Here is a 230,686-nt window from a genome sequence, read left to right on the forward strand (position 1 = left end):
TGGTTGCGCTCCAGTGACGCAGAACCCCTAGTGTGGCCCGACAGCACCATCCGGAACTGGTGCGTTCTCGACACAATGAAGTGAGGCATTCATGCGTTTCGTTCGTTCAGGGCGCCGTGCCGCGGTCGCCGCTGTCTCCCTCAGCGCGCTGCTGCTGGCAGCGGCGTGCGGCAGCAGCAGCTCCGGCACCGGCTCCGGCACGGGGTCCTCCGCCCCGGCCGTGGACTTCACCAAGCAGGGCGACATCGAGCTGTGGAACGGCAAGGACGTCTCCGGCAACCTGCCGAAGCTCATCGCGCAGTTCAACTCGCAGCACCCCAACGGCCAGGTCAAGTTCCACGAGCTGCCCGACAGCGCCGACCAGCAGCGCCAGCAGATGATCCAGAACACCCAGATCAAGAACCCGGCCATGGGCGTGATCAGCATGGACGTGGTCTGGACCTCGGAGTTCGCGGCCAAGGGCTACGTCGTGCCGCTGCCGACCGACCAGTTCCCGACGACCGGCTTCCTGCAGTCCGCCGTCGCCGGCGCCACCTACTTCAACAAGCTGTACGCCTACCCGTCGACCTCCGACGGCGGCCTGCTGTACTACCGCAAGGACCTCCTCGACAAGTACAACCTGAAGCCGCCGACGACGTTCGACGAGATGAAGGCCGCCTGCGACACGATCCGCAAGGGCGAGAACGACTCCAAGCTCGGGTGCTTCGCCGGCCAGTACAACAAGTACGAGGGCCTCACGGTGAACTTCGACGAGGCCGTGCACAGCGCCGGTGGTGTCACCGTCGGTGACGACGGCAAGCCGAACGTGGCGACCCCGGAGGCCGCGAAGGGCCTGCAGACCCTCGCCGACTGGTTCAAGAACGGCGACATCCCCAAGGCCGCGATCACGTGGCAGGAGGAGAACGGCCGCCAGGCGTTCGAGGCCGGGCAGCTGATCTTCCACCGCAACTGGGGCTACGTCTACAACCTGGCCCAGACCGACAAGGCCAGCGTCGTCAAGGGCAAGTTCGACGTCGCCCCGCTGCCGGGCATCACCGGTCCGGGCGTCTCGAGCCTCGGCGGCCACAACTTCGCCATCGCCGCGAACGCCGAGAACAAGGGCACCGCGGTCGACTTCCTGAAGTTCATGAGCTCGGAGGAGGTCCAGAAGTCGAACACGCTGGCCACCTCGGCCAGCCCGACGCTGGAGAAGCTCTACACCGACTCCGACCTGGTCAAGAAGTTCCCCTTCATGCCGACCCAGCTCAAGTCGATCCAGGGGGCCGTGCCGCGGCCCAAGGCGGTCGAGTACGGCGACGTGACCCTGGCCATCCAGGACGCCGCGTACGGCGCGCTGCAGGCGGGTGCGAACGGCCAGACGGCCGACGCGACCGCTGCTCTCCAGGGCCTGCAGACCAAGCTGCAGACGCTGATCAAGTAACGATCGGTTCCGTCCACGGGTCCCGGCGCGCTGTGCGTGCCGGGGCCCGTGGACGACTCTCCTAGGAGGTGACCGCATGGCGACAGCCACTGCGGAACCACGCAGCGCCGCCGCCGTCGCGCCCGACGGCCACAAGCACAAGAAGAACGCGCTCAGCGACGGGCAGGGCCGCCTGGCCTGGATCCTGCTGGCGCCCACCCTCCTGGTCATCCTCGTGGTGGCCGGCATCCCGGTGATCATGTCGATCCGGGAGTCGTTCTTCCAGACCAACGACGGCGTCGACCCCGTCACCGGCATGGTCGCCGGTGGCGAGAAGTTCGTCGGGCTGGGCAACTTCACGGCCATCTTCGCCGGGCAAAACCCGGTCACCGGCTCGTGGGGCACGATCGACCGCTTCTGGAACGCGTTCTGGAACACGACCGCGATCACCGTCGTCTGCATCATCCTCGAGACGATCCTCGGCGTGGCGATGGCGCTGATCATGGCCAAGGCCTTCAAGGGCCGCGGCATCGTCCGCGCCGGCATCCTCGTCCCGTGGGCCATCCCGACCATCGTGTCGGCCCTCATGTGGAAGCTGATCTTCGACGCGGACGGCATCATGAACCGGGTCCTCGGCAACCAGGTCCTCTGGCTCGCCGACACGGGCGCGTCCTTCTGGGCGATCGTCATCGCCGACACCTGGAAGACCGCCCCCTTCATCGGGCTGCTGACCCTCGCGGGGCTGCAGACCATCCCCGCCGAGGTCTACGAGGCGGCCAAGGTGGACGGGGCCACGACCTGGCAGCAGTTCGTGCGCATCACCCTGCCGCTGGTCCGGCCGACGCTCGTCGTCGCCGTGCTGTTCCGCACGCTCGACACGCTGCGCATGTTCGACCTGCCCTACGGCATGATCGGCGCCGGCAAGTACCGGGTGGAGACGCTCTCGATCTTCTCCTACCTGGAGGCGACCCAGACGCGCTACGGGCCGGCCGCGGCGTACGCGATCGTGCTCTTCATCTACGTGCTGCTGGTGGCCTTCGTCTTCGTCAAGCTCCTCGGCGCCGACGTGATCGGTGACACGGGGATGCCCAAGAAGAAGAAGGGCAAGAAGAAGGCCGGCGACGCGGCCGCACCCGGCCTCGAGATGGTGGGAGGGGCGCACTGATGGCCACCACGACAACTCCGCCGACGGAGCACTCGCACCTGAGCTCCGCCGAGGTCGCCGAGCTGGCCCGCGAGAAGCGGAGCCCGAAGGCGCTCGTCGGGATGATCGCGTCCTACGTCGGCATGGCGCTGATCGTCCTCTACTGCATCATCCCGTTCTACTGGATGATCGTGTCCTCGCTGCGTGACCCGAGCCAGGGCCGCAGCACGCAGTTCATCCCGGACCCGGTGTCCATCGCGAACTTCAAGGGCGTCTTCTCCGGGCAGAACAACTTCGGCCGGTCCCTGATCAACTCGTTGATCGTCTCCGGGGCCACGACCATCCTCACCCTGCTCTTCGGCATCGTGGCGGCGTACGCGCTGGCGAGGCTGACCTTCAAGGGCAAGGGCCTCGTGCTCTGGGTGATCATGGCCTGCTCGATGTTCCCGGTGATCATCCTGATCCCGCCGCTGCTGAAGATGTTCTCCTCCACGGAGCCGTTCCAGTGGTTCCCGCGGTGGGTGGACACCTACCAGGCCGTCATCGTCCCGTACCTCAGCTTCGGGCTCCCGCTGGCGGTGTGGAACCTGACGGCCTTCTTCAAGCAGCTCCCCGTGGAGCTGGAGCAGGCCGCGATGGTCGACGGCTGCACCCCGGGGGTCGCCTTCCGCAAGGTGATCCTGCCGCTCGCGGCGCCGGGCGTGTTCACCACGGCGATCATCGTGTTCATCGGTGCGTGGAACGAGTACCTGATCGCGCTGACCTTCCTGCAGGCCGCGGACCGGCAGACCGCGACCGTGGCGATCAGCAAGTTCACCGGCACGACCGGCTTCGACACCCCGTACGGCACGATCATGGCCGCCGGTGTGATCGTGACGGTTCCGCTCCTCGTCGCGGTGCTGCTCTTCCAGCGCCGCATCGTCGCCGGTCTCACCGCCGGTGGCGTGAAGTAGGGCACGCCGCCCGGGGCGCAGCCCCTGTCAGCGGTCCCGCACGGGCCCGGTCACCTCGGTGGCCGGGCCCGTGCGCGTCCCTGCTGCTCTCAGAAGCGGAACGGGTTGGAGCGCATCGCGGCGAAGAGATACCACGACGTGGCGCCGACGTGCAGGTCCTGGGAGTAGTCGAACCCGAAACCGGTGTCGAGCGGTGACGAGGCCGCGACGACCCCGCCCGTGACGCGCTTCTGGTGGAACGTCTGCGTGGCCCCCAGACGGTCCTGGCCGGAGCGGATCTCCTCGAGCAGGATGCGCGCACGTGCCCGGTCGTCCGGGGCGTTGCGGCGGTGCAACGCCAGCGCGAGCTGGGCTGTGCCCTCGAACCACACGGCCCCGTCGTCGGGCTTCGGGTTCCACTCCTGGCCGCCGACCCGGACGGTGACGTCGGTGCTCAGGGTGCCGCTGCTGAAGCCGACCCCGGAGACGGCGTAGGAGCCGCGCAGGGAGGAGTTCGTGCGCAGCGGGGTGTCGGTCGTCGCCAGGGTGGTGCGGGCCCAGTCGAGGCAGCCGGCGTGGCGCTGCTCGCCGATCGAGAGCCAGGACCAGGTCTGCACGTCGAGCGGGCGCTGGTGGGCCGCCTTGTTGATCGTCGCGCCGTCGTCGGAGCCGGTCCAGAAGAAGCCGTCCTCGGCGTTCCAGACGGCGCGCACGAAGGCGCGGGCGTGCTCGGCGTGCTCCAGCCAGGACGGCTCGCCGGTCACGCGGGCGACCAGGCGGAACAGGGCGTACAGGTCGATGTTGTGCTCGGTGGACTTGTGGCCCTCCAGGCCGGCCGTCTCGCCGAAGGTGAAGCCGCCGAGCCCGGACGTCGAGCGGGCGCGGTCCACGATCCAGCGGGCGATGCGCAGCAGGCCGCGGCGGTAGGGGGCGTGGCCGGTCGCGTGGGCCAGCTGGGCGAGCGCGAGACCGGTCCAGGCCATGTCGCCGACCGCCGTGCCCGTGAACCCGTACTCGTTCCCGGGCACCGGCGCGGTGCCGGGCTTCGCGAACGTCGCGACGTGGTACGCCTGGCGCAGCCGGCCGTCGCCGGTCGGGTCCCGGTCCTGCACGAGCAGCAGCGCGTCGCCGACGGCGCGGGCGCGGGCCCGGTCGCCGGCGGCGAGCAGCGCCATGCAGGTGAGCGCGTTGTCGTAGACGAAGCCGATGTCGCCGAGCCGTGAGTCGTCGTAGCTCTGGGCCAGCCGGGGGCCCTTCGTGGCGTAGGCGTCGGTGACCTGCTGCAGGAAGTGCAGCGCCGCCCGCGCGGAGCGGTCGGCGTGGGCGGAGCCCTGGTCGGCGGCTGCGGCGGGCAGCGTGCGGGCGGCGATCAGCGGGACCGAGGCTCCCAGGGCTGCGCCGGCGCCCAGCAGGGCGCGCCGGGTGGGGTGCGGGCTCGTACGTCCGGTGGTCGGTGAGGTCATCAGGGGTCCTTCGGGCGGGGGAGCCGCCTCGGGGGAGCGGCGGCCCGATCACGCTAACGTCCGAATTAATTCCTCGGGCGCGGGGTCGGCAACCTCACACCCGCCCACTTCGACAACGTTGTCGGCGTCTGCCTACCATGGAGGCCTGCGCCAAACAGTCGGCGCGCGGCCGCTGCCCCAGGCGGCCTGGAGGAGACGGACCACGGTCCGTGAACCTCCCCGGCACGCGACGGCCCCCGGCGACGCGTCTCGGCGGCACTGCTGCCGTTGTCCACCGTCGCGACCGAACCTCGCCACGCCGTGCACCCGTCGACCAGACCCGGTCCGTGCTGCACGCGTGCCCGAGCGCCTGCGCGGCACGCCAGAAGACCGAGGGAGCTGCCGCATGGCACGACCTGTCCACGACTACGCCCGCGTCGACGAGTACGAGCCGGTCTCCCGGCGCGCCGAGACCGCGAACCCGTATCCGCCCGTCCTGATCGTCATCACGCTCGTGGCGACGCTGGGCATCATCCGCTACGCGATGTTCCTGCTCTCGCCGGGCAACCGCGGCAGCCTGCTGCCCTACCTGCTCGTGGTGGTGGCCGAGCTGATCCTGATCGTCCACGCGCTGCTCTCCGGCTGGACGATCCTCACGGGGACGAAGGGACCGCGCGACTTCCCCTACCACGAAGCGAAGACGGGCCTCTTCAACCGCTCGCTCGTCAAGGCCGCCGGGCTGCAGGACTCGCCCGAGCAGTGGCCGATGTCGATCGACGGCCGCGAGGTCAGCGTCGACGTCTTCATCCCGGTCTACGGCGAGGACGTCGGCGTGATCCGGCGCACGGCCCTGGCCGCGCTGGCCATCCGGGGACGTCACCGGACCTTCGTCCTCGACGACGGCCGCTCCGACGAGGTGCGGGCCATGGCCGCCGAGATCGGGTGCGGCTACATCCGCCGGCTCAGCGGCGGCGGGGCCAAGGCGGGCAACATCAACCACGCCCTCTCCATCGTGCAGTCGGACTACTTCTGCGTCTTCGACGCCGACTTCGTGCCCCGCCCGGAGTTCCTGGTCGAGACCGTGCCGTTCTTCGTCGACAAGACCGTCGCCTTCGTCCAGACGCCCCAGGCGTACGGGAACCTGCACAACCTGATCTCCCGCGGCGCCGGCTACATGCAGACCGTGTTCTACAAGTTCGTCCAGACCGGGCGGAACCACTTCAACGCGGCCTTCTGCGTCGGCACGAACGTCATCTACCGCCGCGCAGCGGTCGACGACGTCGGCGGCATCTACACCGATTCCAAGTCCGAGGACGTGTGGACCTCCCTCATGCTCCACGAGCGCGGCTGGCGCACCATCTACATCCCGCAGACGCTCGCCGTCGGCGACGCGCCCGAGACGATCGAGGCGTACACCAAGCAGCAGCTGCGGTGGGCGACCGGCGGATTCGAGATCATGTTCACGCACAACCCGCTGAGCCCGCGGCACAAGCTGTCGATGGACCAGCGCCTCATGTACCTGGTCACGGCCACGCACTACCTCACCGGGCTGGCGCCCGGGCTCCTGCTGCTGGTGCCGCCGCTGGAGATCTACTTCGACCTCCGGCCCGTGAACCTGGACATCTCGATCACGACGTGGGTCGTCTACTACGCCGGCTTCTACCTGATGCAGATCCTGCTGGCTTTCTACACCCTCGGCTCGTTCCGCTGGGAGGTGCTGATGCTGGCCGCGGTGTCGTTCCCGATCTACCTCGCCGCCCTGGTCAACGCCTTCGTCGGCAAGGAGCAGAAGTGGCACGTGACCGGTGGCAAGGGAGGTCGCCCGGAGTCGCCCTTCAGCTTCATCATCCCGCAGGTCTGCGTCTTCGCCTTCCTGGCGCTGACCTCCGTCGTGGCCGTGTGGCGCGACGTCGACAACAGCCAGCTCACGCTCGCCACGGGCTGGAACGTCACCAACACGGCGATCCTCGGCGTCTTCATGCTCGTGGCGCTTCGGGAGTCGTGGCGCAACCGCCACCCGGCCGCCGACCGCGCTGCCGACCCGGCTCCCGGCTGGACCGTCCCGCAGGACACCCCGCTCCCCGTGCTTCCCGCACTCCCGGACGGCACGACCGTCCCCGCCGACAGCCGCGACCTCCTCGTGGGCGCCGGCTCCACCCTCTCGAGGAAGGTCGACGCATGACCTGGACCAACCGTCTCCGCCTGTTCGGCGGCCTGCTCGGCGTGCTCGTGCTCGTCGCCGTGCTGACGCTCGTCTTCAACCAGCGCCAGACCCAGGCCCAGAGCCTGACCGCCACCATCGGCACCGACGCGTACGACGTCGGCGCCGGCTACGGCGGCACCGTCATCGAGCAGGACGTGCGCGAGAACGACATGGTGAAGGTCGGCGACCCGCTGTTCACCATGCAGAGCCCCGCCATGCAGCAGGACGTCGCCAACAAGGTCAAGGTCAAGAGCACCGAGGCCTACCGGGTGAACACCAAGAAGGGCACGATCACCTACCTGGCCACCGTCGCCGGCCAGGTCGACGAGGTCCGGGCCCGCCTCGGCACCACGCTGACCGGTGGGCAGTCGTTCGCGCGGATCGTCGTGACCGGGTCGCAGTTCGTCACCGCCCAGTACGTGCTCACGCCACGCGACTACGAGCGCGTGCAGGCCGGCGCCCCGGTGTCGGTCCTGCTGCCCAACAACCAGAAGATCGCCGGTACGGTCAGCACCATCAAGGTCGCGACCGACCAGGGCAACGCGGCCGCCGAGCTCCGGGTCGACAGCCCCGACCTCACCGACCCCGCCCTGAGCACGCTCACGAAGACCGGCACCCCGGTCGTCGCCACGGTCCGGCTGCGCGACGACGGCCCGCTCGCCGGCGTCAGCGACTCGGCCTTCGCCTTCCTGCGCACGATCGGCGTCACGTGAGGCGCGGAGCGCTCGCGCTCGTCGCGCTGACCCTGGTCCTCGGTCTGGCCGCCTGCACGCCCGGCGCGCCGAGGACCGGGGGCTCCGGGTCCGGCTCGACCCCCGCCGCGACCAGCGGCGAGGTCCTCCCCGCCGCCCAGGTCGACCCGCTGGTGGCGGGCGTGGTGCACCGCACCGTCAAGCCGCTGCCGACGAGCCGGCTGGCGGACGGCCTCGTGCCGCCCACCAACCGGTGGTTCTCGGGCCTGGTCTTCGGCGACCAGCCGCAGCCGGTCTTCCCGCTGCCGCTCTCCTTCGGCCTCACCGGCTCCGGCTTCTCCTTCGGCCAGCCCCGGGTCACGACCACCGCCAAGACCATCGCGGGCGGCTTCGCCCCGGACGTCGCGGTGGACGCCGGGGCCTCCTCGGCCGTCGTCTCGGCCTACGACGCCCTGAGCGTCACCGTCGAGAGCCGCGACGCGAGCGGAGTCGCGCTCGGTCGTACGGTCGTCGCGGAGGGTTCGCCGTTCGTGGCCTACCACGTCGCGAAGGCCGGCTCGGTCCGCACGAACCTGCCCTGGGCCGAGCAGGACGGTTTCTGGACCGCCGCGGTCGGTGGCGTGACGTACGCGATGGTCGTCGCCGACGGGACCGTCCAGGGCGGCACCGTCGAGCTGGAGGCGTCCGGGGTCGCGACCTGGTTCCCGGTCCCGGCCGACGGCTCCGCCGGCGCCCTCGCGGCGCTCGCGGCGCACCCGCTGACCGGCGGTTCCGTGGCGTCGACGACCGCGGGCGACCGCGTGACCACCACGCTCGCCTACCGCTCCGACGGCGACACCGCGTACGCCCGGCTGCCGCACCAGAGCGCCGACCCGGTGGGGGAGCCGCGGTGCGACCTCGGGAGCTATCCGAGCGTGTACGGGACCCTGACGCTCTGCTCGGGCAGCGCGCTCTCCTGGAGCGCGCCCGCCGTGCAGCCGACGAGCGCGCTCGACACGACGCGCCTCAGTGGCGAGGACAAAGCGACGCTCGCGGCCCAGGTCCGCGCTGACGTGGCGGCGACCCCGGCCTTCCCCTCCGACACCTACTTCGGCGGCAAGGCGCTCTACCGGGCGGCGATGCTCTACCAGCTCGCCACCCAGGTCGGTGCGGACGACGCCGCGGCCAGCATAAAGGCGCGCCTCGTCACGAGCCTCGACCAGTGGACCGACCCGCAGGGCTGCGCCCACCGGACGGCGGTCTGCTTCGTCTACGACGAGCAGGCCAAGGGACTGGTCGGGATGACCCCGTCCTTCGGCTCCGACGAGTTCAACGACCACCACTTCCACTACGGCTACTTCCTCTTCGCCGCGGGCGTCCTGGCGGAGTCCGACCCGGCCCTCGCCACGCGCTGGGCCCCGGTGATGAACCTGCTGGCGGCCGACCTGGCCTCCTCGAGCGCCAACGGCGCGTTCCCCGACCTTCGCGTCTTCGACGTGTACGCCGGGCACTCCTGGGCGTCGGGCACCGCGCCCTTCGCCGACGGCAACAACCAGGAGTCGAGCTCGGAGGCCGTCACGGCCTGGACGGGGCTCGCGACCTGGGCGAAGGCCACCGGGGACGACGCGCTGCACGGCGAGGCCGTCTGGCTGCTGTCCCTCGAGGCGCAGTCGGCGAAGGCCTACTGGACCGACGTCGACCGGAGCCAGCCGGTCTACGCCGGCTTCGACCACCAGGTCGTCTCCCTGAACTGGGGCGGCAAGCGCGACTACGGGACGTGGTTCTCGGCCGAGCCGGCCGCGATCCTCGGCATCCAGCTGATCCCGATGAGCCCGGCGGCGACCTACCTCGGCGGCGACCCGGCGCGGATCGAGGCCAACGTGAAGGAGGCCACCGGCGGGTCGTACGACCAGAAGTTCGGTGACTACCTGCTCATGTACTCCGCGCTGGCGGGGAACGCGCAGCGTGAGTCCGCGCTGGCCAAGGCCAAGACCTTGGACGCGCAGTGGATCGACGACGGCAACAGCCGCACGTACCTGCTCGCCTGGCTGATGACGGCCAAGGCCTGACCGGCGGCGCCGTGCTCCCGAGCAGGGGCCGTCGGCGGCCCTAGGGTGCGGGCTGTGGCTGGACGCGACCGTTCTCGTCGCCAGGGCGAGGAAGACGGCCGCCCGGCGCCGTCCTCCGGCCCCGGCGGGCGGGCGAGCCGCCGGTCGCGCCTGGTCCGGTCGGCCGCGTCGATGTCGGCGTTCGCCCTCCCGGTGGCGGTCCTGGCCTTCGCGGTGCGCGAGCACGCCCACGCCCTGGTGGACCTCGACGCCCGCCTGAGCGACGCCGCCACCCGGTGGGCGCGCCGGGCGGGCATCGTCCCCGCGCTCGCCGCGGTCCAGGCGGCCGCGCAGCCGTGGGTGGTCTACACCGCCAGCGTTCCCGTCCTGGCCTGGTCGGCCGTCCGGCTCGGCCTGCGGAGCCGGACGACCTGGGCGTTCGTCACGATGATGGGCAGCTGGGGGCTCGGCGCCTTGTCGAAGCTCGTCGTACGGCGGGTGCGACCGGTCCTCGACGACCCGCTGACCGTCACGACGGGCTACTCGTTCCCGTCGGGCCACGCGCTCAACTTCGCGGCGGCGAGCTCGACCGTCCTGGTCCTGCTCTGGCCGCGCCTGCGCCCGCGAGCACGTCGGCTGCTCACGGTCGGGCTGGTGGCCCTGGCCCTCGTCGTCGGCGCGGACCGGGTGCTCATCGGTGCCCACTTCGGGTCCGACGTGATCGCGGGCTACCTGCTCGGTGCCGGCCTCAGCATCGCCTCGTGGATCGCCTTCATCGGGCCGACGCCGCCGTCGTCATCCGCCCGCTCCTCCTGGTCGGGTTCGGAGCCCCTGCCCTGATCCTGGGACTCCTGGCGCAGCTCGGACCGGACGCCGGCCACGCGCCTCTTGAGACGCAGCGACCGCCGGCCTGGGAGGGCTCCGACGGTCGTCGGTAAGGTGTATTGCGCCGCGAGGGAATCTGACCCCCAACCCGCTGGTTTGAGCGCTTCTCTAGTCAGAGACCTGTTCTGGTCGCCAAATAGTTCATCGAGTAACAAGATCATCACCACTTGGTCGACCGCATCGTGAGCATGGCGGAGCTTCAGGTGAAGACTCAGGCGGACGCTGTCCGCGTCACCTCGACAGCCGAGGCGTCCGCTGTGCGAGCCGGGGCGGTAGCGGTGATCTGCGTCCCGATCCTTCTCGTCGCGCTCGCTCTCGTACTAGCGCTCACCGGATCCAGCGGCTAGGTCGTCGGAGCGGTGGGTGCATCAACCCCGATTTCTACGGCACCGCGAGGGTGGTCTCTGTCGGGAAGGGACGGATGGGCGCTGCTTCCGACGAAGGCGAGAACGGCGCTCAGCAGCAGTAGGCGTTCCGGCTCGGCCACCTGTCAGTCCCGCCACCTGGGGTGTCCGGCCTGGTGAGGATCGTGCTGGAAGCCGGCCGATCTGACCTCCAGCGGTTCGAGCTGGACCAGGCCGAGCCGCCCGAGCACGTCGACCGAGACGGCGAGCGGTACGGGCCGGGTGTCGACCACTTCGACCAGCCGATGCGCGACATCACCGGCGCGGGGCGCCACCGGCTGTGCGTGCCCTAGCAGGACATGCCCGTCGGGTAGGAGGCGCCGAGGGTGAAGCCGTAATACCCAAAGGGGTGAAGTTTTTAGGCTCGGCTGCGCAGCGACGCTCAGTGCTTCATCCTCCTATGCAAACACCTACCCCCGGGGGAACAGCATGACCACGCCACTCATGGGCCACGAGCCCGTGCCGCCGCAGCAGCCGTACCAGCCACAGCCCGCCACGCCGAAGACCACAAACCCGAAGCGCTTCGGCATCTTCGCGCTTGGCGGTGCCGGCCTGGCAGGCGTCCTCATCGGCGCCATCGTCGTCGGTGCCGCCAGCGGCGGCAGCAAGGACGAGGCGGCGGCTCCGGCACCCGCGCCCACTGTCACCGTCACGACAACGGCTCCCGCCGCGCCGGTCGCTGCGACGCCGTCCGACGACCCGACGACCGACGACACGTCGGACTCGACCACCTACGAGCCGAAGAAGAGCGACTTCAAGCTCGGCGTGAAGACGCTATCGAAGGAGTGCTTTGGGTCGGCTGGATGCAACGTGTCGTTCCGCATCAAGCCGTCGTACGTGGGCAGCCAGGACTTGCCGACGTCGGGTGAGATCGAGGTGACGTACAAGATCACCGGCCTGCAGGACCCGGTCGAGAACACGTTCACGGTCGACGGAGAGGGCACGATCACGTACACGAAGGAGGAGGACGGCCAGACTCAGTCGAAGGGCGACAAGCTCGGCGCGAAGGTCACGGACGTCGAGTACACGCCGTAGCGGGCAGCGCAGCGCCCTACTCCCAGTTCCGGGAGTGGGGCGCTGCTGCGTTCAGCCGAGGTCTTCGACGACTTCGATAGTGACTTAGCCCTCGGCGGGGAACGTCTGCTTCTTACCGTGAGGCCCGGCATTACCGCTTCCGTCACCGAGTCCTATGCGTCCACCGCGCTGAAGCTGGCCGAGGCTCACGTCTGGCTGATCCGCCAGCACTGACCTCATCCCTCGGCGGCCTCTCGCTAAGCACGGTTGCGGGCCTTGCGGGCGCGCCATTCGGCACGCTTTGCCTCGACGTCCGAGCGCTTCGGCTCGCGGTCCTCGTCCTTCCACTGGTGCACGACGGCCCGCTCAGCGCGAGCGTCGCGGACGTGCGCCGGCGCGCCTTCCGGCCGGTCTCGCGCTCTCCAGGCTGCTCCCACCTCGTGTGCCGACGTCGATCTGCCCGACCATGCCGAGACCGCCGTCGAGCACGGGCTGCTCGACGCGGCCGTGCTCGTTGACGATGATCGCGCCCTGCGGCAGGGCCTCGATCTCCTCGTCGGACTCGATGAGCGGGTATGCCGCGTCGAGCGCGGTGGCGATGTCTTCGGTGTAGTCGTGCCGGACGTGCGCAGGCAGCTGGTCCCAGGCGACATGCTCGAGGCCGACGCGGGGGCCACGCTCGTGGACGGCCACGACGGCGGAGCTGATCCGGTCCTCGCGGGTGAGCGGCTGCGGGTCGGGCGGGGAACCGGTGTCCCACGGGTCGATGGCGGTCACCGGTCTCCGCCCGTCCGGTCGGGGTGTGCCTCGTAGCGGTCGGCGGCGAGGTCGGCCAGGTCGACCGGCTGAACAAGGCCGTGCGCGTCAGCGGCTTGTCGGTCGCCCGGCTCGCCAGAGCGGCAGCAGCCGTGCACCGCAACACGATCGGGAACTACTTCAGCGGGCGCACTCAGGCAGACAAGCGCACGCTCATGCATGGCGTGGGCGCTCGCGACGGGCGTTCCCTACACCTGGCTGACAGACGGAAAACCCCCGCCGACGGCCAGGGGCCGGACGAGGGGGCGGTGGTGGTGCGCCGCGAGGGAATCGAACCCCCAACCCGCTGATTAAGAGTCAGCTGCTCTGCCTGTTGAGCTAGCGGCGCGCGAGGAACAACATTAGCAGCGGACGGCCCCAGACCCGAATCGGCTCACGGATCGGCTCACGATCCGGCCGCCGCGAGCACCGCCATGGCGGCGTTGTGGCCGCCGAGGCCGCTCACCGCGCCGCCGCGGACGGCGCCGGAGCCGCACAGCAGGACCCCCGGGTGGGCGGTCGCGACGCCCCAGGCCTCGGCCGGGGTCCGGGCGACGGCGTCGTCGGCGAGCCAGGGCCAGGCGAGGTCGCCGTGGAAGATGTGGCCGCCGGGCATCCGCAGCTCGTGCTCGAGGTCGACGGGCGTGACGACCTCGACGCAGGGACGCCCGTCGGCGTCGAGGGCGAGACAGTCCTCGAGGGGTTCGGCGAGGACGGCCTGCAGCGAGCGCAGCGCGGCGTCGCGGGCCCGGTCGCGCATGCCGTCCGGGTCGTCGCGGAACAGCCGTGCCGGCGCGTGCACGCCGAACAGCGTCAGCGTCTGGAACCCGGCCTCCCGCAGCGACGCTCCGAGGATCGACGGATCGGTGAGCGTGTGGCAGTACACCTCGGCGGGCAGCGGGTCGGGGAGCACGCCGGCCGCGGCCTGCCCGTACGCCTCGTCCAGGCGGGCGTAGCCCTGGCCCAGGTGCAGCGTCCCCGCGAACGCCGTCGCCGGGTCCGCGCCCGAGCGCAGCCGCGGCAGGCGGCGCAGCAGGAGGTTGACCTTCAGCTGGCTGCCCTCGAGGGCTCCGACGTCGTCGGTGCCGAGGAGCCGGGCCGCCTCCGCCGGAGCGCACCCCAGCAGCACGTGCGGAGCGCTGACGCGCGACCCGTCCGCGAGCACGACCTCGGCGCCGCCGCCGGGCAGCGGCACCAGCCCGGTGACGACGGCGCCGGTGCGCAGGTCGGCCCCGGCGGCACGGGCTACCCGGACGAGCTCGTCGGCGACGCGGCCCATGCCGCCCACGGGCACCCGCCACTCGCCCGTGCCGTTGCCGACGAGGTGGTAGAGGAAGCAGCGGTTCTGCACCAGGCTCGCGTCGGACGCCCGCGCGAACGTGCCGATGAGCGCATCGGTCAGCACCACACCGCGCACCGTGTCGTCGGCGAACGTGCGCTCCAGGACCTCCGACACCGGCCGTTCGACGAGGTCGTGCCAGACGTCGGTGGGGACCTCTGCCCGCAGCTCGGCGGCCCGCGGCAGCGGCCGGGTCAGCGTCGGGGCGACCACGGCGGCGAGGTCGCCGACCCGGGCGTAGAACGAGCGCCAGGCCTCGTACGCGTCGTCGCTGCCGGTGAGCGCGCGGAAGGACGCGCGCGTGGCCGGGCCCTCGGCCCGCTCGACGAGCAGGTCGCCGGAGGGCGTGGGCGTCCACGAGGCCACCCGCCGCGAGCGCAGCTCGAGGTCGAGGCCGAGATCGTCGACGACCGGGTCCGGCAGCAGCGCGACCAGGTAGGAGTAGCGCGACACCCGGGCGTCGACGCCGGGGAACAGCCGCGCCCCGGCGACCGCGCCGCCGAGCTCCTCGCGCGCCTCGAGCAGGGTGACCCGCCGCCCGGTGCGGGCGAGGTAGGTCGCGGCGACGAGCGCGTTGTGCCCGCCGCCGACGACGACGACGTCGGGGTCGGTGCGGGCCACGTCGGCCGCCCTCAGGGCCGGCCGGTGGCGCTGCAGCGCGCGAGCTCGTCCTCGGTCAGCACCAGGTCCGCCGCCTTCGCCGAGTCGGCGATGGACGCGGGTCGGCGCGCCCCGGGGATCGGGATGACGACGTCGCTCAGCGACAGCTCCCAGGCCAGCACCACCTGCTGCGGGCTGACCCCGTGCGCCTCGCCGATCTCGGCGAACGCGGCGAACTCGCGCCCGATCCCGGTCGCGCCGCCGCCGGTGCCGCCGAGGGGGCTCCAGGGCAGGAAGGCGACGCCGTGCTCGGCGCAGAGGTCGAGCTCGTCCTGGCTGGACCGGAAGCGTGGGGAGAACTCGTTCTGCACGCTGGCCAGGCCGCCCTCGCCGAGGACCTGCAGCGCGACCTCGATCTCCTCGACGTTGGCGTTGGAGATCCCGATCGCCTTGATCAGGCCCTCGTCCTGCAGGGTCTTGAAGTTCTCGATGGCCTGGCCGTAGACCATCCAGCGGTCCGGGCGGTGCCACTGGTAGAGGTCGAGCTGGTCCACGCCCAGCGCGGTCAGCGACTTCTCCACGGCCGAGCGCAGGTAGTCCAGCGAACCGTCGCGGCGCCGGGTCTCGCCCTCGCCCCGGACGATGCCGCCCTTGGTGGCGATGACCACGTCAGCGGTCGAGCCGGTGTACGTCCGGACGGCCTCGCCGACGATCCGCTCGTTGTGACCCATCGTGTCCCACGTCGGCGCGTAGACGTCGGCGGTGTCGATGAGGGTGATCCCGGCGTCGAGGGCGGCCTGCACCGTGGCGACCGCGTCGTCGTGGTCGGGGTAGACCTTGTCGTTATTCATGGACATCGGCATGGCGCCGAGCCCGATGGCCGAGACGGTGAACGGTCCGAGCTTCCTGGTCTGCACCGACGCGACCCTACCGAGGCCCCCTGAGGTCAGCGGAGGTGGCGTACGGCGGCGAGGCGCTGGCGCCGCAGGGCGTCGATCTCGGGCCGGGGGAGCGGGGCGAGCTCCTCGCCGAGGGCGAGCTCGAGCAGGTGGTCGGCGAGCGCCGGGTTGCGCGCGAGGACCGGGCCGTGCGGGTAGGTGCCGATGACCGTGCCGTTCACCGCTCCCTCGGTGCCGTCGGCGCAGTTGCCGACGCCGACCTCGACGTCGGCCAGGGGCTGGGCGTCCGGGCCGAGCCGGGTCCAGCCGCCGTGGTTCTCGAAGCCGCTGAGCAGCGCCGAGTCGTCGGCGTCGTCGGGGGCACCGGACGACCTGCGCCAGCGGCTCAGGATCTCGCCCACGGCGCGCCGCGGGCCGCGCGTGGTCGTGACGTCGAGCAGCCCGAGCCCCTCGATGACCTGGTCCTCGCCCCCGGGCACGGTGGGGTCGCCGACCGTGAACGTCCGACCCGCGATCTGGTAGCCCGCGCAGACGGCGAACACGACGGCGCCGCGGTCGACGGCGCGGTGCAGCCCCCCGTCGGCCTGGAGGGCGCGCACGGCGGAGATCTGGGCCGCGTCCTCGCCGCCGCCGAGGAGGTAGACCTGCCCGGTGTCGGGCAGCGGGTCGCCCGGTTCGACGACGGTGAGCACCGCGTCGAAGCCGCGCCAGGCGAGCCGGCGGGCCAGCACGGTCGCGTTGCCGCGGTCGCCGTAGATCCCCAGCAGCGACTGGTAGACGAGCACGACCTCGACGCGGGGGCCGTCGCCCGGGCCGTACGTCCCGGCGACGTCGTTCATCAGCGACGGCGTGCTCATCAGAGCCCTCCGAGCTTGCGGAGGCGCTGGAACGGCGTGTACGTCGCGACGACGTCGACCGGCGCGGGGTGGCCGCGCAGCGCCTCCGCGAGGTCGGGGACGGTGCGGTGCTCGACCCCGGCGTACGCCAGCCGCACGGCCAGGTCCTGCGCACGCGGCCCGGTGGCGACGACGGAGCGGCCGGTGAGCTGCTCGTACTCGACGTCCCACAGCCACGACACGTCACGCCCGTCGGCGGCGGCGGAGTCGATGGCCAGCACCACGGTCTCCGAGGTGGCCAGCGGCAGGGCCTCGGCCCAGCCGGCCGGGTTCTTGGCCAGCAGCAGGCGGGCGGTGCTGCCCGAGATCGTGGCGGTGCCGAAGCGGCCGGCGGGGGCGGTGACGGTCCGCATGCCCGTCAGCGCGGCCTCGGGGTCCACCCCGAGGAGCTCGGCCGCGGCCAGCGCGCAGGCGGCGTTGGACACGTTGAACCCGCCCGGCACGTTGAGCTGCGGCGTCACCGACGACCCGTCCGGTCGCACGACCGTGTCGCCGACGACCCGGTACGCCGCGGGCGGCTGGGCCAGGTCGCAGCGGCTGCAGCGCCAGTCGCCACCGGCGGTGAGCGTGCCGTCGGCGCCGCGCTCGGGCTGCTCGCGCAGGAGCGGCGCGCCGCACTGCGGGCACAGCGAGGCGTCCTGGGTCCAGGTCGTGGCGGTGTCGACCCAGACGACCTTCCGCGCGGTCTGCGCGGCCCAGACGATGAGGGGCTCGTCGGCGTTGGCGACGACGACCGGCCCGTCCTCGCCGGCCGCGGCGAGCGCGTCGCGCCAGCTGCGGCCGAGACCCTTGATCTCGTGGTGGCGGTCGAGCTGGTCGCGGCTGAAGTTGAGCAGCACCAGCACCTCGGGCCGGCCGAGCCGCACGAGGTCCGCGACGACGCGCTCGTCGGTCTCGAGGACCGCGAGGTCGGCACGCGGCTGCTGCGACAGCTCGGAGGCGATGCCGCCGTGCAGGTTGGCGCCGTCGGCGTTGTGGACCAGCCGGTGGGTGTCCGGGCCGAGCGCCTCGCGCACGGCCGCGGCGATGAAGTGGGTGGTGGTGGTCTTGCCGTTCGTGCCGGAGACCATGGCCACCCGGCGGCCGGCGACGAGCTCGCCGAGCGCGGCGGGGTCGAGGCGGAGCATCACCGAACCACGGATCGCGGTGCCCGAGCCGCGCCCGCTCAGCCGCGAGGCGAGCGCAGCCGCGCGGCCGACCCAGATCGCGCCGCGCAGCCGGGCGCGGGCGGGCAGGGGCAGGTGGGGACGAGGACGGGCGGGGGCGAGGGCGTCAGCCGCGATGGTCGGGCTCCCAGGGCGAACGGGGCAGCGGCCGGGTCGGCTCGCTGCCCGACGGGTCGATCCAGGTCGCCTCGGGCTCCTGGTGCTGCCGGGGCGGCAGCGCGGGCGGGGTCTGCTGCGGTCCGGGAGCCCACGGCGGCGGGGCCGGGGACCACGGCTGCGGGGCCTGGACCCACGACGCCTGCGCCGGGGGCTGGCCCCACGGCTGCGGCGGCTGCGCCAGCGCCGGCGGGGCGTACGTGTGGTTGACGACGACCACCGGCTGGTCGCTGCCGCAGGCCATCACGAGGGCCACGACCCAGCCGATCAGGCTCCAGCCGAGGAAGAGGTTGATCAGCGCGATTGCGGCGACGTTGCTGCGGTTCCGGGTGGCGGCGATCGCCCAGGGCAGCAGGTAGGCCAGCGTCAGCGCCGCGCAGACCCACGCGATGACGACGTGCGCGGTCGAGCAGCGGTAGGGCTGCACGAGGACCTGGGTCTGCGGCGGAGGAGCCGGGTAGCCGTACGGCTGGTAGCTCATCTGCCGGCCCTGTCGTCGAGGCGGACCGTCGTCGTACGACGGCGTGGGGTGAGTGACGGGACTTGAACCCGCGGCCACCTGGACCACAACCAGGTGCTCTACCAGCTGAGCTACACCCACCGCGGCAGCGCGTGGCCGGGGCCGGTGCGCTGCGCGTCGACGAGTGTAGTGGTCACCGGGCCGTGCGCCGAAATCATTCCGCCGCGGCGCGCGCGGCCTCGGGGGTGTGCCCGGTGAGGGCGCCCTGGTGGCGGGCGGCGATGGCACGGGCGCCGGCCGAGTCGGGACCGGGGAGCGGCACGAAGACGGCCTCGCGGTAGTAGCGCAGCTCCTCGATCGACTCCTGGATGTCGGCGAGGGCCCGGTGGTTGCCGCTCTTGGCCGGGGAGGCGTAGTAGGTGCGCGGGAACCAGCGCCGGGCCAGCTCCTTGACGCTGGAGACGTCGACGTTGCGGTAGTGGACGTACGCCTCGAGGGTCGGCATGCCCACGGCGAGGAAGGCCCGGTCGGTGCCGATCGAGTTGCCGGCGAGCGGGACGCGGCGCGGCTCGGGGACGAACGTGCGGATGTGGTCGAGCACCCGCTCCTCGGCCTCGGCCAGCGACAGGCCGCCGTCGAGCTCGGCGAGCAGACCGGAGCGCTCGTGCATCTGGCGCACGAAGTCGCCCATGTGGTCCAGGGCGCTCGCGCTGGGCTTGATGACCACGTCGATGCCGTCGCCGAGCACGTTCAGCTCGCCGTCGGTCACCAGGGCGGCGACCTCCACGAGCTCGTCGTGCTCGAGGTCGAGGCCGGTCATCTCGCAGTCGACCCAGACCAGGTAGTCCTTCACCGGCGTCACTGTAACTCCGTACCCGGCGGACGCCGCGGTATCCACCGGGCGAGCCAGGCGACGCCGGTCCACGTCAGCAGACCCATCGTCACGGCGGCGGCGGCCAGCGGCGCGACGACGGTCACGGCGCTGACGATCAGCGGCCCGGCGGCGTTGCCCAGGTCGGCGAACAGCCGCCACCCGCCGAGGAACTGCGTGCGCGCCTCCCGGGGGGCGGCGTCCGCGCCGAGGGTCATCACGACCCCGGCGGAGATGCCGTTGCCCAGCCCCATCAGCCCCGCGACCGCGGCGATGGCCGGTGTCGCGTGGGTGAGCGGCAGCAGCACGAAGCCGAGCCCGAGCACGACCATCGACGGCACCGCGACGAACACCCGCCCGAAGCGGTCCATGATCGCGCCGCCCGGGTAGAAGAGCAGCATGTCGACGCCGGCCGACACCCCGTAGACGAGGCTCACGGTGCTGGGGCTCAGGCCCTGCGAGGCGGCCCACAGCGGGACGATCGTCTGCCGCGTCGCGCGCGCGGCCGAGATGACCAGGACGCCGGTGCCGAGCGTCAGCAGCGTGCGCCGGTGCTGCCGCAGCACCGACAGCACCGAGGCGTGCGCCGCGCCGCTGTCGGCCCGGGCCGTGCGCTGCGTCCGGGTGACGTCGGGCAGGAAGGCGGTGAGCAGCGCCGCGGACAGGCTCATGGCGGCGGCGAACCCGTACGCGGTCCCGACGCCGCGGCCGGACACCAGCGCCGCGCCGACGAACGGCCCGATGAACAGGCCCACCCGGAACGTCCCGCCCAGCGTCGACAGCGCCCGCGCCCGCATCCGGACCGGCACCGTCTCGGTGAGGTAGGCCTGCCGGGCGAGGCTGAAGACCGCGCCGGCGAGCCCGGTGACGAAGATCGCCAGCGCCAGGACCCCCAGCGACCGCGCCAGGAACGCGCCGAGGAGCGCGACCGCGTCGACGGCGCAGGCCGTGACGAGGGCCTTCTGCTCGCCGATGCGGGCCGCCAGGGCCCCGGCCGGCAGGTCGCCCAGCAGCTGGCCGATGCCGATCAGCGCCACGACGAAGGCGGCGACGCCGAGGCTCGCACCGAGGTCGCGGGCCGACAGGGCCACGAGGGGGAGCTTGGCGCCCTGGCCGATCGAGACGAGGATGGTCGGCCCGTACGCCGGCACCGCGATGGAACGCCACCGCAGCGGTTCGGCGGGTTCGGCGGGCCGGCTCACCGTACCGAAGGTACTGAGCCTGGCGATGCTTCTCCTCCGCGACCGCCGGCCGGACGTGGGCGTGGGCGTCGCGCCGTACGATGAGACCGGTCCCGAGGGGCCGTGCGCCTGTAGCTCAACTGGACAGAGCAGCCGGTTTCTACCCGGCCGGTTGGGGGTTCGAGTCCCTCCAGGCGTGCATCCCGACTTCGTCAGAGCAGAGCGTCGAGGTCGCTCCGCTCCCGAGGCCTGATCTTCTGACGAACCGGGCCCTCGTCCCTCGGGCGGTCCGTCGGGCTCCGCTAGGGTGCCGGGATGCCGAACGTGCAGCTCGCGAACGGGCCGACGCTGCGCTACCGCGAGTGGGGACGGCCCGACGGCGCCGTGCTCCTGCTGCTGCACGGCACCACCGCCGACGGCTCCACCTGGCGCCACGTCGCGCCCGCGCTCGGCGAGCACTTCCGCGTCATCGCCCCCGACCTGCGTGGTCGCGCCGACAGCGAGTGGACCGACGACTACTCGATGCAGCTGCTCGCCGACGACGTCGTCGCCCTCATGGACGCGCTCGGCGTCCTCGGCGCGGTCCTCGTCGGGCACTCGAGCGGGGCCCTCGTCGCCTTCCTCGTCGCGAGCCAGCACCCCGAGCGCCTGCGGATGCTCGTGCTGGAGGAGATGCCGTCCCCGGACGCGGCCAAGCCGCCCCTCGAGCTGCCGCTCGGCCCGGACCCCGAGGGCCGCTGGGACTGGCGCCTCGTCATCGCGGTCCGGCGCTGGCGCAACGCCGGGCACCCGGAGTGGTGGCAGCTGGCCAACAAGATCGGCGTCCGCACGCTCGTCCTGGCCGGGTCGCGCAGCCCGTACGACGAGAGCCGCCTGCGCGACCTGTCGCACGCGATGCCGGACGCGACGTTCCGCAGCCTGGACCTCGGCCACACGCCGCACGAGGAGCGGCCGAGCGCGTTCCTGCAGGTGGTCGGGCCCTTCCTGGCCCCGCTCGCGAAGTAGCCCCGGGCCGCACCGGGGCCCACCTATCCTTTGACCCATGCCTGCCCCGGTGCCCGCCCCGGTCGCCGAGCGCAGCCCGCGTCGCGACCGCGACCTGGTGCGCAACGGGCTCCCGGTCGAGCCCGACACCTCCCAGCCCCTGCCGAAGCGGCTGCTGCGGACGCCGCTGGCCTGGCTGACCTTCCTGCTGCTCGTCGGCTACGCCGTCTGCCTCGTCCTGCTCTACCGCCAGGTGGTGCCCGACCAGCAGGTCCCCGGCGGCGTCCTGCCCGGCCTCGGGCGCGAGGCGGTCCCGATCGCCGCGCGGTACGCGCTGGTCACCGCCGTGCCCCTGTCGCTGCTGTTCCTGTGGGCCGACCGCTTCCGGCCGCAGCGCTTCTGGGTCTGGCTGATGACCTTCGGCTGGGGCGCCTGCGTCGCGACCTACGTCGCCGCGCAGATCAACACCTGGGCCGCGAGCCACCTGTCGATCATCGGCGACGGAGACCCGGCCACCGGCGCGCGGGCGGCGATCTTCGTCGCGCCGTTCGTGGAGGAGGCGGCCAAGGCCACCGTGCTCTTCTGGCTCGCGATCCTCATGCGCTACGCCTGGGTCAGCCGGCTCAGCGGCATCGTGCTCGCCGGCCTCTCGGGCGCGGCGTTCGCCTTCGTCGAGAACATCCTCTACTACGGCCGGGCCTACCGCTACGCCGCGCGCACCATCGGCGCGGTCTCGCCCGAGCAGGCCCTGCACCAGGTGTTCGTGCTGCGCGGGCTGCTCACCTTCTTCGGCCACCCGCTCTTCACGTCGATGACCGGCATCGGCCTGGCCGTGGGGATGCGCTCGAAGTCCAAGACCGTCCGCGTCGTCGCGCCGCTGGCCGGCTTCTGCTGCGCCGCGCTGCTGCACATGGCCTTCAACACCGCCGCCAGCCTGCTGTCCGGGCGCCAGCAGCTGCTGGTCTTCCTCTTCGTCGCGGTCCCGCTCGTCCTCGGCTTCGTCGGCTTCGTGGTGCGCCAGCTCCTCCTGCAGGGCCGGCTGGTCCGTACGCGCCTCGGCGACTACGTCCGGGTCGGCTGGCTCGAGCCGGGCGACCCGGTGCCGCTGTCGCGCCTGCGGACCCGGCTGCGGGCGCTGTGGCACGCGCTGTTCCGCGGGCCCGCGACGTTCCTCGCGACGATCCGCCTGCAGCGGGCCGTGACCGAGCTCGCCTACCTGCGTGACTCGATGGACCGCGGCCTCGTCGACGCCACCGGTCACCGGCGCGAACGCGTCCTGCTGGCCAGGACCCGGACGGTGCGACCGCTCGCGGTCGTCGAGCCGGTCGGTGCCGCCGACTACCCGTGGAAGCGGCTGCGCCGGCGCCGCACAGCCGAGGTCGCGGGGTACGCGCCCCCGGCCTTCCCCGGCCCGGCGGGCCTGGGCGGCAGCTTCCCCGCGGTGCCCCCCTCGGCGGCGGCGCCGCTGGGGCAGACTGCTACCCGTTACTCGGAGGTCGACCCCACCTGGAAGCCTCCCGGCCAGCAGTAGGAGCAGCAGGGAGGACGGTCGGTGACGGAGCTCGTGCCGGCCCGCGAACGCACCCCGCTCGAGCTCGCGCTGCTGCGGCTGCGCGAGGTCGTCGGGCGGGCCCGCCTCCCGCTGCCGCTGCCGGGGGCGGTCGAGCAGCAGGCGGCGGCCGACCAGGTCGGCGCCCAGCTCGACGACTACGTCCTGCCGCGGCTCGCGGCGATCGACGCGCCCATGCTCACCGTCGTCGGCGGTTCCACGGGCGCCGGCAAGTCCACGCTGGTCAACTCCCTCGTCGGCCGGCGCGTCACCGAGCCCGGGGTCATCCGGCCCACCACCCGCGCGCCCGTCCTGGTGCACCACCCCGACGACGCCCGCTGGTTCGCCGACGACCGCGTCCTGCCCGGCCTCGCCCGGGCGACGGGTGCGGCGGCCGGGGCGCGCGAGCTGCGGCTGGTGCCGCTCGACGCCCTGCCGCCCGGCCTGGCGGTGCTCGACGCGCCGGACGTCGACTCCGTCGTCGCCGAGAACCGTCGGCTGGCCGCCCAGCTGCTCGAGGCCGCCGACCTGTGGCTGTTCGTGACCTCGGCCGCGCGCTACGCCGACGCGGTCCCGTGGGACTTCCTGCTCGCCGCGGCCGCCCGCAGCGCCGCCGTCGCCGTCGTGCTGGACCGGGTCCCGCCGCGCGCGATGCGCGACGTGCCGCCGCACCTCGGTCAGATGATGAGCGAGCGCGGGCTCGCCGGCTCGCCGCTGTTCGCGGTGCCTGAGACCGCGGTGGACGCCGACGGGCTGCTGCCGGACGCCGCCGTCGCCCCCATCCGTGGCTGGCTCGGCGCGCTGGCCTCCGACCGCTCCCGCCGGGCGGCCGTGGTCCAGCAGACGCTGGACGGAGCCGTCGCCGCCCTCGTCGACCGGGCTCCCGCGCTCGCGCAGGCGGCCGACGAGCAGGCCGAGGCCGTCGACCAGTTGCGCGCCGAGGCCGACCGCTCGTACGCCGAGGCCGTCCGCACCGTGGGGGTGCAGACCGAGGACGGGACGCTGCTGCGCGGCGAGGTGCTCGCCCGCTGGCACGACTTCGTCGGCACCGGCGAGTTCTTCCGGGCCCTCGAGCAGCGGGTCGGCTGGCTGCGCGACCGGGTCGTGGCCGCGTTCAAGGGCGAGCCCCCGGGCGCCAAGGACCTCAAGGTCGCCGTCGAGTCGGGCCTGGAGTCGCTGCTGCGCCAGGAGGCCGACGCGGCCGCCGAGCGCGCCGAGGCGTCCTGGCAGTCGACGGCCGCCGGGCGCGACCTGCTGGGCCGCACGTCGGCCGACCTCTCCCACAGCTCGCCCGCACTGGCCGACCGGGCGGCCGAGGTGATCCGCGACTGGCAGGGCGCGGTCCTCGCCCTCGTCGCCGACGAGGGCATGACCAAGCGGTCGCGCGCCCGCTTCCTCGCCTTCGGCGTGAACGGCGTCGGCGTCGCGCTGATGATCGTCGTCTTCGCCCACACCGGCGGGCTGGTCGGCGCCGAGGTCGGCGTGGCCGGCGGCACGGCGCTCCTGGCCCAGCGGGTGCTCGAGGCCGTCTTCGGCGACCAGGCCGTCCGGCGGCTCGCCGTGACCGCCAAGGCGGAGCTCGACGCCCGGGTCGAGGCGCTCATGGCCGAGGAGCTGCTGCGCTACCACGCCCTGCTCGACGAGCTGGCGCTCGACCCGGGTCTGGGGGCGGCCGTGCGGGAGGCGGCGGCCGCGGTCGACACGGCTCGGCACGCGCTGCCCACCGCGACGTCCGGCGACGCCCTGCGCACGCCCGAGAAGACGCCGGCGCTGACCGCCGGTCCGTCCGGGCCGCCGCTCGTCGCCCTCGAGGGTGGCTCCGACGACGGGCTCGGCGACGTGGTGGACGCCGAGCTGGTCGAGCCCGACCCGCCGTACGAGACCCGCGAGCTGCGCTGATGGCCGGGTCCCTGGTCACCCGCGGCCGCTCGCTGCTGCAGCGCCGCGACCCGACGACCGCCCTGGTCGACCGCGTCCGGGCGCTGCGCGAGGCCGCGGACGCCTGCGAGGGCCGGGTGTCGCCCGAGGCGGTCGACGAGGCGTACCGGGTCGGCAACCAGGTCGACCAGCGGATGGCCCTGTCGGGCGGGGCCACCGTGGTGGCGCTCGCCGGCGCGACGGGCTCGGGCAAGTCGAGCACGTTCAACGCCCTCACCGGGGCCGAGCTGGCCACGGTCGGGGTGCGGCGCCCGACGACGTCGGTGAGCATGGCCGCGACCTGGGGCCCGGACGCGGGGGAGGAGCTCCTCGACTGGCTGCAGGTGCGGCGGCGCCACGTCGTCGAGACCGGCAGCCTCACCGACGCCGTGGCGCTCGACGGCCTCGTGCTGCTCGACCTGCCCGACCACGACTCGACCGCGGCCGAGCACCGGACGGAGGTCGACCGGCTCGTCGCGCTCGTCGACGTGCTGGTGTGGGTGGTCGACCCGCAGAAGTACGCCGACGCCGCGCTGCACGACCGCTACCTGCGCCCGCTCGCCGGGCACGCCGCTGTGATGCTCGTGGTGCTCAACCAGGTCGACACCCTCACGTCCGACGCGCGCGCGGCCTGCCTGCGCGACCTGCGCCGGCTGCTCGACGCCGAGGGCCTCGAGCGGGTCGAGGTGCTCGGCGTCTCCGCCGCCACCGGCGAGGGGCTCGACGTCCTGCTGCGCCGCCTCGCGCACGTCGTGGCGGGCAAGCGCGCGGCGGCCGAACGGCTGGCCGCCGACGTCGGCCGCGCGACCGACCGGCTCGCCTCCGCGTCGGGCACCGAACCCGCGCCCGAGCTCAGCCGGCGTACGGTCTCGACGCTCGACGCCCAGCTCGGCGAGGCGGCCGGCGTCCCCGTGGTGACAAGGGCTGTCGACCAGGCCTGGCGGCTGCGCGGCGGGCTCGCCACGGGCTGGCCGGTGCTGGCCTGGGTGGCGAGGTTCAAGCCCGACCCGCTGCGCCGCCTGCGGCTCGGCGGCGGCGCCAAGGAGATCGCGTCGCCCACCGGAACCTCCCGCACGTCGCTGCCCGCGCGTTCCGGCGTGCAGCAGGCCCGGGTCGACTCCGCGCTGCGCACCCTGGCCGACGAGGCGTCGACCGGGCTCACGCGCGGCTGGTCGGACGCCGTCCGCGCGACCACGCGCTCCTCGTCGGCCGGCCTGTCCGACGCGCTCGACACGGCGGTCGCGACCACGGACCTCGACCTCGACCGGCACCGCGGCTGGTGGGGCGCGGTCCGGGTGCTGCAGTGGGTGCTCTTCGCCGGCGTCCTGGTCGGGCTGGGCTGGCTCGGGGCCGCGTTCCTGCTCGCCTACCTGCAGCTGCCGCCGCTGCCCAAGGTCACGTGGTGGGGGTTCCCGGCGCCGACTGTGCTCGTCGTCGGCGGGGTGGTGGCCGGCCTGCTCGTCGCCGGGCTCGCCCGCATCGGGGTCGTCGTCGGCGCCCACCGCCGCGCCCGGCTCGCCCGCCAGCGGCTGCTCGCCGCCGTCTCCCGCGTCAGCGCGCAGCAGGTCGTCGCGCCGGTCCGTACGGAGCTGGAGCGCTACGACGCCGCCCGTTCCGCGATCCTGCGCGCCCGCGGCTGAGCCGCTGCGCCGGGGAAGTCAGGGCACCGTGCTCCGCCCCGCCCCGCCTCCGCCGCCGCGAAACGCTGATGGACGACAACCAGAACGCGGTTTTCGAGGTCGTCCCTCAGCGGTTCGCGGGCGAGGGCATGGACCGGGAGAGGCGGGCAGCCGGGCGGGTCGGCGTACGGGAAGTCGGGGCACCCCCGGCGTTGTTGGCATACTGGGTGGTCGCCTGCGCCGCAGGGCTGACCGCGCGCGCCGAACGCTCTCGATGAGAAAGCACCCATGCCTGAATTCATCTACTCGATGCACAACGTCCGCAAGACGCTGGGCGACAAGCTCGTGCTCGACAACATCACGCTGTCGTTCTACCCGGGCGCCAAGATCGGTGTCGTCGGCCCGAACGGGACCGGCAAGTCGACCCTGCTCAAGATCATGGCGGGACTCGAGAAGGCCAACAACGGCGACGTGATCCTGGCCAAGGACGCGACCGTCGGCATCCTGCTGCAGGAGCCGCCACTGACGCCCGGCAAGACCGTCCTCGAGAACGTCGAGGAGGCCGTCGCCGACGTCAAGGCGCTGCAGCGCCGGATGGACGAGCTGGGCGAGGCGATGGCCGACCCCGACGCGGACTTCGACGCCCTGATGGCCGAGATGGGCGACGTCCAGACCGAGCTCGACAACCGCAACGCGTGGGACATCGACTCCCAGCTCGAGCAGGCCATGGACGCGCTGCGCTGCCCGCCGCCGGACGAGATCGTCGACGTCCTCTCCGGTGGTGAGCGCCGCCGCGTCGCGCTGTGCAAGCTGCTGCTCCAGCAGCCCGACCTGCTGCTGCTCGACGAGCCCACCAACCACCTCGACGCCGAGAGCGTGAACTGGCTCGAGGGCCACCTGAACAGCTACCCGGGCGCCGTCCTCGCGGTGACGCACGACCGGTACTTCCTCGACAACGTCGCCCAGTGGATCCTCGAGATCGACCGCGGCAAGACGCACCCGTACGAGGGCAACTACTCGACCTACCTCGACACCAAGAAGTCGCGGCTCCAGGTCGAGGGCAAGCGCGACGCCAAGCGGGCCAAGATCCTGGAGCGCGAGCTCGAGTGGGCGCGGTCCAACCCCAAGGCGCGCCAGGCGAAGAACAAGGCCCGCCTCGCCCGCTACGAGGAGATGGCCGCGGAGGCGGACCGCAACCGCAAGCTGGACTTCGAGGAGATCAACATCCCGGCCGGGCCGCGCCTGGGCAGCCAGGTGCTGGACGCGGACAAGCTGGTCAAGGGCTTCGGCGACCGGCTGCTCTTCGACGGGCTCGACTTCACGCTGCCGCGCGCCGGCATCGTCGGCGTCATCGGCCCGAACGGCGTCGGCAAGTCGACGCTGTTCCGGATGCTCGTCGGGGAGGAGCAGCCGGACTCCGGCGCGCTCCGCATCGGCGAGACGGTCAAGGTCAGCTACGTCGACCAGGGCCGCTCCGGCCTGGACCCGAAGAAGAACGTCTGGGAGCTCGTCTCCGACGGCCTCGACTTCATCAAGGTCGCGAACTTCGAGATGCCGTCGCGCGCGTACGTGGCGTCGTTCGGGTTCAAGGGGCCGGACCAGCAGAAGCCCTCGGGCGTGCTCTCCGGCGGTGAGCGCAACCGGCTGAACCTCGCCCTCACGCTCAAGATGGGCGGCAACCTGCTGCTCCTCGACGAGCCGACCAACGACCTGGACGTCGAGACGCTCCAGTCGCTGGAGGACGCGCTGCTCGAGTTCCCGGGCTGCGCCGTCGTGATCTCCCACGACCGGTGGTTCCTGGACCGCGTCGCGACCCACATCCTCGCGTGGGAGGGCGACGACGAGGAGCAGGCCAAGTGGTTCTGGTTCGAGGGCAACTACGCCGACTACGAGGCGAACAAGATCACGCGCCTCGGCGCCGAGGCCGCCCGTCCGCACCGGGCGACCCATCGCCGCCTGACGCGCGCCTGAGGCGTACGCCGCCGGGACCCGCGTGGAGGAGTCGGGCGGTCGAGCCGCGCGCTCGGCCGCTTGTCCCAGGTTGCAAGGACTCACCCACCTCTGCAGAGGTGGGTGAGTCCTTGCATTTCACGACAACGTGAAATGCACGGGGGTCCGGGCGTAAGGATCGCCCGGCGGCTCAGTCGTGGGCGCCGGGAACCGTCTGGTCCCAGTCGACCACCGAACCGGTGACCACGCCCGACTCGGGCGACAGCAGCAGCACGACCAGGCGGGCCGCGTCGTCGACCTGGCCGAGCCGGCCCATCGGCAGCTGCTCGGCGGCCCGCTCGAGCCAGTCGTCGCCGGCGCCGTGGAACTGCCGCTGCGTCGCGTCCTCCCCGGGCGTCTCGGTCCAGCCGATGTTGACGCCGTTGATGCGGACCCGGTCGAAGCGGTGCGCGTGGGCCGCGTTCTTCGTCAGGCCCACGAGCCCGGCCTTCGCCGCGACGTACGGGGCGAGGTAGGGCTGCCCGCCGTGCGCCGACATGGTGATGACGTTGACGACCGACCCCGGTGCACCGCGGCGGACCATGTCGGCCACCGCGGCCTGCATGAGGAAGAACGGCGCGCGCAGGTTCACGGCGACGTGGGCGTCGAACAGCTCCGGCGTCGTGTCGAGCAGCGTCCCGCGGTCGGTGAGCCCGGCCGCGTTGACGAGGCCGTCGACCCGGCCGAACTTCTCGACCGCCGCGGCGACCGACGCCCGCGCCTGCTCCACGTCGCTGACGTCGGCCCGCACGAAGGTCGCCGGGTGCCCGCCGAGCGCGTCGAGCTCGGCGACGAAGGCCTCCCCGACCTCCGTACGGCGCCCGCTCACGACCACGTGCGCCTCGGCGGCGACGGCGGCGCGGGCCACGCCCGCGCCGACGCCCTGCGTGCCGCCGCTGACGAGGACGACCAGGTCCTGCAGCGACCCCGGCATCAGATCTCGTCCGTGCGGTGCCGCACGTCGTAGGCGCCCAGCGTCTCGGCGAGCGCCTCGGGCTCCACGTCGTCGGCGAGGGCCTGGGTGACGACCTCGGCCTGGGACAGCGGCGTCAGCCCGCCCACGTTGGCGTCGAGGTCGAGGTTCGTCGGGAAGGGGTAGCCCTCCGCCGACGCCGCGACCGCGTTGGCGAGCGCGGCCGGGTCGGCGCCCGCCGCCTTGCGGGCGCGCAGCACGGGGTAGACGGCGCGGACGACCTTCGAGCGGTCGACCGTCTCCATCGCCCGCCCGAAGGCCGAGCTCACCTGCAGCAGGTTCGCCATCCGCTGGACGTCGGCGGAGACGTTCGTGCCCGCCCCGTGGAACAGCGCCGGGTTGAAGAAGGCCGCGTCGCCCTTGGCCAGCGGCAGCTGCACGTACGAGCGCAGGAAGTGCTCGCGGAACTGCGGCAGCCGCCACGCCAGGTAGCCGGGCGCGTACTGGTGGCTGTAGGGCAGGTACATCGTCGGGCCGCTCTCGACCGGCATGTCCGAGTGCGCGACCGCGCCCTGCAGCGTGAGGACGGGCGAGAGCAGGTGCACGTGCGCCGGGTAGCGCGCCGCGGTCTCGTTGGGCAGGAAGCCGAGGTGGTAGTCGCGGTGCGGGTCCTGCGCCTGGCCGCCGGGGCGGACGACGTTGACCTGGGAGGTGACCTGGTAGGCCGGGCCGAGCCAGGCCGAGGACACCAGCGCGAGCAGGTCGTTGCCGTAGTAGTCGACGAACGTGCCCGGGTCGGTGACGGCGAGCTTCTCCAGCGCGTTCCAGACGCGGTCGTTGGCGCCGCTGCCGAAGTGGTCGTTGCCGCCGGCGCCGCTCGCACGCTCGGCCGCGATGATCCCCTCGAACGCGGCGGTGGCGCGGTCGACGACGGTGGTGTCGGGGAAGGCTCCGCGGAAGGCGACGACGCCGGGGCCGTCGGTGAAGGCGCGGACGAGCTCGGCCTGCACGGTCTCGCGCCCGGCGTCGTCGACGGCGACGCGGCGCAGCGTGGCGGCGTCGTACACGAGCACGTCCTGCACCACCTCCGCGGCGTGCGGGTAGTCGGCGACGTCGGTGCGCTGGTCGAGCAGGGCCACGAAGTCGTCGAGGCGGCAGTCGGCCTCGGTGAAGCGGGCCGGCGTGCCGGCGGTGGTGGTGCGGCGGGCGGTGACCGTCATGGTCGTCTCCTCGGTGGTGTCCCGGACGGGTGGGTGTAGCAGCACACTAGGGGAGCGTGAGAGGCTGACGACCTCACGAAATCCCTCAGAAACACCTCACCGACCGGCTCCGAACGAGGCCCTGCGTTGCCCCACCACCCGTACCGGATCCGCGAGATCGCCGAGCAGTCCGGCCTGAGCGTGGCCACCGTCGACCGCGTCCTGAACGAGCGCCCCGGCGTGCGGGCCAGCACCGTGGCCGAGGTGCGGCAGGCGGTCCTCGACCTCGACCGGCAGCGCGACCAGGTCCGGCTCGCGGGGCGCACGTTCCTGGTCGACCTCGTCATGCGGGCGCCGCGACGGTTCACCGACGGGGTCCGGGCGGCGCTCGAGGCCGAGCTGCCGACGCTGCAGCCGGCGCTCGTGCGCAGCCGCTTCCGCCTCCGGGAGGAGGGGCCGGTGGCGGAGGTCGCGGCCACGCTCGACGACATCGCCCGGCGGGGGTCGCACGGCGTCCTGCTCAAAGCGCCCGACCACCCGGTCGTGGTCGAGGCCGTCGACCGGCTCGTCGCGCGCGGCATCCCGGTCGTCACCCTCGCGACCGACCTGCCGCTGAGCCGGCGGGTGGCCTACGTCGGCATCGACAACCGCGCGGCCGGGGCCACGGCGGCGTACCTGCTGACCCGGATGGGTGCCGGCGGAGACGCGCCGGTGCTGGTCACGCTGAGCAGCACGAGCTTTCGCGGCGAGGAGGAGCGCGAGGCCGGCTTCCGCTCGGCGATGCGGGAGATGGCGCCCGGCCGGGTGCTGCGCGAGGTCTCGGAGACCGACGGACTCGACGTGTCGATGCTCCGCGCCGTCGGCGAGGTGCTCGACGCCGAGCCCGACCTCGACGCCGTCTACTCGATCGGCGGCGGCAACACCGCCGTGCTGGAGGCCTTCCGGGCGCGGGGGCGTACGCCGCGGGTGTTCGTCGGCCACGACCTCGACGCCGACAACCTGACGCTGCTGCGCCGGCACCAGGTCACGGCGGTCCTGCACCACGACCTGCGCGCCGACGCCCGCCAGGCGTGCCGCCTGCTGCTGCAGTGGCACGGCGCGATCCCCGGCGTCGTCTCCTCGGCCCCGTCGGCCATCCAGGTCGTGACGCCGTACAACGTCCCCTGAGGGCACGCTCCCTGAGCCTGTCGAAGGGCCTCGGAGAGGTCGGCGTAGGGGCACGCTCCCTGAGCCTGTCGAAGGGCCTCGGAGAGGTCGGCGTAGGGGCACGCTCCCTGAGCCTGTCGAAGGGCCTCGGAGAGGTCGGCGTGCTCAGCCGATCGCAGGGGATGGACGCCAACCCGTCCCGGGCCCTTCGACAAGCTCAGGGAGCGTCAGTCGGCGTGCCGCGCGGCCCAGTGCGGGTTGGTCATGAATCCCAGCACGTTGCCGAACGGGTCCACCACCGACGCGGTCACGAAGCCCTCGCCGCGCGGCGTGACGGGCTGCCGCTGGGTGGCCCCGAGCTCGATGAGGCGGTCGAGCACGGCCTGGGGGTCCTCGACGTGCCAGCTCAGCACCGCACCGCCCGGGGTGCCGGGCTCGTCGGCGGGCGCGTAGCGGGCGTCGATGATGCCCAGCTCGTCCTCGTCGGGCCCGATGCGGAACTCCACGTAGCCCGGCACCACGAAGTACGGCGGGAAGCCGAGGACGTCGGTGTACCACCGCGCGGCGGCGTCGACGTCGTCGGCGTAGAAGCTCACGTTCGACATGCCCTGCAACATCGGAATTCCTCCCGGTCGGACCTGGCTGATGTCCCCATCCTCCCTGTTGAAGTGATCACCTCCTGATCACTTTTCCGGGCAGGATGGGGGCGTGCGCGCGGACCGGCTGGTGAGCCTGCTGCTCCTGCTGCAGGCGCGCGGCCACGTGACCGCGGCGGAGGCGGCGGCCGAGCTGGAGGTCTCCGTGCCCACGGTGCGGCGCGACCTCGAGGCGCTGTCGAGCGCGGGCGTCCCCGTCTACGCCCAGGCCGGGCGCGGCGGCGGCTGGTCCCTGGTCGGCGGAGCCCGCACCGACCTGACCGGATTGACCGCGCCGGAGGTCCACGCGCTGTTCCTGCTCGCCGGACCCGGGCAGGACGTATCACCCGCCATCCGCTCGGCGCTGCGCAAGCTGGTCCGCGCGCTGCCGTCGACCTTCCGGGCCGAGGCGGAGGCGGCGGGCTCGGCGACGGTCCTCGACCACCGCCGCTGGGGTCGGGCCGCGCCCGTCCGGCCGCCGCACCTGGACGCCCTGCAGGCGGCGGTCGTCGCCCGCCGACGGGTGCGGATCACGTACGCGTCCCGCGACGGCCGGGCCGGCGACCGGGATGTCGAGCCGCTGGGGCTCGTCGACCACGACGGCGTCTGGTACCTGCTGGCCCAGACGGCTCGGGGGCGGCGCACGTTCCGGGTCGACCGCGTCCGCGAGGTCGAGACCGAAGCCGAGCGGTTCGAGAGGCCGGACGGCTTCGACCTGGCGACGGCCTGGGAGGAGGTGTCGGCCGTCGTCGAGCGCGCGCGTTCCGCGGTCGAAACCACGGTGACGCTGCCCGACGACCTGGTCGCGCCCTTCACCGACGTGCTCGGCGCCCGCTACGTCGACGTGGTGGACCAGGCCGACGGGCGCACCCGGCTGCACGTCCGGGCCGACACCCCGCGCATGCTCGCGCGCCAGCTCGCCGGCTGGGCCGACGTCGTCGCGGTGGAAGGTCCGGACGCCGTGCGCGACGAGCTCGCTCGGCTGGGCGGCGCCCTCAGCGCGGCGTACGGGTCCTGAACGGACGACGCCCGGACCTCAGCGGATCGAGCGGACCTCGACGCGCTGCACGTACGGCCGGCCGGTGCGCAGGGTGTCGCTGAACTCGTCGTCGGCCCAGACGAGCAGCGTGTGCTCGCCCGGCGTCACGCGGTACACGGAGTCGTTGGGGAAGAACGGCTGCAGGGCGGGCTGGCCGTCCGGGGCGTAGAGGCTCGCGCGGTTGCCCCCGGTCGGGCTGGGGACGACGCGCAGCAGCCCGGCCTGCGTCACCGGGACCGTGAGCAGCGCGTAGCCGCCGCTGGTGAAGGTGACGTCCTGCGGCCGGTCCGGCTCGAGGACGGCCGACGGCGTGTCCGAACGCTCGGTGTTCAGCACCATGAGCACCTGCGCCCGGGTGAGGCCGTCCGCGTAGCCGATGACGGCGTCCGCGAGGCTCTCGGGCAGGCTCGTGCGCCAGCCCGCGTCGTCGTGGACGGCGGTCAGCGAGAACGCGCCGTCGTGGCCGAGGAGCTCGAGCTGCCCGAGCGTCCCCGCGCCGCCGGCGTAGCGGTAGCCCGAGGACCGCAGGCAGGCCCGGTCGCCGTTCGTCGTGACGCACGGACCGTCCAGGTCGAACCCCGACCCCGTCCCGACGGTGAGAGCCCCGACGCGGACGACGGCGCGCGTGCCGTCGTCGGTGCCCGGCGACGTCGAGAGCGCGGTGATCGGCGCCGGCGGCCGGTCGAGCCCGACGATCGCCAGCTGGGCGGCCCACAGCTGGACCGTGTCCGATCCGGACGCGTCGAGCGTCCGGGCCAGCGCGGTGGGGTCGCGGCGCGTGACAGGGTCGAGCAGCGCCCGCACCGTGGCCTCGACCGCGGCCCCCGGGGTCGGCGACGGAGCCGGGTCGAGGGCCTCGACGTCGGCGAGGCTGCCCGGGGGGACACCCGGCCCGAGCAGCGTGGCGAGCACGCTGACGTACCAGCGCCCGTCGCGCTCGACGGTGACCAGGCGTTTGCGCACACCGAGCGCGGGGAGGTCGTCGACGGCGTACGTCTCGTCCTCCGGGGCGCTCATGCGCCGGTCCGCGAACCAGGTGCGCAGCAGCCCGTGGGCGCGGTCGGGGTCGCTCCGGACGCGCACGACGAGGGGGCCGAGGCCGACCACCGCGACGTCGCCGTCCTGCGACTCCACGTGCGGCGAGGCGCCGGTGAGGCTGAGGTCGAGACCGTCGAGCGGGTGGCGGGGCCGGGACCCGCCCCCCACCGCCTCGGGCAGGCCCAGGTCGGCGAGGTGCTGCGACAGCGCCGCCCCCGTCCGGAGGAGGGCGGCCCGTTCGGAGGGCTCGACGAGGCGGCCGAGCGCGGCCAGGTCCTCGTGGTCCAGGGCGGTGACCACCCGCTCGGCCAGCCCGCGCGGCGACGAGGCGCCGCCACGGACGCGGTCGACCAGCGCGAGACCGCCGAGCACGAGCGCGACGAGCAGCGCCCCGACGCCCAGGACGAGCAGGAGCCGCCGGTCGGCCTGGCGCGGTGCCACCTCGAGCACCTCGGGCCCGACGGCCGCGGGCACCTCCTGGGCCCAGGGCTCAGGGGACGTCGACGGACCCCTGGTTCAGGGTCGGCCGCTGCTGCGCGACCGACGGCTCGGCCGTGGCGGACCCGTCGTGCGGGTCCGGCGTGGGCGTCGCCGCGACCTCGGGCGGCGCGGCGCGCGGAGCGCGGAAGCCGGGGGAGAGCAGCTCGGCGAGGGTGACGGCCTGCCGGTCGGCGAGCTCGGCGAGCTGGGTGCGGCAGGAGAAGCCGTCGGCCAGCACCACGGCGTCCGGCCGCTGCCGCACCGCGGGCAGCAGGTCGTGCTCGGCGACCTTGACCGAGACCTCGTAGTGGCCCTGCTCGACGCCGAAGTTCCCGGCCAGGCCGCAGCAGCCGCCGACCGTGGTGACGGTCGCGCCGGTCGCCGCCAGCAGCGCCGCGTCGGCCCGCCACCCGATGACCGAGGCGTGGTGGCAGTGCGGCTGGGCGACGACCTCGACGTCGGTGAGGTCGGGCGCGCTCCAGCCCGGCGTCTGCTCGAGGAGCTCGGCGAGGGTGTGGACCCCGGCGGCCACCTCCGCGACGCGCGGGTCGTCGAGCAGCTCGGCGGCGTCGCTGCGCCACACCGCCAGGCAGGAGGGTTCGAGCCCGACGACCGGGACGCCGGCGGCGACGACGGGGTGCAGGACGTCGAGGGCCTGGCGCAGCTGGCGACGGGCGCCCTCGCGCTGGCCGGTGCTGATCCAGGTCAGGCCGCAGCAGGCGTTGCGCTCGAGGAACCGTGGCGCGTAGCCGGCGGCGCGGAGGACCTCGACGACCGGACCGGCGCCCGCACCCTCGAAGCAGTCGGAGAACGAGTCGACCCACACCACGACGTCCCTGCCGACGTCCCGGCCGCCCTGCGCGCCGGGGGCGTCGACGTCCACCCGCGCGCGGGCCGGCCGGTCGGAGAAGCGCGGCAGCGAGCGCCGCTGGTCGACGCCGGCGCCCCAGCGCAGGAGGTGGCGCAGGCCGGGGGTCGCCCCGGTGACGTTGACCAGCGCGGCCAGCCCGGGGAAGCGCGTGATGAGGCGGCCCCAGCGCGGCAACCAGCCCAGGGCGTAGTGGCTGCGCGGACGCAGCCGTCCGGCGTACGCGTGGTCGGTGGCGATCGACTTGTAGGAGGCCATGTCGATGCCGGTCGGGCAGTCGCGGGCGCAGCCCTTGCAGGACAGGCAGAGGTCGAGGGCGTCGTGCACCTCGGGCGCCCGCCAACCGTCGACCAGGGTGCCGTTCACGAGCTCCTGGAGCACGCGGGCGCGGCCGCGGGTCGAGTCCTTCTCCTCCCGCGTGGCCTGGTAGCTGGGGCACATCACGCCTTGCGCCCCGGTGGTGTTCGCGAGGCACTTGCCGACGCCGGAGCACTTGTGGACCTCGGCGGAGAAGTGCCGGCTGACCGGCAGCGGGCGCCCCACCAGGCCGGACGCGCGCAGGTCGGCGTCGACCGGCGCCGGGTCGACGAGCACGCCGGGGTTGAGCAGGTCGTCGGGGTCGAAGGCCGCCTTGACGCGGCCGAACAGCGCGATGGCCTCGGCGGAGTACATGGCCGGCAGCAGCCCGGAACGGGCCCGGCCGTCGCCGTGCTCGCCCGACATCGACCCGCCGTACGCGGCGACGACGCGGGCCGCCTCCTCGACGAAGCGCCGGTACGTCTGCGCGCCGCCGGGCCGGGTCAGCGGGAAGTCGATGCGGGCGTGCACGCAGCCGTCGCCGAAGTGGCCGTACGGCAGCGCGTCGAGCCCGAACTCGGTGAGGAGCGCGTCGAAGTCGCGCAGGTAGGCGCCGAGCCGGGCGGGCGGCACGGCGGCGTCCTCCCACCCGGGGTAGGCGGGTTCGGCGAGGCTGACGCCGGCGAGGCCGGCGCCGTCCTCGCGGATCTTCCACAGCGCCAGGGCCTGCGTCGGGTCGGTGACCACCGAGCCGTCGAGCGCGCCGGCGTCGGCCAGCACCCGGTCCGCCCGGGCCTCCACCTCGCCCGCGTCGTCGCCGACGACCTCGACGAGCATGAAGCCGTCGCCGCGGGGCAGCGGAGGCACGGCCGCGTCGCCGCGCCGCCGGCGGACGACGTCGACGATGCGCCGGTCCAGGCCCTCGACGGCGGTCGGACGGTGCGGCAGGACGGCGGTGACCGCGTCCGCGGCGTCGGCCATCGTCGCGTAGCCGAGCGCGACCATCCGCTTGTGCGGGGCGTCGGCGACGAGCCGGACCGTCGCGCCGGTGACGACGGCGAGGGTGCCCTCGGTGCCGGCCAGGAAGCGGGCGACGTCGAAGCCGCGCTCGGGCAGCAGGTGCTCGAGGCTGTAGCCGGAGACCTGCCGGCCGAAGGTGCCGAGCTCGGTGCGGATGGTGCCGAGCCCGCCGGCGACCACCTCCCGGACGGCGTCGAGGCTGGCGGACACCGGTGCGGGTGCGCCGTGCTCCAGGTGCAGCCGCTCCCCGCGGCCGGTGACGACGTCGAGCGCCACCACGTTGTCGGCCGTCCGGCCGTAGCCGAGCGCGCGGGGGCCGCAGGCGTTGTTGCCGATCATCCCGCCGATGGTGCAGCGGTTGTGCGTCGACGGGTCCGGACCGAACCGCAGCCCGTACGGGGCGGCCGTGGCCTGCAGCGCCGACTGCACGACCCCCGGCTCGACCCGTGCGGTGCGGGCCTCGGGGTCGACCTCGCCGATCGTCGTGAGGTGGCGACCGACGTCGACGACGAGACCCGGACCCACGGCGTTGCCGGCGCACGAGGTGCCCGCGCCGCGCGTGGTGACGGGGACCCGGGCCGCGCGGGCCGCGTCCAGCACGGCCAGCAGCTCGTCGACGTGCCGGGGCCGCGCCACGGCCTGCGGCACGACGCGGTAGAGCGAGGCGTCGGTGGAGTAGAGCGCCCGCGCCAGCGTGGAGGTGTCCAGCGCGCCGAGGGCGTCGCGGCTGCGCAGCTCCCGGGTCAGGTCGCCCAGGCCCTCGGGGACGTCGCCGTCTCCGGGCACGAGGAGCAGGGGGGCGGTCGAGGACATGGTCGGGTGCGATCGTAGCCGGGCCACCCGCACCGCGGGCCCCTCGCGCGCCGCGTCGGGACGGCGCGGGACTCAGTCCTGGGGGACCTCGACCACGGCGTGGAACGCGCGGCCCACCGCCGCCAGCGTCTCGTCGTCGATCGCGTCCACGAAGTTGCGCCGCACGCACTCGACGTGGCTGGGAGCGGCCTCCTCGAGCAGCCGGTAGCCGGCGTCGGTGAGGTTGGCCCAGACACCGCGGCGGTCGACCGGGCAGGTGGTCCGCTCGATCAGGCCGCGCTTCTCCATGCGGGTCACGGTGTGGGTGAGCCGGGAGCGGCTCTGGTGCACCGCGTCCGCGAGCTCGGCCATCCGCAGCTGGCGGTCGGCCGCCTCGGACAGGGTGACGAGGATCTCGTACTCGGCGAGATCGAGGCCGTGGTCGCGCAGCTGGGCATCGAGGCGTTCGCTCAGCACGGCGCTGCCGAGGAGGTAGGCGCGCCAAGCGCGCTGCTGGTCGTGGGTGAGCCAGCGTGCTGCCGGGGGTGCAGTCGTGGTCATTATGCGTTCAATCGTATGACGATCGACCGGCGATACCTAGGTGGAGTCTGTGAAGGCGGCGGGCTGTCGTCCGTGCGGGGGACACGGGTCACCGGCGACCGCGCTCCGGAGCGTGAGGGATGCTGTCCGGTAACCTGGCTCGACCAGCCAACACCCGCGGCCGGCTGACGTTTGCCGAGGCGGCCCGTACGAGCACGGGAGCCGACATGGACCGATACGAACACCCCGCCGGGGCGGACGACATCGTGGCGCAGCGGCCCTCCTCGGTGGGGGCGATGCTGCTCGAGCAGGTCAAGGCCTCCGGCGACCGCGAGGCCTTCCGCCACAAGCAGGGCGGCCGCTGGGTGTCGCTGTCGTGGACCGAGACGAAGGACTCCGCCTTCGAGCTGGCCGCCGGCCTGCTCGCTCTCGGCGTGGGGCTCGAGGACCGGGTGGCGATCGCGTGCGGCACGCGCATCGAGTGGGTGCTGGCCGACATCGCGATCATGTCCGCCGGTGCGGCCACGACGACCGTCTACCCGACCACGCAGGCCGAGGACGTCGCGTTCATCCTCGGCGACTCGGGCTCGCGCGTGGTCTTCGCCGAGGACCAGGGCCAGGTCGACAAGATCGAGGCGCACGCCCACGAGCTGCCGGCGCTCGAGGTGATCGTGCTGATCTCGGGCACCCCGCGGGGCGAGCGCACGATCAGCCTCGACGACCTGCGCGCCCGCGGCCGGGAGCGGCTCGCCGGCGACCCGTCCTGCGTGGAGGACATGATCGCGCAGACGGGTCCCGACCACCTCGCGACGCTGATCTACACCTCGGGCACCACCGGGCGCCCCAAGGGCGTGCGGCTCGTGCACGACTGCCTGGTCTACGAGGGCGCGGCGGCCGAGGCGTACGACCTCGTCTACCGCGAGGACCTGCAGTACCTGTGGCTCCCGCTGAGCCACGTCTTCGGCAAGGTCCTGGTCGCGATCCAGCTCAAGATCGGCTTCGCCACGGCGATCGAGGGCGACATCGACAGCCTGGTGGAGAACCTCGCCGTCGTGCAGCCCACCTTCATGTGCGGCGCGCCCCGTATCTTCGAGAAGGTCCGCTCGCGCGTCATGACGAGCGCCTCCGGCGGTGCGCGCAAGCGGATCGTCGACTGGGCCTTCGGCGTCGGTCGCCGGACCACGCCCATCCGGCTCGCGGGCGGCCGGCCCAAGGGGTTGCTCGCCGCGCAGCAGGCGGTGGCCGAGCGGCTCGTCTTCTCGACGATCAAGGCCCGCATGGGCGGCAAGATCCGGTTCTTCGTCTCGGGGTCGGCGGGGCTCAACCGCGAGGTCCAGGAGTGGTTCTACGCGGCGGGGCTGCTGGTGCTCGAGGGCTACGGGCTCACCGAGACCAGCGCGGCGACGTTCGTCAACAACCCGCGCGCCGCACGGTTCGGGACGGTCGGCCCGCTGCTGCCGGGCTCGGAGGCCAAGATCGCCGATGACGGCGAGATCCTGATCAAGGGCCCGGGCGTGATGCGCGGCTACCACCACCAGCCGGAGATGACCGAGGATGCGTTCGTCGACGGCTGGTTCGCCACCGGCGACATCGGCGAGATCGACGACCACGGCTACCTCAAGATCACCGACCGCAAGAAGGACCTGATCAAGACCTCGGGCGGCAAGTACGTGGCGCCGTCCGAGGTCGAGGGCGTGATCAAGGCCGCGAGCCCGTACGTCAGCCAGGTCGTCGCCCATGGCGAGGGCCGCAAGTACATCAGCGCGCTGATCGCCCTCGACCCGCAGGCGATCACCGAGTGGGCCGACGCCCAGCAGATCTCCTACGGCTCCGTCGAGGACCTCACCCGCTCGGCCGAGGTGCGCGCCCTGGTCGAGAGCGGCGTGCAGACCGCCAACCGCAAGCTCGAGCGCTGGGAGACGGTGAAGCGCTGGGCCTTCCTGCCCGCCGAGCTCGGCGTCGAGAACGGTGAGGTCACGCCGAGCATGAAGGTCCGCCGCGCCGAGGTCGAGCGCCGCTACGCCGACCTGCTCGACTCCCTCTACGACCGCGACTGAGGTGGCTGCTCCCGCTCCTCGCCGCTTCGTCCACGCCTCGCCCCGCCGGTGGGGCGACCTCGACGCGCAGGGCCACGTGAACAACGCGGTCTACCTCGACCACCTGCAGGACGCGCGCGTCGCCTTCCTCCACGCGGGCGCGCCGGGCCTGGCCGACATGCTCACCACCGGCGTGCTGGTCGCCTCGCACCAGGTGGAGTACGTGGCGCCCGTGGGCTACGGGCCCGAGCCGCTGACCGTCTCGCTGTGGATCGACGCGCTCGGCGCGAGCCGGTTCGTCGTGGGCTACGAGGTCTTCGACGGCGAGACGCTGGCCGCGCGCGCCCGGACGACGCTGGTGCCCTTCGACCTGGCCGGCGGCGGCGTGCGCCGGCTCAACGAGGTCGAGCGGGCCGCCTTCACGGCCTACCTCCACCCCGCCGAACCGTTGCGCGACCTGCCGCGGGCCGCCGTGGGGGAGCGCGCGGCGCGCTACCCGCTCACGGTGCGCTGGTCCGACCTCGACGCGTACGGGCACGTCAACAACGTGAAGTTCTACGACTACGTGCAGGAGGCGCGGGTCGCGATCATGACCGCCACCCTCGACTGGTCGGCCGGCGTCGTGTGGTCGGTCGTGCGCCAGGACCTCGACCACCTCGCCCCGCTGGACTTCCGCAGCGCGCCCTACGAGGTGGCGACGAGCGTCGTCGCCGTGGGCCAGCGCTCGTTCACCCTCGCCGCCGAGGTCCGCGACCCCGGCAACGCTGGCACGGTCTACGCGCGCTCGCGGACGGTCGCGGTCGGGCCGCGGCCACTCGACGACGCCGAGCGGGGGGCGCTGGCGGCCTGGGCCCTGCCCGGCGCGCCGGGGGTGCCGGGGGCCTGAGGGCCGGTCAGCCCTCGGCGGGTCGCCGGGGCTGCAGCGAGACCGACCGTCCGCCGACCGGCAGGCCCATCGACGCCGCCGGCGCGGGCTCGTCGCCGGGCGCATTAACCATGAAGTGCGCCGCGCGCTCGAGGTAGGTCCACATCTCGTCGCGCTGGGCCTGCGGCAGGTCGAGCGAGTCGACGGCGTCGCGCATGTGGGTGATCCAGCGGTCGCGCATGTCGGGCGTCACCGCGAAGGGCGCGTGCCGCATCCGCAGTCGCGGGTGCCCGCGCTGCTCGCTGTACGTCGTCGGGCCGCCCCAGTACTGCTCCAGGAAGCCGCGGAGCCGGTCCTCCGCCGCGGCGAGGTCCTCCTCGGGGTAGAGGTCGCGCAGCGGCTGGTCGCCGGCGACGCCCTCGTAGAAGCGGCGGACGAGGGCGACGAAGGTGGGGTGGCCGCCCACCGCCTCGTAGAAGGAGGCGACGGGGGCGGGGCTGGCGGCTGGCTCGGTCATCGCCCCCATCATCCCCCGTCCACGGGAGCCCGGTACGGACCGAGACCGCCCAGGCGCGCGGCGGGACGCGCTGGCACGATAGGTCGTGGACGACCGAACTGGTCGTCCGCGACCGACCGCTGGCCACCGCCAGCGGGACACCCGCACGCAAGGAGCAACGCATGGCTGTCGTCCGTACCGCGCAGGCCCACTGGGAAGGTTCCCTGATGGAGGGCCAGGGCGAGGTCGAGCTCGTCTCGTCCGAGGTCGGGAGCTTCGAGGTCACGTGGGCCTCGCGCTCCGAGGAGCCCAACGGCCGCACCAGCCCCGAGGAGCTCATCGCCGCGGCCCACTCGACCTGCTTCTCGATGGCCCTCTCGCACGGCCTCGCCGGCGCCGGCCACGCGCCGACCAGCATCGACACCAAGGCCGACGTGAGCTTCCAGGCCGGCACCGGCATCACCGGCATCACGCTGAGCGTGGTCGGCGACGTCCCCGGCATCACCGCCGAGGAGTTCGAGAAGGCCGCCCAGGAGGCCAAGCAGAACTGCCCGGTCTCCCAGGCCCTCTCGGCCGTCCCGATCACCCTCGAGGTGAGCTTCAAGGGCTGACCCAACAGTGTCACCAGCGGCAGGCTCAGGAAAGTTCCCCTGAGCCTGCCGTGCGGATTCAGCGTCACCTGCTACCACCACTTAACAGCCGGATGGCTCCCACCCATATCCAGAGGTACGCCGCGTGATCCTACTGCTCTGGGAGATGGCTGCTTGGTTTGCAGAGCGACGGCCTAAACGCGACTCAATCCGGCAGCCGACGACAAGCATCCCTGAACAGCCGCCAAGACCGTACTATCCTGAGGCCAGACCGTTCTTGGCAGAGCCTTTCTTTGACCTGGTGGAACGACGAGGCTACCCGCGAATAGTACTGTTCGGTCTGCTTGTGGTGTTCGGATTATTACTAGCGATAGGCGCGGAGAGCAGCCATGAGTTCTGGGCGGCGGGTTCCCTCGCCCGCACTGTGGCTGATTTCAAGATCATCGTCGGATACGCGCCGTCGGATAATTTGAACTATTTTCCGCTGAGTAGGGACTATACCGCCATCAGTGTGTCTCTCGGTGCAGCCCTCACGGTGCCTCTGATATTCAGAAACTGCACGCTCATGCGGTCGATGGTACAAAATCTCGTCTCGTGGGACGCGCAGTCTAGCGATGGGCCCCCTGCCAAACGGGTGCGGGCGGAGATCGAAGAGCTGAACAGGAGTTTCGAGCGGGCCGGGCGATCGGGATCAGTCATCTGTGTTGCCCTTAGCGTTCTTAGCGCAGTCTTCCTGTACCTGACCTTCGATCGACAAGGAGCCTTTGGGGCGCTCGCGACTCTGCCAAGCGCTGCTGATGCCGATTGGTGGGCGTCAGTCCGCGAGGGGCACTGGATTGCTGCCGTGTCTTGGCTCCTGGTCTGCTCTGCCTGTTGCTACATCTTCATCAAGAATAACGTGCTCGGGTACTGCTTCTTACGGTTTTTCTGGCGCATCAGGAATGATGCGTGGTTCGGCGTAGATCCGCTGAACGAAGACGGCTACCACGGCTGGCGGCCCTTGCGTCGGCTTCTTGCATCGGTCTATGTCGCGATTTTGCTGAGTGGCCTTCCCGCCATCGTCTACGGGCAGTCGATTGGATCTTCCTCGGTTGTGTACGCTGCGCCCATCTTGGCTTTACTACTTGCTAGTATTCCCCTTCTTGGGGTTGCGCCGCTAGTCCTTCTAAAGGTCATCGGCGATCGCTACCGGGCAACACAAGCCGCTGATATCCGACGCGCGTTCGAGGAACGTACCGCGCAAGTGGCGAGGGATTCACCCCGTTATTGGCGCGAGGTGACTGAGGCTCGAACGCGCGTTGCGTTAGTAGCCGAAATGCGACCGCGGCTGTTCCGGCCAGCAGTGATCGTGATTGTCGCTGCCCTTTACGTCGTACCGCTCGTGTCTTTCGTGACGACGTATCTGAAGTAGCAGGCTAAGCTCGCCTGGGCGGCTCGGAGGCTTGCTCGCGCACGGCAACCTGTTCTTCGTGCTCTTTCTCGGAGGTAGCCGCACTCCAATCGTCTAGCAGCCGCACGGTTTGGATGGCTTCGGCGACTTGCGGCCGGCCCGTGCCGCCCTGGCTGAAGTTGCCGACCCGCACGACCTCGCCGTTGCGGACGTACCAGGTGTTGCCGCCGTCGTCGCGCAGCGTGGTCGTCCGCAGGCCGATGGCCTCGACGGTGCCCGCCGCCTCCTTCATGTCGATGAAGTCACCGACGCCGAACTGCCCCTCGACGAGCATGGTCACCCCCGCGACGAGGTCCTTGACCACGTTCTGCAGGCCGAAGGCCACCGTCACGGCGACGATCGACGTGCCCGCGATGAGCGAGGTGATGTTGAAGCCCATCTCGGAGAAGACCATCAGCAGCGCCACGAGCGTGATCAGCACCGTCGACGCGCTGCGGGCCAGCGAGCCGAGCGCGCGGATGCGGGAGTCACGGCGCTCGGCGGCCTCGGGGTCGACCTCGCGCAGCGCCTGCAGCGGGCGGATCCGCAGCCGGCGCCGGTCGCCCGTCGTGTTGCGCACCGTGCGGTCGATGAGGTGGTTGACCACCGCCCGCGCCACCAGCGCGAGCACGACGAGGAAGAGGATGCGCAGCGGGACGAACTGCACGGCCTGGGCGAGCGTGCGCGGGAACCAGTCGGGCATGCGCTCACCCTAGGAGGGCGAAACCCGCTCGGAAGTGTCAGAGCGTCCTGCGATCCTCGTCGGGTGGTCGCAACGCAGCAGCAGGCGCCGGTGGCACCGCAGGGCCTCGGCCGGGCGGGGCTCCTCGCCGTCGTCGTCACGGTGCTCGCCTGGGCCTCGGCCTTCGTCGTCATCCGCTTCGTGGCTCCGTGGCTCAGCCCGGGCGCGCTCTCGCTGGGACGCCTGCTGGTCGCCACCGTCGCGCTGAGCGCCATGACGTCGCTGCCGCGGCTCGGCGGCGGCACCCGGCTCGCGCGCCTGCGCGCCTTGCCGCAGCGGGTCCGGTGGCTCGTCGTGCTGGTCGGGCTGGCGTGGTTCGCGCTGTACAACGTCGCGCTGAACGCCGGCGAGCAGCACGTCGACGCCGGCACGGCCTCGATGATCATCCAGATCGCGCCGCTGCTGGTGGCCGTCCTCGCCGGCACCCTGCTGCGCGAGGGCTTCCCGACGCCGCTCGTGGTCGGTCTCGCCATCGCCCTCGCGGGCACGGTGCTGATCGGGGTCGCGTCGGGCACGGCGGACGCGGGGGAGCGGCCCGCGGGCGGGTCGCCGGGCCTCGGCGTGGCCCTGGTGCTGGTCAGCGCCGTCGCGTACGCGGGGGCGCTGGTCGCGCAGAAGGTCGTGCTGCGCCACCTGTCCGGCCTCGTGGTGACGTGGGCCGCCTGCGCCGTCGGAACCGTCGCGCTGCTGCCCTTCGCGGGCGAGCTCGTCCGTGGGCTGGCTGCCGCGCCCGCGGTCGTGTGGTGGGCCGTCGCCTACCTCGGCCTCGTCCCCACCGCGCTGGCCTTCTCGACCTGGGCGTACGCGATGGGCCGCAGCGACGCGGGCCGGCTGGCGACGACGACGTACGCCGTGCCGCCCGTGGCGATCGCGCTCGGCTGGCTGCTGCTCGGTGAGGTCCCGCTGCTGCTGGCCGTCGTCGGCGGCGTCGTCTGCCTCGTCGGGGTCGCCGTGGCCCGGCGTCCCGCTCGTCGCCGAACATCGGTCGCGACCGGCTGATCCTGGGGCTGGGACGCCGGCGTCAGGTCGAGCTGGGCCAGTCGGTGCCGACGCGGCCCCAGGCCTCGTCGAGCCGTTCGAGGGCGTCGGGCGGCAGCGGCCCTGCAGCCGCGGCGTCCAGGTTCGCCAAGAGGTGCTCGAGGTTCGCCGTGCCGACGATCGCGGTGTGCACGCCCGGCGCGTACGCGCTGAAGCGGAGCGCGAGGGCCGTCCAGCCTTCCGGGCCGAGATCGCCCGGGTCGAGGTCGAGCGCGCGGAGCCGCTCCCAGTAGAGCTCCGCGTAGTGGCCCGTCGGCCGTTCCGCGAAACGCCAGGGCGCGTTGGCCACGGGCCGCTTGGCGATGACGCCGAGGCCGGGGTCGCGCCCGACGACGTGGTGGAGGTTCCAGCGGTCGAGGAGGTTGACGCTGCACTCCAGCGCTCCGAACCGCCCCGAGGCGGCCGCGAACGCGAGCGCCTCGTTGTCACCGCTGTAGCCCGGGACGCGCACCCGGTCGGCGGCCACCTCGGCGTCCAGCGCGTCCTGGACCTCGCCGCGGCGCAGCACCTCCAGCGAGCAGGAGTGCAGGAAGAAGACGTCGACGTGCTCGGAGCGGGTGCGGCGCAGGGTCTGCTCGACGCTGGCCCGGACGGCGCCGGCCGACCAGTCCGCGTGGCCCTCGACGCCGGAGCCGCCCTTGCTCGACAGCACGAACGTGTCCCGGCGCCCGGCGAGGTGGCGCCCGATGCGCTCCTCGCTGCTCCCGTAGGAGAGGGCGGTGTCGACGAGCGTCACGCCCGCGTCCAGCGCGCCCTGCAGCAGACGTTCCGCCTGCGGCTCGGTGACGTCGCGCTCGCCGACCTGGCCGGCGCCCAGGCCGACCGCAGAGACGGTGAGGCCGGTGCTGCCGAACGCCCGCTGCTCGATCACGCCCCGATCATCGGTCAGGACCGCGTGAAGGTCCGGCGCCCGCCCCACCAGGTGGCGACCATCGGGTCGGGCAGGTCGCGGCCGTGCCACGGGTTGTTGCGCGAGAGCGAGAGGGACGCGTCGCGGTCGACGACCGAGCGGCGCTCGGGGTCCACGAGGACGAGGTTCGCCGGCTCGCCCACCCGCAGCGGACGGCCCTGCCCGGGGAGCCGGGCGATGTGGGCGGGGACCGACGACATCCGTGTGGCGACGTCGCCCCAGCCGAGCGCGCCCGGGCGCACCATCGTCTCGACGACGACGGCCAGCGCGGTCTCCAGGCCCAGCATCCCGAACGCGGCGTCGACGAACGCGTGCTCCTTGTCGTGGCGGGCGTGGGGCGCGTGGTCGGTGCCGACGGCGTCGATGGTGCCGTCGCTCAGCGCGTCGCGCAGGGCGGCCACGTCCTCGCCGCTGCGCAGCGGCGGGTTGACCTTGAACGTCGGGTCGTAGCCGGTCAGCTCGTCGACGGTGAGCAGCAGGTGGTGCGGGGTGACCTCGGCGGTCACCTCGACGCCGCGCTGCTTGGCCCAGCGCAGCACGTCGACCGTCTCGGCCGTCGACACGTGGCAGACGTGGAGCCGGGAGCGGGTGAGCTCGGCCAGCTGGACGTCGCGGGCCACGATCCCGGCCTCGGCGACGGCGGGCCAGCCGGGCAGGCCGAGGCGGCCGGACAGCTCGCCCTCGGCGCAGCACGCGTCGCGGCCGGCGAGGCGGGGGTCCTGCGCGTGCTGGGCGACGACGCCGTCGAAGGCGCGGACGTACTCCAGCGCCCGGCGCATCAGCCGGGCGTCGGCGACGCAGTGACCGTCGTCGGAGAACACCCGGGTGCGGGCCGCGGAGCGGGCCATCAGCCCGAGCTCGGCGAGCTCCTCGCCCTCGAGGCCCTTGCTGACGGCGCCGACGGGCACGACCTGCGCGGAGCCGACGCGCGACGCCACGCCGAGGAGGTGCTCCGCCGCCTCCGCGGTGTCGGTGACGGGGTTGGTGTTGGCCATGGCCAGGACGGCGGTGTAGCCGCCGCGGGCGGCGGCCCGCGTCCCGGTCTCCACGGTCTCGGCGTCCTCACGGCCCGGTTCCCGCAGGTGGGTGTGGAGGTCGACCAGGCCGGGCAGCGCCACGAGGCCGGCGGCGTCGACGCGGTCCGCGTCGGGACGTGCGTCCGCGGGGTCGGCGAAGGAGCCGTCGCGGATCAGCAGGTCGGCCGGACCCCGCCCGGCGAGATCGGCCCCGAGCACGAGGACGTCGCGCCCCTGCTCGTCGTCGGCCTGGGTCACCGCAGCGCTCCTGTCGTTCCGTCCGCGTCGTCCTGGCCGCCCAGGAGCTGGTAGAGCACGCTCATCCGTACGGCGACGCCGGCCGCGACCTGGTCGAGGATCAACGAGCCCGCCGAGTCGGCCGCGTCGCCCGAGATCTCCAGACCGCGGTTCATGGGGCCCGGGTGGCAGATCGGCGCCCCGGGCCGGAGCAGGCCCAGCCGGGCGCGGGTCAGCCCGTAGCCGACGGTGTACTCGCGCGGCGTGGGGAAGTAGCCGCCCGACATCCGCTCGCGCTGCACCCGCAGCATCATCACCGCGTCGACCTCACCCAGCACCGCGTCGAGGTCGTGGCGCACCTCGACCGGCCACGTGCCGACACCGGACGGCAGCAGCGTCGGGGGAGCGACCAGCACCACCTGGGCGCCGAGCGTGGTCAGCAGCTCGACGTTGCTGCGCGCGACGCGGGAGTGGGTGATGTCGCCGACGACCGCGATCCGCCGTCCCGCCAGGGCGTCGGGCCGGTCGGGGTCCTGCGCGCGGAAGTGCCGGCGCAGCGTGAACGCGTCGAGCAGGGCCTGGGTCGGGTGCTCGTGGGTACCGTCGCCGGCGTTGACCACGTGCACGCCGAGGCCCAGCTCGGCGAACCAGCGCGCCGTCTGCAGCGGGGCCCCGCTGGCCATGTGGCGCACGACCATCGCGTCGACGCCCATCGAGGCGACCGTCAGCACGGTGTCGCGCAGCGACTCGCCCTTGGACACCGACGAGCCCTTGGCGCTGATGTTGATCACGTCCGCCGAGAGCCACTTCCCGGCCAGCTCGAAGGAGCTGCGGGTGCGCGTCGAGTCCTCGAAGAACAGGTTGACCACGGTGCGGCCGCGCAGCGCCGGCAGCTTCTTGACCGGGCGGCTCTGCACGAGCGCCATCTCCTCGGCCAGGTCGAGGATCTCGCCGACCTCGGCCGCGTCGAGGTCGGCGGCGGAGAGCAGGTGCCGCATCAGGCCTCGTCCCTCGTGATCGTGACCTCGTCGGCCCCGTCGACCTCGGCCAGGCGGACCGACACCCGCTCGTCGGACCGGGTCGGCAGGTTCTTGCCGACGTGGTCGGCCCGGACCGGCAGCTCGCGGTGGCCGCGGTCGACGAGCACGGCCAGGCGTACGGCCCGGGGACGGCCGAGGTCGCCGAGCGCGTCCAGCGCCGCACGCACGGTGCGCCCGGAGTAGAGGACGTCGTCGACCAGCACGACCACCGCGCCGTCCACGCCCACCGGGACCTCCGTGCGCCCGACGGCGCGGGTCGGGTGGCGGCGCAGGTCGTCGCGGTACATGGTCACGTCCAGCGAGCCGACCGGGATCGGCGCCTCGAGCCCGCCCTCGGCCTCGGCCATGGCCCGGGCCAGGCGGTGCGCGAGCGGCACCCCCCTTGTGGGGATCCCGAGCAGCACCAGCCCGCTGGCCCCGCGGTTCGCCTCGAGCACCTCGTGCGCCATCCGCGCGCAGGCCCGGCTGATCTGGTCCGCGTCGAGCACGGTGCGGCTCGCCGGGGTCGGGTCGTCCGGCCCCGTCAACGACACGCGCGCATCCTCCGTCTGCTCGTCCGGTCGCGCGCCCGACGCCGCCGACCCCGCTCGTCGGGGGTCCCGCCTGCGCACAGCCCCGCCGGATACCGTGGGGGCATGACCGCGAGCCTAGTGCCTCTCGACATCACGCTGTTCGGCTGGCCGGAGGTGCCGACGACCTCGCCGCTGGCCGAGCTGGGCCTCCTGATCGGGATCCCGCTCGTGGTCATCCTCGTCGTGATCGCCGTCTCCCAGGGCAACAAGATGATGCACGAGTCGCGTCGCGGTCCGGGCCCGCACGCCGACGACCCGGTCTGGATGGGCGGCAGGGCCCGCTCGATCATGGGCGGCGCCGACGACGAGCTGCCCGCGATCACCGAGGGCGAGCGCCGGGCCCTCGAGGGCTCCTCCGCCTCCGGCTCGTCCTCCGCCACGACCTCCGCCACCTCGGAGTCCGACGCCGGCGGTGCCAGTGCTCGCTGGTGACGACCTCACCCCCGCCGACGCCAAGCGGCTCCGGCGCGCCGTCGAGATCGCGGAGGAGGCCTCGGGCCTGCGCTTCGCGCTCTACCTCGGCGGTGCCGAGGACGACGCCCGCGCGGACGCCCTGCGGCTGCACGGCTCGCTCGAGGACGCAGCGTCCACGGTCCTCGTCCTCTGCGACCCCGACCTGCGGGTGCTCGAGATCGTGACCGGCACGACCGCCCGCCGGGCGCTGTCCGACCGGGACTGCGCCCTGGCCGCGGCCTCGATGCGCTCGTCCTTCGTCGCCGGGGACATCGTCGGCGGGCTCTCCCACGGCATCACGCAGATGGGGGAGGCGGCCCGCCGCCCGACCACGCTGCACGCGCGCACCGAGGACGACTGAGCCCGGTCAGACGTACGGCCGCCACAGGTGCACGGTCGCGTAGCTGCGGAACGGTGACCACGCGGCCGGGTCGGTGACCCCGCGGGCCTCGAGCTGGCGGCGCACGGCGAGGTCCGTCCCGAGCAGCACGTCGCGCTCGCCCAGCGCGCGCAGCCCGACGACGTCGGCCGTCCAGGGACCGATGCCGGGCAGGGCCAGCAGCTCCGTCCGCAGGTCGCGCCACGGACGGGCGACCTCCAGCACCAGCCGCCCGTCGGCGACGGCGGCCGCCAGCCCGACCAGGGCGCGACCGCGGGCCCGCGGCATCGGCAACGTCTCGGGGTCGGCCGCGGCCAGCGCCGCCATCCGCGGGAACAGCATCGACACCGAGCCGTCGGCGACGGCCACGGGCTCCCCGTACGCCTCGGTGAGCTTGGCCGAGCAGCGCGCCGCGGCCGCCATGGACACCTGCTGGCTGACCAGCGCCTGGACCGCGGCCTCGGCCACGTCGGTCCCGCCGGGCAGCCGCAGCCCCGGGCTGGTGGCGACGTCGTCCGCGAGGTACGGATCGGCGCCGAGCGTCGTCGCGACCTCCTGCACCGGCGCGTCGGCGTCGACCAGCCGCCGTACCCGAGCCTGGGCGTCCGCCTCGTCGTCCGGGTGCCCGCCGAAGGCGAGCGCGAGGGTCGCGCCGTCCCAGGTCAGGCGCACCACGGCCGGCCCGTGGGCCAGCCGCAGCGTCCGCGTCAGCCCGAGGACGTCGCCGTCGACCGTGTGCGCCTCGACCCCCGGCACGGCGAAGCGCCGCAGGAACGCGAACAGGGTCGCGCCGTCGAAGGGTTCCGTCGTCGCCAGGGGCCGGGCCGGCCCGGGCTCGAGCGGCCCGGGCTCGGCGAGCACGGGGACCGGGGGCACCGCGCTCAGGGGCGCTGCGCCGCCCGCTGGCAGCGCAGCGAGCGCAGCGCGTCGTCGCGCCGCTCGCGGATCGTGCGGCTGACCGACGCCGACAGCTCGACCCCGCCCAGCCAGGCGTCGAGCCGGGCCAGGAACGGTTCGCGGTCCTCGGGCACCGGGAACAGGTTGCGCACGGCCGTGGTCCGCAGCACCGCACCCTTGTGGCGCCAGACGCCGCCGAGGCGGTCGGCCTCCTCGACCATCGCCAGGTACGGCTCGACGTAACCCCGCAGCACCTCGTCCTGCCCGCGCTGCCAGAAGGACACGCAGATCGCGGACTGGACGCTGTTGGTGACCTCGTCGCTCTCGCAGGCCAGCCGCCACGCCTCGGCCTTGGCCTCCGGCGTCGGGCGTGCCGCGCGGGCCCCGGCGGCGAGCTCGATGCCGGTGTTGGAGTCGTCGCGGGCCTGCTCGGCGTCGATCCCGGCGCCGTCGATGCGTCCGAGGCGGGCGAGCTGGCCGACGAAGAGCCAGCGCAGGTCGCGGTCCACGACCAGTCCCACGGGGACGTCGCGGTCCTCGAGCCAGCCGGCCAGGGCGTCGCCACCCCAGCCCGGGTTGGCCGCCGCGGCGAAGGAGCGGGCGAGGGCCAGCTGCTCGTCGGAACCCTCCGCCGCCGCGCCGAGCAGCTCGAACAGCCCCGTCTCGAGCCGCGCCTGCACCTCGGCCCGCTCACCGAGCCCGGTGTAGGAGCTCGCGGCGAGCGACGCCTGCCCGAGCAGGAGCCGCAGCTGGGTCGGGACCGTCTCGACCGCCGCGGCGCGCAGCACCACGTCGACGTAGTCGCGGGCGGGCAGCTCGGCGTCGCGGCACGAGTCCCACAGCGACGCCCAGAGCACGGCCCGCGCCAGGGGGTCGCCGACCAGCGGGAGGTGCTCGACCGCTGCGGCCCGCGACCGCTCGTCGAGGCGGACCTTGGCGAAGGTGAGGTCGCCGTCGTTGGGCAGCAGGAGCGCCGGGCGGGGGCGGCCGACCAGCTCCGGGACGGGCGTCCGGGAACCGTCCACGTCCAGCTCGGAACGGTGCACGAGCGCCAGCCGGCCGTCGACCAGGTCGTACGCGCCCACGCCCAGCCGGTGCGGGCGCAGCGTGTCGTGCTCGGCGGAGGCGGTCTGCACGACGTCGACCGCGCTGAGCGTGCCGTCCTCGCCGGTCTCCACCTCGAGGGCGATCGTGTTGACCCCGGCGGTCTCGAGCCACGCCCTGCTCCACGCGGTCAGGTCGCGCCCCGACGGCGGCTCGAGGGCGCGCAGCAGGTCGACCAGGCTGGTGTTGCCGTAGGCGTGCTCGGCGAAGTAGTTCCGGGCGCCCGCCAGGAAGGCGTCGCGCCCGACGAAGGCGACGAGCTGCGCGAGCACGGACGCGCCCTTGCCGTACGTGATCTGGTCGAAGTTCGTGCTGACGGCCTCGAGGTCGACGATGTCGGCCGCGATCGGGTGCGTCGAGGGCAGCTGGTCGGCCCGGAGCGCGCCGGTCTTCGAGCCCGCGCTGAACGTCGCCCAGGTGGTCGCCGGGTCCTGCGTCACGGCCTCTGCGGCGAAGTTCGAGCACCAGGTGGCGAAGGACTCCTTCAGCCACAGGTCGTCCCACCAGCGCATCGTCACCAGGTCGCCGAACCACATGTGCGCGAGCTCGTGCAGGATCACCTCGCGCCGGTAGTCGCGGGAGGCCTGGGTGACCCGGCTGCGGAAGACGTACTCGTCGCGGAAGGTGACGAGCCCGATGTTCTCCATCGCCCCGGCGTTGTACTCGGGCACGAAGGCCTGGTCGTACTTGCCGAAGGGGTAGGCCACCCCGAAGCTCTGCTCGAAGACCTCGAACCCGCCCTGGGTGACCGCGAAGATCGCCTCGGGGTCGAGGCTGTCGACCAGGGAGCGGCGGACGACGATGTTCGCCGCGACCGGCCCGGCCGTGCTGGTGATCCCGCCCTCGACCACGGCGTAGTCGCCGGCGAGCAGCGAGGTGAGGTAGGTCGAGACCGGCTTGGTCTCGGCGAACCGCGTGAGGGTGAAGCCGTCGCCGTCGGCCTCCTGGGTCTCCACCGCCCCGCCGGAGACCACGGTCCACGAGGACGGCGCCACGACGGAGACCGCGAAGCGGGCCTTGAGGTCGGGCTGCTCGAAGCAGGCGTAGACGCGCCGGGCGTCGGCGGGCTCGAACTGGGTGTAGAGGCAGACCGCGCCGTCGGAGGGGTCGACGAAGCGGTGCAGGCCGTCGCCGCTGCGGCTGTAGCGCACGACGGCGTCGACGACGAGCTCGTGCTCGCCGGGCGTGACGTCGAACGGCAGCCGGGAGTCGACGAACGTCGCCGGGTCGAGCGCGGTCCCGTCGAGGCTCGCCGAGCGGACGCGCTCGGCGATCAGGTCGACGTGCAGCGACCCCGCGTCGCGCGCGGTGAAGCGGATGGTCGACGTGGAGGTGAAGAGCCGCTCCGGGTCCTCGACCTCGCGCCCCGACAGGTCGACGTGCACCGCGTACGTGTCGGTGCCGATGAGGGCCGCGCGCGCCTGCGCCTCGGCCCGGGTCAGGTTGTCGGGGAACATGCGCCGATCCTTCCACGGACGCCACCCGGGGACGGTGCCGCGGGACCGCTCCCCGAACGGCCCGCAGCGGCGGGCGGAGCGCTGCCTACGCTGGTCACCATGGCGAAGAAGACCAAGGAGACCGACGCCCGGGCCGAGCTCGAGGCCCTGGGCAAGCAGACCCGCAAGGCGTTCGAGGCGCTCGTCGCCGAGGTGCGCCAGCTGGGCGAGGAGGTGCGCGCCCGCACCGCCGACGCGACGAGCCAGGTGACGAGCCAGGTGGCGGCGCGCACGGCGGCCTCGCCGTCGGGGACGACGACCGTGGACTTCTGGTTCGACCCCATCTGCCCGTGGGCGTGGATGACGTCGCGCTGGATGCTCGAGGTCGAGAAGGTCCGTCCGGTCAGGACGGTCTTCCACGTGATGAGCCTGTCGGTGCTGAACACCGGGCGCGACCTGCCCGACACCTACCGCGAGATCCTCGACAAGGGCTGGGCCCCGGTTCGCGTCGCGCTCGCCGTCGAGGAGCGCTATGGCCAGGAGCAGCTGCGCGCCTTCTACACCGCGGTCGGCACCCGCATCCACAACCAGCAGCAGGGCTCCGGGCGCGACACGCTCGAGGCGGCGCTGCGCGACGTCGGCCTGCCGACCGAGCTCGCCGACGCCGGTGACGTCGGCGACAACGACGAGGCCCTGCGCGCGTCGCACCACGCCGGCATGGACCCGGTCGGCCAGGACGTCGGCACCCCGGTGATCCACGTGGGCGACGTCGCGTTCTTCGGCCCCGTCATGTCCCCGGCGCCCAAGGGCGACGAGGCCGGGCGGGTGTTCGACGGCGTGCTGGCGCTCGCGTCGTACGAGGGCTTCTTCGAGCTCAAGCGCACCCGGACGGTCGACCCGATCTTCGACTGAGCACCGGGTCGGTCCTGACCGCGAGCCCCCTCACACCTCGACGAGGTGGCGAGGGGGTTCGCGGTAGAGGGGGTACAGCGGGCCGACGACGCGCTCGGCGGCCGCGTAGGAGAACCAGGCAGGACCGCCGAGGCGCTCCTCCGCGTCGGCCGTGAGCACGACCCGCGCGGGGTGGCCCTCGGTCGGCCCGTCCCCGACGCGGACGAGGCCGAGGTCCGTGGTGAGCAGGTCGGCGACGCCGAGCTCGCCGATCCGCCCGTACGACATGGTCTCGACCTCCAGCCCCGTCGCCAGCACCTTGGCGACCCAGGCGTCCCCGTCGCGGCCGGTGGCGGCGAGCACGTCGTGGCCGTCCAGGGCGTCCAGCACGCCGGGCAGCCCGGGCCGCCGCGCGTCTGGGACCGCGGTCGAGGCCAGGGCGACGCTGCGGGAGCGGTCCGGTGCGGTCAGCGCGCGCAGCCGGTCCGCCCCGAGCTCGTGCCAGGCCCGCATCGCCGCGACCGCGCGCGGCTCGCCGGGTGACGTGCTCCGCTCCACGGCCGCCCAGTACCGCGGGTCGGCCACGGCGCGAGCGGCCTCGCGGTCGCCGAAGCAGAACGCCTTGCGGGCGCGGGAGTTCGCGTGCTCGAGCAGGGCCTTGAGCAGGCTGCGCGCGACCGACGGGTCGGCCGCCTCGCCCCCGGCGGTCAGGCGCACCGGGACCGCGTCGTCGCCGTCCACGCCCATCACGTAGGTCGAGCAGACGCCGTACGCGGTGGCCGCGTGCTTGAACACCGGCTCGACCCCTTCCGCCGCGAACCGGGCCGCGAGCGCGGCCACCTCGGCGTCGAGGTCGGCGAGGCCGGTCACGTCGATCTCGGGGGAGCGGGCGTCCAGCGCGCGGAACCGCAGCCCGTTCGTGTGCCGCTGCAGGACCTCGAGCAGCCCGTGCAGCACCGGACGTCCCTCGTCGAGCCCGGCGCCGAGACCGTTCGTCACCGGCGTGACGAGGCCGGGACCGGCGGCACCCTCCACGTCGGCCGGGTCGCTGGCCACCAGGTCGAGCGGGGCCCACACCTCCTCGCCGGTGCGGACGCGAGTCAGCGGCACCCAGTCGAGGACGGTCCCGGGCTCCCAGGGCGAGCCGGCCGGCAGGCAGAGGGTCGCCGGGTGCGCGACCCGGTCCGCACCCTCGCGGCGCACGAGGTCGGCGTACGCCTCGCGCCGGGCGCGGGTCCGGAGGGTGCGTACGCGGTCCGCGGCCAGCACCCCCTCGGCGAGCTCGCCCAGCCCGCTCACCCGGGCCGCGTCGGGCGTGAGGCCGTAGCCGTTGCCCTGCGCCGCGAACCGCCCGTCGACCAGCAGCGAGGAGCTCGTCACGGGCACCCCGAGGTGGTCCAGCGACGAGATGTCGAAGGTGACGACCTCGCCGTGACGGCCCAGCACCGCCTCGTACGCGTCGGCGGCGTCGGCGAGCGCCCCGGACGGCTCCTCGGCGGGGTCCTGCTGCGGGTCGGGCACCTGCGTCCTTCCGGTGGCGGCTGGTTGACTGACGGCTCGGCCCGCGTCGCGGGGGAGGTCGGAGGCACAGTGCAGCACGGGGACGTCAGCGCGGCGGGGGAGGGCACCGCCCTGCGGGACCTGATCCTCGCCCAGACCCACCAGGGCGCCGGCGTGCCGGTGCTGCTGCGCACGGCCGGCCCGGCGCCCGGCGAACGGCGACCGTTCGGGGCGGCGGCGTACCGGACGCAGGTCGACCTCGCCGTGCGGCTGCTCGAGGACACCCTGCCCGCCCGCACCGACGTCGAGCCCGGCAGCCTCGAGGCCCAGCTGCTCGAGCGGCCGGTCCTGGCGATCAACTTCCACCGCATCCGGGGCCGCAACCAGCAGGTGGTGCGCGACCAGCTCGCCCGGGCCGCGGCCCTCGGCCGGTCGTTCGACCTCGACGCGCCGGAGCAGGAGCCGGGCGAGGTGCGGGTGCTCGTCGGCTTCTACGACGGGTTCGCCCGCACCGCCGAGTTCGCGGCCGACCTGTGCCACGAGCTAGGCCTGCGGGCGCTGTTCTTCCCGATCTTCTTCGCGCCCCGCTCCGGGCGCCTGCTCACCGACGCCCAGCTCGCGGACTTCGCGCGCGAGCACGAGGTCGGCTGGCACACCGCGAGCCACGCCAGCGCGGCCGAGGTCACCGAGGCGCTCGTCGAGCCCGAGGTCGTGGAACCCTTCCGCCGCATCGAGCGCGTCACCGGTCGCGCGCCCCGCATCGGCGCCTGGCGCGGCGGCACGCGCTTCGACGACGCGCTGCCCGGCAACCGCGCGCTGCGCGACCTCGGGCTCACCCACGTCGTCTCGAACTGGTCGGTGGAGCGCGTCTGAGCCCGGCGGGAGGCGTCTGCGAGACTGCAGCCATGCGCGTTCACATCGGCAGCGACCACGCAGGGTTCGAGCTGAAGGGACGCCTCGTCGAGGCCCTCCGCGGCGACGGCCACGAGGTCGTCGACCACGGCCCGGTCGACTACGACCCCGAGGACGACTACCCGATCTACTGCATCCCGACGGCCGAGGCCGTGGTCAAGGACCCGGGATCGCTGGGCATCGTCGTCGGCGGCTCGGGCAACGGCGAGCAGATCGCGGCCAACAAGGTCGACGGGGTGCGCTCCGCGCTCGTCTACGACCACGACACGGCCTCGCTGGGCCGCCAGCACAACGACGCGAACGTCATGGGGATCGGCGCGCGCATGCACAGCGAGGACGAGGCGGTCGAGCTGGCGCGGACGTTCCTGTCCACGCCGTTCAGCGGCGAGGAGCGGCACGCGCGCCGCATCGAGCTGCTCGCCCGCTACGAGGCCAACCGGGCCGCGGCGAGCGCCGCCGCGCAGCCGACGACGGGGTCCTAGCGGGCGTACGCGCGGGGCCGGCGCCCGTCGACCCGCGCGAGCAGGCCGTCGACGACCTCGGCGGCCTCGAGCTCGTCGGCCATCGTCGGTCGCGACACGTCGCGGGCCCGCAGGGCTCGGTCGAGGGTCACCAGCCCGGAGACGCCGTCGCGGCCGAAGTCGCGGGGCCACAGCTCGCGCTCGGCGTGGACGTGGTGCGGACGGCGCCCGTGATCACTCGGCACGTGCTCCACGCTAGGAGCCTCGACGGGTCTGACCGAGCCCGGACACGCAAGCGTTATCGAGCCGCGATGTTCCGCGGTGCGCAGGAATGCGGGCGGGCCCCACGCCCGCGGACGAGGAGGGCCGGGTGAGCGCGGACCAGCCGGCACGTGCGGTGCTCGTCGGGCGCGACCTCGTGCTCGGCTTCGACGCCGACGGCACGCTGGTCGACGCGGTCCACCCGACGGCGGGCCCCTGGCTGGCCCGGTCGGGCGAGGTCGAGGTGACGTCGGGCGGGGAGACCGTGCCGCTGGGCCGGCCCGTCGTGGGGGTGGACGCCGACGAGGTCGAGGTCGAGCGGACCGGAGGAGGCCTGCGCGTCCTGGTGCGGCACGCCGTCGAGCAGGCCTGGACGGTCCGGCTGGTCGTCGTCAACGAGTCCTCCGACGAGCGCGTGCTCGACGACGTGCGCCTGGCCTGGCGGCCGGCGCCGGGCACGGTGGCCACGGCCCTGGCCGCCGGCGCCGCGGGGGCGTACGCGGTCCAGCCCGTCACCGGGGACGGACCGCTGCTCGTCGGCCGGCTGCGCGGCGGGACCCAGGCCGGCGTCGACGCGACCGGGCTGCTGCTCGGGCGGCTGGTGCTCCCGGCGGGCCACCGGGTCGCGGTCCAGTGGCGCTGGGAGGTCGTCGGCGCGCCGGCGCGCGCGGACCCGGCCGGCGAGCTGCCGCGCACCCCGTGGCTGGAGCAGGGCCAGGGCGTGGTCCTGGCCGCCGGGCCGGACGTCGCGGTCGTCGCACCGGGGCTGGAGGTCGAGGTCGGGGAGGACAGCGTCGAGGTCACGGCCGACGTCGTCGGACCGGCGACGGTCGAGCTCCGGTCGGCCCGCGGAACCTTGTCCTACGCGCTCGCCTGGGCGCCGGACCTCGACGAGCTGGTGGACGCGGAGGTCGAGGCGCTGCTGACGGGCCGGACGACCCCGGCCGGGACGGTGCGGCTGCCGGACGCGGCGGCCGCGCTGCTGGTGCAGGACGCGGTGCGCCGGCGCAGCGTCGGCACGCCCGACGTCGCCGCGGACGCGCTCGAGCTGGCGGCGGGCGTGCTGGCCGAGGAGGTCGACGAGCAGGCCCGCGGCGCGGGTGCCACCGGATCCGACCCGCTCGCGCTCGCGCTGCTGGCGCGGGAGCCGGACCGGGCGGCGGGTCCGGCGACGCTGGCCGGGCTGGAGACCGCGTCGGCCGGGCTGCTGGCCGCGGCGGCACCGGCACCGGGGATGGGCCTCGCGGGCGTCGCCGTCGCGCTCGCCCGGCTGCGGGCCGGCCTGGCTCCGGACCGCGTCGCCGCCCACCTCGCCGCGCTGCGGGACGCCTCGAGCCCGCTCGACGAGGCGGGCCTCGAGCTGGCCGTCCTGCTGCGCCCTCCGGGCGCGGACGAACCCCTGCTCGCCGGGCTGCGGCGGCTCGGCGCGACCCTCGGCGCCGGGCTGCCCGGCCGCGTCCTCCCGGAACCGTCGCTGGAGCCCCTGGGCCGGGCGGCGACCCTGCTCGCCCTGGTCGACGAGCCGACCGGTCAGCGGCTGCGCCGCGGCTGGGGCGTCAGCGCCTCGGAGCTCGCCCGCCGCAGCGCCGCCCAGGTCCGGGCCCGCGTCGACGCGGCACCCGAGGAGCCCGCGTCGCGACGGGCGCTGGCCTGGCTCGTGCTCGGTCGCCCGCCGGGCTGAGCAGCGGCTGAGCGCGGGACGGCACCGGCGGGCGCGGGAGCTCCCCCGAGGGAGGGACCGTCTGCCACAGTGTGAGGGTGACGAGCACCACCGTCGGCGTCGCGGTCGAGCCGGACGCGGCGGACGGCTCCGGCACCCACCGCACCCCTCCCGTACGCAGGCCCCCGGGCACCGCGCCGACAGCGCCGCGGATGCCCCGGCTGCCGCTCCTGGTCTCGCGGCTCTGCTTCCTGGCCGGGATCGCGGTCGTGCTCGAGACGGCCTTCCCCGGGGTGCGCTGGGTGGACGCGCTGGTCGACGTGTGCTCGACCCTCTTCTTCCCCGTCGACGGGGCGTCGATCGGCTTCGCGGTCTTCCTGCTGCTCCTCGGCGCCGCGCTCGCGCGGCGCAAGCACGTCGCGTGGGTGCTCGCGCTGGTGATCTTCTCGTTCTTCCTGCTCACCGACCTGGCCGTGGTGACCGGGCTGTTCGCGTCGCTGTTCGCCGTCCAGACCGACTTCAACGCCCTTCCCGTGTACGCCCGCTTCGCCTTCAACTTCGCGGCGCTGGGCGCCCTGACGGCGTGCATGGTGCACTACCGGGCCGAGTTCGCCGCGCGCCGCGCGCCCGGCAGCGTGCGCAAGGCGCTCCTGACGCTCGCCGCCGGGCTGGTCGTCACCGTCGGTGTCGGGATGGCGCTCGTGACCGTCTTCCCCAACGAGCTCGTGGGCCCGCGCGGACGGCTCGCGTGGATCGCGCAGCGGCTCGGCCGGACCCTCTTCGGCAGCGAGAGCGACCTCGTGCGCCAGCCCGTGTCGAGCCCGCCCGGCTGGATCGGGACGGTCGTGGGCCTGCTGCTGGGCCTCACCCTGCTCGCCGCGGTCGTCATGCTGACCCGTTCCCAGCGCCTCGCCGCGCTCATGTCGCCCGAGGACGAGCCCCGCGTCCGGGCGCTGGTCGCGCAGTCCGGCGGCGACTCCCTGGCCTACTTCGCCACCCGGCGCGACAAGTCCGTGGTGTTCGGCCCCGACGGCGGCGCCGCCGTCACCTACCGCAACGACCTCGGCGTCTGCCTGGCCAGCAGCGACCCGGTCGGCCCGCCGGAGCGCTGGGACGGCGCGATCCGCGCCTGGCAGGGTCTGGTGGACACGTACGGCTGGACGCCGGCGGTCGTCGGGGCCAGCGAGGCCGGGGCGACGGCGTACGCGCGCGACCTCGGCCTGCGGGTCATCCGCATCGGCGACGAGGCGGTGCTGCACCCGCGCGACTTCCACCTCGCCGACCGCGACATGCGCCCGGTCCGCCAGGCGGTCCAGCGCCTCGAGCGGCTGGGCTACACGACCCGGATCCGGCGCCACCGCGACATCCCGGCCGCCGAGCTGGAGGCCCTCGTCGGGCGCGCCGACGCCTGGCGCGACACCGAGACCGAGCGCGGCTTCTCGATGGCGCTGGGCCGCCTGGGCGACCCCGCCGACGCGGCCTGCCTGATGGTCGAGGCGCTCTTCCCGCCCGACCGGGCGGGCTCGACGGGCGAGAGGTCGACCGAGGCGCCGGGCCGTACGGCCGGGTTGCTGTCGTTCGTCCCGTGGGGCGCCGACGGCTTCTCCCTCGACGTGATGCGCCGCAGCCCGGACGCCGACAACGGGGTGACCGAGCTGATGGTCAGCGCCGTGATGGGCGCGGCCCCCGAGCTGGGGATCCGGCGCGTCTCGCTGAACTTCGCGGTCTTCCGCAGCGCCTTCGAGGAGGGTGCGCGGATCGGCGCCGGGCCGGTCCTGCGGCTGTGGCGCCGCCTGCTGCTGGTCGCCTCGCGCTGGTGGCAGTTCGAGTCGCTCTACCGCTCCAACGTGAAGTACCGCCCCGAGTGGCAGCCCCGCTTCCTCTGCTTCGCCGAGACCCGCGACATCGCCCTCGTCGGCGCCGCGCTGGGCGTCGCCGAGGGGTTCATCGACCTGCCCGCGTTCCTGCGGCCCCGCGTCGACCTGGCCGCGAGCCGAGCGCTGGACCCGGCGCTCGTGGCGGCGCTGCCGGCACCGGTCCCCGCGCCGGAGCCCGCGGTCGCCAAGAGCAGGCTGCCGGAGCAGGTCCGGCTCCGGATGGCCACCCGCGAGCGCCTCGTCGACGCGGGCGTCGACCCCTACCCGCCGTCCTTCCAGCCGCAGGGCACCGCCGCCTCGGTCGCCGTCGACGCGCTCGGGCAGGCCACGAGCGTGGCCGGACGGGTCGTGGCCGTGCGCGACCTCGGCGGGGTGGTGTTCGTCGTGCTGCGGGACTGGACCGGTGACGTCCAGCTGCTGCTCAGCGCCGACGTGGCGGGGGTCGGGGAGCTCGACCGGCTGCGCCGCGACGTCGACCTCGGCGACCACCTCGGCGCCGAGGGCACCGTGGTCCGCTCGCGCAGCGGCGAGGTGTCGCTCGGCGTCACCCGCTGGCTGCTGACCGCGAAGTCGCTGCGCCCGCCGCCCGACAAGCGCGGCGGCATCGCCGACCCGGAGGCACGCGTGCGCCAGCGCTACCTCGACCTCACGGTCAACCCGCAGGCCCGCGAGCGGCTTCGGTCGCGCTCGGCGGTGCTGCGCGCGGTCCGCGACACCCTCGACGCTCGAGGTTTCCTCGAGGTCGAGACCCCGATCCTCCAGACGGTCCACGGGGGCGCGAACGCCCGGCCCTTCCGCACCCACATCAACGCCTACGACCTCGACCTCTACCTCAGGATCGCGCCCGAGCTGTTCCTCAAGCGGCTCATGGTCGGCGGCGTCGACCGGGTCTTCGAGATCGGCCGGAACTTCCGCAACGAGGGCGCCGACGCGACCCACAACCCCGAGTTCACGATGCTCGAGGCCTACGAGGCGTACGGCGACTACACGACGATGCGGACGGTGGCGCAGCAGATCGTCCTGGCTGCCTCGCGCGCCGTCAGCGGCGGGACGCTCGTGCGCGGGACCGACGCCGCGGGCGCGGAGCACGAGGTCGACCTCGCCGAGGAGTGGCCGGTCGTGACCGTCAACGACGCGATCTCGGCCGCCGCCGGGACCGTCGTCAGCGCCGACACCGACAAGGACGCCCTGCTGGGGATCGCGCACGGGCTGGGGATCGCGGTCGACGCCTCCTGGACGCGGGGCAACGTCCTCCTCGAGCTCTACGAGCACCTCGTCGAGTCGCGCACGGTGCGGCCGACCTTCTACACCGACTTCCCCGCCGAGGTGTCGCCGCTGACCCGGCAGCACCGCGTCGACCCCCGGCTCGCCGAGCGCTGGGACCTCGTGGCCTTCGGGGCCGAGATCGGCACGGCGTACTCCGAGCTCGTCGACCCCGTCGAGCAGCGCGCGCGGCTGACGGCGCAGTCGCTGCAGGCCGCCGGCGGGGACCCCGAGGCCATGGAGCTCGACGAGGACTTCCTGCTCGCGCTGGAGCACGCCATGCCGCCGAGCGGCGGGCTGGGGATGGGGATGGACCGGCTCGTGATGATGCTCACGCGCGCCTCGATCCGCGAGACGATCGCCTTCCCGCTGGTCCGCCCGCGGACCGGGGACGTGGCCCGGTGACCGGCCCCGGACCGGCCGACCTCGTCCGCACGCCCGGCTCGCACGTCACGCGGCTCGGCGGCCGCGACGTGCACCTGCTGGTCCAGCCCGGCCAGGGGCCGCCGGTCGTGCTGCTCGGTGGGTGCGCCGTGCCCTCGTACGCCTTCCGCCGCGTCGTCGCCGCCCTCACCGGGCGCTGGACCGTCGCGCTGGACCGGCCGGGCCTGGTCGAGACCGCCTGGCCGGGGCACCTGCCCACCCTCGCCGAGGAGGTCGGCACGCTCGCGGAGCTCGTCGACGTCCTCGGCGAGCCCGCCGTGGTCGTCGCCCACTCGATGGCCGGCCCCCACGCCGAGGCGCTCGTGCGCCGGCACCCGGGCACCGTCCGCGGGCTGGTGCTGCTCGACGCGAGCGTCGAACGTTCCGCAGAGCCGCCCCACGCGGCCACCGAGGAGGCCTGGCTGCGCGCGTCCCGGGTGACCCTCGAGGGGGCGCGCTTCGCGCCGGTGGCCTCGGCCGCCTCGGTCGCCGCCCGGGTGATGGTGTGGGGCCAGAGTCGCCGCCTGCACCTGGCCAACGCCCAGCCGCCCCGCGCCCGGGAGGTCTTCACCCGGCCCGACAGCCTCGCCAGCGTCGTCGCCGAGCAGGCCGCGTACGCGTCTCAGCTCGCCGACCTGCAGGACCTGATCGGCACGACCACCTGGCCGGAGGACCTGCGCTCGCTGGTCCTCACCGCGGGCACCCGCACCGGGTGGGTGCGCAAGCAGCAGGTCCTGGCCGACCGGCTCGGCGCCCGCCAGGTCGTCGTCGACGACAGCCGCCACCTGATGATGGTCGACCGGCCCGACGTGGTCGTCGACGCGATCCTGTCGCTGGTGGGGGAGCGCGACGCGCCGGCGGCCTGACGGGGTCGCCTAGGCTCGCGGGCGCGCCGCCGGTCGGGTGCGGCGGGCGAGGGGGAGTGGTCGTGGCTGAGCGCGAGGTCCTGGTCGCCGAGCTCTGGTACGCGTCGGCGCCCGACCTGGGCGACCCGCTGCTGCTCGAGGGCCTGCGTGCGGTGTCGCCGGGGTCGGAGGCGCAGGAGGGCTCGCTCGTGGTGCCGTACGACGGCGGGGAGGTCGCGCCGCGGCCGGGACCGGACGGTTCCGGGGGCGCGCGCCGGCCGCTCGCCACCCTCGTGCTGCCGGGCTCCTCGCTCGACGAGCCCGGCAAGAGCCTGCCGGACACCAGCCAGACCTGGGACTGGCCGGAGGCCGACGAGGCGCTCGCGCCGGCCCGGGCGAGCGTGCTCGTCGTGGAGACCTCGACCGACGGGTACACCGCCCGCGACCGCGCCGCCGCGCTCGTGGGCGTGGTGCGGGCGCTGAGCGTCGCCACGCAGCCGCTCGTGGTGTCGTGGCCCACCAGCCAGCGCGTGACCGACCCCACGGAGCCGGGCGTGGACGGCCTCGGGGGCCTGCTGAACGTCCGCCTGTTCAGCGTGAGCGACGACGAGGACGAGCTCGTGATGGACACCCGCGGGCTCGCGCCCTTCGGGCTGCCGGACCTGCAGGTGCACTTCCGCGACCTCGAACCGGGCCGGCTCGCGGGGCTGCTCTACGCGACGGCGGGCTACCTGCTGGAGGAGGGCGACGTCATCGGCGAGGGCCACACGATCTCCGGCCTCGCGCCGGACGACTCGTGGACCTGCCACCGCGAGGAGTCGCTCGTCGGACCGCCGCGCCGGGTGGTCGACATCGACCCGGGAGACCCGTACGCGGCCGGGCGGCGGGCCCGCTGAGGGTCCGGCTCAGTCGTCGTCGGTGCTGACCAGCCGCCGGCGTGCGGACAGCAGCTCGACCTCGGGCCGGTAGGCCGCCAGCCGCTCGGCCGCGTCGAGGACCTCGACGACGTGCGCCCGGTCGGCGGCGACCAGCGCCACGCCCACGCCCGCCCGCCGGTGCAGGTCCAGGTGGCCCACCTCGGCCGCGCTCACGTCGAAGCGGCGTCGCAGCTCCGCCACCAGCGGCCGCACGACGGAACGCTTCTCCTTCAGCGAGTGCACGTCCCCCAGCAGCAGGTCCAGCTCCAACGTCCCGGTCCACATGAGGAACCCAGTGTGGCCGAGCCCGACAACCCCACGAACCGCTGACTCCCGACACCATCTGCGGCGTACCGAGCGTCGGGAGTCAGCGGTTCGTCGAGGAGGACCTGCCGACCGGGCACCGGGCGACGACCGCCGTCTGTGATCATGGGCGCGTGCTGCCCCGTCCCGTCATCGGCCTCAGCACCTACCGGGAGACCGCGCGCTGGGGCGTGTGGACCGAGGTGGCCGACCTGCTCAGCGCCACGTACACCCGCTCGGTCGAGGCGGCCGGCGGCACCGTGGTGCTGCTGCCGCCCCAGGGGCAGGGCGCCGAGGCGCTGGTCGGGCGCGTGGACGGGCTCATCGTCACCGGCGGCGCCGACGTCGACCCGGCGCGCTACGGGCAGGAGCGGGGCCCGCACACCTACACCCGGCCCGACCGCGACACCTGGGAGCTCGCGCTGCTCGACGCGGCGCTCGAGCGCGAGGTGCCGACCCTGGGGATCTGCCGCGGCATGCAGCTGATGGCGGTCCACGGCGGAGGCCGGCTCGAGCAGCACCTGCCCGACGTCGTCGGGCACACCGAGCACGGGCCCGAGGGCGACGCGTACGGCTGGACGTCGGTCCGCACGGTGCGCGGGTCGATGGTGTCGACGATGGTCGGCGACGCGATGCAGGTCAGCTGCCACCACCACCAGGCCGTGGTGGCGCACCCCGGCTTCGACGTGTCGGCCCGCGCGGCCGACGGGACGGTCGAGGCCATCGAGGACCCGGCCCGCGGCTACTGGCTCGGCGTCCAGTGGCACCCCGAGAGCGGCGACGACCACGGCCTGTTCGAGGGCCTCGTCGGCGCCGCGGGCCGGGCCGTCGCGCCCCGCTGAGGCCTCAGGCCACCGCGCGGCGGCGCAGCGCAGGGTCGTCGTCGGCGAACGTCCGCACCGGACCCGGCGGGGTGTCCCGCGTCTCGAAGCGCACCGTCACCCGCCCGCGCCCCGCGCCCCAGACCCAGCCCGGGCCGTGCACGTCGTGCTCGACGTCGAGGCCGGGTGCCCAGCCCGACGCGGGTGGGCCGTACGCGTGGTCGTCGCCCGCTTCCGCCGCCGGGCCGGCGTCGGCGTCCGAGAGCTCGCCGTCGGAGGCCTTGGCCCGCGTCGCGTCGTCGGACCCCGGGTCCGCGGGGTCCTCGGGGTCCTCCGCCGCGAAGAGGTCCTCCTGGAGCACGTCGGTCAGCCCCGCCACCCCGACCCCCAGCAGCCGGACGCCGTCGGTGACGTCGACGGCGTCGAGCAGCGACCGCGCCACGCCGGCGATGACGTCCACGCGGTCCGTGGCGCCCGCCAGGGTGCGGGCGCGCGTGAGGGTCGAGAAGTCCGGCTTGCGCACCTTGATGGTCACCGTCCGGGCCATCAGCCGGGCCGCCGAGAGCCGGCCCGCCACCTGGCGGGCGTCGCGGTGCAGGATCTCGACCAGCTCGGCCCGGTCGGTGAGGTCGGTCGCGAAGGTGTCCTCCACCGAGATGGACTTCGCCTCGCGCTCGGCCTCGACGGGCCGGTCGTCGCGGGCCCAGGCGAGGGCGGCGAGGTTCTCGGCGTGCGCCCTGCCCACGACCTGGGCGAGCTCGCCCGGCTCGACCCGGCGCAGGTCGCCGACGGTACGGACGCCGACGCGCTCGAGACGTTCCCGCGTCACCGGGCCGACGCCGAAGATCACGCCCACCCCCATCGGGCCGATGCGCTCGACCTCGGTGCCGGGCTCGACCACGGTCAGCCCGTCGGGCTTGTCGAGCTCGCTGGCGATCTTGGCCAGGAACTTCGACGACGCCGCGCCCACCGACGCCGTCAGCCCGCCCGTCGCTGCGCGGACGTCCTCCTTGAGGCGTGCGACCAGCGCGGTCACGCCCTCGACGCTGAGGTCGAGCGGAACGGGGGAGGCGCGCAGGTCGACGAACGCCTCGTCCAGCGACAGGGGCTCCACCAGCGGTGACAGCGCCCGCAGCAACCCCATGACCTGGCCGCTGGCGACGCGGTAGACGTCGAAGCGGGGCACCAGGAACGCGGCGTTGGGGCAGCGGCGTCGCGCCTCGTGCGACGGCATGGCCGACCGGACGCCGAAGACCCGGGCCTCGTACGACGCCGTGGCCACGACCCCGCGCTGCCCGACCCCGCCGACGACGACGGGCCTGCCGCGCAGCGAGGGCTTGTCGCGCTGCTCGACCGAGGCGTAGAAGGCGTCGAGGTCCAGGTGGAGCACCGAGGCCTCGCGTCGCACCGGTCCATCCTGCCGCTCCAGCCGACCGACCCCGAGCGCGGGAGCGCTTCCGTCCGTCCCCGGGCCGTGCGGCAATCCTGAGGAGACCCTGCAATTCCGACACCGTTGTCTGGAGGTTGAGGGCTCAACATGATGAGTGCGTCGGGCCGATCGGCACGGCCCGACGCCTGCTCACGCGGCTGGTGGGGGCGATGTCCACGGGCGCTCCCACCAGCTCCTTGTCCAGGTGGGGTCCCGTGTGCCGACCCGGCGTGGACCGGTGCTGCCCGGGAGCCGTCCGGGGCCGCCCGGTTCGGCCCCGCCGGACCGGTGGGTGCCTGTGGCACCATTCCTCCGCAGTGCGCCGGGCCTCGAGGAGGTGGCCCGGCCGACGAGCGCGCCCTCCTCGGGCGCGTCCCGAACCGAAGGTGAACATGGATCTCTGGCCTGGTAGGCCCTACCCGCTCGGTGCGACGTTCGACGGCACCGGCGTCAACTTCGCGGTGTTCTCCGAGGTGGCCGAGTGCGTCGACCTCTGCCTCCTCGACGACGACCTCAACGAGACCCGGATCGAGCTGATCGAGGTCGACGGCTCGGTCTGGCACGGCTACGTGCCCGGCCTCCAGCCCGGCCAGCGCTACGGCTTCCGGGTGCACGGCCCGTTCGACCCCGACAAGGGCCAGCGCGCCAACCCGGCCAAGCTGCTGCTCGACCCGTACGCCAAGGCGATCGAGGGCATGATCGACGGCGACCAGGCGCTGTTCAGCTACGACTTCGACGACCACGAGGCGTTCAACGCCGACGACTCCCGCGAGCACACGATGCTCTCGGTCGTCATCAACCCGTTCTTCGACTGGGGCCACGACCGTCCTCCGGGCCACCAGTACCACGAGTCGGTCATCTACGAGATGCACGTCAAGGGCCTCACGATGACCAACCCGGAGATCCCCGAGGAGATCCGCGGCACGTACGCGGCCGTGGCCCACCCGGCCACGATCGACCACCTCAAGTCGCTCGGCGTGACGGCGGTCGAGCTGCTGCCCGTGCACCAGTTCGTCCTGGACAGCCACCTGGTCGACCAGGGCCTCACCAACTACTGGGGCTACAACACGATCGGCTTCCTCGCTCCGCACAACGCGTACGCCAACTCCGGGCAGCGCGGGCAGCAGACGACCGAGTTCAAGGCGATGGTCAAGGCGCTGCACGAGGCGGACATCGAGGTCATCCTCGACGTCGTCTACAACCACACCGCCGAGGGCAACGAGATGGGCCCGACCATCGCGTTCCGCGGGCTCGACAACGCCTCGTACTACCGCCTCGTCGACGGCGACGCGGCGCACTACTACGACACCACCGGCACCGGCAACAGCCTGCTCATGCGCAGCCCGCACGTGCTGCAGCTGATCATGGACTCGCTGCGCTACTGGGTGCTCGAGATGCACGTCGACGGCTTCCGCTTCGACCTCGCCGCGACGTTGGCCCGCCAGTTCCACGAGGTCGACAAGCTGAGCGCGTTCTTCGACATCATCCAGCAGGACCCGGTCATCAGCCAGGTCAAGCTGATCGCGGAGCCCTGGGACCTCGGCGACGGGGGCTACCAGGTCGGCAACTTCCCGCCGCTGTGGACCGAGTGGAACGGGCGCTACCGCGACACCGTGCGCGACTACTGGCGCGGCGAGCCGGCGGCGCTGGGGGAGTTCGCCTCGCGCATCACCGGGTCGAGCGACCTGTACAACCACTCCGACCGGCGCCCGACGGCCTCGATCAACTTCGTGATCGCCCACGACGGCTTCACGCTGCGCGACCTGGTGTCGTACAACGAGAAGCACAACGACGCCAACGGCGAGGGCGGCAACGACGGCGAGAGCCACAACCGCTCCTGGAACTGCGGCGTCGAGGGCCCGACCGACGACCCGGCGATCAAGCGGCTGCGGCTGCAGCAGATCCGCAACTTCATCACCACGATGATGGTCAGCCAGGGCGTGCCGATGCTGGCCCACGGCGACGAGCTCGGGCGCACGCAGGGCGGCAACAACAACGTCTACGCCCAGGACAACGAGATCTCCTGGGTCGACTGGGACCTCGACGAGGACCAGCGCGGGCTGCTCGCCTTCACGTCGGGGGCGATCGCCCTGCGCAAGGCCCACCCGGTGCTGCGCCGGCGCCGCTTCTTCGCCGGCGACGCCACGCACGGCGGGCAGAGCTCGCTGGGCGACATCGTCTGGCTCAAGCCGGACGGCACCGAGATGAACGACGCCGACTGGGACACGGGCTACTCGCAGTCGCTCATGGTGTTCCTCAACGGCGACGCCATCCCCGAGCCGGACAACCTCGGCCGCCGGATCAGCGACGACCACTTCCTGCTGATGTTCAACGCCAGCGCCGACCCGATCACCTTCACCACCCCGGTCAAGGCGTACGGCGACAGCTGGACCGTGCGGCTCAACACCGCCGACGGCGCGGTCGACCCGGGCGTGAACCCGTGGCGCTCGCGCACGCGGCACAAGGTCGCCGGCCACTCGATGGTGGTGCTGTCGACCTCGGCGGTGCCGGAGTCCTCGCGCCAGGACGCCGAGCGGCGTGCCGACGAGATCCGACCCACCTACGCGCGGGTCTCCGGGCAGGCCTGAGCGGGGTCGCAGGACCGACGGTGCGCGCCCACCCTGGAGGTGGGCGCGCACCGCGCACTAGGTTGGGCGGGTGCGGCTCCGAACGCCGGCGCCGTGCTTCCCGAACCAAGGAGCTCTCCGTATGCCCGACGTCCCCGACGTCTCCCTGAACGACGGCCGCACGATCCCGCAGCTCGGCTTCGGCGTGTTCCAGATCGACCCGGCCGACACCGCGCAGGCGGTGCGGACCGCGCTCGAGATCGGCTACCGCCACATCGACACGGCCGAGATGTACGGCAACGAGGCCGAGGTCGGCGAGGGCATCCGCACCTCGGGCCTCGACCGCGACGACGTCTTCGTCACGAGCAAGCTGAACAACGGCTTCCACGAGCCCGACGCGGCCCGCCGCGCCTTCGACCAGACGCTGAGCAAGCTCGGCACCGACCACGTGGACCTGTTCCTCATCCACTGGCCGCTGCCCACGCGCTACGACGGCGACTTCGTCTCGACGTGGAAGACCCTCGAGGGCTTCTACCGCGAGGGCCGCGCCCGCTCGATCGGCGTCTCCAACTTCACCCCGCACCACCTGCGCCGCCTGGCCCGCGAGACCGAGGTCATCCCCGCGGTGAACCAGGTCGAGGTGCACCCGTTCTTCACCAACGACGAGGTGCGCGCGTACGGCGCCGAGCACGGCATCGCGACCGAGGCCTGGTCGCCGATCGCGCAGGGCGGGGTGCTCGACGACCCGACGATCAAGACCATCGCCGAGCGCGTCGGCAAGAGCACCGCGCAGGTGACGCTGCGCTGGCACGTCCAGCTGGGGCACGTCGTGTTCCCCAAGTCGGTGACGCCCGAGCGGATCCAGGCCAACTTCGAGATCTTCGACTTCGACCTGACCGCCGAGGACCTCGCCCTCATCAGCGCCCTCGACCAGGGCGAGAAGGGCCGTACCGGTCCGAACCCGGACACGTTCGACTACATCCCGGACTGACGCGGGTCCCGTTCGTCGCAGCGCCCGTCCGGCACCCCTCCTCGGGGGAGCCGGGCGGGCGTTCGCACGTGCGAGGGCCGCAACAATTCTGAACCTCGACGAAACCTGACCGGAACGCGTCCTCGCCAGGCTCGTGCGCGACCCCTCCCGTCAGGAGCGCACGATGACCCAGGAGCTCAGCCCCGGCCTGACCGACGCCGCGACGCAGGCGCCGCCCGGCCTCGACGCACCGGTCGCCGGCGCCACGAAGGAGACGCTGGAGGACTACACCCTCCGCTTCGCCCCGCGGCACTACCGGAAGTGGTCGACCGGCGTCGTCGCGGTCTCCGCGCTCGGCGGCATCGCCTACCTCGCCGACTTCGCCATCGGCGCGAACATCGGCATCTCCTACGGCACCACGAACGCCCTGTGGGGCATCGCCGTCTTCGCCGTGGTGATCTTCCTGACGGGCTTCCCGGTCGCGTACTACGCGGCGCGCTACAACCTCGACCTCGACCTGATCACGCGGGGGAGCGGGTTCGGCTACTACGGCTCGGTGGTCAGCAACGTCATCTTCGCGACGTTCACCTTCATCTTCTTCGCCCTCGAGGGCTCGATCATGGCCCAGGGGCTCCAGCTGGGGCTCGGGGTGCCGCTCTGGGCGGGCTACGCCGTGTCCACCTTGATCATCTTCCCGCTCGTCGTCTACGGGATGAAGGTGCTCTCCAAGCTGCAGCTGTGGACCACGCCGCTCTGGCTGGTGCTGATGGTCATCCCGTTCGTCTACCTGCTGGTCAGCCACCCCGAGTCGGTCGGGTCGTTCTTCGCGTACCAGGGGGAGTCCGGCCAGGGTGCGCCCAGCCTCGGGTCGGTGATGCTCGCCGCCGGCGTGTGCCTGTCGCTGATCGCCCAGATCGCGGAGCAGATCGACTACCTGCGGTTCATGCCGCCGCGCACGCCCGAGAACGCGGGCAGGTGGTGGCGGGCGATGATCATCGCCGGGCCCGGTTGGGTGGTGTTCGGCGCGATCAAGCAGGTGATCGGGCTGTTCCTGGCCGTCTACATCATCGCGAACGTCGCCGGCGGCGCCGCCGTCGCGAACCAGCCGGTGCACCAGTTCCTCGAGATCTACGCCGACATCGTCCCCGCGCCGGTCGCGCTCGGCCTCGCCGTCGTGCTCGTGGTGATCAGCCAGGTCAAGATCAACGTCACGAACGCGTACTCGGGCTCGTTGGCCTGGACCAACTCGTTCACGCGCGTCACGAAGCGCTACCCGGGTCGCCTCGTGTTCCTCGCGGTGAACCTGCTGATCGCGCTCGTGCTGATGGAGGCGAACATGTTCGACTTCCTCAACACGATCCTCGGCTTCTACGCCAACTGCGGCATGGCCTGGATCGTCACGGTGGCCTCCGACATCACGTTCAACAAGTACGTGCTCAAGCTGTCGCCCAAGCAGCCGGAGTTCCGCCGCGGGATGCTCTACGCGGTCAACCCGGTCGGGTTCGGCTCGATGCTGGTCGCCGCTGGCGTGTCGATCGTGTGCTTCTTCGGCGGGCTCGGCGCCGCGCTGCAGCCGTTCTCGCCGCTCGTCGCCATCGTCCTGGCCCTGGTGCTGCCGCCGGTGCTCGCCCTCGCGACGCGCGGCCGCTGGTACCTGCGCCGCACCGACGACGGCATCGCCCTGCCGATGCTCGACGACTTCGGCAACCCCTCGGACGTCACCCTCGACTGCCACGTCTGCGGGCAGTCGTACGAGCGTCCGGACATGGCCGCCTGCGCCGCCCACGACGCGTACGTCTGCTCGCTCTGCCTCAGCACCGACACGCACGCCGAGCACGTGCTGCCGGCAGCGCCGACGGGAGTTCAGGCGGGGGTGGGGACCCCGGCGGCGTAGGGCGCCAGCCAGGCGCGCGCCTCTGCCTCCACGTCGGGGCTCGGGGCGGGCGACACCCAGCCGGCTGCGCGCCGGTGCCGAACCCCCTTCGGGGCGAGCCCGAGGGCGATCGTGCGGAGCGAGCGCCAGCGCCGGTAGCGGGTGACGAGCTCGGCGTGCAGGCGGATGCCGGTGGCGATCCGGTCGGCGTTGTAGGCCAGGTTCGCCAGGTAGAGGCGCCAGTCGACCTGCTCGAGCGCGACGCCGCGGCGCCGGCGCTCGTGGCCGTACTTGACGTCGAGGTAGGCGTACTCGGTCTCGGACCGCTGGACGTCGTGAGCCATGCCCTGGGCGTGGACCAGGTAGCCGATGTGGAAGTGCATCGAGGCCGCGACCGGCGAGGCGAGCGCGAGGCGGGTGTAGAAGTCCCAGTCGGCGAGGTTCGAGATCGCCTCGTCGAAGCCGCCGACCGCCAGCACCAGGTCGCGCGCCGCCAGCACCCCAGAGCCCCCTCCGGGCACGTGGTTGCGCACCAGCAGCGGAGCCGCGAGGTCTCGCACGTCCAGGGGCAGGTGCCAGCCCGAGATCCGGCCCGCCAGGTCGATGTCGACGGCGCCGGTCACCGCCCAGCGCGCGTCCGGTACGGCCCCGAGGGCGTCGAGCTGCGCGCGCAGCTTGGTCGGCGCCCATACGTCGTCGTCGTCGACGAAGGCCAGCCAGGTCGTCGTGGCGTGGGCGATCCCGGTGTTGCGGGCGGCCGAGACGCCGCGCGCCTGCGGGTGGCGCAGCACCGTGACGCGCGGGTCGCCCAGCGCCTCGACGCTCGGCGTCACGTCCTCGACGCTGCCGTCGTCCACGACCAGGACCGTCAGGTCGACGTCGGTCTGGGCGAGGACGGAGCGCAGCGTGCGGTGCAGCAGCTCCCGACGGTTGTGCGTCGGGATGACGACGGTGACGTCGGCGGGAACGCCGGCTGTGCTGTCCACCGGCGTACCGGGCTGCATCACGCGGCGCGCTCGCGAAACCAGCGGACGGTCGCCGCCAGCCCCTCGCCGAGGGTGGTCGACGGCTTCCAGCCGAGGACCCACTGCGCCCGCTCGATGTTCGGGCAGCGCCGGGTGGGGTCGTCGACGGGCAGCGGCCCGTGCTCGAGGTGCGCGCCCGGCGCGCCGGCGAGGGCGATGACCATCTCGGCGAGCTCGAGGACCGTGTGCTCGTCCGGGTTGCCGAGGTTGATCGGGCCCGTCACGTCCTCGGGGGTCTCCATGAGGCGCACGAGGCCGTCGACCAGGTCGTCGACGTAGCAGAACGACCGCGTCTGGGATCCGTCGCCCAGCACGCGCAGGGGCTCGCCGTGCAGCGCCGCCACGACGAAGTTCGAGACCACGCGCCCGTCGTCCGCCCGCATCCCGGGGCCGTAGGTGTTGAAGATGCGCGCGACCTTGACCGGCATCCCGTGCTGCTCGCGATAGCTGAAGAACGCCGCCTCCGCGCACCGCTTGCCCTCGTCGTAGCAGGAACGGGGGCCCATCGGGTTGACGTTGCCCCAGTACGCCTCGTCCTGCGGGTGGACCGCGGGGTCGCCGTAGACCTCGGAGGTCGAGGCGAGCAGGACCGTCGCGCCCGTGCGGCGGGCCAGGTCGAGGACGTTGAACGAGCCGACCACGCAGGTCTTGAGCGTGCGCACCGGGTCGCGCTGGTACTGCACGGGAGACGCGGGGCAGGCCAGGTGGTAGATCTGGTCGACCTCGAGGTCGAGCGGCACCTCGATGTCGTGGTCGAGCACCGTCAGGGCGTCGAGGTGGGCGAGGTGGGCGAGGTTGGCGCGGGTGCCGGTCGAGAAGTTGTCGACCACCGTCACCCGGTGGCCGGCCGAGAGCAGCAGGCGGGTGAGGTGGGAGCCGAGGAAGCCGGCGCCGCCGGTGACGAGCACGCGGCGCGCAGGTGCTGCGCTCTGGTCCGGCACGAGAAAGTCCTCCCCCCAACCCGCAGGTCCCCCGACCACGGGCCCGCCGCGCACCAGGGCGTCGGGACTTCGACTGTAATCGCGACCACGGACGCTGAGTGGTCGAGCGGAAAACTCTCGCGGAACTCTTCATCGGGTCCTGAGGTCCTCCCCGGACCGCCTTCGCCGGCCGCGAGGAGGTGCGAGGCTGGTGGCGTGGACCCGGCCCCGACCCTCGTCTCGGTCGTGATGATCTTCCGCGACGCGGAGCGCTTCTTCGACGCGGCCATCGACAGCGTGCTGGCGCAGACGCACCCGGCCCTCGAGCTGCTGCTGTGCGACGACGGGTCGACCGACGCGAGCACAGCCACGGCGCGCCGGCGGGCGGACGCCGAGCCCGCCCGGGTCCGCTACCTCGACCACCCCGGGCACGCCCACCGCGGGATGAGCGCCACCCGCAACCTCGGGATCGCCGCCGCCCGCGGCGAGGTCGTCGCGTTCCTCGACGCCGACGACGTGTGGGACCCGGGCCACCTGGCCCACGAGGTGGCCCTGCTCGCCGACCACCCCGAGGCCTCGTTCGTCTGCGGTCGGGCCCTCGACTGGTACAGCTGGAAGGACGCGGACGCCGAGGACCGCTGGTCTCCGCTGCCGTGGCCGCCAGGCACGTCCGTGCCGCCCCCGCGGATGCTCTCGGCCGTGCTCCGCCGGGGCGCCTACAGCACCCCGACCTGCAGCCTGCTCGTGCGCCGTGACGTGCTGCACGAGGTCGGTGGCGGTGACGACGCCTTCACGGCCCTCTTCGAGGACCAGGTCCTGCTCGCCAAGCTCTACCTCACGCAGACCTGCGTGATCAGCGGCACGCGCACGGCTCGCTACCGCCGGCACGACTGGTCGAGCACCGCGGTCGCGCAGCGCGAGGGCACGTACGACCCCGGGGGACCGAGCAGCAGCCACGAGGCCTTCGTCCGATGGCTGGTGGAGCGCCCGGAGCTCGCGGTCGACGACGCGGAGCACCGCGAGCTGCGCGACCAGCTGGCCGGTGCCTTGCGGCCGTACGACGCGCTGCCTCAGCCGGTCAGCGCACGGGAGCGCCTGCGCCGGGTCGTGCCGAGCCCGGTCCGCCCACTCGTGCGCCGCGGCCTGCGGGGCCTGGCGCGCCGCACGCCGCGCCCTGGCCTCGCCGACGTCTGGCCGCTGCGCCGGCTGGACCCCGTGAGCCGGCAGTTCGGCTACGACCGGGGTCTGCCCGTCGACCGCTACTACATCGAGCGCTTCCTGGCCGAGCACGCGCAGCTCGTCGCCGGTCGCGTCCTCGAGGTGGGCGACGACGGCTACACGCGGCAGTTCGGCGGGCCGCGGGTGAGCCGCAGCGACGTGCTCAACGTGGACGGCACGATCGCGGGAACGACCCTCGTGGCCGACCTGGGCGACCTGGAGGCGTCGGCGCACCTGCCCTCCGAAGCGTTCGACTGCCTCGTGGTGACCCAGACGCTGCACCTCGTGTACGACATGGCCGCTGCGATGAGCACGCTCCACCGGCTGCTGGCACCGGGCGGCACGCTGCTCCTCACCGTGCCGGGCATCAGCCCGCTCAGCGCCGACCGCTGGGCGGGGACCTGGTCCTGGGCGCTGACGCCCTACTCCGCCCGCCGGCTCGTCGGCGAGGTGTTCGGAGACGGGGAGGTGCAGGTGACCTCGTACGGCAACGTCCTGTCCGCGGTGTCCTTCCTGGAGGGTCTGGCGGCGGGCGAGCTGCGCCGACGTGAGCTCGACACCGTCGACCCCCAGTTCCCCGTCCTGGTCGCCGTGCGCGCCGACAAGCCGTGCGCGGGCTGATCCGGCGGCTGGACGGGCGGCGCCAGGCGTGGCGCTGGCGGCTCCTCGACGCCCTCGCGGGGTCGGTCCGTCGCACCGGTCCCGGAACCGTTGCCCTCACCTTCGACGACGGGCCGCGACCGGGGTCCACCGACCGGGTGCTGGACGTGCTGGCCGAGCTCGGGGTGCCGGCGACCTTCTTCTGCGTCGGCCGCAACGCCGAGCGGCACCCGGAGCTGGTGCGGCGCGCCCAGGCCGAGGGCCACGCCGTCGGCTCGCACAGCCACACCCACCCCGACCCGCAGGTCACGCCGCTGCGCGTGCTCGCGGCCGACTACCGGCGCGGCCACGCTGCGGTCGAGGACGCGCTCGGCGGGCCGGTGGCGCTCTTCCGGCCACCTCGGGGCTGGATCGACCTGCCGCGCGCGTTCCAGCTGCGACGGGCCGGGACGCCGCCCGTCTTGTGGAGCGTCGACCCGCAGGACTGGCACCCCGAGGCGCAGCGCGACCTCGTGGCCGAGGTGGCGGGTGCAGCGGGGGAGCGGGACGTGGTCCTGCTGCACGACTGGGTCGAGCAGCCCTGGGACGTCCGCGCGCTCGACCGCTCCCAGACCGTCACCGCGCTCGCGGGGGTGGTCGCGGCGGTCCGAGCACGGGGTCTCGGCTTCAGCACGCTGGCCGGTCGCGCGGGCTAGGCCGGCTCGACCTCGAAGGGCAGGTCGGCGACCACGACGCGGTCCGGGCGTCCGCGGTCGTGGCCGTGGAGGCTGAACGTCGCTGCCGCCGGCTCGTCCACCAGGTCCTCGTGGGCGGTGCCGACCCACAGCCCGACGGTGAAGTCGCCGACGTTGAGCATCGGGGGCACCCGCAGCCGTACGCGCTGGCGTCCTCGGTGCAGGACGCCAGGCGTGCGGTCGCTGAGCGCCTCGTCGAGGATGCGGACGGAGCGGGTGTCGCTGACGTACAGCGCCAGGTCGACGCCCGGCAGCTCCTCGTCGAGCTCGAGGTCGACCTCGACCACCAGCGGGTCGTCGCGCAGGAGGGGCGACCCCGCCGGCGCCTGGTCGGTCCGGACGTCCACCCGGTGCACCGTGACCGGGCCGGCGCTCAGCACCCGGCCGGCCGCGCCCTGCGCGAGACCGTCGGCGAGGTAGTGGCGGACCACCTCCGAGCTGGGACCCGACTCGCGGACCTCTCCGGCGTCGAGCCACACCGACCGCGGGCAGAGCCGGGCCAGCGAGTCGAGGTCGTGGCTGACGAACACGAGCGTCCGGCCCTCCTGCTCGGCCTCCTGCATGCGGCCGAGGCAGCGCCGCTGGAACTCCGCGTCACCGACCGCCAGGATCTCGTCGACGACGAGCACGTCCGGCTCGAGGTGAGCCGCGACCGAGAAGGCGAGCCGCAGGTACATGCCGCTGGAGTAGCGCTTGACCGGCGTGTCGAGGAAGCGCTCGACGCCCGAGAACTCGACGATCTCGCTGAACCGTCGGGTGATGTCGCGCCGGGACATGCCGAGCACCGCGCCGTTGAGGTAGACGTTCTCGCGGCCGGTCAGCTCGGGGTGGAAGCCGGTCCCCACCTCGAGCAGCGGGGCGACCCGCCCGCGGGTGCGGGAGACGCCCGACGTCGGGGCGGTGATGCCGGCGAGGATCTTGAGCACCGTGCTTTTGCCGGCCCCGTTGCGGCCGAGGATGCCCAGGGCTTCGCCGTCGCCGACCGACAGGCTGACGTCGCGCAGCGACCACAGCTCGTCGCGGCTGGTGCGCCCGTGCAGCGGCCGCGACGCCGCGGCGGTGATCGCCTCACGGAGGTTGGTCCGGTGCCCCAGCCGGTAGCGCTTGCTCACGTGCTCGAGCTCGACGCGCAGCACTCAGATCACGTCCGCGAACTCACGCTGGGCGCGCCGGAAGTAGGCGGCCCCGCTCACCAGCACGGCGAGGACGACGCCGGACGAGACGGCGAGCGGCCAGCCGGGCCAAGGGCCACCGAGCAGCGACCACCGCGCGAGCCCGATGACCCCGACCATCGGGTTGAGCGCGTAGAGCAGGGCGGTCCCGCCCTCGAGCGCGCTGCTCGGGTAGGCCACCGGGCTGGCGAACAGCCACACCTGCAGCACCGGGCCCAGGGCTTGCTTGACGTCGCGGAACCGGACGTTGAGCGCGGACAGCCACAGGCTGGTGCCCAGCGCGGCGAGGACGACGAGCACGAGCCACAGCGGCGTGGCCAGGACCGCCCAGCCGGGGGAGCGGCGGTAGACCAGCAGCAGGACGGCCAGCAGCGCCAGCGACACGACGAGGTCGACCAGCGGCGACAGCACCGCAGCCGCCGGGGCGGCCACCCGGGGGAAGCTGACCTTGGTCACGAGCTCGGGGTTGCCCACCAGCGCCTCCGACCCGCGTGAGACGGCGCCGGAGAAGTACGTCCACACGACCATCCCGGCCAGCGCGAAGAGCGGGTACGGGATGCCGTCGCTCCCGACGCGGGCGAGGCGCGCGAAGACGAACGTGAAGACGACGACGGTGGCCGCCGGCTGGAGCAGCACCCAGACCACACCGAGGACCGCCTGGCTGTAGCGCACGCGCAGGTCGCGCAGGACGAAGAACCACACGAGGTCGCGGGCGCGCCACAGGGCCGCCAGGACGGGTTCGCGCAGGCCGTCGCGGCCGCCGTTCTCCCGCCAGGCAGGCGCGGCCGGCGCTGGGCCGCTCACCGCGACGCGGAGGCCGGGACGGCGGTGGCGGCGCGCCAGGCCGAGCCGAGCGTCGCCCGCAGGTCGTGGCGGGCGGTCCAGCCGAGCTCCGCGGCGATGCGGTCGACCCGCCCGACGACGGCGGCCGGGTCGCCCGGCCGGCGCGGCAGCACGTCGTGGCCGAAGTCGGCACCACTCGTCTCCCGCAGCACGGCGAGCACCTCGAGCACGCTGCTGCCGGTGCCCTGGCCGACGTTGTAGGCCGCGAGCCTCGGGGCCCGCTCGAGCGCCGCAGCCGCGGCCACGTGGGCGTCGGCGACGTCGCGCACGTCGACGTAGTCGCGCACGCACGTGCCGTCCGGCGTGGGCCAGTCGTCGCCGAACACCTGCGGCCGGCGCCCCTCGAGCACCGCGCGGACGACCAGCGGGACCAGGTTGTGCGCGCCCGTGTCGGCGAGGGCGGGTTCGGCGGCGCCGACCACGTTGAAGTAGCGCAGGCTGACCACGCCCAGCCCGTACGCCTCCCCGGCGGCGTGCAGGAGCCGCTCGCCGTAGAGCTTCGAGTCGCCGTACGGGCTCTCGGGCGTGGTGGGCGCGTCCTCGTCGACCGAGGCCGTGGTCGGGGTGCCGTAAACCGAGCAGCTCGAGGAGAAGACGACCCGCGCGCAGCCCGCGCGCCGCAGGGCCGCGGTCAGGCTGACCACGCCGCCGACGTTCTCGCGGGCGTAGCGCAGCGGGTCGGCCACCGACTCGGTCGGCGACTTCTTGCCCGCCAGGTGCACGACGCCGTCGACCTCGGCGAGCGCGTCGGTGAGGAGGTCCTCGTCGAGCACCGAGCCGCTGACGAGCTCGACGCCCGCGGGCACGCGCCCGTCCAGGCCGGTCGAGAGGTCGTCGAGCACGACCGGGGTCCGGCCGGACGCCAGCAGCGAGCGCACGACGTGCGCGCCGATGTACCCGGCTCCGCCCGTGACCAACCACCGTGCCCCCGCCACGTCCGGCACGCTACGGGAGAAGTCGGGCCCGCACCGACGGATCGGCGGAGCCGTGGTGGCGACGGCGAAAGCCTGAGCCGTTCCTGATCGGGCAGCGCGCCGCGGGACCCGTAGACTCAGGCGTCGCCCGGTCGCGCCGCAGCCAGCGGAACCCGGGCGAGCGGGGCGTAGCGTAGTGGCTAGCGCGTCTGCTTTGGGAGCAGAAGATCGCAGGTTCGAGTCCTGTCGCCCCGACCGGTAGAGTTCCGGCCCGGCCCTCGCGTCGGGGTCGTGCGGGTGTAGCTCAATGGCAGAGCCCCAGATTTCCAATCTGGCCACGCGGGTTCGATTCCCGTCACCCGCTCTTCGAGACCGGTTCTTGTCGGAGGCCGGCCCTAGCCTCGCTGGGGTAAAGCGCTGCGGCCGCTGCGGCGAGACGAAGCCGCTCTCCGAGTTCAACCGCAACGCCGCTCGTCGAGACGGCTTCCAGGCGTCGTGCCGTACCTGCATGCGCCGATCAGGCCGCGCACTACCAGCAGCACCGTGAGCGGCACATCGCGCGCGTCCGGGAGGACAACCAGCGACGGAAGGCGGCCGCGGCTGGGCGGCTCGAGACCTACTGCGCACCCGTCCCTGCGTCGACTGCGGCACGTCCGACGGCCGTGTGCTGGAGTTCGACCATCGTGACGGGACGCAGAAGTCCGCGAACGTCTCCGCCATGGTCGGCATGGGGCTCGCGTGGGAACGGATCCTGGACGAGATCGCCAAGTGCGACGTCCGGTGCGCGAGCTGCCACCGCATCGCGACCATGACCAGGGGCGGCCACTACCGCACGGTCTGGCCACGGGAACCGCCGGGCTAGCCGTCGGCTGCTGGGTCGGCCAGTGCCGCCTCGAGCGCGGCGTACGTCTCCTCGACCGCACCGGGGGCGCTGCGGAGGACCACCGCCGACGGGCGCTGCGCGAGGACCTCGAGGAGCGCGTCGTACATCTGCCCGAGGAAGGCGTCCCCGCCCAGCGCTGCGACCACGATGCGGTTGTGCCGGTTCCACGCCGAGTCGTCGGTGCGGTCGGCGAACCTCGCCAGCGCGGCCTCGCGCTCGTCGAGCAGCACCACCTCGCGGAACGACGCGCCGTGGGCGTGGGCGATCGCCTCGAACGCCTCGACCTCGCTCAGCCGGGTGATGTTCTGCGGCATGACGACGTCGTGACCGGCCCCGAGGTGGCTCGCCGCCAACGCCTTGCCGAGGGGGCGGGCCAGTGCGTGGGTGTCCTGCGCCGGGTCCTGCCAGCCGCCGATGAGCGGGTGCAGCTGGTCGATGTCGAGGTCGAGCGTCCCCGGGTGGCGCTCCGCCCACAGCGCGGCGAGCGTCGACTTCCCGATCCCGGGGGGTCCGTTCAGGTGGATCAAGGTCGGCACCGGGCGACGGTAGCCGGACACCGCCCCGAAGCCGCCTGCGCGCACCCGCGAACCCCTACGATGCGGACGTCGGACGAAGTGCGGGGCGCGCGTCGCGCCGGAAGGAGACCAGGTGACCGTCTTCCTGGTCCTCGGCGTGGTCGGGCTCGTCCTGCTCGGCATCTCGCTGCTGCTGGGCGACCTCTTCGACGGGATCCTCGACGCCCTACCGTCCGACGTCTTCTCCAGCGCGGTGATCGGCGGCTTCGTCTCCGCGTTCGGGTTCGGTGCGGCCCTCAGCGAGGGCCTCGGCGCCCCGCTCGGCCTCTCGATCGGCGTCGGCGTGGTCGTGGGCGTCGGGTTCGCCTGGTTCGCAGGCTGGCTGACGCGCCTCGTCCGCGGCAGCGGGAGCGACGCCACCGTGACCACCGGGGACACCGTCGGGCGCGACGCCAAGGTCGTCACCGGCATCCCCGTCGGCGGCTTCGGCGTCGTCCGGGTCCAGGTCGGCGGTCACTCCCTGCAGCTCAACGCCCGCGCCGACCAGCCCGTCGAGGTCGGCACCGAGGTCTACGTCACCGCCGTGCTCTCGCCGACCGCGGTCGCCGTGACCCCCGTGCACCCCGAGCTCGCATGACCCTCGGACCGGCGACCCTGGACGCACCCACCTGACCGCTCCATCCAGCGCCCAGCCCTCGAACCGGCCGACGACCCAGCCCACGAACCACCCGTACGCCCTCACCGGAAGGCCAGCCGTGACCGTGCCCGACCTGCTCTACCCGATCGCCGGACTCGTCGTCCTGGTGGTCCTGCTCGTGCTCCTCGTGACGAGCCGCTACAAGGTCGCCGGGCCCAACCAGGCCTTCATCGTCACGGGACGCAAGGGCAAGGCGGTCCTCAACCCCGAGACCGGCCAGCTGACGACCGACCTGTCGGGCCAGAAGGTCGTGCTGGGCGGCGGGTCGTTCGTGATCCCCTTCGTGCAGCGGCTGGCGACCATGGACCTGTCGAGCCGGCGGATCTCGGTCCAGATCCGCGGCGCCGTGTCCGGCCAGGGCATCAAGCTGAACGTCGAGGGCGTCGCGATCGTCAAGGTCGGCGGCAATGCCAACCAGATCCGCCTCGCCGCCCAGCGCTTCCTCTCCCAGCAGAACGAGATCGAGCCCTTCACCCAGGAGGTGCTCGCCGGCGCGCTGCGCTCGATCGTCGGCGGCCTCACCGTCGAGCAGATCATCCGCGACCGGGCCGCCTTCGCCCAGCGTGTGGCCGACGAGAGCGAGAACTCGCTCACCGGCCAGGGCCTCATCCTCGACACCTTCCAGATCCAGGACGTCACCGACGACGGCAGCTACCTGGCCGACCTGGGCCGACCCGAGGCCGCGCGCATCGGGCAGACCGCCGCGATCGCGGAGGCGAACGCCCGCCAGGCCGCCGAGCAGGCGCGCATCAAGTCGGAGGAGGAGATCGCCGTCGCCCAGCGCCAGCTGGCCCTGCGCCAGGCCGAGATCAAGTCCGAGACCGACGCCGCGGCCGCCCGCGCCGCCTCCGCCGGTCCGCTGGCGCAGGCCGACCGCGACCAGGCGATCCTGCTCGAGCAGGAGAAGGTGGCCGTGCGCCAGGCCGCGCTGACCGAGCGCCAGCTGGAGACGCAGGTCCGCAAGCCCGCCGACGCCAACCGCTACAAGGTGGAGCAGGAGGCCGCCGCCGCCCGCAACGCGCAGATCTCCGCCGCCGAGGCGCGCAAGGCCGCCACCATCGCGGCCGCGCAGGCCAAGTCCGAGGAGGACCGCCTGACCGGTGAGGCCGAGCGCGCGCGCCGCTCCTCGCTCGCCGAGGCGGAGGCGATCGAGGGCGCCAAGCGCGGTGAGGCGGCCAAGGCCCGCCGCGTGGCCGAGGCCGAGGCCACCCGGGCCGAGGGCGAGGCGAACGCCGCCGCGACGCTGGCCGTCGGCCAGGCGGAGGCCGAGGCGATGAACAAGCGCGCCGAGGCCTTCGCGAACTACAACGAGGCCGCCGTCCTGCAGATGCTGATCGAGGTGCTGCCGCAGATCGCCAAGGAGGTGGCTGCCCCGATCAGCGCCATCGACCAGCTCACCGTCATCTCCTCCGACGGCGCCGGTGCGCTGCCGCGCCAGGTCACCGACAACGTCACCCAGACGCTCCAGATGCTCAAGTCGGCGACGGGGCTCGACCTCGAGGCGCTGGTCGCCCGGTCGGCCGGGCGGGTCAGCCAGGGGCTCACGTCGGCGGCGGCCTCGGGCTCGGTGAACGGGGACGGGGCCGCCCGCTGAGCGCCCGGCGCCCCGGTGGTGGGGCTCGGGGTGGCCGGATTGGTGCGCGCTGGGCGCGCCACCGTACGCTGGACCGTCGAGCCGGAGCACGACCGCACGTCGTCCCGGACGCCAGCCCAGACCTTCCAGGAGTCCCACCACCGTGCCCAGCACCGTCGAGCAGCTCAGCCCCACGCGGGTCAAGATCACCGTCGAGGTCCCGTTCACCGACCTCAAGCCCAGCCTGGACAAGGCGTACGCCGACATCGCGCGCTCGATCAACGTCCCCGGCTTCCGCAAGGGCAAGGTGCCCCCCATGGTCATCGACCAGCGCTTCGGGCGCGGCGTGGTCATCCAGGAGGCCTTCAACGACTCCTGGTCGCGCTTCTACGGCGAGGCCGTCACCGAGAACGCCCTGACGCCCCTGGCCCAGCCCGAGGTCGAGGTCACCAAGCTCGAGGACGGCGACCTCATCGAGTTCACCGCCGAGGTCGACGTCCGCCCCGACTTCGAGGTGCCGGACCCCTCCCAGATCTCGGTCCAGGTCGACGCGCTCGAGGTGCCGGACACCCTGGTCGACGAGCAGCTCGACGTGCTGCGCCGCCGCTTCGGCAGCCGTACGACGGTCGAGCGCGGCGCCGAGGACGGTGACCTCGTCACCCTCAGCCTGGTCGCCAGCAACGACGGCGAGGCGCTGCCGGACGGCAGCGCGACCGACGTCGAGTACACCCTCGGCTCCGGCCAGATGCTCGACGGGCTCGACGAGGCCGTGACCGGCCTGTCGGCCGGCGGCTCGGCCACGTTCCGCTCCACCCTGGTCGGCGGTCCGCTCAAGGACGAGGAGGCCGACATCGAGGTGACGGTCTCCAAGGTGCAGAGCCAGGAGCTGCCCGAGGTCGACGACGACTTCGCCCAGGAGGCGTCCGAGTTCGACACCATCGACGAGCTGCGCGCCAGCATCGCCACGATGGCCACGAACGCCGCGCGCCTGGAGCAGGCCACGCAGGCCCGCGACGCCGTCCTCGAGGCGCTCGTCGACTCGATCGACGTGGCCGTGCCCGAGAACCTGCTCGAGTCCGAGCTCCAGGGCCGTCGCCAGCAGATCACCGGCCAGCTCGCGCAGGCCGGGCTCACCCTCGAGCAGTACCTCGCCGACAGCGAGGACAGCCAGACCGAGGAGGAGTTCTGGGCCGACGTCGAGCGCCGCGCGACGCAGTCGCTCAAGGCGCAGATGGTCCTCGACAAGATCGCCGAGGGCTCCGAGATCGGTGTCGACCAGAACGACCTGACCCAGCACATCCTGCGCCGCGCCCAGGCCGAGGGCACCGCCCCGCAGCAGATCGCGGAGCACCTGCAGGAGCACCCGCACCACATCGAGGAGTACATGGTCGAGATCCGGCGCGGCAAGGCGCTGGCCTCGGTCGTCGAGGCCGCCACGGTGACCGACTCGAACGGTGACCGCGTCGACCTCGCCTCGGTCCGCGAGGACGGCTCGCTCGGCACGCCCGAGGACGACGCCCAGGACGCCGCCGTGGAGGCGGCCCTGCAGTCCGCCGCTCAGGAGGCCGCCGACCCGCAGGAGCAGGGCGAGCAGCAGGACGAGCAGGAGCAGCAGCAGTCCTGAAGCCGGTCCGCCCGGCGCGGCAGGGCAGACCTTGACGCAAGTCTGAGAGGTCGTTGAGCCGATGTCGCGCTTGGCGCGGCACACTGGTGTGGCCCAGGCGCGACGGTCGGGGAGCGGCTCGGGGGAGCACCACCGTTCGTCGTCGCACGGGTGCCGAGGGCGGTTCCGGTCAGCAGACCGGGCCGCCCTCCGGCCTTCTCGGGAGGGTGCCTCCGCCCACTGCGCCCAAAGCGAACACCCGTGCAGGCCCACCCGAAACGTCGGTGCCGCCGGGTAGGTTCGGCTCCGTGAACGCCTCCTTCGACGGACCCCGCTCCGCGGTCGACATCCCCCGGGCTGCGGCCCGCGGCGGCATCGGGCTTGACGACAACGTCTACCAGTCGCTCCTGGCCAACCGGATCATCTTCCTCGGCTCCGAGGTGCGCGACGAGAACGCGAACGCGATCTGCGCGCAGATGCTCCTGCTGAACGCCGAGGACCCGCACAAGGACATCTACCTCTACATCAACTCCCCGGGCGGCTCCGTCGACTCGGGCATGGCGATCTACGACACGATGAACTGGATCTCCAACGACGTCGCGACCGTGGCCATGGGCCTCGCGGCCTCGATGGGGCAGTTCCTGCTCTGCGCCGGCACCAAGGGCAAGCGCTACGCCCTGCCGCACAGCCGGATCATGATGCACCAGCCGTCCGGCGGCCTCGGCGGCACCGCGAGCGACATCCGGATCCAGGCCGAGCAGTCGCTGCACATCAAGAACGTCATGCAGAAGCTGATCGCCGAGCACACCGGCCAGACGCTGGCGCAGATCGAGGCCGACTCCGACCGCGACCGCTGGTTCACCGCGGAGGAGGCGCTGGCGTACGGGCAGATCGACCGCGTGTACGCCTCGGCCGCGCAGATCCCCGACGCCGCCGACGCGCCCAACTCCTGACCGCCCCGCCACGAACGAAGGAACACCGATGAGCCAGAAGTTCGGCGCGCCGTTCGCCGAGGGGCAGCCGTTCGCCCCGCAGATGGACTACTACATCCCGCAGTGGGAGGAGCGCACGTCCTACGGGATGCGGCGCATCGACCCCTACACCAAGCTGTTCGAGGACCGCATCATCTTCCTCGGCACCCCGATCAGCGACGAGATCGCGAACGCCGTGATGGCCCAGCTGCTCTGCCTGCAGCAGATGGACGCCGACCGCGACATCGAGATCTACATCAACAGCCCCGGCGGCTCGTTCACCGCGCTGACGGCGATCTACGACACGATGCGCTACATCAAGCCCGACGTCCGCACGGTCTGCCTGGGCCAGGCGGCCTCGGCGGCGGCGGTCATCCTCGCGGCCGGCACCAAGGGCAAGCGGCTCGCGCTGCCGAACAGCCGGATCCTCATCCACCAGCCGGCGACCGAGGGCGGCTACGGCCAGTCGTCCGACATCGAGATCCAGGCCCGCGAGATCCTCCGGATCCGCTCGCTCATGGAGGAGATGCTCTCCACCGACACGGGCAAGTCGACCGAGGACGTCAGCCGCGACATCGAGCGCGACAAGTACCTCACCGCCGAGCAGGCGCTCGAGTACGGCATCATCGACGAGATCCTGACCTCGCTCAAGGCCGTCCCGGCCTGAGCCGCGTCGTCCCCGGTCGCGCCTCGTGCGCGGCCGGGGCCAGGCGATTTCTCCCCCCATCCGGACGGTCCGGGGCTTAGGGTGTGGGGACCACGAACACCCCCGGACGGGCACGACTGTGCCACTGGTGCAGCGAAGTGAGGAGACGGCGTGGCCCGGATCGGAGAGAGCGGCGACCTCCTCAAGTGCTCGTTCTGCGGCAAGAGCCAGAAGCAGGTCAAGAAGCTGATCGCGGGCCCCGGGGTCTACATCTGCGACGAGTGCATCGACCTGTGCAACGAGATCATCGAGGAGGAGTTCTCCGAGACCGGTGAGGTCGGGCTGCTCGACGAGCTGCCCAAGCCGCACCAGATCCGGCAGTTCCTCGACGGCTACGTCATCGGCCAGGGCAACGCCAAGAAGGCCCTCGCGGTCGCGGTGTACAACCACTACAAGCGGGTGCAGGCGCAGGCCAACGCCCCGGCCCGGCGCGGCGAGGACGACACCGTCGAGCTCAGCAAGAGCAACATCCTGCTGATCGGTCCGACCGGTTGCGGCAAGACGTACCTCGCGCAGACGCTGGCCAAGATGCTGAACGTGCCGTTCGCCATCGCCGACGCCACCGCGCTCACCGAGGCCGGCTACGTCGGCGAGGACGTCGAGAACATCCTCCTCAAGCTCATCCAGGCCGCGGACTTCGACGTCAAGAAGGCCGAGACCGGGATCATCTACATCGACGAGGTCGACAAGATCGCCCGCAAGAGCGAAAACCCGTCCATCACCCGCGACGTCTCCGGCGAGGGCGTGCAGCAGGCGCTGCTCAAGATCCTCGAGGGCACGTCGGCCTCGGTGCCGCCGCAGGGCGGGCGCAAGCACCCGCACCAGGACTTCATCCAGATCGACACGACGAACGTGCTGTTCATCGTCGGCGGGGCCTTCGCCGGGCTGGAGCACATCGTCTCCTCGCGCGTCGGCAAGCGGCCGCTCGGCTTCAACAACGATCTGACCTCGCGCAAGCCGGACAGCGAGGACCCGTACGCCGACGTGCGTCCGGAGGACCTGGTCAAGTTCGGACTGATCCCCGAGTTCATCGGGCGCCTGCCGATGATCGCCTCCGTCGCTCCGCTCGACCGCGACGCGCTGATCCGCATCCTCGTCGAGCCCCGCAACGCGCTGGTCAAGCAGTTCCGCAAGCTCTTCGAGCTCGACGGGGTCGACCTCGAGTTCACCCCGGACGCGGTCGAGGCCATCGCCGACCTCGCGCTGCTGCGCGGCACCGGAGCGCGCGGCCTGCGCGCGATCCTCGAAGAGGTCCTGCTCAACGTCATGTACGACGTGCCCAGCCGCGAGGACGTCGCCCAGGTCGTCATCACCGGCGAGGTCGTCCGCGACGCGGTCCTCCCGACCCTCGTGCCCCGTGAGAAGTTCGCGAAGCGCGAGCGCCGCGAGAAGTCGGCCTAGCCGCCTCCTCTCCTCTGCCGCACCTCAACCGGAAAGTGGTCACCCCGGGCCCCGATCGGAAGGTCGGACGGGCCCGGGCCGACCACTTTCCTGCTGGCTGAGTGCTCGTCGCCAGTGGCCCAGGGCTCGAGAGCGCCCGGGAGGGCGCAGCATCGAGCTGTTCAGCAGATCCTCCCAGCGACGTAGCCGGGCGGCGTCCCAGGACCGCCCCAGCAGCTCGTCGGTCTGGCGGATGATCGCCGCGCCCTCGTTCAGCAGGTGGCGGGAGGTGTAGCCGAACCGCTCCCAGCCGCTAGCGTCGAGCAGGCGCTAGCGCCGGAGGTCCGCGTCCTGCACCTCCGGCGTCCGGTGGTCGGAGCCGTTGTACTCGTGCAGCCGTCGGGTGCCGACCACGCTGAAGTCGGCGCGGGCGAGGAATCTGCCGTCGTCGTCGTGCACCGGGTGCTGCGGTTCCACCGGGATGTCGGCGGCGCCGTGGAGGACCCGCATGATCGACTCCCAGGTCGACTCGCTGCGCTTGTCGAGCAGAGGGACGACCTCGCGCAGCAGCGGCGCACCCCGACGCCGTTGCCCGGCGACGATCGCGAGCTCCGTCGTCGTGACGTGCCCGAGGCGGAGAGCGGAGTCGCCGAGGACGACGAGGTCCAGGACGCCCAGGTCGCGGGTCGCCGCCAGGATCGTCTCGGCGGGAGTCGTGAGCCGGATCCCGTCGCGCAGCGTGAAGCCGAACGATCGCGGGTGCCGGCAGACCAGCAGGCCTGGACGGCGCGGTCGGGGGTCGCAGCGTCGCATCGCAGCGAAGACCGGGTGCGCCGGGCTGCTCGGGAGCCACCAGCCGTACTGCTCGGCAGCGGTCAGGTGGGTGAAGGCGGACGCCGCCGGCAGGACCAAGGACCAGGCGCGCAGCTCCCCGAGCCGGTCAGCGTCGTCGGCGGGTGGGGCCCACAGACCCCGCGAGACCGGTCGCCAGGCGGAGCCCGGAGCTCGGCCACGAACAGGAAGGTCCACCCCGGAGTCTGGTCGCGGGGTCCGCCTGGCGTGCCGCCCGCGGCACGGTCTGTGGACGACGAAGGGGTGAGCGCGCCTGTCCTGTTGACGACCGGCACCCGCTCTCCCCGGAAAGTGGTCGCGTGCAGCCCTGATCCAGCCGTTCCCGGGTTCGGGAGCGACCACTTTGCGGGAAAGGTGAGAGCTCCGGGAGCTGGCCGCCTCAGTCGCCGTCAGGCGCGAAGGGCCTTCTCGATGTCGGGCTCGATCTTGTCCGGCGTGGTGGTGGGGGCGAAGCGGTCGATGACCTCGCCGTCGCGGCCGACGAGGAACTTGGTGAAGTTCCACTTGATCGCGCCGCCGAGGAGGCCGGAACGTTCCTCCTTGAGCCAGCGGAACAGCGGGTGCGTGTCCTCGCCGTTGACGTCGATCCGCGCGAACATCGGGAAGCTGACGCCGTAGTTCATCGTGCAGAACTCGGCGATCTCCTCCGCGGTGCCGGGCTCCTGGTGCGCGAACTGGTCGCAGGGGAAGCCGAGCACGACGAGGCCCTCGTCCTTGTGCTCCCGGTAGAGCTGCTCGAGCCCCTCGTACTGGGGCGTCAGACCGCACTTCGAGGCGGTGTTGACGACGAGGACGACCTGGCCGTCGTACGACGACAGCGGGGTCTCGACGCCGGTGAGGGAGGTGGCGGTGAAGTCGGAGAGCGGCACGCGCCGATCCTAGGCGGGAAGAAGTCACGGCCGACCCGACTTGTGCCAGACATGAAGAGCATCGTCTACCGCACCACCGGCGACCCGTCCGTCCTCGAGCTGGTCGAGCGTCCCGTGCCCCAGCCCGGCCCCGGCGAGGTCCGCGTGAACATCGCGGTCTCCGGCGTCAACCCCACCGACTGGAAGTCGCGCCGCGGTGCGCGACCGGGCGACGACCTGCCGTTCGCGGAGGTGACGCCCAACCAGGACGGCGCCGGGACGGTGGACGCCATCAGCCCCGAGGCGGCCGAGCTCAACCCGCAGCTCGAGGTGGGAGACCGGGTGTGGATCTTCCTGTCCCAGCACCAGCGCCCGAGCGGCACCGCGCAGGAGTACGTCACCGTTCCGGTCGAGCACGTCGTGCGCCTGCCCGACGGCATCTCCTTCGACGTCGGCGCCGCGCTGGGCGTCCCGGCCATGACCGCGCACCGCGCGCTCACCGTCGCCGAGAACGGCCCGACGCGCCTGCACCCGGGCGGGCTCGCCGGCCGTACGGTCCTCGTCGCCGGGGGAGCGGGCGCCGTCGGCCACGCCGCGATCCAGCTCGCCCGCTGGGCGGGGGCCACGGTCGTCACCACCATCAGCAGCGACGCCAAGGCCGCGCTGGCCACGGCGGCCGGCGCGCACCACGTCGTGAACTACCGCACCTCCGACGCCGCGTCCGAGATCCAGCGCGTCGCGCCCGGCGGCATCGACGTCGTGGCCGAGGTAGCCCCCGGCCCGAACGCCGCGCTCGACCTCGCCGTGCTCAACAACCACGGGACCATCGCCGTGTATGCCAACGACGGCGGCGACAGCGTGACCTTCGACGTCCGGCCGTTCTTCGCCCGCAACCTGCGGTTCCAGGGCCTGCTGCTCTACACCGTCGGCGAGGACGCCCTGCAGGTCGCGGCCGAGGACATCACCGCCGCGCTGGTGGACGGCGTCCTCGGCGTCGGCGAGGAGCACGGCCTGCCGCTGCTCCGTTTCCCGCTGGAGGAGACCGCGGCGGCGCACGACGCCGTCGAGTCGGGCGCGGTCGGCAAGGTGCTCATCGACGTCGCGTGAGAGCACCGGCCTGACAGGATGGACCGACCACCCCGCACGACCGTAGGAGCAGCCGTGACCGAACCCGACCCCCGCGAGGGCCTCGACCGCGAGCACCCGGGCGGTCTGATCGAGGGCGGAGCGGCCGACATCCCGGGCGTGCAGGACCTCGGTCCGGCGGACGCGGACGAGGAGCGTGAGCAGGACCTCGAGCAGGGCGGGACGGCCGGAGCCGTCCCGCCCGGCGACGAGGAGTAGACGAGGAGCAGCGGGAGGGCTCAGCCCTCCGCGGGCACGAGCTCCACGGCCACGCCCAGCGGCGCGTCCGACGGCGTCCAGGTGACGTCGCCCGTGATGCGGCCGACGGCGCGCAGGTCGGGCTCGACGGGCCGGAGGCGGTCCAGGGCAGCGGCCGGGCCGCTGAGCTCGGCCCGCGCGACCTCGGTCTTCATCGAGACCTTGGCCGAGGACTTCGCACCCCGGACGGCGGCGAGGGCCACGGCCACGTCGTCGAGCAGCGCGGCGTCACCGTCGACGCTCAGCTCACCGGCGCTGGGCCAGGCGGCGTGGTGGATGGAACCCTCCTGCCACCACGACCAGACCTCTTCGGTGCAGAAGGGCATGATCGGCGCGAGCAACCGCAGCAGGGTGTGCAGCGCGAGCCCGAGGGCCGCACGCGCGGACGCCGCGGCCTCCTCGCCCTGCGCTCCGTACGCGCGCTCCTTGACCAGCTCGAGGAAGTCGTCGCAGAAGGCCCAGAAGAACGTCTCCGTGACGTCGAGCGCGCCGGTGTAGTCGTACGCCTCGAAGGCGGCGGTGGCCTGCTCGACCACGCCGGCCAGGCCGACGAGCAGCGCCCGGTCGGCGGCCTGGGTCACGAGCGAGCGGTCGAGGGTGGCGGGCGAGACGCCGAAGCCCAGCACGAACTTGCTCGCGTTGAGCACCTTCAGCGCTAGGCGGCGCCCGACCTTCATCTCGCGCTCGTCGAACGGTGAGTCCAGACCCGGGCGGGCCTTCGCGGCGCGCCAGCGGACCGCGTCCGAGCCGTACCGGTCGAGGATCTCGGTCGGCACGACGACGTTGCCCTTGGACTTGCTCATCTTCTTGCGGTCCGGGTCCATGACGAACCCGCTGACCATCGAGCGCGTCCACGGCAGCGAGTGGTTCTCGTAGTGCGCGCGCACCACGCGGGAGAACAGCCAGGTCCGGATGATCTCGTGGGCGTGGGTGTTCAGGTCCATCGGGAAGGTCGCTGCGAACAGCTCCGGGTCGCGCTCCCAGCCGCACACGATCTGCGGCGTCAGGGAGGACACCGCCCAGGTGTCCATGACGTCCGGGTCGGCGACGAAACCGCCGACCTGGCCGCGCTGGTCGGAGGTGAAGCCGTCGGGCACGTCGCTGCTCGGGTCGACCGGCAGCCGGTCCTCGGCGGGCAGCAGCGGGTGCGCGTAGTCCGGCTCGCCCTCCGGGCCGACCGGGTACCAGACGGGGAACGGCACGCCGAAGAAGCGCTGCCGCGACACCAGCCAGTCGCCGTTGAGGCCGTTGACCCAGTTGTCGTAGCGGTACTTCATGTGCTGCGGCGTCCAGGCGAGCTCCTCGCCGCGCTCCAGGAACGTGGCCTTGAGCCCGGCGTCGCGGCCGCCGTTGCGGATGTACCACTGCCGGGTCGAGACGATCTCGAGCGGCTTCTCGCCGCGCTCGTAGAAGTTCGCCTTGCGCTGCGTCGGGGTCGGCTCGCCCAGCAGCGCGCCGTTCTCGCGCAGCGCGGCGACCACGGCTTCGCGGGCGGAGAAGGTCGTCTTGCCGGCGATCGCCTCCCAGGTCGCGGCGTCGGCGACCCACTCCGGCTGCTCGCGCAGGATGCGCCCGTCGCGGCCGATGATCACGCGCGTCGGCAGCTGCAGCTCGCGCCACCACGTCACGTCGGTCAGGTCGCCGAACGTGCAGCACATGACCAGGCCGGAGCCCTTGTCCGGCTCGGCGGCCTCGTGGGCGAGCACCGGCAGCTCGACGCCGTAGAGCGGCGAGGTCACGGTCTGGCCGAAGAGGTCGGCGTAGCGCTCGTCGTCGGGGTGGGCGATCAGGGCGACGCAGGCGGCGATCAGCTCCGGGCGCGTCGTCTCGATGACGGCCGGGCCGCCGTCCGCCCGGGTGAAGGCCACCTTGTGGTAGGCGCCGGGGTAGTCGCGGGCCTCCAGCTCGGCCTGCGCCACGGCGGTCTGGAAGGTCACGTCCCACAGCGTCGGGGCCTCGGAGAGGTACGCCTCGCCGCGCGTCACGTTGCGCAGGAACGCCTTCTGCGCGACGGCCTGCGAGTCGTCGGAGATGGTCGTGTAGAGGCTCGACCAGTCCACGCTCAGCCCGACGCGGCGCCACATGTCCTCGAAGACCTGCTCGTCGAGGTTGGTCAGCTCGTGGCACAGCGCGACGAAGTTGCGCCGGCTGATGGGCACCTGGTTCTTGGGGTCCGGCTTGGCCGGCGGCGTGAAGCCCGGGTCGTACGCGACGGTCGGGTCGCAGCGCACGCCGTAGTAGTTCTGCACGCGGCGCTCGGTCGGCAGGCCGTTGTCGTCCCAGCCGATCGGGTAGAAGACGTGCTTGCCGGTCATCCGGCGGTAGCGCGCCACCAGGTCGGTGTGGGTGTAGGAGAACACGTGCCCCACGTGCAGCGAGCCGGAGACGGTGGGCGGCGGGGTGTCGATGCTGTAGACCTGCGCGCGCGCCGCGGCCGGGTCGCCGTCCGGACGCACGAAGGCGTACGTGGCGTCGTCGCGCCAGCGCTGCGCCCAGCGCTCCTCGAGGCCCTCGAGGGCGGGCCGGTCGGGCACCCCGCCCGCGCCCTCCGCGACGACGGCCGCACGGCCGGGGTCGACGGTGCGGGGGTCAGGAGCGGTGGTGGTCACGAGCGTCAACCTTAGTGGGCGGGGCGGCAGAACTAGACTTCACGAGCCATGCCTGACACCGCCACCGCCACTGCCGGGACCGACGACGCGCGCACCCACGCCGACGTCGTCCGCGACCTCACGAGCCGCTGGCCGGAGCACCGGGTGGCCCCGTCGCTCGGCCGCATCGCCGCGCTGACCGAGCTGCTCGGCGACCCGCAGCACAGCTATCCCGTCATCCACGTCACGGGCACCAACGGCAAGGGCAGCACCGCCGCGATGATCGAGTCGCTGCTGCGCGCCGCCGGGCTGCGGACCGGTCGCTTCACGAGCCCGCACCTGACCTCGCTGACCGAGCGCATCGCGATCGACGGCGAGCCGATCGCCGACGACCGCTTCGACGAGGTGTGGGGCGAGCTCGAGCCGTACGTCGCGATCGTCGACGAGCGCCGGATCGACGGCGTCTCCTGCACCTTCTTCGAGATCGTCACGGCCATGGCCTTCGCGGCGTTCGCCGACGCCCCGGTCGACGTGGCCGTCGTCGAGGTGGGCCTCGGCGGCACCTGGGATGCGACCAACGTCGCCGACGCCGGCGTCGCCGTGATCACCCCGATCGACCTCGACCACACCCACCTGCTCGGCTCGACGGTCGCCGAGATCGCGCGCGAGAAGGCCGGGATCATCAAGCCCGGCGCCCACGCGATCCTGGCGGGCCAGCCGCTCGAGGCCGCCCAGGTGCTGCTCGAGCGGTGCGCCGAGGTGGGGGCGCTGCCTCAGCGCGAGGGGATCGACTTCGGCGTCCTGGGGCGCCAGCTCGCCGTCGACGGCCAGCTCGTCCGCCTCAACGGCGCCGAGGGTCCGGTCGAGGACGTCTTCGTCCCGCTGCACGGGGCGCACCAGGCGTCGAACGCCGGCATCGCCCTCGCCGCGGTCGAGGCGTTCCTCGGGCTCAAGGCGCTCAACCCCGACGTCGTCCGCGAGGGCTTCGCGCAGGTCACCGTCCCCGGGCGGCTCGAGGTCGTCCGGCGCTCGCCGACCGTGCTCCTCGACGCGGCGCACAACCCGCACGGCGCGAGCGCGGCCGTCGCGGCGATCGGCGAGGCCTTCGACCTCAACCCGCTCGTCGGCGTGGTCGGGGTGATGGGCGACAAGGACGTGCGCGGGGTGCTCGAGGCGCTCGAGCCGGCGCTGACCTCGGTCGTCGTCACCCAGGTCGCCTCCTCCAGCCGCGGCCTGCCGGCCGAGGAGCTGGGCGAGCTGGCCGCCGAGGTGTTCGGGGCCGAGCGGGTCACCGTGGCGCCGCGTCTCGACGACGCGCTCGACGTGGCCGTCGGCCTCGCCGAGGACCAGGGCGTCGGCTCGCCCGGCGTGCTCGTCAGCGGTTCCGTGGTCCTGGTCGGCGAGGCGCGCAGCCTGCTGGTCGCCCAGAAGAGTGATGCCAAGGGGAGCGCCGGCACGCCCGACCCGGGCGAGGAGGACGACCCCGACGACGACTGGGACCCCCTGGAGGCCGACCTCGGGGGCGACGAGCCGACCGACGAGGAGCGGGAGGCGTGGACGTGAGCCCGCTCGCCCTCACCCCGCGCAACCCGATGCGCGTGGTGCTGCTCTCGGTGCTGCTGTTCGAGGTCGTGGTCTTCGCGCTCGCAATCCCGGTGATGATCCTGGTCTCGCACGTCGACCCGCTGCCCGCGGCGCTGCTCGGTTCCGGGGCTGCGGTCCTCGCCCTCGCCGCGTCCGGGCTGCTCCGCAAGCCCGCGGGCTACCCCCTCGGCTGGCTGGCGCAGCTCGCCGGCGTCCTGCTCGGGCTCCTGACCCCGTCGATGTTCGTCGTGGGGGCGATGTTCGCGGCCCTGTGGGTCGTCTCCTTCGTCCTCGGCAAGCGGCTGGACGCCCGCGCGGACCCGGCCGCCTCGTAGCGGAGCCGTAACCGCGCGCTGCGTGCGCCGGGGCCACGCGGCCACTACGGTGCTGCCGTGGTGGAAGAGCTGACCTCGGGGCTGCTCTGGGTCGTGGGTGCGTTCGTCCTGTGCGCCGTCGGCGCCTTCCTGCTGGGCCTGCTGCTGTGCCGCCGGACGAAGTTCGGGCGGCAGTTCTGGCGGCTGGCCGGCCCGTTCTTCAAGCCCCGCCGCGGCGACCGTGCCAGCTGGAAGCCGTTGCTGGTCGCCCTGCTCGTGCTGGCGCTCACCGTGATCGGCGTGCGCGTCGACGTGATCATCTCCAACAACAACAACCGGCTCTTCACCTCGCTCCAGGAGCTCGACAGCGGAGCCTTCTGGCGCGCGATCGTCTTCTTCTGCGTCGTGGCCAGCGTCTCGGTCGTGCTGACCCTCGTCGCCTACCTGGTCGGGCAGCTGCAGGTCATCCGCTGGCGGCAGTGGACCAACGCCCAGGTGCTGACCGACTGGCTGAGCGGGACGGCGTACCACCGGGCGCGCTTCATCGACGACCCGATCGACAACCCCGAGCAGCGCATCCAGGCCGACGTCGACTCCTTCACCGACACCTCGCAGACGCTGGTCTTCGGGCTGATCTCGTCGATGCTCGGGCTCGTCTCGTTCTCGATCATCCTGTGGAACCTCTCGGGCCCGCTCACCCTCTTCGGCATCACCTTCCCGAAGGCGCTCATCGTCGTCGCCTACGTCTTCATCCTGGTCTCGACGGTGATCGTCATCCGGATCGGACGGCCGCTCATCCGGCTGAGCTTCCTGGCCGAGCGCCTGAACGCCTCCTACCGCTACTCGCTGATCCGCGTGCGCGAGAACTCCGAGGCCATCGCCCTCTACGGAGGCGAGGGCATCGAGGAGCGCGGCCTGATGAACCGCTTCTCCGCGGTGATCGCCAACGTCTGGGCGATCGTCTTCCGGAACCTCAAGTTCAACGGCACCAACCTGGTCATCAGCCAGATCGCGGTGATCCTGCCGTACATGATCCAGGCGCCGCGCTTCTTCACCCGCCAGATCACGCTCGGCCAGTTCACGCAGTCGGCCGACGCGTTCAGCCAGGTGGCCGGGTCGCTGTCGTTCTTCCGCAGCGCGTACGACACGTTCGCCGCGTACCGCGCGACGCTCGACCGGCTCACGGGCCTGCTGGACGCCGACGCGCAGGCCCGGATGCTGCCCGTGCCGCTGCGCTCGCGGCCGACGGCCGGGCTCGAGGTCGAGGGGCTGGACGTGTTCCGGCCGACGGGCGAGCCGCTGGTCAACCGCCTGGACCTGACCGTCGAGCCGGGGGAGTGGCTGCTGGTCCGCGGCCGTTCGGGCAGCGGCAAGACGACGCTGCTGCGGAGCCTGGCCGGGCTGTGGCCGTACGTCCGCGGCGTGGTGTCACGCCCCCAGGGCCAGGTGATCTTCTGCGCGCAGCAGCCGTACCTGCCGCTCGGCACGCTCCGCTCGGCCATCACCTACCCGGCTCCGGACGAGGTGTTCCCCGACGCCGCCGTGCGCCAGGTGCTCGAGGACGTGCAGCTCGGGCACCTCGGACACCAGCTGGACGAGACGAAGGACTGGATGACCACGCTCTCGCCGGGTGAGCGACAGCGGCTGGCCTTCGGCCGGGTGCTGCTCCTCCAGCCGAGCCTGGTGTTCTTCGACGAGAGCACGTCGGCGCTGGACGAGGGCATGGAGCACGCGCTCTACCGCCTCGTCCGGGAGCGGCTGCCGCACACCTCGGTCGTCAGCGTCGGCCACCGCAGCAGCCTCGGCGCCTCCCACCAGCGCGAGCTCGTGCTGCTCGGGCAGGGCGCGTGGACGACCGGCTCCCTCGTCGGGGGCGGGCAGACGTAAACCGGGTGCCCCGCCCCCGGGCACCGTCGCAGGATGGCGGACGTGGTCGAGGTGGCCGAGGCAGCCGGCGTACGGGTCGCGTGGTCCGACCTGCCCGCGTCGGTGCGGGCCGGGGTCGAGGCGGTCCTCGGCTCGCCGGTCGTCGAGGCCGTCACGCAGCCGGGCGGGTTCTCGCCGGGCAGCGCGGACCGGGTCCGCACGGCCGACGGGGGCCGGGCCTTCGTCAAGGCGGTCAGCGCGACTGCGAACCCGCGCTCGCCCGGCCTCCACCGGCAGGAGGCCGCCGTCACGGTCGCCCTGCCTCGCACGGCGCCCGTCCCCACCCTGCTCGGCGTCCACGACGACGGGACGTGGGTCGCCCTGGTGCTGGCCGACGTCGACGGCCGCCACCCTGCGCTGCCGTGGCGCACCGACGAGCTCGAGGCCGTGCGGCGCGCGTACGAGGAGGTGGCGACGGTCCCGCTGACCGGCGCCCTCGCGGCGCTGCCCGGCACCGGGGAGCAGCTCGCCGAGGACTTCGCCGGCTGGCGGAGGCTGCTCGCCGAGCCCGACGCGGACCTCGACCCCTGGGCCGCCGCGCACCTGCACCGGCTCGCCGCGACGGCCGCGCGCGCCGCCGGCGTCGTCGTCGGTGACCAGCTCGTGCACGGCGACGCCCGGGCCGACAACCTCCTGGTCCGGCCGGACGGGACGGTCGCGGTGGTCGACTGGCCGTGGGCGTCGCGGGGCGCGGGCTGGTTCGACCTGGTCTGCGTGCTGGTGAACGTGGCCTGCTACGACGCCGAGGCCCCCGTCGAGGCGCTGGTCGCCGACTGGCTCCCGGACGTGCCCGCCGAGGACGTCGACGCCGTCCTGGCCGGGCTCGCGGGCTACTTCGTGGACGTCGCCCGGCGGCCGGACCCGCCAGGCCTGCCGACCGTCCGGGCGTTCCAGCGCGCCCAGGGCGGGGCGGTGCTGGCCTGGCTGCGGCAGCGCTGGGGCGCGTGAGCACGGCGGCCTGAGGGGCCAGGTCCCGATAGGGTGCGCGCCATGACCACCACGCCGCCCGAGGTCCCGACGCAGCGCTCCTTCGTCCTGATCAAGCCCGACGCGGTGCGTCGCGGGCTCGTGGGTGCGGTGCTGTCGCGCTTCGAGAGCAAGGGCCTGCGGATCGTGACGCTGCAGCTGCGCCAGGTGACCGGCGAGGAGTCCGACCAGCACTACGCCGAGCACGTCGAGCGGCCGTTCTACCCGCCGCTGCGGGCGTTCATCACCTCCGGCCCGTCGGTCGCGCTCGTGGTCGAGGGCGACGAGGCGATCGAGGTCGTCCGTGCGCTCAACGGCGCCACCGACGGCCGCAAGGCCGCGCCCGGCACGATCCGCGGGGACTTCTCGCTGTCCAACCGCGAGAACCTCGTGCACGGCTCCGACTCGCAGGAATCCGCCGCCCGCGAGATCGCGTTCTGGTTCCCCGAGCTGGGCTGAGCCCCCGCGACGACCGGGGTCGGTTCGCCGTCCCCGGCTAGGGTCGAGACCCCCGCCGCCCACCGACGAGGACCCCGTGACCCTGCTGCTCGCCATCCACCTCGGCGTCGCCCTCGTGGCGCCGTGGCTGCTGCGCGCGCTCCGGTGCCGGGCCTTCTACGTGCTCGCGCTGGTCCCCGCGGCGACCGCCGTCTGGACCGCGCTGCAGGGTCCGACCGTGCTCGCCGGCGGCGTCGTCACCGAACGATCCGCCTGGATCCCGGCGCTCGGCATCGACGTCTCCTTCCGCATCGGGCTGCTGCAGTGGGTGCTGACGCTCGTCGTCAGCGGCATCGGCGCGCTGGTGCTCTTCTACTGCCGCTTCTACTTCTCCCACGACGAGCCGCCGCTGCGCACCGGTGCGGTGCTGCTGGCCTTCGCCGGCGCGATGACCGGCCTGGTCACCTCCGACGACCTCGTCGGGCTCTACGTCTTCTGGGAGCTCACCACCGTCTTCTCCTACCTGCTGGTCGGGCACAACCCGCGCTTCGCCGCGAACCGCCGGGCGGCGCTGACCGCCCTGGTCGTGACGACGTTCGGCGGCCTGGCGATGCTGACCGGCATCGTGCTGCTGGGCGTCCGCTACGACACGTTCTCCCTCTCCGGCGTCCTCGAGGCGGCCCGCGGGAGCGGCGTCGGCTCGGCGTACGTCGTGACCGCGGTGATGCTGCTGCTGGTCGGGGCGATGACCAAGTCGGCGCTCGTCCCGTTCCACTTCTGGCTGCCCGGGGCGATGGCCGCGCCGACGCCCGTCAGCGCCTACCTGCACGCCGCCGCGATGGTGAAGGCCGGGGTCTACCTGGTGGCCGTCCTCGCCCCCGTGTTCGCGGGCACGCCGGGCTGGCGGCCGGTCCTGCTGACGCTCGGCGCCGCGACGATGATCCTGGGCGGCTGGCGCTCGCTGCGGCAGTACGACATCAAGGTCCTGCTCGCGTACGGCACCGTCAGCCAGCTCGGCTTCCTCATGGTGCTCTGCGGCATCGGCACGCGCTCGGCGGCCCTCGGCGGGCTCGCCCTGCTGGTCGCGCACGCGCTGTTCAAGTCGACGCTCTTCCTCGTGGTCGGCATCGTCGACCACAGCGCCGGCACCCGCGACCTGCGGCGGCTGGACGGCGTCGGCCGGCGGATGCCGGTCGTGGCCGGAGCCGCGCTCCTGGCCGGTGCCTCCATGGCCGCGCTGCCGCCGACGCTGGGGTTCACGGCCAAGGAGGCCGGCTTCGAGAGCCTGACCTACCTCGTGGGCGGCGACGGCACGGCCGTGCCCCCGCTGCCCGCGGTGCTGCTCGCCGCCACGCTCGTCGCCGGCTCCGCCCTGACCGTGGCGTACACGCTGCGCTTCTGGTGGGGCGCCTTCGTCAGCAAGCGCGGCGCCTACTTCGTCGACGCCCGCGGCCAGGACCGCCCGGCGACCGCCTGCCACCCGGTGCCCGCCGGGTTCGCGGCGGCGCCCGTGCTGCTCGGCCTGCTCAGCCTGGCCGGCGGCTTCGTCGGCCACCCGCTCACGGAGGCGTTCGGCGGCTACGTCGACGCCTTCGCGGTGGGCGAGGAGAGCCACGGCATCGCGCTGTGGCACGGCGTCAGCGTGCCGCTGCTGATGTCGGCGCTCGCGGTGGGCGGCGGTGTCGTGCTCTTCTGGCAGCGGGCCTTCATCGCCCGGGCCCAGTCGACCTTCCCGGCGCCGTACGAGGCCGAGACCGCCTACCAGCGGATCATGCGCGGCCTCGACCGGCTGTCGGTCGAGACCACGGCGATCACCCAGCGCGGCTCGGTGCCGGTCTACCTCGCCTCGATCCTGCTCGTGCTCGTCGCGCTGCCCGGTGGCGCGCTGCTGCTCGTGGGGGAGTGGCCTTCGGTGCGGCTCTTCGACACCCCCGCCCAGCTGCTGGCGGGCGTGGTGATGGGCGTCGCGGCGGTCGTGGCCGCCAGCTCCCGGGGCCGGCTGCGCGCGGTCATGCTCGCGGGGGTCACCGGCTACGGCGTGGCGGTGCTGTTCCTGCTGCACGGCGCCCCCGACCTCGCCCTCACCCAGGTGCTCGTCGAGACGGTGACCCTCGTCGTCTTCTCGCTCGTGCTGCGCAAGCTCCCGAAGTACTTCACGACCCGCCCGCTGTCCTCGAGCCGCTGGTGGCGGCTGGTCGTCGCCGTGCTCGTGGGGCTCGTCGTCGTCGGCATCGCCCTGGTGGCCGCCGGGTCGCGGGTCGCGGAGCCCGTCTCCGTGGCCTACCCCGAGGTCGCGTACACGTTCGGCTACGGCAAGAACGTCGTCAACGTGACCCTCGTCGACATCCGCTCCTGGGACACCATGGGCGAGATCTCCGTGCTCGTCGTGGCCGCGACCGGCGTCGCCAGCCTGATCTTCCTGCGCAGCCGCTACTCGGCCCGTCCCGTGCGGCCCGACGCCCCGACCGGCGGCGGTGCGGTGGGGCGCACGGTCTGGCTGCGCGGTGGCGAGACGCTGTCGCCGACCCGGCGCTCGATCGTCTTCGAGGTCGTCACGCGGGTGCTGTTCCCGGTCATGATCGTGGTGTCCGTCTACCTGCTCATCGCCGGCCACAACGCCCCGGGTGGCGGCTTCGCCGGCGGCCTGGTCGCCGGCATGGCGCTGATGATCCGCTACCTCGCGGCCGGCAGCCGCGAGCTCGACGAGGCCGCCCCGGTCGACGCGGGCAAGGTGCTCGGCGCGGGCCTCGCGCTGGCGGCGCTCGGCCTGCTCGGGCCCGCGGCCTTCGGCGGGCGGATCGGGCAGAGCTACGACCTCTCGTTCGACTTCGGCGCCCTCGAGGCCGTGCGGACCCCGTTCGGGGAGCTGGCCCTGATGGGGTCGCCGCACCTCGTGACGTCGGTGTTCTTCGACGTCGGCGTCTACCTCGTCGTCGTCGGCGTCATGCTCGACCTCGCCCGCAGCCTCGGCGCCGGCATCGACACCCACGAGGCCGAGGACCGGGCCCCGGCGCCGCACGCGCACGAGACGAGCGCCCGACCGTCGCGGCGGGCACCGATGCCCGAGCGCGAGCCGGCGGGGGTGGCCGGTCCGTGACCCCCAACCTCACCCTCGCCGTCCTGGCCGGCGTCCTCGTCGCGGCGGGCGTCTACCTGGTCCTCGAACGGTCGCTGACCCGCATCCTGGTCGGGGTCCTGCTCGCGTCGAACGGCGTGAACGTGCTGTTCCTGGTCGCGAGCGGGGCGGCCGGCGGGGCCCCGATCACCGGCGTCACCGAGCCGCAGGACATGAGCGACCCGCTCCCGCAGGCGTTCGTCCTGACCGCGATCGTCATCACGCTGGCCGTCACGGCCTTCCTGCTGACGCTCGCGTACCGCAGCTTCCAGATCGCCGGCAACGACGAGGTGTCCGACGACGTGGAGGACTCCGCCATCCGCCGGCTCGCCCTCGACGACGCGACCTCCGGCAGCTACGACCCCGACGACGAGGGCCACCCCGACGAGGAGGGCCAGGCCACCGGCGAGGAGGAGGGCGAGCGCGTGACGGCCGACCCGGAGAGCTCCGACGCCGACCCGGTCGGCTTCGAGGGGCGCACCGGGGGGACCACCGAGCCGGCCCCCGAGACGCCGGGCGAGGTGCCGAAGGCCCAGGTCGCGGCGCGGGCACCGGGCGAGCCGCCTCCCAGCCCGCTGGTGGGTGCCGGCACCACGACCGAGGAGGAGGGCGCGTGAACAACCTCCTGCCCCTGCCCGTCCTGCTGCCGCTGCTCGGCGCCGGGCTGGCGCTCGCGCTGAACCGCCGGCCCCGGGCCCAGCGGGTCGTGGCCTCGACCGCGCTGGTCGGCGTCACGACGGTCGCCGCCCTCCTGGTCTGGCTGACCGACGCCCGCGGCCCGGTCGTGCTGTGGGTCGGGAGCTGGCCGCAGCCGCTCGGCATCGCCCTCGTCGCCGACCGGTTGAGCGCGCTCATGCTGCTCGTGTCGTCGGTGGTGACGCTGTCGGTCCTGCTGTTCTCGATGGGCGCACCCGAGGCCGAACGGCGCCGCGAGACCCCGATCTCGATCTTCTACCCGACGTTCCTGGTGCTCTCCGCGGGCGTCTCCAACGCCTTCCTGGCCGGCGACCTGTTCAACCTGTTCGTCGGCTTCGAGATGCTGCTGTTCGCCTCGTACGTGCTGCTCACCCTGGGCGGGACGGGGGAGCGGGTGCGGGCCGGCAGCACGTACGTGCTCGTCAGCCTGCTGTCCTCGACGCTGTTCCTCGTCGCGATCGCCGCCGTGTACGCCGCCACCGGCACGGTGAACCTGGCCCAGCTCTCGCTCCGCTTCGCCGAGCTGCCGCACGACGTCGCGCTGGTGCTCCAGCTGCTGCTGCTCACCGTGTTCTCGATCAAGGCCGCGGTGTTCCCGATGTCGGCGTGGCTGCCGGACTCGTACCCGACCGCGCCGGCGCCCGTGACGGCGGTGTTCGCGGGGCTGCTGACCAAGGTCGGCGTGTACGCGATCATCCGCACCCAGTCGCTGCTGTTCCCCGACAGCCACCTCTCCCGGCTGCTCATGTGGGCCGCCCTGGTGACGATGGTCGTGGGCATCCTCGGCGCGATCGCGCAGACCGAGGTCAAGCGGCTGCTGTCCTTCACGCTGGTCAGCCACATCGGCTACATGGTGTTCGGCGTCGCCCTGGCCAGCACCGCCGGCTACGCGGGCGCGATCTTCTACACCGCGCACCACATCACCATCCAGACCACGCTGTTCCTGGTGCTGGGCCTGGTCGAGGTCCGCGCCGGGAGCACGTCGCTGACGCGGCTCGGCGGGCTGGCCGCGCTGTCGCCGGTGCTCGGGGTCCTGTTCTTCGTCCCGGCCATGAACCTGGCCGGCATCCCGCCGTTCTCGGGCTTCATCGGCAAGGTCGGGCTCCTGGACGCCGGGGTGCAGCACGGCGGGTTCCTGGCCTACCTCCTCGTCGGCGGTGGCGTGGTGACGAGCCTGCTCACCCTCTACGCCATGGCCAAGGTCTGGAACCGTGCGTTCTGGCGCCCGCTGCAGACCGAGGCCGACGAGCTGGAGACGGTCGGCGTCGAGACCGTCGCGCAGGTCGCGCAGCAGCCGGCCGGGCGCGCGCCCGCGGCGAGCGCGACCGAGGCGGCGTCGGGCGACCTGGAGGAGGAGCCCGGCACGACCCTGCAGCAGGAGGAGGGCTCGGAGGACCTGCCGACCGGGCGGCGGATGCCGTGGCCGATGGTGGCGACGACCACCGTGCTGGTGCTGCTCGGCGTGGGCCTGACGGTCGTCGCGGGACCGCTGTACGGCTACAGCACGCGGGCTGCGGCCGACCTGTTCGGCGGGGCCGCGTACGTGCAGGCCGTCCTGCCCGGGGGCAACCGGTGAGCCCGGGCCGGCGACGGCCCAGCCTGGCCGCGGTCGTCGTCCTCACCGTGACCTGGGTGCTGCTGTGGGAGCGCATCTCGCTGTTCATCGTCCTGACCGGGGTGCTGCTCGCGCTGCTGGTCTTCCTGGTCTTCCCGCTGCCGGCCATCGAGCGCACCGGGCGCGTCCACCCGGTCGCGCTCGCCCGGCTCGTGGGCCGGCTGGGCGTGGACCTCGTGGTCTCGAGCGTCCGGGTCGTCCGGCTGGCACTCACGCGCCGCGAGCCACGCAGCGCGATCATCCGGGTCCGGCTGCGCAGCCGGTCCGACCTGGTCCTGACCATGACCTCGGAGCTGGTCTCGCTGGTGCCGGGGAGCATCGTCCTCGAGGTGCGGCGGGCGGAGAGCACGCTCTACATCCACGCGCTCGACGCGGTCGAGCCCGACGAGCTGCGCCGCGCCGAGCAGGACGTCCTCGACTCCGAGGCGCGCGTGCTGCGCGCCTTCGGCACGGCGGAGGACATCGCGGCGCTCGACGCCGATACGAGGGTGGACGCACCGGTGAGGCGGAGATGAGCCCCGTGCACGTGGCCGTGCTGGTCATGGTCGGGATCGGCGCCGTGCTGCTCGTGGTGGCGGCGTCGATGACGGTCGCGCGGATGGCGCGCGGCCCGAGCAGCCTCGACCGCGTGGTCGCGGCCGACGTGCTCGTCGCCGTGGTGATCGCCACCCTGGCCGCCGACGCGATCGTCAACGACCACGCGACGACGCTGCCGATCATGCTCGTCCTCTCGCTGCTCGGCTTCGCCGGCGCGGTGAGCATCGCCCGCTTCGTCGCCGAGCGCGACAAGGCGGTGCGCTGGGAGGACCCGGGCACGCGGCCGAAGGACGGCGCCCAGTGACCGGGCTCTCCCTGGCCGACGTGCTCGACCTGCTCGGCGCGGCCCTGGTGCTCGCGGGATGCTTCCTCTGCTTCGCCGCCGCGCTCGGGATCCTGCGTTTCCCCGACGTCGTCTCGCGCATGCACGCGGCGACCAAGCCCCAGACCCTCGGGCTGATCCTGCTGGCCGCCGGCGTCGAGGTGTCGCTGCGCAGCTGGGCGTCGTTCGGCACCCTGGTGCTCATCGCCGCGCTGCAGCTGGCCACCGCGCCCGTCTCCGCGCACCTCGTCGGGCGCACCGTCTACCGCACCGACCAGGTCCGCCACGACCTGCTGGTCCGCGACGACCTCGCCCACGACCTCGAGGCGGCCGGGTTCCACCTCGGCCCCGCCCCCGAGGACGAGGACCAGCCGGCGTCCTCCGACGACGACCGCCGGCTGAGCTAGCGGCGGGTCGAGCACCGTGGCGACGCACGTCGAGGGCGCTTCCGCCCGGCCCCGCGAGGCCGCGTGGCGGCGGGTCGGGCACGGTCTGGCCCAGCTCGTGCGCTTCGCGTGGGTCGAGCTGCAGTGCTGCACGTTCGCGGCCGCCCTGTTCCTCGGTCTGGCGGTGAGCCGGGCGGTGCCGCTGCCCGTCGCCCGCTACGACGCGCTGCTCGCCTACGCGGTGGTGCTGACCGTCGTGTTCTTCCTGCTCCGGCTCGAGACGGCGCGTGAGGTGGCCGTGATCCTCGCGTTCCACCTGGTCGGGCTCGGGCTCGAGCTGTTCAAGGTCCGGGTCGGCTCGTGGGCGTACCCGGAGGACGCACGGACCAAGGTCGCCGGCGTCCCGCTCTACGCCGGCTTCATGTACGCCGCCGTCGGCTCCTACATCTGCCAGGCCTTCCGTCGCTTCGACCTGCGCGTCGACCGCTTCCCCTTCGTCCCGGCGGTCCTGCTGGCGGTGGCGGCGTACGCGAACTTCTTCACCCACCACTACCTGCCCGACGTACGGGTCCTGGTGGCCGCCGGCTTCGTGGTCGTGCTGTGGCGCAGCCGGGTCTGGTTCAGCGTCGGCGAGCGCCGCTACGCGATGCCGCTCAGCCTGTCGTTCGTGCTGATCGGGTTCTTCCTCTGGCTGGCCGAGAACGGCGCGACGTTCCTGGGCGCGTGGCGCTACCCCGACCAGGCCCGGCTGTGGCAGCTCGTCCACGTCGGCAAGTGGGGGTCGTGGGCCCTGCTCGTCAGCCTCAGCTTCGTCCTGGTGGCCGCGGTCAAGGTGCAGGAGGGCCGCTTCTACGGCTCGGCCGACGCCGAGCCGGCCGTTACGCTGGTCCGACCATGACGGTCCTCGAGCACGCGCCCAGCCCCGACTCGCTCTTCGAGCGGATCGAGCCGCTGCTCGCGCGCGTCAGCAAGCCCGTGCAGTACGTCGGCGGCGAGCTCAACAGCGTCGTCAAGGACTGGGACGCCACCGACGTGCGCTGGTGCCTGTCCTACCCCGACGCGTACGAGATCGGCCTGCCCAACCAGGGCATCGCCATCCTCTACGAGGTGCTCAACGAGCGCGACTGGATCCTCGCCGAGCGCACGTACGCGGTCTGGGGCGACATGGAGGCCCTGATGCGCGAGCACGGGGTCCCGCAGTTCACGCTCGACGGCCACCGCCCGGTGGGCGCCTTCGACGTCTTCGGCCTGAGCTTCGCGACCGAGCTCGGCTACACCAACATGCTCACCGAGCTCGACCTCGCGGGCATCCCGCTGCACGCCGTCGACCGGCGCGAGCACGACCCGATCGTGCTCGCCGGCGGGCACGCCGCCTTCAACCCCGAGCCGATCGCCGACTTCATCGACGCCGCCGTGCTCGGCGACGGGGAGGAGATCGCGCTGGCGATCTCCGAGGTCGTGCGCGAGTGGAAGGCCGAGGGCCGCCCCGACGGCCGCGACGGGCTGCTGATGCGCCTGGCCGCGAGCGGCGGCGTGTACGTGCCGAAGTTCTACGACACCGACCACCTGCCCGACGGCCGGATCCGGCGCATCGCGCCCAACCGCAGCGGCGTCCCGTACACGGTCCGCAAGCACACGCTGATGGACCTCGACGCGTGGCCCTACCCCAAGAAGCCGCTCGTGCCGATGGCCGAGACCGTGCACGAGCGCTACTCGGTGGAGATCTTCCGCGGCTGCACGCGCGGCTGCCGCTTCTGCCAGGCCGGGATGATCACCCGCCCGGTGCGCGAGCGCAGCATCGAGACGATCGGCAGCATGGTCGCCGCCGGCATCGAGGCGACCGGCCTCGAGGAGGTCGGCCTGCTCAGCCTGTCGAGCGCCGACCACTCCGAGATCGGCGAGGTCGCCCACCAGCTGGCCGACCGCTACGACGGCACGAACGTCTCGCTGTCGCTGCCGAGCACGCGGGTCGACGCGTTCAACATCGACCTGGCGAACGAGCTGTCGCGCAACGGCCGGCGCTCCGGGCTGACCTTCGCGCCCGAGGGCGGCTCGCAGCGGCTGCGCCAGGTGATCAACAAGATGGTCACCGACGAGGACCTGATCCGCACGGTCTCCGCCGCGTACGCGAGCGGGTGGCGCCAGGTCAAGCTCTACTTCATGTGCGGGCTCCCGACGGAGACCGACGAGGACGTGCTCGCCATCGCCGACCTCACCAAGCGGGTCATCGACACCGGGCGCCGGGTCAGCGGCCGGCGCGACATCCGCTGCACCGTGAGCATCGGCGGCTTCGTGCCCAAGCCGCACACCCCGTTCCAGTGGGCCGCGCAGTGCGAGGCCGAGGTGGTCGACGACCGCCTGCTCAAGCTGCGCCGCGCCGTCCAGCAGGACAAGCAGTACGCCAAGGCCATCGGGTTCCGCTACCACGACGGCAAGCCGGGGATGGTCGAGGGGCTTCTGAGCCGCGGCGACCGCCGCGTGGGCCGCGTCATCGAGGCGGTGTGGCGCGACGGCGGGCGGTTCGACGGCTGGAGCGAGCACTTCTCGTACGAGCGCTGGATGCGGTGCGCCGAGGAGGCCCTGGCCGGCACGGGCGTCGACGTCGCGTGGTTCACGACGCGCGAGCGCGACCACAACGAGGTGCTGCCCTGGGACCACCTCGACTCCGGGCTCGACCGGGACTGGCTGTGGGAGGACTGGCAGGACGCGCTCGACGAGCGTGAGGTCGAGGACTGCCGCTGGACCCCGTGCTTCGACTGCGGCGTCTGCCCGCAGATGGACACGAGCATCCAGATGGGGCCGACCGGCCGCACGCTGCTGCCGATCGCCCAGGTGCGCCAGGGGCTGGCGGCAACTCCGTCGTCCGCGGGGGCTCCTGCGCTCTAGGCTGCGGCCATGGTCGCCGTCGCCCCGTCCGTCACCGAGACCCCCGTCACGACGCTCGACGAGCTCGTCGCCGTCGTCGGCGAGCCCAACGAGGTCGCCGCGCACAAGGTGCAGACGCGGCTGCACGACCTGCACCGGCAGTGGCTCGAGGCGTCACCGTTCTGCATCCTCGCGACCTCCGACGCCGAGGGCCGGCTCGACGCGTCGCCCAAGGGCGACCCGGCGGGGCAGCTCGTCCACGTGCTCGACGACACGACGATCGTCATCGCGGAGCGGCCGGGCAACCGCCGCGTCGACGGCTACAAGAACGTGCTGTCCAACCCGCACGTCGGCCTGATCTTCCTCGTCCCGGGTCGCGACGACACCCTCCGCGTCAACGGCCGCGCCCGGCTCGTGTCCGAGGCGCCGTGGTTCGACGAGCTGGCGGTGAAGGGCCGGCGCCCGATCCTCGGTCTCGTCGTCGACGTCGAGGAGGTGTTCACGCACTGCTCCAAGGCGTTCCTGCGCGCGCAGCTGTGGCATCCCGAGACCTGGGAGCCCGAGGCCGTGCCGTCGCGTGCCGTCTTCTCCCACACCTTCGAGCGCAAGGACGAGACCCTCGCCGAGGTCGAGGCGCACTACGGCCCGACCTACGCCGAGCAGCTCTACTGAGCTAGCGGTCGCCGGCGCCGACGTCGGCGCCAGCGGCGGCGTCGTGCCGCTCCCGGTTGGCGAGCACCGCGTCCATGTTCCCCTGGGCCCAGGTGCCCAGACCGCGCGTGAGCCGGTGCAGCGAAGCCCCCAGGTCGGTCAGCGCGTACTCGACCGTGACGGGCACGGTCGGGGTCACCGTGCGGGTGAGCAGACCGTCGCGCTCCAGCGAGCGCAGCGTCTGCGTGAGCATCTTCTGGCTCACGCCCGCCAGCCGCCGGGCCAGCTGGGAGTAGCGCATCGACCGCGGGACGTCGCCGCCCGAGGTGCTCGGCTCGGTGTCGTCGCCCAGGGCGCACAGGACCAGCACCACCCACTTGTCCGAGATGCGGTCGAGCAGCGCCCGGCTCGGGCACCCGGCGAGGAACGCGTCGTACTCGACCTTCGCCTGCGCGCGCTGCTGCGCCGCCGTCTGCGTGGCCATGGCCCTGCTCCTCTCGCTGCCTGTCGCACCGTCGCCGCCGACCTCGGCAGCCGCTACGCACCTTGAGGTGCCTACTTCCCTGCGGAGAGTAGCGCGACGAGGCTGGCAGGCGGACCAGCAGCACCTCGCACCAGGAGACCGACGATGACCACGACCGGCACCACGACCACCACCGCGACCACCCCCACGCGCGCACCGCTTCCCGGCGGGACCTGGAACCTCGGCGACCTCACCGTGACGCGCTTCGGCTACGGCGCCATGCAGCTCGCCGGACCCGGGGTGATGGGGCCGCCGGCCGACCACGACGGAGCCGTCGCCGTGCTGCGCGCAGGGGTCGAGTCGGGCATCACCCACGTCGACACCAGCGGGGCGTACGGCCCTCGGGTCACCAACGAGCTCATCCGTGAGGCGCTGCACCCGTACCCCGCCTCCCTCCACGTCGCGACCAAGGTCGGCGCCACCCGGGACGCCCAGGGTGGGTGGCCCACGGCGCGCCGGCCGGAGGACGTCCGGCGCCAGGTCCACGAGAACCTCGACGACCTCGGCCTGGACGTCCTCGACCTCGTCAACCTGCGCGTGGGTGACGCGCAGGGGCCCCGCGACGGTTCGTTGGCGGAGCCGTTCGAGACCCTCGTCGAGCTGCAGCAGCAGGGCCTGATCCGCCACCTCGGGATCAGCAACGCGACCCGCGCGCAGGTCGAGGAGGCGCAGGCCATCGCGCCGGTCGTCTGCGTGCAGAACCTGTACAACCTCGCCCACCGCGAGGACGACGACCTCGTGGACGCGCTGGCGGCCCAGGGTGTGGCCTACGTGCCCTTCTTCCCCCTCGGGGGCTTCAGCCCGCTGCAGTCCGCGACGCTCTCCACGGTCGCGGCCCGGCTGGGCGCCGAGCCGCTGTCGGTCGCCCTCGCCTGGCTGCTGCAGCGCTCGCCGAACATCCTCCTGATCCCGGGGACCTCGTCGGTCGCGCACCTCCGGGAGAACATCGCCGGCGCCGCCCTGACCCTCGCCGAGGAGGACCTGGCCGAGCTCGAGCGCCTCTGAGACCGCCGCGAGCGCCGGCACGGCACGCAGAGCCGATCGCGCCTCACACGCTGAGCGGTCTCCCACCAGCAACCGCTGAGGGACGACACCCCAGATGCCAAAACCCTTGTCGTCTCTCAGCGCTTCGCGCGCGTGGAGGGGACCGGAGAGGGGCGGGGACGGAGAGCACATGGGCGGACGTCACGACGCCCGGCCGGCGCATCCCCCGAGCGCGGGCCGGGCTGGTCGTGCCTTCCGCGCCTAGAGGCTCTGGATCGCGTCGAGGCTCGGAGCGAAGAAGTAGTCGCCGCCCTGCATCGTCACGAAGTGGGCGACGCTCAGGGCGGGCTTGTTCGTCGGGTCCTCGCTGAAGGGCGCGGCGCCGAGGAAGGAGTGCGTCCCCGTCGACGGCTGTCCGATGATCGGGTCCAGGCCGGAGCCGGGCTGGACGAAGTCCGGGGCGTCGACCCACGCCTGCTGGACGAACTCGAACTGCTCCGCGATCGAGGTCACGTAGCACTTGAAGAGCAGCCCGCGCTGCTGCGTCGTGCGCCCGCTGAGCGCCTCGGCGTGCGACAGCTCCGGGCCGAAGGTGATCCCGCGCCGCATCATCCGGTGCGTCTGCGTGAACGCCTCGGCGTGCGCCACCTCGAGCTCGGTCGGCGTGGTGTCGTGCCGGACGTCGTCGCGCGGGTACGCCTTGCGCACGTGCGCGGCCCAGGGGCAGCGGACGCCCTCGCGGTCGTCGCCGAACTCGAAGTCGTTCTCGCGCGGCGTCCCCTCCGCCAGCGAGAGGTCGTCCTTGACGGGACTGAGCTCGACGGGCGCGCCGCTCTTCCAGCGGCCCACCATCTGCGCCCCGAGGAGCTCGGGCGACACGGCGTCCGCGCCGGAGGTCGACCGCGCGAGGGCGCGGACCGACGCGTCGAACTCGGGCACCCTCTGCGCGAGCCGGCGGAAGACCATGAACGCCCCGTCCGCCATGAACGGCACCGGCGGCGCCACGAGCGCACCGGGCCTGGCGAAGTCGGGGGAGGGGTCGCCCAGCTGCGGGTCCTGACCCGGGTAGCCGAACACGAACTCGCCGGGCCACAGCAGGTCCTGGCCGAGGTTGCCCTGGTCCGGGTGGTCGTCGCGGTCGACCGACGGCGTGATGATGTCGCCGTCCGGGGTCGTGCCGCGTACGCCGGGCTGCGAGACGCCGTCGGCGTAGCCGAAGTGCTCGTGCCCGTGCACCGGGTCCGGCCGGACCGTGCCGACCTCCTCGCGGACCACCGACCACCCGTGCTCGTCGGGCGGGGCGAGGTGGAGCGCGATCGTGTCGTCGATCTCCGCGCGGCTCGCCCCCGTCAGCACGAACACCCCGTCGGCGGGGTGCTGCGGCCCCACCGAGCGCCAGTGCGCGGGGTCCGGGTCGTCGAGGACGGCCTGGCGCGCGGCCATGCCGGCGACGAACTCCTCGAGGCCCGGGACGCCCGCGAGCCCGGCCACACCGAGCTTGGCCAGCCCGGCCGCGGTGAAGGCCACGTTGAGCCCGGGCGCGGGGATCAGCGCCGTGACCCCTCGGCTGCGGCGCTCCGCGACCTCGGCCCGCTGCTCGAGCACGGTCTGCGCGCTCGTCAGCGGGAGCCCCTTGAGGAAGCCCACGAAGTCGGCGGGCGAGTCGATCGAGAAGAACAGCAGCAGCTCGTTCTTCTTCAGCAGGCCCACCAGGACGTCTCCCTGGATCCTGGTGGTCGCGAGCACGGGCTCGGCGTGCACGTCGCGCGGCATCCCTTTCACGGTGTGTCCCCTCGGTCGGGTGCGACGTCTCGACGCGCCGCACGCCGGGGGAGAGCGGTGAGCGGCGCCGCTGATACCCGGCGCCGCTGCCGCGTTAGGGTCGCCGCATGGCCCGACAGCAGCCCGAGCAGCAGGCGCCGCCGGTCCAGAAGCTCCGCATCCGCTACGCCAAGCGGGGCCGCGCGCGCTTCACCAGCACCCGGGACTTCAGCCGCGCCTTCGAGCGGGCGCTGCGCCGCGCGGACGTCCCGATGGCCTACTCCTCCGGCTTCTCCCCGCACCCGCGCATCTCGTACGCGAACGCCGCGCCGACCGGCGCCGCGAGCGAGGCCGAGTACTGCGAGATCGGGCTGACCGAGCCCTGCGACCCCGAGCGCGTGCGCGAGGCGTTGGACGCCGCGCTCCCCACCGGCCTCGACGTCGTGGAGGTCTGGGAGGCGCCGACCGGCGCCCTGGCCGACCGGCTGACCGGCTCGCACTGGTCGGTACGCCTGCCGGGTGCCGACCCGGGACGGGTCGCGGAGGCCCTGGCGACGTTCCTCGCGCGGGCCGAGGTCGAGGTGCAGCGGATGACGAAGAACGGGCTGCGCAGCTTCGACGCCCGGGCGGCCGTCGTGAGCGCACGGACGACCCCGGACGGCCTCGACCTGGTCCTCGCCCACGGGACCCCGCTGGTCCGGCCCGACGACGTGCTGGCCGCGCTGGTCGCCGTGCGCGACGACCTCGTCCTGCCCGACCCGCCCGTCCTGACCCGGTTGAGCCAGGGCGTCCTCGACGCCGCGACGGGCGAGGTCGCCGACCCCCGCCACCACGCCGCGCCCGCCTGAACGGCGCGCACGGGCCCGAGAGGGCCGGGCGTTGGGCGCGGTGTGGGATACTGGCTTCGACCGGGAGGCCCAGGAGCCGTCCGGTCGAGGCGACACCAGGTCGCGGGGTGACAGCCCGTGACCCTGCGAGACACGGAGCTCCACCGCGACGGGCGGCCCACCGGCCGGGCCTGACCGCGGGTTCCTCGTGCGCGGCGCCGTCCCACGCAGGCTTCCGTCCCTCCCGGCCGTGCCGGAGGGCGACCGACATCGGTGCGCACATCCGCACCGCGAATGGAGTTCGAGTGCTCGACAACGAGCCCGACGCAGAGCAGACCACCACCCCCGCCGAGCAGGCGCCGCCCGCTCCGCGCCGTCGACGGGCCGCGAGCCGCCCCGCCGGCCCCCCGACCAGCCGGGCCGCGGCTCCGACGCCCGACCCCTCCGACGTCCCGCCGGGCGGGCTCGAGCCGGCCACCAGCGCCAGCCCCGACCCCGTGTCGGACCCGGTCGCCGACCGCCTCGACGCCCTGCTGTCGCAGGCCGGCGACGTGACGACGGCTGACGCCGTCGAGGACGAGCCCACCGCCCCGGAACCCGCCGCCCCGGAGCCCGCGGCTCCGGAGCCCGCGGCTCCGGAGCCCGAGGTCAAGCCCGCCCGGCGCCGTACCCGCAAGGCGGTCGCCCCCGCGGCCGAGGACGCTGCACCGGCCGCCGCGCCCGTCGCAGAGACCGACGCGGAGCCGCCGGCCCGTCCGACCCGCCGGCGTACGCGCAAGGCCGTCGCGGCCCCCGCCGCCGAGACGGATGCCGACGACCTCGTGGCCGAGGCCGACCAGCCCGCCGCGCCCGCCGCCGAGGAGGCCCCGGCAGCGGGGGTCGTCACCGCGCCGGTCGACGAGCAGCCGGTCCAGGCCGACGACGCCGCGGCGTCCGAGGAGCAGGTCGACGAGGAGTCCGAGCAGGCCGGCGTCAGCGCCCTGGCCGCCCTGGTCGACGAGGCCGGGACGGTCGACGCCGCCCTGGCGGCCGACGCAGACGCCGACGCAGCGCCCGACGCAGATGCCGACGAGCCGTCCGACGAGGACGACGACGCCGAGCCGTCCGACGAGGACGACGAGGACGCGGAGAACGACTCCGACAGCAGCGACAGCGCCGACGAGGGCGGGGACGCCAACCGTCGCCGTCGTCGTCGCCGAGGTGGTCGCCGCCGTCGTCGTACCGGTGACTCCGACGGTGCCGAGGGCGCCGAGGAGACCACCGACGAGGACGGGTCCGCCCCGGCTCCCGAGGCGGCCGAGCAGGCCGAGTCCGGCGAGCCGGCCGCGACCGCCGACAACGCCGAGGACGAGTCGGGCGACGACAGCTCCGAGGACTCCGACGGCAACCGCCGTCGTCGTCGTCGCCGCCGCCGTCGTGGCGAGGAGACCGTCCCCGCGCCGGACGACCCCACCGACGTCGTGGTGCGCGTCCGCGAGCCGCGGAAGTCGGCCCGCTCGGAGAAGTCCGCCGAGGACCAGGTCACCGGGATCTCCGGCTCGACCCGCATGGAGGCCAAGCGCCAGCGCCGTCGGGAGGGCCGTGAGGCCGGTCGTCGTCGCGCCCCGATCCTCAGCGAGGCCGAGTTCCTGGCCCGTCGCGAGGCGGTCACGCGGCGAATGATCATCCGCCAGCGCCAGGACTCCGCCGGCGACACCCTCACCCAGATCGCCGTCCTCGAGGACGACATCCTCGTGGAGCACTACGTCGACCGCGAGTCGGCGACGTCGCTCATCGGCAACGTCTACCTGGGCCGGGTGCAGAACGTCCTCCCGAGCATGGAGGCGGCGTTCGTCGACATCGGCCGCGGCCGCAACGCGGTCATCTACGCGGGCGAGGTCGACTGGGACTCCTTCGGCGCGCAGGGCCAGAACCGCAAGGTCGAGAAGGTCCTCAAGTCCGGCCAGACGGTCCTCGTGCAGGTCACGAAGGACCCGGTCGGGGCCAAGGGCGCCCGCCTGACCAACCACGTCTCGATCCCGGGGCGCTACATCGTCTACGCCCCCAGCGGCCACCTGTCGGGCATCTCCCGCAAGCTGCCGGAGAACGAGCGCAAGCGGCTCAAGGACATTCTCTCCGGCCTCGTCGGCGAGGCCAGCGTCATCGTGCGCACCGCCGCCGAGGGCGCGAGCGAGGAGGAGCTGGTCCGCGACGTCAACCGGCTCAAGGCGCAGTGGTCCGACATCGAGGCCAAGGTCGCCAAGGGCCAGGCGCCGCAGCTCCTCTACGGCGAGCCCGACCTGACCGTCCGCATCGTCCGGGACCTCTTCACCGAGGACTTCTCCGAGCTGATCGTCTCCGGCCAGTCCGGCCCCGACGACGTGTACGACTCGATCGACGCGTACGTGAAGCACGTGGCGCCGCACCTCGCCGACCGGCTCAAGCACTACGAGCCCGGTCCCGGCGACGACACCGACGTGTTCGCCCGCTACCGGATCGACGAGCAGATCGCCAAGGCGCTGGAGCGCAAGGTCTTCCTGCCCAGCGGTGGTTCGCTGGTCATCGACCGCACCGAGGCCATGACGGTCATCGACGTCAACACCGGCAAGTTCACCGGCAGCGGCGGCAACCTCGAGGCCACCGTCACCAGCAACAACCTGGAGGCGGCCGAGGAGATCGTGCGGCAGCTCCGGCTGCGCGACGTCGGCGGCATCATCGTCATCGACTTCATCGACATGGTCCTGCCGGCGAACCGCGAGCTGCTGCTGCGCCGCCTGGTCGAGTGCCTCGGACGCGACCGCACCCGCCACCAGGTGGCCGAGGTGACGAGCCTCGGGCTGGTGCAGATGACCCGCAAGAAGATCGGCACGGGCCTGCTGGAGGCGTTCGGCACCGAGTGCCCGACCTGCCACGGGCGCGGCTACGAGATCCACGACGAGCCGGTGGAGAGCCAGCGCCAGGCCGACGGCGGTGCGCGCGAGCAGCGCGGCTCCCGCCGTGGCGGCGGCAACGGCAGCAGCGGTGTCGGCAACGGCCACCAGCACGACCACGGGTCGCACGACGCGTCCGGCAACGGTGCGGGCGGAAGCGGCGGGAACGGTTCCGGTCGTTCCGGGCGCAGCCGCGGCGGCCGTGGTCGCCGCGGCGGCGAGGACAGCACGCCGGAGGAGACGGGTACGCCTTCGGGCGCCGCCGACCCGGCCATCCGGGCGGCCGTCCAGCACGCGATCGCCGAGGTCGCCGCCGGGTCCCGCGCGAGCGTGGACGAGGCGGTGGCGGCGGCGTTCGACGGCGCACCCACGGACGTCCTCGTCCAGGACGCGGACGCCGCGGCCGAGGTCGTGGCGGACGAGCCGACCGTCGAGGCCCCGGCGAAGGAGCTCGCCGAGCCGGAGGCTGCGCCCGAGCCCCTGCCCGACCTGGTCGCGGTCGACGACGAGGCCTCCTCCTAGACCTCCGGCGCGGGACATGCCTCTGCTCGTCGCCGTCGTCGGCGCCGGTCCGTCCGGCGTGTACGCGGCGGAGGCGCTCACCCGGCAGAGCCGCGTCGAGGGCCTGGGCGTCCGCGTCCTGGTGCTCGACCGGCTGCCGGTCCCGTTCGGTCTGGTGCGCTACGGCGTCGCCCCCGACCATCCGTCGATCCGCTCGATCCGCAGCACGCTCGAGCGCACCCTCGACGCCGCCGGCGTCACCTTCTACGGCGACGTGCAGGTCGGGCGTGACCTGAGCGTGGACGAGCTGCGGGCGAGCGTGGACGCCGTCGTCTACGCGTACGGCGCGGGCAGCGACCGCCGCCTCGGCATCCCGGGCGAGGAGCTGCCCGGCAGCGTCGCCGCGCCCGAGCTGGTCACCTGGTACACCGGCCACCCGGACGTGCACCCCGACGACGGCACCGCCGCGCCGGGACACCCCTGGGTCCCCGGCCTGCTCTCCGCGGCGCGGGAGGTGGTCGTCGTCGGCGCCGGCAACGTGGCGCTCGACGTCGTGCGGGTGCTGGTGCGCGGCGTCGACGAGCTCGCGGTCACCGACATGGCCCACGAGGTCCTGGTGGCGCTGCGCGACCGCGCGGTGACCGACGTGCACGTCCTCGCCCGCCGCGGACCGGCGTACACGGCCTTCACCACCAAGGAGCTGCGCGAGCTCGGCGAGCTGGACGACCTCGACCTGCTCGTGGACCCGGCCGACCTGGTGCTCGACGAGTCGAGCCGCCTGGTCGCGGAGACCGACCGCGTCGCCGCCCGGAACCTCGCGGTCCTCGCCGAGTGGGCCGGGCGGCCCACCCGGGGCGCCTCGCACCGCGTCCACCTGCACTTCTGGACCACGCCGCTCGCCGTGCTCGGCACCACGCACGTCGAGGGCGTGCGGGTGACCCGCTCGGCCATCGGCCCCGACGGCCTGGTGCGGGCGACGGGGGAGCCGTGGGACCTGCCCGCCCAGGTGGTGGTGCGCGCCGTCGGCTACCGGGGCCTGCGCCTGCCGGGTGCGCCCTACGACGAACGCACCGGCCGCATCCCCCACTCCGAGGGGCGCGTGATCCGCGACGGCGCCTTCTCCCCGGGGGAGTACGTGACCGGCTGGATCAAGCGCGGACCGACCGGGGTCATCGGGACCAACAAGTCGGACGCGGTCGAGACCGTCGCCTCCCTGCTGGACGATGTCGAGCAGGGCACGCTCGTCCCCTCCGCGGCGCCGGACGCCCTGCCGGCGCTGCTCGCGTCGCGCGGGCTGCACCCGCTGGGGATGCCGGAGTGGCACCGCATCGACGCCGCCGAGATCGCCCGCGGCCAGCAGCTCGGTCGTCCGCGCACGACGCTCGCCCATCGCCGTGAGCTGCTCGACGCCGCCGCGGCACCTGAGGGCGGCGATCCAGGTTCGGGCCGAACCTAAGAACCGTCTCGCGGCGCTCCCCACGAATTCGCTGAGAGCGTCTTGGCGAGATGGCCGCTGACACCGATGCCAACCGGCCTTCCTCAACGTGGCGCCGAGAGTTCCTCAGGAAAGTGGCGGGTCCGGCTCGCTGAGCCGCTTCTTCATTTCTAAAAGCCCGTTTGACCAGGCACGAAGCCCCTGCGCGCTTGCCTAATCTCCTCGTGCTGGGAACGGGAGACGCGGCCAGGCCGCTCGCCCGGACCCACTCGGGGGAAGTTCATCAGGTCCAGGGCCGTCGGGGCGGCTCGATCCCCGAGAGGCCCCACCCATGCGCACCCTTTCTGTTGGCATGCCCACGATCCCTGCTGCGGCACGGATCGGCGCGACCAGCGTCCTCGCCGCCTTCGCCGTCACCGCCGGGCTGCTCGTGCCGGTCCAGGCGCACGCCGCCGACTCCGGGGTCTCCGCCGGCCGCTACGAGAACACCTCCACCGCCATCAGCTGGACGGGGACCTGGAGCACGGCGACCTCGACCTCGGACTCCGACGGCTCCTACGCCACGCTGAACACCGACGGCAACGCGCAGCTCACCTTCACCGGCACCGGGATCACCTGGAACACGCGGGTCAACAGCTACTCGGGCATCGCCGACGTCTACCTCGACGGGGTCAAGAAGGCCACCGTCGACCTCTACTCGGCGACGAGCAAGACCAAGCAGGCCGTCTACTCCGTCTCGGGCCTCACCGCCGGCACGCACGTCCTCAAGATCGTCCGGACCGGCACCAAGAACGACTCCTCCAGCGGCCGCAACGTGACGATCGACTACTTCGACGTCGTCGGCTCGACCGCCTCGGCCACCCCGTCGCCGACCGCTTCCGCGACGCCGACGCCCTCGGCGACGCCGACCGCTTCCGCGTCGCCGACGGCCTCGGCGACGCCGACCGCTTCGGCGACGCCGACCGCTTCGGCGACGCCGACCGCTTCCGCGACGCCGACGGCCTCGGCGACGCCGACCGCTTCGGCGACGCCGACCGCTTCCGCGACGCCGACCGCGACGCCGACCGCTTCCGCGACGCCAACCGCGACGCCGACCGCTTCGGCGACGCCGACGGCCTCGGCGACGCCGACCGCTTCGGGGACGCCGACCGCTTCCGCGACGCCGACCGCCGCCCCCAAGGGCGTCGGCCAGGGGACGTACGAGAACGACGACCCTGCCGTGACGCTCAACGGCACCTGGACCAAGGTCGCGTCCAACCAGGACTCCGGCGGCTCGACGGGCTCGCTGAGCACCGCCGGCTACGCCGAGCTGAGCTTCACCACCTCGGGCATCCGCTGGATCACCCGCTACAACACCTACTCGGGCATCGCCGACGTCTACCTCGACGGCACCAAGGTGCGCACGGTCGACCTCTACTCCGCGACGACCAAGACCCAGCAGGTCGCGTACGAGGTCACCGGGCTGCCCGAGACCTCGCACACCATCCGCATCGTGCGGACGGGCACCAAGAACGCCTCGTCCAGCAGCCCGAACATCATGCTCGACGCCTTCGTCGCCCCCGACATCCACGCGCCGCTCGCCCCGACGGGCCTCACGGCCACGGTCGACGGCCAGGACATCGACCTCGCCTGGGCCGCCAACGCCGAGACCGACGTCAAGGCCTACAAGGTCTACCGCCGCGAGGGCACCAGCACGACCCGCACGCTGATCGCCACGACCACCGCGGACGTCCGGACCTTCACCGACACGGCCCGCATGCCGGGCGCCACCTACGGCTACGACGTCGTCGCGGTCGACACCTCCGACAACGCCTCCGCCTCCTCGGCGGCCGCCTCGGCCACGATGCCCATCGACGTCCAGCCCGCCGGCGTCTACGAGGACGGCGACGCCGCCGTCACCCTCTACGGCCCCTGGTCGACGGTCACCTCGAACATGGACTCGGGCGGCTCGTACGCCACGCTGAACGCGGCCGGCTACGCCGAGGTGTCCTTCTCCACGAGCGGCATCCGCTGGATCTCCCGCCTCAACAGCTACTCCGGCATCGCCGACGTCTACCTCGACGGGGTCAAGGTCAAGACCGTCGACCTCTACTCGTCGACCACGAAGTACCAGCAGGTCGCCTACGAGGTGAAGGGCCTGCCCGAGACCACCCACACCCTCCGGGTCGTCCGCACCGGCACCAAGAACGCGAGCTCGACCAGCACCGCGATCGTCCTCGACTCCTTCGTCGCCCCCGACATCTACCCGCCGGCGGCCCCCACCGCCGTCACCACGACCCCGGGCCGCGGCACCGTGACGCTCGCCTGGGCCGCGAACACCGAGCCCGACGTCGTCGGCTACCGCGTCTACCGCAGCCAGGGCACCTCGGCCCCGGTCGCCGCCACCACCGCCCCCGTCACCGCGCCGACCTTCACCGACGACGGCCTGCAGCCGGCCGCCACCTACCGCTACACCGTCACCGCCCTCGACAAGATGGGCAACGAGTCGCCGGTCTCCGCGGCGGTCGACGCCACCGTGCCGATGAAGGCCCTGCCGGCCGGCGTCTACGAGGACGACGACACCGACGACGTCCTGCTCAAGGGCAGCTGGAACAAGACGGCCTCCACCGGCGCCGGCACCGACAGCGGCAGCTCCTTCTCCACGCTCGGCGACACCGGCTACGCCGAGGTGTCCTTCGCGACGAGCGGCATCCGCTGGCTCGCCCGCACCAACAGCACCTCCGGCCTGGCCGACGTCTACCTCGACGGCGTCAAGGTCAAGACCGTCGACCTGTACTCCTCGACGACCAAGTTCTCGCAGAACGTCTACGAGGCCACCGGGCTCAGCGAGACCGGGCACACCCTGCGGGTGGTCCGCACCGGCAACAAGAACGCCGACTCGGCCGGCCGCAACATCACCCTCGACGCCTTCGTGGCGCCCGACATCTACGCCCCGGCCGCCCCCACCTCCGTGCAGGCCTCCGGGATCCGCACCGGCGCCAAGCTGACCTGGACCAAGAGCCCCGACGCCGACGTCGCGAGCTACCGGATCTTCCGCCGGGCGACCGGCACCACCACCGACGTGCTGGTCGGCACCACCGACGCCGCCACCACCTCCTTCGCCAACGTCGGCCTGGCCGACGGCGGCAGCTACAGCTGGAGCGTCGTCGCCCGCGACACCTGGGGCAACGACTCGGCGGCCTCGCTGCCGGCGTCCTTCACCAACGGCGGCGACCCGTACGCCTCCTTCCCGCAGCGCTACGCCACCTGCCCGACCGCCACCGTCACGGTGTCGACCCGGGCGCAGCTCCTCACCGCGGTGAGCGCCGCCAAGGCCGGCACGGTCATCAAGCTCAACCCGGGCACGTACGGCGCCAACATCGACGTCACCACGGTCGCCACGCCCGACAAGCCGCTGTGGATCTGCGGGCCCCGCACCGCGGTCATCGACAACGCCGACATCACCAAGGGCTACGGCTTCCGGGTCACCGGCGCCTCGAACGTGGTCATCGCCGGCATGACGGTCCGCAACGTCCAGAAGGGCGTCGCCGTCCTCTACAGCAAGGCGGTCACGGTGGCCGACCTCCGCGTCGAGAAGATCGGTGACGAGGCGATCCACCTCAAGAACCAGACCACCGACTCCACCGTCATCGGCAACTCGATCTCCACCACCGGCCTCAACTCCCCGAACTACGGCGAGGGCGTCTACATCGGCACCGCCGAGGGCAACTGGTGCCTCTACAACGACTGCAACGCCGACACCTCCGACCGCAACCTCGTCGCCTTCAACACCATCAGCGGCACCACCGCGGAGCCGATGGAGGCCAAGGCCGGGACGAGCAACGGGACGATGTGGAAGAACACCCTCGACGGGGCGGCCATCACCTCCTCCGACACCGACAGCCTGGTGCAGGTCATGGGCAGCGGCTGGGTCATCGCGGGCAACACCGGCGCCCACAGCCCGAACGACGCCATCCAGGTCTGGAACACCACGGCCGGCTACGGCTTCGACAACATCGTCTACGGCAACGCGGTCAGCGACGCCCTCCCGGGCTACGGGGTGCGGATGCCCTACGCCGACGGCGGGAACGTCGTCGGCTGCAGCAACACCGCCCCGGCCGCGGCCATGGGCATGAGCAACAAGAGCTGCCAGGCCTGACCAGCACCTGACCAGCACCTGACCAGCACCTGATCAGCACCGACGTCCCCCGCGGGCCGAGCCGACCGGCTCAGACCGCGGGGGACGTCGTCGTGCTGGCCCGCACGACGAGCTCGGGGGCGATGAGGTCGGGCGGCGGCGCCGCCCCGCCGGCCATCGCCACCTGGGCCAGCTGGACCGCCCGACGCCCGACGGCCGGGAAGTCCTGGCGCACGGTGGTCAGCGGGGGCAGCAGGTAGCCGGCCTCCGGGATGTCGTCGAAGCCGACCAGGCTGACGTCCTCGGGGACCCGGCGCCCGGCCTCGTGCAGGGCCCGCAGGACGCCGAGGGCGATCTGGTCGCTGGCGGCGAAGACCGCCGTGACCGAGGGGTCGGTGGCCAGCCGCCGGCCGGCCTCGTAGCCGCCGGCCGCGCTCCACGGCACGTGCACCGGCTCCCGCGGGCGCCGGCCGTGGGCGACCAGCTCGGCGCGCCAGCCGTCGCGCCGGGCGCGGGCCTCGCTCCAGTCGGCCGGCCCCGCCACGTGGGCGACGTCGGCGTGGCCGAGGTCGAGCAGGTGCCGCACGGCCATGCGGCTCCCGGCGACCTGGTCGACGCCGACCGTCCAGCGGGCCCGGCTCAGGTCGCCCTCGACGACGACGACCGGCACGTGGGTCGGGTGGTTGCGGGCCAGCTCGACCGCCTCGTCCTGGCCCGCGACGATGACGATCGCCTCCACCAGCTGGCTCATCATGTGCTCGACGGACTGGTCGAGCATCTCGCGGGTGACCTCGGAGAGGCTGATCGTGCTGGCGAACAGCCCCGCCTCGCGCGCCGCGTCCTCGATCGTGTGCTGGATGCTCGTCGGGCCGAAGTGCGCCGAACCGGCGCCGATGACGCCGAGGATGCCGGTCCGGCCCTTGACCAGGGCCCGCGCCGCGGTGTTCGGCCGGTAGCCGAGCTGGGTGATCGCCTGCTCGACCCGGCGCCGCGTCTCGGGGCGGATGCTGTGGTGGCCGTTGACCACCCGGGACACCGTCTGGTGGCTGACGCCGGCGAGGCGCGCGACGTCGGCCATCACCGGGGCGCGCAGCTCGGGGCCGTCGGTCCTCACGGCCGCATTCTCCACCCCGGCAGGGAAGTGGCCGGCTCAGCGGTGCGGGGTGGCCGTGCTCGCGCGCACGACGAGGCGGGGGAGCACCCGCGGCGCGGACGGCTCCGTGCGCCCGTCGATCACCTCGGTCAGGAGGCGGACGGCGGCCTCGCCGACCGTGTCGAAGTCCTGGCGCACCGTCGTCAGCGGCGGGATCGTGTAGCCCGTCTCGGGCAGGTCGTCGAACCCCACGACGCTGACCTCCTCGGGGACCCGGCGCCCGGCCTCGTGCAGCGCGCGCAGCACCCCCATGGCGATCTGGTCGCTGGCGGCGAAGACCGCCGTCACCGACGGGTCGCGCGCGAGCTCGCGGCCCGCGGCGTAGCCCTCGCTGGCGCTCCAGTCGACGTGCACGGGCTCGCGGGGGCGCAGGTCGTGCGCGAGCAGCTCGCTGCGCCAGCCCTCGAGCCGCCCGCGGGTCTCGAACCAGCCGCGCGGACCGGCGACGTGGGCGATCTCGCGGTGCCCGAGCCCGAGCAGGTGCCGCGTCGCCAGGCGGCCGCCCGCGACCTGGTCGACGCCGACGCTCCAGCGCGTACGGCCCTGCTCGCCCTCGACGAGGACGACCGGGACGCCGAGGCTGGGACGGCGGGCGACCTCCGCGGCGTCGTCGTGGCCCGCGATGACGACGATGCCCTCGACCAGCTGGCGCCGCAGGTGCTCGATCGAGCCGTCGAGCAGCTCGGGGGTGATCTCGTCCAGGCTGATCGAGCTGGCGAACAGCCCCGCGTCGCGGGCCGCCTGCTCCACGCCGCGCTGGATGCTGCTCGGCCCGAAGTGGCCGCGGCCGCCGCTGATCACGCCGATGACGCCGGTCCGGCCCCGCACGAGCGCGCGGGCCGCGACGTTCGGCCGGTAGCCGAGGCGCTCGATGGCGGCCTCGACTCGCAGGCGGGTGGCGGGCCGGAGCGCGGGCGAGCCGTTGATCACGCGCGACACGGTCTGCTTGGACACCCCGGCCAGCCGGGCCACGTCCGCCATCACCGGCGCCTTGGGCGGCTGCCCAAGGTCGGCCGTCACGCGCCGGTGCTTCGCGAGGCCGGCCGCCGGCCGCTGATGGCGCGCTGCACGACGATGAAGACGAGCAGCAGCGTGCCGATGAAGATCTTGGTCCACCAGGAGCTCAGCGTGCCCTGGAAGGAGATCAGGGTCTGGATGACCCCGAGCACCAGGACGCCGAGCAGGGAGCCCGCCACGTAGCCGACGCCGCCGGCGAGCAGCGTGCCGCCGATGACGACGGCGGCGATCGCGTCGAGCTCCATGCCGACCGCGTGCAGCCCGTAGCCGGACAGCATGTAGAAGGAGAACAGGAGCCCGGCGACCGCGGAGCAGAGGCCGCTGATCACGTACACGCCGACCTTCACGCGCCCGACCGCGAGCCCCATGAGCAGCGCCGAGCTCTCGCTGCCGCCGACCGCGTACACGGTGCGGCCGAAGCGGGTCTTGTGGAGCACCAGGGCGGCCACGACGACCACCAGCAGGGCCACGAGGACGCTGTACGTGAGGTAGACGTCGCCGGGCAGGGTGATGCTGCCCGTGGCGATCGCTCGGAACGTCGGGTCCTCGATCGACACCGACTGCACGCTGATCACGAAGCACAGGCCCCGCGCCAGGAACATCGTCGCGAGCGTCGCGATGAAGGGCTGGACGCCGAAGTGGTGGATGATCAGGCCGTTCATCAGCCCCAGCGTCGCGCCGATGACCAGCACGAGCACGAAGACCAGGGCGGCGGGCAGGCCGGCCTGCAGCGTCTTGGCCGCGACCATCGTCGACAGGGCGACCACGGCGCCCACGGACAGGTCGATGCCGCCGGTCAGGATCACGAAGGTCATGCCCACGGCGAGCACGATCAGGAACGCGTTGTCGACGAAGAGGTTGACGAACACCTGGGCGGAGCCGAAGTTCTCGTAGCGCGCCGAGCCGACGGCGAAGAGCACGACGAAGAGCACGAACGTGGCGACGACGGGCAGCAGGCTGGTCGGCACGCGCGGGCGGCGTGCGCCGGCCGCGGCCAGGGTCGGGGCCGGCAGGGTGGCGGTCATGAGGGGCTCACTCTCTCGGCGGGACGGGGCCGGGCCGCGACCGGGCGCGCCGGGGCCGTACGGGGGACGGGGCGCGTCGGGCCGCCGCGGCGGCCCAGCCGGGCGAAGGCCGCGCGGACCCGGGCGGACTGCAGCAGGAACACCGCGATGACGACCACGGCCTTGAAGACCAGCGTCACCTCCGGCGCGATGCCGACGGTGTAGACGGTCGTGGTGAGCGTCTGGATGGTCAGGGCGCCGAGGAGCGTGCCGACCAGCGAGTAGCGCCCGCCGGCCAGCGACGTGCCGCCGATGACCACGGCCAGGATGGCGTCCATCTCGATGAACAGCCCGGCGTTGTTCGCGTCGGCCGCGTTGACGTTGGCGCTGATCATCAGCCCGGCCAGGCCCGCGCAGAAGGCGGAGAAGACGTAGACGGTCCAGATGATCGTGCGCGAGCGCAGGCCGGCCAGGCGGCTCGCCTCGGGGTTGATGCCGACCGACTCGACGAGCAGGCCGAGGGCCGTGCGCCGGCTGAGCAGGGCCACCACCACGAAGACGACGAGCGCGAGGAGGATCGCGACCGGGAACAGCAGGAAGCCGCTGCCCACGAAGGAGAAGCTCTCGTTGTTGACGGTGATGATCTGCCCGTCGGTGATCAGCATCGCGATGCCGCGGCCCGCCGTCATCAGCACCAGCGTGGCGATGATCGGCTGGATCCCCAGCACGGAGACGAGCAGGCCGTTCCACAGCCCGAGCACGAGGCACAGCGCGATGGCCACGGCCATGCCGGTGAGGGCGGCCGAGGCCGACGTCGGGTCGGGGGAGCCGGCGATCCAGGTGCAGGTGACGGCGGCGGCGATGGCCACGACCGCACCGACCGAGAGGTCGATCCCGCGGGTGGCGATCACCAGCGTCATGCCGAGCGCGATGAGCGCGATCGGCGCCCCGTTCTTGAGGATGTCGACGAGGCTGCCGTAGAGGTGGCCGTCCTGCAGCCGTACGCCCAGGAAGGACGGCGACGCGATCGTGTTGCCGACGAGCAGCAGCAGCAGCGCGAGCGCCGGCCACACCAGGCGGCTGCCCCGGACGCGCGCGCCGAGGCTCGCCCCGGCGGGGCGCTCGACGGGTGCGGGCAGGTCGGGCGATGTCATGACGCGGCCTCCAGCCGGGGCTCGGGATCGTGCTGGGCGATGAGGTGCATGATGTCGTCGACCGACGGCTCGGTGAGCTCGGCGATCTTGACGCGGTCCTTGAGCACGACGACCCGGTTGCTCAGCCGGGTCACCTCCTCGAGCTCGGCAGAGATGTACACCACGGCCATCCCGTCGCGGGCCAGCTCGGCGACCACCTTCTGGATCTGGGCCTTCGCGCCCACGTCGATGCCGCGGGTCGGCTCGTCGAGGATCAGCACGGAGGGGTCGGTCGCGAGCCAGCGGGCGAGCATCACCTTCTGCTGGTTGCCGCCGGAGAGGTTCCCGACCAGCGCGTCGGGGTCGTTCGGGCGGATGTCGAGCATCCGCATGTAGCGCTCGACCAGCTCGTCCTTGGTGCGGCGGGGGACCGGGCGGGCCCAGCCGCGGCGGGCCTGGACGGCGAGGACGAGGTTGTCGCGGATCGACAGGTCGGCGAGGATCCCCTCGCCCTTGCGGTCCTCGGAGCAGAAGGCGACGCCGGCGGCGATCGGCGCGCGCGGCGAGCGGAGGCTGACCGGGCGGCCGTTGACCAGCAGCGTGCCGGAGTCGGGCCGGTCGGCGCCGAACAGCAGCCGGACGAGCTCGGTGCGCCCGGAGCCCAGGAGCCCGGCGAGGCCGACGACCTCCCCGGCCGCGACCTTGAGGTCGAACGGGGCCAGGGCGCCGCGGCGTCCGAGGCCGCGGGCCTCGAGCACCGGGGTGCCGCCCGCCTGCTCGGCGGCCTGCTCGGCCAGCCGGCCGACCTCCTCCAGCGTGGTGAGCTCGCGGCCGAGCATCGCCGAGAGCAGGTCGAGGCGGCTGAGCTCGGCGGTGCGGTGCTCGCCGACCAGGCGGCCGTTGCGCAGCACCGTCATCCGGTCGGAGATCTCGTAGACCTGCTCGAGGAAGTGGGAGACGAAGAGGATGGCGACGCCGTCGTCGCGCAGCACCCGCATGATGCGGAACAGCTCCGCGACCTCCTCGGCGTCGAGGCTCGAGGTGGGCTCGTCGAGGATGAGCACCTTGGCGTCGACCGCGACCGCCCGGGCGATGGCCACCAGCTGCTGGACCGCGATCGGGTGCTCGCCGAGGGTGGAGGCGGGGTCGAGCCGCAGGCCGATGCGGTCGAGGTGGACGCGGGCGGCGGCCCGCATCGCCCGGCCGTCGATGGTGCCGAGGCGGCGGGGCTCGCGGCCGAGCAGGATGTTCTCGGCCACGCTGAGGTTCGGCGCGAGGTTCACCTCCTGGTACACCGTGCTGATCCCCGCGTCCTGCGCCGCGCCCGGCCCGGCGAACCGTACGGCCCGGCCGTCGAAGGTGGTCGTGCCCGCGGTCGCGCGGTAGACGCCGGTCAGGACTTTGATCAGCGTCGACTTGCCGGCGCCGTTCTCGCCCATGACCGCGTGCACCTCGCCGGGGAACAGGCGCAGGGACACGTCGTCGAGGGCCTTGACGCCCGGGAAGTCCATGTGGATGCCGTGCATCTCGACGACAGGTTCCACGGCGGGCTCCGCGGCGGGGCCGGCCGGGGTGCTGCTGGGGTTGGCGCTGGTCACTGCCGCGTCCTCTCCTCGGGCGGGGGTGGTGGGGTCGGCGCCCCGGGCACGAGCCCGGGGCGCCGACCGTTCCGGGGTCCGCTCAGTACTTGCGGTCGGGCAGGGCCTTCTTGGCCTCGTCCTGCGTGAACGTGGTCTCCTCGGTGACCACGCGCTGCGGCACCTCCTCGCCCGCCTTGACCTTCTTGGCCAGGTCCATCAGCTGCGGGCCGAGGAGCGGGTTGCACTCCACGATGTAGTTGATCTTGCCCTCGGACAGCGCGGTCATGCCGTCCTTGACGGCGTCGACGCTGATGATCTCGATGTCCTTGCCCGGCTTCTTGCCGGCCGCCTCGATGGCCTCGATCGCGCCGAGGGCCATGTCGTCGTTGTGGGCGTAGACGACGTCGATGTCGGGGTTCGACTTGAGGAACGCCTCCATGACCTGCTTGCCGCCCGACCGCGTGAAGTCACCGGTCTGGGAGGCGACGACCTTGATCTGCGGGGCCGCCTTGATCGCCTCGGCGAAGCCCTCCTTGCGGTCGATCGCGGGGGCAGCGCCGGTCGTGCCCTGGAGCTCGGCGACGTCGACCTCGCTCTTGCCCTCCGAGTCCTTGACCAGCCAGTCGCCGGCCTTCTTGCCCTCGGCGACGAAGTCGGAGCCGAGGAAGGTCTTGTAGAGCGTCGTGTCGGTCGAGTCGACGGAACGGTCGGTGAGGATCACCGGGATGTTGGCCCGCTTGGCCTCCAGCAGCACGGTGTCCCACCCGGTCTCGACGACGGGGGAGAAGGCGATGACGTCGACCTTCTGCTGGATGTAGGTGCGGATCGCCTTGATCTGGTTCTCCTGCTTCTGCTGCGCGTCGGAGAACTTCAGGTCGACCCCGGCGGACGAGGCCGACTCCTGGATCGACTTGGTGTTGGCCGTGCGCCAGCCGCTCTCCGCGCCGACCTGGGCGAAGCCCATCGTCAGCTTGTCGGAGCCGCCGCCGCCACCGGACTGGCCGGCCGGGGCCGCCTCGCCGCCCCCGCCGCAGGCCGCGAGGGTGGTGACGGACAGGGCTGCGACCGAGAGCAGGGTCGCGATCCTCGTGAGCCGAGGGGTGGGTCTCATGGTTCCTCCACGTCGTCGTCGTCGTGGCGCCGCTGCGCCGTCGCACGGCCGGAGAACCCCCGGTCCGCAGCGACCAAGTTCCTGAAGTGTGAGCGTAAACATTTCTCAGTGTCAAGGACCCGCCGCGCTTGACACGGCCTTTCTCTGAGGACATGCTCTGCGATGTTCTCGTTCACATCGCCGTGCGTCGCGGGAGACCTCTGTCTCCGCGGGCCGTACGGCGCCCACCTCGCGACGCAGGGAGACCCATGAGCACCCGCCCGGCCGGCAGCGCCACCGAGGCCGCCGCGTCCTCCGCCGGTCTGCTGGCCGCCGTGCCCGCCGACCTGCTGGCGCAGGTGCGGGCCGAGGTCGCGGCCCTGCACGCGGAGCTGCCGCGCAACGAGCTCGTGGTCTGGACCGCCGGCAACGTGTCGGCCCGCGTGCCCGGCCACGACCTGCTCGTGATCAAGCCGTCCGGCGTGGGCTACGACGAGCTGACGCCCGAGGCGATGGTGGTCTGCGACCTCGAGGGCCGGCTCGTCGAGGGCGACCGCTCACCGTCCTCCGACACCGCCGCGCACGCCTACGTCTACGCCCACATGCCCGAGGTCAACGGGGTCGTGCACACGCACTCGACCTACGCGACCGCCTGGGCGGCGCGCGGTGAGGCCATCCCCTGCGTGCTGACGATGATGGCCGACGAGTTCGGCGGGGAGGTCCCCGTCGGGCCTTTCGCGATCATCGGCGACGACTCGATCGGGCGCGGGGTCGTCGACACGCTGCGGCAGCACCGCTCGCGCGCGGTCCTCATGCAGAACCACGGCCCGTTCACCGTCGGCGCGTCGGCCAAGGCCGCCGTCAAGGCCGCCGTGCTGTGCGAGGAGGTCGCCCGCACCGTCCACGTCGCGCGCCAGCTCGGTGACCCCCTGCCCATCGAGCAGTCCCAGATCGACGCCCTCTACGACCGCTACCAGAACGTCTACGGCCAGCGCTGAGCCCCGGCTCAGACCCCGGTCCCGACCCGCACCAAGGAGCACCCTTGACCCCCTCCTCGTCGTCCGCACCCGTCGTGTGGTTCCTCACCGGCAGCCAGGGCCTCTACGGCCCCGAGATCGTCGCGCAGGTCGAGCAGCAGTCGCAGGAGGTCGTGCGGCTGCTCGACACCTCCGGCGTCCTGCCGGTGCGGGTCGAGTGGAAGCCGGTGCTCACCGACTCGGGCTCGATCCACCGCACCGTGCTGGCGGCGAACGCCGACGAGGACTGCATCGGCCTGATCGCCTGGATGCACACGTTCTCGCCGGCGAAGATGTGGATCAACGGCCTGGACGCGCTCCAGACGCCGCTGCTGCACCTGCACACGCAGGCCAACGAGTCCCTGCCGTGGTCCGAGATCGACATGGACTTCATGAACCTCAACCAGGCCGCCCACGGCGACCGGGAGTTCGGCTACATCCAGACCCGCCTCGGCGTGCACCGCAAGACCGTCGTCGGCCACGTCAGCAACCCCGACGTGCAGCGCAAGGTCGCCGACTGGCAGCGCGCCGCGCTCGGCGTCGCCGCCGTCCGCTCGCTCAAGCTGGCCCGCTTCGGCGACAACATGCGCGACGTCGCCGTCACCGAGGGCGACAAGGTCGAGGCGCAGCGCGTCTTCGGCGTCTCGGTCAACGCGTACGGCGTGAACGCGCTGGTCGCCGCGGTCGACGAGGCGAGCGACGCCGAGGTCGACCAGCTGGTGCAGGCCTACGGCGACGAGTACGACGTCGCGCCCGAGCTGCTGCCCGGTGGCGACCGCCACGAGTCGCTGCGCTACGGCGCGCGGATCGAGGCCGGCCTGCGGAACTTCCTGGTCGCGGGCGGCTTCGGCGCCTTCGTCACCAACTTCGAGGACCTGGGCGGGCTGCGCCAGCTGCCCGGCCTCGCCGTCCAGCGGCTGATGGCCGAGGGCTACGGCTTCGGCGGCGAGGGTGACTGGAAGACCTCGGTCATGCTCCACACCATCAAGGCGATGGCCGGGGGCCGGGTGCCGGCGACCGGCGGCACCTCCTTCATGGAGGACTACACGTACCACCTGGCGCCGGGACGGCAGAAGATCCTCGGCTCCCACATGCTCGAGGTCTGCCCGAGCATCGCCGCCGCCCGCCCGCGTGTGGAGATCCACCCGCTCGGTATCGGCGACCGCGAGGACCCGGTCCGCCTGGTCTTCGACGCCGCCGCCGGCCCGGCCGTCGTGGTCGGCATCTGCGACCTCGGCGACCGCTTCCGCCTCGTGCTCAACGAGATCGACGTGACCGCCCCCGACGAGCCGCTGCCCAAGCTGCCCGTGGCGCGCGCCGTCTGGGAGCCGAAGCCCGACCTGCCGACGTCGGCGGAGTGCTGGATCATGGCCGGCGGCCCGCACCACAGCGTGCTGAGCAAGGCCGTCGGCACCGACGTCATGGACGACTTCGCCGAGGCGCTCGGGGTCGAGCTCGCCGTCATCGACGGCGGCACCCGGCCGCGCGAGTTCCTGCAGGAGCTGCGCTGGAACAACGCCTACCACCGTCTCTCCGCCGGCTTCTGAGCCGAGCGGGAACCACGAGCACCACCCAGGAAACGAAGGAAGGAACCTCGAAGTGAGAGCACGCAAGATCATGGTGGTGGCGGCCGCCACGGCCGCGTTCGCGCTGACCGCAGCCGGTTGCGGCGGCGGCCGCGCGGGCGTCGAAGGGGCCGGCGACACCCCGGCCGCCGGCGCCAACAAGGGCGCCCTCATCGGCGTCGCGATGCCGACCAAGACCTCCGAGCGCTGGATCGACGACGGCAACAACGTCAAGGCCAAGCTCGAGTCGCTCGGCTACAAGGTCGACCTGCAGTACGCCAACGACTCCGTGCCGCAGCAGCAGCAGCAGATCGAGTCGATGCTGAACAACGGGGCCAAGGCCCTCATCGTCGCCTCGATCGACGGCACCGCCCTGACCCAGCAGCTGGCCGACGCCAGCGGCGACAACGTCAAGGTCATCGCGTACGACCGCCTGATCAACGGCTCGCCGAACGTCGACTACTACGTGACGTTCGACAACGAGAAGGTCGGCGTGCAGCAGGGCACCTCGCTGCTCACCGGCCTCGGCGTCCTCGACGCCGACGGCAAGGACACCGGCAAGACCGGTCCGTTCAACGTCGAGCTCTTCGCCGGCAGCCCCGACGACAACAACGCGCAGTTCTTCTTCAAGGGCGCCATGAGCGTGCTCCAGCCCTACATCGACAAGGGCACGCTGAAGGTCGTCTCCGGCCAGACCGAGTTCAGCCAGGTCGCCATCCAGCAGTGGAAGCTCGAGACCGCGCAGGCCCGCATGGAGAACCTGCTCAACAAGTCCTACGCCAAGGGCACCAAGCTCGACGGCGTGCTCTCGCCCTACGACGGCCTGTCGCGCGGCATCCTCAACGCCACCAAGGCGGCGGGCATCCCGAACCCGATCGTCACGGGTCAGGACGCCGAGAAGCCCTCGGACAAGCTGATCCTCGACGGCGTGCAGTACTCGACGGTCTTCAAGGACACCCGCAAGCTGGGTGACACCGCGGCGACCATGGTCGACGACGTGCTCAACGGCAAGACGCCGGAGACCAACGACACCACGACCTACAACAACAAGGTCAAGGTCGTCCCGGCCTACCTGCACCAGCCGGTGGTCGTGACCAAGGACAACCTCATCAAGGAGGTCGTCGACAGCGGCTACTACACCAAGGAAGGCGTCGAGAAGGGCGAGTAAGCCCTTTTCTCGGGGGGGTGCGGGGGTCGTCCCCCCACGATGGACACAGCCCCTCTTCCCGAGTGCTGCCGGTGCCCCCGCCCGTTCCGGTGGCGGGGGCACCGGCCCCTCTCGCAGCACCACACCGCAGCACCACTCCGCAGCACGCACGGCACGACCCAGCACCAGCACGAGGAGCACACGATGAGCGACGCCATCTTGGAGATGGTGGGCATCACCAAGACCTTTCCCGGGGTCAAGGCCCTCACCGACGTCAACCTGAGCGTCGAGCGCGGCGAGGTCCACGCGATCTGCGGCGAGAACGGCGCGGGCAAGTCCACGCTGATGAAGGTGCTGTCGGGGGTCTACCCGCACGGCACCTACGAGGGCGACATCGTCTTCGAGGGCCAGGTGGCCTCGTTCGCCGGCATCCGCGACTCCGAGCGCGCGGGCATCGTGATCATCCACCAGGAGCTCGCGCTGAGCCCCTACCTCTCCATCGCGGAGAACATCTTCCTCGGCAACGAGCAGCAGCGCCGCGGACGCATCGACTGGAACGCGACCAACCTCAAGGCGGCCGAGCTGCTGCGCCGGGTCGGCCTGGCCGAGAACCCGGTGACCAAGATCGTCGACCTCGGCGTCGGCAAGCAGCAGCTGGTGGAGATCGCCAAGGCGCTGTCGAAGGAGGTCAAGCTGCTCATCCTCGACGAGCCGACCGCCGCGCTGAACGACACCGACTCCGCGCACCTGCTCGGCCTGATCGACGGGCTGCGCGAGCACGGCATCACCTCGATCATCATCAGCCACAAGCTGAACGAGATCAAAGCTATCGCCGACCGGGTGACGATCATCCGCGACGGCCGCACCATCGAGACCCTCGACCTGCACCGTCGTGGTGGGGGGGACGACGTCTCCGAGGAGCGCATCATCCGCGGGATGGTCGGGCGCGACCTCGACAGCCGCTACCCCGAGCGCGACGTCGAGATCGGCGAGGAGGTGCTGCGCATCGAGGACTGGACCGTGCACCACCCGCTCGAGCAGAGCCGCGTCGTGGTCGACCACGCCAACCTCTACGTCCGGGCGGGCGAGGTCGTCGGCATCGCCGGACTGATGGGCGCGGGTCGCACCGAGCTGGCCATGAGCGTCTTCGGGCGCTCGTACGGCCGCGACATCTCCGGGCGCCTGTACAAGGACGGCCGGCAGATCTCGGCGAACACGGTCAAGCAGGCGATCGCGCACGGCATCGCGTACGCGACCGAGGACCGCAAGCGCTACGGGCTCAACCTGATCGACGACATCAAGCGGAACATCTCCGGCTCGGCGCTCGGCAAGCTCGCGACGTGGGGCCACGTCGACGCCAACCGCGAGACGGTGGTGGCGAACGGCTACCGCAAGAGCATGCGCATCAAGGCGCCGGACGTCGGGGTGATCACCGGCAAGCTCTCGGGCGGCAACCAGCAGAAGGTCGTGCTGTCCAAGTGGATGTTCACCGACCCGGACGTGCTGATCCTCGACGAGCCCACCCGCGGCATCGACGTCGGCGCCAAGTACGAGATCTACACGATCATCAACCAGATGGCGGCGCAGGGGAAGGCGATCATCGTCATCTCCTCCGAGCTGCCGGAGCTGCTCGGCATCTGCGACCGCATCTACGCGCTGTCCGCGGGCCGCGTCACCGGTGAGGTCGACGTCGCGACGGCCCAGCCGGAGAAGCTCATGCAGTACATGACCCAAGAGAAGGAGTGAGCGGCATGTCCGCGTCCACGCAGACCATCAGCGAGCCGACGCCGGTCGTCCCGCCGAACCCCGAGCCCGGGGGCGGCGGCCTCGGCGCCCTGCTGTCCGGCCGCCTCCGCCAGGTCGGCATCTTCCTGGCGCTGATCGCGATCGTGATCCTGTTCCAGGTGCTGACCGGCGGCACGCTGCTCACGCCGCGCAACGTCACCAGCATCGTCGGGCAGAACGCCTACGTGCTGATCCTCGCGATCGGCATGGTGATGATCATCATCGCCGGCCACATCGACCTCTCGGTCGGCTCCGTGGTGGCCTTCGTCGGCGCGATCAGCGGCATCATGATCGTCCAGTGGGGCTGGCCCTGGTGGCTCGGCGTCATCGCCGCGATCCTGGTCGGCGGGGTGATCGGCGCCTGGCAGGGCTTCTGGATCGCCTACGTCGGGATCCCGGCCTTCATCGTCACGCTGGCCGGCATGCTGACCTTCCGCGGCCTGACCCAGATGGTGCTGCACAACGTCCCGATCACGCCGTTCCCGGACGCGTACGTCGCCATCGGCTCGGGCTACCTGCCCGACCTGGGCGGCGGCAAGACGACCTTCGAGCCGCTGACGCTGGTGCTCGGGATCCTGGCCACGATCGGGCTCGTCGGCACCCAGGTCCGCGAGCGGTCCAAGCGGGTCAAGCTCGGCCTCGAGGACGAGCCGCGCTCGTGGTTCCTCGCGCAGGCCGTGTTCACCGCCGTCTTCATCCTGGCGATCACCTTCACCCTCGCCAGCTACCGCGGCACCCCGATCGTGCTGGTGATCCTGGCCGCGCTGATCCTGATCTACTCCACGGTGATGCACCAGTTCGTCTTCGGGCGCCACATCTACGCCCGTGGCGGCAACCTGCACGCCGCCCAGCTGTCCGGCGTCGACACCAAGAAGGTCGACTTCGCGCTGTTCGTGAACATGGGCCTGCTGGCCGGCATCGCCGGCATCGCCTTCACCGCGCGCAGCAACTCCGCGCTGCCCGGCGCGGGCACCGGCTTCGAGCTCGACGCCATCGCGGCCGCCTTCATCGGTGGCGCCGCGGTGACCGGCGGCATCGGCACGGTCACGGGTGCGATCATCGGTGGCCTGATCATGGGCGTGCTCAACAACGGCATGTCGCTGCTCGGCCTCGGCACCGAGGTCCAGTCCTTCATCAAGGGCTTCGTCCTGCTGCTCGCCGTCGCGTTCGACATCTTCAACAAGCGGCGGGCCGCGAACGCGTCGAAGTAGGCCGCCACGGGGCGGGACGCGGGGCAGAGCAGGCAGAAGACGACGGAGGAGTGGTTCGTGACCATCGACCTGGACCGGTGCGCGCTCGGCGTGGAGCTCGGCTCGACGAGGATCAAGGCGGTCCTCGTCGACCACGACCACGCCCCGGTCGCGGTCGGTGGTCACGACTGGGAGAACTCCTTCACCGACCGCCTCTGGACCTACCCGCTCGAGTCGGCGTGGGAGGGCCTGCAGGCGGCGTTCGTCGAGCTGTCGGCCGACCTCGAGCAGCAGCACGGCGTACGGCTGGACCGGGTCGGGGCCCTCGGGGTCTCGGCGATGATGCACGGCTACCTGGCCTTCGACGCCGACGGCGAGCTGCTCGTGCCCTTCCGGACGTGGCGCAACACCAACACCGGACCGGCCACCGAGCAGCTGAGCGAGCGGTTCGGGACGAACATCCCGCACCGCTGGTCGGTGGCGCACCTCTACCAGGCGCTGCTCGACCACGAGGAGCACGTCGGCCGGGTCGCCTTCGTCACCACCCTGGCCGGCTACGTGCACTGGCGCCTGACCGGGGAGAAGGTCATCGGCGTCGGCGACGCGAGCGGCATGTTCCCGATCGACGCCGAGACCCACGGCTACGACGAGCGGATGCTGGCGCAGTTCGACGAGCTGGCCGGCCCGCTCGGGCTGGCGACGCCGCTGGTCGAGCTGCTGCCGCGGGTGCTCGGCGCCGGCGAGGACGCGGGCCGGCTGACCGAGGACGGGGCCGCCCGGCTCGACCCCGGCGGCGCGCTGGGCGCGGGCGCGCCGCTCTGCCCGCCCGAGGGCGACGCCGGCACCGGCATGGTGGCGACGAACTCGGTCGCCGCGCGCACGGGCAACGTCAGCGCCGGCACCAGCATCTTCGCGATGGTCGTGCTCGACCGGGCGCTCCGCCGCCCGCACCGCGAGCTCGACCTCGTCACCACGCCCGCCGGCGACCCGGTGGCGATGGTGCACTGCAACAACGGGGCCAGCGAGCTGGCGGCCTGGGTGTCGTTGTTCGGCGAGTTCGCCCGCGCGGCCGGCGTGGAGGTGTCGACGCAGACCGCGTACGAGGCGGCGTTCGGCGCGGCCCTCGACGGCGAGCCCGACGGCGGCGGCCTGGTCGCCTTCAACTACCTGGCCGGCGAGCCCATCACCGACACCGAGGAGGGCCGTCCGCTGTTCGTGCGGACGCCGGGCAGCAGCCTGCGCCTCGGGACCTTCATGCGGACGCAGCTCTACAGCGCGTTCGCGACGCTGCGGGTCGGCATGGACGTGCTGCAGACCGACGAGGACGTGGCGATCGACGCGATGTTCGCGCACGGCGGCGTGTTCAAGACCGCCGGTGTCGCGCAGCGCTTCCTGGCCGCGGCCGTGCGCGTCCCCGTGGCCGTGGGCGACGTGGCGGGGGAGGGCGGTGCCTGGGGCATCGCCGTGCTCGCCGCGTACCTCGTCCGCCGGAGCGAGGGCCAGAGCCTGGCCGACTACCTCGACTCGGTGGTCTTCGCCGACGCCACCTTGAGCACCGTCGACCCGGACGAGGGCGACGTGGCCGGCTTCGACGCGTTCATGGAGCGCTGGACCGGCGCCCTCGACGTGCAGCGCGCCGCCGTCGAGCACCTGCGCTGAGCCCCGTGGTGACGGCCCCCTGGTCGGGCTCCGCCCTCGTCGAGCGGGCCGGGACGGTCGTCGACGAGCTCGCCGAGGGCTTCGTCGACGAGGCCACCGGGACTCGCTGGTCGGCGCGGACCCGCAGCCAGGCGAGCTCGATCAGCAAGCAGGTGGTGGCGGTCGTCGCCCTCGCCCTCGCCGACCGCGGCGACGTCGACCTGCACGCGCCGGTCGGGCGCGTGCTGCCCTCCGCCCCGTCGGCCTGGGCCCCGATGACGCTGCACCACCTCCTCACCCACACCTCCGGCGTCGGCCACTGGTCCGAGCTCGGCCTCGCGCCGCTCACCGGCGACCCGCCGTCGCCCGGGGACCTGGTCGACCTCGTGCTCCGGACGCCCCTGGTCGGCGCGCCCGGCGGACGGTGGCTCTACAGCAGTCCCGGCTACGCCGTCGCGGCGCTCCTCCTCGAGTCGGCGACGCAGGCGACGTACGCCGCGCTGGCGACCGAGCTGGCCCTCGCGCCCGCGGGCCTGCGGAGCACCACGACGGGCGTCTTCGGCCTCGGCGCGGACCAGCCCTCGAGTCGCGCGGTCGCGCACGGCCACCACGAGGGCCGGCCCGTGCACGTGGCGCCCGGACTGGCCGCCCTGCCCGGGACCGGGGACCTCTGGACGACCACCGAGGACCTCGTCGCGTGGAGCCGGGCGCTGGGCGACGGCGCCGTGCTGCGTGAGCCCGAGCGGCTCTGGGCACGCCGCGCCGAGCTGCCCCCGGACCTGTCCGCCGGCTCGGTCGTGGGGGAGGCGTACGGCTACGGGACGTTCAGCGGAACGGTCCTGGGCCGCCCGGCCTGGTTCGTGCCCGGCGACAACCCCGGGTACGCGTCCCTGCTCGCCCGGATGACCGGTGACGCGACCACGATCGCGGTCCTGGCCGACGACGACGCCGCCGGGACCGGGCCCGCGCTGGCCCGGCTGGCCCCGTCGTCCAACCGCGGCTAGCGCGGCCTGCGCAGCCCGTCGGCGAGGACGTCCAGCAGCCGCGTGGCCATCGCCTCGTGCTCCGGGGCCCGCGCGACGGTGAAGATCCCGACGAGCGCGGCCGCGACGTCCTCCGGCCCGACGTCGTCGCGCAGCTCGCCGGCCCGGCGCCCGGCGCGGAGGAGGTCGTCGACGGCGGTCAGCAGCTCGCCGCGCGTGTGCGCGTGGGCGAGCTCGCCCGACTCGACCATCGTGAGCAGCCTGGCCAGCATGCCCTGCTTGGTCGCGACCCAGCGGCCGAACAGGTCCATCCAGCGGCGAAGCGCCTCGGTCGGCGGGAGGCGCTCGAGAAGCTCGGCGGCGCCGGTGGTCAGGCGTTCGACCTGGTCGCGGTAGACGGCGTCGACGAGCGACTCCCGGGTGGGGAAGTGCCGGTAGAGCGTGGCGATGCCGACCCCGGCCTCCTGCGCGATCGCGCGCATGGAGGGTTCGGTGGCCGAGGACGCGAAGAGGCGGGTGGCGACGGCCAGCAGCTGCTCGCGGTTGCGGGTCGCGTCGGCCCTGCGGGCCTGAACCCGATGGACTGGTTCATGACGGCCGACGCGGCGACCGCCGCGCGCTTCGGGCTCGCCCTGCCCTGCGGGTTCGGCACGGACTACGCCGGGACGGTCGACCAGGTCGGCGCGGGGGTCACGGGCTTCGCGGTCGGGGACCGGGTGTTCGGCGGTGCCCTCTCGCGGGCCGTGGCCGACCACGTGGTCGTGGAGGCGGAGGGCAGCATCGCGGTGGGCGGGGACGCGCACCGCACGCCGGACGGCGTCGACGACCGCACGGCCGCGGTGCTCAGCATCGCGGGCTGCACGGCGGCGGCGGCCCTGGCGGTCGTCCGCCCGGGAGCGGGCGACACGCTGCTCGTCGGGGGTGCCGGCGGCGGCGTCGGCGTGTTCGTCGTCCAGCTCGCCCGGCTGGCGGGCGCGCGGGTGATCGGCACCGGCTCGGCGGCCTCGGCCGACGCGCTGGCCGAGCTCGGCGCCGAGCCGGTGACGTACGGGGAGGGCCTGGCCGAACGGGTGCGGGCCCTCGTCCCGGACGGCGTCACCGCGGCCGTCGACCTCTACGGGACGGAGGTGGTGCAGGCGGCTCGGGCGCTCGGCGTGCCGGACGCACGCATCACGACCATCGCTGCGGCGGTCGACGGCATCACCCCGGCCAACGGCGCGAACGCCGCACCCGGCGCCCTCGAGGAGATCCCGCGCACGTGGCCGCGGGACGCCTCGTCGTCCCGCTCGCCGCGACCTTCGGGATCGAGCACGTGCGCGCCGCCGTCGAGCTCCAGGCGGGCCGGCACGTCCGCGGGAAGGTCGTCGTCGACCTCTAGCCGGTGCGGTCCGCCGTGCGCGTCGTAGGATCTCGCGGTGCTGTACTCGCTGGCCTACGAGAGCCAGGCCTCCGTCCCGTTCACCGAGTCCGACCTGCTGGACCTGCTCGCCCGCAGCCGGGCCAACAACGCCCGTCTCGACGTCACCGGCATCCTGCTGTACCGCCAGGGCACCTTCCTGCAGGTCCTCGAGGGTGCCCGCGACCAGGTCGAAGGCCTCTACGCCACGATCTCGGCCGACTCGCGGCACCACGCGGTGGACACGGTGCTCGTCGAGGACCGGGCATCGCGCCGCTTCCCGGAGTGGACGATGGGCTTCGCCGACGTCGACGGCCACCTCGGCGACGTGGACGGCTTCAACGACGTGCTGAGCTCCGTGCAGGGGCCGGACGGCGAGGACAGCCCGCAGTTCCGCGAGCTCCTCGCGCTCTTCGGCAACGAGGACTGACCGCGACCCTCCGCTCCTGCCGGGTCAGCCGGCGCTGATCGTCCAGGACGCGGTGTGCTCGGCCCCGGGCTCGAGCACGACGACGTCCTGACCGGTGCGGAACGCGTCCGGCGGGCAGGTCATCGGTTCGACCGCCAGGCCGGCGCGGTCCAGCTCGGGCTCCGGCCGGTCGGCGGTGTGCACCTGCACCCAGTCGAGCTCGGTGCCCCACGTCATCTCGACCGCGAAGCCGTCGGGCGCCTCGAGCCGGACGCGTGCCGTGCCGTCCGCCTCGCGGACCAGGCCGGTGAAGGCGTGGTCGACCTTGGCGGCGCCGATGGGGGTGGGCCGGCGGAAGTCGGGCCACGGCGCCTCGGCCGCCGCCCGCTCGCCGAACGGCAGCAGCCGCTCGCCCTCGGTCTCGACCCAGCGGTCCGCCGGCAGGGTCAGCGTGCAGTCGTCCAGCCGGGCCCCGCCCGCGGTCAGGTAGGGGTGGGCCGAGGTGCCGTACGGGGCGCGGTCGAACAGGCTCCGGGCCGTGACCGTCGTGGTGAGCCCCGCCTCGCCGAGGTCGTACGTGACCTCGACGAGCAGGCGGTGCGGGTAGCCGGCGCTCGGCGCCAGCTCGGTGCGCAGGACGGCCCGCGTCTCGTCGGACCCGACGACCTCCCAGTCGGTCCAGACGAGCAGCCCGTGCAGCGCGTGCCCGCGCTCGGGTTCGGTCAGGGCCAGCTGCTGCTCGACGTCGTCGAAGACGTAGCGGCCGTCGACGACCCGGTTGGGCCACGGGGCGAGCACCGCGCCCCGGTACGCCGGGCGGAGCCGGTCGGCCTCGAACCCGACGACCAGCGGGCGGCCGTCGTGCTCGAGCGAGCGGAGGCTGGCGCCGACAGAGACGATCGAGGCGGTGTAGCGGCCGGCGGACAGCCGGACCTCGTGGCCGGTCAGGGGGTGCGTCACGCGCCCCAGCCTCGCACCCGTGCGCTCAGACCGGGGGAGCGACCAGCCGCGTGAGGAGCTGGGCCAGCGTCTGCTCCGGGTCGCTGGTGAGCCCCGCGTGCACCGGCGAGGGCTGGACGACCGTGCTCCGCGGGGCCGTGAGCATGCCGAAGCGGACGGCGAGCCCCTCGTTCTCCCGCGCGGAGCCGACCGGCGTCCGGGCGGCGACGACGACCGCCTCGGCCGCGGTGCGGACCGCGTCGAGGTCGACGTCGGGGGCGAGGGCGCGCAGCCGGACCGGGTCGACGACCACGGCGGCGTGCAGGAAGTCCAGCGCCTGGCAGTAGAGGACGAGCCCCACGTTGACGAACTCGCCGCGGTCGACCCGCGGCACGGCCCGCAGCACCGCGTAGACGAAGGCGTGGCGGGTCACGGGAGCCACCGCTCGGCCTGCGCGAGGCGCGCCAGCAGGTAGTCGACGTACGCGGCCCGCGCGGCCGGGGCGTCGGGCGGGGCCAGCGGGTCGGGCCGGGTCGGGTCGGGCAGGAGCCAGGCGTCCGGGACCAGGTCGAGCACGTCGGCGAGGAGGCCTTCGTCCACCTGGCCCGCCAGCTCCTCGTGGACGGAGCGCGGGTCGCCGACGGGGGCCAGGACGTGGTCGTCGTAGCGGTACGCCGACGTCGCGAACGCCTCCGGCCGCCCCCACGCGTGGTGGAAGCGCAGGCAGGCCCCGTGGTCGATCGCCCAGAGGTTCTTGTGCCAGACCAGCAGGTTCGTGTTCCGGGCGCTGCGGTCGACGTTCGCCACGAACGCGTCGAGCCAGACGATCCGCGCGGCCTGGCCGGCGTCGACGTCGAAGCTCGCGTCGTAGCCGACGGAGCCGGGCAGGAAGTCGACGGCCAGGTTGAGCCCGGCGCTGGCCGTGACGAGCTCCTGGACCTCCTCGTCGGGCTCGCGCCGCCCCAGCTCGGCGTCGACCTCGATGAGCGCGAGGTCGGGGATGTCGACGCCGAGGGTGCGCCCGAGCTCGCCGACCACGATCTCGGCGACGAGCGCCTTGGGGCCCTGGCCGGCCGCCGTGAACTTCACGACGTACGTCCCGAGGTCGTCGGCCTCGACGAGCCCGGGCAGCGAGCCGCCCTCGCGCAGCGCGGTCAGGTAGGCCGTGGCGTGCACGACCGGGAGGCCGAAGGTGTCCGACCCCGTCGGCGGGCCGGGGTCGCTCATGCGTCCACCGCCCACGCGTCGTCGACCGGCGCGTAGCCGAGGGTGGCGCGGGTCTCCTCGAGGTCGGCGGCGAGGTGGGTGTTCGCCGAGACGCCGTTGGCCACGACGAACCCCAGCGCGGTGGCGGGCAGCTCGGCCTCGACCGCCGCCCGGACCAGCTCGGCGGCGTCGCGCCCGCTCAGCCACGCGGTGCGCTCCAGCGGGTCCCCGTCGTGGGCCGGCCGGTCGAGGTGGAAGTAGCCGATCCGCAGCGCGACGACGCTCGTGGCGGTGGTGGCGCCGGTCATCGCGCCGATCGCCTCGCTCCACGCCTTGCTCGCGCCGTAGAGGTTCGCCGGGCGGGGCCGGTCGCCGGTGCGGCGCTGCACCTGCGGCGGCATCCCCGAGACCGCGTGCAGGCTGCTGGCCAGGACGAGCCGGCGCACCCCCGCCTCCGCGGCGGCGCGCGCCACCGCGTACGGCCCGACCAGGTTGGGGGAGAGCAGGTCGTCGAACGTCGCGTCCGGAGACGGGTCGGCCGCGAGGTGCACGACGGCGTCCGCCCCGGCGAAGGCGGCACGGCAGGCGTCGAGGTCGCTGACGTCGAGCTCGTCGACGTCCGCGGTGGCCTGCCGGTCGGTCGGCGTCAGGTCCCAGCGCCCGGCCAGGTGCTCGGCGACCGTGCGCCCGATCCGTCCCGAGGCGCCGGTCAGCACGACCCGGCGGGCGCTCCGCGCCGGTCCGGGGGACGCGGTCTGGTCTGGCATGCTGGACACCGTAGTGCCCGGCGTTTGACCCTTCTTGGACGCGGCACGTAACCTTGACCCTCGGTGCGCGCACATAGGCGCACCTCGGCACGTGCCCGTCGCTCGACGCGGTCGTGCGCACCACCAAGACATATAGGGAAGTGGGTCAGGCGTGTACGCGATCGTGCGTAGTGGCGGCCGCCAGCACAAGGTCGCCGTCGGCGACGTCCTCGAGATCGACCGCGTGCACAGCGCGGCCGGTGCCTCGGTGGCGTTGACGCCGCTCCTGCTGGTCGACGGCAGCTCGGTGACCTCGGACGCCTCGGCGCTCGCCAACGCCTCGGTGACCGCCGAGGTCGTGGCCGAGACCAAGGGTCCGAAGATCCGGATCATGAAGTTCAAGAACAAGACCGGCTACCGCAAGCGCCAGGGGCACCGTCAGAAGTACACCCAGGTCCGCGTCACCGGTATCGAGAGCTGAGGCAGGCAGATGGCACACAAGAAGGGCGCGAGCTCGACCCGCAACGGTCGTGACTCCAACTCCCAGCGGCTCGGCGTCAAGCGCTTCGGCGGGCAGCTCGTCAACGCCGGCGAGATCATCATCCGCCAGCGCGGCACGCACTTCCACCCCGGCGAGGGCGTCGGTCGCGGCGGGGACGACACCCTGTTCGCGCTGGTCCCGGGCCACGTGGAGTTCGGCACCCGCCGCGGGCGTCGCGTGATCAACATCGCTCCGGTCCAGGTCGCCGCCCCCGAGGTCGCCGCGGTCTGACCGCTCCGCAGCAACGTGTCGAGAGGGTGGCCCTTCCGGGGCCGCCCTCTCGTCGTTTCTCGGCGCACACCGCTCCCGGCCCCGCAGGCCGTCTCCACCCGCAAGCCCGTCCCTCCTGAGAGGAGGCGCCCGTCATGGCCATCCCCAGCTTCGTCGACCAGGTCACGCTGCACACCTTCGGCGGCAACGGCGGTCACGGCTGCGCCTCCGTGCACCGCGAGAAGTTCAAGCCGCTCGGCGGCCCCGACGGCGGCAACGGCGGCAACGGCGGCTCGGTGATCCTCCGGGTCGACCCGGACGTCACCACGCTCGTCGACTACCACCGCCAGTCGTACCGCCGCGCCACCAGCGGCCAGCCCGGCCGCGGCGACCACCAGAACGGCTCGAACGGCGACGACGTCGTGCTCGGCGTGCCCGACGGCACCGTGGTTACCGACGCGGACACCGGCGAGCGGCTGGCCGACCTCACCGGGCCTGCGACCGAGCTGGTCGTGGCGCAGGGCGGACGCGGCGGGCTCGGGAACGCCGCGCTGGCCTCCTCCAGCCGCAAGGCCCCCGGCTTCGCGCTGCTCGGCGAGGACGGCCAGGAGCGCACGGTCACCCTCGAGCTCAAGGTCGTCGCCGACGTCGGGCTCGTCGGCTACCCGAGCGCCGGCAAGTCCTCGCTCGTCGCCTCGATCTCGCGGGCCCGCCCCAAGATCGCCGACTACCCGTTCACGACGCTCGTGCCCAACCTCGGCGTCGTCGTCGCCGGTGAGACCACCTTCACCGTCGCCGACGTGCCCGGCCTCATCGAGGGCGCCAGCGAGGGCCGCGGCCTCGGCCACGACTTCCTGCGCCACGTCGAGCGCTGCGCCGCCCTGGTGCACGTCGTCGACTGCGCCACCTTCGAGCCCGGCCGCGACCCGGTGTCCGACCTCGACGTCATCGAGGGCGAGCTCACCGCGCACGGCGGCCTGGAGGACCGGCCGCGCCTCGTCGCGCTCAACAAGGTCGACGTCCCCGACGCCGCCGAGCTGGCCGAGATCGCGCGAGCCGACATCGAGGCCCGCGGCTACCGCGTCTTCGGGATCTCGACCAAGACCGGCGAGGGCCTGCGCGCGCTCACGTACGCCATGGCCGACCTGGTCGCCCAGCGCCGCGCCTCGCTGCCGGCCCCGGAGCCGCGCCGGATCGTGCTCCGGCCGGAGCCCGTCCGCGGCGGCGGCGCCCCCTTCACGATCGCGCGCGAGAACGACCTGTGGCGCGTCCACGGGGAGAAGCCCGAGCGCTGGGTGCGCCAGACCGACTTCGGCAACCCCGAGGCCGTCGGCTACCTCGCCGACCGGCTCAACCGGATCGGCGTCGAGGACAAGCTCCTCGCCCTCGGTGCCCGGGCCGGCGACGGCGTGGCCATCGGCGGTGCGGCCGACGGGACCGGCGCGGTCGTCTTCGACTTCGCCCCGCAGGTCGACGTGGGCGCCGAGATCCTGAGCCGGCGCGGCGAGGACGACCGGCTCGAGCCGAGCCAGCGCCCGGCCGTCGCGCGGCGCCGTGAGCTCGACCGGGAGTACCAGGAGGCCCGTGAGGCCGAGGAGGCCGCGGGTGTGCGCGAGCGCCACCACGGGGGGCACCACGGTGGTCGCCACCGCTGAGGCGGACCGCGACGACGAGCGCGGGGTGGTCGCGGCCGCGCACCGCGTCGTCGTCAAGGTCGGCTCCTCCTCGCTGACCACCCCGACCGGGGGCATCGACCCGGACCGGATCGGTGCCCTGGTGGACGCCCTGGTCGCCGTACGGCTGGCCGGGCGCGAGGTCGTGCTCGTGTCCTCGGGCGCCATCGCCGCGGGGCTCGCCCCGCTCGGCATGCGGACCCGTCCGCGCGACCTGGCCAACCAGCAGGCCGCGGCGTCGGTCGGGCAGAGCCTGCTCATGGAGCACTACGGGCGGCTGTTCGCCCGGGCCGGGCTCGGCGTCGGCCAGGTGCTGCTCACCGTCGACGACGTCACCCGGCGCGGCAACTACCGCAACGCGTTCCGGACGTTCGGGCGGCTGCTCGAGCTGGGCGTCGTGCCCGTCGTCAACGAGAACGACACGGTCGCCACGCAGGAGATCCGCTTCGGCGACAACGACCGCCTCGCCGCCCTCGTGGCGCACCTCGTGCACGCCGACGCGCTCGTGCTGCTCAGCGACGTCGACGCCCTGTGGACCGCGCACCCGGCGACGCCCGGCGCCGAGCGCATCGACGTCGTCTCCGGCCGGGGCGACCTGGCCGGGGTCGACGTGACCCGGCGCGGTTCCGCGGTCGGGACCGGGGGCATGCAGACCAAGATCGAGGCCGCGGGGATCGCCACCTCGGCGGGGATCCCCGTCGTGCTGACCTCGGCCCCGCACGCCGGCGAGGCGCTGGCGGGACGCGCGGTCGGCACGCTGTTCACCCCGACCGGCAAGCGCCGCCCGACGCGGCTGCTGTGGCTGCGCCACGCCAGCGAGACCAAGGGCCGCCTCGTCCTCGACGCCGGGGCCGTGCGCGCGGTCGTGCAGCGCAAGGCCTCCCTGCTGCCCGCCGGCATCACCGCCGTCGAGGGCACCTTCGCCGCCGGCGAACCGGTCGACCTGGTCGGTCCCGACGACGTCGTCGTGGCCCGCGGCCTCGTGGCGTACGACTCCGACGAGCTCCCCGGCCTCCTCGGCCGCACGACCCAGGACCTGACGGCGGAGCGCGGTTCCGGCTACGACCGCACGGTCGTGCACCGGGATGCGCTGGTGGTGCTGTCCGACTGAGCCCCCGGCCGTCCGACCGGCACGACCCGGCCCGCTCCTGCTGACCACTGGTCACGTGCGGGCCGCGACACGCCGGCGGGACGCCCACCGGTGACCAGTGGTCGCACGGGGGCGGGGCACGGGAGGATGGGTGGCGTGAACCCGCTGTTCCACGACGCGTACGACACCCAGGTCGGCGTCGTCGGCATCCTCGCCGGGCCCGCCGGGCTGCGCCGGCTCGGGTGGGGCCTGGAGCAGGGCGACGCGTCGCGCGACCCCGACGAGACGGTGCAGCTGGTGCTCGGGCAGCTGCGCGAGTACTTCGCGGGCCAGCGCGGCGACTTCGACCTGCCGCTCGACCTGCCGCCGCTCGAGCCGACCACGCTCGCGGTGCTCATGGCCCTGCGAGAGTTGCGCTGCGGGGAGACGGTCACGTACGCGGGGCTGGCCCGGCGCAGCGGCACCGGCGTGCCGGCCCGCGCGATCGGCTCGATCATGGCCGCGAACCCCGTGCCCCTCGTCATCCCCTGCCACCGCGTCGTCGCCGCGGACGGCCTCGGCGGCTTCTCCGGCGGAGAGCCGGGCCACGAGCTCGAGACGAAGCGGTGGCTCCTCGAGCACGAGGGAGCCCTGCCCCCGGTCCTCGTCTGAGGCGCCTCCTAGGCTGCAGGGCGTGGACATCTGCGAGCTGATCCTGTCCGACCACCACGAGCAGCGGCGCATGTTCGCGATGCTCGACGACGTGGCCAAGGACGACACCCGCACCCTCGGCGTGCTGTGGAAGCGCCTCTCGACCATGCTCGAGGTGCACGCGCAGGGCGAGGAGGAGCTCTTCTACCCCGAGCTGCTCAAGCTGGGGGAGCGGCTGCACACCGACGCCGAGGTCGAGGAGACCGAGGACGCGATCGGCGACCACAACGACATCCGCGACGGCATCCTCGCCGCGCAGCAGGCCGACGTCGGCAGCGACGCGTGGTGGAAGGGCGTGAACGACGCCCGTGAGGCCAACGACGAGCACATGGGCGAGGAGGAGCACGAGGGCCTCAAGGACTTCCGCGAGCACGTCGACCTCGAGACCCGGCACCGCATCGGGCTGGCCTTCGCCGCGTACGAGGCCGAGCACGTCGACGGCGTGCCGATCGTGGACAAGGACCCCGAGCAGTACGTGCGCGACAACGGCTGACCGGAGCCCGCGAGCGGGCCGATTCGTACTGGTGACGGCGGTCCTGCCCGCCTAGCATGCGGGGGCATGGGGTCGGTCGCGACGCGGACGGTGCAGGAGGTCCGCTTCGCACGCTCCGCCGACGGCGTCCAGATCGCGTACGCGGTCCACGGCTCCGGCCCGCCGCTGCTCGTCGACTCCTGCTGGCTGAGCCACCTGCAGTTCGACTGGCAGAGCCCGGTGTGGCGCCACTACCTGGTGGAGCTGGGCCGCATCGCCACGGTGGTGCGGTTCGACGAGCGCGGCCACGGGCTGTCCGACCGCGGGGTCAGCGACCACAGCCTCGAGTCCCGGGTGGCCGACCTGGAGGCCGTCGCCGACCACGCGGGGCTGGACCGGTTCGCCGTGCTGGCGATGGCCCAGGGCGGGCCGGTCGCGATCGAGTACACGGCGCGCCACCCGGAGCGGGTCAGCCGGCTCGCCTTCTACGGCAGCTACGCCGGTGCGCGGTCCGAGGCGGCGACCGCGGAGGACCTCGAGCTCGACGCGGCGTTCACGGCGCTGATCAGGGTGGGCTGGGACCGGCCGACGCCGGAGTTCCGGCGGGTGTTCACCAGCCTGATGATCCCCGGCGGCACGGAGGAGCAGATGCGCTGGATCGACGACCTGCAGCGCCGGGCCGTCGACGCCGACACCGCCGTCGTGGCCCGCCACCAGCGGCAGGTGACCGACGCCAGCGCGCGGATGGCCGAGCTCGACCTGCCGGTCCTCGTCATGCACAGCCTGGGCGACCAGATGAACCCCTTCGCCTACAGCCGTCACCTCGCCACCGGCATCCGGGGCGCGCGCCTGGTCGCGCTGCCGAGCGACAACCACATCGTCCTGGCCGACGAGCCGGCCTGGCCGGTGCTGCTCGGCGAGCTGACGCGGTTCCTCGCCCCCGAGCGGGAGCAGGCCCCTGCCGTGGTCGCTCCCGACGGCCCGGACCTCGCCCAGGTGCTGTCGCCCCGCGAGCTCGACGTGCTGCGCCTGGCCGCCCGCGGGTGCGACAACGACGCGATCGGCGCCGAGCTGTTCCTCTCGGTGCGCACCGTGGAGCGGCACCTGCAGAACGCCTACGCCAAGCTCGGCCTCCGGGGCCGTGCCGCGCGCACCGCGGCCGTCGCGCGGCTGCTCGCCCGCACCTGACGCGTACGCGCCAGCCGACACCTGGCTCGTACGCGCAGCCCGGAGATGCGCGTCGGCGCCGATGCCGGAGGTGCCTCGCGGTCCCTAGCGTCGCCGACATGACCGACACCACCATCAGCACCACATCCACCACCACCCCCGACACCCGTTCCGAGCAGGACCGGGCGCTCAAGGCCAAGCACGCGGCCCTGTGGGCCAGCGGCGACTACCCGGCCGTCGCCGACGAGGTCGTCGGCGGGCTGGGCGCCGTTCTCGTCGAGGCGCTCGACGTCCGACCCGGTCAGCGCGTCCTCGACGTCGCCGCCGGCACGGGCACCTCGGCCGTCCCCGCCGCCCGCCGCGGCGCGGACGTCACCGCCACCGACCTGACGCCGGAGCTCCTCGAGGTGGGCCGTGCGACGGCGCCGCAGGACCTGCCGATCACGTGGCGGGTCGCCGACGCCGAGGCGCTGCCCTGCGAGGACGGCGAGTACGACGTGGTCATGTCCTGCATCGGCGTGATGTTCGCGCCGCACCACCAGCAGGCCGCCGACGAGCTGCTGCGGGTCTGCCGCAGCGGCGGCTCGGTCGGGGTGCTCAGCTGGACGCCGGAGGGGTTCATCGGCCAGCTCTTCGCGACCATGAAGCCGTACGCCCCGCCGCCGCCTCCCGGTGCCTCGCCCGCGCCGCTGTGGGGCCGGGTCGACCACGTGCGGGAGCTGTTCGGCGACCGCGTGCGGGACCTGGCGGCGCGCCAGCAGACGCTGCGGACCGAGCGGTTCGGCACCGGTGCGGCGTTCCGTGACTTCATGAAGCGCAACTACGGCCCGACCATCGCCGTCTACCGGTTCCTCGGCGAGGACGGCGCCCGGGTCGCCGCGCTCGACGAGGAGATGGCCGCGCTGGGCGACCGGTTCCTCACCGACGGGGTCATGGAGTGGGAGTACCTGCTCGTGACGGCGCAGCGGGTCTGAGGCCGGGCGCGGGCGGGGCCTGCTCCACTACCGTGGGCGCATGAGCGAGCACACGGGCGTACGGGAGCAGGCCCTCGCGGCGCGGACGGCGTCGCAGATCCTCGCCACGGCCACCCGGGCCCAGAAGGACGCGGCCCTGCACGCCATGGCGGACGCCCTGACCAAGGCCGAGACCGCCGTCCTCGAGGCCAACGCCGCCGACGTCGCCCGGGCCGAGGAGGCGGGCACGGCGGCCTCGCTCGTCGACCGTCTGCGGCTGACCCCGGACCGCGTGGCCGGCATGGTCGACGGCCTGCGCGACGTGGCCGCCCTGCCCGACCCGGTCGGCGACGTCGTCCGCGGGTGGACCAACCCCAACGGCGTGCAGGTCCGGCAGGTGCGCGTGCCGTTCGGCGTCGTGGGCATCGTCTACGAGGCTCGGCCGAACGTTACCGCCGACGCCGCAGGGCTCTGCCTCAAGTCCGGCAACGCCGTGCTGCTGCGCGGCTCGTCCTCGGCCGCGTCGTCGAACGCGGCGGTCGTCGAGGCGCTGCGCGACGGGCTGGCCGACGCCGGGCTGCCCGTGGACGCCGTCCAGCTCGTCCCCGGGCCGCGCGAGGTGACCGACGAGCTCATGGGCGCTCGCGGCCTCGTCGACGTGCTGATCCCGCGCGGGGGCGCCGGCCTCATCGACCACGTGGTGCGCCACAGCCTGGTCCCCGTCATCGAGACCGGTGTGGGCAACTGCCACCTCTACGTCGACGCGAGCGCCGACCCGGCGATGGCGCTGGCGATCCTGCTCAACGCCAAGACGCAGCGGCCGTCGGTGTGCAACGCGGTCGAGACGCTGCTCGTCCACGCGGACGCCGCACCGCGCTTCCTGCCCGACGCGCTCACCGCGCTCGCGCAGGCGGGCGTCACCGTGCACGGCGACGGCGCCACGGCGGCGTACGGCCCGGGCGTCGTCCCGGCGACGCCGGAGGACTGGGACACCGAGTACCTCTCGCTCGACCTCGCGGCCCGCGTCGTGACCTCGCTCGACGAGGCGGTCGCGCACATCCGCGACCACTCGACCGGGCACAGCGAGACGATCGTCACCGACTCGGAGTCGGCGGCGCAGCGCTTCACGGCGCAGGTCGACGCGGCCGCGGTCCTGGTCAACGCGTCGAGCCGGTTCGTCGACGGGGGAGAGCTGGGCTTCGGGGCCGAGATCGGCATCTCCACGCAGAAGCTGCACGCCCGCGGGCCGATGGGCCTGCCCGAGATGACGTCGACCAAGTACCTGATCACCGGCTCCGGCCAGGTCCGCTGAGTCAGGCGTCCGCCGGGGCGCCTGCGACCCTCAGCGCCCGGTCGGTGTGGTCGACGAGCCACTCGAAGCTCGCGTCCACGTCGGTGGCGTACTGGAAGCCGTCGGCCGCCTGGATGGAGGCGAAGCCGTGCAGCAGGCTCCGCACGGTTCGCAGGGCGTGGACGGCGTCCGCCGGAGGAATGCGGTACGCCCGCAGGACCGCCTCCAGCACCGCCTGCTGGCGCTGCCGCGCCTCGCCGAGCGGGTCGTCGCCGGCCGCGAAGGGCGCCAGCCCGGTCCCGACGAGGTATCGGCCGGGGTGCTCGACCGCATACGCGCGGAACGCCCGCATGACGGCCGCGAGCGCCTCGCGCCCGGCCAGGCCCTGGACCGCCGTGCCCATCCGCTCGGTGGCCTCCGTGAGCGCCAGCGTCGCGATCCGCCGTTCGAGGTCGTCCTGGCCGGTGACGTGCTTGTAGAGCGAGGGCGGTCGCACCCCGAGGCGCTGCGCGAGCAGGCCCATCGTGAGGTTCGCGGCTCCGACCTCGTCGGCGAGGGCGGCGCCCGCCGCCACCACCTTGGCCGTGTCGAGCCCCGCCCTAGGCACGGGTGGCCGACGCCAGGAAGTCGAGCACCAGCCGCGCGGTCTCCTCGGGCGCCTGCACGTGGGGGTAGTGCCCGGCCCCGTCGACCACCGCGAGGCGGCCCAGCCCGGACGGCAGCGCAGCCACGACCGCGCGGCCCTCGGCCTCGGGGTCGCCCCAGTCCGGGTCCAGCGACCCCTGCACCACGAGCACGGGGCAGGCGACGTCCCCGAGGCGGGCGCCCGCGTCGGCCGCGCTGGTCCTCCCCATCTGCTGCAGGACCTTCATCCGGCCGGGTTCGCGCAGCATTGCCCGGATCGCTGCGAGGCGTGCCGTCCAGTCCGCCGGCTTGGCGCCGGGGTAGGCGACGTCTAGGTAGCGCTCCCAGGCCCGCCCGCTGCCGAAGAGGCCCGCCGCCAGCAGCGCGAGGGCACCCCGACGGAACCGGGACGAGCGCAGCTCGGCGAGGCCGACCGGCGGCTTGCGGGTGAAGGGCGCGAGCTCCACGAGCGCGGTGACGCTCGACGGCGAGTCCGCCGCGGCGATCGTGACCGCCCCGCCCGCGATCGAGTGCCCGACCAGCACGGCCGGTCCACCCAGGTGCCCGACCAGGGCGAGCAGGTCGCCGGCGATGGCGGTGCGCGAGTAGGAGGGCCAGCCGACGCTGGACGCGCCGCACCCACGCAGGTCCACCGCCGCGACCCGGTAGCCCGCCTCCACCAGCCGCGGCGCCAGGAAGCGGTACGCCTCACGGCTGTCGCCCATCCCGTGGGCCAGCACGACGAGGGGACCGTCGTCGCCGGCGACCTCGTACGCCAGGGTGCCGCCGGGGACCTGCAGGAACTCGCTAGTGCTCATAGCCGCGAAGCTAACAGTCGTAGCCAAGGGTGTCAACGACGATCCCGGAGCTCTCGTGGAGTTAGACAAGAATCGAAGACTTGTTCACATGTGTGGACACAGCTGTGGACGCAGGGGCGACGCGCGCGGCCTCCCGGGCGGCACCGGCTAGAGTGCGGGCATGGACTTCGGGCTGGCTCTCCTCGAGACCGAGCGCGAGCTGCCGATCCCCGCGTGGGGCTTCGGTCTGATCGCCTTCGTGATCCTGCACGCGTTGCTGTTCATCACGATCGCGGTCGGCAAGGGTCGCCCGCACAGCTGAGCGGAGCCGATCCTGACGACCCGGCCGACGACGGCCGCCACGCCTCGCACGTCCGCGCCGGCATGACCGTACGGTCGCCCTCGGACCACGTCGCGTCGACGGGGCTCGCCCGGCAGCCGGGCAGCAACGGCAAGCGCCACCGCCTCGGCGTGATGGGCGGGACCTTCGACCCCATCCACCACGGTCACCTCGTCGCCGCGAGCGAGGTCGCCGGCCGCTTCGCGCTCGACGAGGTCGTCTTCGTCCCCACCGGGCAGCCGTGGCAGAAGGCCGACCGCGACGTCTCCGCCGCAGAGGACCGCTACTTGATGACGGTCATCGCGACGGCGTCCAACCCGCGCTTCAGCGTCAGCCGCGTCGACATCGAGCGGCCGGGGGACACCTACACGTACGACACGCTGCGCGACATCCGCGAGGAGCGCGGCGACGACGTCGACCTGTACTTCATCACCGGCGCCGACGCGCTCGACCAGATCCTCACCTGGCGCAACGCCGACCAGCTCTTCGACCTCGCCCACTTCGTCGGCTGCACGCGACCCGGGGTCGAGATCGACACCCCGAACATCGCGCAGCTGCCGAAGGAGCGCGTCACCCTGCTGGAGATCCCGGCGCTGTCGATCTCGTCCACCGCCTGCCGCCGGCGCGTGGCCGAGCTCGACCCCGTCTGGTACCTCGTGCCGGACGGGGTGGTGCAGTACATCGCCAAGCGCGGCCTCTACCTCACCCCCGAGTCGCTGTGACCCTCCCCGCCGCCCGGGCGCCGGGGTTGGGAGGACCTGGCATCCTTGACCGGTTGTGCCTGCTCCCCGGGAGTGGCAGCACCCCCGGACGAGGAAGGACCCCATGACCGCCACCGAGCACGCGCTCGAGCTCACCCGCGTCGCCGCCGAGGCCGCGGCCGACAAGCTCGGCACCGACATCGTCGCCTTCGACGTGTCCGACCAGCTCGCGATCACCGACGTGTTCCTGGTGATCACCGCCACGAACGAGCGCCAGGTCGGCGCCATCGTCGACGGCGTCGAGGAGGCCCTGCGCGGCCTGGGCGAGAAGCCCGTGCGCCGCGAGGGCGACCGCGAGCAGCGCTGGGTGCTGCTCGACTACCTCGACCTCGTCGTCCACATCCAGCACACCGACGAGCGCCGCTTCTACGCCCTCGAGCGGCTCTGGCAGGACACGCCGGAGATCCGTCTGGGCCTCGACGTCCGCCGGTGACGGCGGACCGCCTCGTCCTGTGGCGGCACGGCCAGACCGACTGGAACACCTCCGGACGGTTCCAGGGCCAGGCCGACATCCCGCTCAACGCCGTCGGGCTCGACCAGGCGCGTGACGCGGCCCGCGTCCTCGCGACTCTCGAGCCGGCGCAGCTGTGGTCGAGCGACCTCACCCGTACGCGGCAGACGTCCGCGGCGCTCACCGAGGTCACCGGCCTGGAGCCGCGCCTCGACGAGCGCCTGCGCGAGGTGAACGTCGGGACCTGGGAGGGCCTGCGCGGTCCCGAGATCGACGCCGTCGAGCCGGAGGCCTGGGCCGCGCTGCGCCGGGGCGAGGACGTCCGGCGCTCGCCGACGGGCGAGACGGTCTCCGAGGTGGGGGAGCGCGTCGCCCGCGCCCTCGCCGAGATCGCCGAGCAGGCGCCCGACGGCGCGACCGTGGTCGTCACGACCCACGGGCTCGCCGGGCGTGCCGGGCTGTGCCGGCTGCTGGGGCTGCCCTTCGACCTGTGGCGCACGTTCGGGAGCCTGGACAACTGCGCGTGGTCGGTCCTGCACCGCCACCGCGCCGGCGGCTACTGGCGGGTCGCCGAGCACAACGTCCGCCCGCTGGCCGTCCGGGAGACGATTTCGTGAGGCCGCACCGGACTTGGTAGTCTTCTCGGGTTGTCGCGGAGGGGCCCACCGGCCCGGACCGCACACCCGCGAGGGGCTTTGGCGCAGTTGGTAGCGCGCTTCCATGGCATGGAAGAGGTCAGGGGTTCGAATCCCCTAAGCTCCACCTTCAAGCACTTCCCGGCGATCCGGCCGGCCACGGGGCACCGTGTCGCTCAGCCCGGTTCGCGCGCCGCCGAGACGGCAGCACCCCCCTGGACCAGGAGACGTCGATGTCGTCGACCCCCGCTGCCCCGCCTGGCGGACCCGAGCCGCTCGGCCCCTACAGCCCATCGGTCCTGGCGCGCGGCGAGCTGACCTTCGTCTCCGGGCAGACCCCGGTCGATCCCACGACCGGGCGGCTGGTCGAGGGAGATTTCGCCCGGCAGGTGGAGCAGGCGTTCGCGAACGTCTCGGCCGTCCTGGCCACCACGGGCCTGGCCCTCGACCAGGTCGTCAAGGTCACCGTCTTCCTGCGCAGCATGGACGACTTCGCCGCCCTGAACGCCGCGTACGAACGCGTCTTCACCCCGCCGTACCCGGCCCGGACGACGGTGGCCGTCGCCGGCCTGCCCCTCGACGCACGCGTCGAGATCGAGGTCTTCGCCGCGCGCGGCTGAGGCCGACGCCGGACGCGTGGGCCAGACTAGCGTCCGAGCTCTTCCTCGAGCTCGTGGCGGTTGAGCCGGGTCGGGTGGAAGGCGTGCAGGTCGACGAGGACGGGTGCGTCGGCGACGGCCGCGCCGCCTGCGTCGACCCACTCGACGAGATCACCGGTGCAGGCCTCGTCGAGGACGCCGCCGACCCAGACGGGTGCGGCGCCGCGAGCGCGTCCGGCCGAGCCCGGGACGACCACGACCACGTTGGAGTGCTCGCAGGCGTCGAGGCACCCGCTGCTGACGACCCGGGCCCGCGTGATGTCGACCTCGCCGCTGATGCGGCGCAGCTGGTCGCGGTGGTCGACGCCGGGGTGCTTGGTCCGGTTGCCGCAGTCGCCTCCACGGCAGACGACGACGGTCTGCCGTTCGTCGACGCCGACCTCACGGGGCCGGCGGCGGCTCTGACGTCGGGTCACGGCGCGATCCTCCCTGGTCGTGGGCGCGCCATGCGGCTGCGGCGCGGTGTCGGAGGTCGATCCTGCGTCAGGAACCGCCGGCTCGCGGGCCGGCAGGCTGGGGTGGACGGTCGCGCCGGACCTCCTGACCGGGGTGAGGTGGTCGACAAGGTCAGGCCGTGCCCGCCTCCTGGTACGGGTGCGCGGCCTGCAGCGTGCCGGTGAGGTCGTGGAGGGAGCCGCGGAGCTGCGCCACGTCGTCGGTCGACAGCCTGGTCTGGCAGCGGACCTCGTGCTGGGCGACGACGGCTCGTTCCTCGAGGAGCCGCCCACGGTCGGTCAGGGTGAGCCGGGTCGCGCCCCGCCGCAGCCGGCTGCCGTGGCGCATCACCAGCTCGGTCTCGACCAGGCGCTCGACGATCGGCGACAGGTCCCCGAGCGGCATCTGGGTGCGCGCGCTCACGTCGGCCACGCTGACGTCGTCGGCCTCCCACAGCGCCATCAGGACGACGTACTCGGGATAGGTCAGGCCGACTGCCTGCAGCAGCGGCCGGTACGCGCGGATGACGGCGTTCGTCGCCGCGTAGAGGGCGAAGCACAGCTGGTCGTCCAGACCGGGCGACTGCGCACGTCCGGGACGTGGCGTCGTCCCGCCGACCAGCAGGGGCGCCTGGCCGGGCTCCTGCGGCCCGAGCGGATCCGCCCGGAGGCCGCGGAGCCGGTGGGCGCCGCCCGGCGGCGGGACGGGGGCGGCGGCCGAGACCGCACGTCGGGGTCCTCGTCGCATGCTGCCTCCTGGAGATGTGGGTGTCCCCGGCACGGACGGGACCGCCCGCCGGGGTGCGCGCACCGGGGTGCGCCTGACCTGCCGATCGCGACGCCGCCGGTCCCCGTTACAGCCGGGCTTCCGCTGGCGTCGGCCCGGAACGTGAACGGCGTGGGAAGGGCTTGCGAGGTCAGTCGGATCGAGGGGTGACGGGTCCGTCCCCGTCCTCCCGATCCGCTCGCTGGTCGGCGAAGGGTGTGTCCTGCTTCCGCCTGGCCTCGTCGGAGTCGTTGAAGAGGGATGCCGCTTGCCGCGCCCTGTGGAAGGCGAGCATCCTGGCTATCAGTTCCTGGTCCGGCTCGAACTGAGCCGCTGCGTCATCCACGATCGACCACCTCCTCCATCAGGATCACTCGGTTGCCGTCGACGATGTCGTTGAACTGGACGAGAAACCTCGTCCCGGCATCGAACAGCACCTCGTGCTCCTTGCCTCCCGCGGCGGCGCCGTAGGTCGAGAACTCGGAGACGTCCTTGCCGGTCTTCGACTCGATGTAGAAGATCGTGTTTCCGGGAAAGGGTCGGGACGTGTCCGAACTGGTGAAGCCGGGCTCGCGCACGATCGACCCAGGGTCGTAGAACGCTACCTCTGCAGTGGCCAAATCGCGTCCGCGCACGACGGTTCCCCGGTGGTTCGGTAGCTTGGCGAGCGCCCGGCTGAGCGCAGCGCTCCTGATCATGATGTCGACGTCCAGCGGAGTTTGGCCCCTCAGCATCGGATTGATCTCCTCGAAACCGGCTCCCGTGTAGTCGGCGATGGCTGCGACGTCCTGGGGTTCGAGGCCGGACCTCGGCTGCGGCTCGGTGGTTGGCGACAGCGCGGCTCCACCCGCCGCGCCACCGACCGTTCGGCGCACAAAGCTCTCGCCCTGCCGGACCGCGTCCAGCAACGAACGCGCACTGTCGAGCATCGCCGACGCCGCACGATCGAGGTTCTGCACGACGTGGTCGGCCCCGGGTCCCGCGGCTGAGAGCCGAGCCGACTGCTGGATCTGCCCACTGAGCCTCCGAAGGAGCGAGGCGCGCTCCTGCAAGTGAGCGGCGAGGGTGGGGAGTGCTCGGAGGCTCTCGAGCAGAGCCTCGCAGAGTGCCTCTAGCTCCGACATCGTGTGCGAGCCCGATGCGGACGACCCCGCGCGGCTGTCCGCACCCGGCTGGATCCGTCGGAGCGGTCAGGTTGTGGTCGACGTGCAACCCGGGTGCACCCCACATGGTCGTACGGCGGGGTGCCGGAGGTCGTGACGGCCACGCTCGCCACCTGGCGCGGTCCTGCCGCGCAGCCGAGGCTGGTCGGTGGTGCGACGCCTCGCCCGAGCCCGAGCCTGTGCCTCCCCACGGCTACTGGCCCTGGTTTGCCGCTCGTGCGGCGTGTGCCGCGGCGCCGAGCGCCTCGATGGCCTTGTCGGCATCTCGCACACTCTCCTGCAACGTTCGGGTCAGTTCCTTGTCGATCGCCTGAGTGCTCCCGCCCACCACGGTCAGCACCTCGGCGGTCACGGCCTTGAACCGGGCTGTCGCCCCTTCCAGCATCGCCTGGGCGGCGCGAGCCTCGCGGGTCGCCTGCCCCAGGCTCATCGTGAGAGCTCTTCGAGACGCGGTGCCGTCAGCACCTGGCGCGCGGGTCATCAGAGGGACTGGCCGTACGCCGCGGCGACGCGAGCGGCCTGGTTCAGCGCCTCGACGGCGGCGTCGACCTTGCTCTGAGCGTCCTGGATGGCCTGGACGACCTCCTTGTCCTTGCTCTGAGCGCTACCGCCGATGGTGCTCTGGACCTGACCGGCGGCCTGCGAGAACTTCGCCTTGAAGGCCGACAGCTGGCCTCCGGTCGACTTCGCCTGCTGGGCGATGGATTCGATCTGGCCCTTGAGCTGACCGAGCTGAGACATCTTCTCTCCTAGTGTGCGAGGACGGTGAGCACGACGATGACGACGAGCACGGCGGTCGCGGCTACGAGCCAGATCACGAGCCTGCTCTTGGCGCGCGGAGCAGGCAACGGTGCCGGGAGTGGTGCGAAGACAGCAGGTGGAGGCGCCGTCGCCAGCCGCGCCCTGCTGCGGAGCAGCGATTCGGCTGTCGAGCTCGCGTCCGTGGCCCACTGCGCCACGTCGCGGATCTGGCCCCGGATCTCGACGAGCGAAGTCGGCGCCTGCGCCTCTGAGACGCTGTCGTCGGCGGGTTCGGGCGGCAACCCCAGGAGGGTCCGCAGCTCTGCCAGCTGCCGTTCGACGTCCTTCGCCTCCTGAGCCGAGCGCCCGTACATCCGCTGCTGCTCAGCCAGCCTGACCCTGGCCCGCTCCTCGGTAGCGGCAGCGGTCTCGACGGCTCGGCGAAGTGCTGCCCGCCGTCGCTGCTCTACAGTGCAGAGGGCTTCGACCGCTTCCACGTAGGTGGCGTACGTGTGGGAGTCAGGCACGGTCAGCCGTTCCGATGACGTCCTCGGGATCGAACGGCACAAGCCGCTGCGCGATCGTGCCCGCAAGACGGTCGAACCAGACGAAACGTGGGCTCACTACCGGTTCTCGCGTCGCATGGCCGGCGATGTCGGTGAGGTCGTCCCGCGACACGCCGGCGAAGGCCCACGCACGAACGCCGGAGGCGCGAAATCCGAGCTGCTCCTCGAGGACCGGCTTGCTCTGCCACCAGCCGATGGTCCAGGTTCCGCTGAGAGGCCCGCTCCTCAGCAGATCGCGCAGCGCCTCGCTGGGGAGCTCGTAGTCCGGTTCGGTGGCGGTGTCGAGGTCGACCGAGTCGAGCGCGACGGGGACGACGAGGTCGACCGAGCCCTTGTCCCGCCTCAACCGAAGGACGCTCTCCGCGACAGTGCCCCGTGCCTCGTGTCGAACTGCGTGGCCGCGTCGACGGAGATGCTCGACCAGGGCGCTGAGCCACGCGGCCGGGGCCGGTCCTTGGCTGTCGCCGTCGAGGACGAGAACACGCGCATCCGGGCCGATGCTCTCGGCCGCCGTGACCACCGCCCGGACGAGGACGGAGATCGCCACCTCCCGCTGCGAGCCGACAACCGCCAACGCCTGGTTGGGTGACCGCGTGAAGGTCAGGGTGGCGGCTCGGGCCTCGACGGCGACGGGGAGCCCGACCGCTGCGACGACGCCGCGCGAGGCATCCGCTCCGTAGCCGTTGACCGGCCAGGTGGCGAATGCGGTCGCCCTGAAGATGCTCGGTGGCCCTCCGTGCCCTTGCCGGAACAGCTGGACCTGCAGCTGCTCGAGGTAGTCCGGCTGGGCGAAGGCCACGGTGCCCAGCTTGTTCTTGTCGAGACTCCCCAGCGAGTCGTTGACCACCGCCTGTCCTCGGTGCTCGAGGTCGGCGGCGGCCAGGTTGTGTGGAGCGAGGAACGCCTGGGACTCGGCGGCGGTGTTCCTGAGCACGATTCGGTTGTGGAACTGGCTGAAGAGGGAGTCGGACTTCGTCGCGAGGCCGCGGATGCCGCTGAGGGCCTGGGACGCGAGGACGACGTGGATGCCGAAACCACGACCCGTTCGGGCGATGTTGTCGAGGTCGGCGGCCGCCGCCGCAGCCTGGTCGTCGTCGCCCTCGAACATGCGCTGGAACTCGTCGATCACGACCAGCATGCGCGGCAGGGTCCTGCCCGATCTTGCGCGGTACTGCCTCAGGGTCGTCGCCCCGTGAGCCTTCAGGAGCCGTGCGCGCTCGCTCATCTGCGCACGCACCCAGCTCAGGACGCCGAGTGAGTAGTCCGGGTCGAACTCCAGACCCAGGGCTCTGACGTGCGGGAGCCAGGCAGGGCTCTCACGGGTGGGACCCAGACGTGCGAACTCGACCCCGTCGCGCAGGTCGACCAGCACCATCTCCAGCTCGGCGGGTGAGTACCGTGCCGCCAAGCTGTGGACCAGAACCAGGAGGAGGTTCGACTTCCCCTCGCCGACCGCGCCCCCGACGAGGGCGTTCGGCATCGGAGGGTTCTCGGCCCGCAGGCGGACAACCAGGTCCCCCCCGTCGGTGCTGCCGATGCAAGCCTCCAGACCCTCGTCGGCCTCAGCCATCCACGCATCGTCGATGGACTCCACGATGCGCCGGAAGTCGACCGAGGGGGCCGCGTCCTGCCGCGGGCGAGCGGTCAGGTCGGTGCTCAGCCGCCGGAGAAAAGACTCACCGGCCCAGGTGTCGGGGGTCCAGGTCAGGCCGGGAGCCGTGCTCGCGGTCGAGGCGTCGCCGCGCAGGGTGATCGTTGCGTGCAGCGGGCTCGCGGCCGAGGTGGTCTCCTGGACCATCTCAATGATCAGCAGGCCGCGGTCGGAGGCGAGGCCGCGCAGCTGGTCCAACCGCGCTCGGCCGCGGTCCGTCAGGCCATTCGGGGGCGCACCGATGACGAGAAGCCTGAGCGGTGTCGCGGCGGCGAGCGGGTGGCCGGACCTCAGCGCGCTCCAATAGGTGTGCTGCCCAGCTGCCGTCAATCGGTCGTCCACTGCGGCCACGCTCGTGCGGAGGTCGTCGAGTGCGCCCTCGAGATCCTCCACGGACGTCAACGCCGGCGGAACGCTCGTCTGCGACACGGCGCGCAGGCCGGCCAGTGCGGCGAGGTCGAGGTCGAGGTCCGGGTCGAAGGTCAGCACACGCACTCGGAGCGGGTCGAACGCCGCGACCACGCGAGCAATCGTGTTGTGCACGAACGCCCTGAACTCGTCCCGGGCTGAGCTGGCGACGCGCCAGACGCCGGCGGAGAGCGGCACCGTCAGCGGGAGTGACTGCTGTTCGAGATCAACGGCACCGACCCGGATCCACTCCCCGGCCCGCTCGACGGGCAGCGTCGACCAGAGCTCGTCGTCCCAGGCTGCGGAGAGGTAACCCGGTGCTTCCCTCTCCAGCATCCTTTCCACCATCCTGGAGGCCGACGTCACAACCTCCTCGGCGTTCGACTCGATCGCCTTGCGGTCCCTCAGCAGCGCCTTCCTGGCCTCCTCCGTAGCGTGGGCGACGTCGTGCTCCGCCTGCCGGCGCCACTCCGCCTCGGAGCGTCGCAACCGCTCGCGCGCCGTCGCGAGCTGTCGGGTGCGATCGTCGAGCGCGGCGACCAGCGCACGGATCCGGTTCTCGACGTCAGCAGCATCCACCGCACTGGTCATCGCCCTCACCGACCATCGGCCGGACGGTCGTTCGCCGGCGGCACCCGTACGGCCGTGACGCGAGCCGGCTTGAGCACGATGCCGTCCTTCTCGTACCCGCCGCGGCGCAGCTCGGCGACCCGGAGCTCGGTGCCGTCGCCGTGTGCGGCGACCACTTCGTGGCGGAGCGGATCGACGGGATCGCCCTTGATCGGTGCTATCGGGGCGACACCCACCACCGATTCGAGCACGTCCTCCAGCTCGTGCCCGATCGACTCGACGAGGTCCGCGTCCGGGGCGCTGGTCCGTAGGCGTTCGATCACCATGGAGAGCGAATGGACGATCGGCTTGAGGGCGGCGGCCGACCTGGCCGCCTCAGCATTGTTCAAACGCTGCCCCAGGTCCTCGATCACGGCTTGCTTGGCCCGGTCGTCGAGGAGGCGGCGCCTGAACAGGTCCGTCAGGCCGTCCAGCTGCTCTGAGACCGTGGCCAGCGTGACCTGGTCGTCGGCCGTCACTGGACGTCGAGGTTCGACACGGCGTCCCGCATACGCTCGATCTCGTCGTGGTCGAGGTTGCTCGCGCGATCGATCTCGAACTCCCCGAGGGCCTTGTCGTCGACCAGGTCCACGACCTCGATGTGCAGGATGCCGTCGATGTCGCACGCGAAGACCACGCGGAGGGGGGAGCCCTGCTCGGGGTGCCCTTGCAGCTTCAGCCGGGACGACCCGAGGATGCGGACGTACCTGAGGTCCTCGTCCTCACCCTCCGTGACCTGGACGAGAAGCTCGGTCTGGTTCGGGGCAATGGTGTAGAAGACCTCGGACCTCTTGGTCGGGATCTTTGAGTTCGGCGGAACGACCAGGCTGTTGACGTCGCGCCCGGTGGTGGCGTCGATCGTCACCACGCCCAGCCCGTGCGACACCACGTCGCTGATTCCCAACGAGTGCCCGGCGGGTGTCACCGGGGTCGGTCGTCCACCGCCGCCTCCGCGGAGCGCGGCCACGATGGCGGCTCCCTTGGCGACGGCTTCGTCGGGGTGGATCGACTGGTCGGGTGCGCGCCCGGTGAGCCGGGTCAGCATCTTCACGACCATCGGCATCCGGGTCGAGCCGCCGACCAGCAGCACCTTGTCGATGTCGGAGAAGGAGAGCCCTGCACCGTCGACGACGTCCTCGACGAGCATCTCGGTGCGCGCCAGGAGGTTCTCGGTGATCCCCTCGAACGTCTCGCGCGTCAGCACGAGCTTCGCGTTCCGGCCTCCGGCCGACACGAAGACCGGAGCCTGCTCGGAGCTGCTGAGACGGTGCTTCGCCTGCTCGGCCCGGTCACGCAGCTGCGCCTCCTGCTCGGCGCCTTCGACCGTCTGCCCCGTCTGGGCGGCGAACTCGGCCTTGATCCAACCGATGACGGCGTTGTCGAAGTCGAAGCCCCCGAGGTTGCGATCGCCGTCGGTCTGGAGGATGTCGAAATCGCCGTCGCGCGCCTTGAGGAGCGTGACGTCGAACGTGCCGCCACCGAGGTCGTACACGAGGACGGTCCCGTTGTAGTCCTGCTCGACGCCGAAGCTGACGGCCGCCGCGGTGGGCTCGTTGATCACCGACAGCACCGACAGTCCGGCGATCTCCCCGGCATCCCGGGTCGCCTTGCGCTGAGCGTCGTCGAAGTACGCCGGAACCGTGATCACGACGTCCTTCACCGTGGATCCCAGCACCTGTCCGGCGTCGGCGGCCAGTCGCTTGAGGATGATCGCCGAGATGCCTTCCGGCGTATAGCTCTCGTCGCCGACGCTGGGGTAGAAGCGCCACGAGTCGCTGCCCATCTGGCGCTTGACGAACTCGACGACGTCGTCGGGAAAGGCCGCTCGCTGCAGCTTGGCCTGCTGGCCGACGACCGCCTCGCCGCCGTCGAACAGCACCACCGAGGGCGTGATGCTCTGGCCGTCGCTGTTGCGCAGGATCTCGGGCTGCCCCGACGCGTTGATCGTCGCCACTGCACAGAAGGTCGTGCCGAGGTCGATCCCGACCGGGTTCGCCATGTCAGAGCCCCCTCTTGTTCTGCTTCCACTTCGGCACGTAAAGCAGCTTCCACCACAGGAAGCCGAGTCCGAGGCCGACGATCAGCTCCAGGAACCCGACGCCGGCGTTGCTCCGAGCCATGTTCCCGACACCCTCGATCACCAAGATGATGGGGGCGAAGAAGAGGATGATGGCGCAGCAACCGATCAGCGCCATCGGGCCGCCGCCCCACATCCCGCCCAGGAGAGCCCACGGAGGGCGGAACGACTTCTTCTCCATCGCGTCCAGGTATCGCAGGACGTGGTTCGACCGGTCCCGCACCTCGGCGTCCACGATCTTCAAACCGATGGCGCGCATGCAGAAGGCGCGCATCGTGTTGATCTCCTCCTGCGACTTCACGATGTACCCGTCGCGGGTCTTCGACTGCGGGACCTGCTCAGCCATGTCGACCAGGACGCTGCCCAGGTAGTAGTTGGCGTTGGGGTCCGCGGGGTGCTTCTTGTGCACCGCCTCGACCACGGGCAACGCCAGCTCCGGCCTCCCGTTCGAGGCGTACACGCCGCCGACGGCGAGCTCGTACACGGGGTTGCTGGGATCGCAGGTGCCTGCGCGTCGGTACTCGGTGATGGCGTCGTTGTAGGAGTCCATCTGCTCGTGCACCAGACCGAGGTTGAAGTGGTACTCGGCGCTGTTGTCGTCCAGCGCGGTCGCCTGCTTCGCCTCGTACAGAGCGTCCTGCCAGAGACCCAGACCGGCGTTGGCCCGCGAGCGGATCCACCAGGTCTTCGCGTTCTGGCCCTCGACGTGGGTCGCCTCCCGGGCTGCGTACGCGGCGGAGTGGTAGTCCGCGAGAGCGAGGTAACCCTCGGCCCGCTCGAGCCACGTCTGGCCGTTGCCGCTGTCGGGTGAGGAAGAGGGGATCTCGGCCTGCTTCACGCCTCCCGAGAGCTGCTGGTCGTAAGCGGCGCGCTTGCCAGGGTTGAGAAGCACCGACCGCGCCTGGTCGATCTGCTTGACCTTGACCTCGGCCTCCTGGCGGCTACCGAGGTCTGCGGCTTCTGTCCGCTTGCGCCATTCGCGCATCGCCTTCTTGACCGCGGATCCGATCGCCTCCGCGTCTGCGTTGCGAGCGACGCCCAGGACGGCGTAGTAGTCGACGTCGACGGCCATGCGGGTTCTCCTTCGAGACCACGGAAAGCATTGGCTGCGACTCCGAGCAATCCGCCCGGTGCCGCCATGAGGTGTGCTGCAACTCCGCTCGCGGCTCACGTGGAGAAAGGGCAAAAGACCCTTGTGTGAGAGCGCGGGCGGTGTTCAGCGCGCCAAACTTAGGGTCTCTATGCCCTGGGTGTCAGCAGGGCAGGAAAATCACCTGCCGGGCATTTCTCTTGTTCACATTGTTTGTTTTCGTTCTTCGCGTTCGTGGTCCGTGAATGGATCAACGAGGAGGACGAGTGGGCTGCGCGGGGGCTGGTGGTCGTACGCTCGGCGCGTGCCTGACAGCCCGACGCGACGCGGTTCACGCCTGGTGAACGTGACGCTGCTCGAAGGTGCCGTCCTCGCATCGGGCTCGGCTGCCGTGGCCTGGGCCACCCACTTCCCCTGCCCGCTCTACGTCACGACCGGATGCTGGTGCGCGTTCTGCGGCTCGACGCGTGCGGTGCAGGCCCTGCTGCACGGCCAACCTGCGGACGCCGTGCGCGACAACGGCCTCACCGTGCTGATCGTGGCGTTCGCCGCGACCCGGCTACTGCTCTGGACGATGGGTTGTGGCCGTGTTGTCGAGATGGTCGACGGTCTGATCGCAAGGGTCGACATGCGTATCTGGACGGCTCTGCTGCTGGTGTGGACCGTCGTGCGTAACCTCCCGGCGTTCACCGCCCTGGGGCCTGCGGCATGATTCGGGAGCACCTGTCACTGAAGGGACTCGCCAGCCCGTTGCTGCCAACAGAGATCCGGGAGAGCTGACCAGTGGTCCACTCCCTCGTCTACGTCAGCGCGGCGTCGCCGACGCTGACGCGCGCCGAGCTGCGCCGGCTGCTCGACCAGAGCCGCAGCCACAACGCGGCCGCCGACATCACCGGTCTCCTGCTCCTGCGCGCCGGGACGTTCCTGCAGTTCATCGAGGGCAGCCGGGAGGACGTCGAGACGCTGTGGGGCCGGATCCGTGTCGACGAGCGGCACCAGGACGTCACGCTGGTGCGCCGCCGCGACCAGGACGAGCGGCACTTCCCGACCTGGTCGGTGGCCTTCGGCGACGTGGACCCGACCAGCGCCGACCCCGTCGAGGTCGAGATGCCGCCGCCGGAGGGGCCCAAGCAGCAGACCGACACCGAAGCCGCCTTCATCCTCGAGCTCCTCGACGTCTTCGACCCGTGACGCACAGACCGCCACCAGCCGGCACCTGACGGTTCGCCGAGACTTCGACCGCCCAGCCTGAATTCCCCCCGCCGGGGCTGGGATCGGAGCCGCGCAGCTCGTACGGTCCTGCCGTGGTCTTCCAGCTCGCCTACGTCAGCACCGCGACCGAGACGCTCGACGGTGCCGCCCTGAGCGGCATCCTGACCGCCGCGCGCTCCCGGAACGCCGTGGAGGGCATCACCGGCGTCCTGCTCTTCCGGCAGGGCCGGTTCCTGCAGCTGCTCGAGGGTCCGACGCTGGCGGTGGAGGCGGTCTACGGGTCGATCGAGGCGGACCCGCGCCACCGCGACGTGCGGTGCACCTGGACGGGCCACGCCGCGGAACGCTCGTTCGCGCAGTGGTCGATGGGCTTCCGGGACCTGGCGGAGGAGCCCCTCGCGCACCCCGCGTACGCCGACCTGCTCGCCGAGCCCGGCGCAGCCGGTCCGCCCGCCTCGGGCCTGCTGTGGGAGCTGTGGGGGATGCTCGAGCCGGGCACGGACCCGACGGCCCCCGCCGCGGTCGGCCGACTCGCGGCGCTCGTCGAGCGGCTGCGCCTGGGCGCGAGGAGCTCGCTGCCCGACCGCAGCCACGTCCCCGCCCACTGACGCCGCTGGAACCGTCCGTCCGACGCCGCTGGAACGGTCCGCCCGAGGACCGCATCGGGAACCGGCGGGGACCCGCCGCAGCCCTCCTTGCTGCGGTGCCACCCGCTCCTTAGTCTGTGCTCACCCGGCACGGGCGTCCCAGGCGTCGCACGCGCCCGGGTCGCAGAACGGGCAGGTCGTGATGCGCACGGCTCTTCGACGAAGAAGGGGTGTCATGGCTGAGACGACCCGTACGAGGCCCGAGGCGGTGACGGCGCCGCCGGTCCCGGTCGGGCGCGCCGACCGGCCTCGCCGGCGCACAGCGGCGCGACGCGAGGCGCTGGCCGGCTACGCGTTCATCTCGCCGTGGATCGTCGGCTTCTGCGTCTTCACCCTCGGCGCCATGGTCTACAGCCTCGTGATCTCGTTCAGCCGCTACAACCTCGCCACGAACCGCGCCAAGCCGGTCGGCCTCAAGAACTACCGGCTGCTGCTCGAGGACCCGTCGGTGATGCGGTCGCTGGGCAACACGCTGTTCTACGCGGTCATGGCCGTGCCGCTGGAGATCGCCTTCGCCCTGCTGCTCGCCGTCCTGCTGAACCGGGTGGGTCGAGGTGCCGGTTTCTTCCGCACGGTCTACTACCTGCCGAAGATGACACCCTCGGTCGCGACCGCGTCGGTCTTCCTGCTGCTGCTGAACGGCAACACCGGGGCCGTGAACCGCTTCCTCGCCGTCTTCGGCATCGAGGGCCCGCAGTGGCTCCTGGAACCCGCCTGGGTCAAGCCGTCGATCGTGCTGATGACCTTGTGGGGTGTCAGCGGGACCATGGTCATCTTCCTCGCCGCGCTCAAGAACGTCCCGCGCGAGCTGTACGAGGTCGCCGCCCTCGACGGCGCCGGCCCGGTGGCCCGCTTCCGCCACATCACCGTGCCGATGATCTCCGGGGCGATCTTCTTCAACGTGATCGTCCTGACGATCGCGGCGCTGCAGGTCTTCGACTCCGCGTACCTGCTCTTCTGGCGCGACCAGCAGCAGGCCTCCCCCGAGGCGTCGCTGTTCTACGGCGTCTACCTCTACATCCAGGCGTTCCGGCAGTTCAACTTCGGCTTCGCCTCCGCCATGGCCTGGCTGCTGTTCGTGATCATCATGATCATCAGCGTCGTGCAGGTGAAGGTCGGGAACCGGTTCGTCTACTACGAGGGGGACCGCTGATGTCCACGACCGAGTCCTCGTCCTCCCTGACCCCCGCGGCGGCCGGCCAGCGGGAGCAGCTGCTCGGCCTCGAGGCCGCCGGCGCCTCGCCCGAGCGGCTGCGCGAGCCGAGCCTCCGTCCGACCTCGCGCCGGCCCGGGTCGGTGGTCGGCAAGGTCGTGCTCTGGGTCCTGCTCGTCGGCTTCACGCTGCTGTTCCTCTACCCGCTGGTCTGGCTCTTCGCCGCCAGCCTCAAGCCGCGCGGGGAGGTGTTCGACAACAAGCTCGTCCCCGACACCGTGCTGTGGAGCAACTACGTCGAGGTGTTCGACCAGCTACCGCTGGCCAGCTGGGCGGTCAACAGCGTCGCCATCGCCCTCATCGCCGCGGTGCTGGTGACGTTCTCCAGCTCGCTGGTGGCGTTCGGCTTCGCGTACTTCCGCTTCCCGGGCCGCAAGGTGCTCTTCGGCCTGGTGCTGGCGACGATGATGCTGCCCGGTGCGGTGACGATGGTCCCGCAGTACCTGATCTGGCTGAAGCTCGGGCTGGTCGGCACCTGGGCGCCGCTGTTCGGCGCGAACCTCTTCGGCTCGGCCTTCTACATCTTCCTGCAGCGCCAGTTCTTCCTCGGCCTGCCGCGGGAGCTCTTCGAGGCGGCCCGGGTCGACGGCGCCAGCTACTTCGGGCTGTTCCGGCGGATCGCGCTGCCGCTGTCCGTGCCGTCGCTGATCATCATCTTCCTGTTCGAGTTCCAGGCGAGCTGGAACAACCTGCAGGCGGCGCTGATCTACCTCAACGCCGGCTCGGTGGAGGGCTTCACCGTGCCGCTCGGCATCTCGTACGCCATGACGCAGTTCAGCCCGACCGCGGGTGGGCAGGGCGACTACCAGTACGTGATGGTCGCGTCGCTGCTCGTGACGCTGCCGATGCTCGCGCTGTTCACGTTCGGCCAGCGCTACTTCGTCGAGGGCGTCGCCACCCAGGGCCGCAAGGGCTGAGACGCAGGACGGGTGGGTTCCTGCACCGTCATGGTGCAGGAACCACCCGTCGTCCGGCTGGTGCGAGGTCAGCCGCCGAACTGGTCGTACGCCCGCTTGGCCGCGCCCTGCGCGTCGGCCAGGGCCTGCTCCGGCGCCTTCTGGCCGAGGAGCACGGCGCTGATCGCGTTCTGCAGCTCGGACTGGATGGCCTGCCCGGCCGGCGAGGAACCCTGCGACTTCGCGCTGCCGAGCACGTCGTAGAAGGTGGCGATGGTCTCGTCGAAGCCCTTGTTGCCGCTCGGCTTCACGAACTTCTCGCGCAGCGTCTTGTCGACGCTCGGCGAGCCGGTGAACAGGCCGGTGTTGATCGAGCCCGGCTTGCCGGCCAGCGTCGCCGCCCGCGCCTCCGCCGCCGCCATCCAGCTCGCCTCGTTGGTCAGGTCGACCACGTAGGCGCAGGCGGCGTTCATGTTCTTCGCGCCGGCCGGGATGACGAAGGAGGTGCCGCCCGAGATCGACAGGGGCTGTCCCTGCTGGTCCTTGTACGGGGTCGCGGAGATCTGGAGCTGCTTGGTGTAGGGGCTCAGCACGTTGACGTACCACTGGGCGTCCATCTGGGCGCCGACCTGGTCCTTCACGAACTGGTTGTTCTTGCCGAAGGTGTCGAAGGCGTCGCTGAAGCTCTTGACCTTGGCGTAGCCGCCCTGCGCGTCGTAGAGCTGCTTGAGGAACGCGAGGGCCTTGGCGTTGTTCGGGTTGTCCAGGGTCGGCACGCCGTTGTCGTCCATCACCTGGCCGCCGAAGCCGAGCAGCCAGCCCGGGGCCTGCCCGCCGGCGACCGGGTCGAAGCCGATCCGGGTCGGGTTGCCGCCCTGGGTGACCGTGAGCTTCTTGGCCGTCGCGACCAGCGCGTCGGGCCTGGAGGTGTCGATGTCGGCCGCGGTGAGTCCGGCCTGGTCGAGCACCCGGGTGTTGAGCATGACGGCGGAGGGCTGGAAGAACTGCGGCGCGGCCCAGACCTTGCCCTTGTAGGACACGTCCTTGACGACCGCCGGGTACCAGTAGGAGGAGGGGTCGACGCCATACAGGCTGAAGCACTGGTCCAGCGGGACGATCAGGTCCTGCGCCGCGTACGTCGCGACGTACTGCCGGTCCATCTGCACGACGTCGGGCAGGGTCTTGCTCGCCGCGCGGGTCGTGAACTTCTGCGAGTCGAAGCCCGTCTCGTCCAGCGTGATCTTGACGCTGCCGAGCTGCTGCTGGGCGCTGGCGAGCCGCGCCTTGCCGACGTCGTCGGCGTTGTTGAAGCCCCACACGCCGAGCTCGCCGCTCACGTCCTTGGTGAACTGCGCGTCCGTGGCGGAGCCCTCGTCGTCGCTGCCGCCGCCGCATGCCGCCAGGGGCAGCACCCCGAGCGACAGGGTGAGCCCGGCCAGCAGGGCGCGGCGGGAGGCGGTCATCGGGCGGTTGAGTCGAGACGTCATCGTCTTCTCCCTCTTTGAGTGGTCACCAGCGTCAGCATCGTGGCAGGGGCCACGGTCGACGGGCGGCGCGCCGTGCGGGCGTCGGCCCGGCCTGGTCAGGGTCCGCCCCGCGCGCACTGCTCGACGTCGGTCAGCACCCGCAACGCGTTCCCGCCCAGGATCCCGCGCACCTCCGCCGGGGTGAAGCCGGCCCCGACGAGGGCGGCCGCCACCCGGGACGGGTCGCCGTCCTCGAACCCCGCCATCACTCCCGGCACCCCGTTGGTGTCGGTGCCGAGGGCGAGGTGCTCCGGCCCGACGAGCCCGGCGACGTGGCGGGCGTGGGCGACGAGCGCGGCGACGTCGTGGACGCCCGTCCGGCGGTGGCGGAAGGGCCACAGGCCGACGAGGCCGCCGGTGCCCGCGACGGCGACCAGCTCGTCGTCGGCGAGGTAGCGCACGAAGTCCTGCAGCGCCCGGGCTCCGGTGTGCGACGCGACGACCGGGGCCGACGTCGCCTCCACGACGCCGAGCAGGGTCGCGCGGTCGGCGTGGGCCACGTCGACGAGCAGGCCGCGGTCGTTCATCCGGCGCACGACCCGGGTGCCGAGCGCGGTCAGCCCAGGACGAGCGGGCCGTCGGACGGGCAGCGGCCCGGCGTAGCGCTGCCAGGGCAGGGACGTGGTGCCGAGCGCGTTGTCGGCGAGGTGCACCAGTCCGACGAGGCGGACCCCGCGCCCGGCCCACGCGTCGAGGCGCTCGAGCGCGGCGGGGTCCCCGCCGAGGGCGTCGGCCCCCTCGACGCCGAGGAGCACCGCGGGGGCGCCGGACGCCTGGGCCGCCCGCAGCGCGGCGACGGACCGGGCGACGACGGAGCCGGCCGCCGCCGCCTCTCGCTCGGCACCGGCCAGCTGCGCCTCGACCGCGTCGAAGGGGCTCCTGCCCAGGTGCGTACGGGTGACCACGCCGTCGCCGACGGCGCAGACGACCGCGGCACCCCCTCCCTCCTCCCGCAGCCGCCCGAGGCCGACCTCGGCCGGGGCCGCCGGGGTGAGGGCCCGCCAGGCCGCCCGGAACGGCTGCGGCACGAAGCCCCGTGCGTGCCGGTGGAGGTCGAGCGCGGACGTGTCGGACGGGTCGGACGCGGCGGGGTGCACCGCGCTCAGGCCTCGAACACGACCCGGCGCTCGCTGACGGAGGCCAGCGGCAGGTCCTCGCCGTCGGGCTGCTCCGCGCGCTCGGCCGAGCGGAGCAGGCGCCAGATGGCCGTGCCCAGCAGGTCCAGCTCGGTCGAGGCGTAGCGCTCGCCCCCGAGCTGCAGCGACCGTTCGGTCTGGCGGGCCAGCGCCTCGGCGTCCTGGCCGAGGATGCGGCGGCCCTGGAGCTTGACCACCGTCCCGACGAGCGGGCCGGGCAGCGGGCTGGAGAAGCGCACGACGAACCAGGCGCGCGTCCTGAAAGGGGAGAGCGGCAGCTGCACGATCGTGTTGACCACCCGGAACCAGCCCTGCACCGCGTACTCGATCTGCGCGACGGACGGGAGCAGGAAGCGGTCCCAGTGGTCGAAGGTGCGCCCCGACGCCTCGCCGAGGCGGAGCGGACCCATGCCCACGGGCTCGCCGAGGTACTGCACCTCGATGCCGTCGGTGACGGGGCGCCGGATGGCGGTGATCCGGTTGCGCCGCCGGCCGCGGAACAGCCCGCGGTGCAGGTAGGCGGTGTGCGGGACGTCGAGCGCGTTCTCCGACGCGGCCCGCAGGGTGGAGTCGAGGTCGATGCGGAACACGGTCTCGCCGGCGCCGCGACCCGCGACGACGGGCAGGGCGAACGGTGCGCGGGTGGGTTCCGCGCCCGGCTCGCCCCACGCCCAGACGAACCCGTCCTGCTCGACCGCGGCGTGCGCGGCGACGTGCCAGGTCGACTGCGTCCGCGTCTCGAGCAGGCCGGGCACGAAGCGGCAGGACCCGCCCTGGTCGAACGACCAGCCGTGGTAGCCGCACTGCAGCAGCCCCTCGTCGGTCACTCGCCCGAGCGAGAGCGGGTAGTTCCGGTGGCTGCAGCGGTCGAGGACCACGCCCGGCGTGCCGTCCGCCCCGCGGAAGACCGCCAGCGGGGTGCCCATCAGCGTCACCGCGAGCGGCTTGCGCCCGAGCTCGGAGGAGCGCGCCACCGGGTACCACCACCGCCGCGGGAACGCGACGGAGTGCGCGGCCAGGTCGACGGCGGCGTCCATCGCCCCATGATGCAGCGGCTCGCCGAACGGCACGCTCACCCGGGCAGGAGGCCCAGCCGGCGCAGGGTGTCGTCCACCACGGCGGGCGACGTCCACAGGTGCGCGTCCCACCCCGCGCGTACGGCGGCGTCGATGTTGACCTGACGGTCGTCGAAGAAGAGGACCTGCCCGGGCGCCACCCCCAGGGTGTCGGTCACGGCGGCGTAGATCGCGGGGTCGGGCTTGGCCAGGCCGAGCTCGGCGGAGAAGAACCAGTCGTCCACCCAGCGGGCCCAGTCGCTCGCGCGGGAGGCCTGCGCCATCGGGTGCGGGGCGTTGGAGAGGATCGCCACGCGGACGCCGTGGTCGTGCAGCCCGGCCAGGGTCCGGCGGGCGTCGGGACGGATCGTGGACCAGACGCGGGCGTCCGTCGCGGCCAGCGCACGTCGCAGCGCCACGTCGTCGGGACCCGCGGCGGCTCCTGCGCCGGCGAGCACCGCGCGCCAGTACGCGTCGGCGTCGGTGCCGCGGTCGTGCGCGTCGCGGTGCGCCCAGTAGGCGGAGGCCAGGACCCTCTCGTCCAGCCCGGCCTGCGCGGCGAGGTCGGCGAGCAGCGGGCCCGGCGAGGCCAGGACCTCACCGAGGTCGAGGACGACGACGCGACCCTCGGCCGCGGTCACGCGAGGCCGGCGGTCGGTCGGACCGTGGTCAGACGACGGGGGGCTCGCCCGGGCCGCGCAGGTCGCGGCGCTCGACCACGGTCGTGTGGCTCGAACGCTGCCGCTGCGACTGCAGGACGAGCGTGAGGATGATCGCGAGGACGCCGCCGGCCATGCAGATGTAGCCGATGGCGGTCAGGTCGACGCCGCTGAACGAGTCCTTGACGCCGAAGGCGAGGATGCCGCCGACCACCAGCAGGGCGATGCCCGTTCCGAGTCCCATGAGGCGGACGTTATCAGCGGGAGGCCGGCCGGGAGGCTGAATCGCCGGGAGGGCACTTCCGGGACCTCCCGCTCGTGCACCGTCCTGGTACGCCGGTGCCCAGGGCGGCGTCGTTGCCGGGCCCCGCGCCCGGATGCCCATAGGGTCGCCCTGCCCGGCAGCAGGGAGGCCGGCCCGTCCTGCCGTCAGATCCAGCCAGAGGTGTCGCCATGGTCCTCGCGGTCGTCGCCGCGCTCGCTGCGGCGTTCTCGTTCGCGCTCGGCTCCGCCCTTCAGCAGCGGGTCGCCGGGGACACGCTGCCCGACGAGGAGAGCCGCGGCAGCTTCTTCGCCCGCATCGCGCGACGCCCCTCCTGGCTGGTCGGGCTGCTCCTGAGCGCGGTGGCCTTCTCCCTGCACGCCTTCGCCCTCAGCCGGGGCGACCTCGCCCTCGTGCAGCCCGTCATCGTCAGCGGCATCGTCTTCGCCGTCGTCATCCGCTCGGCGCTGGAGCACCGCCTGCCGGACGCGCGAACGCTGGTCTGGCTGATCGTCACCTGGGCCGGGCTGGCGCTGTTCCTGGCCGTGCGGCCGGAGACCGCGGACTCGGCGCCGAAGAACGGCCTCGGGGCCGCGCTCGTCGGCGTCGGGGTCGGCCTCGCCCTGCTGGCGGTGTTCGCCGCCGTGCGGATCCACACCACCCAGCTGCGCGGCGCGCTGCTCGCCGGGGCGTCGGGCGTGCTCTTCGGCCTGGTGGCGGGTCTGGTCAAGCTGGTCCTCGCCCGCTTCGGCGAGGGCCTCGGCGCGGTGCTCGCCTCCTGGCCGCTGTGGGCGCTGGTCGTGACCGGCCTCGGCGCCGTGCTGCTGAACCAGCGCGCCTACCAGGCCACCCGCCTGTCGGTGACGACCCCGATCCTCAACGTCGCCGAGGTCGCCGTGGCGATCACGTTCGGGCTGCTGGTGCTCGGCGAGGACCCCGGGCAGAGCACGAAGATCCTGCTCGGCGAGGTCGCCGGCCTCGCGCTGGTCATCGCCGGCGTCTTCAAGCTGGCCTCGGCGGAGGAGTCGGAGACCTCCGAGCCCGCACCGGCGGCCGAGGCGCGCGCCTCCTAGCGAGGCGCACCCGCTACACCAGCAGGCGGGTCAGCGGGTAGGCGAGCGCTCCCGCCAGGGCGGCGGCGGGCAGGGTCAGGACCCAGGCCACGGCGATCTCCCGCGCCACGGCCCAGCGCACGGCCGACAGGCGCCGGGTGCTGCCCACGCCCATGATCGAGGCCGTGACCACCTGCGTGGTGGAGACCGGCGCGGCGACGACGAAGGCCGTCAGGTAGAGCACGCTCGACGCCGTGACCTCGGCGGCGAAGCCGTGCACCGGCGTGAGCGGGAAGATGCGGCGCCCGAGGGTGCGCATGATCCGCCAGCCGCCGGAGGAGGTGCCCGCGGCGAGGGCGAGCGCGCAGGCGGCGACCGTCCACAGCGGCACCGCGTACGTGTCCTGGTAGCCGAGGGTGACCAGCGCCAGCACGATCACGCCCATGCCCTTCTGCGCGTCCTGGAGCCCGTGCCCGAGCGCCAGGCTGCCGGCCGAGAAGACCTGCGCGCGCCGGAACCCGCGCTCGACGCGGTGCGGGTCGGCGCGGCGGAGCAGCCAGAGCGCGGCGAGCATCACCAGGTAGCCGCCGACGAGGCCGATCGCGGGCGACAGCACCATCGGGACGAGGATCTTGCTGACCACGCCGCTGACCCACTCCACCGCGCTGCCCGACGCCAGCCCGGCGCCGACCAGCCCGCCCACCAGGGCCTGGGAGGAGGACGACGGCAGCCCGAAGTACCAGGTGACGAGGTTCCACACGACCGCGCCGACGAGCGCGGCGAGCACCACCGCGATGCCCGCGCGGCCGGGCGGGGGCACGATGATCGAGGCCGCGATCGTCGTCGCGATGCCCGTCGAGAGCAGCGCGCCGGCGAGGTTGCCGACGGCGGCGAGCAGGATCGCCGCGCGCGGGGTCAGCGCCCGGGTCGACACCGCGCTGGCCACCGCGTTGGCGGCGTCGTGGAACCCGTTGGTGAAGTCGAAGACCAGCGCGACGACCACCACCACGAGGAGCAGCCCGAGCACGGGGTCAGGACTCCTTGGCCGCGATGCCCTGGACGACGTTCGCGACGCGCTCGAAGGCGTCCGCCGCCTCCTCCAGGTGGTCGAGGACCTCCTTGACCTTGAGCAGGGCGATGGCGTCGGTCTCGGTGTCGAACAGCGCGGCGAGCGCGGTGCGGTAGACGGCGTCGGCCTCGTTCTCGACCTCGTTGGCCCCGACCCAGTAGTCGGTGAGGCCGTCGAGGCTCGCCAGCCGGGTCATCGCCGGGGCGGCCAGGTCGGCTGCGCGCTCGAGGAGCGCCGCCTGGCGCAGGACGCCCTCCGGCAGGGCGCCGACCCGGTAGAGGACGGTTAGCTGCGCGGCCTCCTCGAGCTCGTCGAGCACGTCGTCGAGGCGCGAGGCCAGCAGGGCGATGTCCTCGCGGTCGAAGGGGGTGATGAAGCTCGTGTTGAGCGCCGACATCACCGCGTGCACCGACGCGTCGCCGGCGTGCTCGAGCTCCTCGAGCCGGGCCACGAGGGCGGGACGGTCGGCCGGCGCGGCAGTCACCAGCGCGGTCATCACCCGGGTGCCGTCGCGCACCTGCTCGCCGGCGCGGGCGAACAGGTCGAAGAACCGGGTGTTGCGGGGGGTCAGGCGCACGGGCGGCCTCCTCGGCGTGTCGAGGGTGCCTACCCAGGCCGCGCCCGCTCACCCGGGGCGCTCGTCACCACGGTGCCCGGCGCGGCAACGAACGTGTAAAGGCTGGGGCGACGGGCGCTCACCAGGTGGGCAGGGGAGCGCCGGCGTGGAACACTGAGCCGCGCTGCCGACGTGGACGAGAGATCTTCCGGCGTCCGGCGCACGCCCGACCACAAGTCCTGGCGACAGCCCTGCGATCGGAGAACGCATGTCCTACGTCCCCACCCGCCGACGACTGATCGGCCTCGGCGCCGGTGTCGCGGCTTCCGCCCTGCTCCTGGCCGCCTGTGGTGGCGGCGGCAGCGGGAGCGCGGGCAGCTCGAGCGGGACCGGCGGCTCCGCCGGCGGCGCGATCGTCGTCGGCACCACCGACAAGATCACCTCGCTCGACCCGGCCGGCTCGTACGACAACGGCTCCTTCGCCGTGATGAACCAGGTCTACCCGTTCCTGATGAACACCCCGTACGGCAGCCCGGACGTCAAGCCCGACATCGCCACCTCGGCCGAGTTCACCTCGCCGACGGAGTACACGGTCAAGCTCAAGCCGGGCCTGAAGTTCGCCAACGGCCACGACCTCACCTCCTCGGACGTGAAGTTCACCTTCGACCGCGACGTCAAGATCGCCGACCCGAACGGGCCCTCGTCGCTGCTGTCGAACCTCGACAGCGTCAGCGCGCCCGACGCGACGACCGTCGTCTTCAAGCTCAAGGCCGCGAACGACCAGACCTTCGCCCAGGTGCTGTCCTCGCCGGCCGGCCCCATCGTCGACGAGGAGGTCTTCTCCCCGACGGCCGTGACGCCGGACCAGACGATCGTCGACGGCAAGGCCTTCGCCGGGCAGTACACGATCGCCAGCTACGACGTGAACAACCTCATCTCCTACAAGGCGTACGACGGCTACCAGGGCCTGCTCGGCCCGGCCAAGACCGGCACCGTGAACGTCAAGTACTACGCCGACGCCTCGAACATGAAGCTCGAGGTCAGCAACAACTCGATCGACGTGGCGTTCCGCAGCCTGTCGGCCAACGACATCGCCGACCTGCGCACGAACAACAAGGTCAAGGTCGTCGACGGGCCCGGCGGCGAGATCCGCTACATGGTCTTCAACTTCAACACGATGCCGTTCGGCGCCAAGACCTCCGACGCGGACCCGGCGAAGGCCCTCGCGGTGCGCCAGGCGATGGCCGACCTGATCGACCGCGACGCGCTGTCGCAGCAGGTCTACAAGGGCACCTACACCCCGCTGTACTCCTTCGTGCCCAAGGGCCTGACCGGCGCGAACGACGCGCTCAAGTCGCTCTACGGCGACGGCACCGGCAAGCCGAGCCCGGACAAGGCCAAGCAGGCCCTCGCCGAGGCGGGCGTCAGCACCCCGGTCGACCTCAAGCTGCAGTACAACACCGACCACTACGGTCCCGGCTCGACCGACGAGTACGGCCTGATCAAGAACCAGCTCGAGAGCTCGGGGCTGTTCAAGGTCGACCTGCAGTCCACCGAGTACGTGCAGTACTCGAAGGACCGCGTCAAGGACGCGTACCCCGTCTACCAGCTCGGCTGGTTCCCGGACTACTCCGACGCCGACAACTACCTGACGCCGTTCTTCGTCAAGAACAACTTCCTCTCCAACCACTACGACAGCCCGACGGTGCAGAAGCTGATCGCCGAGCAGCTGGTGGAGACCGACAAGGCCAAGCGCGAGGCGCTGATCGGCCAGATCCAGGACACCGAGGCCAAGGACCTGTCGACCCTGCCGTTCCTGCAGGGCTCGCAGGTCGCGGTCGTCGGGTCGACGGTGTCGGGTGCGGACCAGACGCTCGACGCGTCGTTCAAGTTCCGCTACGCGGCGCTCTCGAAGGGCTGACGTTGCCCGAGGCACGTGACCCGGGCCTGCCGGAGGACCTCCGGCAGGCCCTGGGGTCGCGCCCATGACGCTTCTCGAGAGCCCGGAGTCGACCGGCGCCACCGTCGTGGCGAAGCCGGAGGGGAAGTCCAGCGGCGGGGGTGGCTTCGGCCGCTACCTGCTGGTGCGGTTCCTGCTGATCATCCCCACGGTGTTCATCCTCGTGACGATGGTCTTCCTGCTCATGCGCACGACCGGTGACCCGATCACGGCGGCGCAGGGCGGTCGGCTTCCGCCCGAGCAGCTGGCGGAGCGGATCCACGCCGCGGGCTACGACCGGCCGCTGCTCGTGCAGTACGGCGACTACCTCGGCGGGCTGCTGCACGGCGACTTCGGCACGACGATCAGCGACAACCGCCCGGTGACGCAGGTCCTCGTGACCTACGGCGCCGCGACGCTCGAGCTCGCCGTGTACGGCCTGCTCGTGGCCCTGCTCGTCGGGATCCCGCTCGGGATGCTGTCCGCGTACGTGCGCGACCGCTGGGGCGACGCCGTGCTGCGGGTGTTCGCGATCCTCTGCTACGCCACCCCGGTGTTCTTCGCGGGCCTGCTGCTCAAGCTGGTGTTTGCGATCAAGCTCGGCGTGCTGCCCGTCTCGGGCCGCGCGACCACGAGCACCGAGCTGAACCTCCAGCTCCTCGAGGGCAAGACCGGCATCTACCTCCTCGACGCGATCCGGCTGGGCGACCCGGCCGCCGTCGTCGACGTCCTCGAGCACGCGGTCCTCCCGGCCGTCGCGCTCGGGCTGCTGACCGGCGGCATCTTCCTGCGCCTGGTGCGCACCAACGTCATCGGCACGCTCGGCACCGAGTACGTCGACGCCGCCCGCTCGCGCGGCGTCGGCGAGCTGCGGCTCGTCCGCAAGCACGCCTACCGGCCCGCGCTGATCCCGATCATCACCGTGATCGGCCTGCAGGTGGCCACGCTGCTGGGCGGGGCGGTGCTGACCGAGACGACCTTCGAGTGGAAGGGGCTCGGCTTCCAGCTGGCCCAGTACCTGACCGCGCGCGACTTCGTCGCCGTGCAGGGCATCGTCGCGCTGCTCGCCGTGATCGTCGCCGTGACCAACTTCGTCGTCGACGTGCTGGCCGCCCTCATCGACCCGCGGGTGCGGTACTGATGGCCGCCACCACGAGCGTCCCCGGCGGCGCCGCGTCCCCGGTGCTGCACGGGCGGCGCCGCACCTGGCGAGACCTGCCGGTCGTGCACCAGGTCCGCCAGAGCGTCGGTGTGCAGCGCGTCATGCTGGTCCTCGGGCTGCTGCTCACGGGCGTCTTCGTGCTGGCCGCGCTGCTCGCCCCGCTCCTCGCGCCGTACGGGTTCGCCCAGATCGAGCAGGACCAGGTGCCGTTCGGCACCCTGCAGGCGCCCGGCGGGGCGCACCTGCTCGGCACCACGCAGGGCGGCTACGACGTGCTGTCGCGGATGCTGTGGGGCGCGCAGACGGCCCTCGAGACGATCGTCGTCGCGGTGGTGCTGTCGCTGTTCGTCGGCGTCGCCCTCGGGCTGGTGTCCGGCTACCTCGGCGGCTGGCTGGACCGGGTCCTGGTGGTCGTGGCGGACGCGGTCTACGCCTTCCCGAGCCTGCTGCTGGCCATCGTGGTCTCGATCGCGATCTCCGGCGGGCAGTCGAGCAAGTGGGGCGGCGTGCTCGCGGCGGCCGTGGCCATCACGGTGGTGTTCATCCCGCAGTACTTCCGGGTGATCCGCGCCGAGACGGTCCGGATCAAGTCCGAGGCCTACGTCGAGTCGGCCAAGGTCGTCGGCGCCTCCACGGGCCGCATCATGGGCCGTCACGTGCTCCGCAACGCGACCCGGACGCTGCCGCTGATCTTCACCCTGAACTGCAGCGAGGCGCTCCTCACCCTGGCCGCCCTCGGCTTCCTCGGCTTCGGCATCCAGCCGACCTCGGCCGCCGAGTGGGGCTACGACCTGCAGCGCGCGATCTCCGACGTGACCGCCGGCGTGTGGTGGACCGGGCTCTTCCCGGGCCTGGCCATCGTGCTCGCCGTCCTCGGCGTCACCCTCGTCGGCGAGAGCCTCAACGACCTGGCCGACCCGCGGCTGCGCGGCCGGCGCGCGGTCTCTGCCGCGAGCGGCACCGTGGCGGCCACCTCGGTGGTGCCGGGCGGGACGCTCGACGCCGCCGCCGGGCTGGAGACGCCCGAGGGCCAGACCGACGGAGGAGACCGGCGATGACGCTCACGGACCGTCCGCAGGAGCGACCGCGCCGCACCGGGCCGGTCGTCGACATCCGCGACCTGCACATCAGCTTCGCCAGCGACGCCGGCTCGGTGAAGGCCGTCGACGGGGTCAGCCTCCGGGTGGCCCCCGGCGAGGTCCTCGCCGTCGTCGGCGAGTCCGGCAGCGGCAAGACCGTGACCGCCAAGAGCATCCTCGGGCTGCTGCCCGCGAGCGCGACCGCGTCGGGCATGGTGCTGCTGGCCGGCAAGGACGGCGACTCCGCGACCGACGTCGTGGCCGTCCCGAAGGCACGGCTGCGCGAGCTGCGCGGCACCGACGTCGCCATGGTCTTCCAGGAGCCGTCGACCGCGCTGAACCCCGTCTACACCGTCGGCTGGCAGATCGCCGAGGGGCTGCGGGCCCACACCTCGATGAGCCGGCGCGAAGCCCGCGAGCGGGCGGTCGACGTGCTGCGCCGCGTCGGCATCCCCGACCCCGAGCAGCGCGTCGACTACTACCCCCACCAGTTCTCCGGCGGGCAGAAGCAGCGCGTCGTCATCGCCATGGCCCTCGTGCTCGACCCGGGCCTGATCGTCGCCGACGAGCCGACGACCGCCCTCGACGTGACCGTCCAGGCGGAGATCCTCGACCTGCTGCGGCGCTGCCGCGACGACTTCGGGGCGTCGATCCTGCTCATCACCCACAACCTCGGAGTGGTCGCCGACCTGTCGGACCGGGTCGCGGTCATGTACGCCGGCGAGGTCGTCGAGGAGGCGAGCACCGCGGAGCTCTTCGCCCACCCCCGCGAGGAGTACACCAAGAAGCTGCTCGCCGCCGTCCCGTACGTCGGGCAGGGCCGCGAGCGCGCCGCCGCACGGGCGACCGCGCGCCGGGAGTCGGCCGAGGCGGGCACGGAGCCCGCGACGCTCGTCGAGGCCGACGGCCTGCGGATCAGCTACCCGGGTCGGCTCGGCCGGCCCGCGTTCACGGCGGTGGACGGGGTGTCGTTCCGGCTGGCGTCCGGCGAGGTCCTCGGCCTGGTCGGGGAGAGCGGCTCGGGCAAGACCACCATCGGCCGCTCCATCGCCGGGCTGACGAGGGTCACCGGGGGTTCGCTGCGGGTCCTCGGCCAGGAGATGCGCGGCGTCAAGGAGCGCACGTTCCGGCCGCGCCGCGTCGACATCGGCTTCGTGTTCCAGGATCCCGCCTCCAGCTTCAACCCGCTGCTGACGATCGCGGAGTGCGTCGCGGAACCGCTCGTCGTGCACGGGCGGGCCGGCGACCCCCGGGCCGCGCGGCACCGTGTCGACGAGCTGCTCGAGGCGGTTCAGCTGCCGCGGGCGTACGGCGACCGCTACCCGCACGAGCTGAGCGGCGGCCAGCGCCAGCGGGCCAGCCTGGCCCGCGCGATCGCCCTGGAGCCCCAGCTCCTGATCGCCGACGAGCCGACCTCCGCGCTCGACGTGAGCGTCCAGGCGCGGGTGCTCGAGCTGTTCTCCGAGCTGCAGGCGCGGCTGGGCTTCGCCTGCCTGTTCATCAGCCACGACCTCGCGGTGGTCGACCTGCTGGCCGACCGGATCGCCGTGCTCCACCGCGGCCGCCTGGTCGAGGAGGGGACGGGCGAGCAGGTGCTCGGTGCACCCCAGCACGCGTACACGCAGCGGCTGCTGGCCTCCCTGCCGGTGCCCGACCCGGTCGCGCAGGCCGGCCGGCGCGCGGAGCTGCACCGGCTGCGGGCGTCCGAGGAGAGCAGCAGCTCCGCGCCGCGCTGAGCTCCGGGCGCCGTGACCGCGCCTCGTCGGCTCCGCCTGCGATGATCGCGGAGCCGGACGGGGACGGACGCAGCACGAGCGGGAGGAGGGGTCGATGACGGCACCACGGACCTCCACCGAACGCTCGCGCCGGGCCTCACCGCGCACGTTCGGGCGCGAGCCGAGCCTGCTCGACCCGATCGCCCCGGACTGGGTGGTGCGCATCCTCGCCCCCAAGAAGGCCGCGGTGCCGTGGGGCGACATGGTCCGCTCGATGCTGACGGTGCCCGTCGTCCTCGGCGCCGGTCTGCTCGCGGGGCAGCCCGGGCTCGCCGTGTTCGCGGGCATGGGCGGGATGGTCGGGTCCTTCGGCGACAACGGCGGGTCGTTCCGGGCCCGCTCCCGGCGGGTGCTGCTCGGGGGTCTGGGCGGGCTCGTCGGCCTGCTGGCCGGCCGCTACGTCGAGGTCGGGGTCGCGGCGGTGCTCGCGTTCGCGGTGCTGGGCGCCCTCTCGGCGCTGATCAGCTCGCTGAGCTCGAACCTGTCCTTCGCCAGCCTCCAGCTCCTCGTCTACGCCGCCGTCGCGGCCGCCCTCCCGCAGGGCGTCGGCGTCCACCTCATCGCCGCCGCGTACGCGCTCGGGCTCGCCTGGTCGCTGGTGCTGTCCTGGGTCCAGACCCGGCTCGACCCGCCGGTCAACCAACCGCGCGCCACCGAGGTGTCCGTGCTCCGCGGGGTCGCCGAGGAGCTGCGCCGCCCCGCCGAGCGGCCGGACGCGGCGGCCGTCCACGACCGCCGGGCCGCCCTGACCCGCCAGCTGTCGTCGGCGTACGACGAGGTGGTCACCGCGCGGTCGACCTCCGCCGGACGGCGTGACGACCTGCGCCGCCTCGCCTCCGCGCTGACCGCGTCCTTCTCGCTCGTGACGGCGGTCTTCGACCTGCGGCTGCGGACGCAGGCCCAGCAGCCCGAGGCGGCGGCCCTGGTGGACCGGCTCGCCGACCTCGTGGGGCAGCGCCGCGACCGGGAGGTGCGCGCGCAGCTGGACGCCCTCGAGGACGACGTCGGCCGGGCCGCCGCCGACGACGAGGAGGCGCGGCCGGTGCTCACCACGCTCACCCAGGTCGTGCGCACGGTCGAGGGACGCGCCGACTCCTCCTCGGGCAGCGACCGGCCCAGCTGGGCGAGCTTCGTGCCCGGACGCAAGGCCTGGACGTTCGCCGTGCGGCTGGCGGTGACGATGGCGGTGGCCGAGACGGTGCGGCTGCTCGTGCCGCTGGAGAAGCCGTACTGGATCGTCCTCACCGCCGCGCTGGTCCTCAAGCCCGACCTCGGCTCGATCTTCGCCCGCGGGGTGCAGCGCACGCTCGGCACCCTGGTCGGGGTCCTGCTCGGCGTCGCGGTCGTCGCCGTCGTGCCTCACGGCGGCTGGCTGCTGGTGCCCATGGCCCTGCTCGCCTTCGCCTTCCCCTACGGCCGCAACCTCAACTACGGGCTGCTCTCGACCTTCATCACGCCGCTGGTGCTGCTGCTCATCGACTTCGGCACCCGCGTCGACGGGCGCACCGCGGTGGACCGGCTGATCGACACCGCGATCGGGGCGGGCATCGTGCTCGTCGTCGGCTACCTGTGCTGGCCGGGCACCTGGCGCCCGCGTCTCGGCGAGCACGTCGCGGCCGGGGCGGAGGCGCTCGCCGCGTACGCGAGGGTGGCCTTCGGTGCGGACCGCAGCCTGGTCGGGCCGGCCCGGCGCCAGGCGTACGGGGCCATGTCCGACGTCCGCTCGGAGCTGCAGAGCACGCTGGCGGAGCCGCCCCCGCTGTCGCGCCAGGCGGCGGCCTGGTGGCCGATGATCGCCCAGCTCGAGAAGACGACCGACGACCTGTCCGAGGCCGCGGCCCGCGCCCGGCACCCCGCGGCCCGCCCGCCGGCGGACGACGTGCAGCGGCTCGCGGCGGGGTTCGACGACCTGGCCGAGGCGCTGCGCGGGCACCGGCCGCCGCACGACGTGCCGGACCCCGGTTCGGCGCTGCTCGACGACCTGGCCGGAGACCTGCGCGGGCTGCGCGGCATCGCGAGAGGACCCCTGCATGTCTGAGGACGACGGCGCCACCGGCACCGGGGACGCGGGACGTGTCGCGCTCGAGCTGGCGGACTGGCGGCGACGGGTGGCCGAGCTGTACGCGGCCGTCCGGCAGGAGGCCGACCCGCGGGAGGGGCACCGGCTCTGGCGCGCCGGCCGCGACGCGCTGTTCCGCGGGCACCCGCAGAGCGCGCTGCGCCCCGGCGACCCGCTGCGCGAGACCGGGCTGCCGTGCTGGCCCTACGACCCGGCCTACCGCTTCGAGGTCATGCTCGAGCCGGTGCCCGACGGTTCCCGGGCGCTGGAGCTGCCGAGCGGCGAGAACGGCAGCACCCTGCTGCGGGCCGTGGGCCTGCTCGAGCTGCCCGAACCGGTCGGGGGCACCGTCACGCTCTGGTGGCTGGAGCAGTACGCGGGCGGGCTGTTCCTGCCGCTGCGCGACGGCACGGCGGGCGCAGAGAGCTACGGCGGCGGGCGCTACCTCCTCGACACCGCCAAGGGCGCGGACCTCGGCACCGCGGGACCGGGGGACCGTCTGGTCGTCGACCTGAACTTCCTCTACCACCCCTCGTGCCGCTACGACGACGCGTGGCTCTGCCCCCTCGCGCCGCCGGAGAACACCGTCGCCACCCGCGTGGAGGCCGGCGAGCGGATGGCGTGACGACCGCGCCGAGACTGTGGGGCACGGTTCCGGACGCGGCACACTCGTCCAGGTGACGTCCTTCCTGCCGCGACCGTCCCGGCGCACCGTCCTGCTCGGCGCGGTCGGGGTCGCCGCCGGGCTCGCCGGGTGCGGCAACCCGGGAGCCGGCGACGGGAGCGCGCCGAGCCCGACGTCCGCCGGGGCCGCCACGCCCAGCGCGAGCCCGACGGCCGGCGCGTCGCCGACCGCGTCGGCACGCCCCGGCCCGAGCCCCACGTCCAGCCGCACGTCCCGGCCGAGGCCCAGCCCCACGCCGACCGGAAAGCCCGACCCGGAGGTCGCGGGCACCATCGTCGACGACCTGGACGTGCCGTGGGGGATGGACTTCTTCGGCAACGGCGACGCCCTCGTCTCCGAGCGTGGCACAGCCCGGCTGCTGCGGATCACGACGAAGGGGAAGGTCACGCGGCTGGGCGAGGTGCGCGGGGTGTCGGCCGCGACCGGCCTGGGCGAGGGCGGGCTGCTCGGGGTCGCGCTCGCGCCGGGTGACGAGGACACCGTGTTCGCGTACCTGACCTCGTCGTCGGACAACCGGCTGGTCCGCCTCAGCATCGCGCGCGGCCGCGTCGGGAGGCCGAAGGCGCTGCTCACCGGCATCCCGACGAGCGTCCACCACCACGGCGGGCGGCTGCTGTTCGCGCCCGACGGCACGCTGTTCGTCAGCACCGGCGACGCCGAGGACGCGGCGCTGGCCCAGCAGCGGGGCTCGCTCGCGGGCAAGGTCCTGCGCGTCCGGACCGACGGGCGCGCCGCCTCCGGCAACCCGTACGGCAACCGGACCTGGAGCTACGGCCACCGCAACGTCGAGGGCCTGGCGTTCGACGGCGCCGGGCGGCTGTGGGCCACCGAGTTCGGCGACAAGCGGGCCGACGAGCTCAACCGGATCGTCAAGGGCCGCAACTACGGCTGGCCGCGGGTCGAGGGCCGCAGCTCCGACGACCGCTACACCGACCCGCGCGCCACCTGGTCACCGACGAGCAGCTGCTCGCCGTCGGGTCTGGCGATCACCCGGTCGACGGCGTTCGTGGGCGCGCTGCAGGGCCAGTGCCTGTTCACCGTCGCGCTCGACGGGACCGACGCCGGGAAGCCGAAGGCGCACTTCGCCCGGGACCACGGCCGCATCCGGACGGTCGCGCTCGCGCCGGACGGCGCGCTGTGGATGACCACGAGCAACACCGACGGACGCCGTACGCCCGGCAAGGACGACGACAAGATCCTGCGCGTCACGCTCTGAGGCGGCCGGCGCCGACCCGCGCGCCCCGTCCCGCCGCTGGAGCCGCCCCGCCTCTGCGTCGAGCGGTAGGTTGCGGTGCCTTTGACCCCCGTAGAGCCGCGGCAACCTACCGTTCGCCGGGGAGGGCTGGGGCGTGCGGCCCGAGCGGGAGTCAGCCCGCGACGACGACCGCTCCGAGCAGGAGGCGCCGGGCGAGGTCGTTGCCGAGGTCGGTGACTCCTGCGGAGCCGTCGTCGAGCAGGGCCTTGACCGGGGCGACGTCGGCCTCGTCCAGCACCAGCTCCCCGGCCCGGCTGCGCAGCACGCTGCGCCCGCCGGCCTGGTCGAGCGTCGGGGCGAGGTGGTCGCGCAGCCGCAGGACCGACCCGGGCTCGAGGGCGTTGACGGCGTCGAGCTGGGCGAGCGGCCCGACCGGGGCCGGGCGGCGCGAGTCCCGGTCGGCGCGACGCAGCGCGCCGGCCACGGCGTCGAGGTCGGCGGTCCGGACGGCCTCCAGGAGGGCGGCGCGCACCTGCTCGACGTCGGCGCCGAGCGTGTCGGGCCGGGTCGGGTCGGTGCCCAGGGCGAGCGAGCCGCGGACCGCGGCGTCGCCCGCGAGGGTGGCCAGGGCCTGCGTGGTCAGCTGCTCGGCGAGGGCGTACCGGGTCCAGGTGTGGACGCCCAGCGTGAGGTGCGTGCTCACGCCGCCCAGCGCGGTTGCCGCGTGCAGGAAGCCGCGGGGGAGGTAGAGGCAGTCGCCCGGCTCGAGGACGGCCTTGATCAGGGGCGGCTCGGCGGCCGCGCGCTGGACGGCGGCCCGGCGGTCGGTCCAGGGCTGGTCGCGCAACGGCGCGTCCCACACCGGCGCATGGATGCGCCACTCCTTGGTGCCCGCGACCTGGAGGACGAAGACGTCGTGGACGTCGTAGTGGTCGTCGAAGCCCTGGTTCTGCGGCGGCGTCACGTACGCGTTGGCCTGGACCGGGTGACCCAGCTCCTCGGCGAGCGCCCCGACGAAGTCGATGATCGGCGGCCAGACCCGGTGCAGCGCCTGCAGCACCATCGTCGCGCCGTCGCCGAACAGGGCGACGAGCTTGCTGTCGCTCACCTGGTCGGCGATCCCGGCGCCGACGCCGCCCGGCGCGGTGAAGGTGCGGTCGCCGAGGGTCGAGCCGTTCTTGGCCACCCGGAGGAACGGCGCCCGCAGCCCGCGCTCGGACACGAGCTCGTCGACGGTGCGCTCGTCGAGGAGGTCGGTGAAGGGGTGCGGGAGCTCGGAGGCCCGGGTCAGCAGCGCCCGCCGGCCCCAGTACTCGTGGGCGAAGGTCGCCCGGTCGACGGCGACGAGCCGGTCCAGGGCGGAGGTGGGTACGGCGGGCTCTGGCACGGGTCCTCGCGGTGGTTCGTGGTCGTTCGTGGTGGTGCGCGGTGTCGGGGACGACGACGGTGCCCGGCCCGCAGGCCGGGCACCGTCGTCAGGCGAAGATCAGGCGCCGCCGTCGGCGCCGCCGTCCTGGACGCCCGGGGTGCCGTCGGCGCCGCCGTCAGCGGGGCCCTCGGCGCCGCCGTCGGCGCCACCGTCCTGGACGTCCGGGGTGCCCTCGGCGCCGCCGTCAGCGGGGCCCTCGGCGCCGCCGTCGGCGCCACCGTCCTGGACGCCCGGGGTGCCCTCGGCGCCGCCGTCGGCGGGACCTTCGAGGCTGCTGTCGCTCATCGCTCCTCCTGGTGCTCGTGCGGCTCCACCCCTGGGGGCAGGTGGCCGCGGTCACGCGCCGATCGGCGCCTGGAGCCATCGAACCATCCGGCCCCGGCGCCCTCTCGCGGAGGGTCGGGGACCCGGGACCGGCCCAGCCGCCGTACGCGCGCGAACCCCTGTGCCCGTGGGCGCCTGGCCACCCTGCGTACGTGCCCGCGCCGCCCGCGGCCTCGAGCGGTAGTCGTCACGCACGAGCGGTACCTCGTCCCGATCAGGACGGGCCAGTGACCGGGAAGACCTACCGCTCGGCGTCCACGGCGCGAGGAGGGCAGAACTGTCGGAGGGCGCTACTAGCCTGGCGGGCGTGCGGGAGGACGAGGCGATGGCGGGGGCGGAGGCGGCGCTGGCCGGCCTGCTCGCCCCGTCCGACGAGCCCGCCTCGCCCTCCTCGGGTCGCACCGGGGGCGCTGCGGAGCGGCCCGTCGGGGCGCTGAGCGACGCGGCCATCGCGGCGCTCGTCGGGCCGGAGGCGTTCGCCCGCGCCCTGGTCGCGGTCCGGTCGGGCCACGTCAGCCACGTCGAGGTCGACGACGCCGCTCGTACGGTCTCGGGCCGGGTGCGCGGCACCCACCGCGACGACTACGAGGTGACGGTCTACCTCGCCTCCTCGGCCTCCGGCACCACCACCGTGCACCGCTCGCGCTGCACCTGCCCCGTCGCCCTCGACTGCAAGCACGCCGCCGCGGTCCTCGTCGTCGCCCGCCACGAGCAGGGCCCCGGGCCCCGCGTCGAGCGCCCGGAGTGGGAGCGCCTGCTCGGCCCGCTGGTCACCACGCCGCCGCCCACGACCGCGGTCGAGGTCGCGCCGCTCGGCCTCGAGCTGGGCGTGGAGCGCATCCCGGCGCACCGGGGCTACGCGGGCCGCCTCGACCTGCGGGCGCGCCCGGTCCGGCGCGGCCGCGGCGGGGGCTGGGTCCGCTCGGGCATCTCCTGGGAGGACCTCGACTTCGTCGCCCGCTCGTACGTGCCCGCCCACCGCGAGCTGCTGCTCCAGCTGCGGGCCGCGGCCGGCTCCAGCGCCCGCCAGCCGCTGCCGCGCAACGCCTGGCTGTCGTTGCAGGCGGTGAGCAGCGCCTTCTGGTCGCTGCTCGACCAGGCCGGCGGCGCCGGGCTCGACGTCGTCGTCGAGGACCCGCTGCGCGGCTTCGAGGTGGTCGCCGGCGCCGAGGTGACCCTCGACGTACGCCGCGTCGAGCAGGTCGGGCTGCTCGTCGGCCCGCGGGTCCGCCTGGGGGAGGCCGGCGTCGAGCTGACGTCGGTCGGCGTCCTGGGGGAGCCCGCCCACGGGGTCTTCTCGCTCGGGGCCGACTCCCGGCTCACCCTCGCCCGCCTGGAGCGGCTGCTGCCGCGCGAGCTGCGCTCGCTGGTGGTCGGGGCGCGCCCGCTGCTCGTGCCCCGCAGCGACGAGGAACGTTTCGTCGGCGACTTCGTGCCCGCGCTGCGCCGCCACGCGCCGGTCACCTCGCGCGACGGCAGCGTCGCGCTGCCCGTCGACGTGGCCCCACGGCTGTCGCTCACCGTGACGCCGCGACCGGAGCACCGGGTGCGCCTCGACTGGGCCTACCGCTACGTGGCCCCCGGCGTCGACCGGAGCGTCGACCTCGACGACGAGACGTCCGCCGCGCTGCGCGACCCCGCACGCGAACGGGCCCTGCTCGAGGGGCTCCCGCTCCCGTACGCGGGCACGCCCGTGCTGGCCGAGCCCGGCTCCGAGCCGCCCACCCCCGCCGCGCACGCGCTGCTCGACGGCCTCGACGCCGCGCTGTTCGTCGAGCGGACCCTGCCCGCGCTCGAGGCGTCGGGCGTCGAGGTGGTCCTGGCCGGTGAGCTGCCCGGCTACCACGAGGCCGTGGCCGAGCCGGCGATCGCGGTGAGCGCGACCGAGCGGGCCGAGACGGCCGACTGGTTCGACCTCCACGTCGAGGTCAGCGTCGAGGGCGAGCGGGTGCCGTTCGACCAGCTGTTCGTGGCGCTGAGCCAGGGCGAGGAGCACCTCGTGCTCGACAGCGGCGTCTGGTTCAGCCTGCGCCGCCCCGGCCTCGACCGCCTCCGCGACCTGATCGAGGAGTCCCGCGCGCTCGACGACCGCGACTCCGGCGAGCTGGCGATCAACCGCTACCAGGTCTCGCTCTGGGAGGACCTCGTCGAGCTCGGCGTCGTCGCCAACCAGGCGTCCCGCTGGACCCGGGCCGTACGGGGCCTCGCCGGGGGCGACCCCGCGACCGCCCCGGAGGTGCCCGCGACGCTGCAGGCCACGCTGCGGCCGTACCAGGCCGAGGGCTTCGCCTGGCTGCACCGCCTCTGGTCGCACGGCCTCGGCGGGATCCTCGCCGACGACATGGGCCTGGGCAAGACGGTCCAGACGCTGGCCCTGGTGGCGCAGGCGCGCCTCGAGCAGGCGCAGGACGCCGCGGCGGCGGAGGTCCCCGCGCCGCCGTTCCTGGTCGTCGCGCCGACCAGCGTGGTCCCGGGGTGGGTGGCCGAGGCCGCACGGTTCACGCCCACGCTGCGGGTCGTGAGCCTGGACGGGCGCGGCCGCCGTCGGGTCCCGCTCGCCGAGGCCGTGGCCGGCGCCGACCTGGTCGTCACCTCGTACGCCCGCCTCCGGCTGGACGTCGAGGAGGTCGCCGCGCTCGGCTGGTCGGGCCTGGTGCTGGACGAGGCGCAGTTCGTCAAGAACCACCGCGCGAAGACCTACCAGGCGGCCCGACGGGTCGGCGCACCCTTCACCCTGGCCATCACCGGCACGCCGCTGGAGAACAGCCTCATGGACCTCTGGTCGCTGCTCTCGGTGACGGCACCGGGGCTGTTCCCGTCGCCGCAGCGGTTCTCCCAGTTCTACCGGCGGGCGGTCGAGCGCGACCACGACGTCGACAAGCTGCGCCAGCTGCAGCGCCGCGTGCGGCCGTTCGTGCTGCGGCGCACCAAGCAGGAGGTGGCCGCCGACCTGCCGCCCAAGCAGGAGCAGGTCCTGGAGGTCGAGCTCGCGCCGCGGCACATGCGCGTCTACCAGACGCACCTGCAGCGCGAGCGCCAGAAGGTGCTGGGGCTGCTCGACGACCTGGACCGCAACCGCTTCACCGTGCTGCGCTCGCTGACGCTGCTGCGCCGGCTGAGCCTGGACCCGGCGCTGGTGGACGAGGCGCACGCCGACATCCCCGCCGCCAAGGTCGAGCTGCTGCTCGACGACCTCGCCGAGCTGGTGGCCGAGGGGCACCGGGCGCTCGTGTTCAGCCAGTTCACCAGCTTCCTCGGCCGGATCCGCAACCGGCTGGACCAGGCCGGGATCGCGCACGCCTACCTCGACGGGTCGACGACGCGGCGCGAGCAGGTGGTCGAACGGTTCCGGAGCGGCGAGGCGCCGGTGTTCCTCATCAGCCTCAAGGCCGGGGGCTTCGGGCTCAACCTCACCGAGGCGGACTACTGCTTCGTGCTCGACCCCTGGTGGAACCCGGCCACGGAGGCCCAGGCCGTCGACCGGGCGCACCGGATCGGACAGACGCGCAACGTGATGGTCTACCGGATGGTCGCCAAGGACACCATCGAGGAGAAGGTGATGGCGCTGAAGGCCCGCAAGGCGGAGCTGTTCGGCTCGGTCTTCGACGCCGACTCTCTCGGCGGCGGCGAGCTCGGGGCCGACGACATCCGCGACCTGCTGGCTGCCTGAGCGCCCGCTCCGGCCCGACCCGACGCGGCCCGACCCGACCCGACCCGACCTGGAACCGTACGAGCACCCGCGGCCATGTCACGTCAACCCCCGTGTTCGCGTGACCTCCTTGAGCCAATGCTGAGGATCACTTAGCCCCAGCCGGCCGAAGAGTTGAGCCGCCGGCGACAGGATCGACGTCAGCCGGGTGCGCGCGAAGCAGCCCGGTGAGGACAGGCTCCGTGCCCACGGACTCCGGTCGCCACGGCGACCGGCCCGAGGGCGGGAGCGCAGGTCGTCGCCTCGGGGGAGGGGTCCGGCCGTGTCTGGGGCCACGACCCACGCCGGGAGGCGGAGGACGCGGTCAGGGGGGAGCACGGCTGGTGACGACGACGACGTCCGACCCGGTCTCAACGAGGGCACGACCGGCTCGGGGGGTGGACGGTGTCGTACGACGTCGTCCGCAAGTCGGCCGAGCTCGAGCAGGAAGCGTCGCCGGGGGGTGCGACGCCGAGGGGGATGCAGGGGCGTTCGGGAGGGCGCAGGGGCCGATCGGCACCGGTTCGACGAGGGGGAGGACCGGCGTCGGCGGACGGGCAGGGCGTGGGGGACGCCAGGCTTCCGTCAGAGGCACCTTGGGCTGGACCGGACGGCACCGGACGTGGGCCGGTCCCGGGGGCAAGACCGACGGGATCGGCTCACGCCGGCGTACCAGGAGGCGCAATGGGCGAGCACGACGCCATGATGGCGCGCTTCGTCCACGACTACCTCGAGCTGCTGGACCACCGGGTCTCCTCGATCCGGCACCACCTCGACCAGCGCAACTACATGACCGCCCACGTGGCGCTGCTGAGCCTGGAGTCGACCAGCGTGATGGTCGGGGCCGGCGAGCTCGCGGGTGCCGCGGGCGCCCTGCGGGAGGCCGTCGAGAAGGGCGAGCGCGACGAAGTCGGCGCGCTGCTCGCCGAGGTCACCACCGAGGCCGACCGGGCGCGCGACTCGCTGGGCGCGTCGCGCCAGGAGGAGCGAGGCTCAGCCTGAGACGGACCGCCGTCAGCGCCGCGCGTCGGCGAGGCGGTAGCCGACGCCGCGCACCGTCTCGATGTAGCGCGGCGAGGCCACGGGGTCGTTGAGCTTGCGCCTCAGGTTGGCCATGTGGACCTCGACCGCCCGGCGGTCGGAGTCGCTGACGTAGCCGCTGGTGGCGTAGTCGCCGCGCAGCTCCAGCGCCAGGGTGTCCTTCGAGATGACCCTCCGGTTGCCGGACATGATCGCCAGCAGCAGGTCGAACTCGCTGCGGGTCAGCTCCAGCGGCGCCCCGTCGAGGTCGACCAGCCACATCTCGGAGTTGATGCGCAGCCCGTTGTGGCTGAGCCAGCCGCCGGCGCTGTCCTCCTCGGGCTCGGGAGGCGCAGCGGCCTTGGGCGCCGCCACGGGAGCCGGTGCCGCCTCGGCGGCGCTGGCTGCGGCCGCGGCCTGGACCGGCGTCACGTAGCGACGCAGCATCGCCTCGATGCGGGCGCGCAGCTCACGCGGGCGGAACGGCTTGGTCAGGTAGTCGTCGGCCCCGGCGTCGAGGCCCATCAAGGTGTCGATCTCCTCGTCGCGGGCCGACAGCATGATGATGTAGGTCGAGCTGAAGGCCCGGATCTGGCGCGCGACCTCGAAGCCGTCGATGCCGGGGAGGCTGATGTCGAGGGTCGTGAGGATCGGGTCGTACGCCCGGACCGCCGCGATGCCCTCCTGACCGGACTCGCAGGTGTGGCAGCGGAACCCGGCCTGGTCGAGGATGGCGGCGAGGAGGTTCCGGATGTCGGCGTCGTCCTCGATCACGACGGCGACGCGTTCCGGCTCGGCTGCCATGGGAGTCACCGTACCGACACCGTTGCCCTCGTGACGGCAGCGCGCTGCAGAACGGGCAACGAGAACGCCCGGCGGGGCTCATCCACGGGCGGACGCCACCACGGCCTCGCGGCTCTCGGGCTGCGGCCCAGGGGCGTCAGGTGCCTCCGCCGCCGAGCCGGGCGCGGCCTGCCGGGCGTCGGCGTGGTCGGTCGGCTGGTCGCCCGCCGGGTCGGTGGTGCTCCGCGGCAGGGTGAAGTGGAGCGTCGCCCCGCGCTCGGCGTTGTTGCTCGCCCAGATCCGCCCGCCGGAGCGCTCCACCAGGCTCCGGCTGATCGCCAGGCCGAGCCCGAACCCGCCCTTCTCGCGGGCGTCGCTGGAGTCGACCTGCTCGAAGCGGTTGAAGATCCGCTCCAGCCGGTCCTCGGGGATGCCGCGGCCCTGGTCGCTCACGCGGAACTCGACCACCTCGGCCTGCTGGTCGGCGCTGATCTCGACCAGCCCGCCGGGGTAGGAGAACTTCAGCGCGTTGCCGATCAGGTTGATCAGGGTCTGCGCCGCGCGGTCGGGGTCGGCGTGCACGGCGCCGTCCACCGCGCCGACACGCACCTCGACGCCGGCCTCCGCGGCCAGCACCTGCATCTGCTCGACCGCCGCGTCCACGACCTCGCGCGCGCTCTGCCGGCCGGGCTGCAGCACCAGTACGCCGGACTCGATGCGCTCGATGTCGAGGATGTCGTCGACGAGCCGGTTGAGCCGGTGCGCGCTGATCGAGGCGATCTCGAGCATCCGGCCCGCCGCCGCCGGGAGGGGTCCGAGGGCCCCGCCCGAGATGAGCCCCAGCGAGCCCTGGATCGCGGTGAGCGGTGTTCGCAGTTCGTGGCTGACCATCGAGACGAACTCCGACTTGAGCCGGTCGACCTCGCGGCGCTGCGTGACGTCGCGGAAGATCACGACGGCGCCCACCACGACGTCCTCCTCGGTCAGCGGGGTCGTCGTCACCTCCACCGGCAGCAGCCGGCCGTCCGAGCGCACGTAGCTGTCCGCCTCGGCGGTGCTCACGAGGCCCTCCCGCACCGCCTCGGTGATGTAGCACTGGTCCTTGGGCAGGAGCTGGCCCTCGGGCCCGCGCTCGTGGAACGTGGCGTGCGCGTCGCGCCCGATGAGCTCGGCCGGGCCGTAGCCGAGCGCGCGGGAGGTCGCCGGGTTGACGAAGGTGATCAGTCCCTCGCGGTCGACGCCGTAGATCCCCTCGCCGACCGAGTCGACGAGGAGGTCGGTCCGGGCGGTGATCTGGCGCAGCGAACGGGTCCGCTCGGCGACGCGCTCCTCGAGCCGGCGCCGCAACCGGTCGTTGTCCAGCCCGAGCAGGATCTGCCGCGCGAGGACCGCGAGCACGACCAGCAGCAGCAGGACCACCGCCGACGGGCTCGCCCGGTCGGCGCTGAAGCCGGCGAGGGTGATGCCGAGCGCCACCAGGAACAGCGTGAACATGACGACGGTGCTGGGCAGCGGCGACCTCTCGCGGGACCCGCCCTCCGGCTCCGCGGCGCCGAGCGTGGGCGCCCAGATGGCCAGCACGAGCAGCAGGTAGCCCGACAGCCAGCCGGCGTCCACGAGGGAGCCGTAGCTGAACTGGCGGCCCGACGCCGCCACGAAGGCGAAGGCGAAGTCGGACGCGGCGAAGCAGTAGAAGCTCGCGGCGACGAGCCCGAGCATCAGGTGGTCGCGCCGGGAACGGATGTAGAGCAGGGTGGCCAGCGTCGCCAGCACGACGTCGGTGACCGGCACCACCAGCAGCGGCCAGCCGCCCGGGTTGTCGACGAGCAGGTCGGGGAAGAGGGTGACGTCGGCGACGAGCAGGATCGACCCGCCGATGACGATCCCGTCCAGCACCATGCGGGTGAGGTCGGTGGTCCGCCGCGGGCTGCTGGGGAACTGCACCAGACCGGCGACGGCCACCGCCAGCGCCAGGGTGAGCACGAGGTCGCCCGGCATGACGCGGCCGGGTGCGGTGGCCCGCGGCAGCACGAGCTGGAGCAGGTTCGACAGCGAGGCCAGCAGGCAGGCGAGCACGAACAGCACGTACGCGCGCCGTCGCCGTCCGGCGTGGCTCAGGATCCGGTGGCGGAACCCGAGGCCGGCGACCACGCCGCTGGTGGCCAGGGCGGTGAGGGTGACCGTCTGGCGCACGTGGTGCGGCAGATCGCTGGCGAGGACGACGACCAGGACGGCCAGGACCAGCACGACGGCGAGCCCCATCGAGCGGAGCCGGCGCGTCGCCCTCGTACGGGGGTCGAGGTGCCCCTCCATGCCCGTAAAAATAGCATCCGGGCCGCCCGCGACCACGTCGTCCGCGAAGGTTCCGGACCGGCCGCGCGGCGGTGCGCGCGGTACGACCCCCGTACGATGACCGGCGTGACGGGACCGGTGCGACGCGTGCTGGTCGTCGACGACGACGAGCTGCTGCGCGAGGTGGCGAAGGCGTCGCTCGAGCTGGTCGGCGGCTGGTCGGTCAGCACGGCGGCGTCCGGGCCGGAGGCCGAGGAGATGGCCCGCGCGGAGCACCCCGACGTGATCATGATGGACGTGATGATGCCCGGCCAGGACGGCCCGACGACGTTCGCGCAGCTGCGCGAGGACGAGGACACCCGCGACATCCCCGTGATCTTCCTGACCGCCAAGAACAACACCGAGGGCTGGCACGGCAGCGGGCTCGCCGGCGTGATCGCCAAGCCGTTCGACGCCATGCGGCTCGCGGCGCAGGTCAGCCGGCTGCTGGGGTGGGACGCGTGACCGGCGACGCCGGGCGCGCCGTCCAGGAGGGCTGGGACGACGTCCCCGTCGACGGGCCGGAGACGATCGCCGAACGGCGGCTGCTGGCCTCCTTCGGGCAGCGGGCGCGCGAGGTGAACCTCTCGCGCGTCGGCCGGCTGTCTGAGCTGTTCGACCGGGCCGACGCCGGTCGCCTGGACGAGGACGGGCGCCGCGAGGCCGAGAACCTCGCCCACCAGCTGGTGGGCTCGGCGGGCACGTTCGGCCAGGCGGGCGCCTCGCTGGAGGCCGTCGAGGTCGAGCGGTACTTCGCGGTGACCGACGAGGGCGCTGCGTGGTCGGCGGCAGCAGGCGCCGCGGGCGCACGCCGCGCGCTCGACCGGCTGAGGGCCGAGCTCGCCCGCTGAGCGCGTCCGCTGAGCGCGTCCGTCCGGCGGGGGCCGGTCGGTGGGCTCAGCGGTAGCCGTGCACGGGGGGCGCGGGCCTCCGGCTCTGGGCGTCGCGGCGGTGCAGGCCCCAGGCTGCGAGCACGCCGCCGACCGCCCCGCCGAGGTGGGCCTGCCAGCTGACCCCGCTGCTGGTGGGCAGGACGCCCCACAGCAGCCCGCCGTAGACCAGCAGGATCACCACGGCCAGGGCCACCTGGCCGGGCCGGCGCGACCACAGCCCGCGAGCGAGCAGGTAGGTGAACCAGCCGAAGATCAGCCCGCTCGCGCCGAGCACGATGGTCCCGGCCGGGGTGAGGAGCCAGGCGGTGAGGCCCGAAGTCACGACGCTGACCAGCGACGACACCACCCAGCGGGCCAGGCCGCCGAGCAGGACCAGCAGGCCGAAGCCGAAGAAGGGCAGCGAGTTGCTCGCCAGGTGGTCCCAGCCGGCGTGCAGCAGCGGAGCGGTGAAGATCTCGGGCAGCCCGTCGACCTGACGGGCGTGGATGCCGTAGGTGTCGAGGGCGTTGCCGCTCAGCTGGTCGAGCACCTCGAGGAACCACAGCCCCGCGAGCAGCGCCGCCATCACCACCACGGCGTGCAGCGGGCGCACCGGCCGGTCGGGCCGGCTGCTCGGGCTGAAGGGCTGGGTGACCGGCTGGCTGCTCATGCGCTCCTCCGTCGTCCTCGGGACTCCAGGGTGCCCGGTCGCGACAAGGCCGCGGCCCTGCAGCGGCCGTGCCGTCCGTCCACAGGGCTCGACGTCTGCGGGGCGTCGTCCACAGGCCGGCGCCGAGCGGCGGCACGCCGCGGCCACCGCGCAGAACGCTGCCGGTGTGACCACCTCCTACCGACCCGCCGGCCCGTCGCGCGACCCCGGACCCTCCGACGAGCCCGTCCGGCTCCGCGTGCGCGAGCCGGGCGACCTGCTCGCCACCGTCCCCTTCCTGCTCGGCTTCCACCCCGCGGAGTCGCTCGTCGCGCTGTTCCTCTCCTCCGGCCGGGTGCTGCTCGCGGCCCGCTTCGACCTCGCGCCCGGCCTCGAGGAGGAGGTGCAGGGCCTCGTGGAGCAGCACGCCGTCGAGGGCCTCGTCCTGGTCGCGTACGCCGCCGACGCGGACGCGGGCCGCGGGGTGCTGGAGAGCCACCGCGCCCAGCTGCACGGCGTGGAGCTGGTCGACCTCCTCCTCGTCGACGGCGAGCGCTGGTGGTCGCTCGCCTGCACGACCGGCTGCTGCCCGGCGGACGGGACCCGGTACGCCCCGGACGCGCACCCGATCAGCGCCGAGGCCGTCTGGGCCGGGCTGGTCGCGCGGCCCGACCGGGCGAGCGTCGTCGCCACCGTCGCCGGCCCCCCGCCCGAGCGTCACGCAGCGCTGGACCGCCGCGCCGAGGAGCTCGCGGCGGCCCTCGCGGCCGCGCCCGGGCGGTGGTCCCTCGACGACCGGCGGGCCGCGCTCGGGCTGGCGGTCGTCGACGCCCTCGTCCGCCTCGGCGAGCCGGCGTCCGCACCGGGCCCCGCGCCCCTCGACGACGACGCGTGCCTGACCCTGGCCCTGCTCGCGCATGAGGCCTCGGTGCGCGACGTCGCGTGCGCGCTCGTCACCCGGGAGGACGCCGACCGGCACCTGGCGGTGTGGCTCGAGGTGGTCGCCCGGACCCCACCGGGGCTGGCGTGCGGACCCGTCGGCGTCCTCGGGATCGCCGCGTGGGCCTCGGGCAACGGCACGCTGCTGAACGCCTGCTGCGAGCGGCTCGAACGGCTCGACCCCGCGTACCCGATGGGCCGGCTGCTGTCCGACGTCAGCCGGCGCGCGCTCGCGCCGGCGTGGTGGGACGCGATGGCCGACGGCCTGCGCGGCGACCTGGGGCTGGGCCGGTGAACGCACCCGGCGACCTCGTCGGCGACCGGCACCGGTCCCACTAGGGTGCGGGCATGACGCGCTTCGTGGTCTGCGGCGAGACCCTCATCGACCTGGTCCGGTCCGAGACCGAGGAGTCCACGCCGTTCCGGTCGGTGTGGGAGGCCCTGTCCGCCGGAGGCCCGATGAACAGCGCCGTGGCGCTGGGGACGCTGGGCGCGGAGGCCCAGTTCCTGGGCCGGCTGTCGACCGACGCCTTCGGCCGCCAGCTGCGCGAGCACGTCGAGGGCGCGGGCGTCGGGCTCGACCTGGCGACCGTCTCGCCGCAGGCCACCTCGATCGCCGTCGTCAGCCTCGACGAGGAGGGCGTCGCCAGCTACACCTTCCACTTCGACGACACGGCCAACTTCGGCTGGCGGGCCGAGGAGCTGCCCGAGCTCGCGGACGACGACTGGCTGCACATCGCCTCGCTCTCGTGCGTGGTCGACCCGGGCGCCGAGGTCCTGCTGGACTGGGCCGGAACCGTGCGCACCGGCGTCTCGTACGACATCAACGTGCGCCCCACGGTCATCACCGACCCGGCTGCGTACTGGGCCAAGGTCGAGCCGTGGCTCGCGGCCGTCGGGCGGCGCCAGGGCGTCGTCAAGGCCAGCGACGCCGACATCGACTTCCTCGCCCGCGCGCTCGGCGGCGGCGACCCGGTCGAGATCGCGGCCGGCTGGGTCGAGGAGCACGGCCTGGGGCTCGCGGTCGTGACGCTCGGCGCCGAGGGGGCCGCCGCGGTCGAGCCCGGCGGCGCCGTGACGCGGGTGCCGGGCTTCCGGACCGACGTCGTGGACACGGTCGGCGCCGGGGACACGTTCATGGCCGGGTTCCTCGACGCGCGCGTCGGCCACGGCCTCGACCTGGAGCAGAGCCTCCGCCGGGGGGCGGCGGCGGCCGCGATCGTCTGCGGACGCCAGGGCGCGCAGCCCCCGACCAGCGCCGAGGTCGACGCGCTCGTCGCGGCCCAGGGCTGAGCGCCGGGTCCCGACAGGCCCAAGGTCCCGACCGGCGGGTCGCTCCCGCCGGTGCCCGTGCGCGGTCGTCCAGGCGCCGCCATCAGCCCGTCCCTCGTCGCCGCACGCCTCGGCCACGACGTTGAATCGTGCCACCCGCCTTCCGCGCGAACCGTCCCGAGACGTTCGGTTGACGCCTGCAGCGGGTCGTGGTTGCCTGCTCTAGAACGTTTCATCCGCAACGACGAGGAGAATCATGCCCGAGTGGTCCGCCGTCCTGGTCTCGCCCGACTCCGACTTCGACGGCGCGCCGCTGCTGCGCACCGAGGTCCCGCTCGAGCAGGGCCACGGCGAGGTCGTGCGGGCGGTGCTGCGCGCCACCGCGCACGGCGTCTTCGAGGCGTACCTGAACGGGCACCCGGTGGACGACACCGTGCTCAGCCCGGGGTGGTCGAGCTACGAGTGGCGGCTGCGGTTCGTCGAGCGTGACGTGCTCCCGTTCGTGGCCGGTCTGGGTGAGGGCGAGCCCCTCGTGCTCGGCCTCGCGCTCGGCAACGGCTGGTGGCGCGGGCGCCTCGGCTGGGCCGGCGGTCGCGCGTACTACGGCGACGAGCTCGGGGCGCTGGCCCAGCTCGACCTGACCTTCGCCGACGGCCACACCCAGGTCGTGGGCACCGACGAGACGTGGACGGCCGGGCCGTCGGCGGTGACGGCGAACGACCTCTACGACGGCGAGACCATCGACGCCCGCCGCCTCGACGACTCCTGGCTCCGGCCCGGCCACACCGGGGCGGGCTGGACCGGCGTGCACCGCGGGGAGCTGGACCTCGCCACCCTCGAGCCCTACCTCGCCCCGCCCGTGCGCCGGGTGCTCGAGGTGCCGGCCCAGCGCGTGTGGACCTCTCCGGCGGGGCGCACCCTGGTCGACTTCGGGCAGAACCTCGTCGGCTGGGTGCGGGTGCGGGTGCAGGGCCCGGCGGGCAGTACCGTCACGCTGCGGCACGCAGAGGTGCTCGAGCACGACGAGCTGGGCACGCGGCCGCTGCGGACCGCGCTGGCGACGGACCACTTCGTGCTCAGCGGGGGCGAGGACGTCTTCGAGCCGACCTTCACCTTCCACGGCTTCCGCTACGCGGAGGTCGAGGGCTGGCCCGGCGAGCCGGACGCGGACGCCCTGACCGCCGTCGTCGTCTCCTCCGACCTGCGGCCAACCGGCGACTTCGCGTGCTCCGACGAGCTCGTCACCCAACTGCACCGCAACGCGGTGTGGGGGACCCGCGGCAACTTCCTCGACGTGCCGACCGACTGCCCCCAGCGCGACGAGCGGCTGGGCTGGACCGGCGACATCGCCGCCTTCACGCCGTCGGCGGCCTACCTCTTCGACGTCGACGACTTCCTGCGCGACTGGCTGCGCGACCTCGCCGCCGAGCAGCGCGCCGCCGACGGCATGGTGGCCTTCGTCATCCCCGACGTCCTCAAGTACGTGATCAAGGACGACCCGGCGGCCAGCGTCTTCGGCCCGCCCGACTCGACGGCGGTCTGGAGCGACGCGGCGGTCTGGGTGCCCTGGGCGCTGTGGCAGGCGTACGGCGACCGCCGGGTGCTGGCCGACCAGCTCGACTCGATGACCGCGCACGTGCGCCGGGTGGAGACGCTCCTCTCACCGAGCGGGCTGTGGGAGAAGAGCTTCCAGTTCGGCGACTGGCTCGACCCGACCGCCCCGCCCGAGAACGCCGCGCTGGCCAAGGCCGATCCGAGCGTCGTCGCGACGGCGTGCGTGTTCCGCAGCGCGACGCTGGTCGCGGAGACCGCCGCCCTCCTCGGGCACGGCGACGAGGCCCACTTCCGCGACCTCGCCGAGCGCACCCGCGCCGCGTTCGTCGAGCACTACGTCGGCGACGACGGCCGGATCAAGAGCGACGCCGTCACCGTGTACGCGCTGGCGATCGCCTTCGGCCTGCTCGACGAGGGCCAGCAGCAGCGGGCCGGCGAGCGGCTGGTCGAGCTCGTCCGGGAGGGCGGGCACCACATCCAGACCGGCTTCGCCGGCACGCCCTTCGTCACCGACGCGCTCACCCTGACCGGCCACCTCGACGACGCGTACGCCCTGCTGCTCCAGCGCGAGTGCCCCTCGTGGCTCTACCCGGTGACGATGGGCGCGACGACGGTCTGGGAGCGCTGGGACTCGATGCTGCCGGACGGGACGATCAACCCCGGGCAGATGACGAGCTTCAACCACTACGCGCTCGGTGCCGTCGTCGACTGGCTGCACCGCACCGTCGCCGGGCTGGCACCGCTGGAGCCCGGGTACGCCCGCGTGCTGGTGGCGCCGCAGCCGGGCGGCGGGCTGACCTGGGCCCGCACCTCGCTGGAGACCGCGCGGGGGCGGGTCGCGGTGGCGTGGACCCGCACCGACGACGGCGGCCTGGACCTCGACGTCGTCCTGCCCGAGGGCGTCAGCGGTGTCGTCCGGCTGCCGGGGGAGGCCGACCGCGAGATCGGCCCCGGCGAGCACCACCTCAACGCGGCCCTGGCCGCGGGCGTTGGCTGAACCGTTACGGGCCGGGCACGACCGGGCCCGCCCGATCTGTTGACGTCGGGCAGGTCCGGCCGTTACCGTTCGGGCATTGAAACGATCCAGGCAGCGACGCCCGGGTGGCTCTGGCCTCTGTGCGGCTGTCGTGTCTATTCCGGAGGTCCCATGACTCGAACGACGGCCCGCCGGGGCCTCGCCGCCGCGGCCCTGGTGTCGGCCACCGCCCTGGTCGCTGCCGGCTGCAGCGCCGGCAGCCTCGGCAGCAGCAGCGGCGACGCCAGCGGCGGCGGCAGCGGCGCGACCACGACGATCACCTACCTGACGCCCAGCGACGACACGACCGTCGCCCAGACGAAGGCGCTGATCACGGCGTTCCAGTCCGCGAACCCGGGCGTCACCGTCAGCACCGACACCCGACCGGGCGGCGCGGACGGCGACAACATCATCAAGACCCGGCTCGCCACGGGCGACATGGCCGACGTCTTCGTCTACAACAACGGCTCGCTGCTCCAGGCCATCAAGCCCGAGCAGAACCTGACGGCGCTGGACGACCAGCCCTGGGCGAGCCAGCTCGACGACAACTTCGCGGCCTCGTCGAAGGGCACCGACGGCAAGCTCTACGGCGGCCCGATCGGCACCGCGTTCGGTGGCGGCGTGCTCTACAACATCCCCGTCTACAAGAAGCTCGGCCTGCAGATCCCGAAGACGTGGGACGAGTTCATGGCCAACAGCAAGAAGATCAAGGACGCGGGCGGCGGCGTGGCGCCCGTCGAGCAGACCTACGGCGAGACCTGGACCTCCCAGCTCTTCGTGCTCGGCGACTACGCCAACGTCGAGGCGGCCGTGCCCGACTTCGCGACCAAGTACACGGCCAACCAGGCCAACTACGCCAACACCCGGCAGGCGCTCGCCGGCTTCCAGCACATCCAGGAGGTCAAGGACGCCGGCCTGCTGAACAAGGACTTCGCCTCCGCGACGCTCAACGACGGCATGAAGGCCGTCGCCACGGGCACCGCCGCGCAGTACCCGCAGCTGGGCGGGTCGGCGGCGAACATCGAGAACCTCGCCCCGGGCAAGACCAACGACGTCGGCCTCTTCGCCCTGCCCGGCGACGACGCGTCGAAGAACAACCTCACGGTCTGGCCGGGCACCTCGGCCCTCTACATCCCCAAGACCACGGAGGGCGCCAAGCTCGACGCGGCCAAGAAGTTCATCGCCTTCGCCGCGTCGCAGCAGGGCTGCGAGGCCACGATCCAGGCGTCGCCCCCGCAGGGGCCGTTCCTGTCCAAGGCGTGCACGCTGCCCTCGGACGTCTCCCAGGTGGCCAAGGACACCCAGGCCTACTTCGACGCCGGCCACGCGACCCCGGCCCTGGAGTTCAAGTCCCCCGTCAAGGGCCCGAACCTCGAGCAGATCTGCATCCAGGTCGGCACCGGCCAGGAGAGCGCCGAGAAGGCCGCCGCCCTGTACGACCAGGACGTCAAGAAGCAGGCCCAGCAGCTGAACCTGCCCGGCTGGGACTGACCGGCACCCCTCGGCGGACCCGGGACGCGACAACGCGCCCCGGGTCCGCCGCGGACCCCCTCCCCACGCACGCCCACACACCCAGGAGGTCGGGATGGCGAGCACCGTGAGCACCCCGGAGGCGACCCGCCTCGCCGCCTCGGGCACCACGACGAAGACCGGCAGGGCCCGCCGCAAGGGCCCGTACCCGTACTGGTTCCTGCTGGCGCCCGGGATCATCTACCTGGTCTTCTTCGTCGTCCCGACGCTGTCGTCGTTCTACTTCTCGTTCACCCGCTGGGACCTGTTCACCTCGCGCTGGATCGGGCTGGAGAACTACCGCACCTTCTTCGCCGAGCAGGCGCTGGTCATCGGGCTGCGGAACACCGTGATCTACGCCGTGCTGACCTCCGGGCTCAAGGTCGTCCTCGGGATGGCGCTGGCCGTGCTGCTGACGTCCAAGATCATCGCCCGGGGCTACCTGCGCTCGGTGATCTTCTTCCCCGTGCTCGTGAGCGCGATCGGCGTCGGGATCACCTTCACCATCCTGATGAACCCGGAGAAGGGCCTGATCAACACCTCGCTGGCGCGGGTGGGGATCGACGGGCCGGGCTGGCTCACCAACCCGAGCCTGGCGCTGGTCTCGGTCGCCCTGGTCGACGTGTGGAAGGGCGTCGGGCTCGCCACCGTCATCTACATCGCCGGGCTGGTCTCGATCGCGGGGGAGTACAACGAGGCGGCCCAGGTCGACGGCGCCAGCCGCTGGCAGCTCTTCCGCACCATCACGCTGCCGCTGGCCCGTCCGGCCACCGCGTCGGTCATCACGCTCTCGCTGATCGGCGGCCTGCGGTCGTTCGACATCATCTGGGCGATGACGCGGGGCGGCCCCGGCTTCGCCTCCGACGTCATCGGCTCGGTGATCTACAAGCAGTACCAGGCCGGCTTCTACGGGCTGTCGACCGCCGGCTCGGTCGTCCTCTTCCTGCTCGTGACCGTCATCGTCGTGCCGCTGACCCGGTGGCTCAACCGGGGGGAGGACTGATGAGGAACACCCGCGGCGTCGTCATCGGCGGGGCGGCGATCGTCTTCACGGCGATCTTCTTCCTGGTCCCGTTCGCCTTCATCCTCGCCCTCGCGTCGCAGGACCGGGTGCAGTCCAACGAGCTGAGCTTCAGCTGGCCGCGGCCCTTCGTGCTGCTGCAGAACATCGAGCAGGCCTTCTCGGCCCGCGACTACCTGATGGTGATCGCCTTCATCAACAGCGTCATCCTCACGGTGGTGAGCGTCGCGGCGCTGGTCTTCCTGAGCGCGATGGTCGCCTACGTGTGGCAGCGCCGGGCCGGCCGGCTCGGGAACGTCGTCGGCCTGCTCGTCCTCGCCGGGCTCATCGTCCCGCCGGCCATCGTCCCCACGATCTGGGTGCTCCAGGGGGTCGGCCTGTTCAAGACGATGCCCGGGCTGATCCTGGTCGAGATCGCGTACGGCCTGCCGTTCTGCATCCTGCTCTTCCGGGCCTTCATCGCCGGGGTCCCGCGCGAGCTCGACGAGGCGGCCGTGGTCGACGGGGCGAACCCGCTGCAGGTCTTCTTCCGGGTCATCTTCCCGGTGCTGCGCTCGGTGATGATCACCGTCATCACGCTGCAGTCGGTCCTGATCTACAACGACTTCCAGAACCCGCTGTACTTCCTGCCGGGCACCCAGAACGCGACCATCCAGACGACGCTGCTCAACTACCAGGACCGGTTCACGAGCCAGTACAACCTGCTCTTCGCCACCATCCTGCTCGTGATGATCCCGCCGCTGATCATGTTCATCTTCTTCAACCGCAAGATCGTGGCCGGCATGGCCGCCGGGTCGGTCAAGGGCTGATCCGGGCACGGGCGTGGACGGCACGGCCGCAGCGCGCCGCTCAACCCCGCGTGAGCGCGCTGCTGCGCCGGACGACGAGCTCGGGGGTGAACCGGACGCTCTGGTGCTCGTGCGGGGTGTCGTGGTCGGTCGCCTCGATCTCGGCGAACAGCAGCTCCGCGGCGCGCTCGCCCAGCGCCTGGCGTGGCTGGCGCACCGAGCTCAGCGGCACGGCCGCCGAGGCGGCGTAGGAGATGTCGTCGTAGCCGACGAGGGCGACGTCCTCCGGGACCCGCAGGCCGTGGGTGACGAAGCCCTGCAGGAGCCCGATGGCGAGCAGGTCGTTCATCGCGAAGACGGCGGTGGGCCGCTCGGCGTCGGGCAGCGCGACGAGCTGGTCGGCGGCGGCGACACCGGACGCGGACCCCGTGCTCGCGGTGGACAGGAAGAGCAGCGTGGCCGAGGCACCGTGCTGGCCGCGCGCGATCTCGGCCCCCAGGCGCCGGTCGCGCACCTGGTGCAGCGTGCCCGGGCCGCCGACGACCGCGATCGAGGTGTGGCCGGAGGCGAGCAGGTGGGCCGTCGCCAGCCGCCCGCCCTCGACGTCGTCGACCGACACCGAGCAGTAGCCGGTGCCGTCACCCGCACGGTCGACGATCACCACCGGGATGCCGCGGCGGCGCAGCGCGTCGGCCCGCTCACTCGGCCCGCTCACCGGTGCCCACAGCACGCCGCCGACCCGCTGCTGCTCCAGCACCCGCAGCTGCTCGCTCTCCCGCTCGGGGAGCGAGGCGCTGTTGCTGGCCTGCACGTGGTAGCCGTGCCCGAGCACCCAGTCCTCCGCGCCACGCAGGACGTCGGTGAAGAACGGGTTGCCGATGTCCATCACGACGACGCTGACGACGCGGCTGCGGCCGGCGCGCAGCTGCCGCGCGGACTCGTTCGGCACCCAGCCCAGCTTCTTGATCGCGGTCTCGACCCGCTCCCGGGTGGCCGGGCTGACCAGGTCGGGGGAGTTGACGACGTTGGAGACCGTGCCGAGCGAGACGCCGGCCAGGGTGGCGACGTCCTTCATGCTGGTCGAGGACCTGCGGGGCACGGGGGCTCTCCTGAGGGGTGCGGCGTCGCGACGGACCGCTTCCGCGTTGAAGGTTTCAGCACCCTACTGCGGGGAGCGCTCCCGGCGGGGGACCGCGTCGCCGTCGTGCCGTCCCGGCGACGCGGGCCGGCGGTTGACAGGCCGGGACCCGGGTCCTACTGTCGGACTCGTCATGGAACGTTTCAAGAACAGCGTGACCGCAGTGTCGCCCGCCACGAGAACGGACCCCTGAGATGACCACCTTCGCCGACATCGCGGACGCGCTGGCCGGGCAGGCCATCGAGCTGCCCTCCTGGGCGTTCGGCAACTCGGGCACCCGCTTCAAGGTCTTCGCCACGCCGGGCACCCCGCGCACGGTGCAGGAGAAGATCGCCGACGCGGCGAAGGTGCACGAGCTCACGGGCCTGGCGCCGACGGTGGCCCTGCACATCCCCTGGGACACCGTCGACGACTACGGCGCCCTGCGCGCGCACGCCGAGGACCACGGGGTGCGCCTCGGCACGATCAACTCCAACACGTTCCAGGACGACGCCTACAAGTTCGGCAGCCTGACCCACGTCGACGAGACCATCCGGCGCAAGGCGGTCGAGCACCACTTCGCCTGCATCGACGTCATGGACGCGACCGGCTCGCGCGACCTCAAGATCTGGCTGGCCGACGGCACGAACTACGCCGGGCAGGGCGACCTCCGCGGCCGCCAGGACCGGCTGGCCGAGAGCCTCGCGAGGATCTACGACCGGCTGTCGGGCGACCAGCGGATGGTGCTGGAGTACAAGTTCTTCGAGCCGGCGTTCTACCACACCGACGTCCCCGACTGGGGCACCTCGTACGCGCAGGTGAGCGCCCTCGGCGAGCGGGCGATGGTCTGCCTCGACACCGGCCACCACGCGCCGGGGACCAACATCGAGTTCATCGTCATGCAGCTGCTGCGGCTGGGGAAGCTCGGCTCGTTCGACTTCAACTCGCGCTACTACGCCGACGACGACCTGATCGTCGGATCGGCTGACCCGTTCCAGCTGTTCCGGATCCTCTACGAGGTCATCCGCGGCGGCGGCTTCGGCCCGGGCTCCGACGTCGCGTTCATGCTCGACCAGTGCCACAACGTCGAGGACAAGGTCCCCGGCCAGATCCGCTCGGTGCTCAACGTGCAGGAGATGACCGCGCGGGCCCTGCTCGTCGACCGCGACGCGCTGTCCAAGGCGCAGGCCGACGGCGACGTCCTCGGCGCGAACGGGATCCTCATGGACGCCTTCTACACCGACGTGCGGCCCGACCTGGCCGCCTGGCGCGAGTCGCGCGGCCTGCCCGCCGACCCGATGCACGCGTACGCCACCTCCGGCTACCAGCGCCGGATCGAGACCGATCGCGTCGGCGGCCAGCAGGCCGGCTGGGGGGCGTGATGATGATCAACCCGACCGTCGACGACCTGCTCGCGCGCAGCAACAGCCTGGGCGCGGAGAAGAAGAACACGAACTACGCCGGGGGCAACACCTCGGCGAAGGGCAGCGAGACCGACCCGGTGACGGGCCAGCCGGTCGAGCTGCTGTGGGTCAAGGGTTCCGGGGGCGACCTGGGGACGCTGACCGAGAAGGGCCTGGCCGTGCTGCGGCTCGACCGCCTGCGCGCGCTCGCCGACGTCTACCCGGGCGTCGAGCGCGAGGACGAGATGGTGGCGGCGTTCGACCACTGCCTCTTCGGCCGGGGCGGGGCGGCGCCGTCGATCGACACCGCGATGCACGGGCTCGTCGACGCGACCCACGTCGACCACCTGCACCCCGACTCCGGCATCGCCATCGCGACGGCGGCGGACGGCGAGCAGCTGACGAAGGACGTCTTCGGCGGGCGCGTCGTGTGGGTCCCGTGGCGCCGGCCCGGCTTCCAGCTCGGCCTCGACATCGCGGCGATCAAGGCGGCGAACCCGGACGCCGTCGGCTGCGTCCTCGGCGGGCACGGCATCACCGCCTGGGGCGACACCTCGGCGCAGGCCGAGGAGCGCTCCCGCTGGATCATCGACACCGCGGCGGCCTACCTCGCCGAGCACTCGAAGGCCGAGCCGTTCGGGCCCGCGCTGAACGGCTACGGCCCGCTGCCGGACGCCGAGCGCCGGGCGAGGGCCGTCGCCCTGGCCCCGACCCTGCGCTCGATCGCCGCGCACGACCAGCCCGTCGTCGGCCACTTCACCGACGACGCGGTGGTCCTCGACTTCCTGGCCTCCGCCGAGCACCCGCGGCTGGCCGCGCTCGGCACGAGCTGCCCCGACCACTTCCTGCGGACCAAGGTCAAACCGCTGGTCCTCGACCTGCCCGCCGACGCCGACCTGGAGACGGCGAAGGCCCGCCTGCTCGAGCTGCACGCGGCGTACCGGGCCGACTACCAGGCCTACTACGAGCGCCACGCGACGCCCGACAGCCCGCCGATCCGCGGGGCCGACCCGGCGATCGTCCTCGTGCCCGGCGTCGGGATGTTCTCCTACGGCCGTGACGCGCAGACCGCGCGCGTGGCGGGGGAGTTCTACGTCAACGCGATCAACGTCATGCGCGGCGCCGAGGGCGTGTCGATGTACGCGCCGATCGACGAGGCCGAGAAGTTCCGCATCGAGTACTGGGCGCTGGAGGAGGCCAAGCTCGCGCGGATGCCGAGGCCGAAGCCCCTCGCCACCCGCATCGCGCTGGTCACCGGCGCCGCCTCGGGCATCGGCAAGGCCATCGCCCACCGCCTCGCCGCGGAGGGGGCCTGCGTCGTCATCGCCGACCTCGACCTCGAGAAGGCGAGCGCCGCGGCCGCCGAGATCGGCGGGACCGATGTCGCCGTCGGCGTCCGCGCCGACGTGACCGACGAGGACGCCGTGCAGGCCGCGGTGGACGCCGCGGTCCTGGCCTTCGGCGGGCTCGACCTGGTGGTCAACAACGCCGGGCTGTCGCTCTCGAAGTCGCTGCTGGAGACGACGGTGAAGGACTGGGACCTGCAGCACGACGTCATGGCCCGAGGCTCGTTCCTCGTCTCGAGGGCGGCGGCCAAGGTGCTGATCGAGCAGGGCCTGGGCGGCGACATCGTCTACATCTCGTCCAAGAACTCGGTCTTCGCCGGCCCGAACAACATCGCCTACTCCGCGACCAAGGCCGACCAGGCCCACCAGGTCCGGCTGCTCGCCGCGGAGCTGGGGGAGCACGGGGTGAAGGTCAACGGGATCAACCCCGACGGGGTCGTGCGGGGCTCGGGGATCTTCGCCGGAGGGTGGGGCGCCAAGCGGGCCGCGGTCTACGGCGTGCCGGAGTCCGAGCTGGGCCAGTACTACGCGCAGCGCACGCTGCTCAAGCGCGAGGTGCTGCCCGAGCACGTCGCCAACGCGGTCTTCGTGCTGTGCTCCGCCGACCTCAGCCACACGACGGGCCTGCACGTCCCGGTCGACGCGGGCGTCGCCGCGGCGTTCCTGCGGTGAGCGGCGCCACCCCGGTCTTCGCCGCCGTCGACATCGGCGCGTCGAGCGGCCGGGTCATGGCCGGCCGCGTGGTGGCCGGCCGGGTGGTGCTCGAGGAGGTGCACCGCTTCGAGAACGGGGCTGTGCGCTCCGACGGGCACCTGCGCTGGGACCTCACGGGGCTCTTCGAGCAGGTCCTCGTCGGCCTGCGGGTGCTCGCCGAGCGCTTCGGCGGCGCCGCGAGCATCGGCATCGACACCTGGGCCGTCGACTACGGGCTCCTCGACGCCGAGGGCCGCCTGCTCGCCGAGCCGGTCGCCTACCGCGACGCCCGGACCGACGGGGTCGCCGCACGCGTCCACGAGCGGCTGCCCGCGGAGGACCTGTACGCGGTGAACGGCCTGCAGGAGCTGCCCTTCACCACGCTCTACCAGCTCGTCGCCGAACGGTCAGGGCCGCTCTGGCCGCGAGCGCGGCACGCGCTGCTGCTGCCGGACCTGCTCGCGTACTGGCTGAGCGGGCAGGCGCGGACGGAGGTGACGAACGCCTCGACCACCGGGCTGCTGGACGCCCGGACCCGCACCTTCGACGCCGGGCTGCTGCAGGCGCTCGAGCTCCCGGACGACCTGTTCCCCGCGCTCGTCCAGCCCGGGGAGACGCTCGCGACGATCACCGCCGAGGTCGCCGCCCGGACGGGGCTCGACCCGGGCACCCGCGTCGTCGCCGTCGGGTCGCACGACACCGCCTCCGCGGTGGTCGGGGTGCCCGCGCAGGGCCGCGACTTCGCGTACGTCTCCTCGGGCACCTGGTCGCTCGTCGGCGTCGAGCTGGACCAGCCCGTGCTGAGCGAGGCCAGCCGGGCGGCGAACTTCACCAACGAGGGCGGCGTCGACGGCCGCGTCCGCTACCTGCGCAACGTCGGCGGGCTGTGGCTGCTGCAGGAGTCGCTGCGCACCTGGCGCGAGCAGGGCGAGGCCGTCGACGTGGACGCGCTGCTGGAGCAGGCCGCGGCGCTGCCGTCCGGCGGGCCGGTGATGGACGTCGACGACGAGCGGTTCATCGCCCCCGGCGACCTGCCGGCGCGGATCCGGGACGCCTGCGTCCAGGCGGGGCGGCGCGCGCCGCAGGAGCCGGCCGCGGTCGCCCGGTGCGTGCTCGACTCGCTCGCCGTCGCGTACGCCCGCACCGTCGAGCAGGCGGTCGCGCTCTCCGGGGCCGAGGCCGAGGTGGTCCACGTCGTCGGGGGCGGTTCGCAGAACGCGCTGCTCTGCCAGCTCACAGCCGACCTGTCCGGCCTCCCGGTGCTGTCGGGCCCGGTCGAGGCGACAGCCCTCGGCAATGTCGTGGTGCAGGCCAGGGCCTCCGGCGTGCTGGACGGCGACCTGGAGGCGCTGCGCACCGCGCTGCGTGGCAGCGTGTCCCTGCGCCGGCACGCACCGCAACGGTCGGCCGCCGTGGCGGCGAAGGGATCAGCATGAGGTTCGCAGGGTGAGGTTCGCAGCGTGAGGATCGCAGCGTGAGGATCGGCTTGTTCGTCACCTGCCTGGCCGACGGGCTCTACCCCGACGTGGGACGCGCGACGGTCCGGGTGCTCGAGCGGCTCGGCCACACCGTCGAGTTCCCCGAGGCGCAGAGCTGCTGCGGGCAGATGCACGTCAACACGGGCTACCAGAAGCAGGCGGTCCCGCTCGTCGAGCGGTACGCCGACGTCTTCGCCGGCTACGACGCCGTGGTCGCCCCGTCCGGCTCGTGCGTCGGGTCGGTGCGCCACCAGCACGCGATGCTCGCCCGCCGCTTCGGCACGCCGGCGCTGCAGGCGCAGGTCGACGCGGTCGCCGCGAAGACGTACGAGCTGTCGGAGCTGCTGGTCGACGTGCTCGGCGTGACCGACGTGGGTGCGTACTTCCCGCACACCGTCACCTACCACCCGACCTGCCACTCCCTGCGGCTGCTGCGGGTGGGCGACAAGCCCACCCGGCTGCTGCGGGCGGTCGAGGGGCTCGAGCTCGTCGAGCTGACCGACGCGGACCAGTGCTGCGGCTTCGGCGGGACCTTCGCGCTCAAGAACGCCGACACCTCGACCGCGATGCTGGCCGACAAGATGCGCCACGTCCTCGACACCGGCGCGGAGGTCTGCAGCGCCGGCGACAGCTCGTGCCTGATGCACATCGGCGGCGGGCTGTCGCGGATCCGGGCCGGTGCCCGGACCCTGCACCTGGCCCAGATCCTGGCCTCGACGCGGGAGGAGGCGGCGTGAGTGCCGTGATGCTGGGGATGCCGGGAGCGCCGCCCACCTCGCCACGGGGCGTCGGGCACCTGCGCGGCGAGGAGTCGTTCCCCGCCGCGGCGCGCCACTCGCTGGCCGACACCCAGCTGCGCGCCAACCTCGGCCACGCGACCCGCACCATCCGGGGCAAGCGGGCGGCGGTCGTCGCCGAGCTGCCGGACTGGGAGGAGCTGCGCGAGGCGGGCCGTCAGCTCAAGGTCCACACGATGGCGCACCTGCCGGCGTACCTCGTCCAGCTCGAGGAGGCGGTGACCGCGCGCGGCGGCGTCGTGCACTGGGCGCGCGACGCGGCCGAGGCGAACGCGATCGTGGTCGACCTGGTGAGGGGGACCGGGTCCGACGAGGTCGTCAAGGTCAAGTCGATGGCCACGCAGGAGATCGCCCTCAACGAGGCGCTCGAGGCCGCCGGCATCGCCGCGTTCGAGACCGACCTGGCCGAGCTGATCGTCCAGCTCGGCCACGACAAGCCGAGCCACATCCTGGTGCCGGCGATCCACCGGAACCGGGCGGAGATCCGGGAGATCTTCCTGCGCGAGATGGGCGACGTCGACCCGGCGCTCAGCGACGACCCGGCCGCGCTGGCCAACGCCGCCCGGCTGCACCTGCGGCGCAAGTTCCTGTCGGCACGGGTGGCGGTCAGCGGCGCGAACTTCGCCGTCGCCGAGACCGGCACCCTGTCGGTCGTGGAGTCGGAGGGCAACGGGCGGATGTGCCTGACGCTCCCGCAGACCTTGATCACGGTGATGGGCATCGAGAAGGTCGTGCCCCGCTACCGCGACCTCGAGGTGTTCCTGCAGCTGCTGCCGCGCTCCAGCACCGGCGAGCGGATGAACCCGTACACCTCGCTGTGGACCGGGGTCACGCCCGGCGACGGGCCGCAGGAGTTCCACCTGGTGCTGCTCGACAACGGCCGCAGCGCGGTGCTGTCGGACGCCGAGGGCCGCGACGCGCTCAACTGCATCCGCTGCAGCGCCTGCCTGAACGTCTGCCCGGTCTACGAGCGGGCCGGCGGGCACGCGTACGGCTCGGTCTACCCCGGCCCGATCGGGGCGATCCTGTCGCCGCAGCTGACCGGGGTGGAGGACAACGCGTCGCTGCCGTACGCGTCGTCGCTCTGCGGCGCCTGCTACGACGTCTGCCCGGTCAAGATCAACATCCCCGACATCCTGGTCCACCTGCGCGCCGAGCACACCGAGGCGCAGGCCGCCGGGCGGCGGGTGCCGACGGCCGAGGCGGCGGCGATGCAGGCCGCGGCCGTGGTCATGCGCAGCCCGCGCCGCTGGCGGCTCGCGCTGCGCGGCGGGCGGCTGGGCCGGCTGCTCGGGCGCCGGCGCGGCGTCATCGGGGAGGTCCCGCTGCCCGTCCTCAAGCAGTGGACCGACGCCCGTGACCTGACCCGACCGCCGACGAGCACGTTCCGCGACTGGTGGGCGCGCGAGCACGGCGACGGGCAGCCCTCGGACGAGGGGGAGCGGCCGTGAGCGCGCGGGACGACGTCCTGGCCCGGATCGCCGACGCGCACCGCCTCGCCCCGTCACCGGATCTGCCGTACGACGCCGTGGAGCGCGCCTACCGCGGGGCGGAGGTTCCGGGACCGGACGCCGGAGCGCTGGTCGACCTGCTCGTCGACCGCCTGCTCGACTACAAGGCCCTGGTGCGGCGGACGACGCCCGACGGCCTCGCCGGCACCGTCGCGGAGGCGCTGCGCGAGCGCGGGGCGACCTCGCTCGTCGTGCCCGAGGGCGTCGACCCCGCCTGGCTCGCGTCCAGCGACGTGCGGGTCGTGGCCGACCCCGGGCCGGCCGGGCCGCTGACGGTCGACGCGCTCGACACGGCGGACGGCGTGCTGACCGGCTGCGCCCTCGCGGTCGCCGCGACCGGCACGCTGGTCCTCGACGGGACCGCGGGCCAGGGGCGCCGCGCGGTGACCCTCGTGCCGGACTACCACCTCTGCGTCGTCCGGGCCGACCAGGTCGTCGCGGACGTCCCGCAGGCGGTCGCGGGGCTCGAGCCGACACGGCCGACGACCATGATCAGCGGCCCGAGCGCGACCAGCGACATCGAGCTGAACCGCGTCGAGGGCGTCCACGGCCCGCGGACGCTCGAGGTGGTGCTGGTCGAGGACGCCGGGCCGGACCGTGGCTGAGTACTGCCTCGTCGGGCACGTCGACCCGGCGCGGCTGGACGAGTACCGCGAGGTCCACGCCCGGGTGTGGCCGGAGCTGCTGGTCGCCCTGCGCGACGCCGGGTGGCGGCGCTACTCGCTCTTCCTGCGCGACGACGGGACGCTGATCGGCTACGTCGAGGCCGACGACCTCGACGAGGCCCAGGCCAGGGTCGCCGGGACCGAGGTCAACCGCCGCTGGCAGGCCGCGATGGCCGAGCTGTTCGCGACCGACGGGGCCCCCGACGAGGCGTGGGAGCGGGTGCCGCAGGTGTTCCAGCTCGAGCGCCAGCTGGCACAGGCCGAGCAGCCCGCGACGTAGGCGTCCGGCCGCAGGGCCACCGAGGTCCGCCCATCGGGTGCGGAAGGCGCGGTCGGTCAGGGCTCTCGCGGCTGCCGCAGGGCGCTGACCATGCTCCGCAGCGCCCGGAGCGCTGTGGCCTGCTCCTCGGCGCCCAGGTCGGCGGTCATGCGGATCTCCACCGCGCGCACCGCGCGCGTCGCCGCCGCCAGGCTCCGCCGGCCGAGCGGGGTGAGGCGCGTGGGCAGCGCCTTGCCGACCGGGGCCTCCGCCGGGCGGGTCACGTAGCCCTCGCGCTCCAGCGCCTGCAGGAGCACGTTCATCGACTGGCGCGTCACGAAGGCGCCGCGCGCGAGGTCGGAGTTCGACAGGCCCGGCCGCTGGGCCAGCAGCTCCAGGCACGAGTAGCGGGTCACGCTCAGCCCGAGGGGGCGCAGGACCTCCTCCATCTCCGCCCGCAGCGCGCTCGCCGCCTCCTTGAGGAGGTAGCCCAGGGAGGTCTCGAGGTCGATCCCGTCCGCGCCTTGACCCATGTCAGCATCCTGACATACGGTGGATCGTGTCAGAGAGACTGACACCTATGGTCAAGGAGCTCACGTGCCCGTCACCGGTCCCGACTTCATCTCCCTGCAGGCGTCCGACCTGGCCGCCTCGCAGGCCTTCTACGAGCGCTATCTCGGGCTCGTCCGCTCGCCGGCCGGGCCGCCGCACGCGGTCGTCTTCGACACGAAGCCGGTCGCGTTCGCGCTGCGCGACGTCGTGCCCGGCACCGACCTCGCCGTGGTCGAGCAGCCGGGGATCGGCGCGGCGATCTGGCTGCACGCCACCGACGTCCAGGCGATCCACGACGCCCTGGTCGCCGACGGGCACCTCGTCGTGGCCGCGCCGGTCGACGGCCCGTTCGGGCGGACCTTCACCTTCGCCGACCCCGACGGCTACCGGATCACGCTGCACGACCGCGCCTGAGCCGCGCGACGACGAGCAGCCGGTGCGGCCTCCGCCTCGCCCACGCCGTCAGCCCGTCTTGGTGAACGCCGGCGGCATCTTGTCGAGCCAGCGGCTGGGGTGGACCGCGGTGGCCGCGGAACCGGGCGTGCGGCGTACGGCCTCGAGCGCGGCGAGCAGGGCGGGGGCGACGGCGGCGGGGGAGTAGCGCTCCAGCGCCCAGGCGCGGTTGGCGGCGGCGAGCTCGTCGTGGCGGGCGGTGTCCGCGAGCACCGCGGCGACCCGGTCGACGACGAGCAGAGGCCGCTGCTCCGGAACCCGCCACGCCCCGGGAGCGTCGAACAGCTCGGCCCCGCCGCCCCCGTCGTAGCCGACGACGAGGCAGCCCGACAGCATCGCCTCCACGACCGGCAGGCCGAAGCTGTCGGTGTGCGACAGGGCGACGAAGACCCGCGCCTCCGCGAGCGTGCGGACCACCTCGGCGCGCGGCAGGTCGGCGATCACGCGGACGGGCTGCCCGGCCGTGCGGGGGTCGACCTCGAGCAGGCGCTCGAGCAGCCGGCCCTCGTGCGGGCGCTTCTTGGGCAGCAGCGCGAGCCCGGCCTTCGTCGCCGACGGGGTGAAGAGGGCGGGGTCGACGGGCGGCGGCACCCGGTGCACGACGAGGTCGGGGTGCAGGGCGCCGAGCACGGCGACGGACTCGCGCGAGACGGTCCAGACCGACGGCGCCGGGTCCCAGCCCGGGTAGGTCGAGGCCGGGGCGTCCCACGTCGCGTACGTGTAGAAGTGGTTCTGGTTGAACACCACCGTGCGCGCGCCCGGGGCCGGGTCGACGCCGGGCACCACGGGTGCCTCGGGGTAGACGACGACGTCTGAGGACCCGATCTCGAGCGTCGCCCCCGAGACCACCGGCACGTCACCCATCCAGCCGGGGACCTCCTCGGCCGGGAGCCAGAGCGACGCCTCGACGCCCGCCGCCCGCAGCAGCTCGATGTGGCGCAGGTGCACCTCGACGCCGCCGCTCAGGCGCTGGGTGGCGAAGCTCGCGTAGACGACCCGTCCGGACACGACGGTCAGTCTCGCGCGACCCGCTCCTCGGTCTCCGCCCGGGCGGCGGCGGCGAGCGCGTCCAGCGCCTCGCGGTCGCGTCCCGGCCCCGGACGGCGGCCGTCGGGTTCCGTGACGTAGAAGGTGTCGATGGCCTGCCCGGCCAGCGTCGCGACGTGGGCCGAACGGATCGAGAGCCCGGCGGCGCTCAGCGAGGCGCCGAGCGCCCACAGCAGGCCAGACCGGTCGCCCGTGCGGACCTCCAGCACCGACGCGGACTCGCTCGCGTCGCCGACCGCCTCGACGTGCACCTGCGCGGGCTCGGGGTGGGCGCGGGACTCGCGGCGGCGCACGGGCTCGAGCGCGCCCCGGTCGCCCGTCGCGAGCCGTTCGAGCTGCTGGACGAGGAAGGCCGCGTCCGGCACGTCGACCACGCGCTCCTTGTCGACGCGCCAGGTGTTGACCGCGACGGGGCCGGAGTCCAGGTCGACGGTGTGCAGCACGGCGGCGCGCACGGCCACGCCGGAGGCGGCCAGCAGGCCGGCGGTGTCGCTGAACAGACCGAGCCGGTCCGGCGCGGCCACGAGCAGCTCGACGCCGCCGGGCCGGGCCTCGACCCGGACGCGCGCGCGGCCGTCGAGCGCCACCGAGCGGGCCAGCCCGACGTCGACCATGCTCGCCAGGTCGGGCCGGGCGGCCGGGCGGCCGTCGACGAGCATCCCGCCGACGTGGTCGGCGAGGGCGTTGATCAGCGACGCCCGCCAGGGTGACCAGGCGGCGGGTCCGGCGGCCCGCGCGTCGGCGGCGGTGAGGAAGCGGAGCAGCTCGAGCACGTCGCCGCGACCCTCGACCGCGGCGACGAGGGCGTCCTGGGTGCGCGGGTCGGCGTGGTCGCGGCGCGTCGCCAGCTCGGCCAGCGTCAGGTGCTCGCGCACGAGCAGCTCGACGACGGCCACGTCGGGGGCGGTCATCCCCATCCGGTCGGCGACCTCGCGGGCGATCGGCGCTCCCACGGCGGGGTGGGCGGCGCCGGCACCCGGCAGCTTGCCGATGTCGTGCAGCAGGGCGGCGACCAGGAGCAGGTCGGGGCGCTCCACCGACGTCAGGTGGCGGTGGGCCTCGACGACGGTCTGCACCGAGTGCCGGTCGACGGTGTGGCGGTGCAGCGGGTTGTGCTGGGGCCGCGCCCGGATGCCGGCCCACTCCGGCAGCCAGCACGTGATGGCGCCGGCCAGGTCGAGCGCCTCCCACACGGCCAGCAGGGCTGGCCCGGCGGAGAGCATGCCGAGCAGCGCCTCGCGGGCGGGTTCGGGCCACGGGTCGGGCAGCGGGCTGACCCGGGCCCCGATGTTGTCGGCGGTGACGGGGGCGAGCGTGAGCCCCTCGCGGGCGGCGAGCGCGCCGGCACGGAGGCCGACCAGCGGGTCGTCGGCGACGTCGGCGCTGGTGAGCCCGACCTCCTGGCTGCCGGGTGGGCCGGACACGATCAGGCCGTGCCCGGCGACGCGGTACTCGGGCCCGCGCTCGCGCCGGGCGAAGCCGAGGACGCGGCGTACGGGGACCGCCTGGCGCGCCGCGCGGGCGGTCAGGTCGACGGCGTGGGCGACGCGGCGGGCGGCGAGGCTGACCTCGCGGCGCAGGTCGTCGGGCTCGGAGTGGCCGAGCATCCGGGCCACCTCGTCGACCTCGGCGGCCAGGAGCCGGTCGAGGGGGCGCCCGGAGGCCACGTGCAGGGCGTCGCGCACGTCGAGCAGGCGGCCGTACGGCGCCTCGACACCGGCGTGCGGCCGGTCGGTGAGCCACGTCGCGGCGAGGGCGCGGAGCATGGTCATGTCCCTGAACCCGCCCCGCGCCTCCTTGAGGTCGGGCTCGAGCAGGTAGGCCGCGTCCCCGGCGCTGGACCAGCGCTCCTCGAGGGCGTCGAGCAGCTCGGGCAGCCGGCGGCGGGCGTTGGTGCGCCAGGCGCCGAGCAGGGCGGTGCGGGCGCCGCTGACGAGGTCGGCGTCCCCGGCCACCACCCGCAGGTCGAGCAGCCCCACGCCGGCGCTCAGCTCCTGGCCGGCGACAGCGGTGCACTCGGCCGGCGTCCGGACGGCGTGGTCCATCTTGACCCTGGCGTCCCACAGCGGGTACCAGAGGCGCTCGCTGAGCGCGTCCAGCCCGCCGGCCGCTCGGGAGAGCCGGCCGTCGTGGAGCAGGACGAGGTCGAGGTCGGAGCGGGGTCCGAGCTCGCGACGGGCGAGGCTGCCGACGCAGGCGAGCGCGACGCCCGACGCGGGGGCGCCCGAGGCGGCGAAGAGGGCGACCAGGCCGGCCTCGACCCGCGCGGTCATCGAACGCCGGCGGTCCGGCCCTGCCTGGGGCTCCCAGGAGGACCGGACCGCGACGTCGAGCCGTTGCTCGGTGAGCGTGGACCTCAGGTCGAGGCCCAGCCGCTCGAGGTGGTCGGTCAGAGGGCGTCGGCCCCGCGCTCGCCGGTGCGGACGCGGACGACGTCGTCGACCGGCACCGACCAGACCTTGCCGTCGCCGATGCGGCCGGTGCGGGCGCTCTTGACGAGCACGTCGACGATGTCGGTCGCGTCGTCGTCGCTCACGAGGACCTCGAGGCGCACCTTCGGCACCAGGTCGACGGTGTACTCCGCGCCCCGGTAGACCTCGGTGTGGCCGCGCTGGCGGCCGAAGCCGCTGGCCTCGCTGACGGTCATGCCCTCGACGCCGAACGACTCCAGGGCGCTCTTCACCTCGTCGAGCATGTGGGGCTTGATGATCGCGGTCACGAGCTTCACGCGTTGACCTCCTTCTCAGCGGACTTGTCGGCGGACTCGGTGCGGTGGGCCAGCGTGGAGCCCAGCGCGCCGGTGGAGCGGAGGGTCCCGGCGAGGTTGCCGAGGTCGTACGCGGTCTCGGCGTGCTCGACGCTGTCGACGCCCTCGAGCTCCTGGTCCTCCGGTACCCGGAACCCGACGGTCTTCTCCAGCACGAGGCCGATGACCAGGGTGAGGACGAAGCTGAAGACGAGCACGGCGAGCGCGCCCACGACTTGGCGCCACAGCTGGTCGACGCCGCCGCCGTAGAAGAGGCCGTCGACACCCGCCGGGGCGGCGGAGGTGGCGAAGAAGCCCACGGCGATGGTGCCCCAGAGGCCGCCGACGAGGTGGACGCCGACGACGTCGAGCGAGTCGTCGACGTTCAGCTTGTACTTCAGGCCGACGGCCAGGGCGCACAGCGCACCGGCGATCGCGCCGAGGAAGATCGCGCCGACCGGGCTCACCGAGGAGCAGGACGGGGTGATGGCGACGAGGCCCGCGACGATGCCGGACGCGGCGCCCAGCGAGGTGGCGTGCCCGTCGCGGATGCGCTCGGTGATGAGCCAGGCCAGCGCGGCGGCGCCGGTGGCGACCATCGTGTTGACCCAGACGACCGAGGCGGAGTTGCCGGCGGTGAGGGCGGAGCCGGCGTTGAAGCCGAACCAGCCGAACCACAGCAGCCCGGCGCCGAGCATGACCAGCGTCAGGTTGTGCGGGCGCATCGGGTCGCGCTTCCAGCCGGCGCGGCGGCCGAGCACGATCGCCAGCGCCAGGCCCGCGACACCGGCGTTGATGTGGACCGCGGTGCCACCGGCGAAGTCGATGGCCTTGAGGTTGTTGGCGATCCAGCCGCCGACGTGGGAGACGGTCCCGTCGTCCTCGGTCACGCTGAAGTCGAAGACCCAGTGCGCGACGGGGAAGTAGACGATCGTCGCCCAGACGACCGTGAAGATCATCCAGGTGCCCCACTTGGCGCGGTCGGCGATGGCGCCGGAGATCAGCGCGACGGTGATGATCGCGAAGACGGCCTGGAAGCCGACGAAGGCCATCGTCGGCAGGCTCGAGCCGGTGTCCTCCATGAGGCCCTTGAGGCCGAAGTACTGGCCCGGGTTGCCCAGCAGCCCCGCGCCGACGTCGTCGCCGAAGGCCATCGAGTAGCCCCAGAGGACCCAGACGACCGAGATCGAGGCCAGGGCCCCGAAGCTCATCATCATCATGTTGAGCACGGTCTTCGCCCGCACCATGCCGCCGTAGAACAGCGCCAGGCCCGGGGTCATCAGCAGCACCAGCGCGGCTGAGGTGAGGATCCAGGCGGTGTCGCCGGAGTTCACGTCGAGTGGAGTCATGCTTGCTTCTTCCTGCAGTGAGGACGAGACGGACTGGGACGGACTGCTGCCGGGGGACCTGCCCGCGCGCCGGTGGCGGGCGCAGGCGAGGATTGCGATCAGAACTCTGCTGGTCCCGTGTTGCACCGGCGGTGCGGTCGGTTACGGCGGCATGACAGTTCTCACGGGTTCGTGACGGCCACGTTTCACGTGTGAGGTCGCGGCCGCCGGACCGGCGGACTCGGTCGCGGCGGGGTGGCGGCAGGGTCGCGGCGGGGTGGCGGCGCGTACGGGGAGAGCGGACGAGGAGGAGGCGGGGAGCATGACCTGGCTGGTGACCGGAGGGGCGGGCTACATCGGCTCGCACGTGGTGCGGGCGTTCCGCGAGGCCGGTGAGCAGGTCGTCGTCATCGACTCCCTGAGCAGCGGGCACCCCGAGTTCGTGCCCGACGACGTGCCCTTCGTGCGCGGCACGCTCCTCGACGGCGACCTCGTGCGGCACACGCTGCGCGACCACGACGTCACCGGCGTGGTGCACCTCGCCGGCTTCAAGTACGCCGGGGTCTCGGTGAGCAGGCCGCTGCTGACCTACCAGCAGAACGTCACCGGCACCGCGACGCTGCTCGAGCAGATGGACGCCGCGGGCGTCTCCCGGCTGGTGTTCTCCAGCTCCGCCGCGACGTACGGGACCCCCGACGTCGACCTCGTGACCGAGCAGACCCCGACGCACCCGGAGTCGCCGTACGGGGAGAGCAAGCTCATCGGGGAGTGGCTGATCGCCGACCAGGCCCGCGCGGCGGAGCTGGCGGGGCGGGTGCTCACGCACACCTCGCTGCGCTACTTCAACGTCGTGGGCTCCGCGACGCCCGATCTCTACGACACGAGCCCGCACAACCTCTTCCCGCTGGTGCTGGGGATGCTGCAGCGCGGCGAGACGCCGAAGATCAACGGCGACGACTACCCGACGCCGGACGGCACCTGCGTGCGCGACTACGTGCACGTGGCCGACCTCGCCCACTCCCACGTCGTGGCGGCGAAGGCGCTCGAGGAGGGTCGCCCGCTCGAGGCCGTCTACAACCTCGGCAGCGGCGACGGCGTCTCGGTGCGCCAGATCATGGACGTGGCCGCCGAGGTCACCGGCATCGACTTCACCCCCGAGGTCACCGCGCGGCGGCCCGGCGACCCGGCGCGCATCGTCGCCTCCGGCGAGCTGGCGGCGCGCGACATGGGGTGGGAGATGCGGCACTCGCTGCGCGACATGGTCGCGAGTGCCTGGGAGGCGCAGACGCGGCACTCCGGTTGAGCATCAGCTCGCCCACTAGGCTCGACGCGGGTCGTGCCACTGCGGTGCGCCAGCGAGGAGGAACAGCGTGAGCGGCAGCGTGGTCGAGGTCGGCGACATCCGGGACTGGCAGGGTCAGTCGGTGGTCGACGCCGAGGGCTCCAAGATCGGCTCGCTCGAGGGCGTCTACTTCGACACCTCCAGCGACCAGCCCGTGTTCGCCAGCGTGAAGCGTGGCCTCCCCGCCAAGCTCGTCTTCGTGCCGCTGGTCGGCGCCAAGGTCAGCCCCAACCAGGTCCGGGTGACCACCGACAAGAAGACGGCCAAGGACGCTCCCTCGATCGACACCGACGGCGAGCTGACCTCCGAGCTGGAGCCCACGCTCTACAGCCACTACGGCCTGCCCTACGAGCGCGGCGCGAGCGGCGAGCGTCGCCTCGGCCGCCGCTGACGCCCTCGCGGCGGGTCCTGCCCGCCCTCGACCTGCTGGCCAAGCTTGCGCTGGTCGTCCTGCTGCTCGTCGCGCTGGTCCACCCGGACCTGTCGAACCTCAAGGCCAAGGGTGCCGGGGCGCGGCTCGTGGTCTACCCGCTCGGCGCGCTCGCCGTCCCCCTCTGGTGGTGGCGGCGGGGACGCCGGGCGTGGGCCGGGCGGACGTTCCCGTGGGGCGCCGACCTGCTCGTCACCCTGCCGTGGCTGTCGGACCTGACCGGCAACCGGCTGAACTTCTTCGACACCGTCACGTGGTGGGACGACGTCAGCCACTTCGCGCACTGGGCGCTGCTCACCGCCGGCGTCCTGCTGGCCTGGGCGCCCGGCCGGCGGACCGGCCCGGGGGTGGTCGTCATGGTCGGGCTCGGCTTCGGCGCGACCGCCGCCGTGCTGTGGGAGCTGGGGGAGTACGCGGCGTTCCTGCGCACTCTGCCGACCTACCAGCTCGTCTACCCCGACACCCTCGGCGACCTCACGCTGGGCACGAGCGGTTCGCTGCTCGCCGGGCTGCTGGTCGCCGCCTGGCGCCGAGCGCGCCGACCCGTACGTGAGTGAGAACGCTCCCTGAGCCTGTCGAAGGGGGCCTCGAAGAGGTCAGCGTCCTGGCCGGGCAGGGACCGCCAACCCCTCCGGGGCCCTTCGACAGGCTCAGGGAGCGTCGCGCGTGGCCCTTCGACAGGCTCAGGGAGCGTCGCTCGTGGCCCTTCGACAGGCTCGGGGAGCGTTCCTCCGGGAACCGGGGAGACGCCCGGGTCTAGACTGGACGCATGTCCGGGACGCTCCTGCTTACCTAGCCGCGCGGCGACCGTCGCGCGGCTGCCCCTCGTGCCCGTCGGCACAGGGGTTTTTTCATGCCCGGAGGACACGACCCAAGGAGAACGACGATGAGCACGACGGAGGCCGAGCGCCCCGGCGCGCAGGCGGAGCCGGACCGCTACGACGCCGTCGCCGCGCAGAAGCGCTGGCAGCGCTTCTGGGAGGCCGACGCCACGTTCGTCACGCGTGACGACGGCGCGAAGCCGCGGGCGTACGTGCTCGACATGTTCCCGTACCCCTCCGGCGACCTGCACATGGGCCACGCCGAGGCGTTCGTCATGGGCGACATCCCGGCGCGCTACCTGCGGCTGAAGGGCCACGACGTCCTGCACCCGATCGGCTGGGACTCCTTCGGCCTGCCCGCGGAGAACGCGGCGATCCAGCGCGGCACGCACCCGGCCGAGTGGACGTACGCGAACATCGAGACCCAGGCGACGTCGTTCCGCCGCTACGGGCTGAGCCTGGACTGGTCGCGCCGGCTGCACACCTCCGACCCCGAGTACTACCGCTGGACGCAGTGGCTGTTCCTGCGCTTCCGCGAGCGCGGGCTGGCCTACCGCAAGGCGAGCTTCGTCAACTGGTGCCCCAAGGACCAGACCGTGCTGGCCAACGAGCAGGTCGTGCAGGGCGCCTGCGAGCGCTGCGGCACCACGGTGACCAAGCGCCAGCTGACCCAGTGGTACTTCCGCGTCACCGAGTACGCCCAGCGCCTGCTGGACGACATGGCCGAGCTGGAGGGCGGCTGGCCGGACCGCGTGCTGGCCATGCAGCGCAACTGGATCGGGCGCTCCGAGGGCGCCTACGTCGACTTCGCCGTCGAGGGCCGCGAGGAGCCGGTCCGGGTGTTCACGACCCGCCCGGACACGCTGTTCGGCGCGACCTTCTTCGTCGTCGCGCCCGAGGCGCCGCTGGCCGCGGAGGTCGTCACCGACGCCCAGCGACCGGCGTTCGAGGCGTACCTGGAGGAGACCAAGCGGGTCACCGAGATCGAGCGCCAGTCGACCGACCGGCCCAAGACCGGCGTGTTCCTGGGCGTGCACGCCACCAACCCGGCCAACGGCGAGCAGATCCCGGTCTACGCCGCGGACTACGTGCTGGCCGAGTACGGCACCGGTGCGGTCATGGCGGTGCCCGCGCACGACCAGCGCGACCTGGACTTCGCCCGGGCCTTCGACCTGCCCGTCCGGGTCGTCGTCGAGACCGGCCTGCCCGACCCCGGCGAGACCGGCGTCGCGACGCCGGGCGACGGCGCGTACGTCTCCTCTGGACCGCTGGACGGGCTGAGCGACAAGGCCGCCGGCGTCGAGCGCATCGTCGCCCAGCTGCAGGACGACGGCGTGGGCGAGTCGGCGGTGACCTACCGGCTGCGCGACTGGCTGCTGAGCCGCCAGCGCTACTGGGGCGCGCCGATCCCGGTCATCCACTGCCCGGGCTGCGGCGAGGTCGCCGTGCCCGACGACCAGCTGCCGGTCGAGCTGCCGTACCTGACCGGCGCCGCGCTGGCGCCCAAGGGCACCTCGCCGCTGGCGAGCGCGAGCGACTGGGTCAACGTCGCCTGCCCGCAGTGCGGCCAGCCGGCCAAGCGGGACACCGACACGATGGACACGTTCGTCGACTCGTCGTGGTACTTCTTCCGCTACTGCAGCCCGCGCGACGTCGACGCGCCGTTCGACCCGGACGACGTGCGCCGCTGGATGCCCGTCGCCCAGTACGTCGGCGGCGTCGAGCACGCGATCCTGCACCTGCTGTACATGCGCTTCTTCACCAAGGTCCTGTTCGACATGGGCCTGGTCGACTTCGTCGAGCCGATGCGCCGCCTGCTGAACCAGGGCCAGGTCATCAACCAGGGCAAGGCGATGAGCAAGTCGCTGGGCAACGGGGTCGACCTGGGCGCGCAGATCGACGAGTTCGGCGTCGACGCGATCCGGCTGACCGTGGTCTTCGCCGGGCCGCCGGAGGAGGACATCGACTGGGCCGACGTCTCGCCGGCCGGGTCGCTGAAGTTCCTGCAGCGGGCCTACCGCCTGGCCGGGGACGTCACCAGCCCGCGGGGCACCGACCCGCGCGGGGGCGACGTCGCGCTGCGCCGCGAGACGCACCGGCTGCTGGCCGACGTGACCACCGCGGTCGAGACCCAGCGGTTCAACGTGGCGGTCGCCCGCGTCATGGAGCTGGTCAACGCCACCCGCCGCGCGATCGACACCGGTCCCGGCGCGGCGGACCCCGCCGTCCGGGAGGCCGCCGAGGTCGTCACCGTCGCGCTGAGCCTGGTCGCCCCGTACGCGGCCGAGGAGATGTGGGAGCGGCTGGGCCACACCCCGTCGGTCGCCGACGCGACCTGGCCGGAGGTGGACGCGTCGCTGCTCGTCGCCGAGACCGTCACCTGCGTGCTGCAGGTGCAGGGCAAGGTCCGCGGGCGCCTGGAGGTGGCTCCCGACGTGAGCGAGGACGCGCTGCGCACCGCGGCCCTGGCCGACGAGGGCGTCGTGCGTGCCCTGGCCGGCCGCGAGGTCGCGAAGGTGATCGTCCGCGCGCCCAAGCTGGTCAGCATCGTCCCGAAGGGCTGACCGCCCGCCGGGGCGAGGGCCTGGCTTCAGTCCGTTCCGGCGATGGTGGCCAGCAGGCCGAGGTGGTCGCTCCCGGGCACCCGGACCGTCCGCAGCGACGTCGCGGTGAGCTGGTCGTCGACGAGCACGTGGTCGATGGGCAGCAGCGGCGGGAAGGCCCGGTCGGCCGGATAGGTGGGCAGCCACCCCGCGCCGACGAGCTCGGTGGCGCTGCGCATCCCGTCGGCGCGCAGGCGCTGGAGCGGGGCGTGGTCGTCGATGGCGTTCAGGTCGCCCGCCACGACGAGCGGCTGCGACAGGTTGGCGCGGACCGCGGCCTCGAGCGCGGCGTGGTCGCGGGCGAAGGACCCGCCGCCGCAGTAGGGGTTGCACGGGTGCACGCCGAGGAAGCGGACCGGGCTGCGGCCGGGCACCTCGAGCGTCATCAGCCACTGCGTGGCCAGGGAGTTCTTGAGCGTGCTCGCGTCGGTCAGGGGGAAGCGCGAGAAGATCGTCGTGTCGCTCGGCGGCCCGTGCAGGGCCCCGACCGCGTACGGGAAGCGGGCGTCCCACGCCGGCGTCTGGAGCCGGGTCAGGAACGTCCGGTTGGTCTCGCTCAGCACCACGACGTCGGCGCCTTGAGCGACCTCCGCGATCCGGTCGGTGTCGGCCAGGCCGAGGTGGACGTTCTGCGCGAGCACGGTGAAGGACGGGCCGACGACCGGGCGGTGGTCGGGCACGAAGAACGGGGCGATCCAGCTGACGTGCAGGGCCGTCAGCGCCGCGACGACGAGGGCGAGCACCGCCACCGGGGCCTGGCGCCGCGCCCGCACCAGGGCGACGAGCAGCAGCAGGAGCGCGACCACGTAGAGCGGCAGCCCGTAGGGGACGAAGGACGCGAGCATCGCCCCGGTGTCGTCGGTGGGCGCGAGGACCCGCAGCGCCGTGGCCGCGAGCGCGGGGAGCAGGAGCAGCAGGGCCAGCACGAGCGCGACGCCGGGTCGGCGCCGCCGGTGCGGCGTGCTGTCCCAGGCCGGGCGTGCCGCGGTCCGCGCCCTCACGCGGCGCGGCGCGGGCGGCGGCGCAGCTGCTTGGTCATGCGGATCTCCTGCGGGTGGGGCTGGTAGCGGCACGGCCGGCGCTGTTCGCCCTCCTCCCAGCCGTGGCTGCGGTAGAAGGCGCGGGCGCCGGCGTTGCCCTCCAGCACCCACAGACCGGCCTCGAGCTCGCCGTTGTCGTACATCTGACGAACGGCGAACTCCAGGAGTGCCGACCCGTAGCCGCGGCGGGTCCGGTGCGGCACGACGCCGAGGTGGAGCACCTCTCCGGCGTTGGAGAAGGCCACGAAGCCGAGGGCGTCCTGCTCGCGCTCCAGCACGAAGACGCGGGTCGACGGTGCGTGCAGCTCACGGCGCCAGCGGGCGGTGACCTCGGTGACCGGGTAGGGGAACTCCTCGGGCGGGAACAGGTGCTCCAGGTGCTCCTCGCTCGCGGACCGCTCGATGCGGGTGAGCAGGCGGGCCTCGTCGGGGCGCGCCCGGCGGATCCGGAGCCCGGTCTCCTCGTCCTCGAGGGGCGGGTCGCGTCGCTCGAGCTCGTCGATCAGCTCGTGCGCGACGGCGTCGGCGCGCGTGAACCGCCCGCGGCGCAGCGAGAAGGTCGACTTCTGCACGCACCACGCCTCCGCGACGCCGTCGTCGGAGCCGACGACCAGCCCGTTCTCACCGGGCGCGACCAGCGTGACGTCGCCCCAGTCGAAGGAGCGGGAGGAGAACGGGTTGCGCACGTGCAGCCCGTCGTCGTCGGCGACGAGGCGGGGATGCAGCCCGAAGCGCCAGGCGTAGAGCAGCGCGAGCAGCGCCAGCAGCAGGAGGGCGGCCGGGATCCAGGGCGAGCCCTCGCGGCGGTAGACCAGGTACGCCAGTCCGACGAGCGCGGCGGCGGCGAGCAGGGTCAGCACGACGACGGCGACCAGCGTGGCGGGCGCCGCACGCCACACCCGCCTGGAGGCGTCCTTCACCAATCCGTCACTCCCTCGACACCCGGCGTCCGGCCGGACTCTACGGGGCCGGGCGCGTTCCGCGTGCCCGCGACGCCCAGCGGACCGTACGGCGCGAGGCGCCTGCCCCCGTCCGTGCCGGTTGTCCACAGCACGGAACCGGTCGAGGGTTCGTCGTCCACAGCGCCGGGGACCGGCGGCACGCGGGGCCTCGTCCTGCGTACAGATCAGGTGTGGCTCGACGACACCCTCCGCCCGACCCCGAGCTCGCCGCCCTGGCCCGCGACCGGCTGGCGCGCCTGATGGGAGGCGGTGACGTCGCCGCAGGGCCACGCCGGGCGGCCGGGGCGCGACGTTCGGGGGAACGGGAGGAGCAGGAGGACGCTGCCGGCCTCCTCGACCCCGGCCCGACGGGCCCCGGCCGTCCCCTCGGCCCGGACGACCTCGAGCCGCCACGACGCTTCACGCGCTGGCACCTGGGGGTGGTCGCCGCCGTGCTGCTCGTCGGCGTGGTCTGGGGCGGCTGGTCGTGGCTGCAGGCCCGACCCGAGGCGGTCGCCGCACCGACGGTGGCGCCGGCGCCCGCGCAGTCTGCCGACGCCACGGGGTCGTCCGGTTCGTCGTCGTCTCCTTCGAGCGCGAGCGCGAGCGCGACCGCCGCGCCGGCCGACCCGGGTGCGAGTGGCGGGGCCGGCCAGCAGGCCGCCGGACCGGTGGTGCACGTGCTGGGGGCGGTCCGGCACCCCGGCCTGGTCCACCTGAAGTCCGGGGCGCGCGTCGAGGACGCCCTCGAGGCCGCCGGCGGGCTGCGGCGCGACGCCGACCCGGGCGAGCTCAACCTCGCCCAGCCCCTCGAGGACGGGGTGCAGGTCGTCGTCGGCACCCGGCAGCACCCGGCCGGCGAGGTCAGGGCAGGCCCAGGGGGGACCGCCGGCGGGACGTCGGGCACCGCGGCGGGGACGGCGCGCACGTCGGGCGGGACCAGTGGCGGTGCGGCGGGCTCCGTGGTCGACCTCAACCGCGCCACCGTGGACCAGCTGGACACGCTGCCCGGGGTCGGGCCGGTGACCGCGCAGAAGATCCTCGACTGGCGCGAGCAGCACGGACGCTTCTCCCGCGCGGAGGAGCTGCAGGAGGTCGACGGGATCGGGCCGAAGACGTACGCCCGGATCGCGCCGCACGTCCGGGTGTGACGACGCACGCGCCCGACCTGCGCATGGTCGCGGTCGCCGTGGCGGCGTGGGGCGGTGCCTGGCTCGGCACGTCCGGCTCCCCGGCGACCTGGGGTGGTGTCGCGCTCGTCGCGCTGCTCGTCGGCCTGGTCGCGTGGCGGCGGGGTTCGGTGCTCCTGCTCGCGACCGCGGTGGTGCTCGCCGTGACCGGGGCGACCGGGGCGGTCCGTGCCGAGGCCCTCGCCTCGGGACCGGTCGCCACGCTCGCGGCGCAGCGGGCCGTGGCGGCGGTGGTCCTCGAGGTGCGCGGGGACGCGCGGGTGCACCCGGCCGAGGGGGTGCGGCCCGCGTACGCGACCCTGCCGGGCCTCGCCGTCGAGCTGGACGGGCGCGGCCGGACCTGGCGCACCCGCACGCCGGTGCTCGTCGTCGTCACGGGGGGTGCGGTGCCCGTGTGGAGCCACTGGCCCGTCGGCTCGCGGGTGCGGGTGTCCGGCCGGCTCGAGCCCGCCGAGCGGGGCGACCCGTACGGCGCCGTGCTGCGGGTCCGGACCGGGGGCACGTCCGTGCGCGCGCCGCCGGCGTCGCTGCGGCTGGTCGAGCGGGTCCGGCAGGGCCTGCGCGCCTCGGTGGCGCACCGCAGGAGCGAGCCGCGCGCGCTGGTCCCGGCGCTGGTGCTCGGCGACACCTCCGCCCTCACCCCGGCGGTGGTGGACGACTTCCGCACCACCGGGCTGTCGCACCTGACGGCGGTCTCCGGCGCGAACCTGACGCTGCTGCTGGCCTTCTGCCTGCTGCTCGCGCGCTGGGCGGGCGTGCGCGGCTGGGCCCTGCGGGCGGTGGGGCTGGCGACCGTGGTGGTGTTCGTCGGCCTGTGCCGCAGCGAGCCCAGCGTCCTGCGCGCGGCCGCGATGGGGCTGGTCGCGCTCGCGGCGCTCGGCGCGGGCGGTCGGGCGGCGGGGATGCGGCACCTCGCGGTGGCGTCGACCGGCCTGCTGCTGCTCGACCCCTACCTGGGCCGGTCGGTCGGGTTCGCGCTGTCGGTGCTGGCCAGCGGCGGCATCGTCTGGTGGGCCGGGCCGTGGAGCGCGCTGCTGCGGCGCTGGCTGCCCGGCCC

Annotated in this window: 204 protein-coding genes, 6 tRNA genes and 1 pseudogene (1 of these 211 running past the window's edge); 128 read left to right on the top strand and 83 right to left on the bottom strand. The window is 73.2% G+C overall.

Annotation, left to right across the window (positions count from 1 at the left end):
• Positions 1-91 precede the first annotated feature (91 nt).
• The 3 genes from BMY04_RS05745 to BMY04_RS05755 all read left to right on the top strand — a co-directional run bounded on the left by BMY04_RS05745 (position 92) and on the right by BMY04_RS05755 (position 3,496).
• Positions 92-1,420, top strand: a complete 1,329-nt coding sequence (locus BMY04_RS05745) for an ABC transporter substrate-binding protein (protein ID WP_091178183.1) — start codon at positions 92-94, stop codon at positions 1,418-1,420.
• Between the two features lie 76 nt (positions 1,421-1,496).
• A complete protein-coding gene (locus BMY04_RS05750; protein WP_091178184.1) occupies positions 1,497-2,564 on the top strand; it encodes a carbohydrate ABC transporter permease in 1,068 nt (355 codons plus the stop codon).
• Between the two features lie 122 nt (positions 2,565-2,686).
• Positions 2,687-3,496 (top strand): carbohydrate ABC transporter permease, encoded by an 810-nt coding sequence (locus BMY04_RS05755; protein ID WP_408630447.1) that lies wholly within the window; start codon positions 2,687-2,689, stop codon positions 3,494-3,496.
• 89 nt (positions 3,497-3,585) lie between these two features.
• Here the strand turns inward: BMY04_RS05755 and BMY04_RS05760 are convergent, their stop codons facing one another.
• Positions 3,586-4,938 carry a hypothetical protein gene (locus BMY04_RS05760; RefSeq protein WP_091178186.1) on the bottom strand — a complete coding sequence of 451 codons (1,353 nt, stop codon included), beginning with the start codon at positions 4,936-4,938 and terminating at the stop codon, positions 3,586-3,588.
• 385 nt (positions 4,939-5,323) lie between these two features.
• Here BMY04_RS05760 and BMY04_RS05765 point away from each other — a divergent pair, with 385 nt between their 5' ends.
• The 6 genes from BMY04_RS05765 to BMY04_RS05790 all read left to right on the top strand — a co-directional run bounded on the left by BMY04_RS05765 (position 5,324) and on the right by BMY04_RS05790 (position 12,163).
• A complete protein-coding gene (locus BMY04_RS05765) occupies positions 5,324-7,099 on the top strand; it encodes a glycosyltransferase family 2 protein (protein WP_091178187.1) in 1,776 nt (591 codons plus the stop codon).
• Positions 7,096-7,833, top strand: coding sequence for an efflux RND transporter periplasmic adaptor subunit (locus tag BMY04_RS05770; RefSeq protein ID WP_091178188.1), 738 nt, complete (start codon positions 7,096-7,098; stop codon positions 7,831-7,833). Before BMY04_RS05765 ends, BMY04_RS05770 begins: the two co-directional genes overlap by 4 nt.
• Positions 7,830-9,860, top strand: coding sequence for a glycosyl hydrolase (locus tag BMY04_RS05775; protein ID WP_091178189.1), 2,031 nt, complete (start codon positions 7,830-7,832; stop codon positions 9,858-9,860). The genes BMY04_RS05770 and BMY04_RS05775 overlap by 4 nt, the downstream gene beginning before the upstream one ends.
• A gap of 54 nt (positions 9,861-9,914) precedes the next feature.
• Positions 9,915-10,679: a phosphatase PAP2 family protein gene (locus tag BMY04_RS05780; protein ID WP_139209764.1), complete on the top strand. Its 765-nt coding sequence runs from the start codon at positions 9,915-9,917 to the stop codon at positions 10,677-10,679.
• Positions 10,680-11,244: 565 nt separating this feature from the next.
• Complete coding sequence (locus tag BMY04_RS22665) at positions 11,245-11,421, top strand: hypothetical protein (RefSeq protein ID WP_170854016.1); 177 nt, start codon at positions 11,245-11,247, stop codon at positions 11,419-11,421.
• Positions 11,422-11,572: 151 nt separating this feature from the next.
• Positions 11,573-12,163, top strand: a complete 591-nt coding sequence (locus BMY04_RS05790; RefSeq protein ID WP_091178192.1) for a hypothetical protein — start codon at positions 11,573-11,575, stop codon at positions 12,161-12,163.
• 345 nt (positions 12,164-12,508) lie between these two features.
• Here the strand turns inward: BMY04_RS05790 and BMY04_RS05795 are convergent, their stop codons facing one another.
• The 10 genes from BMY04_RS05795 to BMY04_RS05840 form a co-directional block, all read right to left on the bottom strand.
• Complete coding sequence (locus BMY04_RS05795; protein WP_091178193.1) at positions 12,509-12,919, bottom strand: hypothetical protein; 411 nt, start codon at positions 12,917-12,919, stop codon at positions 12,509-12,511.
• A 291-nt stretch (positions 12,920-13,210) separates the two neighbouring features.
• A tRNA-Lys gene (locus BMY04_RS05800) sits at positions 13,211-13,286 on the bottom strand.
• Between the two features lie 57 nt (positions 13,287-13,343).
• Positions 13,344-14,897, bottom strand: coding sequence for a phytoene desaturase family protein (locus tag BMY04_RS05805; RefSeq protein WP_091178194.1), 1,554 nt, complete (start codon positions 14,895-14,897; stop codon positions 13,344-13,346).
• An 11-nt stretch (positions 14,898-14,908) separates the two neighbouring features.
• Positions 14,909-15,793 (bottom strand): aldo/keto reductase, encoded by an 885-nt coding sequence (locus BMY04_RS05810; RefSeq protein ID WP_091178195.1) that lies wholly within the window; start codon positions 15,791-15,793, stop codon positions 14,909-14,911.
• 29 nt (positions 15,794-15,822) lie between these two features.
• A complete protein-coding gene (locus tag BMY04_RS05815) occupies positions 15,823-16,614 on the bottom strand; it encodes a type 1 glutamine amidotransferase (protein WP_091178535.1) in 792 nt (263 codons plus the stop codon).
• A 17-nt stretch (positions 16,615-16,631) separates the two neighbouring features.
• Positions 16,632-17,798 (bottom strand): MurT ligase domain-containing protein, encoded by a 1,167-nt coding sequence (locus BMY04_RS05820; protein ID WP_091178196.1) that lies wholly within the window; start codon positions 17,796-17,798, stop codon positions 16,632-16,634.
• Positions 17,799-17,943: 145 nt separating this feature from the next.
• On the bottom strand, positions 17,944-18,474 hold the full coding sequence (locus BMY04_RS05825; protein ID WP_091178197.1) for a superinfection immunity protein: 531 nt from the start codon (positions 18,472-18,474) through the stop codon (positions 17,944-17,946).
• Positions 18,475-18,518: 44 nt separating this feature from the next.
• Positions 18,519-18,594: transfer RNA gene (locus tag BMY04_RS05830), tRNA-His, on the bottom strand.
• A 73-nt stretch (positions 18,595-18,667) separates the two neighbouring features.
• On the bottom strand, positions 18,668-19,306 hold the full coding sequence (gene orn, locus BMY04_RS05835) for an oligoribonuclease (RefSeq protein WP_091178536.1): 639 nt from the start codon (positions 19,304-19,306) through the stop codon (positions 18,668-18,670).
• A gap of 5 nt (positions 19,307-19,311) precedes the next feature.
• Positions 19,312-20,526 (bottom strand): MFS transporter, encoded by a 1,215-nt coding sequence (locus tag BMY04_RS05840; RefSeq protein WP_091178198.1) that lies wholly within the window; start codon positions 20,524-20,526, stop codon positions 19,312-19,314.
• Positions 20,527-20,630: 104 nt separating this feature from the next.
• Here BMY04_RS05840 and BMY04_RS05845 point away from each other — a divergent pair.
• The 6 genes from BMY04_RS05845 to ettA all read left to right on the top strand — a co-directional run bounded on the left by BMY04_RS05845 (position 20,631) and on the right by ettA (position 28,545).
• Positions 20,631-20,704: transfer RNA gene (locus BMY04_RS05845), tRNA-Arg, on the top strand.
• A gap of 116 nt (positions 20,705-20,820) precedes the next feature.
• Positions 20,821-21,510: an alpha/beta fold hydrolase gene (locus BMY04_RS05850; RefSeq protein WP_091178199.1), complete on the top strand. Its 690-nt coding sequence runs from the start codon at positions 20,821-20,823 to the stop codon at positions 21,508-21,510.
• Between the two features lie 37 nt (positions 21,511-21,547).
• Positions 21,548-23,020, top strand: a complete 1,473-nt coding sequence (locus BMY04_RS05855) for a PrsW family intramembrane metalloprotease (protein WP_139209765.1) — start codon at positions 21,548-21,550, stop codon at positions 23,018-23,020.
• 21 nt (positions 23,021-23,041) lie between these two features.
• Entirely contained in the window at positions 23,042-24,937 is a 1,896-nt protein-coding gene (locus tag BMY04_RS05860) for a P-loop NTPase family protein (RefSeq protein ID WP_198409961.1), read from the top strand.
• Positions 24,937-26,595, top strand: coding sequence for a GTPase (locus BMY04_RS05865; protein ID WP_091178201.1), 1,659 nt, complete (start codon positions 24,937-24,939; stop codon positions 26,593-26,595). Before BMY04_RS05860 ends, BMY04_RS05865 begins: the two co-directional genes overlap by 1 nt.
• Positions 26,596-26,862: 267 nt before the next feature.
• Positions 26,863-28,545 (top strand): energy-dependent translational throttle protein EttA, encoded by a 1,683-nt coding sequence (gene ettA, locus BMY04_RS05870; protein WP_091178202.1) that lies wholly within the window; start codon positions 26,863-26,865, stop codon positions 28,543-28,545.
• A 169-nt stretch (positions 28,546-28,714) separates the two neighbouring features.
• On the opposite strand, the gene BMY04_RS05875 is transcribed toward ettA, so the two are convergent.
• Both BMY04_RS05875 and BMY04_RS05880 read right to left on the bottom strand, forming a co-directional pair.
• On the bottom strand, positions 28,715-29,497 hold the full coding sequence (locus BMY04_RS05875; RefSeq protein ID WP_091178203.1) for an SDR family oxidoreductase: 783 nt from the start codon (positions 29,495-29,497) through the stop codon (positions 28,715-28,717).
• A complete protein-coding gene (locus BMY04_RS05880; RefSeq protein ID WP_091178204.1) occupies positions 29,497-30,696 on the bottom strand; it encodes a phytanoyl-CoA dioxygenase family protein in 1,200 nt (399 codons plus the stop codon). Before BMY04_RS05880 ends, BMY04_RS05875 begins: the two co-directional genes overlap by 1 nt.
• A gap of 126 nt (positions 30,697-30,822) precedes the next feature.
• On the opposite strand from BMY04_RS05880, the gene BMY04_RS05885 reads away from it, so the two are divergent.
• Positions 30,823-31,842 (top strand): LacI family DNA-binding transcriptional regulator, encoded by a 1,020-nt coding sequence (locus tag BMY04_RS05885; RefSeq protein WP_091178205.1) that lies wholly within the window; start codon positions 30,823-30,825, stop codon positions 31,840-31,842.
• A gap of 206 nt (positions 31,843-32,048) precedes the next feature.
• On the opposite strand, the gene BMY04_RS05890 is transcribed toward BMY04_RS05885, so the two are convergent.
• Positions 32,049-32,426 (bottom strand): VOC family protein, encoded by a 378-nt coding sequence (locus BMY04_RS05890; RefSeq protein WP_232506128.1) that lies wholly within the window; start codon positions 32,424-32,426, stop codon positions 32,049-32,051.
• A gap of 103 nt (positions 32,427-32,529) precedes the next feature.
• Here BMY04_RS05890 and BMY04_RS05895 point away from each other — a divergent pair, with 103 nt between their 5' ends.
• Complete coding sequence (locus BMY04_RS05895; protein ID WP_091178207.1) at positions 32,530-33,474, top strand: helix-turn-helix transcriptional regulator; 945 nt, start codon at positions 32,530-32,532, stop codon at positions 33,472-33,474.
• A gap of 18 nt (positions 33,475-33,492) precedes the next feature.
• Here BMY04_RS05895 and BMY04_RS05900 read toward each other — a convergent pair whose 3' ends face one another.
• The 3 genes and pseudogenes from BMY04_RS05900 to BMY04_RS05910 all read right to left on the bottom strand — a co-directional run bounded on the left by BMY04_RS05900 (position 33,493) and on the right by BMY04_RS05910 (position 38,551).
• On the bottom strand, positions 33,493-35,007 hold the full coding sequence (locus BMY04_RS05900; RefSeq protein WP_091178208.1) for a hypothetical protein: 1,515 nt from the start codon (positions 35,005-35,007) through the stop codon (positions 33,493-33,495).
• 148 nt (positions 35,008-35,155) lie between these two features.
• Positions 35,156-38,011: pseudogene (locus BMY04_RS05905) on the bottom strand (FAD-binding and (Fe-S)-binding domain-containing protein); the annotation flags it as partial.
• A gap of 72 nt (positions 38,012-38,083) precedes the next feature.
• Positions 38,084-38,551 (bottom strand): MarR family winged helix-turn-helix transcriptional regulator, encoded by a 468-nt coding sequence (locus tag BMY04_RS05910; RefSeq protein ID WP_091178210.1) that lies wholly within the window; start codon positions 38,549-38,551, stop codon positions 38,084-38,086.
• 206 nt (positions 38,552-38,757) lie between these two features.
• Here BMY04_RS05910 and BMY04_RS05915 point away from each other — a divergent pair, with 206 nt between their 5' ends.
• Together BMY04_RS05915 and BMY04_RS05920 are read left to right on the top strand one after the other, a co-directional pair.
• Positions 38,758-40,587, top strand: a complete 1,830-nt coding sequence (locus BMY04_RS05915; RefSeq protein WP_091178211.1) for an AMP-dependent synthetase/ligase — start codon at positions 38,758-38,760, stop codon at positions 40,585-40,587.
• Between the two features lies 1 nt (position 40,588).
• Complete coding sequence (locus tag BMY04_RS05920; RefSeq protein WP_091178212.1) at positions 40,589-41,452, top strand: acyl-CoA thioesterase; 864 nt, start codon at positions 40,589-40,591, stop codon at positions 41,450-41,452.
• Positions 41,453-41,459: 7 nt separating this feature from the next.
• Here BMY04_RS05920 and BMY04_RS05925 read toward each other — a convergent pair whose 3' ends face one another.
• Positions 41,460-41,948, bottom strand: a complete 489-nt coding sequence (locus BMY04_RS05925; RefSeq protein ID WP_091178538.1) for a globin — start codon at positions 41,946-41,948, stop codon at positions 41,460-41,462.
• A 161-nt stretch (positions 41,949-42,109) separates the two neighbouring features.
• Here BMY04_RS05925 and BMY04_RS05930 point away from each other — a divergent pair, with 161 nt between their 5' ends.
• The gene (locus BMY04_RS05930; RefSeq protein ID WP_091178213.1) at positions 42,110-42,538 is read left to right on the top strand and encodes an OsmC family protein; all 429 of its coding nucleotides are present in this window, start codon (positions 42,110-42,112) and stop codon (positions 42,536-42,538) included.
• A 124-nt stretch (positions 42,539-42,662) separates the two neighbouring features.
• A complete protein-coding gene (locus BMY04_RS22270) occupies positions 42,663-43,928 on the top strand; it encodes a hypothetical protein (RefSeq protein WP_139209767.1) in 1,266 nt (421 codons plus the stop codon).
• Between the two features lie 4 nt (positions 43,929-43,932).
• Here BMY04_RS22270 and BMY04_RS05935 read toward each other — a convergent pair whose 3' ends face one another.
• Positions 43,933-44,649: a mechanosensitive ion channel family protein gene (locus BMY04_RS05935; protein WP_091178214.1), complete on the bottom strand. Its 717-nt coding sequence runs from the start codon at positions 44,647-44,649 to the stop codon at positions 43,933-43,935.
• 63 nt (positions 44,650-44,712) lie between these two features.
• On the opposite strand from BMY04_RS05935, the gene BMY04_RS05940 reads away from it, so the two are divergent.
• Positions 44,713-45,687 carry a DMT family transporter gene (locus BMY04_RS05940; protein ID WP_232506129.1) on the top strand — a complete coding sequence of 325 codons (975 nt, stop codon included), beginning with the start codon at positions 44,713-44,715 and terminating at the stop codon, positions 45,685-45,687.
• 22 nt (positions 45,688-45,709) lie between these two features.
• On the opposite strand, the gene BMY04_RS05945 is transcribed toward BMY04_RS05940, so the two are convergent.
• The 4 genes from BMY04_RS05945 to pyrR are packed head-to-tail and all read right to left on the bottom strand — an operon-like array spanning position 45,710 to position 49,462.
• Positions 45,710-46,597 (bottom strand): aldo/keto reductase, encoded by an 888-nt coding sequence (locus BMY04_RS05945; RefSeq protein WP_091178215.1) that lies wholly within the window; start codon positions 46,595-46,597, stop codon positions 45,710-45,712.
• Positions 46,598-46,611: 14 nt separating this feature from the next.
• Complete coding sequence (locus tag BMY04_RS05950) at positions 46,612-47,910, bottom strand: dihydroorotase (protein WP_091178216.1); 1,299 nt, start codon at positions 47,908-47,910, stop codon at positions 46,612-46,614.
• Positions 47,907-48,887 (bottom strand): aspartate carbamoyltransferase catalytic subunit, encoded by a 981-nt coding sequence (locus tag BMY04_RS05955; protein WP_091178217.1) that lies wholly within the window; start codon positions 48,885-48,887, stop codon positions 47,907-47,909. The genes BMY04_RS05950 and BMY04_RS05955 overlap by 4 nt, the downstream gene beginning before the upstream one ends.
• Complete coding sequence (gene pyrR / locus BMY04_RS05960) at positions 48,887-49,462, bottom strand: bifunctional pyr operon transcriptional regulator/uracil phosphoribosyltransferase PyrR (RefSeq protein WP_091178218.1); 576 nt, start codon at positions 49,460-49,462, stop codon at positions 48,887-48,889. Before pyrR ends, BMY04_RS05955 begins: the two co-directional genes overlap by 1 nt.
• Positions 49,463-49,564: 102 nt before the next feature.
• Between pyrR and BMY04_RS05965 the strand changes: the two genes are divergently transcribed.
• Entirely contained in the window at positions 49,565-49,933 is a 369-nt protein-coding gene (locus BMY04_RS05965) for a hypothetical protein (RefSeq protein WP_139209768.1), read from the top strand.
• Positions 49,914-50,315, top strand: a complete 402-nt coding sequence (locus BMY04_RS05970) for a DUF5130 family protein (protein ID WP_232506130.1) — start codon at positions 49,914-49,916, stop codon at positions 50,313-50,315. The genes BMY04_RS05965 and BMY04_RS05970 overlap by 20 nt, the downstream gene beginning before the upstream one ends.
• Before the next feature lie 6 nt (positions 50,316-50,321).
• Here BMY04_RS05970 and BMY04_RS05975 read toward each other — a convergent pair whose 3' ends face one another.
• Both BMY04_RS05975 and pepN read right to left on the bottom strand, forming a co-directional pair.
• Positions 50,322-51,209: a DNA-3-methyladenine glycosylase family protein gene (locus BMY04_RS05975; protein ID WP_170854017.1), complete on the bottom strand. Its 888-nt coding sequence runs from the start codon at positions 51,207-51,209 to the stop codon at positions 50,322-50,324.
• Between the two features lie 5 nt (positions 51,210-51,214).
• Positions 51,215-53,791: an aminopeptidase N gene (gene pepN, locus BMY04_RS05980; RefSeq protein WP_091178222.1), complete on the bottom strand. Its 2,577-nt coding sequence runs from the start codon at positions 53,789-53,791 to the stop codon at positions 51,215-51,217.
• Between the two features lie 99 nt (positions 53,792-53,890).
• On the opposite strand from pepN, the gene BMY04_RS05985 reads away from it, so the two are divergent.
• Positions 53,891-54,682: a mycothiol-dependent nitroreductase Rv2466c family protein gene (locus BMY04_RS05985; protein ID WP_332452308.1), complete on the top strand. Its 792-nt coding sequence runs from the start codon at positions 53,891-53,893 to the stop codon at positions 54,680-54,682.
• A 30-nt stretch (positions 54,683-54,712) separates the two neighbouring features.
• Here BMY04_RS05985 and BMY04_RS05990 read toward each other — a convergent pair whose 3' ends face one another.
• Complete coding sequence (locus BMY04_RS05990) at positions 54,713-56,182, bottom strand: YcaO-like family protein (protein ID WP_139209769.1); 1,470 nt, start codon at positions 56,180-56,182, stop codon at positions 54,713-54,715.
• Positions 56,183-56,251: 69 nt separating this feature from the next.
• Between BMY04_RS05990 and BMY04_RS22275 the strand changes: the two genes are divergently transcribed.
• Both BMY04_RS22275 and BMY04_RS06000 read left to right on the top strand, forming a co-directional pair.
• Positions 56,252-57,034: a polysaccharide deacetylase family protein gene (locus BMY04_RS22275; RefSeq protein WP_139209770.1), complete on the top strand. Its 783-nt coding sequence runs from the start codon at positions 56,252-56,254 to the stop codon at positions 57,032-57,034.
• Positions 57,035-57,066: 32 nt separating this feature from the next.
• A complete protein-coding gene (locus tag BMY04_RS06000; protein ID WP_091178225.1) occupies positions 57,067-57,555 on the top strand; it encodes a ribose-5-phosphate isomerase in 489 nt (162 codons plus the stop codon).
• Here the strand turns inward: BMY04_RS06000 and BMY04_RS06005 are convergent.
• The gene (locus tag BMY04_RS06005) at positions 57,552-57,779 is read right to left on the bottom strand and encodes a hypothetical protein (protein ID WP_139209771.1); all 228 of its coding nucleotides are present in this window, start codon (positions 57,777-57,779) and stop codon (positions 57,552-57,554) included. The two genes, BMY04_RS06000 and BMY04_RS06005, sit on opposite strands and share 4 nt — an antisense overlap.
• Before the next feature lie 125 nt (positions 57,780-57,904).
• Here BMY04_RS06005 and BMY04_RS06010 point away from each other — a divergent pair, with 125 nt between their 5' ends.
• The 4 genes from BMY04_RS06010 (at position 57,905) to BMY04_RS06025 (ending at position 64,759) form a co-directional block, all read left to right on the top strand.
• Complete coding sequence (locus BMY04_RS06010; RefSeq protein WP_091178227.1) at positions 57,905-59,476, top strand: hypothetical protein; 1,572 nt, start codon at positions 57,905-57,907, stop codon at positions 59,474-59,476.
• A 77-nt stretch (positions 59,477-59,553) separates the two neighbouring features.
• Entirely contained in the window at positions 59,554-63,000 is a 3,447-nt protein-coding gene (lysX, locus tag BMY04_RS06015; RefSeq protein WP_232506131.1) for a bifunctional lysylphosphatidylglycerol synthetase/lysine--tRNA ligase LysX, read from the top strand.
• On the top strand, positions 62,997-63,884 hold the full coding sequence (locus tag BMY04_RS06020; protein WP_091178228.1) for an alpha/beta fold hydrolase: 888 nt from the start codon (positions 62,997-62,999) through the stop codon (positions 63,882-63,884). The genes lysX and BMY04_RS06020 overlap by 4 nt, the downstream gene beginning before the upstream one ends.
• A gap of 62 nt (positions 63,885-63,946) precedes the next feature.
• A complete protein-coding gene (locus BMY04_RS06025; RefSeq protein ID WP_139209772.1) occupies positions 63,947-64,759 on the top strand; it encodes a DUF4261 domain-containing protein in 813 nt (270 codons plus the stop codon).
• Positions 64,760-64,768: 9 nt separating this feature from the next.
• Here BMY04_RS06025 and BMY04_RS06030 read toward each other — a convergent pair whose 3' ends face one another.
• Positions 64,769-65,065, bottom strand: coding sequence for a DUF503 domain-containing protein (locus BMY04_RS06030; protein ID WP_091178230.1), 297 nt, complete (start codon positions 65,063-65,065; stop codon positions 64,769-64,771).
• 152 nt (positions 65,066-65,217) lie between these two features.
• Between BMY04_RS06030 and BMY04_RS06035 the strand changes: the two genes are divergently transcribed.
• Entirely contained in the window at positions 65,218-65,925 is a 708-nt protein-coding gene (locus BMY04_RS06035) for a gamma-glutamyl-gamma-aminobutyrate hydrolase family protein (protein WP_232506132.1), read from the top strand.
• Positions 65,926-65,929: 4 nt separating this feature from the next.
• On the opposite strand, the gene BMY04_RS06040 is transcribed toward BMY04_RS06035, so the two are convergent.
• Positions 65,930-67,312, bottom strand: a complete 1,383-nt coding sequence (locus BMY04_RS06040) for a DNA polymerase IV (protein ID WP_091178231.1) — start codon at positions 67,310-67,312, stop codon at positions 65,930-65,932.
• 413 nt (positions 67,313-67,725) lie between these two features.
• Here BMY04_RS06040 and glgX point away from each other — a divergent pair, with 413 nt between their 5' ends.
• The 3 genes from glgX to BMY04_RS06055 all read left to right on the top strand — a co-directional run bounded on the left by glgX (position 67,726) and on the right by BMY04_RS06055 (position 72,764).
• Positions 67,726-69,921, top strand: a complete 2,196-nt coding sequence (gene glgX, locus BMY04_RS06045) for a glycogen debranching protein GlgX (RefSeq protein WP_091178543.1) — start codon at positions 67,726-67,728, stop codon at positions 69,919-69,921.
• 121 nt (positions 69,922-70,042) lie between these two features.
• Entirely contained in the window at positions 70,043-70,891 is an 849-nt protein-coding gene (locus BMY04_RS06050; RefSeq protein WP_091178232.1) for an aldo/keto reductase, read from the top strand.
• Positions 70,892-71,054: 163 nt separating this feature from the next.
• A complete protein-coding gene (locus BMY04_RS06055) occupies positions 71,055-72,764 on the top strand; it encodes a purine-cytosine permease family protein (RefSeq protein WP_232506133.1) in 1,710 nt (569 codons plus the stop codon).
• On the opposite strand, the gene BMY04_RS06060 is transcribed toward BMY04_RS06055, so the two are convergent.
• Positions 72,734-73,729 carry a glycosyltransferase family 2 protein gene (locus BMY04_RS06060; RefSeq protein WP_170854018.1) on the bottom strand — a complete coding sequence of 332 codons (996 nt, stop codon included), beginning with the start codon at positions 73,727-73,729 and terminating at the stop codon, positions 72,734-72,736. The genes BMY04_RS06055 and BMY04_RS06060 overlap by 31 nt on opposite strands.
• A 17-nt stretch (positions 73,730-73,746) precedes the next feature.
• Positions 73,747-74,709, bottom strand: coding sequence for a UDP-glucuronic acid decarboxylase family protein (locus tag BMY04_RS06065; RefSeq protein WP_091178234.1), 963 nt, complete (start codon positions 74,707-74,709; stop codon positions 73,747-73,749).
• A 195-nt stretch (positions 74,710-74,904) separates the two neighbouring features.
• Here BMY04_RS06065 and BMY04_RS06070 point away from each other — a divergent pair, with 195 nt between their 5' ends.
• Both BMY04_RS06070 and BMY04_RS06075 read left to right on the top strand, forming a co-directional pair.
• Positions 74,905-76,527 carry a glycosyltransferase gene (locus BMY04_RS06070; RefSeq protein ID WP_091178235.1) on the top strand — a complete coding sequence of 541 codons (1,623 nt, stop codon included), beginning with the start codon at positions 74,905-74,907 and terminating at the stop codon, positions 76,525-76,527.
• Positions 76,515-77,201, top strand: a complete 687-nt coding sequence (locus BMY04_RS06075) for a polysaccharide deacetylase family protein (protein WP_091178236.1) — start codon at positions 76,515-76,517, stop codon at positions 77,199-77,201. Before BMY04_RS06070 ends, BMY04_RS06075 begins: the two co-directional genes overlap by 13 nt.
• On the opposite strand, the gene BMY04_RS06080 is transcribed toward BMY04_RS06075, so the two are convergent.
• Genes BMY04_RS06080 through galE (BMY04_RS06090) form a run of 3 tightly spaced genes read right to left on the bottom strand, consistent with a single transcriptional unit; the run spans position 77,198 to position 80,190 of the window.
• Entirely contained in the window at positions 77,198-78,376 is a 1,179-nt protein-coding gene (locus BMY04_RS06080; protein WP_091178237.1) for an ABC transporter ATP-binding protein, read from the bottom strand. The genes BMY04_RS06075 and BMY04_RS06080 overlap by 4 nt on opposite strands.
• Positions 78,377-79,216, bottom strand: coding sequence for an ABC transporter permease (locus BMY04_RS06085; RefSeq protein WP_170854019.1), 840 nt, complete (start codon positions 79,214-79,216; stop codon positions 78,377-78,379).
• Positions 79,213-80,190 carry a UDP-glucose 4-epimerase GalE gene (gene galE, locus BMY04_RS06090; RefSeq protein ID WP_091178545.1) on the bottom strand — a complete coding sequence of 326 codons (978 nt, stop codon included), beginning with the start codon at positions 80,188-80,190 and terminating at the stop codon, positions 79,213-79,215. The genes BMY04_RS06085 and galE (BMY04_RS06090) overlap by 4 nt, the downstream gene beginning before the upstream one ends.
• A gap of 161 nt (positions 80,191-80,351) precedes the next feature.
• Between galE (BMY04_RS06090) and BMY04_RS06095 the strand changes: the two genes are divergently transcribed.
• The 3 genes from BMY04_RS06095 (at position 80,352) to BMY04_RS06105 (ending at position 81,031) form a co-directional block, all read left to right on the top strand.
• Positions 80,352-80,424 (top strand) — tRNA-Pro (locus tag BMY04_RS06095).
• Between the two features lie 38 nt (positions 80,425-80,462).
• Positions 80,463-80,533 (top strand) — tRNA-Gly (locus BMY04_RS06100).
• A 300-nt stretch (positions 80,534-80,833) separates the two neighbouring features.
• Positions 80,834-81,031, top strand: coding sequence for a hypothetical protein (locus BMY04_RS06105; RefSeq protein ID WP_091178239.1), 198 nt, complete (start codon positions 80,834-80,836; stop codon positions 81,029-81,031).
• On the opposite strand, the gene BMY04_RS06110 is transcribed toward BMY04_RS06105, so the two are convergent.
• Positions 81,028-81,588, bottom strand: a complete 561-nt coding sequence (locus BMY04_RS06110) for an AAA family ATPase (protein ID WP_232506134.1) — start codon at positions 81,586-81,588, stop codon at positions 81,028-81,030. The genes BMY04_RS06105 and BMY04_RS06110 overlap by 4 nt on opposite strands.
• Before the next feature lie 112 nt (positions 81,589-81,700).
• Between BMY04_RS06110 and BMY04_RS06115 the strand changes: the two genes are divergently transcribed.
• The 6 genes from BMY04_RS06115 to clpX all read left to right on the top strand — a co-directional run bounded on the left by BMY04_RS06115 (position 81,701) and on the right by clpX (position 88,518).
• Positions 81,701-82,204, top strand: coding sequence for an NfeD family protein (locus tag BMY04_RS06115; protein WP_091178241.1), 504 nt, complete (start codon positions 81,701-81,703; stop codon positions 82,202-82,204).
• 118 nt (positions 82,205-82,322) lie between these two features.
• A complete protein-coding gene (locus BMY04_RS06120) occupies positions 82,323-83,858 on the top strand; it encodes a flotillin family protein (protein ID WP_198409962.1) in 1,536 nt (511 codons plus the stop codon).
• A 142-nt stretch (positions 83,859-84,000) separates the two neighbouring features.
• The gene (gene tig / locus BMY04_RS06125; protein WP_091178242.1) at positions 84,001-85,461 is read left to right on the top strand and encodes a trigger factor; all 1,461 of its coding nucleotides are present in this window, start codon (positions 84,001-84,003) and stop codon (positions 85,459-85,461) included.
• 287 nt (positions 85,462-85,748) lie between these two features.
• The gene (locus tag BMY04_RS06130) at positions 85,749-86,393 is read left to right on the top strand and encodes an ATP-dependent Clp protease proteolytic subunit (protein ID WP_408630441.1); all 645 of its coding nucleotides are present in this window, start codon (positions 85,749-85,751) and stop codon (positions 86,391-86,393) included.
• Between the two features lie 82 nt (positions 86,394-86,475).
• On the top strand, positions 86,476-87,078 hold the full coding sequence (locus tag BMY04_RS06135) for an ATP-dependent Clp protease proteolytic subunit (RefSeq protein ID WP_091178548.1): 603 nt from the start codon (positions 86,476-86,478) through the stop codon (positions 87,076-87,078).
• Positions 87,079-87,228: 150 nt separating this feature from the next.
• On the top strand, positions 87,229-88,518 hold the full coding sequence (gene clpX, locus BMY04_RS06140; RefSeq protein WP_091178243.1) for an ATP-dependent Clp protease ATP-binding subunit ClpX: 1,290 nt from the start codon (positions 87,229-87,231) through the stop codon (positions 88,516-88,518).
• A 309-nt stretch (positions 88,519-88,827) separates the two neighbouring features.
• On the opposite strand, the gene BMY04_RS06145 is transcribed toward clpX, so the two are convergent.
• Positions 88,828-89,409 carry a hypothetical protein gene (locus BMY04_RS06145; RefSeq protein WP_091178244.1) on the bottom strand — a complete coding sequence of 194 codons (582 nt, stop codon included), beginning with the start codon at positions 89,407-89,409 and terminating at the stop codon, positions 88,828-88,830.
• Between the two features lie 329 nt (positions 89,410-89,738).
• Complete coding sequence (locus BMY04_RS06150; RefSeq protein WP_091178245.1) at positions 89,739-90,218, bottom strand: glutathione peroxidase; 480 nt, start codon at positions 90,216-90,218, stop codon at positions 89,739-89,741.
• 51 nt (positions 90,219-90,269) lie between these two features.
• Here BMY04_RS06150 and BMY04_RS06155 point away from each other — a divergent pair, with 51 nt between their 5' ends.
• A complete protein-coding gene (locus tag BMY04_RS06155) occupies positions 90,270-91,304 on the top strand; it encodes an NADPH:quinone reductase (protein ID WP_091178246.1) in 1,035 nt (344 codons plus the stop codon).
• 54 nt (positions 91,305-91,358) lie between these two features.
• On the top strand, positions 91,359-91,541 hold the full coding sequence (locus BMY04_RS06160; protein WP_091178247.1) for a hypothetical protein: 183 nt from the start codon (positions 91,359-91,361) through the stop codon (positions 91,539-91,541).
• A gap of 20 nt (positions 91,542-91,561) precedes the next feature.
• Here BMY04_RS06160 and valS read toward each other — a convergent pair whose 3' ends face one another.
• Complete coding sequence (gene valS / locus BMY04_RS06165) at positions 91,562-94,114, bottom strand: valine--tRNA ligase (protein WP_232506180.1); 2,553 nt, start codon at positions 94,112-94,114, stop codon at positions 91,562-91,564.
• 123 nt (positions 94,115-94,237) lie between these two features.
• On the opposite strand from valS, the gene BMY04_RS06170 reads away from it, so the two are divergent.
• The 14 genes from BMY04_RS06170 to BMY04_RS06235 all read left to right on the top strand — a co-directional run bounded on the left by BMY04_RS06170 (position 94,238) and on the right by BMY04_RS06235 (position 109,604).
• Entirely contained in the window at positions 94,238-95,731 is a 1,494-nt protein-coding gene (locus BMY04_RS06170; protein WP_091178249.1) for a bifunctional folylpolyglutamate synthase/dihydrofolate synthase, read from the top strand.
• Entirely contained in the window at positions 95,722-96,087 is a 366-nt protein-coding gene (locus BMY04_RS06175; protein ID WP_232506135.1) for a DUF4233 domain-containing protein, read from the top strand. The genes BMY04_RS06170 and BMY04_RS06175 overlap by 10 nt, the downstream gene beginning before the upstream one ends.
• A 57-nt stretch (positions 96,088-96,144) precedes the next feature.
• Complete coding sequence (locus BMY04_RS06180) at positions 96,145-97,953, top strand: ABC transporter ATP-binding protein/permease (protein ID WP_091178250.1); 1,809 nt, start codon at positions 96,145-96,147, stop codon at positions 97,951-97,953.
• 33 nt (positions 97,954-97,986) lie between these two features.
• On the top strand, positions 97,987-98,940 hold the full coding sequence (locus tag BMY04_RS06185) for a phosphotransferase (protein WP_091178251.1): 954 nt from the start codon (positions 97,987-97,989) through the stop codon (positions 98,938-98,940).
• 42 nt (positions 98,941-98,982) lie between these two features.
• Entirely contained in the window at positions 98,983-99,417 is a 435-nt protein-coding gene (gene ndk, locus BMY04_RS06190; RefSeq protein ID WP_091178252.1) for a nucleoside-diphosphate kinase, read from the top strand.
• A gap of 76 nt (positions 99,418-99,493) precedes the next feature.
• Entirely contained in the window at positions 99,494-102,493 is a 3,000-nt protein-coding gene (locus BMY04_RS06195; protein ID WP_091178253.1) for a Na+/H+ antiporter subunit A, read from the top strand.
• On the top strand, positions 102,490-103,128 hold the full coding sequence (locus BMY04_RS06200; protein ID WP_091178254.1) for a Na(+)/H(+) antiporter subunit C: 639 nt from the start codon (positions 102,490-102,492) through the stop codon (positions 103,126-103,128). Before BMY04_RS06195 ends, BMY04_RS06200 begins: the two co-directional genes overlap by 4 nt.
• Positions 103,125-104,783: a Na+/H+ antiporter subunit D gene (locus BMY04_RS06205; protein ID WP_091178255.1), complete on the top strand. Its 1,659-nt coding sequence runs from the start codon at positions 103,125-103,127 to the stop codon at positions 104,781-104,783. The genes BMY04_RS06200 and BMY04_RS06205 overlap by 4 nt, the downstream gene beginning before the upstream one ends.
• Positions 104,780-105,337, top strand: a complete 558-nt coding sequence (locus BMY04_RS06210) for a Na+/H+ antiporter subunit E (protein ID WP_091178256.1) — start codon at positions 104,780-104,782, stop codon at positions 105,335-105,337. Before BMY04_RS06205 ends, BMY04_RS06210 begins: the two co-directional genes overlap by 4 nt.
• Positions 105,334-105,663: an MrpF/PhaF family protein gene (locus tag BMY04_RS06215; RefSeq protein ID WP_170854020.1), complete on the top strand. Its 330-nt coding sequence runs from the start codon at positions 105,334-105,336 to the stop codon at positions 105,661-105,663. Before BMY04_RS06210 ends, BMY04_RS06215 begins: the two co-directional genes overlap by 4 nt.
• The gene (gene mnhG / locus BMY04_RS06220) at positions 105,660-106,088 is read left to right on the top strand and encodes a monovalent cation/H(+) antiporter subunit G (protein ID WP_232506136.1); all 429 of its coding nucleotides are present in this window, start codon (positions 105,660-105,662) and stop codon (positions 106,086-106,088) included. The genes BMY04_RS06215 and mnhG overlap by 4 nt, the downstream gene beginning before the upstream one ends.
• Before the next feature lie 16 nt (positions 106,089-106,104).
• Complete coding sequence (locus BMY04_RS06225; RefSeq protein ID WP_232506137.1) at positions 106,105-106,965, top strand: DUF817 domain-containing protein; 861 nt, start codon at positions 106,105-106,107, stop codon at positions 106,963-106,965.
• Positions 106,962-108,953 (top strand): TIGR03960 family B12-binding radical SAM protein, encoded by a 1,992-nt coding sequence (locus tag BMY04_RS06230; protein WP_091178257.1) that lies wholly within the window; start codon positions 106,962-106,964, stop codon positions 108,951-108,953. The genes BMY04_RS06225 and BMY04_RS06230 overlap by 4 nt, the downstream gene beginning before the upstream one ends.
• Positions 108,954-108,962: 9 nt before the next feature.
• Positions 108,963-109,604 carry a pyridoxamine 5'-phosphate oxidase family protein gene (locus BMY04_RS06235; protein ID WP_091178258.1) on the top strand — a complete coding sequence of 214 codons (642 nt, stop codon included), beginning with the start codon at positions 108,963-108,965 and terminating at the stop codon, positions 109,602-109,604.
• A 1-nt stretch (position 109,605) separates the two neighbouring features.
• Here BMY04_RS06235 and BMY04_RS06240 read toward each other — a convergent pair whose 3' ends face one another.
• Positions 109,606-110,067 carry a winged helix-turn-helix transcriptional regulator gene (locus BMY04_RS06240; RefSeq protein ID WP_091178259.1) on the bottom strand — a complete coding sequence of 154 codons (462 nt, stop codon included), beginning with the start codon at positions 110,065-110,067 and terminating at the stop codon, positions 109,606-109,608.
• 144 nt (positions 110,068-110,211) lie between these two features.
• On the opposite strand from BMY04_RS06240, the gene BMY04_RS06245 reads away from it, so the two are divergent.
• Positions 110,212-111,111, top strand: coding sequence for an oxidoreductase (locus BMY04_RS06245; protein ID WP_091178260.1), 900 nt, complete (start codon positions 110,212-110,214; stop codon positions 111,109-111,111).
• A gap of 240 nt (positions 111,112-111,351) precedes the next feature.
• Here the strand turns inward: BMY04_RS06245 and BMY04_RS06250 are convergent, their stop codons facing one another.
• Positions 111,352-112,863 (bottom strand): Dyp-type peroxidase, encoded by a 1,512-nt coding sequence (locus tag BMY04_RS06250; protein ID WP_091178261.1) that lies wholly within the window; start codon positions 112,861-112,863, stop codon positions 111,352-111,354.
• A gap of 116 nt (positions 112,864-112,979) precedes the next feature.
• Here BMY04_RS06250 and BMY04_RS06255 point away from each other — a divergent pair, with 116 nt between their 5' ends.
• From BMY04_RS06255 to BMY04_RS06270, 4 genes are all read left to right on the top strand, one after another.
• Positions 112,980-113,699 carry a TIGR03936 family radical SAM-associated protein gene (locus BMY04_RS06255; protein ID WP_091178262.1) on the top strand — a complete coding sequence of 240 codons (720 nt, stop codon included), beginning with the start codon at positions 112,980-112,982 and terminating at the stop codon, positions 113,697-113,699.
• 284 nt (positions 113,700-113,983) lie between these two features.
• Positions 113,984-117,109, top strand: coding sequence for an Rne/Rng family ribonuclease (locus BMY04_RS06260; protein WP_091178263.1), 3,126 nt, complete (start codon positions 113,984-113,986; stop codon positions 117,107-117,109).
• 16 nt (positions 117,110-117,125) lie between these two features.
• Positions 117,126-118,544 (top strand): FAD-dependent oxidoreductase, encoded by a 1,419-nt coding sequence (locus BMY04_RS06265; protein WP_091178264.1) that lies wholly within the window; start codon positions 117,126-117,128, stop codon positions 118,542-118,544.
• A 331-nt stretch (positions 118,545-118,875) separates the two neighbouring features.
• Entirely contained in the window at positions 118,876-122,661 is a 3,786-nt protein-coding gene (locus tag BMY04_RS06270) for a SaeA-related protein (RefSeq protein ID WP_091178265.1), read from the top strand.
• A gap of 70 nt (positions 122,662-122,731) precedes the next feature.
• On the opposite strand, the gene BMY04_RS06275 is transcribed toward BMY04_RS06270, so the two are convergent.
• The 6 genes from BMY04_RS06275 to BMY04_RS06300 all read right to left on the bottom strand — a co-directional run bounded on the left by BMY04_RS06275 (position 122,732) and on the right by BMY04_RS06300 (position 129,638).
• A complete protein-coding gene (locus BMY04_RS06275) occupies positions 122,732-123,754 on the bottom strand; it encodes a LacI family DNA-binding transcriptional regulator (RefSeq protein ID WP_232506138.1) in 1,023 nt (340 codons plus the stop codon).
• A 36-nt stretch (positions 123,755-123,790) separates the two neighbouring features.
• Positions 123,791-124,813, bottom strand: a complete 1,023-nt coding sequence (locus BMY04_RS06280; protein ID WP_232506139.1) for a LacI family DNA-binding transcriptional regulator — start codon at positions 124,811-124,813, stop codon at positions 123,791-123,793.
• Positions 124,810-125,835, bottom strand: a complete 1,026-nt coding sequence (gene yjfF / locus BMY04_RS06285; RefSeq protein ID WP_091178266.1) for a galactofuranose ABC transporter, permease protein YjfF — start codon at positions 125,833-125,835, stop codon at positions 124,810-124,812. The genes BMY04_RS06280 and yjfF overlap by 4 nt, the downstream gene beginning before the upstream one ends.
• Positions 125,832-126,968 carry an ABC transporter permease gene (locus tag BMY04_RS06290; RefSeq protein WP_091178267.1) on the bottom strand — a complete coding sequence of 379 codons (1,137 nt, stop codon included), beginning with the start codon at positions 126,966-126,968 and terminating at the stop codon, positions 125,832-125,834. Before BMY04_RS06290 ends, yjfF begins: the two co-directional genes overlap by 4 nt.
• Entirely contained in the window at positions 126,965-128,545 is a 1,581-nt protein-coding gene (locus BMY04_RS06295) for a sugar ABC transporter ATP-binding protein (protein ID WP_232506140.1), read from the bottom strand. The genes BMY04_RS06290 and BMY04_RS06295 overlap by 4 nt, the downstream gene beginning before the upstream one ends.
• A gap of 82 nt (positions 128,546-128,627) precedes the next feature.
• Positions 128,628-129,638, bottom strand: coding sequence for an ABC transporter substrate-binding protein (locus BMY04_RS06300; protein WP_091178268.1), 1,011 nt, complete (start codon positions 129,636-129,638; stop codon positions 128,628-128,630).
• Positions 129,639-129,964: 326 nt separating this feature from the next.
• Between BMY04_RS06300 and BMY04_RS06305 the strand changes: the two genes are divergently transcribed.
• The 7 genes from BMY04_RS06305 to BMY04_RS06335 all read left to right on the top strand — a co-directional run bounded on the left by BMY04_RS06305 (position 129,965) and on the right by BMY04_RS06335 (position 138,962).
• Entirely contained in the window at positions 129,965-130,615 is a 651-nt protein-coding gene (locus BMY04_RS06305; protein WP_198409999.1) for an L-ribulose-5-phosphate 4-epimerase, read from the top strand.
• Between the two features lie 44 nt (positions 130,616-130,659).
• Positions 130,660-132,180, top strand: coding sequence for an L-arabinose isomerase (araA, locus tag BMY04_RS06310; RefSeq protein ID WP_091178270.1), 1,521 nt, complete (start codon positions 130,660-130,662; stop codon positions 132,178-132,180).
• Between the two features lie 52 nt (positions 132,181-132,232).
• Entirely contained in the window at positions 132,233-133,366 is a 1,134-nt protein-coding gene (chvE, locus tag BMY04_RS06315) for a multiple monosaccharide ABC transporter substrate-binding protein (protein WP_232506141.1), read from the top strand.
• A gap of 183 nt (positions 133,367-133,549) precedes the next feature.
• Positions 133,550-135,091: a multiple monosaccharide ABC transporter ATP-binding protein gene (gene mmsA, locus BMY04_RS06320; protein ID WP_091178272.1), complete on the top strand. Its 1,542-nt coding sequence runs from the start codon at positions 133,550-133,552 to the stop codon at positions 135,089-135,091.
• 5 nt (positions 135,092-135,096) lie between these two features.
• Positions 135,097-136,341, top strand: a complete 1,245-nt coding sequence (gene mmsB / locus BMY04_RS06325) for a multiple monosaccharide ABC transporter permease (protein ID WP_091178556.1) — start codon at positions 135,097-135,099, stop codon at positions 136,339-136,341.
• A gap of 57 nt (positions 136,342-136,398) precedes the next feature.
• Entirely contained in the window at positions 136,399-137,979 is a 1,581-nt protein-coding gene (locus tag BMY04_RS06330) for a xylulokinase (protein WP_091178273.1), read from the top strand.
• 5 nt (positions 137,980-137,984) lie between these two features.
• Positions 137,985-138,962 carry a serine hydrolase domain-containing protein gene (locus tag BMY04_RS06335; RefSeq protein ID WP_170854021.1) on the top strand — a complete coding sequence of 326 codons (978 nt, stop codon included), beginning with the start codon at positions 137,985-137,987 and terminating at the stop codon, positions 138,960-138,962.
• Here the strand turns inward: BMY04_RS06335 and BMY04_RS06340 are convergent.
• Positions 138,959-139,474, bottom strand: a complete 516-nt coding sequence (locus BMY04_RS06340; RefSeq protein ID WP_269766204.1) for a TetR/AcrR family transcriptional regulator — start codon at positions 139,472-139,474, stop codon at positions 138,959-138,961. The two genes, BMY04_RS06335 and BMY04_RS06340, sit on opposite strands and share 4 nt — an antisense overlap.
• Positions 139,475-139,519: 45 nt before the next feature.
• Here BMY04_RS06340 and BMY04_RS06345 point away from each other — a divergent pair, with 45 nt between their 5' ends.
• The gene (locus BMY04_RS06345; protein ID WP_232506142.1) at positions 139,520-140,347 is read left to right on the top strand and encodes a zinc-binding dehydrogenase; all 828 of its coding nucleotides are present in this window, start codon (positions 139,520-139,522) and stop codon (positions 140,345-140,347) included.
• A gap of 9 nt (positions 140,348-140,356) precedes the next feature.
• A complete protein-coding gene (locus BMY04_RS06350) occupies positions 140,357-140,767 on the top strand; it encodes a BLUF domain-containing protein (protein WP_091178274.1) in 411 nt (136 codons plus the stop codon).
• 24 nt (positions 140,768-140,791) lie between these two features.
• On the opposite strand, the gene BMY04_RS06355 is transcribed toward BMY04_RS06350, so the two are convergent.
• The 4 genes from BMY04_RS06355 to BMY04_RS06370 are packed head-to-tail and all read right to left on the bottom strand — an operon-like array spanning position 140,792 to position 143,658.
• Positions 140,792-141,706, bottom strand: a complete 915-nt coding sequence (locus tag BMY04_RS06355; RefSeq protein WP_091178275.1) for an aldose 1-epimerase family protein — start codon at positions 141,704-141,706, stop codon at positions 140,792-140,794.
• A 25-nt stretch (positions 141,707-141,731) separates the two neighbouring features.
• Positions 141,732-142,118: a DUF3037 domain-containing protein gene (locus BMY04_RS06360; protein WP_091178276.1), complete on the bottom strand. Its 387-nt coding sequence runs from the start codon at positions 142,116-142,118 to the stop codon at positions 141,732-141,734.
• Positions 142,115-142,912, bottom strand: a complete 798-nt coding sequence (locus tag BMY04_RS06365) for a HipA family kinase (RefSeq protein WP_091178277.1) — start codon at positions 142,910-142,912, stop codon at positions 142,115-142,117. Before BMY04_RS06365 ends, BMY04_RS06360 begins: the two co-directional genes overlap by 4 nt.
• Positions 142,909-143,658 (bottom strand): NAD-dependent epimerase/dehydratase family protein, encoded by a 750-nt coding sequence (locus tag BMY04_RS06370; protein ID WP_170854022.1) that lies wholly within the window; start codon positions 143,656-143,658, stop codon positions 142,909-142,911. Before BMY04_RS06370 ends, BMY04_RS06365 begins: the two co-directional genes overlap by 4 nt.
• Positions 143,659-143,809: 151 nt before the next feature.
• On the opposite strand from BMY04_RS06370, the gene rplU reads away from it, so the two are divergent.
• The 9 genes from rplU (at position 143,810) to BMY04_RS06415 (ending at position 151,745) form a co-directional block, all read left to right on the top strand.
• Complete coding sequence (gene rplU, locus BMY04_RS06375) at positions 143,810-144,118, top strand: 50S ribosomal protein L21 (protein WP_091073213.1); 309 nt, start codon at positions 143,810-143,812, stop codon at positions 144,116-144,118.
• 9 nt (positions 144,119-144,127) lie between these two features.
• Entirely contained in the window at positions 144,128-144,409 is a 282-nt protein-coding gene (gene rpmA, locus BMY04_RS06380; protein ID WP_091178279.1) for a 50S ribosomal protein L27, read from the top strand.
• A gap of 134 nt (positions 144,410-144,543) precedes the next feature.
• Positions 144,544-146,043: a GTPase ObgE gene (obgE, locus tag BMY04_RS06385; protein ID WP_091178280.1), complete on the top strand. Its 1,500-nt coding sequence runs from the start codon at positions 144,544-144,546 to the stop codon at positions 146,041-146,043.
• Positions 146,027-147,172 (top strand): glutamate 5-kinase, encoded by a 1,146-nt coding sequence (proB, locus tag BMY04_RS06390; protein ID WP_091178559.1) that lies wholly within the window; start codon positions 146,027-146,029, stop codon positions 147,170-147,172. The genes obgE and proB overlap by 17 nt, the downstream gene beginning before the upstream one ends.
• Before the next feature lie 135 nt (positions 147,173-147,307).
• Positions 147,308-147,802: a methylated-DNA--[protein]-cysteine S-methyltransferase gene (locus BMY04_RS06395; protein ID WP_232506143.1), complete on the top strand. Its 495-nt coding sequence runs from the start codon at positions 147,308-147,310 to the stop codon at positions 147,800-147,802.
• Between the two features lie 22 nt (positions 147,803-147,824).
• The gene (locus tag BMY04_RS06400; protein WP_091178282.1) at positions 147,825-148,334 is read left to right on the top strand and encodes a hemerythrin domain-containing protein; all 510 of its coding nucleotides are present in this window, start codon (positions 147,825-147,827) and stop codon (positions 148,332-148,334) included.
• A 66-nt stretch (positions 148,335-148,400) separates the two neighbouring features.
• Entirely contained in the window at positions 148,401-149,501 is a 1,101-nt protein-coding gene (locus BMY04_RS23510) for an alpha/beta fold hydrolase (protein WP_091178283.1), read from the top strand.
• A 98-nt stretch (positions 149,502-149,599) separates the two neighbouring features.
• Positions 149,600-150,454: a class I SAM-dependent methyltransferase gene (locus BMY04_RS06410; RefSeq protein WP_091178284.1), complete on the top strand. Its 855-nt coding sequence runs from the start codon at positions 149,600-149,602 to the stop codon at positions 150,452-150,454.
• A gap of 40 nt (positions 150,455-150,494) precedes the next feature.
• The gene (locus BMY04_RS06415; RefSeq protein ID WP_091178285.1) at positions 150,495-151,745 is read left to right on the top strand and encodes a glutamate-5-semialdehyde dehydrogenase; all 1,251 of its coding nucleotides are present in this window, start codon (positions 150,495-150,497) and stop codon (positions 151,743-151,745) included.
• A 1-nt stretch (position 151,746) separates the two neighbouring features.
• Here the strand turns inward: BMY04_RS06415 and BMY04_RS06420 are convergent, their stop codons facing one another.
• Positions 151,747-152,331: a TetR/AcrR family transcriptional regulator gene (locus BMY04_RS06420; RefSeq protein WP_198409963.1), complete on the bottom strand. Its 585-nt coding sequence runs from the start codon at positions 152,329-152,331 to the stop codon at positions 151,747-151,749.
• Positions 152,324-153,166, bottom strand: coding sequence for an alpha/beta fold hydrolase (locus BMY04_RS06425; protein WP_091178287.1), 843 nt, complete (start codon positions 153,164-153,166; stop codon positions 152,324-152,326). The genes BMY04_RS06420 and BMY04_RS06425 overlap by 8 nt, the downstream gene beginning before the upstream one ends.
• Positions 153,167-153,326: 160 nt before the next feature.
• Between BMY04_RS06425 and BMY04_RS22670 the strand changes: the two genes are divergently transcribed.
• The 6 genes from BMY04_RS22670 to BMY04_RS06450 all read left to right on the top strand — a co-directional run bounded on the left by BMY04_RS22670 (position 153,327) and on the right by BMY04_RS06450 (position 155,952).
• Entirely contained in the window at positions 153,327-153,467 is a 141-nt protein-coding gene (locus tag BMY04_RS22670; RefSeq protein ID WP_170854023.1) for a hypothetical protein, read from the top strand.
• Between the two features lie 62 nt (positions 153,468-153,529).
• On the top strand, positions 153,530-154,207 hold the full coding sequence (nadD, locus tag BMY04_RS06430) for a nicotinate-nucleotide adenylyltransferase (RefSeq protein ID WP_091178288.1): 678 nt from the start codon (positions 153,530-153,532) through the stop codon (positions 154,205-154,207).
• A 103-nt stretch (positions 154,208-154,310) separates the two neighbouring features.
• On the top strand, positions 154,311-154,679 hold the full coding sequence (rsfS, locus tag BMY04_RS06435) for a ribosome silencing factor (protein WP_091178289.1): 369 nt from the start codon (positions 154,311-154,313) through the stop codon (positions 154,677-154,679).
• On the top strand, positions 154,676-155,314 hold the full coding sequence (locus tag BMY04_RS06440; RefSeq protein WP_091178290.1) for a histidine phosphatase family protein: 639 nt from the start codon (positions 154,676-154,678) through the stop codon (positions 155,312-155,314). The genes rsfS and BMY04_RS06440 overlap by 4 nt, the downstream gene beginning before the upstream one ends.
• 72 nt (positions 155,315-155,386) lie before the next feature.
• Positions 155,387-155,459, top strand: a tRNA-Ala gene (locus BMY04_RS06445).
• Positions 155,460-155,565: 106 nt separating this feature from the next.
• A complete protein-coding gene (locus tag BMY04_RS06450) occupies positions 155,566-155,952 on the top strand; it encodes a Rid family detoxifying hydrolase (RefSeq protein WP_091178291.1) in 387 nt (128 codons plus the stop codon).
• A gap of 26 nt (positions 155,953-155,978) precedes the next feature.
• On the opposite strand, the gene BMY04_RS06455 is transcribed toward BMY04_RS06450, so the two are convergent.
• The 10 genes from BMY04_RS06455 to BMY04_RS06505 form a co-directional block, all read right to left on the bottom strand.
• Positions 155,979-156,407: a hypothetical protein gene (locus BMY04_RS06455; protein ID WP_091178292.1), complete on the bottom strand. Its 429-nt coding sequence runs from the start codon at positions 156,405-156,407 to the stop codon at positions 155,979-155,981.
• A gap of 151 nt (positions 156,408-156,558) precedes the next feature.
• Entirely contained in the window at positions 156,559-157,173 is a 615-nt protein-coding gene (locus tag BMY04_RS06460; protein ID WP_091178293.1) for a MarR family winged helix-turn-helix transcriptional regulator, read from the bottom strand.
• Positions 157,174-157,529: 356 nt separating this feature from the next.
• The gene (locus tag BMY04_RS06470) at positions 157,530-158,150 is read right to left on the bottom strand and encodes an ADP-ribosyltransferase family protein (protein ID WP_139209774.1); all 621 of its coding nucleotides are present in this window, start codon (positions 158,148-158,150) and stop codon (positions 157,530-157,532) included.
• A 397-nt stretch (positions 158,151-158,547) separates the two neighbouring features.
• Positions 158,548-158,784, bottom strand: a complete 237-nt coding sequence (locus BMY04_RS06475; protein ID WP_091178296.1) for a hypothetical protein — start codon at positions 158,782-158,784, stop codon at positions 158,548-158,550.
• 50 nt (positions 158,785-158,834) lie between these two features.
• Positions 158,835-159,095 (bottom strand): hypothetical protein, encoded by a 261-nt coding sequence (locus BMY04_RS06480; protein ID WP_091178297.1) that lies wholly within the window; start codon positions 159,093-159,095, stop codon positions 158,835-158,837.
• A gap of 8 nt (positions 159,096-159,103) precedes the next feature.
• Complete coding sequence (locus tag BMY04_RS06485) at positions 159,104-159,622, bottom strand: hypothetical protein (protein WP_091178298.1); 519 nt, start codon at positions 159,620-159,622, stop codon at positions 159,104-159,106.
• Positions 159,615-162,311, bottom strand: coding sequence for an FtsK/SpoIIIE domain-containing protein (locus tag BMY04_RS06490; RefSeq protein WP_139209775.1), 2,697 nt, complete (start codon positions 162,309-162,311; stop codon positions 159,615-159,617). Before BMY04_RS06490 ends, BMY04_RS06485 begins: the two co-directional genes overlap by 8 nt.
• A gap of 5 nt (positions 162,312-162,316) precedes the next feature.
• Positions 162,317-162,808 carry a nucleotide exchange factor GrpE gene (gene grpE, locus BMY04_RS06495; RefSeq protein ID WP_091178300.1) on the bottom strand — a complete coding sequence of 164 codons (492 nt, stop codon included), beginning with the start codon at positions 162,806-162,808 and terminating at the stop codon, positions 162,317-162,319.
• Positions 162,805-164,328 carry an Hsp70 family protein gene (locus tag BMY04_RS06500; protein WP_091178301.1) on the bottom strand — a complete coding sequence of 508 codons (1,524 nt, stop codon included), beginning with the start codon at positions 164,326-164,328 and terminating at the stop codon, positions 162,805-162,807. Before BMY04_RS06500 ends, grpE begins: the two co-directional genes overlap by 4 nt.
• A 1-nt stretch (position 164,329) precedes the next feature.
• A complete protein-coding gene (locus BMY04_RS06505) occupies positions 164,330-165,478 on the bottom strand; it encodes a J domain-containing protein (protein WP_091178302.1) in 1,149 nt (382 codons plus the stop codon).
• 322 nt (positions 165,479-165,800) lie between these two features.
• On the opposite strand from BMY04_RS06505, the gene BMY04_RS06510 reads away from it, so the two are divergent.
• The 5 genes from BMY04_RS06510 to BMY04_RS06530 all read left to right on the top strand — a co-directional run bounded on the left by BMY04_RS06510 (position 165,801) and on the right by BMY04_RS06530 (position 169,485).
• Complete coding sequence (locus tag BMY04_RS06510) at positions 165,801-166,208, top strand: DUF2752 domain-containing protein (RefSeq protein ID WP_170854024.1); 408 nt, start codon at positions 165,801-165,803, stop codon at positions 166,206-166,208.
• Positions 166,209-166,279: 71 nt separating this feature from the next.
• The gene (locus tag BMY04_RS06515) at positions 166,280-166,687 is read left to right on the top strand and encodes a BLUF domain-containing protein (protein ID WP_091178304.1); all 408 of its coding nucleotides are present in this window, start codon (positions 166,280-166,282) and stop codon (positions 166,685-166,687) included.
• 113 nt (positions 166,688-166,800) lie between these two features.
• Positions 166,801-167,316, top strand: coding sequence for a BLUF domain-containing protein (locus BMY04_RS06520; RefSeq protein ID WP_091178305.1), 516 nt, complete (start codon positions 166,801-166,803; stop codon positions 167,314-167,316).
• 214 nt (positions 167,317-167,530) lie between these two features.
• Positions 167,531-168,508 (top strand): carbohydrate ABC transporter permease, encoded by a 978-nt coding sequence (locus tag BMY04_RS06525; RefSeq protein WP_091178306.1) that lies wholly within the window; start codon positions 167,531-167,533, stop codon positions 168,506-168,508.
• The gene (locus tag BMY04_RS06530; RefSeq protein WP_091178307.1) at positions 168,508-169,485 is read left to right on the top strand and encodes a carbohydrate ABC transporter permease; all 978 of its coding nucleotides are present in this window, start codon (positions 168,508-168,510) and stop codon (positions 169,483-169,485) included. Before BMY04_RS06525 ends, BMY04_RS06530 begins: the two co-directional genes overlap by 1 nt.
• Positions 169,486-169,553: 68 nt before the next feature.
• On the opposite strand, the gene BMY04_RS06535 is transcribed toward BMY04_RS06530, so the two are convergent.
• From BMY04_RS06535 to BMY04_RS06550, 5 genes are all read right to left on the bottom strand, one after another.
• Entirely contained in the window at positions 169,554-170,951 is a 1,398-nt protein-coding gene (locus BMY04_RS06535; RefSeq protein ID WP_198409964.1) for an ABC transporter substrate-binding protein, read from the bottom strand.
• 95 nt (positions 170,952-171,046) lie between these two features.
• The gene (locus BMY04_RS22675) at positions 171,047-172,087 is read right to left on the bottom strand and encodes a dipeptidase (protein WP_170854025.1); all 1,041 of its coding nucleotides are present in this window, start codon (positions 172,085-172,087) and stop codon (positions 171,047-171,049) included.
• Between the two features lie 5 nt (positions 172,088-172,092).
• On the bottom strand, positions 172,093-173,163 hold the full coding sequence (locus BMY04_RS22680; protein ID WP_170854026.1) for an aromatic ring-hydroxylating oxygenase subunit alpha: 1,071 nt from the start codon (positions 173,161-173,163) through the stop codon (positions 172,093-172,095).
• A gap of 35 nt (positions 173,164-173,198) precedes the next feature.
• A complete protein-coding gene (locus BMY04_RS06545; RefSeq protein WP_091178310.1) occupies positions 173,199-173,822 on the bottom strand; it encodes an HAD family hydrolase in 624 nt (207 codons plus the stop codon).
• A 28-nt stretch (positions 173,823-173,850) separates the two neighbouring features.
• The gene (locus BMY04_RS06550; protein WP_091073287.1) at positions 173,851-174,084 is read right to left on the bottom strand and encodes a DUF6458 family protein; all 234 of its coding nucleotides are present in this window, start codon (positions 174,082-174,084) and stop codon (positions 173,851-173,853) included.
• 209 nt (positions 174,085-174,293) lie between these two features.
• On the opposite strand from BMY04_RS06550, the gene BMY04_RS06555 reads away from it, so the two are divergent.
• The gene (locus BMY04_RS06555) at positions 174,294-175,175 is read left to right on the top strand and encodes a DMT family transporter (protein ID WP_091178311.1); all 882 of its coding nucleotides are present in this window, start codon (positions 174,294-174,296) and stop codon (positions 175,173-175,175) included.
• 13 nt (positions 175,176-175,188) lie between these two features.
• Here the strand turns inward: BMY04_RS06555 and BMY04_RS06560 are convergent, their stop codons facing one another.
• Both BMY04_RS06560 and BMY04_RS06565 read right to left on the bottom strand, forming a co-directional pair.
• The gene (locus BMY04_RS06560) at positions 175,189-176,181 is read right to left on the bottom strand and encodes an inorganic phosphate transporter (protein WP_091178312.1); all 993 of its coding nucleotides are present in this window, start codon (positions 176,179-176,181) and stop codon (positions 175,189-175,191) included.
• 4 nt (positions 176,182-176,185) lie between these two features.
• On the bottom strand, positions 176,186-176,800 hold the full coding sequence (locus BMY04_RS06565) for a DUF47 domain-containing protein (protein WP_091178313.1): 615 nt from the start codon (positions 176,798-176,800) through the stop codon (positions 176,186-176,188).
• A gap of 247 nt (positions 176,801-177,047) precedes the next feature.
• On the opposite strand from BMY04_RS06565, the gene BMY04_RS06570 reads away from it, so the two are divergent.
• From BMY04_RS06570 to BMY04_RS06600, 7 genes are all read left to right on the top strand, one after another.
• A complete protein-coding gene (locus BMY04_RS06570; RefSeq protein ID WP_091178314.1) occupies positions 177,048-178,700 on the top strand; it encodes an ABC transporter substrate-binding protein in 1,653 nt (550 codons plus the stop codon).
• A gap of 64 nt (positions 178,701-178,764) precedes the next feature.
• Positions 178,765-179,859, top strand: a complete 1,095-nt coding sequence (locus BMY04_RS06575) for an ABC transporter permease (protein ID WP_091178315.1) — start codon at positions 178,765-178,767, stop codon at positions 179,857-179,859.
• On the top strand, positions 179,859-180,938 hold the full coding sequence (locus tag BMY04_RS06580) for an ABC transporter permease (RefSeq protein ID WP_091178316.1): 1,080 nt from the start codon (positions 179,859-179,861) through the stop codon (positions 180,936-180,938). The genes BMY04_RS06575 and BMY04_RS06580 overlap by 1 nt, the downstream gene beginning before the upstream one ends.
• Positions 180,935-182,695: an ABC transporter ATP-binding protein gene (locus BMY04_RS06585; RefSeq protein WP_091178317.1), complete on the top strand. Its 1,761-nt coding sequence runs from the start codon at positions 180,935-180,937 to the stop codon at positions 182,693-182,695. Before BMY04_RS06580 ends, BMY04_RS06585 begins: the two co-directional genes overlap by 4 nt.
• A 94-nt stretch (positions 182,696-182,789) precedes the next feature.
• A complete protein-coding gene (locus BMY04_RS06590; RefSeq protein ID WP_091178318.1) occupies positions 182,790-184,772 on the top strand; it encodes an FUSC family protein in 1,983 nt (660 codons plus the stop codon).
• On the top strand, positions 184,765-185,418 hold the full coding sequence (locus BMY04_RS06595; protein WP_091178319.1) for a DUF1684 domain-containing protein: 654 nt from the start codon (positions 184,765-184,767) through the stop codon (positions 185,416-185,418). The genes BMY04_RS06590 and BMY04_RS06595 overlap by 8 nt, the downstream gene beginning before the upstream one ends.
• Positions 185,419-185,470: 52 nt before the next feature.
• Positions 185,471-186,694, top strand: a complete 1,224-nt coding sequence (locus BMY04_RS06600; protein WP_232506144.1) for a PQQ-dependent sugar dehydrogenase — start codon at positions 185,471-185,473, stop codon at positions 186,692-186,694.
• Between the two features lie 151 nt (positions 186,695-186,845).
• Here the strand turns inward: BMY04_RS06600 and BMY04_RS06605 are convergent, their stop codons facing one another.
• Together BMY04_RS06605 and BMY04_RS06610 are read right to left on the bottom strand one after the other, a co-directional pair.
• The gene (locus BMY04_RS06605; RefSeq protein WP_091178320.1) at positions 186,846-188,060 is read right to left on the bottom strand and encodes a cupin domain-containing protein; all 1,215 of its coding nucleotides are present in this window, start codon (positions 188,058-188,060) and stop codon (positions 186,846-186,848) included.
• A 99-nt stretch (positions 188,061-188,159) separates the two neighbouring features.
• On the bottom strand, positions 188,160-188,387 hold the full coding sequence (locus BMY04_RS06610; protein WP_091178321.1) for a BatC protein: 228 nt from the start codon (positions 188,385-188,387) through the stop codon (positions 188,160-188,162).
• 346 nt (positions 188,388-188,733) lie between these two features.
• Between BMY04_RS06610 and BMY04_RS06615 the strand changes: the two genes are divergently transcribed.
• Both BMY04_RS06615 and BMY04_RS06620 read left to right on the top strand, forming a co-directional pair.
• Complete coding sequence (locus tag BMY04_RS06615) at positions 188,734-192,096, top strand: DEAD/DEAH box helicase (protein ID WP_198409965.1); 3,363 nt, start codon at positions 188,734-188,736, stop codon at positions 192,094-192,096.
• A gap of 702 nt (positions 192,097-192,798) precedes the next feature.
• Positions 192,799-193,116, top strand: coding sequence for a hypothetical protein (locus BMY04_RS06620; RefSeq protein WP_091178322.1), 318 nt, complete (start codon positions 192,799-192,801; stop codon positions 193,114-193,116).
• Positions 193,117-193,128: 12 nt separating this feature from the next.
• Here the strand turns inward: BMY04_RS06620 and BMY04_RS06625 are convergent, their stop codons facing one another.
• A complete protein-coding gene (locus BMY04_RS06625; protein ID WP_091178323.1) occupies positions 193,129-193,938 on the bottom strand; it encodes a response regulator transcription factor in 810 nt (269 codons plus the stop codon).
• Between the two features lie 78 nt (positions 193,939-194,016).
• A complete protein-coding gene (locus BMY04_RS06630) occupies positions 194,017-196,230 on the bottom strand; it encodes a sensor histidine kinase (RefSeq protein WP_091178324.1) in 2,214 nt (737 codons plus the stop codon).
• Between the two features lie 105 nt (positions 196,231-196,335).
• On the opposite strand from BMY04_RS06630, the gene BMY04_RS06635 reads away from it, so the two are divergent.
• The gene (locus BMY04_RS06635) at positions 196,336-196,713 is read left to right on the top strand and encodes a response regulator (RefSeq protein WP_232506145.1); all 378 of its coding nucleotides are present in this window, start codon (positions 196,336-196,338) and stop codon (positions 196,711-196,713) included.
• Positions 196,710-197,099, top strand: a complete 390-nt coding sequence (locus BMY04_RS06640) for a hypothetical protein (protein ID WP_139209777.1) — start codon at positions 196,710-196,712, stop codon at positions 197,097-197,099. Before BMY04_RS06635 ends, BMY04_RS06640 begins: the two co-directional genes overlap by 4 nt.
• A gap of 46 nt (positions 197,100-197,145) precedes the next feature.
• Here BMY04_RS06640 and BMY04_RS06645 read toward each other — a convergent pair whose 3' ends face one another.
• On the bottom strand, positions 197,146-197,706 hold the full coding sequence (locus BMY04_RS06645; protein ID WP_091178562.1) for a rhomboid family intramembrane serine protease: 561 nt from the start codon (positions 197,704-197,706) through the stop codon (positions 197,146-197,148).
• A gap of 250 nt (positions 197,707-197,956) precedes the next feature.
• On the opposite strand from BMY04_RS06645, the gene BMY04_RS06650 reads away from it, so the two are divergent.
• From BMY04_RS06650 to BMY04_RS06675, 6 genes are all read left to right on the top strand, one after another.
• Positions 197,957-199,003, top strand: coding sequence for a DUF4192 domain-containing protein (locus tag BMY04_RS06650; RefSeq protein ID WP_170854027.1), 1,047 nt, complete (start codon positions 197,957-197,959; stop codon positions 199,001-199,003).
• 53 nt (positions 199,004-199,056) lie between these two features.
• Positions 199,057-200,001, top strand: coding sequence for a carbohydrate kinase family protein (locus BMY04_RS06655; RefSeq protein ID WP_091178328.1), 945 nt, complete (start codon positions 199,057-199,059; stop codon positions 199,999-200,001).
• A 235-nt stretch (positions 200,002-200,236) separates the two neighbouring features.
• A complete protein-coding gene (locus BMY04_RS06660; RefSeq protein WP_091178329.1) occupies positions 200,237-202,531 on the top strand; it encodes a family 78 glycoside hydrolase catalytic domain in 2,295 nt (764 codons plus the stop codon).
• A 150-nt stretch (positions 202,532-202,681) separates the two neighbouring features.
• Positions 202,682-204,040 (top strand): ABC transporter substrate-binding protein, encoded by a 1,359-nt coding sequence (locus BMY04_RS06665; protein ID WP_091178330.1) that lies wholly within the window; start codon positions 202,682-202,684, stop codon positions 204,038-204,040.
• A gap of 94 nt (positions 204,041-204,134) precedes the next feature.
• Positions 204,135-205,061 (top strand): carbohydrate ABC transporter permease, encoded by a 927-nt coding sequence (locus BMY04_RS06670; RefSeq protein WP_091178331.1) that lies wholly within the window; start codon positions 204,135-204,137, stop codon positions 205,059-205,061.
• Complete coding sequence (locus tag BMY04_RS06675) at positions 205,061-205,888, top strand: carbohydrate ABC transporter permease (protein WP_091178332.1); 828 nt, start codon at positions 205,061-205,063, stop codon at positions 205,886-205,888. The genes BMY04_RS06670 and BMY04_RS06675 overlap by 1 nt, the downstream gene beginning before the upstream one ends.
• Before the next feature lie 40 nt (positions 205,889-205,928).
• Here the strand turns inward: BMY04_RS06675 and BMY04_RS06680 are convergent, their stop codons facing one another.
• Entirely contained in the window at positions 205,929-206,966 is a 1,038-nt protein-coding gene (locus BMY04_RS06680; protein WP_232506147.1) for a LacI family DNA-binding transcriptional regulator, read from the bottom strand.
• Positions 206,967-207,199: 233 nt separating this feature from the next.
• Between BMY04_RS06680 and rhaI the strand changes: the two genes are divergently transcribed.
• The 7 genes from rhaI to BMY04_RS06715 are packed head-to-tail and all read left to right on the top strand — an operon-like array spanning position 207,200 to position 215,157.
• On the top strand, positions 207,200-208,366 hold the full coding sequence (gene rhaI, locus BMY04_RS06685) for an L-rhamnose isomerase (protein WP_091178334.1): 1,167 nt from the start codon (positions 207,200-207,202) through the stop codon (positions 208,364-208,366).
• Positions 208,366-210,405: a bifunctional aldolase/short-chain dehydrogenase gene (locus BMY04_RS06690; RefSeq protein WP_091178563.1), complete on the top strand. Its 2,040-nt coding sequence runs from the start codon at positions 208,366-208,368 to the stop codon at positions 210,403-210,405. The genes rhaI and BMY04_RS06690 overlap by 1 nt, the downstream gene beginning before the upstream one ends.
• Positions 210,402-211,862 (top strand): rhamnulokinase, encoded by a 1,461-nt coding sequence (locus tag BMY04_RS06695; protein WP_232506148.1) that lies wholly within the window; start codon positions 210,402-210,404, stop codon positions 211,860-211,862. The genes BMY04_RS06690 and BMY04_RS06695 overlap by 4 nt, the downstream gene beginning before the upstream one ends.
• 38 nt (positions 211,863-211,900) lie before the next feature.
• Positions 211,901-212,641: a (Fe-S)-binding protein gene (locus BMY04_RS06700; RefSeq protein ID WP_091178335.1), complete on the top strand. Its 741-nt coding sequence runs from the start codon at positions 211,901-211,903 to the stop codon at positions 212,639-212,641.
• An 8-nt stretch (positions 212,642-212,649) separates the two neighbouring features.
• Positions 212,650-214,152, top strand: a complete 1,503-nt coding sequence (locus BMY04_RS06705; RefSeq protein WP_091178565.1) for a LutB/LldF family L-lactate oxidation iron-sulfur protein — start codon at positions 212,650-212,652, stop codon at positions 214,150-214,152.
• Entirely contained in the window at positions 214,149-214,817 is a 669-nt protein-coding gene (locus tag BMY04_RS06710; protein WP_091178336.1) for a LutC/YkgG family protein, read from the top strand. Before BMY04_RS06705 ends, BMY04_RS06710 begins: the two co-directional genes overlap by 4 nt.
• The gene (locus BMY04_RS06715) at positions 214,810-215,157 is read left to right on the top strand and encodes an L-rhamnose mutarotase (protein ID WP_091178337.1); all 348 of its coding nucleotides are present in this window, start codon (positions 214,810-214,812) and stop codon (positions 215,155-215,157) included. The genes BMY04_RS06710 and BMY04_RS06715 overlap by 8 nt, the downstream gene beginning before the upstream one ends.
• A 56-nt stretch (positions 215,158-215,213) precedes the next feature.
• Here BMY04_RS06715 and BMY04_RS06720 read toward each other — a convergent pair whose 3' ends face one another.
• On the bottom strand, positions 215,214-215,669 hold the full coding sequence (locus tag BMY04_RS06720; protein WP_091178338.1) for a MarR family winged helix-turn-helix transcriptional regulator: 456 nt from the start codon (positions 215,667-215,669) through the stop codon (positions 215,214-215,216).
• Between the two features lie 64 nt (positions 215,670-215,733).
• On the opposite strand from BMY04_RS06720, the gene BMY04_RS06725 reads away from it, so the two are divergent.
• Positions 215,734-216,102, top strand: a complete 369-nt coding sequence (locus tag BMY04_RS06725; RefSeq protein ID WP_091178339.1) for a VOC family protein — start codon at positions 215,734-215,736, stop codon at positions 216,100-216,102.
• Between the two features lie 48 nt (positions 216,103-216,150).
• Here BMY04_RS06725 and BMY04_RS06730 read toward each other — a convergent pair whose 3' ends face one another.
• Genes BMY04_RS06730 through BMY04_RS06745 form a run of 4 tightly spaced genes read right to left on the bottom strand, consistent with a single transcriptional unit; the run spans position 216,151 to position 221,283 of the window.
• Complete coding sequence (locus BMY04_RS06730; RefSeq protein ID WP_091178340.1) at positions 216,151-217,149, bottom strand: glycosyltransferase family 4 protein; 999 nt, start codon at positions 217,147-217,149, stop codon at positions 216,151-216,153.
• Positions 217,150-217,154: 5 nt separating this feature from the next.
• A complete protein-coding gene (locus tag BMY04_RS06735) occupies positions 217,155-219,644 on the bottom strand; it encodes a [protein-PII] uridylyltransferase (protein ID WP_269766205.1) in 2,490 nt (829 codons plus the stop codon).
• Entirely contained in the window at positions 219,578-219,916 is a 339-nt protein-coding gene (locus BMY04_RS06740; protein WP_091073327.1) for a P-II family nitrogen regulator, read from the bottom strand. The genes BMY04_RS06735 and BMY04_RS06740 overlap by 67 nt, the downstream gene beginning before the upstream one ends.
• Positions 219,913-221,283: an ammonium transporter gene (locus BMY04_RS06745; protein ID WP_170854028.1), complete on the bottom strand. Its 1,371-nt coding sequence runs from the start codon at positions 221,281-221,283 to the stop codon at positions 219,913-219,915. The genes BMY04_RS06740 and BMY04_RS06745 overlap by 4 nt, the downstream gene beginning before the upstream one ends.
• Positions 221,284-221,584: 301 nt before the next feature.
• Here BMY04_RS06745 and galE (BMY04_RS06755) point away from each other — a divergent pair, with 301 nt between their 5' ends.
• The 4 genes from galE (BMY04_RS06755) (at position 221,585) to leuS (ending at position 226,419) form a co-directional block, all read left to right on the top strand.
• Positions 221,585-222,565 carry a UDP-glucose 4-epimerase GalE gene (gene galE, locus BMY04_RS06755; RefSeq protein ID WP_091178344.1) on the top strand — a complete coding sequence of 327 codons (981 nt, stop codon included), beginning with the start codon at positions 221,585-221,587 and terminating at the stop codon, positions 222,563-222,565.
• A gap of 67 nt (positions 222,566-222,632) precedes the next feature.
• The gene (locus tag BMY04_RS06760; protein WP_198409966.1) at positions 222,633-222,995 is read left to right on the top strand and encodes a PRC-barrel domain-containing protein; all 363 of its coding nucleotides are present in this window, start codon (positions 222,633-222,635) and stop codon (positions 222,993-222,995) included.
• Positions 222,996-223,123: 128 nt separating this feature from the next.
• A complete protein-coding gene (locus tag BMY04_RS06765; protein ID WP_091178345.1) occupies positions 223,124-223,591 on the top strand; it encodes a DUF2238 domain-containing protein in 468 nt (155 codons plus the stop codon).
• A gap of 329 nt (positions 223,592-223,920) precedes the next feature.
• Complete coding sequence (gene leuS, locus BMY04_RS06770) at positions 223,921-226,419, top strand: leucine--tRNA ligase (protein WP_091178346.1); 2,499 nt, start codon at positions 223,921-223,923, stop codon at positions 226,417-226,419.
• A 26-nt stretch (positions 226,420-226,445) separates the two neighbouring features.
• On the opposite strand, the gene BMY04_RS06775 is transcribed toward leuS, so the two are convergent.
• Complete coding sequence (locus BMY04_RS06775; RefSeq protein WP_091178347.1) at positions 226,446-227,459, bottom strand: endonuclease/exonuclease/phosphatase family protein; 1,014 nt, start codon at positions 227,457-227,459, stop codon at positions 226,446-226,448.
• Positions 227,456-228,418, bottom strand: a complete 963-nt coding sequence (locus BMY04_RS06780; protein WP_170854029.1) for a GNAT family N-acetyltransferase — start codon at positions 228,416-228,418, stop codon at positions 227,456-227,458. Before BMY04_RS06780 ends, BMY04_RS06775 begins: the two co-directional genes overlap by 4 nt.
• A 212-nt stretch (positions 228,419-228,630) precedes the next feature.
• On the opposite strand from BMY04_RS06780, the gene BMY04_RS06785 reads away from it, so the two are divergent.
• Both BMY04_RS06785 and BMY04_RS06790 read left to right on the top strand, forming a co-directional pair.
• Positions 228,631-229,590, top strand: coding sequence for a ComEA family DNA-binding protein (locus BMY04_RS06785; protein ID WP_091178348.1), 960 nt, complete (start codon positions 228,631-228,633; stop codon positions 229,588-229,590).
• Positions 229,587-230,686 carry the start of a ComEC/Rec2 family competence protein gene (locus BMY04_RS06790; protein WP_091178349.1) on the top strand. Its footprint extends 1,216 nt past the window's final position, so 1,100 of the gene's 2,316 nt are visible here — the first part of the coding sequence; the start codon lies at positions 229,587-229,589; its stop codon lies off the right edge, out of view. Before BMY04_RS06785 ends, BMY04_RS06790 begins: the two co-directional genes overlap by 4 nt.

The organism is Microlunatus flavus, assembly GCF_900110855.1.
Taxonomy (GTDB): Bacteria; Actinomycetota; Actinomycetes; order Propionibacteriales; family Propionibacteriaceae; genus Microlunatus; species Microlunatus flavus.

Coding starts and splice junctions, on each gene's coding strand:
- BMY04_RS06500 (WP_091178301.1), bottom strand. CDS start 164,328: ATGGCGAACCCGGTCGGGATCGACCTCGGCACGACCTTCTGTGCAGTG.
- obgE (WP_091178280.1), top strand. CDS start 144,544: ATGGCCATCCCCAGCTTCGTCGACCAGGTCACGCTGCACACCTTCGGC.
- BMY04_RS06415 (WP_091178285.1), top strand. CDS start 150,495: ATGAGCGAGCACACGGGCGTACGGGAGCAGGCCCTCGCGGCGCGGACG.
- mmsB (WP_091178556.1), top strand. CDS start 135,097: ATGTCCGCGTCCACGCAGACCATCAGCGAGCCGACGCCGGTCGTCCCG.
- BMY04_RS06595 (WP_091178319.1), top strand. CDS start 184,765: ATGTCTGAGGACGACGGCGCCACCGGCACCGGGGACGCGGGACGTGTC.
- BMY04_RS06670 (WP_091178331.1), top strand. CDS start 204,135: ATGGCGAGCACCGTGAGCACCCCGGAGGCGACCCGCCTCGCCGCCTCG.
- BMY04_RS06490 (WP_139209775.1), bottom strand. CDS start 162,311: ATGACCAGTGCGGTGGATGCTGCTGACGTCGAGAACCGGATCCGTGCG.
- ndk (WP_091178252.1), top strand. CDS start 98,983: ATGACCACCACGCCGCCCGAGGTCCCGACGCAGCGCTCCTTCGTCCTG.
- nadD (WP_091178288.1), top strand. CDS start 153,530: ATGACCGTACGGTCGCCCTCGGACCACGTCGCGTCGACGGGGCTCGCC.
- BMY04_RS06135 (WP_091178548.1), top strand. CDS start 86,476: ATGGACTACTACATCCCGCAGTGGGAGGAGCGCACGTCCTACGGGATG.
- BMY04_RS06625 (WP_091178323.1), bottom strand. CDS start 193,938: ATGGCAGCCGAGCCGGAACGCGTCGCCGTCGTGATCGAGGACGACGCC.
- BMY04_RS06630 (WP_091178324.1), bottom strand. CDS start 196,230: ATGGAGGGGCACCTCGACCCCCGTACGAGGGCGACGCGCCGGCTCCGC.
- BMY04_RS06450 (WP_091178291.1), top strand. CDS start 155,566: ATGTCGTCGACCCCCGCTGCCCCGCCTGGCGGACCCGAGCCGCTCGGC.
- BMY04_RS06030 (WP_091178230.1), bottom strand. CDS start 65,065: ATGTGGACCGGGACGTTGGAGCTGGACCTGCTGCTGGGGGACGTGCAC.
- BMY04_RS06580 (WP_091178316.1), top strand. CDS start 179,859: ATGGCCGCCACCACGAGCGTCCCCGGCGGCGCCGCGTCCCCGGTGCTG.
- BMY04_RS06570 (WP_091178314.1), top strand. CDS start 177,048: ATGTCCTACGTCCCCACCCGCCGACGACTGATCGGCCTCGGCGCCGGT.
- rpmA (WP_091178279.1), top strand. CDS start 144,128: ATGGCACACAAGAAGGGCGCGAGCTCGACCCGCAACGGTCGTGACTCC.
- BMY04_RS06255 (WP_091178262.1), top strand. CDS start 112,980: ATGGCCCGACAGCAGCCCGAGCAGCAGGCGCCGCCGGTCCAGAAGCTC.
- BMY04_RS05915 (WP_091178211.1), top strand. CDS start 38,758: ATGGACCGATACGAACACCCCGCCGGGGCGGACGACATCGTGGCGCAG.
- BMY04_RS06250 (WP_091178261.1), bottom strand. CDS start 112,863: ATGCCGCGCGACGTGCACGCCGAGCCCGTGCTCGCGACCACCAGGATC.
- BMY04_RS05910 (WP_091178210.1), bottom strand. CDS start 38,551: ATGACCACGACTGCACCCCCGGCAGCACGCTGGCTCACCCACGACCAG.
- BMY04_RS05755 (WP_408630447.1), top strand. CDS start 2,687: ATGGCGCTGATCGTCCTCTACTGCATCATCCCGTTCTACTGGATGATC.
- BMY04_RS06230 (WP_091178257.1), top strand. CDS start 106,962: ATGACGGTCCTCGAGCACGCGCCCAGCCCCGACTCGCTCTTCGAGCGG.
- BMY04_RS06170 (WP_091178249.1), top strand. CDS start 94,238: ATGCCTGACACCGCCACCGCCACTGCCGGGACCGACGACGCGCGCACC.
- ettA (WP_091178202.1), top strand. CDS start 26,863: ATGCCTGAATTCATCTACTCGATGCACAACGTCCGCAAGACGCTGGGC.
- BMY04_RS06705 (WP_091178565.1), top strand. CDS start 212,650: ATGCTGGGGATGCCGGGAGCGCCGCCCACCTCGCCACGGGGCGTCGGG.
- BMY04_RS06745 (WP_170854028.1), bottom strand. CDS start 221,283: ATGACTCCACTCGACGTGAACTCCGGCGACACCGCCTGGATCCTCACC.
- BMY04_RS06300 (WP_091178268.1), bottom strand. CDS start 129,638: ATGAGACCCACCCCTCGGCTCACGAGGATCGCGACCCTGCTCTCGGTC.
- BMY04_RS06050 (WP_091178232.1), top strand. CDS start 70,043: ATGCCCGACGTCCCCGACGTCTCCCTGAACGACGGCCGCACGATCCCG.
- BMY04_RS06575 (WP_091178315.1), top strand. CDS start 178,765: ATGACGCTTCTCGAGAGCCCGGAGTCGACCGGCGCCACCGTCGTGGCG.
- BMY04_RS05955 (WP_091178217.1), bottom strand. CDS start 48,887: ATGCGGCACCTGCTCTCCGCCGCCGACCTCGACGCGGCCGAGGTCGGC.
- BMY04_RS05790 (WP_091178192.1), top strand. CDS start 11,573: ATGGGCCACGAGCCCGTGCCGCCGCAGCAGCCGTACCAGCCACAGCCC.
- BMY04_RS05890 (WP_232506128.1), bottom strand. CDS start 32,426: ATGTCGAACGTGAGCTTCTACGCCGACGACGTCGACGCCGCCGCGCGG.
- BMY04_RS06530 (WP_091178307.1), top strand. CDS start 168,508: ATGTCCACGACCGAGTCCTCGTCCTCCCTGACCCCCGCGGCGGCCGGC.
- BMY04_RS05750 (WP_091178184.1), top strand. CDS start 1,497: ATGGCGACAGCCACTGCGGAACCACGCAGCGCCGCCGCCGTCGCGCCC.
- BMY04_RS06655 (WP_091178328.1), top strand. CDS start 199,057: ATGACGCGCTTCGTGGTCTGCGGCGAGACCCTCATCGACCTGGTCCGG.
- BMY04_RS05865 (WP_091178201.1), top strand. CDS start 24,937: ATGGCCGGGTCCCTGGTCACCCGCGGCCGCTCGCTGCTGCAGCGCCGC.
- BMY04_RS05875 (WP_091178203.1), bottom strand. CDS start 29,497: ATGCCGGGGTCGCTGCAGGACCTGGTCGTCCTCGTCAGCGGCGGCACG.
- BMY04_RS06185 (WP_091178251.1), top strand. CDS start 97,987: ATGGCGGACGTGGTCGAGGTGGCCGAGGCAGCCGGCGTACGGGTCGCG.
- BMY04_RS06505 (WP_091178302.1), bottom strand. CDS start 165,478: ATGGCCGTCGACGTCGACTACTACGCCGTCCTGGGCGTCGCTCGCAAC.
- BMY04_RS05825 (WP_091178197.1), bottom strand. CDS start 18,474: ATGAGCTACCAGCCGTACGGCTACCCGGCTCCTCCGCCGCAGACCCAG.
- BMY04_RS05770 (WP_091178188.1), top strand. CDS start 7,096: ATGACCTGGACCAACCGTCTCCGCCTGTTCGGCGGCCTGCTCGGCGTG.
- rhaI (WP_091178334.1), top strand. CDS start 207,200: ATGACCACCTTCGCCGACATCGCGGACGCGCTGGCCGGGCAGGCCATC.
- BMY04_RS06675 (WP_091178332.1), top strand. CDS start 205,061: ATGAGGAACACCCGCGGCGTCGTCATCGGCGGGGCGGCGATCGTCTTC.
- BMY04_RS06345 (WP_232506142.1), top strand. CDS start 139,520: ATGGACTGGTTCATGACGGCCGACGCGGCGACCGCCGCGCGCTTCGGG.
- BMY04_RS05820 (WP_091178196.1), bottom strand. CDS start 17,798: ATGCTCCGCCTCGACCCCGCCGCGCTCGGCGAGCTCGTCGCCGGCCGC.
- BMY04_RS23510 (WP_091178283.1), top strand. CDS start 148,401: ATGGGGTCGGTCGCGACGCGGACGGTGCAGGAGGTCCGCTTCGCACGC.
- BMY04_RS06550 (WP_091073287.1), bottom strand. CDS start 174,084: ATGGGACTCGGAACGGGCATCGCCCTGCTGGTGGTCGGCGGCATCCTC.
- BMY04_RS05935 (WP_091178214.1), bottom strand. CDS start 44,649: ATGCCCGACTGGTTCCCGCGCACGCTCGCCCAGGCCGTGCAGTTCGTC.
- BMY04_RS06665 (WP_091178330.1), top strand. CDS start 202,682: ATGACTCGAACGACGGCCCGCCGGGGCCTCGCCGCCGCGGCCCTGGTG.
- rsfS (WP_091178289.1), top strand. CDS start 154,311: ATGACCGCCACCGAGCACGCGCTCGAGCTCACCCGCGTCGCCGCCGAG.
- BMY04_RS05745 (WP_091178183.1), top strand. CDS start 92: ATGCGTTTCGTTCGTTCAGGGCGCCGTGCCGCGGTCGCCGCTGTCTCC.
- BMY04_RS06410 (WP_091178284.1), top strand. CDS start 149,600: ATGACCGACACCACCATCAGCACCACATCCACCACCACCCCCGACACC.
- BMY04_RS06270 (WP_091178265.1), top strand. CDS start 118,876: ATGCCCACGATCCCTGCTGCGGCACGGATCGGCGCGACCAGCGTCCTC.
- BMY04_RS05985 (WP_332452308.1), top strand. CDS start 53,891: ATGGCGAAGAAGACCAAGGAGACCGACGCCCGGGCCGAGCTCGAGGCC.
- BMY04_RS06480 (WP_091178297.1), bottom strand. CDS start 159,095: ATGTCTCAGCTCGGTCAGCTCAAGGGCCAGATCGAATCCATCGCCCAG.
- mmsA (WP_091178272.1), top strand. CDS start 133,550: ATGAGCGACGCCATCTTGGAGATGGTGGGCATCACCAAGACCTTTCCC.
- BMY04_RS06265 (WP_091178264.1), top strand. CDS start 117,126: ATGCCTCTGCTCGTCGCCGTCGTCGGCGCCGGTCCGTCCGGCGTGTAC.
- BMY04_RS06535 (WP_198409964.1), bottom strand. CDS start 170,951: ATGACGTCTCGACTCAACCGCCCGATGACCGCCTCCCGCCGCGCCCTG.
- BMY04_RS05855 (WP_139209765.1), top strand. CDS start 21,548: ATGCCTGCCCCGGTGCCCGCCCCGGTCGCCGAGCGCAGCCCGCGTCGC.
- BMY04_RS05850 (WP_091178199.1), top strand. CDS start 20,821: ATGCCGAACGTGCAGCTCGCGAACGGGCCGACGCTGCGCTACCGCGAG.
- galE (WP_091178344.1), top strand. CDS start 221,585: ATGACCTGGCTGGTGACCGGAGGGGCGGGCTACATCGGCTCGCACGTG.
- BMY04_RS06525 (WP_091178306.1), top strand. CDS start 167,531: ATGGCTGAGACGACCCGTACGAGGCCCGAGGCGGTGACGGCGCCGCCG.
- BMY04_RS06215 (WP_170854020.1), top strand. CDS start 105,334: ATGAGCCCCGTGCACGTGGCCGTGCTGGTCATGGTCGGGATCGGCGCC.
- BMY04_RS06000 (WP_091178225.1), top strand. CDS start 57,067: ATGCGCGTTCACATCGGCAGCGACCACGCAGGGTTCGAGCTGAAGGGA.
- BMY04_RS06155 (WP_091178246.1), top strand. CDS start 90,270: ATGAAGAGCATCGTCTACCGCACCACCGGCGACCCGTCCGTCCTCGAG.
- BMY04_RS06290 (WP_091178267.1), bottom strand. CDS start 126,968: ATGACATCGCCCGACCTGCCCGCACCCGTCGAGCGCCCCGCCGGGGCG.
- BMY04_RS06425 (WP_091178287.1), bottom strand. CDS start 153,166: ATGAGCACTAGCGAGTTCCTGCAGGTCCCCGGCGGCACCCTGGCGTAC.
- BMY04_RS05930 (WP_091178213.1), top strand. CDS start 42,110: ATGGCTGTCGTCCGTACCGCGCAGGCCCACTGGGAAGGTTCCCTGATG.
- BMY04_RS06235 (WP_091178258.1), top strand. CDS start 108,963: ATGGTCGCCGTCGCCCCGTCCGTCACCGAGACCCCCGTCACGACGCTC.
- BMY04_RS06460 (WP_091178293.1), bottom strand. CDS start 157,173: ATGCGACGAGGACCCCGACGTGCGGTCTCGGCCGCCGCCCCCGTCCCG.
- BMY04_RS06475 (WP_091178296.1), bottom strand. CDS start 158,784: ATGAGCCTGGGGCAGGCGACCCGCGAGGCTCGCGCCGCCCAGGCGATG.
- BMY04_RS06245 (WP_091178260.1), top strand. CDS start 110,212: ATGACCACGACCGGCACCACGACCACCACCGCGACCACCCCCACGCGC.
- pepN (WP_091178222.1), bottom strand. CDS start 53,791: ATGTTCCCCGACAACCTGACCCGGGCCGAGGCGCAGGCGCGCGCGGCC.
- BMY04_RS06660 (WP_091178329.1), top strand. CDS start 200,237: ATGCCCGAGTGGTCCGCCGTCCTGGTCTCGCCCGACTCCGACTTCGAC.
- BMY04_RS06555 (WP_091178311.1), top strand. CDS start 174,294: ATGGTCCTCGCGGTCGTCGCCGCGCTCGCTGCGGCGTTCTCGTTCGCG.
- BMY04_RS06590 (WP_091178318.1), top strand. CDS start 182,790: ATGACGGCACCACGGACCTCCACCGAACGCTCGCGCCGGGCCTCACCG.
- yjfF (WP_091178266.1), bottom strand. CDS start 125,835: ATGACCGCCACCCTGCCGGCCCCGACCCTGGCCGCGGCCGGCGCACGC.
- BMY04_RS22680 (WP_170854026.1), bottom strand. CDS start 173,163: ATGGACGCCGCCGTCGACCTGGCCGCGCACTCCGTCGCGTTCCCGCGG.
- BMY04_RS05965 (WP_139209768.1), top strand. CDS start 49,565: ATGACCGCGAGCCTAGTGCCTCTCGACATCACGCTGTTCGGCTGGCCG.
- BMY04_RS06240 (WP_091178259.1), bottom strand. CDS start 110,067: ATGGCCACGCAGACGGCGGCGCAGCAGCGCGCGCAGGCGAAGGTCGAG.
- BMY04_RS05880 (WP_091178204.1), bottom strand. CDS start 30,696: ATGACGGTCACCGCCCGCCGCACCACCACCGCCGGCACGCCGGCCCGC.
- BMY04_RS06610 (WP_091178321.1), bottom strand. CDS start 188,387: ATGAGCGACAGCAGCCTCGAAGGTCCCGCCGACGGCGGCGCCGAGGGC.
- BMY04_RS06055 (WP_232506133.1), top strand. CDS start 71,055: ATGACCCAGGAGCTCAGCCCCGGCCTGACCGACGCCGCGACGCAGGCG.
- BMY04_RS05765 (WP_091178187.1), top strand. CDS start 5,324: ATGGCACGACCTGTCCACGACTACGCCCGCGTCGACGAGTACGAGCCG.
- BMY04_RS06620 (WP_091178322.1), top strand. CDS start 192,799: ATGGGCGAGCACGACGCCATGATGGCGCGCTTCGTCCACGACTACCTC.
- BMY04_RS06690 (WP_091178563.1), top strand. CDS start 208,366: ATGATGATCAACCCGACCGTCGACGACCTGCTCGCGCGCAGCAACAGC.
- BMY04_RS06370 (WP_170854022.1), bottom strand. CDS start 143,658: ATGCCAGACCAGACCGCGTCCCCCGGACCGGCGCGGAGCGCCCGCCGG.
- BMY04_RS05815 (WP_091178535.1), bottom strand. CDS start 16,614: ATGAACGACGTCGCCGGGACGTACGGCCCGGGCGACGGCCCCCGCGTC.
- leuS (WP_091178346.1), top strand. CDS start 223,921: ATGAGCACGACGGAGGCCGAGCGCCCCGGCGCGCAGGCGGAGCCGGAC.
- BMY04_RS22670 (WP_170854023.1), top strand. CDS start 153,327: ATGGACTTCGGGCTGGCTCTCCTCGAGACCGAGCGCGAGCTGCCGATC.
- BMY04_RS06720 (WP_091178338.1), bottom strand. CDS start 215,669: ATGGGTCAAGGCGCGGACGGGATCGACCTCGAGACCTCCCTGGGCTAC.
- BMY04_RS06645 (WP_091178562.1), bottom strand. CDS start 197,706: ATGGCGGCGCTGCTCGCGGGGCTGTGGTTCCTCGAGGTGCTCGACCAG.
- BMY04_RS06365 (WP_091178277.1), bottom strand. CDS start 142,912: ATGAGCGACCCCGGCCCGCCGACGGGGTCGGACACCTTCGGCCTCCCG.
- BMY04_RS05925 (WP_091178538.1), bottom strand. CDS start 41,948: ATGACCGAGCCAGCCGCCAGCCCCGCCCCCGTCGCCTCCTTCTACGAG.
- BMY04_RS06585 (WP_091178317.1), top strand. CDS start 180,935: ATGACGCTCACGGACCGTCCGCAGGAGCGACCGCGCCGCACCGGGCCG.
- BMY04_RS05760 (WP_091178186.1), bottom strand. CDS start 4,938: ATGACCTCACCGACCACCGGACGTACGAGCCCGCACCCCACCCGGCGC.
- glgX (WP_091178543.1), top strand. CDS start 67,726: ATGGATCTCTGGCCTGGTAGGCCCTACCCGCTCGGTGCGACGTTCGAC.